Origin of the sequence: Rhizobium sp. Root149 (genome assembly GCF_001427345.1) — a bacterium.
In the GTDB taxonomy this organism is placed as follows: Bacteria; Pseudomonadota; Alphaproteobacteria; order Rhizobiales; family Rhizobiaceae; genus Neorhizobium; species Neorhizobium rhizoryzae.
The window spans coordinates 56,707-285,452 of record NZ_LMGD01000022.1; the positions used below are offsets into that span (position 1 = coordinate 56,707).

Annotated in this window: 219 protein-coding genes, 2 tRNA genes and 3 riboswitches (2 of these 224 only partly in view); of the genes, 96 read left to right on the forward strand and 125 right to left on the reverse strand. The window is 59.0% G+C overall.

The window, feature by feature from the left end:
• Both rpmB and ASD54_RS18540 read left to right on the forward strand, forming a co-directional pair.
• A protein-coding gene (rpmB, locus tag ASD54_RS18535) for a 50S ribosomal protein L28 (RefSeq protein ID WP_062556041.1) crosses the window boundary here: on the forward strand, nt 1-15 show its final stretch. Its footprint begins 276 nt before the window's first position; the window shows 15 of its 291 coding nt (coding positions 277-291); its start codon lies off the left edge, out of view; its stop codon occupies nt 13-15.
• A gap of 114 nt (nt 16-129) precedes the next feature.
• Nucleotides 130-765 (forward strand): VUT family protein, encoded by a 636-nt coding sequence (locus tag ASD54_RS18540; protein WP_062556042.1) that lies wholly within the window; start codon nt 130-132, stop codon nt 763-765.
• Nucleotides 766-2,537: 1,772 nt separating this feature from the next.
• On the opposite strand, the gene ASD54_RS18545 is transcribed toward ASD54_RS18540, so the two are convergent.
• From ASD54_RS18545 to ASD54_RS18560, 4 genes are all read right to left on the reverse strand, one after another.
• Nucleotides 2,538-3,593 (reverse strand): esterase-like activity of phytase family protein, encoded by a 1,056-nt coding sequence (locus tag ASD54_RS18545; RefSeq protein ID WP_082547279.1) that lies wholly within the window; start codon nt 3,591-3,593, stop codon nt 2,538-2,540.
• A complete protein-coding gene (gene cobT, locus ASD54_RS18550) occupies nt 3,544-5,445 on the reverse strand; it encodes a cobaltochelatase subunit CobT (protein WP_062556285.1) in 1,902 nt (633 codons plus the stop codon). Before cobT ends, ASD54_RS18545 begins: the two co-directional genes overlap by 50 nt.
• Before the next feature lie 41 nt (nt 5,446-5,486).
• A complete protein-coding gene (cobS, locus tag ASD54_RS18555; protein ID WP_062556043.1) occupies nt 5,487-6,479 on the reverse strand; it encodes a cobaltochelatase subunit CobS in 993 nt (330 codons plus the stop codon).
• A 72-nt stretch (nt 6,480-6,551) separates the two neighbouring features.
• The gene (locus ASD54_RS18560; protein WP_062556044.1) at nt 6,552-7,175 is read right to left on the reverse strand and encodes a J domain-containing protein; all 624 of its coding nucleotides are present in this window, start codon (nt 7,173-7,175) and stop codon (nt 6,552-6,554) included.
• Between the two features lie 107 nt (nt 7,176-7,282).
• Between ASD54_RS18560 and ASD54_RS18565 the strand changes: the two genes are divergently transcribed.
• Nucleotides 7,283-7,564, forward strand: coding sequence for a BolA family protein (locus ASD54_RS18565; RefSeq protein WP_062556045.1), 282 nt, complete (start codon nt 7,283-7,285; stop codon nt 7,562-7,564).
• Nucleotides 7,565-7,578: 14 nt separating this feature from the next.
• Here ASD54_RS18565 and ASD54_RS18570 read toward each other — a convergent pair whose 3' ends face one another.
• Genes ASD54_RS18570 through ASD54_RS18580 form a run of 3 tightly spaced genes read right to left on the reverse strand, consistent with a single transcriptional unit; the run spans nt 7,579 to nt 10,619 of the window.
• Entirely contained in the window at nt 7,579-8,883 is a 1,305-nt protein-coding gene (locus ASD54_RS18570; RefSeq protein ID WP_062556046.1) for an HlyC/CorC family transporter, read from the reverse strand.
• Nucleotides 8,883-10,016, reverse strand: a complete 1,134-nt coding sequence (gene aroB / locus ASD54_RS18575; RefSeq protein ID WP_062556047.1) for a 3-dehydroquinate synthase — start codon at nt 10,014-10,016, stop codon at nt 8,883-8,885. Before aroB ends, ASD54_RS18570 begins: the two co-directional genes overlap by 1 nt.
• A gap of 3 nt (nt 10,017-10,019) precedes the next feature.
• A complete protein-coding gene (locus tag ASD54_RS18580; RefSeq protein ID WP_244484794.1) occupies nt 10,020-10,619 on the reverse strand; it encodes a shikimate kinase in 600 nt (199 codons plus the stop codon).
• Between the two features lie 174 nt (nt 10,620-10,793).
• Between ASD54_RS18580 and ASD54_RS18585 the strand changes: the two genes are divergently transcribed.
• From ASD54_RS18585 to ASD54_RS18605, 5 genes are all read left to right on the forward strand, one after another.
• Nucleotides 10,794-10,985, forward strand: a complete 192-nt coding sequence (locus ASD54_RS18585) for a hypothetical protein (RefSeq protein ID WP_062556287.1) — start codon at nt 10,794-10,796, stop codon at nt 10,983-10,985.
• Nucleotides 10,982-11,929, forward strand: coding sequence for a site-specific tyrosine recombinase XerD (gene xerD / locus ASD54_RS18590; protein ID WP_062556048.1), 948 nt, complete (start codon nt 10,982-10,984; stop codon nt 11,927-11,929). Before ASD54_RS18585 ends, xerD begins: the two co-directional genes overlap by 4 nt.
• A 50-nt stretch (nt 11,930-11,979) precedes the next feature.
• Complete coding sequence (locus tag ASD54_RS18595; protein WP_062556049.1) at nt 11,980-12,933, forward strand: acetyl-CoA carboxylase carboxyltransferase subunit alpha; 954 nt, start codon at nt 11,980-11,982, stop codon at nt 12,931-12,933.
• 188 nt (nt 12,934-13,121) lie between these two features.
• On the forward strand, nt 13,122-14,519 hold the full coding sequence (locus ASD54_RS18600) for a L,D-transpeptidase family protein (protein ID WP_062556050.1): 1,398 nt from the start codon (nt 13,122-13,124) through the stop codon (nt 14,517-14,519).
• Between the two features lie 8 nt (nt 14,520-14,527).
• Nucleotides 14,528-14,752 carry a sulfurtransferase TusA family protein gene (locus ASD54_RS18605; RefSeq protein WP_062556051.1) on the forward strand — a complete coding sequence of 75 codons (225 nt, stop codon included), beginning with the start codon at nt 14,528-14,530 and terminating at the stop codon, nt 14,750-14,752.
• Nucleotides 14,753-14,788: 36 nt separating this feature from the next.
• Here the strand turns inward: ASD54_RS18605 and ASD54_RS18610 are convergent, their stop codons facing one another.
• Together ASD54_RS18610 and ASD54_RS18615 are read right to left on the reverse strand one after the other, a co-directional pair.
• A complete protein-coding gene (locus ASD54_RS18610) occupies nt 14,789-15,979 on the reverse strand; it encodes a GTP-binding protein (RefSeq protein WP_062556052.1) in 1,191 nt (396 codons plus the stop codon).
• 23 nt (nt 15,980-16,002) lie between these two features.
• Nucleotides 16,003-17,064, reverse strand: a complete 1,062-nt coding sequence (locus ASD54_RS18615; RefSeq protein WP_062556053.1) for a D-alanyl-D-alanine carboxypeptidase family protein — start codon at nt 17,062-17,064, stop codon at nt 16,003-16,005.
• Nucleotides 17,065-17,266: 202 nt separating this feature from the next.
• Here ASD54_RS18615 and ASD54_RS18620 point away from each other — a divergent pair, with 202 nt between their 5' ends.
• Nucleotides 17,267-18,430 (forward strand): M20 aminoacylase family protein, encoded by a 1,164-nt coding sequence (locus ASD54_RS18620; RefSeq protein WP_062556054.1) that lies wholly within the window; start codon nt 17,267-17,269, stop codon nt 18,428-18,430.
• 64 nt (nt 18,431-18,494) lie between these two features.
• Nucleotides 18,495-18,571 (forward strand) — tRNA-Arg (locus ASD54_RS18625).
• Between the two features lie 42 nt (nt 18,572-18,613).
• On the opposite strand, the gene ASD54_RS18630 is transcribed toward ASD54_RS18625, so the two are convergent.
• The 3 genes from ASD54_RS18630 to ASD54_RS18640 all read right to left on the reverse strand — a co-directional run bounded on the left by ASD54_RS18630 (nt 18,614) and on the right by ASD54_RS18640 (nt 21,291).
• The gene (locus tag ASD54_RS18630; protein WP_162249593.1) at nt 18,614-19,246 is read right to left on the reverse strand and encodes an exopolysaccharide biosynthesis protein; all 633 of its coding nucleotides are present in this window, start codon (nt 19,244-19,246) and stop codon (nt 18,614-18,616) included.
• A gap of 180 nt (nt 19,247-19,426) precedes the next feature.
• Nucleotides 19,427-19,774: a hypothetical protein gene (locus ASD54_RS18635; RefSeq protein WP_062556056.1), complete on the reverse strand. Its 348-nt coding sequence runs from the start codon at nt 19,772-19,774 to the stop codon at nt 19,427-19,429.
• A 293-nt stretch (nt 19,775-20,067) separates the two neighbouring features.
• Nucleotides 20,068-21,291, reverse strand: coding sequence for an FAD-dependent oxidoreductase (locus tag ASD54_RS18640; RefSeq protein ID WP_062556057.1), 1,224 nt, complete (start codon nt 21,289-21,291; stop codon nt 20,068-20,070).
• A gap of 137 nt (nt 21,292-21,428) precedes the next feature.
• On the opposite strand from ASD54_RS18640, the gene dxr reads away from it, so the two are divergent.
• On the forward strand, nt 21,429-22,595 hold the full coding sequence (dxr, locus tag ASD54_RS18645) for a 1-deoxy-D-xylulose-5-phosphate reductoisomerase (RefSeq protein WP_062556058.1): 1,167 nt from the start codon (nt 21,429-21,431) through the stop codon (nt 22,593-22,595).
• Between the two features lie 60 nt (nt 22,596-22,655).
• Here the strand turns inward: dxr and scpA are convergent, their stop codons facing one another.
• Nucleotides 22,656-24,794 carry a methylmalonyl-CoA mutase gene (gene scpA, locus ASD54_RS18650; RefSeq protein WP_062556059.1) on the reverse strand — a complete coding sequence of 713 codons (2,139 nt, stop codon included), beginning with the start codon at nt 24,792-24,794 and terminating at the stop codon, nt 22,656-22,658.
• A 106-nt stretch (nt 24,795-24,900) separates the two neighbouring features.
• Between scpA and ASD54_RS18655 the strand changes: the two genes are divergently transcribed.
• A complete protein-coding gene (locus ASD54_RS18655; protein WP_062556060.1) occupies nt 24,901-25,170 on the forward strand; it encodes a type II toxin-antitoxin system ParD family antitoxin in 270 nt (89 codons plus the stop codon).
• Complete coding sequence (locus ASD54_RS18660) at nt 25,160-25,519, forward strand: hypothetical protein (protein WP_062556061.1); 360 nt, start codon at nt 25,160-25,162, stop codon at nt 25,517-25,519. Before ASD54_RS18655 ends, ASD54_RS18660 begins: the two co-directional genes overlap by 11 nt.
• A 28-nt stretch (nt 25,520-25,547) precedes the next feature.
• Here the strand turns inward: ASD54_RS18660 and ASD54_RS18665 are convergent, their stop codons facing one another.
• The 5 genes from ASD54_RS18665 to ASD54_RS18685 form a co-directional block, all read right to left on the reverse strand.
• Nucleotides 25,548-27,560 (reverse strand): acetyl/propionyl/methylcrotonyl-CoA carboxylase subunit alpha, encoded by a 2,013-nt coding sequence (locus tag ASD54_RS18665; protein WP_062556062.1) that lies wholly within the window; start codon nt 27,558-27,560, stop codon nt 25,548-25,550.
• A gap of 4 nt (nt 27,561-27,564) precedes the next feature.
• Entirely contained in the window at nt 27,565-27,939 is a 375-nt protein-coding gene (locus ASD54_RS18670; protein WP_062556063.1) for a hypothetical protein, read from the reverse strand.
• Between the two features lie 4 nt (nt 27,940-27,943).
• Nucleotides 27,944-28,321 (reverse strand): hypothetical protein, encoded by a 378-nt coding sequence (locus tag ASD54_RS18675; RefSeq protein ID WP_062556064.1) that lies wholly within the window; start codon nt 28,319-28,321, stop codon nt 27,944-27,946.
• A gap of 73 nt (nt 28,322-28,394) precedes the next feature.
• Entirely contained in the window at nt 28,395-29,288 is an 894-nt protein-coding gene (gene yghU, locus ASD54_RS18680) for a glutathione-dependent disulfide-bond oxidoreductase (protein WP_062556065.1), read from the reverse strand.
• Between the two features lie 89 nt (nt 29,289-29,377).
• Entirely contained in the window at nt 29,378-30,910 is a 1,533-nt protein-coding gene (locus tag ASD54_RS18685) for an acyl-CoA carboxylase subunit beta (protein WP_062556066.1), read from the reverse strand.
• Nucleotides 30,911-31,041: 131 nt separating this feature from the next.
• On the opposite strand from ASD54_RS18685, the gene ASD54_RS18690 reads away from it, so the two are divergent.
• The gene (locus ASD54_RS18690; protein WP_062556067.1) at nt 31,042-32,451 is read left to right on the forward strand and encodes an XRE family transcriptional regulator; all 1,410 of its coding nucleotides are present in this window, start codon (nt 31,042-31,044) and stop codon (nt 32,449-32,451) included.
• A gap of 15 nt (nt 32,452-32,466) precedes the next feature.
• On the opposite strand, the gene ASD54_RS18695 is transcribed toward ASD54_RS18690, so the two are convergent.
• The 6 genes from ASD54_RS18695 to ASD54_RS18720 form a co-directional block, all read right to left on the reverse strand.
• Nucleotides 32,467-32,706 carry a hypothetical protein gene (locus ASD54_RS18695; RefSeq protein ID WP_062556068.1) on the reverse strand — a complete coding sequence of 80 codons (240 nt, stop codon included), beginning with the start codon at nt 32,704-32,706 and terminating at the stop codon, nt 32,467-32,469.
• Complete coding sequence (locus tag ASD54_RS18700; protein WP_244484795.1) at nt 32,703-33,209, reverse strand: putative toxin-antitoxin system toxin component, PIN family; 507 nt, start codon at nt 33,207-33,209, stop codon at nt 32,703-32,705. Before ASD54_RS18700 ends, ASD54_RS18695 begins: the two co-directional genes overlap by 4 nt.
• 24 nt (nt 33,210-33,233) lie before the next feature.
• The gene (gene hemA / locus ASD54_RS18705; RefSeq protein WP_062556069.1) at nt 33,234-34,448 is read right to left on the reverse strand and encodes a 5-aminolevulinate synthase; all 1,215 of its coding nucleotides are present in this window, start codon (nt 34,446-34,448) and stop codon (nt 33,234-33,236) included.
• Between the two features lie 217 nt (nt 34,449-34,665).
• On the reverse strand, nt 34,666-35,463 hold the full coding sequence (locus ASD54_RS18710) for a xanthine dehydrogenase family protein subunit M (protein ID WP_062556070.1): 798 nt from the start codon (nt 35,461-35,463) through the stop codon (nt 34,666-34,668).
• Nucleotides 35,464-35,478: 15 nt separating this feature from the next.
• Entirely contained in the window at nt 35,479-37,842 is a 2,364-nt protein-coding gene (locus tag ASD54_RS18715) for a xanthine dehydrogenase family protein molybdopterin-binding subunit (RefSeq protein WP_062556071.1), read from the reverse strand.
• 99 nt (nt 37,843-37,941) lie between these two features.
• Entirely contained in the window at nt 37,942-38,433 is a 492-nt protein-coding gene (locus tag ASD54_RS18720) for a (2Fe-2S)-binding protein (protein ID WP_062556072.1), read from the reverse strand.
• A gap of 266 nt (nt 38,434-38,699) precedes the next feature.
• On the opposite strand from ASD54_RS18720, the gene ASD54_RS18725 reads away from it, so the two are divergent.
• From ASD54_RS18725 to ASD54_RS18745, 5 genes are all read left to right on the forward strand, one after another.
• Complete coding sequence (locus ASD54_RS18725) at nt 38,700-38,963, forward strand: glycine zipper domain-containing protein (protein ID WP_062556073.1); 264 nt, start codon at nt 38,700-38,702, stop codon at nt 38,961-38,963.
• Between the two features lie 253 nt (nt 38,964-39,216).
• A complete protein-coding gene (locus tag ASD54_RS18730; RefSeq protein WP_062556074.1) occupies nt 39,217-41,061 on the forward strand; it encodes an autotransporter assembly complex family protein in 1,845 nt (614 codons plus the stop codon).
• A 64-nt stretch (nt 41,062-41,125) separates the two neighbouring features.
• Complete coding sequence (locus ASD54_RS18735) at nt 41,126-47,218, forward strand: translocation/assembly module TamB domain-containing protein (protein WP_062556075.1); 6,093 nt, start codon at nt 41,126-41,128, stop codon at nt 47,216-47,218.
• 193 nt (nt 47,219-47,411) lie between these two features.
• Nucleotides 47,412-47,888, forward strand: coding sequence for a chemotaxis protein CheW (locus ASD54_RS18740; protein ID WP_062556076.1), 477 nt, complete (start codon nt 47,412-47,414; stop codon nt 47,886-47,888).
• A gap of 137 nt (nt 47,889-48,025) precedes the next feature.
• Entirely contained in the window at nt 48,026-48,874 is an 849-nt protein-coding gene (locus ASD54_RS18745) for an asparaginase domain-containing protein (protein ID WP_244484796.1), read from the forward strand.
• A gap of 116 nt (nt 48,875-48,990) precedes the next feature.
• On the opposite strand, the gene ASD54_RS18750 is transcribed toward ASD54_RS18745, so the two are convergent.
• The 16 genes from ASD54_RS18750 to ASD54_RS18820 all read right to left on the reverse strand — a co-directional run bounded on the left by ASD54_RS18750 (nt 48,991) and on the right by ASD54_RS18820 (nt 67,192).
• On the reverse strand, nt 48,991-50,643 hold the full coding sequence (locus ASD54_RS18750) for an OFA family MFS transporter (protein WP_062556077.1): 1,653 nt from the start codon (nt 50,641-50,643) through the stop codon (nt 48,991-48,993).
• A 163-nt stretch (nt 50,644-50,806) separates the two neighbouring features.
• Complete coding sequence (locus ASD54_RS18755; RefSeq protein WP_062556078.1) at nt 50,807-51,151, reverse strand: formate dehydrogenase subunit delta; 345 nt, start codon at nt 51,149-51,151, stop codon at nt 50,807-50,809.
• On the reverse strand, nt 51,141-51,965 hold the full coding sequence (fdhD, locus tag ASD54_RS18760; RefSeq protein ID WP_062556079.1) for a formate dehydrogenase accessory sulfurtransferase FdhD: 825 nt from the start codon (nt 51,963-51,965) through the stop codon (nt 51,141-51,143). Before fdhD ends, ASD54_RS18755 begins: the two co-directional genes overlap by 11 nt.
• Nucleotides 51,966-51,971: 6 nt before the next feature.
• Nucleotides 51,972-54,854, reverse strand: coding sequence for a formate dehydrogenase subunit alpha (fdhF, locus tag ASD54_RS18765; RefSeq protein WP_062556080.1), 2,883 nt, complete (start codon nt 54,852-54,854; stop codon nt 51,972-51,974).
• Between the two features lie 5 nt (nt 54,855-54,859).
• On the reverse strand, nt 54,860-55,009 hold the full coding sequence (locus ASD54_RS26700; protein ID WP_156379293.1) for a hypothetical protein: 150 nt from the start codon (nt 55,007-55,009) through the stop codon (nt 54,860-54,862).
• Nucleotides 55,006-56,562, reverse strand: a complete 1,557-nt coding sequence (locus ASD54_RS18770) for an NADH-quinone oxidoreductase subunit NuoF (RefSeq protein ID WP_062556081.1) — start codon at nt 56,560-56,562, stop codon at nt 55,006-55,008. Before ASD54_RS18770 ends, ASD54_RS26700 begins: the two co-directional genes overlap by 4 nt.
• The gene (locus tag ASD54_RS18775) at nt 56,559-57,038 is read right to left on the reverse strand and encodes a formate dehydrogenase subunit gamma (protein ID WP_062556082.1); all 480 of its coding nucleotides are present in this window, start codon (nt 57,036-57,038) and stop codon (nt 56,559-56,561) included. Before ASD54_RS18775 ends, ASD54_RS18770 begins: the two co-directional genes overlap by 4 nt.
• A gap of 120 nt (nt 57,039-57,158) precedes the next feature.
• A complete protein-coding gene (locus ASD54_RS18780) occupies nt 57,159-58,094 on the reverse strand; it encodes a LysR family transcriptional regulator (protein WP_062556083.1) in 936 nt (311 codons plus the stop codon).
• Between the two features lie 84 nt (nt 58,095-58,178).
• Nucleotides 58,179-59,111, reverse strand: coding sequence for an L-lactate dehydrogenase (locus ASD54_RS18785; protein ID WP_062556084.1), 933 nt, complete (start codon nt 59,109-59,111; stop codon nt 58,179-58,181).
• A gap of 214 nt (nt 59,112-59,325) precedes the next feature.
• On the reverse strand, nt 59,326-59,733 hold the full coding sequence (locus ASD54_RS18790; protein ID WP_062556085.1) for a F0F1 ATP synthase subunit epsilon: 408 nt from the start codon (nt 59,731-59,733) through the stop codon (nt 59,326-59,328).
• A 74-nt stretch (nt 59,734-59,807) separates the two neighbouring features.
• Nucleotides 59,808-61,238: a F0F1 ATP synthase subunit beta gene (atpD, locus tag ASD54_RS18795; RefSeq protein ID WP_062556086.1), complete on the reverse strand. Its 1,431-nt coding sequence runs from the start codon at nt 61,236-61,238 to the stop codon at nt 59,808-59,810.
• A gap of 21 nt (nt 61,239-61,259) precedes the next feature.
• Complete coding sequence (locus ASD54_RS18800; RefSeq protein ID WP_062556087.1) at nt 61,260-62,135, reverse strand: F0F1 ATP synthase subunit gamma; 876 nt, start codon at nt 62,133-62,135, stop codon at nt 61,260-61,262.
• A gap of 27 nt (nt 62,136-62,162) precedes the next feature.
• On the reverse strand, nt 62,163-63,692 hold the full coding sequence (atpA, locus tag ASD54_RS18805) for a F0F1 ATP synthase subunit alpha (RefSeq protein ID WP_062556088.1): 1,530 nt from the start codon (nt 63,690-63,692) through the stop codon (nt 62,163-62,165).
• Nucleotides 63,692-64,258, reverse strand: a complete 567-nt coding sequence (locus ASD54_RS18810) for a F0F1 ATP synthase subunit delta (RefSeq protein WP_156379294.1) — start codon at nt 64,256-64,258, stop codon at nt 63,692-63,694. The genes atpA and ASD54_RS18810 overlap by 1 nt, the downstream gene beginning before the upstream one ends.
• Before the next feature lie 258 nt (nt 64,259-64,516).
• Complete coding sequence (locus ASD54_RS18815; RefSeq protein ID WP_062556090.1) at nt 64,517-64,900, reverse strand: hypothetical protein; 384 nt, start codon at nt 64,898-64,900, stop codon at nt 64,517-64,519.
• Between the two features lie 60 nt (nt 64,901-64,960).
• Entirely contained in the window at nt 64,961-67,192 is a 2,232-nt protein-coding gene (locus ASD54_RS18820; protein ID WP_062556290.1) for a primosomal protein N', read from the reverse strand.
• Between the two features lie 171 nt (nt 67,193-67,363).
• On the opposite strand from ASD54_RS18820, the gene ASD54_RS18825 reads away from it, so the two are divergent.
• Both ASD54_RS18825 and ASD54_RS18830 read left to right on the forward strand, forming a co-directional pair.
• Nucleotides 67,364-68,299 (forward strand): tyrosine recombinase XerC, encoded by a 936-nt coding sequence (locus ASD54_RS18825; RefSeq protein ID WP_062556091.1) that lies wholly within the window; start codon nt 67,364-67,366, stop codon nt 68,297-68,299.
• 183 nt (nt 68,300-68,482) lie between these two features.
• Nucleotides 68,483-69,493, forward strand: coding sequence for a TraB/GumN family protein (locus tag ASD54_RS18830; RefSeq protein WP_244484803.1), 1,011 nt, complete (start codon nt 68,483-68,485; stop codon nt 69,491-69,493).
• 276 nt (nt 69,494-69,769) lie between these two features.
• On the opposite strand, the gene ASD54_RS18835 is transcribed toward ASD54_RS18830, so the two are convergent.
• The 16 genes from ASD54_RS18835 to sdhC all read right to left on the reverse strand — a co-directional run bounded on the left by ASD54_RS18835 (nt 69,770) and on the right by sdhC (nt 87,410).
• Nucleotides 69,770-70,264 (reverse strand): cytochrome b/b6 domain-containing protein, encoded by a 495-nt coding sequence (locus ASD54_RS18835; protein ID WP_062556092.1) that lies wholly within the window; start codon nt 70,262-70,264, stop codon nt 69,770-69,772.
• Nucleotides 70,265-70,465: 201 nt separating this feature from the next.
• A complete protein-coding gene (gene lpdA, locus ASD54_RS18840) occupies nt 70,466-71,872 on the reverse strand; it encodes a dihydrolipoyl dehydrogenase (protein ID WP_062556093.1) in 1,407 nt (468 codons plus the stop codon).
• Between the two features lie 27 nt (nt 71,873-71,899).
• Complete coding sequence (locus ASD54_RS18845) at nt 71,900-72,652, reverse strand: SDR family oxidoreductase (RefSeq protein WP_062556094.1); 753 nt, start codon at nt 72,650-72,652, stop codon at nt 71,900-71,902.
• A 22-nt stretch (nt 72,653-72,674) separates the two neighbouring features.
• The gene (locus ASD54_RS18850) at nt 72,675-73,088 is read right to left on the reverse strand and encodes an MAPEG family protein (RefSeq protein ID WP_062556095.1); all 414 of its coding nucleotides are present in this window, start codon (nt 73,086-73,088) and stop codon (nt 72,675-72,677) included.
• Nucleotides 73,089-73,220: 132 nt separating this feature from the next.
• On the reverse strand, nt 73,221-74,447 hold the full coding sequence (gene odhB / locus ASD54_RS18855) for a 2-oxoglutarate dehydrogenase complex dihydrolipoyllysine-residue succinyltransferase (protein WP_062556096.1): 1,227 nt from the start codon (nt 74,445-74,447) through the stop codon (nt 73,221-73,223).
• 60 nt (nt 74,448-74,507) lie between these two features.
• Entirely contained in the window at nt 74,508-77,504 is a 2,997-nt protein-coding gene (locus tag ASD54_RS18860) for a 2-oxoglutarate dehydrogenase E1 component (protein WP_062556097.1), read from the reverse strand.
• 187 nt (nt 77,505-77,691) lie between these two features.
• Nucleotides 77,692-78,594, reverse strand: a complete 903-nt coding sequence (sucD, locus tag ASD54_RS18865; protein WP_062556098.1) for a succinate--CoA ligase subunit alpha — start codon at nt 78,592-78,594, stop codon at nt 77,692-77,694.
• Between the two features lie 17 nt (nt 78,595-78,611).
• A complete protein-coding gene (gene sucC, locus ASD54_RS18870; RefSeq protein WP_062556099.1) occupies nt 78,612-79,805 on the reverse strand; it encodes an ADP-forming succinate--CoA ligase subunit beta in 1,194 nt (397 codons plus the stop codon).
• A 33-nt stretch (nt 79,806-79,838) separates the two neighbouring features.
• Nucleotides 79,839-80,801, reverse strand: coding sequence for a malate dehydrogenase (gene mdh, locus ASD54_RS18875; RefSeq protein WP_062556100.1), 963 nt, complete (start codon nt 80,799-80,801; stop codon nt 79,839-79,841).
• Nucleotides 80,802-80,976: 175 nt separating this feature from the next.
• A complete protein-coding gene (gene zapE, locus ASD54_RS18880) occupies nt 80,977-82,143 on the reverse strand; it encodes a cell division protein ZapE (protein WP_062556101.1) in 1,167 nt (388 codons plus the stop codon).
• A gap of 219 nt (nt 82,144-82,362) precedes the next feature.
• A complete protein-coding gene (locus tag ASD54_RS18885; protein WP_062556292.1) occupies nt 82,363-82,905 on the reverse strand; it encodes a protease inhibitor Inh/omp19 family protein in 543 nt (180 codons plus the stop codon).
• 170 nt (nt 82,906-83,075) lie between these two features.
• Nucleotides 83,076-83,855, reverse strand: a complete 780-nt coding sequence (locus ASD54_RS18890; RefSeq protein ID WP_062556102.1) for a succinate dehydrogenase iron-sulfur subunit — start codon at nt 83,853-83,855, stop codon at nt 83,076-83,078.
• A complete protein-coding gene (locus tag ASD54_RS18895) occupies nt 83,848-84,774 on the reverse strand; it encodes a glycosyltransferase family 25 protein (protein ID WP_062556103.1) in 927 nt (308 codons plus the stop codon). Before ASD54_RS18895 ends, ASD54_RS18890 begins: the two co-directional genes overlap by 8 nt.
• A 3-nt stretch (nt 84,775-84,777) precedes the next feature.
• On the reverse strand, nt 84,778-86,619 hold the full coding sequence (gene sdhA / locus ASD54_RS18900) for a succinate dehydrogenase flavoprotein subunit (protein WP_062556104.1): 1,842 nt from the start codon (nt 86,617-86,619) through the stop codon (nt 84,778-84,780).
• 6 nt (nt 86,620-86,625) lie between these two features.
• Nucleotides 86,626-87,006: a succinate dehydrogenase, hydrophobic membrane anchor protein gene (gene sdhD, locus ASD54_RS18905; protein ID WP_062556105.1), complete on the reverse strand. Its 381-nt coding sequence runs from the start codon at nt 87,004-87,006 to the stop codon at nt 86,626-86,628.
• Between the two features lie 11 nt (nt 87,007-87,017).
• Nucleotides 87,018-87,410: a succinate dehydrogenase, cytochrome b556 subunit gene (gene sdhC, locus ASD54_RS18910; RefSeq protein WP_062556106.1), complete on the reverse strand. Its 393-nt coding sequence runs from the start codon at nt 87,408-87,410 to the stop codon at nt 87,018-87,020.
• Nucleotides 87,411-87,704: 294 nt separating this feature from the next.
• Between sdhC and ASD54_RS18915 the strand changes: the two genes are divergently transcribed.
• The gene (locus ASD54_RS18915) at nt 87,705-88,175 is read left to right on the forward strand and encodes a hypothetical protein (protein WP_156379295.1); all 471 of its coding nucleotides are present in this window, start codon (nt 87,705-87,707) and stop codon (nt 88,173-88,175) included.
• On the opposite strand, the gene ASD54_RS18920 is transcribed toward ASD54_RS18915, so the two are convergent.
• The 5 genes from ASD54_RS18920 to tsaD are packed head-to-tail and all read right to left on the reverse strand — an operon-like array spanning nt 88,176 to nt 91,687.
• A complete protein-coding gene (locus tag ASD54_RS18920; RefSeq protein WP_062556108.1) occupies nt 88,176-88,829 on the reverse strand; it encodes a methyltransferase in 654 nt (217 codons plus the stop codon).
• A gap of 7 nt (nt 88,830-88,836) precedes the next feature.
• A complete protein-coding gene (locus tag ASD54_RS18925; RefSeq protein ID WP_062556109.1) occupies nt 88,837-89,280 on the reverse strand; it encodes an EVE domain-containing protein in 444 nt (147 codons plus the stop codon).
• A gap of 5 nt (nt 89,281-89,285) precedes the next feature.
• On the reverse strand, nt 89,286-89,582 hold the full coding sequence (locus ASD54_RS18930) for a YciI-like protein (protein ID WP_062556110.1): 297 nt from the start codon (nt 89,580-89,582) through the stop codon (nt 89,286-89,288).
• A gap of 24 nt (nt 89,583-89,606) precedes the next feature.
• Nucleotides 89,607-90,596 (reverse strand): NAD(P)H-dependent glycerol-3-phosphate dehydrogenase, encoded by a 990-nt coding sequence (locus tag ASD54_RS18935; protein ID WP_062556111.1) that lies wholly within the window; start codon nt 90,594-90,596, stop codon nt 89,607-89,609.
• On the reverse strand, nt 90,593-91,687 hold the full coding sequence (gene tsaD / locus ASD54_RS18940) for a tRNA (adenosine(37)-N6)-threonylcarbamoyltransferase complex transferase subunit TsaD (RefSeq protein ID WP_062556112.1): 1,095 nt from the start codon (nt 91,685-91,687) through the stop codon (nt 90,593-90,595). Before tsaD ends, ASD54_RS18935 begins: the two co-directional genes overlap by 4 nt.
• Before the next feature lie 81 nt (nt 91,688-91,768).
• Between tsaD and hemC the strand changes: the two genes are divergently transcribed.
• The 6 genes from hemC (at nt 91,769) to ASD54_RS18970 (ending at nt 97,747) form a co-directional block, all read left to right on the forward strand.
• On the forward strand, nt 91,769-92,698 hold the full coding sequence (hemC, locus tag ASD54_RS18945; RefSeq protein ID WP_062556113.1) for a hydroxymethylbilane synthase: 930 nt from the start codon (nt 91,769-91,771) through the stop codon (nt 92,696-92,698).
• Between the two features lie 18 nt (nt 92,699-92,716).
• Nucleotides 92,717-93,403 carry a uroporphyrinogen-III synthase gene (locus ASD54_RS18950; protein WP_162249594.1) on the forward strand — a complete coding sequence of 229 codons (687 nt, stop codon included), beginning with the start codon at nt 92,717-92,719 and terminating at the stop codon, nt 93,401-93,403.
• Nucleotides 93,404-93,491: 88 nt separating this feature from the next.
• Entirely contained in the window at nt 93,492-94,859 is a 1,368-nt protein-coding gene (locus tag ASD54_RS18955) for a hypothetical protein (RefSeq protein WP_062556115.1), read from the forward strand.
• Between the two features lie 11 nt (nt 94,860-94,870).
• Complete coding sequence (locus tag ASD54_RS18960) at nt 94,871-96,487, forward strand: heme biosynthesis protein HemY (RefSeq protein ID WP_062556116.1); 1,617 nt, start codon at nt 94,871-94,873, stop codon at nt 96,485-96,487.
• 8 nt (nt 96,488-96,495) lie between these two features.
• The gene (locus tag ASD54_RS18965) at nt 96,496-96,972 is read left to right on the forward strand and encodes a TerB family tellurite resistance protein (RefSeq protein ID WP_062556293.1); all 477 of its coding nucleotides are present in this window, start codon (nt 96,496-96,498) and stop codon (nt 96,970-96,972) included.
• A gap of 13 nt (nt 96,973-96,985) precedes the next feature.
• A complete protein-coding gene (locus ASD54_RS18970) occupies nt 96,986-97,747 on the forward strand; it encodes a glutamine amidotransferase (protein ID WP_062556117.1) in 762 nt (253 codons plus the stop codon).
• Nucleotides 97,748-97,750: 3 nt separating this feature from the next.
• On the opposite strand, the gene ASD54_RS18975 is transcribed toward ASD54_RS18970, so the two are convergent.
• Nucleotides 97,751-98,989 (reverse strand): MFS transporter, encoded by a 1,239-nt coding sequence (locus tag ASD54_RS18975; protein WP_062556118.1) that lies wholly within the window; start codon nt 98,987-98,989, stop codon nt 97,751-97,753.
• 135 nt (nt 98,990-99,124) lie between these two features.
• Between ASD54_RS18975 and ASD54_RS18980 the strand changes: the two genes are divergently transcribed.
• Both ASD54_RS18980 and ASD54_RS18985 read left to right on the forward strand, forming a co-directional pair.
• Complete coding sequence (locus ASD54_RS18980) at nt 99,125-99,418, forward strand: YggT family protein (RefSeq protein WP_062556119.1); 294 nt, start codon at nt 99,125-99,127, stop codon at nt 99,416-99,418.
• A complete protein-coding gene (locus ASD54_RS18985; protein ID WP_062556120.1) occupies nt 99,415-99,738 on the forward strand; it encodes a DUF167 domain-containing protein in 324 nt (107 codons plus the stop codon). Before ASD54_RS18980 ends, ASD54_RS18985 begins: the two co-directional genes overlap by 4 nt.
• On the opposite strand, the gene ppa is transcribed toward ASD54_RS18985, so the two are convergent.
• The 5 genes from ppa to ASD54_RS19010 all read right to left on the reverse strand — a co-directional run bounded on the left by ppa (nt 99,739) and on the right by ASD54_RS19010 (nt 106,855).
• Entirely contained in the window at nt 99,739-100,272 is a 534-nt protein-coding gene (gene ppa / locus ASD54_RS18990; protein ID WP_062556121.1) for an inorganic diphosphatase, read from the reverse strand.
• 102 nt (nt 100,273-100,374) lie between these two features.
• Nucleotides 100,375-100,881, reverse strand: coding sequence for a GNAT family N-acetyltransferase (locus ASD54_RS18995; RefSeq protein WP_062556122.1), 507 nt, complete (start codon nt 100,879-100,881; stop codon nt 100,375-100,377).
• A gap of 172 nt (nt 100,882-101,053) precedes the next feature.
• Entirely contained in the window at nt 101,054-102,874 is a 1,821-nt protein-coding gene (gene typA / locus ASD54_RS19000; RefSeq protein WP_062556294.1) for a translational GTPase TypA, read from the reverse strand.
• A 145-nt stretch (nt 102,875-103,019) separates the two neighbouring features.
• Nucleotides 103,020-104,600, reverse strand: coding sequence for an alkaline phosphatase (locus ASD54_RS19005; protein WP_062556123.1), 1,581 nt, complete (start codon nt 104,598-104,600; stop codon nt 103,020-103,022).
• A 161-nt stretch (nt 104,601-104,761) separates the two neighbouring features.
• Nucleotides 104,762-106,855, reverse strand: a complete 2,094-nt coding sequence (locus tag ASD54_RS19010) for a M3 family metallopeptidase (RefSeq protein ID WP_062556124.1) — start codon at nt 106,853-106,855, stop codon at nt 104,762-104,764.
• Between the two features lie 170 nt (nt 106,856-107,025).
• Between ASD54_RS19010 and ASD54_RS19015 the strand changes: the two genes are divergently transcribed.
• From ASD54_RS19015 to ASD54_RS19025, 3 genes are read left to right on the forward strand one after another with little or no spacing between them, the layout of a single operon-like run.
• A complete protein-coding gene (locus ASD54_RS19015; RefSeq protein WP_156379296.1) occupies nt 107,026-107,448 on the forward strand; it encodes a hypothetical protein in 423 nt (140 codons plus the stop codon).
• 51 nt (nt 107,449-107,499) lie between these two features.
• Nucleotides 107,500-107,997, forward strand: a complete 498-nt coding sequence (locus ASD54_RS19020; RefSeq protein ID WP_244484797.1) for a MarR family transcriptional regulator — start codon at nt 107,500-107,502, stop codon at nt 107,995-107,997.
• Nucleotide 107,998: 1 nt separating this feature from the next.
• Nucleotides 107,999-109,210: a multidrug effflux MFS transporter gene (locus ASD54_RS19025; RefSeq protein WP_244484798.1), complete on the forward strand. Its 1,212-nt coding sequence runs from the start codon at nt 107,999-108,001 to the stop codon at nt 109,208-109,210.
• 55 nt (nt 109,211-109,265) lie between these two features.
• On the opposite strand, the gene ASD54_RS19030 is transcribed toward ASD54_RS19025, so the two are convergent.
• On the reverse strand, nt 109,266-110,489 hold the full coding sequence (locus tag ASD54_RS19030) for an argininosuccinate synthase (protein ID WP_062556126.1): 1,224 nt from the start codon (nt 110,487-110,489) through the stop codon (nt 109,266-109,268).
• 196 nt (nt 110,490-110,685) lie between these two features.
• Between ASD54_RS19030 and ASD54_RS19035 the strand changes: the two genes are divergently transcribed.
• Complete coding sequence (locus ASD54_RS19035; protein ID WP_062556127.1) at nt 110,686-111,543, forward strand: SDR family NAD(P)-dependent oxidoreductase; 858 nt, start codon at nt 110,686-110,688, stop codon at nt 111,541-111,543.
• 62 nt (nt 111,544-111,605) lie between these two features.
• A complete protein-coding gene (locus ASD54_RS19040; protein WP_062556128.1) occupies nt 111,606-112,247 on the forward strand; it encodes a LysE family translocator in 642 nt (213 codons plus the stop codon).
• Nucleotides 112,248-112,304: 57 nt separating this feature from the next.
• Here ASD54_RS19040 and ASD54_RS19045 read toward each other — a convergent pair whose 3' ends face one another.
• From ASD54_RS19045 to ASD54_RS19085, 9 genes are all read right to left on the reverse strand, one after another.
• The gene (locus ASD54_RS19045) at nt 112,305-113,099 is read right to left on the reverse strand and encodes an ABC transporter ATP-binding protein (protein ID WP_062556129.1); all 795 of its coding nucleotides are present in this window, start codon (nt 113,097-113,099) and stop codon (nt 112,305-112,307) included.
• Nucleotides 113,096-113,977, reverse strand: coding sequence for an ABC transporter permease (locus ASD54_RS19050; RefSeq protein WP_062556130.1), 882 nt, complete (start codon nt 113,975-113,977; stop codon nt 113,096-113,098). The genes ASD54_RS19045 and ASD54_RS19050 overlap by 4 nt, the downstream gene beginning before the upstream one ends.
• Before the next feature lie 67 nt (nt 113,978-114,044).
• A complete protein-coding gene (locus ASD54_RS19055) occupies nt 114,045-114,998 on the reverse strand; it encodes an ABC transporter substrate-binding protein (RefSeq protein WP_062556131.1) in 954 nt (317 codons plus the stop codon).
• A 158-nt stretch (nt 114,999-115,156) separates the two neighbouring features.
• Entirely contained in the window at nt 115,157-116,401 is a 1,245-nt protein-coding gene (gene rlmN, locus ASD54_RS19060; protein WP_062556297.1) for a 23S rRNA (adenine(2503)-C(2))-methyltransferase RlmN, read from the reverse strand.
• 255 nt (nt 116,402-116,656) lie between these two features.
• Nucleotides 116,657-117,166 carry an invasion associated locus B family protein gene (locus tag ASD54_RS19065; RefSeq protein WP_062556132.1) on the reverse strand — a complete coding sequence of 170 codons (510 nt, stop codon included), beginning with the start codon at nt 117,164-117,166 and terminating at the stop codon, nt 116,657-116,659.
• 282 nt (nt 117,167-117,448) lie between these two features.
• Entirely contained in the window at nt 117,449-117,859 is a 411-nt protein-coding gene (locus ASD54_RS19070) for a YkvA family protein (protein WP_062556133.1), read from the reverse strand.
• A 58-nt stretch (nt 117,860-117,917) separates the two neighbouring features.
• Nucleotides 117,918-118,220 carry a 4a-hydroxytetrahydrobiopterin dehydratase gene (locus ASD54_RS19075; RefSeq protein WP_062556134.1) on the reverse strand — a complete coding sequence of 101 codons (303 nt, stop codon included), beginning with the start codon at nt 118,218-118,220 and terminating at the stop codon, nt 117,918-117,920.
• 4 nt (nt 118,221-118,224) lie between these two features.
• The gene (gene thpR, locus ASD54_RS19080) at nt 118,225-118,812 is read right to left on the reverse strand and encodes an RNA 2',3'-cyclic phosphodiesterase (protein ID WP_062556135.1); all 588 of its coding nucleotides are present in this window, start codon (nt 118,810-118,812) and stop codon (nt 118,225-118,227) included.
• An 87-nt stretch (nt 118,813-118,899) separates the two neighbouring features.
• The gene (locus ASD54_RS19085) at nt 118,900-119,544 is read right to left on the reverse strand and encodes an arylesterase (protein ID WP_062556136.1); all 645 of its coding nucleotides are present in this window, start codon (nt 119,542-119,544) and stop codon (nt 118,900-118,902) included.
• A gap of 88 nt (nt 119,545-119,632) precedes the next feature.
• Between ASD54_RS19085 and ASD54_RS19090 the strand changes: the two genes are divergently transcribed.
• The 3 genes from ASD54_RS19090 (at nt 119,633) to ASD54_RS19100 (ending at nt 123,792) form a co-directional block, all read left to right on the forward strand.
• Nucleotides 119,633-120,343 (forward strand): ABC transporter ATP-binding protein, encoded by a 711-nt coding sequence (locus ASD54_RS19090; RefSeq protein WP_062556137.1) that lies wholly within the window; start codon nt 119,633-119,635, stop codon nt 120,341-120,343.
• On the forward strand, nt 120,340-122,886 hold the full coding sequence (locus ASD54_RS19095) for an ABC transporter permease (protein ID WP_062556138.1): 2,547 nt from the start codon (nt 120,340-120,342) through the stop codon (nt 122,884-122,886). Before ASD54_RS19090 ends, ASD54_RS19095 begins: the two co-directional genes overlap by 4 nt.
• A gap of 168 nt (nt 122,887-123,054) precedes the next feature.
• Nucleotides 123,055-123,792: a Bax inhibitor-1/YccA family protein gene (locus ASD54_RS19100; protein WP_062556139.1), complete on the forward strand. Its 738-nt coding sequence runs from the start codon at nt 123,055-123,057 to the stop codon at nt 123,790-123,792.
• Nucleotides 123,793-124,089: 297 nt separating this feature from the next.
• On the opposite strand, the gene ASD54_RS19105 is transcribed toward ASD54_RS19100, so the two are convergent.
• Nucleotides 124,090-125,001: a LysR substrate-binding domain-containing protein gene (locus tag ASD54_RS19105; RefSeq protein ID WP_062556140.1), complete on the reverse strand. Its 912-nt coding sequence runs from the start codon at nt 124,999-125,001 to the stop codon at nt 124,090-124,092.
• A 166-nt stretch (nt 125,002-125,167) separates the two neighbouring features.
• Here ASD54_RS19105 and ASD54_RS19110 point away from each other — a divergent pair, with 166 nt between their 5' ends.
• From ASD54_RS19110 to ASD54_RS19130, 5 genes are all read left to right on the forward strand, one after another.
• Nucleotides 125,168-125,638, forward strand: a complete 471-nt coding sequence (locus ASD54_RS19110) for a gamma-glutamylcyclotransferase (RefSeq protein WP_062556141.1) — start codon at nt 125,168-125,170, stop codon at nt 125,636-125,638.
• A 37-nt stretch (nt 125,639-125,675) separates the two neighbouring features.
• The gene (locus ASD54_RS19115) at nt 125,676-126,878 is read left to right on the forward strand and encodes a pyridoxal phosphate-dependent aminotransferase (RefSeq protein WP_062556142.1); all 1,203 of its coding nucleotides are present in this window, start codon (nt 125,676-125,678) and stop codon (nt 126,876-126,878) included.
• A gap of 12 nt (nt 126,879-126,890) precedes the next feature.
• On the forward strand, nt 126,891-127,496 hold the full coding sequence (locus ASD54_RS19120) for a LysE family translocator (RefSeq protein ID WP_062556143.1): 606 nt from the start codon (nt 126,891-126,893) through the stop codon (nt 127,494-127,496).
• A gap of 89 nt (nt 127,497-127,585) precedes the next feature.
• On the forward strand, nt 127,586-129,424 hold the full coding sequence (locus ASD54_RS19125; protein ID WP_062556144.1) for an FAD-binding oxidoreductase: 1,839 nt from the start codon (nt 127,586-127,588) through the stop codon (nt 129,422-129,424).
• On the forward strand, nt 129,421-130,002 hold the full coding sequence (locus ASD54_RS19130; protein WP_062556145.1) for a GNAT family protein: 582 nt from the start codon (nt 129,421-129,423) through the stop codon (nt 130,000-130,002). The genes ASD54_RS19125 and ASD54_RS19130 overlap by 4 nt, the downstream gene beginning before the upstream one ends.
• Nucleotides 130,003-130,029: 27 nt before the next feature.
• On the opposite strand, the gene ASD54_RS19135 is transcribed toward ASD54_RS19130, so the two are convergent.
• A complete protein-coding gene (locus ASD54_RS19135; RefSeq protein WP_062556146.1) occupies nt 130,030-131,304 on the reverse strand; it encodes an MFS transporter in 1,275 nt (424 codons plus the stop codon).
• A 377-nt stretch (nt 131,305-131,681) separates the two neighbouring features.
• On the opposite strand from ASD54_RS19135, the gene leuC reads away from it, so the two are divergent.
• Nucleotides 131,682-133,091, forward strand: coding sequence for a 3-isopropylmalate dehydratase large subunit (leuC, locus tag ASD54_RS19140; RefSeq protein WP_062556298.1), 1,410 nt, complete (start codon nt 131,682-131,684; stop codon nt 133,089-133,091).
• Nucleotides 133,092-133,103: 12 nt separating this feature from the next.
• Here the strand turns inward: leuC and ASD54_RS19145 are convergent, their stop codons facing one another.
• Nucleotides 133,104-133,409: a hypothetical protein gene (locus ASD54_RS19145; protein WP_062556147.1), complete on the reverse strand. Its 306-nt coding sequence runs from the start codon at nt 133,407-133,409 to the stop codon at nt 133,104-133,106.
• A 701-nt stretch (nt 133,410-134,110) separates the two neighbouring features.
• On the opposite strand from ASD54_RS19145, the gene dapF reads away from it, so the two are divergent.
• Genes dapF through ASD54_RS19170 form a run of 5 tightly spaced genes read left to right on the forward strand, consistent with a single transcriptional unit; the run spans nt 134,111 to nt 139,146 of the window.
• Complete coding sequence (gene dapF / locus ASD54_RS19150) at nt 134,111-135,013, forward strand: diaminopimelate epimerase (protein WP_062556148.1); 903 nt, start codon at nt 134,111-134,113, stop codon at nt 135,011-135,013.
• Nucleotides 135,010-136,284: a tRNA (N(6)-L-threonylcarbamoyladenosine(37)-C(2))-methylthiotransferase MtaB gene (gene mtaB, locus ASD54_RS19155; RefSeq protein ID WP_062556149.1), complete on the forward strand. Its 1,275-nt coding sequence runs from the start codon at nt 135,010-135,012 to the stop codon at nt 136,282-136,284. Before dapF ends, mtaB begins: the two co-directional genes overlap by 4 nt.
• A gap of 16 nt (nt 136,285-136,300) precedes the next feature.
• The gene (ftsY, locus tag ASD54_RS19160) at nt 136,301-137,851 is read left to right on the forward strand and encodes a signal recognition particle-docking protein FtsY (protein WP_062556150.1); all 1,551 of its coding nucleotides are present in this window, start codon (nt 136,301-136,303) and stop codon (nt 137,849-137,851) included.
• 57 nt (nt 137,852-137,908) lie between these two features.
• Nucleotides 137,909-138,556 carry a septation protein A gene (locus ASD54_RS19165; RefSeq protein ID WP_062556151.1) on the forward strand — a complete coding sequence of 216 codons (648 nt, stop codon included), beginning with the start codon at nt 137,909-137,911 and terminating at the stop codon, nt 138,554-138,556.
• Nucleotides 138,553-139,146: a DUF2585 domain-containing protein gene (locus ASD54_RS19170; RefSeq protein WP_062556152.1), complete on the forward strand. Its 594-nt coding sequence runs from the start codon at nt 138,553-138,555 to the stop codon at nt 139,144-139,146. The genes ASD54_RS19165 and ASD54_RS19170 overlap by 4 nt, the downstream gene beginning before the upstream one ends.
• A 64-nt stretch (nt 139,147-139,210) precedes the next feature.
• Here the strand turns inward: ASD54_RS19170 and ASD54_RS19175 are convergent, their stop codons facing one another.
• Genes ASD54_RS19175 through ccmA form a run of 5 tightly spaced genes read right to left on the reverse strand, consistent with a single transcriptional unit; the run spans nt 139,211 to nt 142,104 of the window.
• Nucleotides 139,211-139,819 (reverse strand): DsbE family thiol:disulfide interchange protein, encoded by a 609-nt coding sequence (locus ASD54_RS19175; RefSeq protein ID WP_062556153.1) that lies wholly within the window; start codon nt 139,817-139,819, stop codon nt 139,211-139,213.
• Entirely contained in the window at nt 139,816-139,992 is a 177-nt protein-coding gene (gene ccmD / locus ASD54_RS19180; protein ID WP_062556154.1) for a heme exporter protein CcmD, read from the reverse strand. Before ccmD ends, ASD54_RS19175 begins: the two co-directional genes overlap by 4 nt.
• 3 nt (nt 139,993-139,995) lie before the next feature.
• Nucleotides 139,996-140,754, reverse strand: coding sequence for a heme ABC transporter permease (locus ASD54_RS19185; protein ID WP_062556155.1), 759 nt, complete (start codon nt 140,752-140,754; stop codon nt 139,996-139,998).
• A 43-nt stretch (nt 140,755-140,797) separates the two neighbouring features.
• On the reverse strand, nt 140,798-141,457 hold the full coding sequence (gene ccmB, locus ASD54_RS19190) for a heme exporter protein CcmB (protein ID WP_062556156.1): 660 nt from the start codon (nt 141,455-141,457) through the stop codon (nt 140,798-140,800).
• Complete coding sequence (ccmA, locus tag ASD54_RS19195; RefSeq protein WP_062556157.1) at nt 141,454-142,104, reverse strand: heme ABC exporter ATP-binding protein CcmA; 651 nt, start codon at nt 142,102-142,104, stop codon at nt 141,454-141,456. The genes ccmB and ccmA overlap by 4 nt, the downstream gene beginning before the upstream one ends.
• 11 nt (nt 142,105-142,115) lie before the next feature.
• Here ccmA and ASD54_RS19200 point away from each other — a divergent pair, with 11 nt between their 5' ends.
• The 4 genes from ASD54_RS19200 to ASD54_RS19215 all read left to right on the forward strand — a co-directional run bounded on the left by ASD54_RS19200 (nt 142,116) and on the right by ASD54_RS19215 (nt 146,771).
• Nucleotides 142,116-142,304 carry a hypothetical protein gene (locus ASD54_RS19200; protein WP_062556158.1) on the forward strand — a complete coding sequence of 63 codons (189 nt, stop codon included), beginning with the start codon at nt 142,116-142,118 and terminating at the stop codon, nt 142,302-142,304.
• 66 nt (nt 142,305-142,370) lie between these two features.
• On the forward strand, nt 142,371-145,067 hold the full coding sequence (gene acnA / locus ASD54_RS19205) for an aconitate hydratase AcnA (protein ID WP_062556159.1): 2,697 nt from the start codon (nt 142,371-142,373) through the stop codon (nt 145,065-145,067).
• 260 nt (nt 145,068-145,327) lie between these two features.
• Nucleotides 145,328-146,071: a thioredoxin family protein gene (locus tag ASD54_RS19210; protein WP_062556299.1), complete on the forward strand. Its 744-nt coding sequence runs from the start codon at nt 145,328-145,330 to the stop codon at nt 146,069-146,071.
• 310 nt (nt 146,072-146,381) lie between these two features.
• Nucleotides 146,382-146,771, forward strand: a complete 390-nt coding sequence (locus tag ASD54_RS19215) for a DUF2794 domain-containing protein (protein WP_062556160.1) — start codon at nt 146,382-146,384, stop codon at nt 146,769-146,771.
• Between the two features lie 108 nt (nt 146,772-146,879).
• On the opposite strand, the gene ASD54_RS19220 is transcribed toward ASD54_RS19215, so the two are convergent.
• Both ASD54_RS19220 and rplS read right to left on the reverse strand, forming a co-directional pair.
• A complete protein-coding gene (locus tag ASD54_RS19220) occupies nt 146,880-147,437 on the reverse strand; it encodes a GNAT family N-acetyltransferase (protein WP_062556161.1) in 558 nt (185 codons plus the stop codon).
• A gap of 109 nt (nt 147,438-147,546) precedes the next feature.
• Nucleotides 147,547-148,065: a 50S ribosomal protein L19 gene (gene rplS / locus ASD54_RS19225; protein ID WP_062556162.1), complete on the reverse strand. Its 519-nt coding sequence runs from the start codon at nt 148,063-148,065 to the stop codon at nt 147,547-147,549.
• Between the two features lie 297 nt (nt 148,066-148,362).
• Between rplS and ASD54_RS19230 the strand changes: the two genes are divergently transcribed.
• On the forward strand, nt 148,363-149,109 hold the full coding sequence (locus ASD54_RS19230; RefSeq protein WP_062556163.1) for a sulfite exporter TauE/SafE family protein: 747 nt from the start codon (nt 148,363-148,365) through the stop codon (nt 149,107-149,109).
• Here the strand turns inward: ASD54_RS19230 and trmD are convergent.
• The 5 genes from trmD to ffh all read right to left on the reverse strand — a co-directional run bounded on the left by trmD (nt 149,091) and on the right by ffh (nt 152,860).
• The gene (gene trmD, locus ASD54_RS19235) at nt 149,091-149,789 is read right to left on the reverse strand and encodes a tRNA (guanosine(37)-N1)-methyltransferase TrmD (protein WP_062556164.1); all 699 of its coding nucleotides are present in this window, start codon (nt 149,787-149,789) and stop codon (nt 149,091-149,093) included. The genes ASD54_RS19230 and trmD overlap by 19 nt on opposite strands.
• 9 nt (nt 149,790-149,798) lie before the next feature.
• Nucleotides 149,799-150,407, reverse strand: a complete 609-nt coding sequence (gene rimM / locus ASD54_RS19240; RefSeq protein ID WP_062556165.1) for a ribosome maturation factor RimM — start codon at nt 150,405-150,407, stop codon at nt 149,799-149,801.
• Between the two features lie 128 nt (nt 150,408-150,535).
• Nucleotides 150,536-150,889 carry a 30S ribosomal protein S16 gene (gene rpsP, locus ASD54_RS19245; protein WP_062556166.1) on the reverse strand — a complete coding sequence of 118 codons (354 nt, stop codon included), beginning with the start codon at nt 150,887-150,889 and terminating at the stop codon, nt 150,536-150,538.
• A 69-nt stretch (nt 150,890-150,958) separates the two neighbouring features.
• Nucleotides 150,959-151,279, reverse strand: a complete 321-nt coding sequence (locus tag ASD54_RS19250; RefSeq protein ID WP_062556167.1) for a chorismate mutase — start codon at nt 151,277-151,279, stop codon at nt 150,959-150,961.
• Nucleotides 151,280-151,297: 18 nt separating this feature from the next.
• Nucleotides 151,298-152,860: a signal recognition particle protein gene (ffh, locus tag ASD54_RS19255; protein WP_062556300.1), complete on the reverse strand. Its 1,563-nt coding sequence runs from the start codon at nt 152,858-152,860 to the stop codon at nt 151,298-151,300.
• 352 nt (nt 152,861-153,212) lie between these two features.
• On the opposite strand from ffh, the gene ASD54_RS19260 reads away from it, so the two are divergent.
• The 6 genes from ASD54_RS19260 (at nt 153,213) to ASD54_RS19285 (ending at nt 159,345) form a co-directional block, all read left to right on the forward strand.
• Complete coding sequence (locus ASD54_RS19260) at nt 153,213-154,289, forward strand: MBL fold metallo-hydrolase (protein ID WP_062556168.1); 1,077 nt, start codon at nt 153,213-153,215, stop codon at nt 154,287-154,289.
• A 104-nt stretch (nt 154,290-154,393) separates the two neighbouring features.
• Nucleotides 154,394-154,524, forward strand: a riboswitch (TPP riboswitch).
• 90 nt (nt 154,525-154,614) lie between these two features.
• Nucleotides 154,615-156,423 (forward strand): phosphomethylpyrimidine synthase ThiC, encoded by a 1,809-nt coding sequence (gene thiC / locus ASD54_RS19265; RefSeq protein ID WP_062556169.1) that lies wholly within the window; start codon nt 154,615-154,617, stop codon nt 156,421-156,423.
• 15 nt (nt 156,424-156,438) lie between these two features.
• Nucleotides 156,439-157,416, forward strand: coding sequence for a glycine oxidase ThiO (gene thiO, locus ASD54_RS19270; protein WP_062556170.1), 978 nt, complete (start codon nt 156,439-156,441; stop codon nt 157,414-157,416).
• The gene (gene thiS / locus ASD54_RS19275; RefSeq protein ID WP_062556171.1) at nt 157,413-157,610 is read left to right on the forward strand and encodes a sulfur carrier protein ThiS; all 198 of its coding nucleotides are present in this window, start codon (nt 157,413-157,415) and stop codon (nt 157,608-157,610) included. Before thiO ends, thiS begins: the two co-directional genes overlap by 4 nt.
• A 2-nt stretch (nt 157,611-157,612) precedes the next feature.
• Complete coding sequence (locus ASD54_RS19280) at nt 157,613-158,389, forward strand: thiazole synthase (protein ID WP_062556172.1); 777 nt, start codon at nt 157,613-157,615, stop codon at nt 158,387-158,389.
• 122 nt (nt 158,390-158,511) lie between these two features.
• Nucleotides 158,512-159,345 (forward strand): EamA family transporter, encoded by an 834-nt coding sequence (locus ASD54_RS19285; RefSeq protein WP_062556301.1) that lies wholly within the window; start codon nt 158,512-158,514, stop codon nt 159,343-159,345.
• Between the two features lie 106 nt (nt 159,346-159,451).
• On the opposite strand, the gene ASD54_RS19290 is transcribed toward ASD54_RS19285, so the two are convergent.
• The gene (locus tag ASD54_RS19290) at nt 159,452-161,446 is read right to left on the reverse strand and encodes a PhoX family phosphatase (RefSeq protein WP_062556173.1); all 1,995 of its coding nucleotides are present in this window, start codon (nt 161,444-161,446) and stop codon (nt 159,452-159,454) included.
• Nucleotides 161,447-161,546: 100 nt separating this feature from the next.
• Complete coding sequence (locus tag ASD54_RS19295) at nt 161,547-162,014, reverse strand: L,D-transpeptidase family protein (RefSeq protein WP_244484804.1); 468 nt, start codon at nt 162,012-162,014, stop codon at nt 161,547-161,549.
• Between the two features lie 193 nt (nt 162,015-162,207).
• Between ASD54_RS19295 and ASD54_RS19300 the strand changes: the two genes are divergently transcribed.
• The 3 genes from ASD54_RS19300 (at nt 162,208) to ASD54_RS19310 (ending at nt 164,320) form a co-directional block, all read left to right on the forward strand.
• Nucleotides 162,208-162,891 carry a response regulator transcription factor gene (locus ASD54_RS19300; protein ID WP_062556175.1) on the forward strand — a complete coding sequence of 228 codons (684 nt, stop codon included), beginning with the start codon at nt 162,208-162,210 and terminating at the stop codon, nt 162,889-162,891.
• A gap of 12 nt (nt 162,892-162,903) precedes the next feature.
• Entirely contained in the window at nt 162,904-163,359 is a 456-nt protein-coding gene (locus ASD54_RS19305) for a cyclic nucleotide-binding domain-containing protein (protein ID WP_062556176.1), read from the forward strand.
• Between the two features lie 187 nt (nt 163,360-163,546).
• On the forward strand, nt 163,547-164,320 hold the full coding sequence (locus ASD54_RS19310) for a hypothetical protein (protein ID WP_062556177.1): 774 nt from the start codon (nt 163,547-163,549) through the stop codon (nt 164,318-164,320).
• Here ASD54_RS19310 and ASD54_RS19315 read toward each other — a convergent pair.
• The 6 genes from ASD54_RS19315 to tesB all read right to left on the reverse strand — a co-directional run bounded on the left by ASD54_RS19315 (nt 164,310) and on the right by tesB (nt 171,964).
• Nucleotides 164,310-165,110 carry an exodeoxyribonuclease III gene (locus ASD54_RS19315; protein ID WP_062556178.1) on the reverse strand — a complete coding sequence of 267 codons (801 nt, stop codon included), beginning with the start codon at nt 165,108-165,110 and terminating at the stop codon, nt 164,310-164,312. The two genes, ASD54_RS19310 and ASD54_RS19315, sit on opposite strands and share 11 nt — an antisense overlap.
• Before the next feature lie 217 nt (nt 165,111-165,327).
• The gene (locus tag ASD54_RS19320; RefSeq protein WP_062556179.1) at nt 165,328-165,969 is read right to left on the reverse strand and encodes an outer membrane lipoprotein carrier protein LolA; all 642 of its coding nucleotides are present in this window, start codon (nt 165,967-165,969) and stop codon (nt 165,328-165,330) included.
• 174 nt (nt 165,970-166,143) lie between these two features.
• Nucleotides 166,144-168,792, reverse strand: coding sequence for a DNA translocase FtsK (locus ASD54_RS19325; RefSeq protein ID WP_062556180.1), 2,649 nt, complete (start codon nt 168,790-168,792; stop codon nt 166,144-166,146).
• 270 nt (nt 168,793-169,062) lie between these two features.
• Complete coding sequence (locus ASD54_RS19330) at nt 169,063-170,487, reverse strand: ammonium transporter (protein ID WP_062556181.1); 1,425 nt, start codon at nt 170,485-170,487, stop codon at nt 169,063-169,065.
• Nucleotides 170,488-170,516: 29 nt separating this feature from the next.
• Complete coding sequence (locus ASD54_RS19335) at nt 170,517-170,867, reverse strand: P-II family nitrogen regulator (protein WP_062556182.1); 351 nt, start codon at nt 170,865-170,867, stop codon at nt 170,517-170,519.
• A gap of 212 nt (nt 170,868-171,079) precedes the next feature.
• Nucleotides 171,080-171,964, reverse strand: coding sequence for an acyl-CoA thioesterase II (gene tesB, locus ASD54_RS19340; RefSeq protein ID WP_062556183.1), 885 nt, complete (start codon nt 171,962-171,964; stop codon nt 171,080-171,082).
• An 86-nt stretch (nt 171,965-172,050) separates the two neighbouring features.
• Here tesB and ASD54_RS19345 point away from each other — a divergent pair, with 86 nt between their 5' ends.
• Nucleotides 172,051-173,265, forward strand: a complete 1,215-nt coding sequence (locus ASD54_RS19345) for a ubiquinone biosynthesis hydroxylase (RefSeq protein ID WP_062556184.1) — start codon at nt 172,051-172,053, stop codon at nt 173,263-173,265.
• Nucleotides 173,266-173,280: 15 nt separating this feature from the next.
• Here ASD54_RS19345 and ASD54_RS19350 read toward each other — a convergent pair whose 3' ends face one another.
• The 4 genes from ASD54_RS19350 to ASD54_RS19365 all read right to left on the reverse strand — a co-directional run bounded on the left by ASD54_RS19350 (nt 173,281) and on the right by ASD54_RS19365 (nt 175,805).
• The gene (locus ASD54_RS19350) at nt 173,281-173,469 is read right to left on the reverse strand and encodes a Trm112 family protein (protein ID WP_062556185.1); all 189 of its coding nucleotides are present in this window, start codon (nt 173,467-173,469) and stop codon (nt 173,281-173,283) included.
• A gap of 16 nt (nt 173,470-173,485) precedes the next feature.
• Nucleotides 173,486-174,148: an LON peptidase substrate-binding domain-containing protein gene (locus ASD54_RS19355; RefSeq protein WP_062556186.1), complete on the reverse strand. Its 663-nt coding sequence runs from the start codon at nt 174,146-174,148 to the stop codon at nt 173,486-173,488.
• A gap of 93 nt (nt 174,149-174,241) precedes the next feature.
• On the reverse strand, nt 174,242-175,225 hold the full coding sequence (gene trxA, locus ASD54_RS19360) for a thioredoxin (RefSeq protein ID WP_062556187.1): 984 nt from the start codon (nt 175,223-175,225) through the stop codon (nt 174,242-174,244).
• 55 nt (nt 175,226-175,280) lie between these two features.
• Nucleotides 175,281-175,805, reverse strand: a complete 525-nt coding sequence (locus ASD54_RS19365; protein ID WP_062556188.1) for a prolyl-tRNA synthetase associated domain-containing protein — start codon at nt 175,803-175,805, stop codon at nt 175,281-175,283.
• 391 nt (nt 175,806-176,196) lie between these two features.
• On the opposite strand from ASD54_RS19365, the gene ASD54_RS19370 reads away from it, so the two are divergent.
• The 7 genes from ASD54_RS19370 to ASD54_RS19400 all read left to right on the forward strand — a co-directional run bounded on the left by ASD54_RS19370 (nt 176,197) and on the right by ASD54_RS19400 (nt 182,133).
• A tRNA-Gly gene (locus ASD54_RS19370) sits at nt 176,197-176,271 on the forward strand.
• Nucleotides 176,272-176,401: 130 nt separating this feature from the next.
• Nucleotides 176,402-177,334: a hypothetical protein gene (locus tag ASD54_RS19375; protein ID WP_062556189.1), complete on the forward strand. Its 933-nt coding sequence runs from the start codon at nt 176,402-176,404 to the stop codon at nt 177,332-177,334.
• Between the two features lie 67 nt (nt 177,335-177,401).
• Nucleotides 177,402-178,376 (forward strand): quinolinate synthase NadA, encoded by a 975-nt coding sequence (nadA, locus tag ASD54_RS19380; RefSeq protein ID WP_062556190.1) that lies wholly within the window; start codon nt 177,402-177,404, stop codon nt 178,374-178,376.
• Nucleotides 178,373-179,908, forward strand: coding sequence for an L-aspartate oxidase (locus ASD54_RS19385; protein WP_062556191.1), 1,536 nt, complete (start codon nt 178,373-178,375; stop codon nt 179,906-179,908). The genes nadA and ASD54_RS19385 overlap by 4 nt, the downstream gene beginning before the upstream one ends.
• 14 nt (nt 179,909-179,922) lie before the next feature.
• Nucleotides 179,923-180,780, forward strand: a complete 858-nt coding sequence (gene nadC / locus ASD54_RS19390) for a carboxylating nicotinate-nucleotide diphosphorylase (protein ID WP_062556192.1) — start codon at nt 179,923-179,925, stop codon at nt 180,778-180,780.
• The gene (locus ASD54_RS19395) at nt 180,773-181,300 is read left to right on the forward strand and encodes a DUF2867 domain-containing protein (protein ID WP_244484799.1); all 528 of its coding nucleotides are present in this window, start codon (nt 180,773-180,775) and stop codon (nt 181,298-181,300) included. The genes nadC and ASD54_RS19395 overlap by 8 nt, the downstream gene beginning before the upstream one ends.
• Before the next feature lie 47 nt (nt 181,301-181,347).
• The gene (locus ASD54_RS19400) at nt 181,348-182,133 is read left to right on the forward strand and encodes a class I SAM-dependent methyltransferase (protein WP_062556193.1); all 786 of its coding nucleotides are present in this window, start codon (nt 181,348-181,350) and stop codon (nt 182,131-182,133) included.
• A gap of 256 nt (nt 182,134-182,389) precedes the next feature.
• Here ASD54_RS19400 and ASD54_RS19405 read toward each other — a convergent pair whose 3' ends face one another.
• Nucleotides 182,390-183,505, reverse strand: a complete 1,116-nt coding sequence (locus ASD54_RS19405; protein ID WP_062556194.1) for a citrate synthase/methylcitrate synthase — start codon at nt 183,503-183,505, stop codon at nt 182,390-182,392.
• Nucleotides 183,506-183,604: 99 nt separating this feature from the next.
• Here ASD54_RS19405 and ASD54_RS19410 point away from each other — a divergent pair, with 99 nt between their 5' ends.
• From ASD54_RS19410 to ASD54_RS19430, 5 genes are all read left to right on the forward strand, one after another.
• A complete protein-coding gene (locus ASD54_RS19410; protein WP_082547292.1) occupies nt 183,605-184,789 on the forward strand; it encodes a citrate synthase family protein in 1,185 nt (394 codons plus the stop codon).
• 63 nt (nt 184,790-184,852) lie between these two features.
• The gene (locus tag ASD54_RS19415; protein WP_062556196.1) at nt 184,853-185,401 is read left to right on the forward strand and encodes a sigma-70 family RNA polymerase sigma factor; all 549 of its coding nucleotides are present in this window, start codon (nt 184,853-184,855) and stop codon (nt 185,399-185,401) included.
• Nucleotides 185,388-186,161, forward strand: a complete 774-nt coding sequence (locus ASD54_RS19420; RefSeq protein WP_062556197.1) for an anti-sigma factor — start codon at nt 185,388-185,390, stop codon at nt 186,159-186,161. Before ASD54_RS19415 ends, ASD54_RS19420 begins: the two co-directional genes overlap by 14 nt.
• A 29-nt stretch (nt 186,162-186,190) precedes the next feature.
• Complete coding sequence (locus ASD54_RS19425) at nt 186,191-186,901, forward strand: Bax inhibitor-1/YccA family protein (protein WP_062556198.1); 711 nt, start codon at nt 186,191-186,193, stop codon at nt 186,899-186,901.
• A 33-nt stretch (nt 186,902-186,934) separates the two neighbouring features.
• The gene (locus ASD54_RS19430; protein WP_062556199.1) at nt 186,935-187,510 is read left to right on the forward strand and encodes a DUF2076 domain-containing protein; all 576 of its coding nucleotides are present in this window, start codon (nt 186,935-186,937) and stop codon (nt 187,508-187,510) included.
• A gap of 59 nt (nt 187,511-187,569) precedes the next feature.
• On the opposite strand, the gene ASD54_RS19435 is transcribed toward ASD54_RS19430, so the two are convergent.
• Nucleotides 187,570-188,766: an aminotransferase gene (locus ASD54_RS19435; protein WP_244484800.1), complete on the reverse strand. Its 1,197-nt coding sequence runs from the start codon at nt 188,764-188,766 to the stop codon at nt 187,570-187,572.
• Nucleotides 188,767-188,906: 140 nt separating this feature from the next.
• Here ASD54_RS19435 and speB point away from each other — a divergent pair, with 140 nt between their 5' ends.
• On the forward strand, nt 188,907-189,950 hold the full coding sequence (gene speB, locus ASD54_RS19440; RefSeq protein ID WP_062556201.1) for an agmatinase: 1,044 nt from the start codon (nt 188,907-188,909) through the stop codon (nt 189,948-189,950).
• Between the two features lie 44 nt (nt 189,951-189,994).
• On the opposite strand, the gene ASD54_RS19445 is transcribed toward speB, so the two are convergent.
• From ASD54_RS19445 to ASD54_RS19460, 4 genes are all read right to left on the reverse strand, one after another.
• Nucleotides 189,995-191,014, reverse strand: coding sequence for an aldose epimerase family protein (locus ASD54_RS19445; RefSeq protein WP_062556303.1), 1,020 nt, complete (start codon nt 191,012-191,014; stop codon nt 189,995-189,997).
• Between the two features lie 70 nt (nt 191,015-191,084).
• Nucleotides 191,085-192,266, reverse strand: a complete 1,182-nt coding sequence (locus tag ASD54_RS19450) for a VWA domain-containing protein (protein WP_062556202.1) — start codon at nt 192,264-192,266, stop codon at nt 191,085-191,087.
• Nucleotides 192,267-192,272: 6 nt separating this feature from the next.
• Entirely contained in the window at nt 192,273-193,193 is a 921-nt protein-coding gene (gene metA / locus ASD54_RS19455; RefSeq protein WP_062556203.1) for a homoserine O-succinyltransferase, read from the reverse strand.
• 67 nt (nt 193,194-193,260) lie between these two features.
• A riboswitch (SAM riboswitch) is annotated at nt 193,261-193,338 on the reverse strand.
• Between the two features lie 74 nt (nt 193,339-193,412).
• Nucleotides 193,413-194,252, reverse strand: coding sequence for a MoxR family ATPase (locus ASD54_RS19460; RefSeq protein WP_062556204.1), 840 nt, complete (start codon nt 194,250-194,252; stop codon nt 193,413-193,415).
• Between the two features lie 118 nt (nt 194,253-194,370).
• Here ASD54_RS19460 and ASD54_RS19465 point away from each other — a divergent pair, with 118 nt between their 5' ends.
• The 10 genes from ASD54_RS19465 (at nt 194,371) to ASD54_RS19510 (ending at nt 205,681) form a co-directional block, all read left to right on the forward strand.
• Nucleotides 194,371-195,024 (forward strand): thiamine diphosphokinase, encoded by a 654-nt coding sequence (locus tag ASD54_RS19465; protein WP_062556205.1) that lies wholly within the window; start codon nt 194,371-194,373, stop codon nt 195,022-195,024.
• Between the two features lie 5 nt (nt 195,025-195,029).
• On the forward strand, nt 195,030-196,856 hold the full coding sequence (locus ASD54_RS19470) for an ABC-F family ATP-binding cassette domain-containing protein (protein ID WP_062556206.1): 1,827 nt from the start codon (nt 195,030-195,032) through the stop codon (nt 196,854-196,856).
• 150 nt (nt 196,857-197,006) lie between these two features.
• Complete coding sequence (locus ASD54_RS19475; RefSeq protein ID WP_062556207.1) at nt 197,007-197,459, forward strand: response regulator; 453 nt, start codon at nt 197,007-197,009, stop codon at nt 197,457-197,459.
• A 44-nt stretch (nt 197,460-197,503) separates the two neighbouring features.
• A riboswitch (TPP riboswitch) is annotated at nt 197,504-197,613 on the forward strand.
• A 39-nt stretch (nt 197,614-197,652) separates the two neighbouring features.
• Nucleotides 197,653-198,663, forward strand: coding sequence for a thiamine ABC transporter substrate binding subunit (gene thiB / locus ASD54_RS19480; RefSeq protein WP_062556304.1), 1,011 nt, complete (start codon nt 197,653-197,655; stop codon nt 198,661-198,663).
• A 6-nt stretch (nt 198,664-198,669) separates the two neighbouring features.
• Nucleotides 198,670-200,286, forward strand: coding sequence for a thiamine/thiamine pyrophosphate ABC transporter permease (gene thiP / locus ASD54_RS19485; protein WP_062556208.1), 1,617 nt, complete (start codon nt 198,670-198,672; stop codon nt 200,284-200,286).
• A gap of 23 nt (nt 200,287-200,309) precedes the next feature.
• The gene (locus tag ASD54_RS19490; protein WP_244484805.1) at nt 200,310-200,939 is read left to right on the forward strand and encodes an ATP-binding cassette domain-containing protein; all 630 of its coding nucleotides are present in this window, start codon (nt 200,310-200,312) and stop codon (nt 200,937-200,939) included.
• A 342-nt stretch (nt 200,940-201,281) separates the two neighbouring features.
• Nucleotides 201,282-202,721, forward strand: a complete 1,440-nt coding sequence (locus tag ASD54_RS19495) for a M48 family metalloprotease (protein ID WP_156379308.1) — start codon at nt 201,282-201,284, stop codon at nt 202,719-202,721.
• A 136-nt stretch (nt 202,722-202,857) separates the two neighbouring features.
• Nucleotides 202,858-203,907 carry an aromatic ring-hydroxylating dioxygenase subunit alpha gene (locus ASD54_RS19500; protein ID WP_062556210.1) on the forward strand — a complete coding sequence of 350 codons (1,050 nt, stop codon included), beginning with the start codon at nt 202,858-202,860 and terminating at the stop codon, nt 203,905-203,907.
• Between the two features lie 8 nt (nt 203,908-203,915).
• Nucleotides 203,916-204,653 (forward strand): GntR family transcriptional regulator, encoded by a 738-nt coding sequence (locus tag ASD54_RS19505; protein WP_062556211.1) that lies wholly within the window; start codon nt 203,916-203,918, stop codon nt 204,651-204,653.
• Nucleotides 204,654-204,679: 26 nt separating this feature from the next.
• The gene (locus ASD54_RS19510) at nt 204,680-205,681 is read left to right on the forward strand and encodes a PDR/VanB family oxidoreductase (RefSeq protein WP_062556212.1); all 1,002 of its coding nucleotides are present in this window, start codon (nt 204,680-204,682) and stop codon (nt 205,679-205,681) included.
• Between the two features lie 79 nt (nt 205,682-205,760).
• On the opposite strand, the gene ASD54_RS19515 is transcribed toward ASD54_RS19510, so the two are convergent.
• The 5 genes from ASD54_RS19515 to ASD54_RS19535 all read right to left on the reverse strand — a co-directional run bounded on the left by ASD54_RS19515 (nt 205,761) and on the right by ASD54_RS19535 (nt 211,815).
• A complete protein-coding gene (locus ASD54_RS19515; RefSeq protein WP_062556213.1) occupies nt 205,761-206,624 on the reverse strand; it encodes an RNA polymerase factor sigma-32 in 864 nt (287 codons plus the stop codon).
• Nucleotides 206,625-206,910: 286 nt separating this feature from the next.
• Nucleotides 206,911-207,480 (reverse strand): CarD family transcriptional regulator, encoded by a 570-nt coding sequence (locus ASD54_RS19520; RefSeq protein WP_062556214.1) that lies wholly within the window; start codon nt 207,478-207,480, stop codon nt 206,911-206,913.
• Nucleotides 207,481-207,848: 368 nt separating this feature from the next.
• Nucleotides 207,849-208,187, reverse strand: coding sequence for a ferredoxin FdxA (gene fdxA, locus ASD54_RS19525; protein ID WP_062556215.1), 339 nt, complete (start codon nt 208,185-208,187; stop codon nt 207,849-207,851).
• 267 nt (nt 208,188-208,454) lie between these two features.
• Nucleotides 208,455-208,793, reverse strand: a complete 339-nt coding sequence (locus ASD54_RS19530) for an RNA-binding S4 domain-containing protein (protein ID WP_062556216.1) — start codon at nt 208,791-208,793, stop codon at nt 208,455-208,457.
• Between the two features lies 1 nt (nt 208,794).
• Nucleotides 208,795-211,815, reverse strand: coding sequence for a helicase-related protein (locus ASD54_RS19535; RefSeq protein WP_062556217.1), 3,021 nt, complete (start codon nt 211,813-211,815; stop codon nt 208,795-208,797).
• A 323-nt stretch (nt 211,816-212,138) separates the two neighbouring features.
• Between ASD54_RS19535 and ASD54_RS26260 the strand changes: the two genes are divergently transcribed.
• Entirely contained in the window at nt 212,139-212,294 is a 156-nt protein-coding gene (locus ASD54_RS26260; protein WP_082547286.1) for a DUF3309 family protein, read from the forward strand.
• Between the two features lie 40 nt (nt 212,295-212,334).
• Entirely contained in the window at nt 212,335-212,589 is a 255-nt protein-coding gene (locus tag ASD54_RS19540; RefSeq protein WP_062556218.1) for a glycine zipper domain-containing protein, read from the forward strand.
• 66 nt (nt 212,590-212,655) lie between these two features.
• Here the strand turns inward: ASD54_RS19540 and ASD54_RS19545 are convergent, their stop codons facing one another.
• Both ASD54_RS19545 and ASD54_RS19550 read right to left on the reverse strand, forming a co-directional pair.
• Nucleotides 212,656-213,381, reverse strand: coding sequence for a beta-ketoacyl-ACP reductase (locus tag ASD54_RS19545; RefSeq protein ID WP_062556305.1), 726 nt, complete (start codon nt 213,379-213,381; stop codon nt 212,656-212,658).
• 151 nt (nt 213,382-213,532) lie between these two features.
• Nucleotides 213,533-214,714: an acetyl-CoA C-acetyltransferase gene (locus ASD54_RS19550; RefSeq protein WP_062556219.1), complete on the reverse strand. Its 1,182-nt coding sequence runs from the start codon at nt 214,712-214,714 to the stop codon at nt 213,533-213,535.
• Between the two features lie 251 nt (nt 214,715-214,965).
• On the opposite strand from ASD54_RS19550, the gene phaR reads away from it, so the two are divergent.
• Together phaR and ASD54_RS19560 are read left to right on the forward strand one after the other, a co-directional pair.
• Nucleotides 214,966-215,556, forward strand: a complete 591-nt coding sequence (gene phaR, locus ASD54_RS19555; RefSeq protein WP_062556220.1) for a polyhydroxyalkanoate synthesis repressor PhaR — start codon at nt 214,966-214,968, stop codon at nt 215,554-215,556.
• A gap of 173 nt (nt 215,557-215,729) precedes the next feature.
• Nucleotides 215,730-215,966 carry a DUF378 domain-containing protein gene (locus ASD54_RS19560; RefSeq protein WP_062556306.1) on the forward strand — a complete coding sequence of 79 codons (237 nt, stop codon included), beginning with the start codon at nt 215,730-215,732 and terminating at the stop codon, nt 215,964-215,966.
• A gap of 129 nt (nt 215,967-216,095) precedes the next feature.
• Here the strand turns inward: ASD54_RS19560 and rpmF are convergent, their stop codons facing one another.
• From rpmF to mtgA, 3 genes are all read right to left on the reverse strand, one after another.
• Nucleotides 216,096-216,281, reverse strand: coding sequence for a 50S ribosomal protein L32 (gene rpmF, locus ASD54_RS19565; RefSeq protein WP_062556221.1), 186 nt, complete (start codon nt 216,279-216,281; stop codon nt 216,096-216,098).
• Between the two features lie 163 nt (nt 216,282-216,444).
• Nucleotides 216,445-217,092 carry a glutathione S-transferase family protein gene (locus ASD54_RS19570; RefSeq protein WP_062556222.1) on the reverse strand — a complete coding sequence of 216 codons (648 nt, stop codon included), beginning with the start codon at nt 217,090-217,092 and terminating at the stop codon, nt 216,445-216,447.
• A 72-nt stretch (nt 217,093-217,164) separates the two neighbouring features.
• Nucleotides 217,165-217,866 carry a monofunctional biosynthetic peptidoglycan transglycosylase gene (gene mtgA / locus ASD54_RS19575; RefSeq protein WP_062556307.1) on the reverse strand — a complete coding sequence of 234 codons (702 nt, stop codon included), beginning with the start codon at nt 217,864-217,866 and terminating at the stop codon, nt 217,165-217,167.
• 196 nt (nt 217,867-218,062) lie between these two features.
• On the opposite strand from mtgA, the gene ASD54_RS19580 reads away from it, so the two are divergent.
• Both ASD54_RS19580 and ASD54_RS19585 read left to right on the forward strand, forming a co-directional pair.
• Complete coding sequence (locus ASD54_RS19580) at nt 218,063-218,971, forward strand: polyprenyl synthetase family protein (protein WP_062556308.1); 909 nt, start codon at nt 218,063-218,065, stop codon at nt 218,969-218,971.
• Between the two features lie 102 nt (nt 218,972-219,073).
• Nucleotides 219,074-219,715 (forward strand): LysE family translocator, encoded by a 642-nt coding sequence (locus tag ASD54_RS19585; protein ID WP_062556223.1) that lies wholly within the window; start codon nt 219,074-219,076, stop codon nt 219,713-219,715.
• 66 nt (nt 219,716-219,781) lie between these two features.
• Here ASD54_RS19585 and ASD54_RS19590 read toward each other — a convergent pair whose 3' ends face one another.
• The 4 genes from ASD54_RS19590 to ASD54_RS19605 all read right to left on the reverse strand — a co-directional run bounded on the left by ASD54_RS19590 (nt 219,782) and on the right by ASD54_RS19605 (nt 223,867).
• Entirely contained in the window at nt 219,782-220,447 is a 666-nt protein-coding gene (locus ASD54_RS19590) for an OmpA family protein (RefSeq protein ID WP_062556224.1), read from the reverse strand.
• A gap of 88 nt (nt 220,448-220,535) precedes the next feature.
• Nucleotides 220,536-221,786 (reverse strand): flavodoxin-dependent (E)-4-hydroxy-3-methylbut-2-enyl-diphosphate synthase, encoded by a 1,251-nt coding sequence (gene ispG / locus ASD54_RS19595; protein WP_062556309.1) that lies wholly within the window; start codon nt 221,784-221,786, stop codon nt 220,536-220,538.
• A gap of 94 nt (nt 221,787-221,880) precedes the next feature.
• Nucleotides 221,881-223,074 (reverse strand): MFS transporter, encoded by a 1,194-nt coding sequence (locus ASD54_RS19600; RefSeq protein WP_062556225.1) that lies wholly within the window; start codon nt 223,072-223,074, stop codon nt 221,881-221,883.
• Nucleotides 223,075-223,096: 22 nt separating this feature from the next.
• Nucleotides 223,097-223,867, reverse strand: coding sequence for a DeoR/GlpR family DNA-binding transcription regulator (locus ASD54_RS19605; RefSeq protein WP_062556226.1), 771 nt, complete (start codon nt 223,865-223,867; stop codon nt 223,097-223,099).
• A gap of 218 nt (nt 223,868-224,085) precedes the next feature.
• Here ASD54_RS19605 and ASD54_RS19610 point away from each other — a divergent pair, with 218 nt between their 5' ends.
• From ASD54_RS19610 to ASD54_RS19620, 3 genes are all read left to right on the forward strand, one after another.
• Complete coding sequence (locus tag ASD54_RS19610; protein ID WP_062556310.1) at nt 224,086-224,859, forward strand: amino acid ABC transporter substrate-binding protein; 774 nt, start codon at nt 224,086-224,088, stop codon at nt 224,857-224,859.
• Nucleotides 224,860-224,956: 97 nt separating this feature from the next.
• On the forward strand, nt 224,957-225,637 hold the full coding sequence (locus ASD54_RS19615; RefSeq protein ID WP_062556227.1) for an amino acid ABC transporter permease: 681 nt from the start codon (nt 224,957-224,959) through the stop codon (nt 225,635-225,637).
• Nucleotides 225,634-226,395 carry an amino acid ABC transporter ATP-binding protein gene (locus tag ASD54_RS19620; protein ID WP_062556228.1) on the forward strand — a complete coding sequence of 254 codons (762 nt, stop codon included), beginning with the start codon at nt 225,634-225,636 and terminating at the stop codon, nt 226,393-226,395. The genes ASD54_RS19615 and ASD54_RS19620 overlap by 4 nt, the downstream gene beginning before the upstream one ends.
• Nucleotides 226,396-226,612: 217 nt before the next feature.
• On the opposite strand, the gene pyc is transcribed toward ASD54_RS19620, so the two are convergent.
• Nucleotides 226,613-228,746, reverse strand: the 3' portion of a protein-coding gene (gene pyc, locus ASD54_RS19625; protein ID WP_062556229.1) for a pyruvate carboxylase. It continues 1,325 nt past the right edge of the window; only the last 2,134 of its 3,459 coding nucleotides appear in the window; its start codon lies beyond the right edge, outside the window — the gene reads right to left on this strand; the stop codon is at nt 226,613-226,615.

Here is a 228,746-nt window from a genome sequence, read left to right on the forward strand (position 1 = left end):
GCTGAAGCCGCTTAATTCACGTTCGCGATAGCGTCCGAATTTCAGTGAAGGCTTGGCGGCTCGTCCGTGCAGGCCTTTTCTGTTGTCTATTGTCGTCCTCCAGCTGGTGGCATCACCCAGGGTAAAAAAATGCAGTATCTGCGCGCGACCTCCATCTACATTGCCCTGATGACGCTTGTCGTCGTCTCGTCGAATTATCTCGTCCAGTTTCCGATGCCCGGCACAGTGTTCGGCATCAATCTGAGCGATCTTCTGACCTGGGGCGCTTTCACCTACCCCGCCGCCTTCCTCGTCACAGACCTGACGAACCGCCAGTTCGGGCCAAAGATTGCCCGCCGCGTCGTGTTCGCCGGTTTCGTGGTCGGTGTTGCACTCTCCTTCTACACATCCATGCCCCGTATCGCGATGGCATCCGGCACGGCCTATCTGGTCGGGCAATTGCTGGATATCTCCGTGTTCAACCAGCTGCGGCGTCAAAGCTGGTGGCAGGCGCCGCTGGCCGGTTCCATGTTGGGTTCGGCGCTGGATACGCTGCTGTTCTTCTCGCTCTCCTTCGCGCCGGTCTTCGGCTTTCTGGGCGCAAATGATGACTTCGCTATCGGCTCCGCGCCGATTCTGGGCGTCTTTGCCACGGAAGCACCGCGCTGGATCTCCTGGGCCATTGGTGACTTTGCCGTGAAGCTAATCGTCGGGCTCCTGATGCTCCTGCCCTATGGCGCCCTGATGAGCGTCCTGAAGCCAATGCCGCCTGCAAAGACTGTGTGAATAGAACTGGCGATTCCGTATTTTCGGAATGGCTTTTGGATCTGTTGTCTAAGAACCCGCGTCCATTTCGGGCACGTTCTCGTATTCACGCGGCAGAACCTGCCCGTGGTGTGAAGGTCAGTTCGGGCCGTATCGTGTCGGGATACGGGGTATTCGGTCGGGGCACTGAAGGCTGCCTCGATATGGTAAAAGAAGGTGACACCTCTCAGCGCCCCGTTCAGCGGTTTATGCCCGCGACTTCGGTCTCTCTGCCTGGAATGGCTGCCGGAAAGGTTTGTTGAAACCTATCGGCTCCCGGTGATCCGGCGGATTGAACCGACAGACCTTCCCGACACCATTCCCCATGTGTGCCACACAGGCACGCCTGACGCGCCAGTTCGGAGATGAAACAACAGGCTGGAATCCGTCGCCTGCCATTTCCCCCGTGTCGCCAGAGGGAGACCATTTTCCGCGAACCCGGACGAGAAGGTTTTGCGTCTTGCCCTTCACGCCCGCGCCGGCTCCGCATCGCCAGCACGCCTGCTGGTGTAACCGTTGCGGAACGAGGGAATTGAAACATGAGTGCGAGGGGGTGGCGGAGTGAGGGGCGAAAAAATTTGGGAAGACCAAGTTTTTTTAGGCTGCGGCGTGACCGATCGGACCTGAGTACCAGACGCACAGTCTCTATCCGGGGCTTAACCCCCCTCTGTCCTGCCGGACATCTCCCCCTCAAGGGGGGAGATCGATCCGTGGTTAGCCCTTCGCTCCAGATCTTGCCCTATCGTGCTTAGCAAAACTCCATCGACGGGAGATGGTGCCCGAGCATCTCGCACAGTCTTTATCCGGGGCTTACCCCCCTCTGTCCTGCCGGACATCTCCCCCTCAAGGGGGGAGATCGATTCGTGGTTAGCCCTTGGCTCCAGATCTTGCCCTGTCGTGCTTAGCAAAACTCCATCGACGGGAGATAGTGTGCGAGCATCAGCCGTTCTGCCGATCTCCCCCACTTCAACGGGGAGATGTCCGGCAGGACAGAGGGGGGTATGCGGCGTCCGCGCCATATGGGCATCGCCCGAACTTACTTCCAAAGGTAAAGCGCCTGATTGCATGCGCATGCACGGAATAAATCCCCCACATCTTGCAATTGCAGATGCAACCTTACTGGCATAGGCTGACCGCGGAACCGGAAGTAACGGGCCGGTTCCGGGGTGTCGAAACCTCTCGTACGTTGGGCTGGCATCCGCTAAACGAGATGTCCTCTCAGTCACCGGTTGGTGGCTGAGCGCTTGAGCTTGGCTTATAAGCTCTCCACCTTCTATGGCTGGGGAGGCCCTGACGCATGTCCAAGGTGCTTGCACCTAAAGGTCGGGGCAGTCGTACGTACGCGATTTTCGAACTCCCCGGCCGCCAGAGGCTTCCAAGTGACTTGGCCTTTGGCGTGCCTTCTCCTCCGTTTCAAACACTGCGTGTTACACGATGCGGCGTGTCGGTGGGCGGGCTTTTGATCGTTCACCGGCTGCCCGCGCTCCACGCCTTGAAGACGCGCAGACCGGGAGGCGTCAAAGCCATGAACGATTACAATCTCGCTGCCGACCTTCTGGCCACTTTCCGAGCCTCGCCAGATATCATCAAGGCGTTGCTGGTGATCATACCGCCTGTCTTCTGTCTGGCTCTTTTGAAACTTCTGCTTTCTGTTCGCACCAGAAAAAGGCCGGTTGTCACTGTGCCAAAGGCAGAGGGTCTGGAAGGCGAAATTCTGCTGCCCGCAATTGACCGGGACCGCCTCCCTGTCAGCCCTATTCGGCCAGACGGAATTTCAGAAGCAGATTGCGCTGGAGGATGGAGTGATTATCGTCCGAAATCAGGATCAGATGCGGGCGGCCATCCGGGCCGGTGACCACATCGAGCCCCTCCATATTGTCGATCTGGTCGTTCTGATCGGCTTCCAGAAGCACCGGCCCATCGATAACGGCACCGGGCTTGATGCTATCGCCCGCAATGCGGCGAATGCGCATGCCGACACCACCGATGAAGCTGAAACGCCGCTCCAGAAGCAGCAGATCGCCGCCGGGCAGAAATGCGCCATCCGTGACATCCCAAGGCTCATCGCGCTTCACCTTGAACTGCCCCTTCAATGGACCTTCAAGGATGGCGGCGTAAAGACGGCCCTGCTTGTCCACGCTGCGCTCGGCAATCGTCAGAACGGCGCCCTTGAGCGGACTTGGCTCCGGTGCCACGACAACCGTTTCCAGAGAGCCATTGCCGCGCAATTCACCTTTGGGGATGAGAATGTCGAGCGTGCGAGACGGTTTCGCCGCTTCAAAACCGGGATCAGGATAGATATCGACGCGGTGCCTTCGCTCGAAACTGACGATAACCTGGCCATCCCGAAGCGTTACGCCTTCGGCATCGATATCGCCTTTGCCGGAGGGCTCGTCACCGCTCGCGTCCCGCATCGCAGTAATTTTCAGACTGGATAATCCGGAAGGCCGACCATTCGCGTCATGATCCAGTTCACCCGTCAGCCAGTGGCCCGTGTCGAGGACGGAGACGAAGCTCTTGCCATCCGGGCGAAAACGAATGCTGGACATGGAGCCCAGCAGGGATTCCTTCGAGGTGAACTCCAGACCTCCGACGAATTCAAGGCCGCCGAAGCGTGTCTCGGTCGATCCCGGCTTGAACGTCGCGATCTGGCGCACCTGCACCGGCGCATCCACCGCTTCCGCCGCCTGCCCTGCCAGCGGGAGAACCAAAGCCAGCCAACCGGCCAGAAGAGCGAGCGGGCGCAACCCGCGCTTCGTCCTAGCCTGCACGGCGCACGCCGCGACCACGTCCACGACCGGAATTTTCATCGAACAATGCCGCCAGCTGCTCGGTCATGGCACCGGCCAGCTCGTCCGCATCCACGATGGTGACCGCGCGCTGGTAATAGCGTGTGACATCGTGGCCGATGCCGATGGCCAGAAGCTCGACCGGCGACTTCGTCTCGATCTGCTCAATGACGGCTCGCAGGTGGCGCTCCAGATAATTGCCCGGATTGACCGACAGCGTGGAATCGTCCACCGGGGCGCCGTCCGAAATCATCATCATGATCTTGCGCTGCTCGGGACGACCGATCAGACGATTATGCGCCCACATCAGCGCTTCGCCATCGATGTTTTCCTTCAGCAAACCTTCGCGCATCATCAGGCCGAGATTGCGGCGCGAACGACGCCATGGCGCATCCGCCGACTTGTAGACGATATGGCGCAGATCGTTGAGACGGCCAGGCGTCGGCGGCTTGCCGCTGGCCAGCCACTGCTCACGGCTCTGGCCACCCTTCCACGCCTTCGTCGTAAAGCCGAGAATTTCCACCTTGACGCCCGAACGCTCCAGCGTGCGCGCCAGAATATCGGCGCAAGTTGCCGCAACGGTAATGGGGCGTCCACGCATGGAGCCGGAATTATCGATGACCAGCGAAACAACTGTATCGCGGAACTTCGTGTCACGCTCGCGCTTGAAGGAAAGCGGTTGCATGGGATCGATCACGAGACGCACAAGGCGTGCCGGATCGAGATAGCCCTCTTCCAGATCGAATTCCCACGAGCGATTCTGCTGTGCCATCAGGCGGCGCTGCAGCCGGTTTGCCAGGCGCCCCACAGCGCCCTGCAGATGGGCAAGCTGCTTGTCGAGGAAGGCGCGCAGACGGTCGAGTTCAGCCTCGTCGCACAGTTCTTCCGCCGTGATTTCCTCGTCGAATTCCTGCGTGAAGATGTTGTAATCCACCTTCTCGTTGAAATCGTCGAATGGCAGGTTCGGACGCTTGGTTTCTCCGGGCGTTTCCGACTGGTCCGCATCGTCGTCGGTCATGTCGTCGTCGGAGATTTCCGCGCCGTCCATTTCGCCTTCGTCGAGCTGCTCCTCCGCGGCCTGGCTTTCCTCCGCCGGGGCGGCATCGGAACCAGCGTCTTCCTCTACCTCTTCGTTCTCGGTCTCGTTGCTGCGCGGCTGCTCTTCATCATCCGGATTTTCCATCTGTTCCGGATCGTTTTCCTCATCGCCATAGTCTTCCGCCATCTGCATGGAGGACAACATGTGGCGCACCAGCTTGCCGAAGGCCTGCTGGTCGTCGATGACCGTTTTGAGATTATCAAGATCGCCCGCAATCGTCTGCTCAAAATACGGACGCCAGAGATCCAGCACCTTGCCAGCGGACGCGGGCGGAGCGGTGCCCGTCAGCTTTTCGCGCACCAGCATGGCCATGGCTTCGCCGATCGGCGCATCTTCCTGCCGCTGCACGCCGGAGAAATTCGCCTTCGAATATTTCTCGGCATTCATGCTGTTGATGTTGCTGGCAACGCCTTCCATCCGCAGCGAGCCGATGGATTCAACGCGGGCCTGCTCGACGGCATCGAACACGGCGCGCGCATCCGTGCCCTGCGGCGACATGGCCGCATGCACGCTCGTATCATGGCAGGCAAGGCGGAGCGCCATGGAATCGCCCAGGCCACGGGTCACGGCCAGTTCATGCGCGGTAGGCCGCTTCGAAAGTTCGGGAAGGCGGATACGATCTCCCGCCATGCCCGGACGTTCATTGGCGAAGGAAACCTCCACCTCGCCATTGCCCGCGATGGAGCGCACGCAACCGGTAATCGCGCGACGCAACGGCTCGGTATCCACCGGTCCGCCAGTCTTCGCCTTGGTGTTGTCGCCGCGGCCTGCCATGCTCATCTACCTTGCTGCCTGCGCTACCTGCCTCTCGGCACTCAAGCCCCGAGAACGATGTTCGCGGCGCTTTCCTTCAGTTCGACACCGAAGGCACGCTGATACTGTTCTGCCACCAGCGTCCGTTCCAGCTCATCACACTTGTTGAGGAAGGTGATGCGGAACGCGAAAGCGACGTCGCCGAAGATCGCCGCATTTTCCGCCCATGTGATGACCGTACGCGGGCTCATGACCGTGGAAAGATCGCCGTTCATGAAGGCAGAACGGGTCATGTCCGCCACGCGCACCATCTTGGATACGGTTTCGCGACCCTGCGCCGACCCACCGAATGCCTTGACCTTGGCGGCGACAATATCGACTTCCTTGTCGTGCGGCAGATAGTTCAGCGTGGTGACGATCGACCAGCGGTCCATCTGCGCCTGGTTGATCTGCTGCGTGCCGTGATAGAGGCCCGTGGTATCGCCGAGGCCGACCGTATTGGCGGTTGCGAAAATGCGGAAGGCGGGGTGAGGACGGATGACGCGGCTCTGATCGAGAAGCGTCAGGCGGCCCGAGCTTTCCAGAACGCGCTGGATGACGAACATGACATCGGGACGGCCCGCATCATACTCATCGAACACCAGCGCCACATTGTGCTGATAGGCCCAGGGCAGGATGCCGTCCTTGAACTCGGTAACCTGCTTGCCATCCTTCAGAACGATTGCGTCCTTGCCGACGAGATCGATACGGCTGACATGGCTATCGAGGTTGATACGCACGCACGGCCAGTTGAGGCGCGCGGCGACCTGTTCGATATGGGTAGACTTGCCGGTGCCGTGATAGCCGGACACCATGACGCGTCGGTTATGAGCAAAACCGGCCAGGATTGCCAGAGTCGTGTCCCGGTCGAAGAGATAGTCGGGATCGAGTTCCGGCACGTAAGGGTCGCCATTCGAATAGGCGGGAACCTGAAGGTCCGTGTCGATGCCGAAGACATCCCGGACAGAAACGGTGGTATCCGGAAGATTGGTTATATCAAGATCGATTTTGCTCATCACCACTCCACGCCGAACCGGCAAAGGTCCGGTCGCAATCCTCTCTGTCATGTTGCCTTGCACCAGAACGGCTTAGCAGAAACCGGACTGCTTTAACAATTGGTAGGCCTGTATCACAGCCCTAAATCGTTCTTCCGAACCGCGATCGCCGCCGTTCGCGTCCGGATGGTGCTTCTTGACCAGTTCCTTGTAGCGGCTCTTGATTTCTGCCGCTGTTGCGGCTGCCGTCAAGCCCATTGTGTCGAAAGCTTTCGCTTCCAGCGTCTTTACCTTGCGAACCGCGGTCTGCGCACCCGCAGACGCACCGCCGTCACGTACGAAACCGAACGGATCCTTCACCCGGTTGAAGCTGGCCGCAGACCCGGATCGCGTAGACGCATGGCGTGGCGCATCCTTCGCCGCCTTGTTGACGCCGATGGTCCAGGTCGGGCGATGGCCGGTGATCGCCTCCTTCTGGTAGCGCGCAATCTCGCTGTCCGACAGGCCGGAGAAATAGTTGTAGCCCTTGTTGTATTCCTTCACATGCTCAAAGCAGAACAGAAAGAACTGGTTCTCGGCGTTGCGTCCCACGGGTGCACGGTGAGCCCCCGGCTTGTCGCACCCGTCCCACTGGCAGGTCGGCGTTTGCGGCGCCGCATCCTGCTCACGTTTCCGGCGCGTCCGGATGCGGTCGAAATATTTGGAATCGAGTTTCATATGGCCACATTATGGGGTGCGGGACGGGTCAGAACAAGAATTGACAAACCCCTTTGTTGCTGCTTTTTGGACCGCCCTTTTTGTACGTTCACACGAGGTTTTGGATCATGTCCGTTCGCGCCCGAATTGAAGCCGTTCTCACGCAAAACCTCGCTCCCCAGCGGCTGGAAGTGATCGACGAAAGCCATCATCACGCAGGTCACCAGCCGGACATGACCGGTACTGGAGAAACGCATATGCGAGTGCGGGTGATCTCGGATCGTTTCACGGGCATGACCCGCCTTGCAAGGCACCGATTGGTGAACGAGCTTCTGAAGCCGGAGCTGGATGCGGGCCTGCATGCGCTGGCGGTTGAGCCTGCCGCACCGGGTGAAGCGACCCGCTGGTAGCAATGCGACGGTGATTACTGGCCGGGGGGCAGATCTTCCGCCGGCCGGATGCGCAGCTTGGTAATGCGGTTCTTCTCGCGCTTCATGATGATGAAGCGCTTGCCGTGGAAGGTGAAGGTCTGCCGCTCCTGCGGGATCAGCTTTGATTCGTGGATGACGAGACCGGCGATTGTCGTCGCCTCCTCATCCGGCAGACGCCAGTCGAGCGCCCGGTTGAGGTCGCGAATCGGCACCGAACCATCGACGACAATCGATCCGTCTGCTTCCTGACGAACGCCCTGGATTTCCAGATCGTGCTCATCGGCAATGTCGCCGACGATTTCCTCCAGAATATCCTCGAGCGTCACGATGCCCTGAACCTCGCCGTATTCATCCACCACGACAGCAAAATGCATCTTGCGGCGCAGGAAGGCGTTCAGCTGGTCCTTGAGGCTGGTCGTATCGGGCACGAACCACGGCTTCTGAGCGATCTTGCCTACGTCGAGGTCACGCGGCTCCATGTTCGGTTCGGCGAGCGCGCGCAGCAGATCCTTGGCATGAACAATGCCGATGATGTTTTCCGTGGAGCCGCGCCAGAGCGGCATGCGCGTGAACGGACTTTCCAGCACCGTGCGCACAATGACTTCCGGTGGATCATCCGCGTTGATCGCCCGCATCACCGTGCGGTGCTTCATGACGTCAGAAACTTCCAGTTCCTCAAGATCGAGCAATCCACCCAGCCGGTCACGATCAGCCTTGATGACCGAGCCCTCGCGATGCAGGAGGTCGAGAGCGCCGCGCAGTTCCTCATGCGCCGTCAGCATCGACTCCTCGCGAGAGAGATTGACGCCGAACAGAGATAGAATGAAACGCACGATGGCGTTCACCGCACTGGAAAGCGGGCCAGCAATCGCAACGAATATCCGCACGACAGGCGCAACGGTGATGGCAAACCGGTCTGGCGCCGAAATCGCCCAGCTCTTCGGCAGCACTTCCGAGAAGATCACCAGCAGCACGGTCATCACGATAGTGGCAATCGCCACGCCTGACTGACCCAAAATACCTAGGAACAGGCTGGTCGTCAGCGACGAGGCGAGGATATTGACAAGATTGTTGCCGATCAGAAGCGCACCGATCAACCGGTCGCGTCGCTCGATCAACCGGCTCACCAGCCCTGCGCGTTCGTCGCCATTGGCTTCCAGCGTATGCATGCGGGAACGGGACGCCGCCGTCAGTGCCGTTTCGGAGCCGGAAAAAAACGCCGAGAACCCGATCAGCAACAGGATCGAGATCAGCGTCAACCAGTATTCCGCGAGGAAGCCATACAGCTGGTCAAACATTACCGCGCCAAGGTCTCCTTCAGGAAGAGCTCGACCTCCGATGCCGCAACATCATTGGCCACGAAACTCTGGCCGATCCCATGGGTCAGGATGAAGGTAAGCTTGCCGCTCTTGACCTTCTTGTCCTGCGCAATCGCATCCATCAGCACTTCCCTCGGCGGCAGTTCGCCCGGAATATCTGAAATCTCTGTCGGCAGCCCCACGGCCTTCAGATGTGCTTCCACGCGCTTGGCGTCATCGGTGCTGGCAAGATTGAGGCGTGCCGAAAAACGATGTGCCAGAACCATGCCGATGGCGACACCCTCGCCATGCACGAGACGGCTGCTGTCATACTGGGTGGCCGCTTCCAGCGCATGGCCGAAAGTGTGGCCAAGGTTCAGCAGCGCGCGACGGCCAGTTTCGCGCTCGTCCTCCACGACGACATCCGCCTTGGACTGGCAGCTGATGGCAATTGCCTCCGCCCGCGCAGGTCCGCCCGCGAAGACTTCGCGCCAGTTCTTTTCCAGCCACTCAAAGAAGTCCGGCCGATCGATGAGACCATATTTGGCAACTTCGGCGTAACCGGCGCGAAATTCACGCTCGCTGAGGCTATCGAGCGCACTCGTATCCGACAGCACGAGGTCCGGCTGATGGAAGACACCCAGCAGGTTCTTGCCGTGGCGCGAATTGATGCCGGTCTTGCCGCCGACGGACGAATCCACCTGCGACAGAAGCGAAGTCGGGATCTGCACGAAGCGAACACCGCGCCGCACGATGCCCGCCGCAAAGCCCGCAAGATCACCGATCACGCCGCCACCCAGCGCGATGATGGCATCGTTGCGTTCGATGCGGGCCGAGAGCGCCATGTCGCAGACGGCGGCCAGCGGCTCAAGGCTCTTGGTCTTTTCGCCCGGCGGCAATGTCAGCGAGACAGTCTCGACGCCATCGGTCTGGAGGCTGTCCACCAGCCGGTCCAGATACTGGCTTGCGACATTCTCATCCGTCACGATGGCTGCCTTGCGAACCTTCAGGCGCGACGTGATTTCACCACCGGCATGACTGATGAGATCCGGCCCGATCAGGATATCGTAGGCCCGATCTCCCAATGGCACATGAACCACACGCTCGTTTTCACGCGATAATGTCACAGTCACTTCTCAACGCCCCTCGCCCAGCGACGCAACCGCCGCCAGCACTTCATTCGCAACGATTTCCTTGCGCACATCGCGCGATTCCACCGTCAGATCGGATTCGGAATAGATCGGGTAACGCTGGTTCATCAGGTTTTCCAGCGTCTGCTTCGGATTTTCGGTTTTCAGCAGCGGGCGATGATCGCGCTTGTTGACACGCTCCCAGAGAATGTCGAGATCCGCTCGCAACCAGACGGAAACGCCACCGCGCTTGATGACACCACGCGTCCGCTCATTGATGAAGGCGCCGCCACCCGTCGAGATGACCCGCGGTCCGCCTTTCAGCAGCCGCTCGATGACGCGGGTTTCCAGCGCGCGAAACTCCGGCTCGCCATAGCTCGCAAACAATTCGGAAATCGTCATGCGCGAAACGCGCTCGATTTCCACGTCAGTATCGATGAAGGGCAGCGACAACTGCTGGGCGACCATCCGCCCGATGACGGACTTACCAGCTCCCATCAAGCCGATGAAAATGAGATTGCGACGACCGAGAGCCGCGCGCGCCTGCTCGACCAGCGGATTGATGCCGAGGGCAGGCTTCGTGATATCGGGCATCGAATTGGGCATGGGCCTCTCAATAGTCCACAAGATCAGAACCCTATCGACAAATGATTGTTCAGCGTCAAGCACCGGCACAGGGCTTCAGACCATAATCACGCCAAAACTCTCATATCTTGCATGTGGCCTTGCACCTTTGGGCATCAATGCCGATAAATGCGCGGCGACAATCCGGAGCGCTCCATGCCAACACTCTTCCGCTTCCTGTTCACCATTGGCGTCATTGTCGGACTCGTCTATGCGGGACTTTTCGCACTGGCGATCTTCGTGGAACCGCGCGAACGTGACGTGACGGTGCGAATTCCCTCGGAGCGGCTGAACCCTGCCCAGACGCCACCTGCGGCACCGGCAACGCCCGCCACAGGTTCACCATGAGCGATCGCTCCCACGCGCATCTGGAAGCCTTTCTGGAAATGATGAGCGCCGAGCGTGGCTCGGCTGAAAACACGCTGTCTTCCTATGAGCGCGATCTGGATGATCTCTCCTCGTTTCTCTCCGAGAAGAAGACCTCTCTTCTGAAAGCAGACAGCAACGATCTTGGCGCCTACATCGCACACCTTGCAAAGCAGGGCTTTGCTGCATCCTCACAGGCAAGGCGGCTCTCGGCCATACGGCAGTTCTACAAGTTTCTGTTTGCGGAAAACATTCGCGGCGACGACCCGAGCTCCATTCTCGATGCGCCGAAAAAACCGCAGTCCATTCCGAAAATCCTGAGCGAAGCCGATGTGAGTCGTCTTCTGGAGCGAGCGCAGGCAGAAGCATCCGAAGAGGGACCGGGAAGGCTGCTTAGACTTCGGATGCTGGCGCTTCTGGAACTTCTCTATGCCACGGGCATGCGCGTGAGCGAACTGGTGTCGCTGCCGGCAAAGGTGCTGGATCAGGAGGGCCGCTTCCTCATCATCCGCGGCAAGGGCAACAAGGAACGCCTGGTTCCGCTGTCGCGATCCGCCGTGAAGGCGCTGGCAGACTATGCGGACGCGCGGCGCGCGGCGATCGCAGCCGGGGATATCGACAGCCCGTGGCTATTCTCCGCCAGCAGCGAACAGGGCTTCCTGCCGCGCCAGGTCTTCGCCCGAGACCTGAAGAGCCTGGCCGGACGGGCGGGCATCAGGGCCGCGACGATCTCGCCCCACGTCCTGCGCCATGCTTTTGCCAGCCATCTTTTGCAAAACGGTGCCGACCTGCGCGTGGTACAGGAACTCCTTGGACATTCAGATATTTCAACCACGCAAATCTATACCCATGTATTGGAAGAACGGCTCAGAGAAGTGGTTGAAACGCATCACCCTCTTGCAAAAGGCGCGAAAAACCCTGATTAGAGCCCGGGCGGAGCGCGGCACGGCCGCCAAACGATCGGAAAACGGAGCTCATGCATAACGATCTCGACTTCGAAAAGCCCATCTCCGACCTGGAGGCTAAGATCCACGAGCTGAAGAAGCTTGCGGCGGAAGATGAGAGCATCGATACGTCCGAAGAAGTTCAGCGCCTGGAACAACGCATCCAGGAAGCGACACGCGACGTGTACTCCAAGCTGACGCCGGCGCAGAAGACGATGGTGGCCCGTACGGCCCGCCGTCCGCATTTTCTGGACTATGCGAGCCGGTTGTTCACGGAATTCACGCCCCTGGCCGGCGACCGCTCCTTCGGCGAAGACGCAGCCATCCAGGCAGGCCTTGCCCGTTTCCACGGCCAGCCCGTTGCGGTGATCGGCCAGGAAAAAGGCAACGATACGAAATCGCGCATCAAGCACAATTTCGGCAGCCCCCGTCCGGAGGGATACCGCAAGGCAATCCGCGTGATGGAGATGGCGGACCGCTTCGGCCTTCCGGTGATTTCGCTGGTCGATACGGCCGGTGCCTATCCGGGCGTCGGCGCTGAAGAGCGCGGACAGGCGGAAGCCATCGCTCGCTCGACCGAGATGTGCCTTGGCATCAAGGTGCCGATGGTCTCCGTCGTGATTGGCGAAGGCGGCTCCGGCGGCGCAATCGCCATTGCCGCGGCCAACAAGGTCTACATGCTCGAACACGCGATCTATTCCGTCATCTCGCCGGAAGGTGCAGCCTCGATCTTGTGGCGCGATGCGACCCGCGCCCGCGAAGCGGCAACGGCGATGAAGATCACCGCGCAGGATCTGAAGGCGCTGGGCGTGATCGATGACATCATCCCAGAGCCGCTGGGCGGCGCACATCGTGATCCGGAAGCCGCCATCGATGCGACGGGTGACGTGATCAAGGCTGCTCTCGCTGATCTTGGCAAGCTTTCGCCCGAAGCCGTACGAAAAGCACGCCGCGAGAAATTTCTGGCTATTGGCCGCAATCTCTGATGAAATATCGGAAAGATCCGGGAAATCCGGGTCTTTCGCCCTGACCGGGCGCAGCTTGCAAGCATGTCAGCACACTTGACCGTGCTGAAGCGGTTAAGAGAATGTAAAGCTTACCGCTTTATTATCGTGAAAATACTGGGTATTAGGATGAACCTGTACCTGTAGCCCGATTGACGTGATCAGTTCCGATGCGCTTGAAACATATCGCCTACATTCTCCTGATGGCCACCGCGCTGGCTGGTTGTAACGATACGATCGATACGGCCACCATTGACCTGTCGAAGGTCAAGAACAAGACGGAGCAGCCTCTGCCCGACCGCCTCGTTGCGGAAATGCAGAAGCGCAACATGCCGCGCAATTCTCCCATCATGATTCGTGTCTTCAAGGAAGAAGGCAAGATGGAGATCTGGAAGGCGCACGCCGACAACCGCTTCGAGAAGATCACCGATTACGACATCTGCGCCTGGTCCGGCAAGCTGGGCCCCAAGGTGAAGGAAGGCGACCGGCAGGCACCCGAAGGTTTCTACAACCTGACGCCCGCGCATCTGAATCCGAATTCCAAATACTATCTCGCGATCAATACCGGCTTCCCGAACCGTTACGATGCAGCCAATGGCCGCACCGGTTCGAACCTCATGATCCACGGCGCCTGCTCGTCTTCAGGCTGCTATTCAATGACCGATGCGCAGATCCTCGAGATCTACGCCTTCGCGCGCGATGCCTTCAAGGGCGGCCAGTCCAGCGTGCAACTGCAGGCCTTCCCCTTCCGCATGACGGCGGAAAACATGGCGCGGCATCGCACCAGCGAGAATTATGATTTCTGGAAGATGCTGAAGGTCGGCTACGACAATTTCGAGGTGACCAAGCGTCCGCCGGACGTGGGCGTCTGCGGCAAGAAATACGTCTTCAACCAGGAAATGCAGGGAGCGCCGTCTGCCGGTGCCGCCTGCCCGCCAATGTCGACCCCGCCTGCCCTGTCTGCGGCATTGTCGGCTTACGAAAAGCAGTATGAACTGGCCTATGCCAAGGCGGTCGAAAAGCTTGACGGCATGGTGTGGTACGAGCCGACGGAAGCAGAACGCAAGGCCGTGGTTGCAGACAAGCGCAAGGGCAAGGATATCGCCTATGCGCCGACCGGCACATCGCTTGCAGCCGGAAAGCTGGTCAAGCAGGAAGAGTTTGACGTGCTGATGGCCGCTCGCCTGAACAAGGCCGCAAAGCCTGCACCGGGCACGATGCTTGCTTCTGCCCAGCCGGGCGGGGCTGCAGCAAAGCAGGGCCGCGTGACGATGACGGGTTCGGTTCCCGGCCAGCGCTCCACCATGAGCGTAGCGAGCGCCATGGGCACCGGAACTGCACCGCAAGCGGCAGGCCCGATAGCGGTCAGCGCACCGGCAAACGCACCGTCTAACGCACAGTTTGCCTCCATGCAGAAGCAGCCGGGTGCCGGACAATCGTCTGGTAACGCCGCCGCCAGGTCCGCAGGCCAGGTGCCGGTTCCAGCTCAGAACCCGATGGCCTATGCCTCGGTTCAGCAGACGGCCACGCAGGAAGACGCCAAGAAGCCGTTCTGGAAGTTCTGGTAAGCACCTCGATGCCGGGAGAGATCTACGATCTGCGCGGGCTGAAATGCCCGCTCCCGGTTCTCAAGGCCCGCAAGAAACTCTTACGCATGACAAGTGGCAGCGAACTCATCGTTGACACCACGGATCCCTTGGCCGGGATCGACATCCCGCATTTCTGCCGCGAAGACGGTCACATCCTGCTCTCGACCGAGCGGACCGAGGGCGGCCATCGCTTCATTATCCGCAAGGCCTGATCGATAGCCGACTGTCCCGTCGGCCGACCTGGACGATCAGAAGCGCATTCCAGGCACAGCAAGCGGATTATCCTCAAGCGCTGCGCGATCCGGCCGGTCAATCTTCGGCTGGCCCGTAAAGGCCGCGAAAAGATCCTGAACGAATTCCTCCGGCAATCCTTGCGTGATCAGGACCATCCGCGTGCGCCGTTCTGCCCCTTCCGGCCAGCCGGCAAGCCGCTGCGGCGGATGAAAGATGCTCTGCACGCCATGCAGGACCAGCGGACGCTCCGGATTGTCGGAAAGCTGAACGATCGCTTTCATGCGCAGGAGTTTGTCCCCATGCGCGGAGCGCAGCAGATCCACGAACATCTCAACCGCCAGAGGATCGATCGGCTCATCATGGAGGATCGAGAAAGAGCGGATATCCGCGCCATGCCTGTTCACATCATGATGGTGATGATGCCCGTGGCCATGTTCATGGCCGTGCCCGTGCTCATGAGCGTGATCACCATGATCGTGATCGTGATCGTGCTCATGCGCGTGGTGGTCATGATGCTCGTCGCCGTGCTCCCGCTCCTCCTGCAGCCAGCGGGCGACATCTGGCGCCTTGCTTTCGGGATCGTAGAGGCCGTTGACGAGGAGATCGATGGTGCTTGCGGCTGGCAGATCGCCATCGAGAATCTGCGCCCGTGGATTGAGATCGTTCAGACGGCGCAGAACAGCAGAAATGGCCGCAGCATCCGCGAGCGTCTTCTTGGTCAGAACGAGCCGGTCGGCGACCGCCACCTGCTTCACCGCCTCGGGATGGCGCTGAATTGTGGAAACGCCATGCACCGCATCCACAACGGTCACGACGCCATCCAGGCTGAAACTCTGTGCGATGACGGGATTGCCCATGACCGCCTGCATGACGGGAGCGGGATCGGCAAGACCTGTCGTTTCGATCACGACGCGGCGGATAGGCTTCAGGCGACCGGTCTGGATCTGATCCACCAGCGAGGCAAGCGTCTCCACCAGTTCACCGCGCACCGTGCAGCAAAGGCATCCGTTCGACAGTTCCAGCAGCGTATCGCCCGAAGACTCCACCAGGAAGTTGTCGATACCGACTTCGCCGAACTCGTTGATGATGACGGCCGTATCGGACGCAGCCGGATCCTTCAGGATACGATTCAGCAGCGTGGATTTTCCCGCGCCGAGAAACCCTGTGAGAATGGAGACCGGAATAGGTTGACGCGGGGAGGACATCGGCAAGTCTTTCTGGAACACCGTCACAGCGCGGCTGGACGGGGAATGGGAACAGGTACGCTGGCAGGCTGACCCTTCGCGCCTTTTGCAGGCTTCTCGGGCTCCACGACTGGCACAACGCCTGCAAAAGTGAACTGCGGCGGACGTGTCATCTCGTGCACATAGGGCGAATGCAGAACCATGCGACCGGCATCATCACGCCCTTCACTGCGCACCTTTGCCGCCTTCGGATTGCAGATTTGCGCACTGATGTCCACAACCTGATCCTGATCCGGCCCATAGGGAGCAAGCGATGCCAGCGGCACCCCCTCATTGGCAGGCGCCGTCAGCCCCGCCTGCAAAAGTTCGGCGGAATCGTCAGCCCGTCCTCCCAGACTGTCGGATCCCAGCACGACCGAGATCACGCTGCGGCCATTGCGGGTGGCGGACGAGACCTGATTAAAGCCCGATGCACAGATGAAGCCTGTCTTCATGCCGTCGGCACCGTCAAAACGGCCAATCAGCATGTTGAAGTTCGGATATTCCTTGGCACCGGTCGTCACACCTTCCAGCGAGAAATAGCTCTGGTATTCCGGAAAATCGCGCTTCAACTGCAGCGTCAGCACAGCAAGGTCGCGCGCCGTCGTGTACTGGCCCTGACCGGGAAGTCCGTGCGGATTGACGAAGCGGCTTGAACGCATGCCCAGTTGTTGTGCCTGCGCGTTCATCATGGCGACGAACTGATCGTTGGAACCACCGACGGTTTCCGCAACCGCGACCGCGACGTCATTGGCCGACTTCACCATCAGGATCTTCAGCGCCGCATCCAGCGTCATGGATGACCCCGGCTTCAGAAACAGCTTGCTGGGCGGTTGGTCCGCCGCCTTCTTGCTAAAGACGACTGGCGTATCCATGGACACCTTGCCCGACTTGATGGCCTTGAAGGTGACATAGATCGTCATCAGCTTGGTCAGCGAAGCGGGATACCATTTTCGGAAGGCGTCCTGATGCGAGATCACGCGGCCACTGCGCACATCCACGACGATCTTGGGGTTGGCGAGCGCCTGCGTGCTGGCGATGCAGGTCGAGAGAACCAGCGACAGCATGAGGGAGAATGGCTTCGGGAAACGAAGAAGGCGAGTGGACCGGTTCGGCAAGGGATCAGACCTCGTCTGGGACTACGCGTGCGACGTCTTCGCTTGGAACGCGTGAATGAGGCCTAGCAATGGCAAAGATGATTGATTCCGTCAATTCCGCGGCGCAATATGCGCACTTCGATACTATCGTCAAAGTCCTACAGGAAGCGTAATGCCCGTTCTCAATAGAGCAGCCGAACTGCAGCACGAAGTTACCGAATGGCGCCGCCATATTCATGAAAATCCTGGCATTCTTTATGAGGTCGAGGAAACTGCGGCTTTCGTGGAAGCCCAGCTTCGGGCATTCGGCGTTGACGAGATTGTGACAGGCCTGGGACGCACCGGCGTCGTGGGAATCATTCGCGGGCGTCATACCGGTGACGGCGTGATCGGGCTCCGAGCCGACATGGATGCGCTGCCGCTGGAGGAAATTACCGGCAAACCCTATGCATCGAAACTGCCCGGCAAGATGCACGCCTGCGGTCACGATGGACATACGGCCATGCTGCTGGGAGCGGCCAAATATCTGGCAGAGACCCGCAACTTCGCAGGCTCTGTCGCTCTCATCTTCCAGCCTGCCGAGGAAGGCGGCCGTGGCGCGCTGGCCATGGTCGAGGACGGCATGATGGAGCGCTTCGGCATTCGGGAAGTCTATGGCATGCACAATATGCCGGGCATGCCGCTTGGAACCTTCGCAATCCGCAAGGGTGGCATCATGGCGGCCCCGGACAAGTTTTCGATCAAGATCACCGGCCGCGGCGGTCACGCGGCAGAGCCCCATCGCACGGCGGATCCGATCGTGATCGGATCGCAGATCGTCAACGGCTTGCAGATGATCGCGGCACGCAATGCCAATCCGCTGCGCTCCGTCGTGGTTTCCATCACGCAGTTCCATGCCGGAACCACGCACAACATCATCCCCGAGGAAGCCTATCTCACCGGAACCGTCCGCAGCCTGGACGAGCAGGTACGTGATCTTGCCGAAAAGCGGATCCGCCAGATTGCGGAAGGCATCGCGGTCGCCAGTGATGCGATTGCCGAGGTTGACTACGAGCGTTCATGCCCTGTGACGGTCAACCATCCGGAAGAGACCGTCCATGCCGCGCGGGCGGCAATCGATATCGTCGGCGAGACGAATGTGAACACGGAAGTCGATCCCAGCATGGCGGGCGAGGACTTCGCCTTCATGCTGCAGGCCCGTCCCGGCGCCTATATCATGATCGGCAATGGCGATACGGCAGCACTTCACAACCCCGCCTACGACTTCAACGACGAGGCGATCGCCTACGGAATTTCTTACTGGGTGAAGCTGACCGAACAACGCCTTGCGGCATAAGCTCCCGCGCAGCCTCAATCCGGGCTTGTTCCCGGGAATAGGCTGCGGTATGACGAAAGAGCGTGTCCACGTAGCTCAGCAGGATAGAGCACAGGATTCCTAATCCTGGGGTCGGAGGTTCGAATCCTCTCGTGGACGCCACTTCCCCAAAAGAGAGAAGGTACCGAAGCCTGATGTGCTCGATCAAGCTGGCGGTCGCGATGCGCCGCCCCAGCCGAACCAATCGCTGATCAGCCACCAGCCGCCCAGGAACAGGAACGCGGTAAAGGCCAAGGCGCCCAGACCGAATCCCCAGCCGATGAGCACGGTTGCCCCGTCCCGCTGCGCCAGACCTATGCCGATGAGAAAGATGGCAAGTCCCGGAAGCACGTTGCCGAACGGGATGGGAAGCGCGATCAGAACCGCCATGACGAACACGAACAATCCGTGCAGCCGCAGGGCACCATCGCGCGACAACCACGCCATACGGGGCCGCATCCAGCTCTCCAGCCAGGCCAGTTTCGGCACCAGCCACGCCAGCATGCGCTGCAGAAGGCCTTGAGGAAGGGCGGTTCTCGCCAGCCTTTTCGGGAGTAAGAACTCACGCCCGCCAGCAACAAGTTGCAGGGAAAACACGGCAAGTGCGCTTCCGAAGATCATTCCCGCCGGGATACCCGGCGTCGGAATGATCGCCGGAATGGCGAATATCACAAGAACCACCGCCGTAGCCTGGTGGCCCAACCGGTCCAGAAGATCGCCCAGCGTGACGTTTCGTCCGTCGAAAGCCGCAATCAGATCTGCCAGGACAACGGAAATTGGCTTGTGTCCATCAGACAAGATCAAATTCCGTCCAGTTTTCCAGAGAATCCAAATGCGTCAGGCCTGACGCATTTGAGCGGGTACGCGGGGGCAAGTATCTCTTCATGGCAGCGATGTAGTGTCGCTCACGGCAATCCGCCAGAGGCGACGGCGCCCTCGACAGCTACATCTGAAATGACAGCGCTAACACGACCGACGTCAAGATCGATCGCTGGCGCGCAACGCTTCCATGAAGGCCATGCTCTGTTGGCTCAATCGCGCCTCATCCATGAATGCATCAAGACATTCCAGAAGACGTCCACGCCGGCGGGCAACCTCCAACTCGGGCATTGGGCTACGGTTGAAGGCACCAATGCCTGTCAGAAACGCCTGTACTGCCGCACTCAACGACGGGAGCAGGTCAATGAGGTAGACATTCGGCTCCCGGCTGCTCAGGACAGAGCTGATATAGGAAAACAGAGCCTTGGGAATATGGGCAGCATCCTGAAGGTCACACGAAGCGACGAGTTGGCGAACCAGCGCGCCATCAAAATGATCTACGCTCATTGAAATCCCTCAGCATGGATTACGCAAATCGAAAACACATCCACGTTTGAAGCCTTTCATTGCTTCAGTTCTCGCTTCCCGCCCACCTTCACAAGAAAGAGGGCAAGACGATTAAGAGGCACCATTTTACCTCTTGGTAAAAAATTCGGAAAAATATTAGTATTACAAAAGGGGATTATGTCAATAACATACTATCCAGAGGTCTAAACGAAGTGATTCCCGTATCGGAATAAAACATCTTCGCCACCACTGCTCGTTTTATTTTAAATCAAAGCGCCCCAAGATTGTACAATTCAAAGTAACGACTTGGTTCGTACGTGCTCCATTCGAAAGCCGAGGCCCATCAAGCGACCTGCGAGATGAGCCAACAATGGAAAGCGGGCAATATTACGGATGAAGGCAGGAGGGCCCTTTTTCCGCTCCTCATGCACCAACTCCTTGCGGCGATTGGAGCGCATCATCAACTGCAGTTTCTGGGTTGCTTTCGTGGGGAAGAGACGGCGCTTCTCCACAGCCGCGAGATGCGCATCCTGCAGACGATGTCCTGCCAGCGGTTCCGCGAGAATGTTGGCAGCAGCAACAGCATCCTGAATGGCGAGATTGACCCCCACGCCGCCAATGGGAGACATGGCATGCGCCGCGTCGCCGATTGCGAGCAGCCCGGGTTTCCACCACTGCTTCAGCCGGTCGATACGCACCTGCAGCAGGCTGACATCTGACCAGCCTTGAATTTCATCCATCCGCTCGGCTGGCAAGGGAGAAACAGCACGCACCTTGTTGCGGAATTCTTCCAGATCGCGCTGCCGGATCTCTTCGAATGTTTCGCCGCGAACGATATAGCCGCACTGCCAGTAATCGCCGCGATCGATCAGTACGAAGCCCTGTCGCGGACCCGCGTGCCCCATGGTTTGCGCCGGGTCGCCCTCCTGTTTGGACAGCTTCATCCAGACGACTTCGCTGGGACTGCCGAAGCTTTCCACGTCCAGACCTGCCTTTTCCCGAACCACGGAATTGCGACCATCGGCGGCTACGACCAGATCACTCCGCAGCATCAACGTGCCTTCCGCGGTTTCGACCTTGAGGCCCCGAACCCGATGCCCCTCCTCCAGCACCTCTGTGACCCTTGCGCCTGTCAGCAAGCGGAAGTTGGGATAGCGCGCGGCCTGGCTTGCGAGAAAATTCAGGAAATCCCATTGCGGCATGAAGGCGATGAAGCGGTTGCGCACGGGCAGGCGCGAGAAATCCGCCATGGTGATCGTCTGGCCGCCCATCTCGGCCATGAGTTTCGGCGCACGCGTGTGTGGAAGCTTGAGAAGTTCCTCTTCAAGGCCCAGTTCGTAGATCACCTCCAGCGTAGACGGGTGGATCGTATCGCCGCGAAAATCGCGCAGGAAATCATCGTGCTTTTCGAGAACGGTCACATCGACCCCGGCACGCGCCAGAAGAAGCCCCAGCATGAGGCCAGCCGGACCGCCACCTGCGATGGCACAGGATGTGTTCAGAACTTTTTCCACCATGCATGATCTCCCGATTCGCTTGCGACCCGACTCTGCCATCTGGCAATGAAACAGGGGAAATTCAATGCGACTTGATAAGCTCTTGTGAGGGACAGGCGCCGCCTGTAAACGGGCAGGTGAATGAGGAACGGGAAAGAATGACTTCTGCCAGACGCAGCATTTCCATCTTGGGTTCGACGGGCTCCATCGGCACCAATACGCTGGATGTGCTGACGCACCTCGATGAGGCGGACGGTTTCGAGGTTGTCGCCCTGACGGGCGCCGGAAACATCGAGCTTCTGGCCGAGCAGGCAAAGGCGCATCGCGCAAAACTCGCCGTCACCGCCGATGAAAGCCAGTATGTGGCGCTACGCGATCTCATGTCCGGCACCGGTATTGAAGTGGCCGCTGGCCAGACCGGCCTCCTGGAGGCGGCAAGCGCCGAAGCGGACATGGTGATGGCCGCCATCGTCGGCACGGCAGGGCTTGGCCCCACGCTGGCGGCGGCCAAACGCGGCGCAGACATCGCGCTCGCCAACAAGGAATGCCTCGTTTCTGCTGGTGACCTGTTCATCTCAGCCGTCAAAGCTGGTGGCGGTCGTCTGCTGCCGGTCGACAGCGAACACAATGCCATTTTTCAGGTGCTGGAGGAGAACCAGCGCCACGCCATCGAGCGCGTGATTCTCACCGCATCCGGCGGGCCGTTCCGCACCTTTACGCGCGAACAGATGGCGGGCGTGACAGTGGAGACAGCACGCGCGCACCCCAACTGGTCCATGGGCCTGAAGATTTCGATCGACAGTGCCTCCATGTTCAACAAGGCGCTGGAGATGATCGAGGCGAAACACCTCTTCGGCCTCTCGCCGGAACAGGTGGAGGTGATCGTTCATCCGCAATCGATCATTCATTCCATGGTAGGTTATGCGGATGGCTCCGTTCTTGCCCAGCTTGGCTGCCCGGATATGCGCCACGCCATAGGCTATGCCCTGCATTATCCCCGCCGCGGGAAGCTGCCGGTGGAGCGGCTGGATTTCGCCAAGCTCTCTCGACTGGATTTCGAAGCGCCCGATGAGACCCGCTTTCCGGCGCTCCGGCTGGCGCGGCTTGCCATGACACGCGGCGGGGTGCAGGGCGCTGTGCTCAACGGTGCAAAGGAAGTGGCGCTGGAGGCCTTCATTGCGGGCGAGCTTCCCTTCCTCGCCATGGCAGAGATTACCGAAGCCGTCATGGACGAGCTGGCGCATCTGCCGCCAGCAGCAACCATGGATGATGTGTTCGCTGCCGATCTGGAAGCGCGCCACCGGGCGAAGGCGAAGTTACCTTAAGCATTTCCAGGAAAAGTGGCACCCGGTTTTCCGTCTGGAAATGCGTCAAACAGAGCAACTTCAGGCGTTGCGCCGCCGCCCTTCCATCAGGTCGAGAATGGCGCGGGCGGCATCCAGCACATTGGTGCCGGGACCGAAGACTGCAGCAACGCCGGAATCCAGCAGGAACTGGTAATCCTGCCGGGGAATGACGCCGCCCACCACGACAATCACCTCTTCCGCCCCCTTCGCCTTCAAGGCCTCGACGAGCTGCGGCGCCAGCGTCTTGTGACCGGCCGCCAGCGATGACATGCCGACCACTTGCACCTTTTCGGATACGGCAAGCGATGCCGCCTCTTCCGGTGTCTGGAACAGCGGACCGGCAATCACCTGAAAGCCGATATCGCCGAATGCAGAGGCAATGACCTTCGCACCGCGATCATGGCCATCCTGACCGAGCTTGGCGACCAGCATCTTCGGCTTGATGCCCGTTGCCTTGGCAAATTCCGAGAGACGCCCGGTCAGCGTCTGATATTCGGGATCATCCGCATAGGCCGGACCATAGATATCGCTCACCACTTCCGGCACGGCAGAGTGATCTCCGAAAACGGCGCGCATGGCATCGGAAATTTCACCGACACTTGCGCGGGCGCGGGCAGCCTCGACCGCCTTCTCCAGGAGATTGCCCTCTCCGGTTTCAGCGACCTTGGTCAGCGCTGCCAGTGCCTCCTCAACGCGTTTCGGATCGCGCTGGCGACGAATCTGCTCCAGCCGCTTGATCTGCGAATTGCGGACAGCGGTGTTGTCGATGTCGAGAATATCGATCGGCTCTTCATTCTCCAGCCGGTACTTGTTGACGCCGACGATGATCTCCTCGCCGCGATCCACACGCGCCTGCCGCCGGGTTGCCGCCTCCTCGATCAAGCGCTTGGGAAGACCATCAGCCACAGCCTTGGTCATGCCGCCCAGGGCCTCGACCTCTTCGATCAGCGCCCAGGCCTTGTCCGCCAGTTCCTTGGTCAGGCTCTCGACGTAATAGGAGCCCGCCAGCGGATCGACCACCTTGGTGACGCCCGTTTCATGCTGAAGAATAAGCTGTGTGTTGCGGGCAATACGCGCCGAAAACTCGGTCGGCAGGGCAATCGCCTCATCCAGCGCGTTGGTATGGAGAGACTGCGTGCCGCCCAGCACCGCCGACAGCGCCTCATAGGCCGTACGGATGACGTTATTATATGGGTCCTGCTCCTGAAGCGAGACGCCCGAGGTCTGACAGTGGGTGCGCAGCATCAGCGAGCCGGGCTTCTTGGGCTCGAACTCTTCCATGATGCGCGACCAGAGCAGGCGCGCAGCGCGAAGCTTTGCTGCTTCCATGAAGAAGTTCATGCCGATGGCGAAGAAGAAGGACAGGCGCCCGGCAAATTCATCAACGTTCAACCCACGCGCCAAGGCGGCCCGTACATATTCCCGACCATCCGCCAGCGTGAAGGCCAGTTCCTGCACCAGCGTCGCGCCCGCTTCCTGCATGTGATAGCCGGAAATCGAGATGGAGTTGAAGCGCGGCATTTCCTTGGCCGTATAGGCGATGATATCCGCAATGATCCGCATGGAAGGCTCCGGCGGATAGATGTAGGTGTTGCGAACCATGAACTCCTTCAGAATATCGTTCTGAATGGTGCCCGAGAGCAGATCCCGCGAAACGCCCTGCTCCTCCCCCGTCACGATGAAGTTCGCGAGGATCGGAATGACCGCGCCGTTCATGGTCATGGAAACGGAGATATCCTGTAACGGAATTCCGTTGAACAGGATCTTCATATCCTCGACCGAGTCGATCGCCACGCCCGCCTTGCCGACATCGCCGACGACGCGCGGATGATCGGAATCGTAGCCGCGGTGGGTGGCAAGGTCGAAGGCGACGGACACACCCTGCTGACCGGCAGCCAGCGCCTTGCGATAAAACGCATTGCTTTCCTCAGCGGTCGAAAAGCCCGCATATTGGCGGATCGTCCAGGGGCGCCCCGCATACATGGTGGCGCGAGGACCGCGCACGAAGGGTTTGAAGCCCGGCAGGCTTTCCAGATGCTCGACGCCGTCAAGATCTTCCGCCGTGTAGAGCGGCTTCACCGGAATGCCTTCCGGCGTGTTCCAGATGAGCTTGTCCGGTGATGCTTTTAGTTCCTTCTCGGCCAGCACCTGCCAGTCGGCAACGGTTTTCTTGCTCATCGGGCTGATCCTCCAGAGGCCGACATCACAGTCAGCGCGGCGTTGAGATTGACGAAATTGCTACTCAGTAGCATATTGAGCGCATTTTTCACGGGAGCCTTGAGCCATGACCGTAAAAGCATCCGTATCCATTTCCGACCAGCAAGACGCCTTTGCCCGCCGACTGGTTGAAGAAGGCCGCTATTCAAGCGTGAGCGCCGTAGTGCAGCAGGGGCTGGAGCTGCTGCGCGAGCAGACGGAGATGAAGGAAGCGGAATTGGCGGCTCTGCGGGGACTAATCGAAGAGAGAAGCAAGGGGCCTTTCCTGAATGCGGAGGAAAGCAGCCGCCGTATTGATGCGTTGATTGCACGCAAGAAAGCAGAATATGGTTTTTGAGCTGTTCCGGGCCCCTGCAGCGGACCAAGACCTCAACCTGACTTTCGAGCATCTTGTCGAGTCCTATCTCTCTCTTGGAGATGACTTGCAGGACGCCGTTGCACGTGCCGCCGCGCGCTTGAAAGCTATAGACAGTGATATGCTGGCGCTTGTTCGTGCTCCGCACCAGGGGAGTCTGCGGCATCAGATTTCGCCTGGATTGCGACAGGTGACCAAGAATCGCACGATTTTCTATTTCAAAGTCGATGAAGCAAGGCAGGAAGTGAAGGTCTTGGCGGTATTTTTCCGTGGCCAAGACCACGAGAAGCACATCCTCAAACGGCTTGGCAAAACGTTCGGCGACGCTTGACCACTTTTCCAAACCGTTAGATCCCATCTTACTCGAACTCCATGATCAGTTCGTCCACCGCCAAACTCTGACCGGCACTGGCGGCAACACGCTTCACCACGCCACGACGCTCGGCTTTCAGCACGTTTTCCATCTTCATGGCTTCGACGGTGGCGAGCGTCTGACCGGCTTCCACCGTGTCACCCACCTTCACCGCGACGCCGGTAATGACGCCCGGCATGGGGCAGAGCAGCATCTTCGAGGTATCCGGCGGCAGCTTGACCGGCATAAGCTTTGCCAGTTCCGCCACACGTGGGCTACGCACACGCGCCGACACATCCATGCCGTTGGCGCGCAGGCGGATAGCAGATCCGACGAGATCCACCTTCACGCCCAGCTTTTGCCCGTTCAGCAGGAAATGCGCGTGCGTCTGGCCCGGATGCCAGGAACCGGCGACCGTGACGCTTTCGCCACCTTCGTTGAACGTGACGACCTGCGCATCCGCACCGCTTGAAAGCGAAACGGCATGGCTGACATCGCCCAGCTGCACCACCCAGTCCTTGCCCACCTTGCGGGCATGGTTGCCGATGGTGCCGGAAATCTGCGCCGCACGGCTCTGCACATGGGCATTGATGACAGCAGCAATGGCGGCCAGTTTCTGCGAGGCACTTGCATCCGGCGTGACACCGGAGAAGCCTTCGGGAAACTCTTCCGCGATATAGGCTGTCGTCAGCTTGCCGGAACGAAAGCGCTCCTGCCCCATGACGGCAGAGAGGAAGGGCAGGTTATGACCGATGCCTTCCACCTCGAAATCATTGAGCGCCGCCTGCATGGCATCGATTGCCGCCTCGCGGGTCTCACCCCAGGTGCAGAGCTTGGCGATCATGGGATCGTAATACATCGAGATCTCGCCGCCCTCATAGACGCCGGTATCGTTGCGCACCACCGTGCCCTCAGCCTGCTTACCCTCGACAGGCGGGCGGTAACGGCTGAGACGGCCAATGGAGGGCAGAAAGTTGCGGAACGGATCTTCCGCATATAGGCGGCTTTCGATGGCCCAGCCGTTCAGCTTCACATCGTCTTGGAGCAGAGCAAGCTTTTCGCCCGAGGCAACGCGGATCATCTGTTCCACAAGGTCGATGCCGGTGACGAGTTCGGTCACCGGATGTTCCACCTGCAAACGGGTGTTCATCTCGAGGAAGTAGAACTTGTTGGCCTTGCCATCGACGATGAATTCCACCGTACCTGCCGAGTGGTAACCGACAGCTTTCGCCAAAGCCACGGCCTGTTCGCCCATGGCGCGACGGGTCTCAGGTGTGAGGAACGGCGACGGAGCCTCTTCGATAACCTTCTGGTTACGGCGCTGGATGGAGCATTCCCGCTCGCCAAGATAAAGGCAGTTACCGTGCTTGTCGCCCAGCACCTGGATTTCGATATGGCGTGGTTCGGTGACGAATTTCTCGATGAAGATGCGGTCGTCGCCAAACGCGCTTTTCGCCTCGTTCTTGGAAGACTGGAAGCCTTCGCGGGCTTCCGCATCGTTCCAGGCAATGCGCATGCCCTTGCCGCCACCGCCAGCGGACGCCTTGATCATGACCGGATAACCGATGGCTGCGGAAATCTTCACCGCCTCATCCGCATCTTCGATAAGCCCCATATGGCCGGGAACGGTGGAAACGCCCGCTTCCGCCGCAATTTTCTTCGAGGTGATCTTGTCACCCATGGCCTGAATGGCACCGACCGGTGGGCCAATGAAGGTTACGCCTTCCTTCTCCAGCGCCTCTGCAAACAGCGGATTTTCCGACAGGAAGCCGTAACCGGGATGCACGGCATCGGCACCGGTCTGGCGGATTGCATCCATAATCTTGTCGATGACGATATAGGACTGCGACGACGGTGCCGGACCGATATGCACCGCTTCATCGGCCTCACGCACATGCAGCGCATTCGCATCGGCATCCGAATAGACGGCGACCGTCTTGATGCCCATTTTCTTCGCCGTGCGAATGACGCGGCAAGCGATTTCGCCTCTGTTGGCAATCAGGATTTTCTGGATCGGCATCGTGTCACCCCTGACCTAAATCTTCAAAAGCACTCGGGAAATTTTTCCGCGCGGCGGCCTCGTTGATCTTCAACAGCGCCGTATAGGATGAGGGATCGAAGCCGCGTTCTGCGGCAACCACTTCCCGTCCGAACAGACGGCCAAGCCGCTCGCCATCCAGATTGCCGCGCTCGAAGGGTTCCGCTCCGAAAAACTGCCACAGCGCTTGCAGGAAACCGGCATCCGCCAGAGCCACTGTCTGGTCCATGGTACGATGGCGCGGCATGGCCGTGAGTTTGGTCACCTTGGAATTGGCGCGGCGCAGTGTGTACTGCCACTGCGTTCCGGGAAGCCCCAGCGGAAAACCGCGATGCTTTGGCATTTCAGGGGTCTTGGCCATGGCTCTAGACCTCAAACACATCTTCGAAGGATTCAGGGAAATTCTGACGCGCTACGCGTTCATTGATCTGCAGCAGCGCCTCGTAGGATTGCGGATCGAAATCCTTGTCGACAGGCACCACTTCGCGCCCGAACAGCAGGCTGAGGCGGGCGGCATCCAGATTGCCGCGCTCAAATGGCTGGTCGCCGAAATGATGCCACAGTGCATGCAGGAAGGCCGCATCGATGCGGTGTTCCTTGGTGCCGGGACGGGCCTTGCGTGGAATAGCCTTGAGCGGTGTCACGCCCTTCGGGTTGGCACGACGAATGGTGAACTGCACGCCGGTGCCCGGCATTCCTCCTGGAAAGCCTCGGTGTTTCGTCATTTCCGGCAGGTTGGCCACGGGCAGTCTCCAGTTGATTCTTATGTGTCGGCGGCCTGCCCGTTCCGAGGAAGAGGCAGGCCAATGTGTATGATCAGACGTTCAGACCGTTGAAGTCGGACGCATCGTGACGCTCAGGCAGGAAGGAACCCGGATCGCCCGAGGCCTTGTTGACGATGCCGCCGCGCTTGACACCGGGACGCGCCGCCAACTGCTTGGCCCAGCGCACCACATGTTCGTATTCAGCGGTTGACAGGAATTCGCCTGCATTCGGATAGGAGGAATCCAGTGCAAGGCGACCATACCAGGGCCAGATCGCCATATCGGCAATGGTGTATTCGCTGCCACCGACAAACTCATTCTCGGCCAACTGCCGGTTCAGCACATCCAGCTGGCGCTTGGTCTCCATGGCGTAGCGATCGATGGCGTACTGGATTTTCATCGGCGCGTAGGCAAAGAAGTGGCCGAAACCGCCGCCGACGAAAGGCGCTGAACCCATCTGCCAGAACAGCCAGTTCATGGCCTCGGCACGGGCCCGCAGATCGCCGGGCAGAAACGCGCTAAACTTTTCCGCCAGATAGACGAGAATGGAGCCGGATTCGAACAAGCGCACAGGCTCGCCGCCGCTTTTCGGCTGATGATCCATCAAAGCCGGGATCTTGGAATTCGGATTGACACCGACAAAGCCGGAACCGAACTGATCGCCCTTGCCGATATTGATGAGCCAGGCATCGTATTCGGCACCGGTGTGACCGGCTTCCAGCAGTTCTTCCAGCAGGATCGTGACCTTCTGGCCGTTTGGTGTGCCCAGTGAGTAAAGCTGCAGCGGATGCTTGCCGACCTTCAGTTCTTGCTCATGCGTGGACCCGGCGATGGGTCGATTGGTGCTGGCAAAGGCGCCGCCATTGCCAGGCTCCCAGGTCCAGACCTTGGGCGGTTCATAGCCGGCTGGCAGGTTCTTTTCCGGCGGAAATTTGGAATCACTCATGGAATTGAAATCCTTGTTTCAAGAGGCTGACGCCGTGGAGGAAGGGCGTAACCCGCAAGATATAAGTGTTCACACTGGATACGCGAGCCTCAAAGCGGGATCGTGTCGTGCTTTTTCCAATGGGTGTTAATCTGCTTGTTGCGCAGCGAGGCGAAAGCCCGCGCAATGCGGCGGCGCGACGAATGCGGCATGATTACCTCATCGATGAAGCCCCTTTCCGCCGCCACGAAGGGATTGGCAAACCGCTCCTCATATTCCTTGGTGCGTGCCGCGATCTTGTCCGCATCGCCAAGCTCGGAACGATAGAGAATTTCGGTTGCCCCTTTGGCTCCCATGACGGCAATTTCCGCACTCGGCCAGGCATAGTTCACATCAGCGCCAATGTGCTTGGAAGCCATCACGTCATAGGCACCGCCATAGGCCTTGCGGGTAATCAGGGTCACCATCGGCACGGTGGCTTCCGAATAGGCAAACAGCAGCTTTGCGCCGTGCTTGATCACGCCGCCATATTCTTGCGCCACACCCGGCAGGAAGCCCGGCACATCCACCAGCGTCAGGATCGGGATCGAGAAAGCATCGCAGAAGCGCACGAAACGCGCTGCCTTGCGCGATGCATCGATATCGAGGCAGCCCGCCAGCACCATTGGCTGGTTGGCGACGACGCCCACCGTCTGTCCTTCCAGACGGATGAAGCCGGTGACGATGTTCTTTGCAAAGGCTTCCTGAATTTCAAAGAAGTCACCCTCATCAGCAATCGCGTAGATGAGTTCCTTCATGTCGTAAGGCTTGGTAGGCGAATCCGGGATCAGGCTATCGAGCCGCATTTCCACCCGGGCCGGATCATCGAAGAAGGGCCGCACCGGTGGCTTTTCGCGATTGTTGAGCGGCAGGAAATCGAACAGCTGGCGTACTGCTTCCAGCGTCTCGATATCGTTTTCATAGGCCGCATCGGCCACGGAAGACTTCTTCGTATGGGTGGAAGCGCCGCCCAGCTCTTCCGCCGTCACGATTTCGTTCGTGACCGTTTTTACCACATCGGGGCCGGTGACGAACATGTAGGAGCTATCGCGCACCATGAAGATGAAATCCGTCATGGCAGGCGAATAAACAGCGCCACCCGCGCAAGGCCCCATGATGACCGAGATCTGCGGAATGACACCAGAGGCCTCCGCATTGCGGCGGAAGACTTCCGCGTAACCGGCCAGCGACGCCACGCCTTCCTGAATGCGGGCACCACCCGAATCATTCAGGCCGATGACCGGCGCGCCGACACGAACCGCCATATCCATGATCTTGCAGATCTTTTGCGCATGGGTTTCAGACAGCGATCCGCCAAGAACGGTAAAATCCTGGGAGAAAACGTAGACCTGCCGACCGTTGATCGTGCCCCAGCCGGTAACGACGCCATCGCCGGCTACCTTTTGGCTTTCCATGCCGAAATCGACGCAACGATGCGTGACATACATATCGTATTCTTCGAAGGAGCCTTCATCAAGCAACACCTCGATACGCTCGCGCGCCGTCAGCTTCCCCTTGGCGTGCTGCGCGTCGATGCGCTTCTGGCCGCCACCAAGGCGTGCCTCTGCCCGCCGTGCTTCCACTTCGCTCAAAACTGCGCGCAATGATGCCTCCCCTGAATTTGTCTTGCTCTTGTATCGCGTTGACCATGCAGGCGAAACATGGATTTTGGTTGAAGAGGTGGCAATGTGTAATCTATAAATATGCAAACTGCATTTTGCGAAGTTGCAAACTCATGGCGATTGGCAAGCTCTATATCGGTCGAAAAGTTCGGGATGTGCGGGAGGCGGCCCGTGCCACACAAAGCCAGTTCGCAGAACGGCTCGGGATCTCGACCAGCTACCTGAACCAGATTGAGAACAACCAGCGTCCCGTATCCGCTGCCGTTCTGCTGGCGCTGGCGGAAAAATTCGGTGTCAGCATTGCTGATCTCTCTTCCGGCGAAGGGGACCGTCTTCTTTCCGCCTTGTCTGAAGCCCTCTCCGATCCGTTGTTTGAAGGCTACACGGGCAGCCTGCAGGATCTGAAGCTGGTGACGCAGAACGCACCTGCCATTGCCCATGCGCTGATTGCCGCGCATCAGGCCTATCGCCGTTCTAGCGAACAACTGGCCAGCATGGATGACCGGCTGGGTCGCGCGGCGCTGAGCGAGACTACGCCCTACGACGAGGTGCGCGACTACTTCCATTTCGTGGACAACTACATTCACGAACTGGATATCCTGGCCGAGCGTCTGGCGGCCGAGATCGGCCTTGGCGGCGGGGACAACCACTCGGCCTTGCAGCACTTTCTGCTCAACCGTTTTGGTGTGCGTGTAGAGCGCACCTCCCTGAAGGACGAACTCATCCGCAGCTTCGATCCAGCCTCCCGTCGTCTCTCGCTGAACGCCTATGCGACGCCCGCCACTCGCGATTTCCAGATGGCGCTTCAGATTGCCCAGCTTTTCGCCGCAGAACCCATTGATCGCGCCGCCCGCGAGGCCGGTTTTCGGACAACCGAAGCGGTGGAAATCTGTCGCATTGGCTTACAGAACTATTTCGCCGGCGCCCTTCTTCTCCCCTACGAAAGCTTCCTGAAACGCGCCCGCGACCTGCGCCATGATCTCGACCTGCTCTCCGCCCATTTCGGCGCGAGCCTGGAACAGATCTGCCACCGGTTGAGCACGCTGCAAAGACCGGGGCAGAAGGGCATTCCCATTTTCTTCGCGCGGGTGGATCGGGCAGGAAACATCACCAAGCGCCACAGCGCCGCCAAGCTTCAGTTCGCTCGCTTCGGTGCCGCCTGCCCCTTATGGAATGTGCATCAGGCTTTCGAAATGCCGGGCCGCATTATCCGGCAACTGGCGGAAACGCCTGACGGGGTGCGATACCTCTGTCTCGCCACCCAGATTACCAAGGGCAGCGGCGGCTTTCGCGCCGTGCAACCGCGCTATGCGCTGGCACTCGGCTGCGAGATTTCCTATGCGGACAGCTTCGTCTATGCCGACGATCTGGATCTCGACAGCCGCGCAGCCTTCGAGCCCATCGGCATATCCTGCCGCATCTGCGAGCGCCACAACTGCCCGCAAAGGGCCATGCCCCCGCTCAAAAGCAGGCTGACGGTCGATCACGACAACCGTTCGATCGTGCCGTATCGGATTGTGTGAACGACAGAAGAAGGATTACAGGAGTTCATCTCCAACATCTGGTTTCGCAGCGGGAACGCGATCCAACACCGCCAGTGCTGCCTGAACATCCCCACGCTCGGCACGCTTTTTCATCGAGAGAATCGCCCTACGATGCCCTATCCCATCGGCGATGAAAGCAGAGAGCAACTGGTTCAATGAAACATTGTCTTCCGCAGCGGCTTGTTTGGCCTCTTCCATGACATGATCAGCCAAGCGAAGTGGATAAGTGCTCATATCATCTTTCTCCTTGTTGCGTACCGCTGCCAGAACTCCGCCGCACGCATCACCGACAACCCGAAGGCATGAACCGCAGGATGCTGAAAGTGTCTGTCGCTGGTGACAATGAGCTCAGCACCTGCTGAGAGCGCGCATTCGATGTAGATGTCGTCTTTCGGATCATCCAGAAACGGACGAAACCGAAAATAGGGTGATACGATGTGCGCCCGACTGAACAGCGCATCGAGAACAACATCAACCTCATTCATACGGAGCGCAGGAGGCTGACCTAAAAGACCAGAACGTTTCACAACATCCTCATATTCCAGAGCAACCGCGGGTGTCAGCGCAAACGCAATTTCGCCCGTGAGCATACAACGCAAAATCTGGTGTGACGCTCCTTGAGAAGAACGCAAGGCAGACAGAAACACATTCGCATCAACGACAATCATGATATCACATGTGATATTGAAAATAAAATATTTGGTATAAAAAAAGGACCGCGTCACCGCGATCCTCATTACCGTTATGCTCTATTGCGCGCCTCAGGCCACCGCACGCGCCAGTGCGCAACGCGACCAGAGCTGGTGCAGCGCACTGACCAGATGCTCGATATCGGCATCTGAATGCAGTGGTGTCGGCGTGATGCGCAGACGCTCGGTTTTGCGTGGCACCGTCGGGTAGTTGATCGGCTGAACATAAATGTCCGAGTGATCGAGCAGCAGATCCGAGATCCACTTGCACTTGGCCGCATCACCCACCATGACCGGCACGATATGGCTCGGGTTCATCATGTGCGGAATGCCACGCGCATCCAGCGAAGCGCGCAGCTTTCGGACGCGATCCTGATGACGAGCGCGCTCGAACGGGCTGTTCTTCAGGTGACGAATGGAGGCGACCGCACCGGCAGCAAGCGCCGGAGGAATGGCTGTCGTGAAGATGAAGCCGGACGCAAAGGAGCGAATGAAATCGCACACGGCATTGGAGCCCGTGATGTAACCACCCATAACGCCGAAGGCTTTGCCCAGCGTACCTTCGATGATGGTGATGCGATCCATCAGGCCTTCGCGCTCGGCAATGCCGCCACCGCGCGGACCATACATGCCAACGGCATGCACCTCGTCCAGATAGGTCATGGCGCCAAATTCATCGGCCAAATCGCAGATTTCCTTGATCGGCGCGATATCGCCATCCATGGAATAGACGCTCTCGAATGCGATGAGCTTCGGAGCCTTCGGATCCGCAGCGGCCAGCTTGGCGCGCAGATCATCCAGATCATTATGCTTCCAGATGACGCGTTCGCACTTGCCGAAGCGAATGCCTTCGATCATCGAAGCGTGGTTCAGAGCATCCGAGAAGATGATGAGACCCGGAATCTTCGCACCCAGCGTACCGAGCGTTGCCCAGTTCGACACATAGCCCGAGGTGAAGATCAGAGCCGCTTCCTTGCCGTGCAGATCGGCAAGTTCCTGCTCCAACAGAACGTGATAGTGGGTGGTTCCAGAAATATTCCGGGTGCCGCCAGCACCCGCGCCACAGTGATCGATCGCCTCATGCATGGCTGCAATCACAGCCGGATGCTGGCCCATGCCAAGATAATCGTTGGAACACCAGACGGTGACATCGCGTTTGCCTTCCGGAGTGTGGCGCGTTGCCCGCGGAAAGTTTCCACGGTGACGCTCGAGATCGGCGAACACGCGATAGCGGCCTTCCTGATGAAGGCTGTTCAGCTCGCCCTTGAAAAATGCCTCGAAATCCATTCTTACACTCCAGAACCTGCACCCCGTTTTGGGTGTTGAGGTTTGTCCCGTCAAGCCTGCAACCAGCGATTCCATGCCACCTGCGGCATTTGGCGCATTTTTTTGAATCATTCCAATATGAATTTATGAAAGCTGTCATAAGAAAAAATTGATTCACATCAAGCAGAGATAAAAAAGGGGCGGTTTTCACCGCCCCAAGTAGTTTTAGGCGAAGAAATTACCCCGCAGCCTGCACCGCCCGCTTCGCCATGACCTTGACGAGATTGGCGCGATAGTCCGGCGTTGCGTGCATATCTTCCATCATCTGGCTCGCATCGACAGTGACAGACGACACTGATTCGGCAGACCAGTTTGCCGAAAGTGCAGCCTCCAGATCCTGTACGCGGAACACGCCATTGGAGCCCGCCCCGGTGACAGCAACACGAACGCCGGAAGCATGCTTAGCGACAAACACGCCGGTCAGGGCATAGCGCGAGGCCGGATTGGGGAACTTGGCATAGCCAGCTTTTTCCGGCACTTCGAAGGTGATGGCCGTGATCAACTCGCCCTCTTCCAGTGCCGTATCGAACATGCCCTGGAAGTAATCGTCGGCCGCAATCTCCCGGCGATCCGTCACGACCGTTGCATTGAGTGCCAGCACGGCGGACGGATAATCGGCTGCCGGATCGTTGTTGGCAACGGAACCGCCGATCGTGCCCATGTGGCGCACATGCGGATCACCGATCATGCCGGCCAGATGGCAGATAGCGGGGCATACGGCCCGAAGCGCCGACGACGAAGCGACTTCTGCATGGGTTGTTGCGGCTCCGATACGCACCTTGCGCCCTTCGACCGAGATCCCCTTCATGCTGGCCACATGCCGCAGATCCACCAGGTCCGAAGGCGCGGCAAGCCGCTGCTTCATGGTGGCGATCAGCGTCATGCCGCCGGAAAGATAGCGGGCCTCATCCTGCGACGACCGCAGCTTCACAGCCTCTTCGACCGAGGAGGCGCGGTGGTAATTGGTATCATACATGCTTGATCCCTCCTCTTATTCGGCAGCCATGCGCGGCTGGGCGGATTGAAGCGCCTGCCACACCTTGAGCGGTGTTGCTGGCATGGTGATCTCCACACCGATGGCATCGGTGATGGCATTGATGAGCGCTGGTGGCGAACCGATGGCACCTGCCTCGCCACAGCCCTTGATGCCAAGCGGATTGCTGGGGCACGGCGTGTTCTGGTGCGAGAGCTTGAACGAAGGCAGATCGTCGGCCCGCGGCATGGCATAATCCATGTAGCTTGCCGTCAGAAGCTGGCCGCTCACCTCGTCATAGCGCACTTCTTCCAGGAGCGCCTGACCAATACCTTGCGCCAAGCCCCCATGCACCTGCCCCTCGACGATCATCGGGTTGATGATGTTGCCGAAGTCATCGGCAGCTACGAACTGGATGATCTCCGTCTTGCCGGTATCGGGATCGATTTCCACCTCGGCAATGTAGCAACCCGCCGGGAAGGTGAAGTTGGACGGATCATAGAACGCGGTTTCCTTCAGGCCCGGCTCCATGCCCGAAGGCAGGTTATGGGCAGTGTAAGCGGCGAGTGCCACCTGGAACCAGGGCAGCGTCTTGTCCGTGCCCGCCACCTTCAACTCGCCATTTTCGATGACGATGTCGCTCTCGTCGGCCTCCATCAGATGCGCCGCAATCTTCTTCGCCTTCATCTCGACCTTGTCGAGCGCCTTGACGATGGCCGACATGCCGACGGCACCGGAACGCGAGCCGTAGGTGCCCATGCCCATCTGTACCTTGTCGGTATCGCCATGAACGATATTGACGCTGGCGAGCGGTACGCCGAGGCGATCCGCAACCAGCTGGGCAAAGGTGGTTTCGTGGCCCTGCCCATGGCTATGCGAGCCGGTGAGAACCTCGATTGTGCCAACGGCATTCACCCGCACTTCCGCCGATTCCCAGAGGCCGACACCGGCACCGAGAGAACCAACCGCCTGCGAGGGTGCGATACCGCAGGCCTCGATATAGCAGCTCATGCCGATGCCACGCTTCTTGCCGCGTCCTTCTGCCTCGGCACGACGCGCGGGGAAGCCGTTCCAATCAGCAGCGTCCATCGCCGCTGTCAGGGATGCGTCATAGTCGCCCGCATCGTAGTTCATGATGACAGGGGTCTGATACGGGAAGCTGCGAATGAAGTTCTTGCGGCGAAGCTCTGCGGGAGAAACGCCAAGCTCGCGCGCCGCCACTTCCATGGTGCGCTCCAGCAAGTACGTCGCTTCCGGACGCCCCGCCCCGCGATAGGCATCGACCGGAACCGTATTGGTGTAGACCGTGCGGACATTGGCATGGATGGCGGGAATGGCGTACTGGCCCGACAACAACGTCGCATAGAGATAGGTCGGCACCGCCGACGAGAAGAGCGACATATAGGCGCCGAGATTGGCGATCGTATCCACCTTCAGGCCGATGATCCGGTGATCCTTGTCGAAGGCCATCTTGACCTTGGACACATGATCGCGGCCATGCGCATCGGTGAGGAAGGCTTCGGTACGATCCGATGTCCATTTCACCGGAACGCCGGTCTTTTTCGAGGCCCAGAGACAGACGATTTCTTCCGGATAGATATAGATCTTGGAGCCGAAACCACCGCCGACATCCGGCGCAATGACGCGCAGCTTGTTTTCCGGCGCGACATTATAGAAGGCGCTCATGACCAGACGCGCGACATGCGGGTTCTGGCTGGTGGTGTAGCAGGTGTAATGGTCCTCCGCCTCGTCATAGACGCCGAGCGCCGCGCGCGGCTCCATCGGGTTGGGCGATAGACGGTTGTTGAGGATCTCGATTTCGGTGACATGCGCCGCTTCGGCAATGGCCTTGTCGGTCGCCGCTCCGTCGCCGATCTGCCAATCGAAGATCAGGTTGCCCGGTGCTTCCGGATGAATCTGTGGCGCACCTGCTTCGAGTGCCGCTACGGACGTGATGACAGCGGGAAGTTCCTCATAATCGACCGTCACGACTTCCGCCGCGTCGCGCGCTTCAGCAACCGAATCGGCCACCACGATGGCGATGGCATCGCCCACATAGCGCACCGTATCCACGGCCAGCGGACGCCAGGCGCCCATTTTCATCGGAGACCCATCCTTGGAATGGATCATCCAGCCACAGATCAGGTTGCCGATCCCGTCGGCCTGCAACTGCTTGCCATCAAGCACATCAATGACACCCGGCATGGCCTTGGCCGCTGAAACATTGATGCCGGTAATCTTCGCATGCGCGTGCGGACTACGCACGAAATAGGCATATTTCATGCCCGGAACGACCATATCGTCAGTGTAGCGACCCTTGCCCGTGAGGAATCTCTTGTCCTCTTTGCGAGCAACGCGCGCACCAATCCCTTCCATACCCATGTCATCTCCTCCAGATGAAAGCGATAGAACAGCATTGAAAGGCCACGGCGAAAGCTGCCATCAGAGGCAGGAAAGATCCGCCGGATGCCGGTTCGAAATCTACTCGGCAGCCTGGCGCGATGCGCCATGCATCTCTTCATTGGCGGAGAGCACGGCCTTGACGATGTTGTGGTAGCCGGTGCAGCGACAGATATTGCCCTCCAGCTCGTGCCGAACCGTCTGCTCGTCCAGATGACCGCCGTGACGATTGATCATGTCGACTGCGGTCATCACCATGCCAGGCGTGCAGAAGCCGCACTGAAGCCCGTGGTGCTGGTTGAAGGCCGCTTGTACCGGATGCAATTCGCCCTGAGATGCAATGCCTTCAATGGTGGTGACGGTGGAACCTGCGGCCTGCACCGCCAGGATGGAACAGCTCTTCACCGATTTACCATCCATATGCACCACGCAGGCACCGCATTGGGTCGTATCACATCCCACATGGGTGCCGGTCAGGCCCAGTCTATCCCGGATGAAGTGTACGAGCAGAGTGCGATCGTCGCACTCACCCGACATCGTCCGGCCATTCACCGTCAACGTCACTTTCGCCATGATTTCCTCCCAAAATCCCCGAACAGGGAACGTGTCTCCTCAAACACGTGGTGTGCATCATTGGTCTTTTTTTAGCAGTGAGCAACAGATAGTTTTTTCCTGCGACATCAAATCAATGAGGATCAATGAAACTTCTTCGGGCAAGCTCTAGACTTCCTGGATTTGAGTCATATCCTCCCGTTCAAGCTGGGTTAATCTTGGCTGGTGTTAGCCTAGACGGGACCGGCCGAAGAGCTGGAAACGATCGTTCAAAGTTGGAGAGAGTAATGAAGAAGGCAATGATGCTTCTCATGGTGGGCGCGACCCTCGCAGGCTGCACCGCCACAGAACGTGGCGCCGGCATTGGCGCGGGCGCAGGTGCCGTCATCGGCGGCCTGGCGACCGGCAATGTTCGCGGCGCTGCCGTGGGCGCTGCGATCGGCGGCCTTTCGGGCGCTGTCATCGGCTCTGTTTCCGAGCAGCCTGGCCAGTGCTACTACCGCGACCGCTATGGCCGTCGCTATGTGGACGCCTGCCCGCGCGGCTACTGAGTTCTTCAGCGGAAGCTCGTTGAACAAAAGATTGGCCCCGGACTCGATCCGGGGCTTTTTGCTGACAGTGTGGCATATAAACGGTACCCTGAGACGCCGTTTGCGGTTACATTAGAAAAATTGAGTATAGACGCTCGCGTCTGAACGGGTGGGAAGAGCCGAACTGATTACGAGCAAGACGATGTGCGTACCGGTCCGCATGATGGCGTATCGGAAAAGAAGTCTCGCAGTTCTTCTGGCGGCGGGAGTAGCCATGACTGTGGGTTCTGCGGAACCCGCCCATGCCTTCAAGCTCTTCGGGATCAATCTCTTCGGCAGCGACGAGGAAGAAGCCGCCGACGTCATCGATCCCGTCCGCTACAGCACCACCCTGAACCTGACGACGGCAACCGGCGACCTGAAGGATCGGCTGGAGACGACGAGTGCTCTCAAGTCGGATGAGAAGCAGCCGGTCTCGGGCGATCTCGGCCTCGTCATCAAGGCGCGCGAAGATCGCGACAGGCTTGTGGCCGTTCTTTATGAAGAGGCACGTTATGGTGCCGTCGTGCGCATAACGATTGCGGGCCAGGAGATCGACAGGCTTCCGCCGGTTCCCGTGTTCGACCATAGCCAACCCGTCCCTGTTGTCGTGACGGTCGAGCCCGGACCCGAGTTTGCACTTGGCAAGGTAACGCTCGAGGGCGATGCAGCCGGGATCGATCCGAAATCCGTAGGCCTGGAACCGGGCAACAAGGCGGGCTCCGTATCGATCATCCAGGCGGGCGAGCGGATCGTTCGCGACCTCAAAAAGCAGGGAAGGCCGCTTTCGAAGATTGGCAAGCGCGACGTCATCGCCGATCATGCGACGAACACCGTCGCGGTGACAATCAGCGCTACAAGCGGGCCTGTCGCACCCTTTGGTACCGTGACTGTACGAGGCTCCGAGGGCGTCGATCAGGATTTCATTCGCCGCTATTCCCGCCTCGACAGACGCGAGACCTATTCCCCCGAACAACTCAAGAAGGCTGGTGACCGATTGCGGGAACTCGGCGTTTTCTCGAGCGTTACCATACGCGAGGCCGATGCTCTGGCGCCGGATGGTTCACTGCCGCTCAGCATCGAGGTTGCTGACGGAAAGTTCCGCTACTTCGGTTTCGGTGCCGAATTCTCTTCCATCGATGGCGCGGGCGTTTCCGGTTACTGGGGACATCGTAATCTCTTCGGCCAGGCGGAGTCGCTGCGGATCGAGGGACAGGTTTCCGGCATTGGTGCGACGACCGACCTCAATACCTTCGATTACTCCGCGGGCATCATCTACTCCGAACCTGGTTTCAAGATTCCGGAGATGACCTTCGATGCGAGCCTGCGGGCAAAGCGCGAGACGCCGGATGTCTATACTGCCAACACGATTACCGCACTTGCGACCCTGACCTACGAACTGAGCGAGCAGGACAAGGTGAAGGGTGGCGGCGAAATTGCCTGGAGCGAGAGCGAAGACGCGTTTGGCCGCAACCGCTACCTGACCTTTTCGCTGCCCATCGAGTTCGAACGTGACGCTCGCGACAACAAGCTGGAACCGACCGAAGGCTATCGCCTGACCGCATCGGCAAAACCAAGCTACGAGACCTATCGCGGCTCAATATTCTCGTCCTTCGAGGGGTCGATTTCCGGATATCTGGGACTGGGCGAAGAGAACCGGGTCGTTCTGGCAGGCAGGCTGTCGGCGGGCACGATCGTCGGCACCGACAATCTGCAGGATATTCCGACCATCAGGCGCTTCTACATGGGTGGCGGCGGATCGGTGCGTGGCTACACCTTCCGGGAAATTTCGCCCTATGATGCGCAAAATCGTGCGCTCGGTGGCCGCTCCTATACGGTGGCGAACCTGGAGGCGCGCGTCAAAATCAACGACAAGATCGGAATTGTGCCATTTTTTGACGTTGGAACCGTTTCCACCGAAATCGCGCCCGATTTCTCCGATATCCGCATGGGCGCCGGAATCGGGGTTCGCTACGCAACTCCATTCGGCCCTCTGCGGTTAGACATCGCATTGCCGTTGAACCGCTATCCGGGCGGAAGCCAATACGGTATCTACGCTGGCATTGGACAATCATTCTGATGTCGCCAAACAACGAGGATCAGGATAAGGAATCCGGGACCGTGCCAAGGATGAACCCGCACCAATGACATCGTCATCGCGTGCCAGAAGCTGGATATTGCGCACCGCGCTTGCCGTGGTGACGATCCTGCTCGTCGGTATCATCGGCTTCGTGCTGTTCCTTGGCTTCGTTCCTGCGGGCAGCCGCTTGGCCGGAAACCTGATCTCCTCCGCAATTTCCTCGCCCGACCAATCCATTTCCGTATCAGCGCCGCAGGGGCTGCTGACGGGCCACCTGAAAATCGACCGTATCGCGCTATCCGATCGCAATGGCGTTTATGCCGAGGCAAGCAATATCCTGGTGGACTGGTCTCCGCTTTCGCTTCTGCGCCGCACTTTTCACGCGGACCGGATCGAAATCGCCGAATTGAAGGCAATTCGCCCTCCGGTTCCGGCGCAGCAGCAGCCCGCAACAAGCTCCGGCAATAGCGGCTTCTCCTTACCTGTGGCAATCGAAATCGATCGCTTCGCCTTGCCGGATATCGAACTTGAGCCTGCGATTACCGGGCGTCGCTTCGAGCTTGCCGCAGAGGGCGCTGCAAACGCGACCGGCGAACGCGTGGCACTGCAGCTTGCCGCGAGGCGCAAGGATGTACCAAACGCACTTGCAAAGACCGACCTCGTCTTCGCGCCGCAGCAGAACGAACTGAAACTTCAGGCCCTTGTTTCGGAACCGCAGGGCGGACTGCTGGCGCGACTCCTGCATTTGCCGGGCGCACCTTCGCTGGCGCTGGCGCTGGATGGACAGGGACCGCTGTCCAACTGGTCCGGGCAGTTGCGTGGCACGGTGGACAACAAGCCGGTGATCAGCATCGATGGTCGGCACGAATTGTCTGCTCAGGGTGTTCATCAGCTTCAGATCCATGGCGGCGGCCAGCTTTCCGAACTTCTGCCCCCGGCATTTCGTCCGCTTTTCATCGGTCGAACGGATGTCAATCTGGGCGCCCTGATCAGCCAGAGTGGGCGGATCGAAATCAAGAAGGGCGAACTGGCAACCGGCTCCATGAAGGTGCAGGCGTCGGGAGCGCTGGATCCTTCCGGTGACAACAGCCTGACCGGCAGCGCGACCGCGACCAATGGCTCGATCAATCTCGAATGGCCTATGCAGCCGCAAGCCGCGCGCTTTGCGATCGATAACCTGAACTTTACACTGACCGGACCGGCTGAAGGATCGCGTTTCAATGCGACGGCGGCGCTGAAGTCTATCAATGCAGCAGGAGCTTCACTGGCTCAGGTGCGGCTTCAGGCGGAAAGCGAAGACCTGAACCTGGTCGAGCAATCTGGCAGCGTTCGCACACGGCTCAGCATCGCCCAGGCGGATTTTGAAAATCCGGATCTGGACCGTCTGGTCCAGGGACCGATCCGGCTGGACGCCCCTATCAGGCTCGCCCCGCCTGCAATCGGTCTCGACGCATCGACCTTTGAGAGCGGCAAGGCATCCGGCACGATCAGTGGCGCCTTCAACACGGCAAAACAATCGGTCACAGGCAATATCCGCATATCGCTGAACCCGACCGGGTTGCCGAGTGCCGCGGCGCGTTACTTCGATGACGGGATCGGTGTCGAAGGCTATGTCGATGGCGTCATCGGCGGCCGGATCAGTCTCGAAAACCTCGTCGTCAAATCCAGCACGATCGAAGGCCACGGCAATGTGCTGTGGGATGGCACGAAACTCAATGCGCATCTGGCCGGGCGCGTGCCAGAGATCGGACGTTTCCAGCCTGATGCCAAGGGCGCAGCAGGCTATGACGTCGTACTGGACGGCCCTCTGAACGCGATCGGCGTCAAGGCGGTCGTAAACTCTGCAGAAGCCCGCTATAGCGGCCGGACGCTGGAGGCCGTCAGCGCCCGCTTCGACGGTACGGTCGGCACGTCTTCCATTGGTGGCATGGCGCTCATATCGGGCCGCGTGGACGGCAAGCCGCTGAAACTCGATACCGAACTACGTCGCGAAAACGGGACCATTCGTCTACCGAGGCTGGCGCTGGATGCGGGCGCGAACCGGCTGAGTGGAAACCTGGCATTTTCTCCTGATTTCCTGCCGCAGGGACAACTGGCTTTCGATTGGCCGGATATCGGTCTTCTTGCTTCACTGGCAGGCCAACAGGCGGGCGGCGACCTTCGCGGCTCCTTGAGCCTCGGCCAGTCGAACGGCAAGATCTCCGCGACGATCAACGCGACGGGTCAATCCGTTTCTTACGGCACGACGGTGATCGAGGGTCCTGCTCTCAACATCACGAGCAAGGATCTGCTTGGACTGTCGGTCGATGGTGTCATTCGCGCGGCCAAGCTGAACGCAGGCGGACAAGTGCTGGCCGACACGGCGCTGACGCTCGCCGACAGGTCTGGCATTCTCGGCTTCAATCTCGCAAGCCGTTATTCCGACGCGCCGCTCGTCATGACCGGCACCTTCGATCGCTCTCATCCGGACGGTATGACACTTGCGCTGGATCGTCTCGAGGCAAAGCCCTCTGGATTGAATCTCGCACTGGCAAACCCGGCGCGGGTGACAATTTCTGATGGTGTGGCAAATCTCGGCAGTATCGTCCTGAACGCAGGCGGTGGCCGTCTCGTCATCGAGGGCAGTGCGGGTCCACAGTTGAATATGGCGCTCCGGCTGAGCGACTTGCCCGCTGCCATCGGGGACGAGTTCCGTCCGGGCCTCGGCGCGGAAGGCATGATCGGTGGCGCAGTCACAGTCTCCGGTGCGGCGTCCAGCCCCGTCATTCGATACAGCCTCGGATGGCAGAACGCACAAATTGCCGAAACGAAGGCGCGCGGCATCGGCGCACTCTCGATCTCCAGCCGAGGACGTTTCCAGAACGGCACGCTGACGCTGGAACAGACGACATTGACCGGCCGCGATGGTCTTTCCATCAATGCGGGTGGAACGGTGGGGACCACGACGCCGCAGAGTCTCGATATCCGCGCCAATCTGGTTTCGGTACCCGCAAGCCTTGCCAATGCTTTTGTCGCCGATCTCGACGCACGTGGTCAACTGACGGGCACCGTCACGATTTCAGGCTCGACAAGCGCTCCTGAAGCCGCCTTTCAGGCAAAGCTCGCCAATGCTTCGGTGGCTCAAACGCGTGCTGCCAAGATAGACCGTATCGATTCCGATCTCTCGGGTCGCTTCTCCGGCAATAGCGTAATGATCGACCGGCTATCCGTGACTGGCGAGCAGGGCCTTTCGGCGGAAGCGAGTGGCACGATTGCCGTGAGCAATGGCAATGCCTTGGGGCTCCAGGCAAAGCTGAATGCAATTCCGGCCAGCCTTTTGAATGCCTTGCGCCCTGACATCGGCGCAGAGGGGGTTCTGTCCGGGACGATCAACGCAAGCGGTTCATTGAGCACGCCTGCCGCTGTCTTTGAGATGGCTGTGAAAGACCTGACGCTCAAGCAGACACGCGATGCTGGAATGACACCGCTTGGCGTGACCGCAAGCGGACGCCTTGAGAACCAGATTCTCAACCTGTCGAACGCCAGCCTCACCGGTGCGAACGGGCTCTCCCTGACAGCCTCAGGCACGGCAGCATTGGCCGGCGACAAGGCGCTCAACATGACGGCAAATATAGCCAATTTGCCGCTTTCACTCGCCGATGTGTTGCGTCCGGGTCTACAGGCCGGGGGCCTGTTGAACGGCTCCATCACGCTGTCCGGCCGCACCGATGCACCCGCGGTTCAATATCAGTTGCAAGGTTCCGACCTTGCAATTGCCCAGAGCCGCCAGACCGGCGTCCGCGACATGACCTTGCGCGCTACCGGCAGCTTCGAGAATGGTACTCTTACCCTCGGCGATACATCCCTGACCGATCCTTCAGGCCTTTCCGTCAACGCCAAGGGGCGCGTCGTCGTGAGCGGCACGCAGGGACCGGCCATCGACGTGAACGCATCGATCGCTGCCCTGCCTGCAGCCTTGGCGAATGCATTTGCGCCCGGCCTTGATGCCGGTGGGATCATCTCCGGCACTGTTTCCTCGACCGGCACCCCGGAAGCACCGATTGCGAACTTCAAGCTGCGCTGGGCAGATGTCGGAACGGCGCAAACACGCACAGCTGGCCTTGCAGGACTGAACCTCGACGCCGACGGACGCCTGGCCGAAGGAATGTTGAGCCTGAATGATGTGCAACTGACGGGGCCGCAGGGACTATCGGCGTCGGCGAAGGGTACGATAGGCCTCGCAGGCGAGCGTCCGCTGGATCTGACCGCCCAGCTTGCCGCACTTCCAGCAAGCCTCGCCAATGCATTCCTTCCAGGTGTGCAGGCATCCGGTCTGGTGTCCGGTTCGGCAAACATTGCCGGAACTGTCGCCTCGCCGTCCGTCCGCTATGATGTTCAGTGGGCTGACGGCGCAATCCGGCGCCAGGGTGACGCCGCAGTCGGGCCTCTTAATCTGCGGGCAGAAGGCTCCTTCTCAAACAACCGCCTGACACTTGGCACAACGCGCCTCACTGGCCCCAGCGGTCTTTCGGTTACCGCTAGCGGTGATGTATCGCTGCCGCAGGGCGGTCAGGGAGCCCCTGCCCTCAACCTCAACGCCGACATCAATGCGCTGCCTGCCAATCTTGCCAATGCCTTCGTGCCGAACCTCGGCGCTTCCGGGATTATTTCGGGGAAGGTTTCCGCGCTTGGCAATGGCAGCATGGGCGCCCGGTTCAATCTTGCCTGGAATGATGCATCGCTTGCACAGACCAGAAGCGCAGGGCTGCAAGGGTTCCGTATCACCACGGAAGGCATGTTCGCCGACAACCGCCTCAACTTCCAGACGATGCTTGGCGGCGCTGGCGGATTGAACCTGTCCGGCGGCGGTAGCGTGGGACTGGCCGGTGCAAAGCCGCTGGATCTGCGCTTTCAGGGCACGCTGCCCTTTGGCCTTCTGGCAAGCCAGCTTTCAGCACAGGGCTTCGTTCCGGAAGGCACGGGCACCATAAACGTGTCGGTCTCTGGAACTGCCTCAGCACCCCAGATAACCGGCAACGCTTCCACCAGCGGAGCCCGCCTCATCGATGTTCGGCGCAATCTGGCTCTCAACAACATCAATGCCCAGGTGAATTTCAATCGCGATCGCGCAGAGATCGCGACAATCTCTGCGTCGCTGTCGACGGGCGGCACGATTTCAGCACAGGGCAGCGTTGGGTTGACGGACGGCTTTTCCGCAGACCTGCGCATTGCATTGAACAACGCCACCTATGTAGATGGAACCTTGTTCAACGCCACCGCCAACGGCAATCTGACGGTGACCGGTCCTTTGCTGCAAAATCCGTCGCTTGGCGGGACCGTGACCCTCACACGCGCAAATATCACGGTTCCTGCAAAGCTTCCGGCCTCGCTTGCGGAAATCAACGTCAAGCATCGCAACACCCCGCCTGATGTGCGAGCTCTTCTTGCTGCACTGGCGCCGAAGGGCGGCGAAGGCACAAAAAGCAATCTTTCCCTCGATCTGGTTCTGAATGCTCCGAACGGTATCTTCGTGCGAGGGCGCGGGATCGATGCGGAACTTGGTGGCAATCTCACCATTCGTGGCTCAGCGTCAGACCCTGTCGTCGCCGGTGGCTTTGAAATGCGCCGCGGGCGTATCGTCATCCTCAGCAAGCGCCTCGATTTCACCAGCGGCAAGATTACCTTTGGCGGCAGTCTGATCCCTGTCCTGGACATGGCCGCCGAAACAAGTTCGAACCAGACGACCATCACCATTACTGTGACTGGTGTCGCCAACGATCCGGACATTGCCTTCACCTCCTCGCCCTCCCTTCCGCAAGACGAGGTTTTGGCGCGGCTGATCTTCGGCCAATCCATGTCGCGTCTTTCGGCCCTTCAGATTGCCCAATTGGCGGATGCCGTCAGCCAGCTTGCGGGCGGTGGAGATAGTTCGCTGTTCCAGACCCTGCGCGGCAAGCTTGGTGTGGACGATCTTGACCTGAAGACCGATGACAATGGCCAGACCAGTGTCTCACTGGGACGGCGCCTGAATGACAAGACCTACTTCCAGGTAGAACAGGGCGGCAGCAGCGGAGCCAAGGCCAGCATCAACCTGGATGTGGGCCGTGGCGTGAAGCTCAAGGGCTCCGCCGGGAGCGGTGGCGGTTCGGCCGGCATCTTCTACGAAAAAGAATATTGAAGGGGCGCATCTACGCGCCGCTCGGACAAGCTTTCCGTGTCCGGATTCAGCATTAAGAAACTATCTTCCTATAATTTTAACGAAACGCCTTCGCGAGACAGAGATCCGTCGCGCTTGAGGCGATCAATTTAACAGCTTGCTGTACTCGCGAGGGGTGGGTGCAGACTTGCAGCAACGCTTAAGGACATCCGGAATGGCGACGATCACTTCCAACAGCTTCAGCGGCGACACTCTCGAAATCATCGCATTCCGCCTTCACGATCAGGAATTCTGCGTGAAGACGACGACGATCCGCGAAATTCGCGGCTGGGCTCCCTCCACGCCGATCCCGCACGCTCCGGCAGATGTCATCGGCGTCATGAACCTGCGTGGCTCGGTCATTCCAATCATCGATCTCTCCTACAAGCTTGGCATGAAGAGCACTGTTGCCAACGAGCGCTCCGCGATTGTCGTCACCGAGGTTCACAATATGGTCATCGGCATGCTGGTTGATCGCGTATCCGACATCCTGACGATCTCCTCCAACCAGATCCAGCCTGTCCCGGAAGTCTCCGCCTCCTTCGACAAGTCCTTCTCCGAAGGCATCATTGCATCGGAGAGTGGTATGATCTGCTTCCTGAACCTCTCCAAGATGTTTAAGGGCAGTGAAATCGACGATCTGGCAGCCTAATTTAGAATTACCGAAAGTATAAAAGGCAGCCTTGTAGCTGCCTTTTATTATTAAGGTTATTTTAAACTTGGTAAACAATGTGTTGATATTACCAAGAGCGTTGGATACGTAACTCCTGAGTTCAGGAGGATGATCCGTTGAGCAAACTGCTTCTGATTCATACCGGTGGCGCGATCGGAATGGCTCCAGGCCCCAAAGGGCTGACGCCGATGCGGGGGCTCGTCGAAAGCGCACTCAGCGCTCGGCTTCCAGCCGATATGAAGCTGGTTGCCAATGTTTTCAGCCCGCTGCTCGATAGCGCGAATGTCGGCCCCATTCACTGGAATGCCATGCTGGAGGCGATCCGTACCCATCCCGGATTGCCGGTCATCATTACCCACGGCACAGACACCATGTCGTTCACCGTCGCTGCCCTTTCCCAGGCTTTGGTGGACGAAGGCAGACGGGTGATCCTGTGTGGATCAGTCGTACCACTTGGCGAAGATGGCGATGCGGAAGCAAACCTGACACTGGCGATCGAAGCTGCCACGCAGGAAGGGGACGGCGTCTTTCTTGCTTTCGGTGGCAAGCTTCTGACTGCCGATGGACTGGTAAAGCATCAAAGCCAGGATACCGTTTCTCTTCGCACCAAGCAGAATGAAAAGCTCGATCCTCCCCGGTTTCGGACCTTCCCGGAACGGCGGTTGGCGATCCTGACACTGACACCCGGAATGCCGGCAGATTTCCTGTCTGCTGCGCTTGCAACCTTGGACGGAGCGGTGCTGCGAGTCTTCGGATCCGGCACCGTCATGGCAAATCCGCTTGTCCTCGACGCGATCAAACAGGCCATTGTCGACGGCAAGCGCATCCGGGCGGTGAGCCAGTCACAGAATGGCGGCATCATTCCGGGCTATTTCGCAGCCGGTGCAGCACTTTGGGATATCGGCGTCGAAAATGGTGGCGATGAAACGCCGGAAGCGGCTCTGATCAAGCTCTGGCTGAACTGACATCATCCTGCGGCTATGCAAAAAGGGCACCTTCATTGAAGACGCCCTTTTGCTGCGATCCAGGCATGCCAGCAAGCGATTGCTCGGTCTCGCTGGCACGACGTGTCTTCGGAACCTCATCCAAACAGCGCGAAGCTGCTTCTCAGCGTTACCCAAACACCCCACAGAAGCGGAAGGCCAACCGCCGCCCAGGCAAGCATGGCCTTGGCATCCAGCCCGCCCTTGCCAATCCCGAAGGAGCCGGTGGGGCCAGCATTGGCTGCCGCCGACTTCGCCTGAAGCGATGCGACTTCCTCATCCGACATGAACCACTTGTCAGACAGTGGCTTGACAAAGGCATTGGCTACGAGGCCGAGTGCCAGCATGCCTGCGAGGATGTACATGGTGCTGGTGTAGAGCGCCGGACCCGGTGCCACGCCAGCGGCGATCTGCGCTTCACGGATGTAGTTCACCACGACCGGACCAACGATGCCGGCCGTCGCCCAAGCGGTCAGGAGGCGTCCATGGATTGCGCCAACGAACTGCGTTCCAAAGATATCGGCAAGATAGGCGGGGATGGTTGCGAAACCGCCGCCATACATCGACAGAATGATGCCGAAGGCAAGAACGAACAGCGCCTTGGAGCCCATCATGGCCAGCGTGGGAGCCAGTGCATAGAGCACGATGCCGAGAATGAAGAAGCAGAAATACGTGTTCTTTCTACCGATCTTGTCGGACATCGAGGCCCAGAAGAAGCGACCGCCAATGTTGAAGAGCGAGAGAAGACCGGTAAAGCCCGCGGCGATTGCGGCAATCTGCGCCTTCTGCGCCGCGTCGAGCTGGGCGAACGCAACACCTGGCTGACCGATCAGGGAACCCGCAAAGATTTCCTGCAGCATGGGAGAAGCCATACCGATAACGCCGATACCTGCCGACACATTGAGGCAGAGCACGGCCCAGATGAGCCAGAACTGCTTGGTCTTGTGTGCATCACGCAGGTGAACGTGGCGGGTCGTGATCATCGAGCTTTTTGCCACCGGCGGGGTCCAGCCTTCAGGACGCCAGCCAGCCGGGGGAATACGATATCCGAACGTGCCGCCCATCATGAAGACAAAATAGATAAGGGCCATGACGACGAAGGTCTGCCAGACGCCCACTGAACCATCCGTCTTGAAGTAGGCCATCAGCAGGTTGGCCAAGGGTGCGCCAATCATCGCGCCGCCGCCGAAACCCATGATCGCCATACCGGTCGCCATGCCACGCCGATCAGGGAACCACTTGATGAGAGTGGACACCGGCGAAATGTAGCCAAGACCGAGACCAATGCCGCCGATGACACCGGCACCAAGCCACATGAGCCATAGCTGATGGAACATGACGCCCATGGCAGCAACCAGAATGCCGCCACACCAGCAGCAGGCCGATACGAAGGCCGCCTTGCGCGGACCGACTCGTTCCAGCCAGCCACCCCAGATAGCGGCCGAGCAGCCGAGCAGCACGAAGAACAGCGTATAGATCCAGCCGAGATCCGCCACGCGCCAGTTGCAGGCGGTGGTGAATAGCGCTCCGGCCAAGGTCAGCGTCGAGCAGCTTGGATCGGTCGTCGGTAGCGCCTTGCTGAGCGGCAGCCAGAAGACGCTGAAGCCGTAGGCCATTCCGATGCAAAGATGAATGGCCAGAGCGGCTGGCGGAACCAGCCATCGATTGAAACCCGGTTGAGCGATGATCCGCTCGCGATCGAGAAGACCGGCCTGCGCCACGCCTCCGCCAGTTACGCCTGCTACCGCCATTGCGAAAACCTCCCTTGCAATGTCAGAACAAAGAATATCGATCCGGCACACGCCCGTGCGCCGGTTCGGATGATGTGACGATACGCACTACGTTGCTCGTCTATGGCTTCGGAAGCCTGCTCCCCGATCCGCAATCCCCACTGCGGATATCACCAGGGAAAAGTCAGGTAGAGCCCGCCGGAATACTTGGTTCCGACAGGGATTCGCCGGCAATCGGTCCGCGACCTCCAGGTGCGCCATGAGCCGCATCCTGGCCGAGGCCGACAGCATTTGTAGTGGCAGCGTTTGGCCGCTTGATCTTCGAGGAGGCCTGGACGACGAGCGGAAGAAATCCGCCAATGCCCTGGTCGATCATCTCGAAGAACCGGCGGCGCATACGCGGTTCCCAGAACTTGTTGATGTGGGTGGCAACGCCATCCACCCGCACCTCTTCCGGCTGCGACAGGAAGAAGGTCGCGATCTGGTTCGCCATCCGAACCAGCTTTTCATCGGTGTGATTAAGCGACATGGGCAGCCTCCCCGGACATGAAACGATCGGGCCTCGTAAACACTTCGAATTCATCTCCCCGGGCAATTCCAATGAGGGTCATGCCCGCTTCATTTGCCGTATCGATTGCAAGCGCTGTGGGCGCGGAAATCGCAATGAGAACCGGACAGCCAAGAATGGCCGTCTTCTGCACCATTTCCACCGACAGACGGCTGGTCACCACCACGGCGCCATCGCGCGCCGCCTCGCCTTCGCGGACGATGGAACCAACAAGCTTGTCGAGCGCATTATGCCGACCGACATCCTCCCGCAACGCTATCAATCCTCGAGCCGGGCGATAGAAACCCGCACCATGCACTGCGCGTGTTTCGCGGTTGAGTTTCTGGGCGTCGCCAAGCATTCGCACTGCCAAGGCAACATGATCGGCGGACAGCCATGGCAAGGGTTCCGGAACCTTCATGACCTGCCGCGCAGCCTGCTCTATGGATTCGATACCACACAGACCACATCCAACCGGGCCTGCCATCTTGCGACGACGCGCGGTCAGCGCATCGGCGGTGCTGTCCTTCAGGGTGATCTGGACATCGATGCCAGCACCAGCTTCGACACTCTCGACGGCGACGATGTCCTCGCTTAAGCGGATGATCTCTTCCGCCAGCGAAAAACCGTAGGCGAAATCCACCAGATCGGACGGGGTCGCCATCATGACCGCATGGGTGGATCCGCCATAGGAAAAGGCAACCGGAACTTCCTCAGGCACCAGACGGGAGGCTTCGGAAAGCCGCCCCTGCCGGAAGCTCAATGCGCCTACCCTGCGGCTCGTCTCTCCCGCCATCAAAGCTTACTCCGCCGCTTCAAGCTTGCCGGCAATCCGGCGTGACTTGCGGCTGAGTTCCTCATATTCCTCCTGCCATTCCGTCGGCCCGTTGGACGGCGAGATTTGCACTGCCGTGACCTTGTATTCCGGACAATTCGTTGCCCAATCCGAGAAATCGGTGGTGATGACATTGGCCTGCGTCGTCGGGTGATGGAAGGTGGTATAGACGACGCCCGGCGCAACACGATCCGTAATCAGCGCCCGCAACGTAGTGTCGCCTGCACGGCTGGCAAGCTTGACCCAGTCACCATCCTTGATGCCACGCTGTTCGGCATCATGCGGATGGATCTCCAAGAGGTCCTCCTCATGCCAGACGACATTGGCCGTACGCCGCGTCTGCGCACCGACATTGTACTGCGAGAGAATGCGGCCGGTGGTGAGAAGCAGCGGAAAACGCGGGCCGGTGCGTTCATCCGTCGCCACATATTCCGTTCGTATGAACTTACCTTTCCCGCGCACGAATCCGTCCACATGCATGATGGGCGAACCGTTGGGAAACTTCTCATTGCAGGGCCATTGGACCGAGCCCTTTTCCTCCAGATAGGCATAGGAGACACCGGCAAAGCTTGGCGTGGTGGCCGCAATCTCGTCCATGATCTCGGATGGATGGCTGTAGGCCCATTTCAAGCCCATGGCCTGAGCCATCTTCTGGGTTACTTCCCAATCCGCATAGCCGTTCCTTGGCGTCATTACTCGGCGTACGCGGTTGATACGACGTTCGGCATTGGTGAATGTGCCATCCTTTTCCAGGAAGGTCGAACCCGGCAGGAAGACATGCGCATAGTTGGCGGTTTCGTTCAGGAACAGGTCGTGCACGATGACGCATTCCATGGCCGCCAGTCCGGCAGACACATGCTTGGTATCCGGGTCAGACTGAAGAATATCCTCGCCCTGGATATAGATGCCCTTGAACGTACCTTCGACGGCGGCATCCAGCATGTTCGGAATGCGCAGGCCCGGCTCGTTGTTCAGCGTAACGCCCCAGAGCTTTTCGAAGGTCTCGCGCGTGGCATCATCCGAGATGTGGCGATAACCGGGAAGCTCGTGCGGGAAGGAACCCATGTCACAGGAGCCCTGCACATTGTTCTGGCCACGCAGCGGGTTAACGCCCACGCCCGGACGACCGATATTGCCCGTGGCCATGGCAAGGTTGGCAATCGCCATGACGGTGGTTGAGCCCTGGCTGTGCTCAGTCACGCCGAGACCGTAATAGATCGCGCCATTGCCACCCTTGGCATAAAGACGCGCGGCTCCACGCAGGTCTTCTGCCGGCACACCAGTGAATTTCTCTGTCTCTTCCGGAGAATGCTGCGCTTCGGAGACGAAGGCTGCCCAATCCTCGAATTCGGACCAATCGCAGCGTTCGCGAATAAACCGTTCGTCGAACAGGCCCTCGGTGACGATGACATGCGCAAGCGCCGTCAGCACTGCCACATTGGTACCGGGTTTCAGCGGCAGGTGATAGGAGGCTTCGATATGCGCAGAGCGAACGAGATCGATACGGCGCGGATCGATGACGATCAGCTTCGCGCCCTGACGAAGGCGCTTCTTGAGGCGCGAACCGAAAACCGGATGACCGTCTGTTGGATTGGCGCCGATGACGATCACCACATCCGTATGTTCGACGCTGTCGAAATTCTGCGTGCCCGCCGATGTACCGAAGGCCTGGCCCAGACCATAACCGGTTGGCGAATGGCAGACACGGGCGCATGTATCGACATTGTTGTTGCCGAAACCGGCGCGGATCAGCTTCTGGACGAGATAGGTTTCCTCATTCGTGCAGCGCGAGGATGTGATGCCGCCAATGGATTCTCGACCATACTGATACTGGATGCGCCGGAATTCGGACGCAACATGGGCAAAGGCTTCCTCCCATGTCACCTCGCGCCACGGGTCGGAAATCTTTTCGCGGATCATGGGATTGAGGATACGGTCCTTATGGCTTGCGTAACCATAGGCGAACCGACCCTTGACGCAGGAGTGTCCGCGATTGGCCTTGCCGTCTTTCCACGGCACCATGCGCACCAGCTCTTCACCGCGCATTTCAGCCTTGAAGGAGCAGCCCACACCGCAATAGGCGCAGGTGGTCACAACGGAATGTTCCGGTTGGCCAATCTCGATAACGGATTTCTCAGTCAGCGTGGCTGTCGGGCATGCCTGTACGCAGGCCCCGCAGGAGACGCATTCCGACGAGAGGAAGGCTTCATGCGCGCCGGGGGATACGCGACTGTCGAAGCCACGACCTTCAATCGTCAGTGCAAACGTACCCTGAACTTCCTCGCAGGCACGAACGCAGCGAGAGCAGACGATGCACTTGGAAGGGTCATAGGTGAAATAAGGATTGCTCTCGTCCTTCGGCATCCATTGCGCGTTGACCTCGCCCACCGCCGAGCGCGCCTTGACGTGATTTTCACCCTCATAGCCGTAGCGCACGTCGCGAAGACCCACAGCGCCCGCCATATCCTGCAACTCGCAATCGCCATTGGCGGCGCAGGTCAGACAGTCCAGCGGATGGTCGGAGATATAGAGCTCCATCACGCCCTTGCGGATCGCCTTCAGCCGCTCCGTCTGCGTGTGAACCACAAGTCCGGCAGCAACGGGCGTCGTGCAGGAGGCGGGGGTGCCATTCCGGCCCTCCACCTCGATGAGACAGAGGCGGCAGGATCCGAATGCATCGACCATGTCGGTCGCGCAGAGTTTAGGCACCTGGATACCGGCCTCCATGGAGGCCCGCATGATGGAGGTTCCGGCTGGCACCGTGACCTCGCGACCATCGATGGTCAGCGTTACCATCTCGGTGGATCTGGATGCGGGTGTACCGTAATCGATTTCAGGAACGAGGGGCATGGCGCTTACCTTTCCGCCGTCATCCTCGGGCTTGTCCCGAGGATCTGCTGCGTCTGAATATTGAAAGCCGGTTCAGCCGGGAACGTCGCCCGCGTGGAAAGCTCGGTAGATCCTCGGGACAGGCCCGAGGATGACGAAAGAAAACCGTCACTCATTCTGCCGCCTCCCTCACTGGTACAGGTGCAAAATCTTCCGGGAAATGTGTCAGCGCACTCATGACCGGATAGGGTGTGAAGCCGCCGAGTGCACAGAGCGAACCGAACTTCATGGTGTTGCAGAGATCTTCCAGCAGCACCTTGTTCTTCTCCGGCTCGATGCCGCGCGCGATCTTGTCGACCGTCTCGACGCCACGCGTCGAGCCGATGCGGCAGGGCGTGCACTTGCCGCAGCTTTCGACCGCACAGAACTCCATGGCGAACCGCGCCTGCTTCAGCATATCCGCCGTATCATCGAAAACCACGACACCAGCATGACCGATCAGGCCGCCTGCCGCCGCAAAAGCCTCATAATCGAAAATTGTCTCGAAGAGCGAAGGCGGGAAGTAGGCGCCCAGAGGCCCGCCGACCTGAACGGCCTTGACCGGACGCCCGGAGATCGTGCCGCCACCGATTTCGTTGATCAGCTGGCCAAGCGGCAGGCCAAACGCGGTCTCGTAAAGCCCGCCATGCTTCAGGTTACCGGCGAGCTGGATCGGGATCGTCCCATGTGAACGACCGACGCCGAAGTCACGATAGAAGGCGGCGCCCCGATCCATGATGACCGGGATCGATGCAAGGGACATAACATTGTTGACGACAGTGGGCTTGCCGAACAGGCCCTGAAGCGCGGGCAATGGAGGCTTGGCACGTACGACGCCTCGCTTGCCTTCCAGGCTGTTCAGCAGGGATGTTTCCTCACCGCAGACATAGGCACCGGCCCCAACGCGCACCTCCATGTCGAATGCGTAAGCGGATCCTAACACCGACGAGCCAAGAATGCCTTCCCGGCGGGCGATCTCGATTGCCTCGCTCATGGTCGCAATCGCATGCGGATATTCGGACCGGGTATAGATGTAACCCTTGGTCGCTCCGACCGCTATGCCCGCGATCACCATGCCTTCAACCAGGACGAAGGGGTCCCCTTCCATGATCATCCGGTCTGCGAACGTGCCGCTATCACCCTCGTCTGCATTGCAAACGATGTATTTCTGGTCGCCGACAGCATCTGCAACCGTCTTCCACTTGATACCGGTCGGGAAGCCTGCACCACCTCGACCACGCAGGCCACTATCGGTCACCTGTTTCACGATGTCTGCCGGCGCCATGGCAAGCGCGTTGGCCAGACCCTTCATGCCCTGGTAATGCCGGTAATCCTCCAGCGACAACGGATCCGTCACACCACAGCGGGCGAAGGTCAGCCGCGTCTGACTCTTGAGGAAAGGGATCTCCTTGGTCAGCCCATGAGACAGCGAATGATCTCCGCCACTCAGAAAATCTGCATCGAAGAGTGAGGCCACGTCGGACGCTTTTACCGGTCCATAGGCGACGCGGCCCTGGGAGGTGCGGACCTCAACCAGAACTTCCAGCCACAGCATGCCGCGCGAACCGTTGCGGACGATACGGACATCCACGCCACGCGCGGCAGCTTCCTTCTCAATTGCCGCAGCAACCCTGTCAGCACCAACAGCCAGGGCGGCAGCATCGCGAGGAACGAAAACGGTTACACTCATCGGCGTGCCTCCGTCAGGATTTCGCCAAGACAGTCTTCGTCCAGGCGGGCATAGACATCGCCATCCAGCATCGCGGCAGGGGCTTGCGCACAGAGGCCAAGACAGAAGACCGGCTCGAGCGTGATCGCACCGTCCGAAGTCGTCCCATGCCAATCCACGCCCAGCTTTGCCTTGATCTGCTCCGCCAGAGGCTCGCAGCCCATCGACTGACAAGCCTCGGCGCGACAGAGCTTCAGCGTATGCCGTCCGGCAGGATGATCGCGAAAATCGTGGTAGAAGGTGACGACCCCGTGAACCTCGGCCCGTGACAGGTTGAGAGCTTTGGCGATGATTTGCTTTGCACTCTCTGGAATGAAACCGAATTCAGCCTGTACCTTGTGCAGCACAGGAAGAAGCGGCCCTTCCAGATGGCGACAGCTTTCAACGATCTCGGAAACCCGTGTTGCCTCATCGACGGCAACGGCACGAATGTTCATCAGTCAGTCCTCCCAAACCGACAAGACCCAAGTCGCTCCAGAGAGCTTCCTGTTAAGTCGGCTCGCTCATCTGCGACGACGTATATTTGTCTTTTGCGAAGAATGGCGAATTTGCCGACACTAGGTCAATAACGGCTTTCCGTCGCTCGATAGGAGATTTCTATCGAAATCCGATGCTGCAGCGCGCAATCGCGCCTCGTGCAGCAGGGCAGAGACCAGCGGAGTATGTGGTTCGCGATGCGTTGCGACCAGCCCAACCAGATGTTCGGCATCTGGCTCGACGATCGGAACCATTCGGATCTGTTCCGGAAAACCAAAGGATTCCGCGACGTTACGCGGCATGATCGACGCCCATTGACCGGTCCTGATATGGGAAAACAGCACGATCATCGAATTCGATTCAAGCGTTGGCTTGGCCCAGACACCAGCTTCTGCCATGTGCTTGTTGATGATGCGGCGGTTTTGCATATCCGGCGTCAATAGGCAAAGCCGAAGAGCGGAAACCTCTTTCCAGGTCACCGATTCCTGGTCTGCCAGTGGCGTTCCTGTTGCGGCAATCAGGTGATACCGCTCCGAATAGAGCGGAACCGTCGTCACGCGGCCAAGCGGTTCATTGTCGAGGTAGGTGATGCCGGCGTCGATCTCGAGATTTTCCAGCTGACTGAGCACCAGGAGTGACGTGCGCGACGTGACAGAGAACGTGACTGCCGGATGGCGCGCCTGAAATGGCTCCGTGAGGCGTGGCACCATGGCCAGCGCCGTGGGAATAACGGCAAGCCGGATATGACCGGCGAGACCTTTCCGCGCGGCCCGCATCTCTTCGCGCATGGTGCGGGTATCGCTGACGATCCGTCGCGCCCATTCCAGCACGCGCTGTCCCTCGGGTGTAAGGCCCTGATAGCGGGAACCGCGCACGACGAGAATGACGCCCAGTTGGTCCTCAAGCTGGCGAATGGCCGCCGAGAGCGTGGGCTGGGAGACCCCACACTCCTCCGCGGCGCGACCGAAATGACCAGCACCGGCCAGAGCAATGAAGAATTCGAGCTTATCGATCATGCCTCTCAGGACCCCATTCGCTTGCTGCCGCAACAGTTCCACACGGTGCCAGGATCGACAACAGAAGAGGTGTCTACTTTCGCGCTACAATGCGAGCTTTCCAGACAAATCCTTCAACATCTGGGCACTTCTCCTGAGCCCTTCCCTCTCCTCGTCGTCCAGGTCGGGATGAAGATCAAGGTGGACCCCGGCCCGACCGATCACGCGCGGCAAGGAGAGCGTGACATTCTCGATGCCCTCGACAACGTCTGTGGTGGTCGAGACAGAGAGGATCGCCTGCTGATCCTGCGCTATGGCTTTCACGATCCGGGCCAGGCCCCCACCAATCCCGTAATAGGTTGATCCTTTGCCTTCAATGATGCGATAGGCCGCGTTACGGACATCGTGATCGATTGATTGACGCAGGTCCTGCGTCAGAGGCCGGCCGACCTGTTCGGCGAAAGCACTGAGCCCGATGGAACCGGCCCGTGCATTCGACCACGTCAACACCTCGCTGTCACCATGTTCCCCCAGCACATAGGCGTGCACGGATTGTGGGGAGATGCCGAGATGACGGCCGATGAGGCTCCGGAAGCGCGCCGTATCCAGAATGGTTCCAGACCCGATGACCTTGCTTCTCGGCAGGCCGGAAAGCCGTGTTGCGACATGCGTCATGATATCGACCGGGTTCGACGCGATCAAAAGGATAGGATCAGAAACCACAGCCAACACGGCGCCGACGACAACACGAAATACCTCCGTATTCCGTTCGAGGAGGGCAAGACGCGTCTCACCCGGCTTCTGGCTGACACCGGCTGCGAGGATGACCATGTCGGCGCCTTCCAGCGCGTCATAACCGCCGGATGTGATCTTGGTCGCCGAATGGAACGGAGTTGCGTGGGAGATATCTTCTGCCTGCGCCAGCGCAAGTGCCCGGTTCTGATCGACGAAAACGATCTCGCTGGCGGTCCCTGCGAGCGCGAGCGCAAAACCTGCCGCACTGCCGACCATGCCTGCACCCACGATGCCGACTTTCATGCCCTACCTCTCCTGCTAACTATGGGGATAGGTACACGAACAGCGGCAGATGACAACCAAAGGATGGATAGTGCTTTCGCTCACTTCCTCCGGTGCGGAACTCAACGGATAACCAAACGGGCTCTACTGGCGTCTCTCAATGAAGTGAATCCGTCCAAATGAAAAAGGCGGCCCAATGGACCGCCTTTCCAAAAATCAGACTTAACTTCGCACTTCAACCAGGCAGAATCGAATGGTTGAGATGCGTGAGTTCGGCCAGCATGTGCTCGAGCTTCGTGCGATGCTCATCCGTGGGCGCATCCGAGATATCGGCGCGCAGAGCTTCAATCCGCTGCTGGAAGAGATCGCGATTTGCGTCTTCCTGGGCAACAGCAGACTCCGCCAGCACGGTGCAGCCCGAAGGCAGAATGTCCGCGAACCCGCCGAACACGACGTACTTCTTGACCTGGCCAGAGACCAGCTTGACGGTCAGCACGCCTGGCTTGATCGTCGTCATCGTTGGCGCATGCTTCGCCAACACGGTCATCTCACCGAGAGTTGCCGGAATGATGACTTCCGTCACCTTTTCCGAAACCAGCAGGCGCTCGGGAGACACCAATTCAAAATCAAAAGAGTCGGCCATGACGGTCCACTTCTCCGGGCGTTATGCAGGATGGAGAAGCGCGCCCAATCAGGGCGCGCCTTCCGTCGATGACATTAGGCAGCAGCTGCCAGCTTCTTCGCCTTCTCGATGGCTTCCTCGATGGAGCCAACCATGTAGAAAGCAGCTTCCGGCAGGTGGTCGTATTCACCGTTGACCAGACCCTTGAAGCCCTTGATCGTGTCTTCCAGGGCCACCAGCTTACCCGGAGAACCGGTGAAGACTTCAGCAACGAAGAATGGCTGCGAAAGGAAGCGCTCGATCTTACGGGCGCGGGCAACCGTCATCTTGTCCTCTTCGGACAGTTCGTCCATCCCGAGGATGGCAATGATGTCCTGAAGCGACTTGTAGCGCTGCAGAGTCGTCTGAACCTTACGGGCAACTTCGTAGTGCTCTTCACCGACAACCATCGGGTCAAGCATACGGGACGTGGAGTCCAGCGGATCCACAGCCGGGTAGATGCCCTTTTCAGCGATCGAGCGCGACAGAACGGTTGTTGCGTCCAAGTGGGCGAACGAGGTTGCCGGAGCCGGGTCGGTCAAGTCGTCGGCAGGAACGTAGATGGCCTGAACCGAGGTAATCGAGCCCTTCGTCGTGGTCGTGATGCGCTCCTGCATCTGGCCCATGTCTGTTGCCAGCGTCGGCTGATAACCAACGGCCGAAGGAATACGGCCCAGGAGAGCCGACACTTCGGAACCAGCCTGCGTGAAGCGGAAGATGTTGTCGACGAAGAACAGAACGTCTTGGCCCTTGTCACGGAAGTCTTCAGCGATCGTCAGACCCGTCAGAGCAACGCGTGCACGTGCGCCCGGCGGTTCGTTCATCTGACCGTAAACGAGAGCAGCCTTGGAGCCTTCGCCACCACCATGCTTGTTAACGCCAGACTCGATCATTTCGTGATAGAGGTCGTTTCCTTCGCGGGTACGCTCACCCACCCCGGCGAAGACCGAGTAACCACCGTGCGCCTTCGCGACGTTGTTGATCAGTTCCATGATGAGAACCGTCTTGCCAACGCCGGCGCCGCCGAACAGGCCGATCTTACCGCCCTTGGCGTAAGGAGCCAGAAGGTCGACGACCTTGATGCCCGTGACCAGGATCTGGCCTTCCGTCGACTGTTCGACGTAAGCCGGAGCTTCCTGGTGGATGGCGCGGAGCGTGGACGTGTCCAGCGGACCAGCTTCGTCAACTGGCTCGCCAATGACGTTCATGATACGGCCGAGCGTCTGGTCACCAACCGGAACCGAGATCGGAGCGCCTGTGTCCTTGACCGGCTGACCACGAACCAGACCTTCGGTCGAGTCCATAGCGATGGTGCGGACAGAGTTTTCGCCGAGGTGCTGCGCGACTTCGAGAACAAGGCGGCTGCCATTGTTGTCTGTTTCAAGCGCATTCAGGATCGGCGGCAGGTCGCCATCAAATGCGACGTCAACGACGGCGCCGATAACCTGCGTCACCTTGCCGAGGGACGAGCCCGTTGCGATAGCCATGATTCTTACCCTCTTTGTTCCTTAGAGCGCTTCCGCGCCCGAAATGATTTCGATGAGTTCCTTCGTGATCTGCGCCTGACGCTGACGGTTGTAAGACAAGGTCAGCTTGTTGATCATGTCGCCAGCATTACGTGTCGCGTTGTCCATGGCGGACATCTGCGCACCGTAGAAGGAAGCGTTGTTTTCCAGCAGGGCACGGAAAATCTGCACCGCGATGTTGCGCGGCAGCAGTTCTTCCAGGATCTCCTGTTCGCCCGGCTCGTACTCATAAAGTGCAGCAGTCGCTGGCACTTCCGCCTGATCGAACTTGGCCGGAATGATTTGCTGCGCCGTCGCCACCTGCGAGATGACGGAAGCGAAGCGGGCATAGAACAGCGTTGCGACGTCGAACTCGCCGGCGTTGAAGAGGGCCAGAACCTTCTGGGCCACTTCATTCGCCTGTACGAAGCCAAGCTGCTTGACTTCGCGGAACGTGACGTAGTCGACAATGTTCTCACGGAAGCTGCGGCGCAGGATATCGTTACCCTTGCGGCCGACAGTCAGGATCTTGACGGTCTTGCCTTCCGAAAGAAGCTTCAGCGCATGGTCACGAGCCAGACGGATGATGGAGGAGTTGAAACCTCCAGCCAGTCCGCGCTCGCCCGTGGCAACGATCAGCAGGTGGGTCTGGCTCTTGCCGGTACCGGTCAGCAGCAGCGGTGCCTCTGCGCTATTGGCAGAGGCGGCGCTGAGGCCGGCAAGAACGCGGTTCATCCGTTCCGCATAGGGGCGGGCCGCTTCGGCCGCCTCTTGCGCACGGCGCAGCTTCGCCGCGGCGACCATTTTCATCGCCTTGGTGATCTTCTGCGTCGCCTTGACGGAGGCGATCCGGTTTTTCAGATCCTTAAGTGAAGGCATCCGTTATCGGTCCTTGAGCTTGTCCGTTCAGGCGAAAGTCTTGGCGAAGGAATCCAGCGCCGACTTCAGCTTTGCACGGGTGTCGTCAGACAGCTGCTTTTCCGCACGAATAGCGTCGAGGATCGACTTGCCGTCGTTGCGGAGGTACGCGAGCAGGCCCTGTTCGAACTTGCCGACCTGGTTGACAGGCAGCTTGTCGAGGTAGCCGTTGACGCCAGCGAAGATCACTGCAACCTGCTCTTCCGTCTTGAGCGGAGAGAACTGCGGCTGCTTGAGGAGTTCCGTCAGGCGTGCACCACGGTTCAGCAGGCGCTGCGTGGAAGCGTCGAGGTCGGAACCGAACTGGGCGAAGGCCGCCATTTCGCGGTACTGGGCCAGTTCACCCTTGATGGAGCCGGCAACCTGCTTCATGGCCTTGATCTGCGCAGCAGAACCAACGCGGGAAACCGACAGACCGACGTTAACGGCCGGACGAATGCCCTGGTAGAACAGGTCGGTTTCGAGGAAGATCTGACCGTCGGTGATCGAGATCACGTTCGTCGGAATGAACGCCGAAACGTCGTTACCCTGCGTTTCGATGACCGGCAGAGCCGTCAGCGAACCAGCGCCACGCTCGTCGGAGAGCTTGGCAGCGCGCTCGAGAAGACGCGAGTGCAGATAGAAAACGTCGCCCGGATAAGCTTCGCGGCCCGGAGGACGACGCAGCAGAAGCGACATCTGACGGTAGGCGACAGCCTGCTTGGACAAGTCGTCGTAAGCGATGAGAGCGTGCTGGCCGTTGTCACGGAAGTACTCGCCCATTGCGCAACCTGCGAATGGCGCAAGATACTGCATCGGAGCCGGGTCAGAGGCAGTCGCGGCAACAACGATCGAGTACTGCAGAGCGCCACGCTCTTCCAGAACCTTCACGAACTGCGCAACAGTCGAACGCTTCTGGCCGATAGCCACGTAAACGCAGAACAGCTTGTCGTTCTCGGGACCATTGTCGTGGATTGCCTTCTGGTTGAGGAAGGCGTCGAGAATGATCGCGGTCTTGCCGGTCTGACGGTCGCCGATGACCAGCTCGCGCTGACCACGTCCAACCGGGATCAGGGCGTCGATAGCCTTGAGGCCCGTCGACATCGGCTCATGAACCGACTTGCGCGGAATGATGCCCGGAGCCTTCACGTCAACGCGCGAGCGGCGCGAAGCGTTGATCGGGCCCTTGCCGTCGATCGGATTGCCGAGTGCGTCGACAACGCGGCCGAGCAGTTCCGGACCAACCGGAACGTCCACGATGGCGCCAGTCCGCTTGACGGTGTCGCCTTCCTTGATGTCGCGGTCGGAACCGAAAATAACGACACCGACGTTATCAGCTTCGAGGTTGAGCGCCATGCCGCGGATGCCGCCGGGGAACTCGACCATTTCACCGGCCTGAACATTGTCCAGACCATAAACACGGGCGATACCGTCACCTACGGAAAGAACCTGGCCGACTTCGGAAACCTCAGCCTCCTGGCCGAAGTTCTTGATTTGATCTTTGAGAATTGCGGAAATTTCCGCGGCGCGGATATCCATCAGCCAACCTCTTTCAGTGCAAGCTTAAGCGTGGAAAGTTTGGTGCGGAGAGACGTATCGATCTGACGCGAACCGACCTTGACGATCAGCCCACCCAGGATCGACGGATCAACGGATACGTCGAGAGTGACATCCTTGCCCGTTACGCCCTTCAGCGTCGATTTCAGTTCATCTTCCTGCGCCGAAGAAAGCGCATGGGCCGAGACAACCTCGGCAGTCACTTCGCCCTTATGCTGGGCGACGAAGTCGCGATAAGCGCGGATCATGCCCGGCAGGGCAAACAGGCGGCGGTTGCCCGCAACGACCTTGACGAAGTTTGCAACGAGACCGGAAATTCCAGCCTTGTCGCAGAGGGCCGCGATTGCACGCGCCTGATCTTCCGAAGAGAAGACCGGGCTGGCAATCAAACGCTTGAGATCATCGCTCTCGTCGATCATTGCCTGAAAACGGTCAAGATCGGCGCGCACTGAATCGATAGAATTCGACTGCAGAGCAAGCTCAAAGAGCGAAGAAGCGTAGCGTTCCGCTACGCCGGAAGTCCGATGGGATGTGTCAGCCACGGGCACGAATTCCCTGATTTCTATTCAAATTACCAGCCAGTTTTCGGAATTCAGGCAAGCATCTGAATTTGCTTCTTTTTCTCAACACGGCCAGAGGCCCCCCTCCGCCGTTCTCCGAAATTCGCGGTTCGTCTAGCATAGGAGTTCAACAGGCGCAACACGCCGAAGGGCGCAAATCGCCTGAGAGGCAAGGCGTTAAAACGATTTTCTCGCTTTTCACAGCGTCGGGTTCCCTTACCGGACGATACCTCTCAAATGCCTTGCTTAGAAATAACCGAAGACATAGCCCAATGGCAGAGCCGCAATCACAATCTGGGCGAGAAGCTGTACAATATTTCTAGCGGTCACGCCCCGATCAAAGATCAGTGAGATGAGCCGCCCGAGTGCCGCCACTCCGGCAGAAACGCCAAGGGCCAGATAGGTCCAGTCCTGAGCCAGAAAAAGCGCCGTCAGGCCAAGGCCAAGCTGCAAACCGCCATTGGACCGGATCGCCGCATAACCTTCAGGTGTCACTTCTCCGACGGTAAATCCAAAAAGCTTGAGCGCCGTTGAAGGCAGGGCGAACTGAAGGAGGCCATGGAGCGCAAGAAGACACGCACCCAGATAGGCCAGCCGTTCAGGAAGTTCGGTTGGAAAGTAAAGTTCCATGTCATCCTGCCATGTTTCACGAATCGCAAGCCTGCGAAATATCAGGGGAAGCCCGGATTTTCAAAGAAAGCTTTGTGGATCCACATCCAGCTGAACCTGAACTGAGCCGCGTGCCTTCGGTCCGCTTGACAGCATCGCCCTCAGAAAGCCCTGCATGTCGCTGTTGCGGCGTCCGTGCACCAGCAGACGGAACCGGTGGCGCCCACGTACGATGGCAAGTGGCGCCTCGGCAGGTCCAAGCACGGTGACGCCAGACATCTTCGGCGCAGCGTTACGAAGTCCTCGCGCATGTGTTTCGGCATCGAGGCGCGTGTCGGCGGAAACGATGATGGAGGCGAGGCGCCCAAAGGGAGGTAGCAATGCCTTTTCCCGCTCGCCGATCTCGCGCTCGTAAAACGCCGAGGCATCGCCTGATGCGATTGCCTGCATGACAGGATGCTGCGGTTGATAGGTTTGCAAGAGCCCGTAGCTCTTCAGACCGGTTCTCCCGGCGCGACCGGTGACCTGACTGAGCAGCTGAAACGTGCGCTCGGCGGCGCGCGGATCGCCATTGGCAAGGCCAAGATCCGCATCGACAATCCCGACAAGCGTCATCAGAGGGAAGTTGTGACCTTTGGCAACGAGCTGCGTGCCGATAACGATATCCGCCTCCCCCTTGGCGATGGCTTCCAGTTCCAGCCGCATGCGCTTCACGCCACCCAGGAGATCGGACGACATGACGATGGTTCGGGCATCGGGAAAATGACGCTCCACTTCCTCGGCAATCCGCTCGACGCCCGGACCGCAGGCGACCAGGTGATCGAAGGTGCCGCATTCAGGACAGGCCTCCGGCGTTTTCTCCGAATAGCCGCATTGATGGCACTGGATCTGGTTGCGGAACCGATGCTCAACCAGCCAGCTCGAGCATTGCGGACACTGGAAGCGATGCCCGCACACACGGCAGAGCGTCAGCGGCGCATAACCACGCCGATTGAGAAACAGAAGCGCCTGCTCCTTCTTCTCGATCGTCTTTCCGATGGCCCGCAGCATGACGGGCGAGAGAAAGCCGCCCTTGGCAGGCGGATGCCGCCGCATGTCAACGAGATGCAGGTCCGGCATGGCCGCATCGCCAAATCGCGTCGGCAGATGAACGACATGATATCGACCGCTCTGGCCGTTGACCTGGCTTTCGACGGACGGCGTGGCAGACACAAGAACGATGGGAAATTTGCCAATGCGGGCCCGCACCACGGCCATGTCGCGCGCATTGTAGAAGATACGGTCTTCCTGCTTGTAGGCGGGATCATGCTCCTCATCGACAACGATAAGACCAAGCTCCTCAAAGGGAAGAAAGAGAGCGGACCGCGCTCCGGCCACGACACGCACCTCGCCGGTCACGACACCGCGCCACACTTTCTCACGCATGCGGGGCGCAAGATCTGAATGCCACTCGGCAGGCTTGGCACCGAAGCGGTCCTGAAACCGTTCGAGAAAGCTGGAGGTCAGCGCAATTTCCGGCAACAGGATCAGAACCTGTTTTCCCAGACGCAGGGCTTCGGCAATTGCTTCGAAATAGACTTCCGTTTTCCCCGACCCGGTCACGCCATCGATCAAAGAGGCCGAGAAGCCAGCCGTCTGAACCGCTTCCACCAGCTCGGAGGCGGCCTGCTTCTGCGGTCCATCGATCCGCGGCGCGACATAGTCCGGATCGGGAACGGCAACGACTGGCGGCGGCGGAAGAAAAACAGTTTCGAACAGTCCCTGTTTCACCAGACCGTCCACGACGCTCAGCGAAACACCGGCAGCATGCGCAAGGCCGCTCCGCGTCCAGGGAATGTCGTCTTCCAGCGTCTGAAGGACGCGTTGACGCGCCGGGGTTACGCGATCAGGTTCACCGCCTGCGAACCGCAATGCCTCGATCATCGGCTCTGGTTGCAGTGCCGCAGGAGCACGGATTGCCATGCGGGCCACCAGTCCGGGCGGAGACAGTGTATAAGCCGATACCCATTCAATGAATTCCCGCATGTCTTTCGTCAGGGGTGGACAATCGAAAACCTGATCGATCGCCCGGAGCTTCTCCGGATCCAATGCCTTTTGGTTATCGCGCACCTCCGGCTCGTCCCACACGACACCAATGTGCTGGCGCGGACCGATCGGCACCTGCACGACAGAACCGGCTTCGACCGCCATGCCTTCCGGCACGGCATAACTATAGGCTTCCGGCACCGGCAGAGGCACCAGAACGGGTACAACGCGCTTGGACGCCGGTGTGTCAAACAGGGCGCCGAACAGGCTATGCGAATCTTGCGTCATCGGGCTGGACCATGCCCCGAAGAAGAACAAAAGGGAACCATGACAAGGCCGCTTTTTCCACCGGGGACTGGGGATCGACACAGGCAGCAGCGACAAATCCTGCATGCTTAATCAAATTGTAATGCTCAATTGTGACTCTGCGAGCCAATGTCGGACACATACGGAGCGACGATGAACGAGATCCTCATTCTGGCGACGCCCGAACTTCTGGACCATCGGCGGCAATGGCTGGACAGCCTCGCCAACGAGAAACGCTTCTCTGAAAGCACGCTGACGGCCTATGAGCGGGATACACGTCAGTTCCTCCAGTTCCTGACCGTCCATTTCGGCGACCCACCGGGCCTCGCCGAGATTCATACACTGCGCACAGCCGATCTCCGCGCTTTTCTGGCACAACGGCGAAGGGATGGATCGGGTGCCCGGTCCCTTGGGCGTCACCTCGCCGGTCTGCGGTCGTTCCTGCGCTATCTCGAGCGAAAGGGCCTTATCAATGCAGCGGCCGCTGGCGCCATCCGGGCGCCGCGCCAGCCCAAATCGCTGCCCAAGCCCCTCACCGACCGGCAAGCCCTTGAAGTGGTCAGCACACAGGCGCAGTTGCAGGAAGAGGGTTGGATTGCCGCGAGAGATTCAGCGCTCCTGACACTTCTCTATGGCTGTGGCCTGCGCATTTCCGAAGCCCTTTCGCTGACCCCTGCCGACTTGCCACCGGACGCAAAATCGATCCGGATTACCGGCAAGGGAGGCAAGACCCGGCTCGTTCCGCTGCTGGAGATCGTTCTGGATGCCATCGCGCGGTACAAGACGCTTTGCCCTTTTGAGCTGGAGGCAGAGAAACCACTGTTTCGTGGCGCACGGGGTGGACCGCTGCAGCCCGCAATCATTCAACGCGAAATGCAGAAGCTGCGCGGAGCCTTGGGCCTGCCGGACAGCGCAACGCCCCACGCCCTTCGCCATTCCTTCGCATCACATCTTCTGGCCGGCGGTGGCGATTTGCGAACGATCCAGGAATTGCTGGGCCATGCCAGCCTTTCCACCACCCAGGTTTATACCGGCGTGGATGCCGCTCGTTTGCTGGAAGTCTATGACCGTGCGCATCCGCGCGCATGAATTCTATCGATTCCTGCGCGGATGATCACGCGGCCACGGCATTAACCATATCCGTTAAGACTGCAGCGATCTTGGGACACTAGGGTAACGACCATGAACACGCGCGCACCCCATTTCTTCGTCCTCCGTCGTCTCCTGACCCGGGGTCTGCATCAATCCGTCATCAGCAGCGGTGCCCTCGGCATGATCGCCCTGATCCACGTATTGGCCCTGATTTCCTTCTTCGTCGTGCTGGGTTTCGCCGCCCAGGCAAGATCGGCAGAGGACATTTGCCGGGGTAGCAATCTGCTTAGCGAGATGGAGCGAACTGATCCGGCACGTTACCGATCCATTCAGGCCGAAGGCGCCGAGGTGGCAAACGGCAAGGGTGTCTTCTGGAAGGTCGAGAAGCCGGGTACCGCACCGTCTTGGCTGCTGGGCACCATGCATGTGACGGATCCGAGCGTCCTGAAGATGCCGACAGGTGCGCCCTATGCGCTCTCCAAGTCCAAGGTCGTCATCATCGAGTCCGATGAAATCCTGGATGAAAAGAAAGCCATGGCGGGCATGCTGGCGCGTCCGGAACTGACGATGATGATGAATGGAAAATCCATCCAGGATTTTCTCGCGCCGGAAGACAAGGCAAAACTGGAGACGGCTCTCAAGGAGCGAGGCATACCGCTGACGGCCGTATCACGCATGCAGCCATGGATGCTTTCCAGCTTTCTGGCACTGCCGGCCTGCGAGCTCAGCCGGAAAGCAAAGGGCGCCGCATTCCTGGACAAAAAGATCGCCGACGACGCGATAAGGGCCAATATCCCGGTCAAAGGCCTTGAAACCATGCAGGAGCAGCTCTCCGCAATGGCGTCTATCCCGACCGACTTCCATATCAAGTCGCTGATCGAGATGATCGAGCTTGGCTCGAAGATGGATGATGTCAGCGTCACGATGCGCGACCTGTATCTGGCCGGCGACATTGGCATGACGATGCCGATGCTGAAATCGCTGGCCCCCGACGGAGCCGAAGGCGAAGGCTATGCCGAATTCGAAGAACGGATCGTTCGTCAGCGCAATCACACCATGGTGGACCGCGCACTTCCCATGCTGAACGCAGGCGGAGCCTTCATGGCCGTTGGAGCGCTGCATCTGGTGGGTGACGAAGGCCTTGTTGCTCTGTTGAGAAAGCAAGGCTTCACCGTCACGCGAGCCGATTGATACTAGAGCACTTCCGGCAAACTCCGGGTCAGTTCTGTTTCTCGATTGGCGCGTGCGATCCGGTGGTGAAACGGGTGAAGTTCGATGCTCCTGCATCGGGTAAGACCGGTTCGCCATCGGGCGTCCGCCAATCGGAAACCCGAAGGGACGGGCGCTTTTGCGCCGAGACCGGCGCCGAGCCACTCGACCGTATCAAAGGATATGGCCATCGTGTCTCGGCTTGATCTCGTCACAAAATCGCTCCGTCAGAATGACCCCGAGTTTACCGAAAGTGCTCTAAACACCCCGCGTCATTCGAGCCAGAACATTGGTCTTCCAGTAGAACTGATGAACCAGTGCGCCGGCAATATGCGCGCCAAGCAGAAGCCACAGAACCACCTTCAGCACGTCGGCATGCAAGTCACCCGCTGAACCGATATTGAAGTAATAGGCTGCAGCACCACTCAGCGGCATGGCAAGAAGTAGCACGTAAAGTAATCCATGCGTCGCCTGTGCCACGAGTTTGAGCAGCGGTGGCTCTTGCGCGGGCGGCTGCGGCGCGCCCTGCACCAAGCGCAGACCAATGCGCACGACAGCCAGCACCAGAATGGCGATGCCGACGTAAGCGTGAATATTCGCACTTGCCAGATCATCCGGCGTCACAGTCTGGCCTCGCTTCACCAGGTGGTGCCAATGCTCCATGCCTTCCGTGAAAAGCAGATTGAAGAAAATCAGCGCTGCCATGCCCCAATGGAGCGCCCGCTGGGGGATTGAATAAGAAGCCGGGTCCATACATCACCTTTTCAAATGCAGTCGATGTCTCTCAGAGCCAGAACCAGACGCCCAGCGCCGGGAGGCGCGGAAGATTGGTTGGCTCCAGCAATCGGGTTATGGCCGTAAAACCTGCAATCTGGCTGAACGCAGAACGCAAAACACCCCGCCTGCGTGAGCCGGCGGGGTGTCTGACATATGACCTTCGATGAGGCCGGTCGATTACATGTGGAGCGGCTTGAAGAACGTGGCCAGGGCCGCTTCCTTCACGGCTTCGGACATCGTCGGGTGCGCGTGGCAGGTACGACCCAGATCTTCGGACGACCCGCCGAACTCCATCAGCACGGCTGCTTCGTGGATCATTTCACCAGCACCGAAGCCGATGATGTGAACACCCAGAACGCGATCCGTTTCCTTGTCGGCCAGAACCTTCACGAAGCCTTCGGTCGCCTGCATGGCGCGCGCACGACCATTGGCCGTGAACGGGAACTTGCCAACCTTGTAGGAAGCACCGGCGGCCTTGAGCTCTTCTTCCGTCTTGCCGACCGAAGCGACTTCTGGCTGGGTGTAGACAACGCCTGGAATGACATCATAATTCACATGGCCATGCTGACCGGCGAGAATTTCAGCCAGTGCAACGCCCTCGTCTTCCGCCTTGTGTGCCAGCATCGGTCCCTTGACGACATCGCCAATGGCATAGATGCCCGCAACATTTGTGCGGTAGTGAGCATCGATCTCCACACGACCGCGGTTATCGAGAGCAACGCCTGCCTCTTCCAGACCGAGGCCAGCCGTGTAGGGCTTGCGGCCCGTGGCAACGAGGACGACATCGGCATCGATGGTCTGCGCTTCACCGCCCTTGACAGGCTCGAAGGTGACCTTTGCGCCAGCTTCCGTCTTCTCGACGCCAGTGACCTTGGCACCGAGATTGAAGGTGACGCCCTGCTTGCCGAGGATGCGCTGGAACTGCTTGGACACTTCGCCGTCCATGCCGCCGAGGATCGTGTCGAGATACTCGACGACCGTTACCTTCGCGCCGAGACGAGACCAGACGGAACCAAGCTCAAGCCCGATCACGCCACCGCCGACGACAACCATATGGCCCGGCACCTTTTCGAGCGCGATACCGCCCGTAGAGGACACGATGACTTTCTCGTCGATCTCGACGGCAACGCCCGGAATGCCAGCCACATCAGAACCGGTCGCGATGACGATGTTCTTCGTCTCGATCTCCTGGACCTGACCATCGGCGCCGGTGACAGAGACCTTGCCAGCGGAAACGATCTTGCCGGTGCCGATGAAGCTGTCGATCTTGTTCTTCTTGAACAGGAAGGCAACGCCATCGACGTTCGCCTTTACGGTCGCGTCCTTGTGGCCCATCATCTTTTCAAGGTTGAGGGTTGTGCCAGACACTTCGACACCCAGATCCGCCATGCCGTGTTTGGCATGCGCGAAGACTTCGGAGGCATGCAGCAAGGCCTTGGATGGAATGCAGCCGACATTGAGGCAGGTACCGCCAAAGGTCGCGCGCTTTTCGACGACGGCCACCTTCATGCCGAGTTGTGCTGCCTTGATTGCGCAGACATAGCCGCCAGGGCCCGTACCGATAACGACCAGATCATATGCCATTGATCAAATTCCTCTGCTTAAGACGGCTTATCTGCCGCCGCTCACGTTCATGATTGTGCCAGTCACATAGGATGCCTGAGGAGAGAGCAGGTACAGGACCGCCTCCGCCACTTCATCTGCCGTTCCGGCGCGTTGCATTGGCACGCTGGGTGCCAGATCTTTTGCGCGATCCGGCAGCCCACCGGATGCATGGATATCAGTATCGATAATGCCGGGGCGGATTGCATTGACCCGCACACCCTCGGCAGCAACTTCCCGCGCAAGGCCTACGGTAAACGTGTCCACCGCGCCTTTGGCAGCGGCGTAATCCACATATTGACCCGGACTGCCGAGAACCGCCGCCATCGAGGACAGATTGACGATGCTGCCGCCCTGCCCGCCATGACGCGTCGACATCCGCTTGACCGCTTCAGAAGCACAACGGATCTTGCCCACTACATTAATCGCAAACATGCGGTCGAGCCGCTCGCGTGTCATCTCATCGACGCGGGCCGTTTGATCGACAACGCCTGCATTGTTGACCAGGCCGTCGAGCCTGCCGAATCTCTCATCAACCGCACGAAAGATCGCTACTATCCCGTCTTCAGTGCCGGTATCGCCCTGTACAATTTCGGCGGCCCCACCCAGGTTACGGATCTTCGCAGCAACAGCATCTGCTGCCTGAGCATTCGAGACGTAATTGATGAGCACGGACCAGCCCTGTTCGGCAGCCTTCAGCGCAACCGCAGCACCAATACCCCGGCTTCCACCCGTGACCAGCAGAACTTTTTCGTGTGCCATCATCGCTCCTACAGACTGGGTTCTAGACTATCAGTCCGACGACCATCATGGCGATGCCGAGCAGCGAGACCATCCAGATCAACGAGCGGACTTTTGGAATACCTTGAAGGTAAAGCGGGATGTAGGCGATGCGCGCCAGGAACCAGACCCATCCACCGATCAGACCGATACCGCGAGCATCGCTGTAAAAGGCCAGAGCCAGGATCAGTGCCACGACGGCTGGATAGGTTTCGCGGTAATTCAATGAGGCACGCTCGGCGCGACCGGCGATCGGAGCCTTGGGCTTCAAACCTTCATCGCGCGGACCGGCATTCCATTTCGGTCCCAGTTCACGGGTCGCGAAGAAGCCTTGCAGCATGACATGAACGATCAGCAGCACGACGCTGCAAACCAGAAGCGCCATGTAGGGCGTTGCATGCGCAGCGATCGGATCCATTCTGTCTACCTCGTTTTCGGCGTTCGAACGACCATGAAGCGCGCAGCAGGCGCAGCTTCTTCGATATCAGACAATCGAATTGAGAATGACGAGACGCCCGCGAACACTCTTCGCGGGCGTCTTATTCAAAGATCAGAGATCGAGAACCAGACGTTCCGGATCTTCCAGGCTTTCCTTGACGCGAACAAGGAAGGTCACCGCTTCCTTGCCGTCAACGATACGGTGATCGTAGGACAGCGCGAGATACATCATCGGACGAATGACGATCTGGCCACCGACCACGACCGGGCGATCCTGGATCTTGTGCATGCCCAGGATACCGGACTGCGGCGCATTCAGGATCGGCGAAGACATCAGCGAACCGTAAACACCACCATTGGTGATGGTGAAGGTGCCGCCCTGCATGTCTGCCATGCCCAGCGAACCGTCGCGTGCTGCCTTGGCGAGACGGCCGAGTTCCTTCTCGACGCCAGCAATCGACAGCTGGTCCGCATCGCGGATGACCGGAACGACAAGACCCTTGTCCGTGCCGACAGCCATGCCGACGTGACAATAGTTCTTGTAGATGATGTCCGTGCCGTCGATTTCGGCGTTGACGGCTGGCAGTTCCTTCAGGGCGTGCGTGACAGCCTTGGTGAAGAAGCCCATGAAGCCAAGCTTTACGCCGTGCTTCTTTTCAAAAACGTCCTTGTAACGGTTACGCAGGTCCATGACCGCCTTCATGTCCACCTCGTTGTAGGTGGTCAGCATGGCAGCTGTGTTCTGCGCATCCTTCAGGCGCTTGGCGATCGTCTGGCGCAGACGCGTCATCTTCACGCGCTCTTCGCGAACGGCATCGTCCGTGGAAGACGGTGCGCGCGGAGCGGCAGCAACCGGAGCCGGTGCGGAAGCCACCGGACCCTTGGCGATCGCCGCCAGCACATCGCCCTTCAGCACCTGGCCGCGCTTGCCGGAACCATCAACATCAGCCGTGTTAATGTTGTTGTCAGCAGCAAGCTTTGCCGCAGCCGGAGCAGCGGGCATCGAGGACGTTGCGGGTGCAGCGGCGGCGGCAGGCTGGGCAGCCGGGGCCGGAGCGGCCGCCGGGGCAGCGGCAGGCTGAGCCGAAGCAGAACCGGCAGCACCTTCGGCAATCTGGCCGAGCAGCGCGCCGAGACCAACGGTCTCGCCGGCCTGAGCGACGATTTCCGTGAGAACGCCGGATGCCGGCGCCGGAACCTCGACAGTAACCTTGTCGGTTTCCAGTTCGACGATCGGCTCGTCAGCCTTGACCGTGTCGCCCACCTTCTTGAACCAGGTGCCGACGGTTGCCTCGCTGACGGATTCGCCAAGAGTAGGGACGCGAATTTCGGTGGCCATGATCTGTTTCCGTTTTAAATCCGATATCGTGTTTTACGAGTGAAGGCGGGGCGGCTGAAATCAGCCGCCGAGCGCGTCTTCGAGGAATGCTTCAAGCTGTGCGAGGTGCTTGGACATCAGGCCCGTTGCCGGAGAAGCGGCTGCCGGACGACCCGTGTAGCGAACGCGCTGGTACTTGGCGTCGATATGCGCCAGAACCCATTCGAGATACGGATCGATGAATGCCCATGCACCCATGTTCTTCGGCTCTTCCTGGCACCAGACCATTTCGGCATGGCGGAAGCGGGACAGCTCGTTGATGAGCGCCTTGGCCGGGAACGGATAAAGCTGTTCCAGACGCAGCAGGTAGATGTCATCAATGCCGCGCTTTTCACGCTCTTCCAGCAGATCGTAATAGACCTTGCCGGTGCACATCACGACGCGGCGGATCTTGTTGTCCTTCTGGAGCTTGATCGGGCCGTCCTTGATCACTTCCGCATCATCCCACAGCAGACGGTGGAACGAGCTTTCGCCCGCCATTTCCGCCAGCGAGGACGTTGCGCGCTTGTGGCGCAGCAGCGACTTCGGCGTCATCAGGATCAACGGCTTGCGGAAATCACGCTTCAGCTGACGGCGCAGGATGTGGAAGTAGTTAGCAGGCGTCGTGCAGTTCGCGACCTGCATATTGTCTTCTGCGCACATCTGAAGCCAGCGCTCGAGACGTGCTGAAGAGTGCTCCGGACCCTGACCTTCGTAGCCGTGCGGCAGAAGGCAGACGAGACCGGACATGCGAAGCCACTTGCGCTCACCCGACGAGATGAACTGGTCGAACACGACCTGCGCACCGTTGGCGAAGTCACCGAACTGGGCTTCCCAGAGCGTCAGGGCGTTCGGGCGCGCCAGCGAATAGCCGTACTCGAAGCCGAGAACCGCTTCTTCCGAAAGCATCGAGTTGATGACCTCGTAGCGGGCCTGGTTGGGAGCCAGGTTTGCCAGCGGAATGTAACGCTCTTCCGTGTCCTGGTCGTAGAGAACCGAATGACGCTGCGAGAAGGTGCCGCGCTCGCAATCCTGACCGGACAGACGAATCTTGTGGCCTTCCGTGACCAGCGAACCGAAGGCCAGCGCTTCCGCCATCGCCCAATCGATCCCTTCGCCGGTCTCGACCATCTGCGAACGGTTTTCCATGAAGCGCTTGATCGTGCGGTGCGCGTTGAAGCCGTCCGGAACGGTCGACAGCTTGCGACCGATTTCCTTGAGGCTCTTCATCGGTACGGCCGTCTTGCCACGACGCTGCTCGTCGGCATTGTCAGCCGAACGCAGGCCGGACCACTGACCATCCAGCCAGTCGGCCTTGTTCGGCTTGTAGCTCTGGCCAGCCTCGAATTCCTGCTCCAGATGGGCACGCCAATCGGCCTTCATCTTCTGGAATTCGCCGTCCGTGATCAGACCCTCGGCAATCAGACGCTCGGCATAGAGTTCCGTCACCGTCTTGTGGGCGCGAATGACCTTGTACATCTTCGGCTGCGTGAACGCGGGCTCATCGCCTTCGTTGTGGCCGAAGCGGCGGTAGCAGAACATGTCCACAACAACCGGCTTGTGGAACTTCATGCGGTATTCGGTTGCGATCTTGGCCGCGTAGGTCACCGCTTCCGGATCGTCGCCGTTGACGTGGAAGATCGGGGCCTCGATCATCTTGGCAACGTCGGACGGATAGGGCGACGAACGGGAGAAGGCCGGGTTCGTCGTAAAGCCGATCTGGTTGTTGATGATGAAGTGCATCGTGCCAGCCACGCGGTGACCGCGCAGGCCGGACAGGCCGAGAATTTCAGCGACGACGCCCTGACCGGCAAACGCCGCATCACCGTGGATCAGCAGCGGCAGAACCTTGGCGCGCTCCTTGAGCGGAATGATGTCGCCATCCCAGCTCTTGGTCAGCATGTCCTGCTTGGCACGCGCCTTGCCCATCACGACCGGGTTGACGATTTCCAGGTGCGACGGGTTGGCCGTCAGCGACAGGTGAACCTTGTTGTTGTCGAACTCACGGTCAGAGGAAGCACCGAGGTGGTACTTCACGTCGCCGGAACCTTCGACTTCATCCGGCTTGAAGGAACCGCCCTTGAACTCATGGAACACGGCGCGGTGCGGCTTGTGCATCACGTTCGTCAGAACGTTCAGACGGCCACGATGCGCCATGCCGAGAACGACTTCTTCCAGACCGTCCTGACCACCGCGCTTGATGATCTGCTCAAGAGCCGGAATGAGCGCTTCACCACCGTCGAGACCGAAGCGCTTCGTGCCCTTGTACTTGACGTCGATGAACTGCTCGAAGCCTTCGGCCTCAATGAGCTTGGACAGAATTGCCTTCTTGCCGTTCGCCGTGAATTCGACGCCCTTGTTTGGGCCTTCGATGCGCTCCTGAATCCAGGCCTTTTCCTCCGGGTTGGAGATATGCATGAATTCAACGCCGAGCGTCGAGCAGTAGGTCCGCTGCAGGATCTCCAGCATCTCGCGGATCGTGGCATATTCCAGACCCAGCACATTATCGATGAAGATCTTGCGGTCGTAATCGGCTTCCGTGAAGCCATAGGCGGTGGGAGACAGCTCGTTGTAATCTTCGACCGGTGCGGCAAGGCCAAGCGGATCGAGCTTTGCATGCAGGTGGCCGCGCATGCGGTAGGCGCGGATCATCATGATGGCGCGAACGCTATCACGCGTTGCCTGCAGGACTTCCGTCGCATCCACTGGCTTTCCGGCGGCGGCTGCGGTTGCCTCGGCCTTGGCCTGAACCTTCTTTTCGATGGCCTTCTCGACGACCGGCCAGTTTCCATCAAGCGCGGAAACCAGTTCGCCGTTTGCCGGAATAGGCCAGTTCCTGCGCTGCCAGGAGGCGCCCTTGGCGGCCTTCTTCACGTCTTCCGGATTATCGGCAAGCGCCTTGAAAAAGGACTGCCATTCCGGACCGACCGAATTGGGATCGTCCTCGTACTTCGCATAGAGCTGCTCGATATAGGCAGCATTCGCGCCGTCGAGGAACGAGGTGATAAGGAACTGCTCGTTGGCTTCTTGCCGTGCCATGGTGCTACCGCGGACGTAACGCCCGCCTCCTGACGTAATCTTGAAACCGGATCTTCAAGCGCCGGTTATCGCTTTCATTCGTAGTGCCGCGGGCGTAACTGCGGAACAGGCCCTTTTTGCGGCTGAGGCAGGCGAACCATCGACTGATTCGCCTGCCTAAAGCTTGATACTCGCAACTTATCTGGCGTTAGCCCTTGAGGACTTCAACCAGTGTCTTGCCGAGACGTGCCGGAGAAGGCGAAACCTTGATGCCAGCTGCTTCCATGGCAGAGATCTTGGATTCCGCATCACCCTTGCCGCCGGAGACGACAGCACCGGCATGACCCATGGTGCGGCCCTTCGGAGCAGTGCGGCCTGCGATGAAGCCCGCCATCGGCTTCTTGCGGCCCTTCTTGGCTTCGTCGATGAGGAACTGAGCCGCATCTTCTTCGGCCGAACCACCGATTTCGCCGATCATGATGATCGAGGTCGTGGCTTCGTCCGCAAGGAACATTTCCAGCACGTCGATGAACTCGGTGCCCTTGACCGGGTCGCCGCCGATGCCGACAGCCGTCGTCTGGCCAAGGCCTTCATTCGAAGTCTGGAACACGGCTTCGTAGGTCAGCGTGCCGGAGCGGGAAACGATACCGACCGAACCCTTGCGGAAGATGGAGCCCGGCATGATGCCGATCTTGCACTCTTCCGGTGTCAGGATACCCGGGCAGTTTGGTCCGAGCAGGCGCGACTTCGACTTGTCGAGCTTCGCCTTGACGCGCACCATGTCCGCAACCGGAATGCCTTCGGTGATGCAGGTGATGAACGGGATTTCGGCGTCGATCGCTTCGATGATGGCGTCCGCTGCACCTGCTGGCGGAACATAGATCACGGTCGCGTCAGCGCCGGTCTTTTCCTTGCCTTCGACAACGGAGGCAAAGATCGGCAGGGTTTCACCCTTGGAACCGGTCCAGTTGCTGCCGCCCTTGGACGGGTGGATGCCGCCGACCATCTGCGTGCCGTAATAGGCCAGCGCCTGTTCGGTGTGGAAGGTGCCGGTCTTGCCGGTCAGGCCCTGTACGAGGACCTTTGTGTTCTTGTTTACAAGAATGGACATCGAATAGGTTCCTCAGATTAGCCGTTGATCGCCGCGACGATCTTCTTGGCCGCATCGTCCAAGTCGTCAGCTGCGGTGATGGCAAGGCCGGATTCGTTCAGCAGCTTCTTGCCGAGTTCGACGTTCGTGCCTTCGAGGCGGACGACGAGCGGAACCTTGAGGCCCACTTCCTTCACGGCGGCAATCACGCCTTCCGCGATGACGTCGCACTTCATGATGCCACCGAAGATGTTGACGAGGATGCCCTCGACCTTCGGGTCAGCCGTGATGATCTTGAACGCAGCCGCAACCTTCTCCTTGCCGGCGCCACCGCCGACGTCACAGAAGTTTGCCGGCTCCTTGCCGTACAGCTTGATGATGTCCATGGTTGCCATGGCAAGGCCCGCGCCGTTGACCATGCAGCCGATGTTGCCATCGAGAGCAACGTAAGCCAGATCCCACTTGGACGCTTCGATTTCCTTGGCGTCTTCTTCCGTTTCGTCACGCAGTGCGCGAACGTCTTCGTGGCGGAACAGAGCGTTGCCGTCGAAGGAAACCTTGGCGTCGAGAACGCGCAAGTTGCCGTTGGTCATGACGATCAGCGGGTTGATTTCGAGAAGGGCCATGTCCTTCTCGACGAAGGCCTTGTAAAGCGCCGGGAAAAGCGACTTCGCATCTTCAGCAGCAGCGCCGTCGAGCGCGAGAGCGGCGGAAATCTTCGCCACATCGTCAGCCGTTACACCCGTTTCCGGGTCAATGGCGATCGTGTGGATCTTCTCGGGCGTATCATGCGCAACCGCTTCGATATCCATGCCGCCTTCCGTCGAAACGACGAAGGCAACGCGGCCAACAGAACGGTCGACCAGCAGCGAGCAGTAAAGTTCGCGAGCAATGTCGGCACCGTCTTCGATGTAGAGACGGTTGACCTGCTTGCCGGCTTCGCCCGTCTGCGCCGTCACCAGCGTGTTGCCGAGCATGTCCTTGGCGTGGGCGACGACTTCGTCGATCGACTTTGCAAGACGAACACCACCCTTGGCGTCAGGGCCGAGTTCCTTGAACTTGCCCTTGCCGCGGCCGCCAGCATGGATCTGGCTCTTCACGACATAAAGCGGGCCCGGAAGCTGCTTTGCAGCTGCTGCGGCTTCGTCTGCGGAGTGAATCGCCACACCCTGGGCGACCGGCGCACCAAAGCCCTTCAGAAGAGCCTTGGCCTGATATTCATGAATATTCATCGTCTGGTCCTTAAATCCTGGTCCGCGAACGGATTACTTCAGAGAAGGAGCGATGTTGGTGCAGGCTTCGCAGAGACCGGCGACAGCACCGACGGACTTTTCGAAGGCTTCCTTCTCGTCCTTGTTCAGGTCGATTTCGATGATGCGCTCAACACCGCCAGCGCCAATGATTGTGGGTACGCCGACATACATGTCGTTGACGCCGTACTGGCCGGAAAGATGTGCGGCGCATGGCAGAACACGCTTCTTGTCCTTGAGGAAGGACTCAGCCATTTCGATGGCCGATGCAGCAGGTGCGTAATAGGCAGAGCCGGTCTTCAGCAGGCCGACGATTTCCGCACCGCCGTCACGCGTACGCTGAATGATCTGCTCCAGACGCTCAGCCGTAACCCAGCCCATCTTGACGAGGTCGGTCAGCGGGATGCCGGCGATCGTGGAGTAGCGAGCGAGCGGCACCATAGTGTCGCCGTGACCACCCAGAACGAAGGCCGTCACGTCTTCAACGGAAACGTTGAATTCTTCAGAGAGGAACAGGCGGAAACGAGCGGAGTCGAGAACGCCAGCCATGCCGACGACCATGTTCTTCGGAAGACCGGAGAACTTCTGCAGAGCCCAGACCATTGCGTCGAGCGGGTTGGTGATGCAGATGACGAAGGCGTTTGGTGCGTACTTCTTGATGCCGGCGCCGACCTGTTCCATGACCTTCAGGTTGATGCCGAGCAGGTCATCGCGGCTCATGCCGGGCTTGCGGGCGACACCAGCGGTCACGATGCAGACGTCTGCGCCTTCGATGGCCGCATAATCGCTGGCGCCGGAAAGCTTGGCATTGAAGCCTTCAACCGGACCGGACTGGGCGATATCGAGACCCTTGCCCTGCGGAACGCCGTCGGCGATGTCGAACAGGACGATGTCGCCCAATTCCTTCAGGCTGGCCAAATGCGCCAGCGTGCCACCGATCATGCCGGAACCAATAAGTGCAATCTTCTTGCGAGCCATTGAGATGCTTCCTCTCTATTCGAAGGCACGGCCGGCATGAGACCTGTCGACCGATCTGGGCATCCGCATAGCTCTAATACTTGAAATTGGCAAACGATTATTTTGGAGCCAGTATTTTCAATCGGTTAAAGCATTAAATTCTTACGTAAACGTAAGATATTTCGTCATGATTCCGTCAGATTTGTTTATGCTTTTCCTGATGAAGTACCAGATAATCAGGGCTACGCATTTCGAAGAGACGAGAAACCGTGCGGTCGAACTCGAAGCCTTCGGTGCCATGACGTTCCAAGAGCAGGGATTCCGCAGGTGCTTCCGCTGTGATGAACACCCGGACCGTCCGATCGTAGAATGTATCGATGAGATTTATGAAGCGCTTGGTTTCGTTGCGCTTGTTGAGACCGAGCCGCGGCACGCGCTCGATGAAGACGATATCGAAGCGCTTCGCAATCTCCAGGTAATCGGCAGCACCAAGAGGCTTTTCGCAAAGATCTGCAAAACTGAAACGGGCAACGCGCCCGACCGCGCAGGGAACGGGGATCACCCGCCCTTTGCGCGGAATTTCCGTCACTTCGATCTTCCTGCCATCGGTGATCTGATGCCAGGCGGATTCCATCGCTGCTTCCGAGCGTCCATCAAGCGGTGAAAGATAGACCGGCAGGCTCGCTGTTTTCTCCATCCGGTAATCGGTCGGTGAATCCAGCGTCACCACATCGACATACTGCTTCAAGAGCTCGACGAAGGGCAAAAACAGCGAACGATTCAGGCCGTCCTTGTAGAGATTATCCGGCGCGACGTTGGACGTTGTCACGAGAATGCAGCCAAGCCGGAACAGTTCGGTAAAGAGGCGCCCGAGGATCATTGCATCGGCAATATCCGTGACGGAGAATTCATCGAAGCAGAGCAGTTCCGCCTCGGCAAAGATGCTGGCGGCAACCGGCGGAACCGGATCCGTTTCCTTCGTTTCCCCATTCTTCAGCTTCTGCCGGTGGGCATGGATCCGTCCATGCACATCCGCCATGAATTCATGAAAGTGGCAGCGTCGCTTGGCGGCAACCGGAGCCTTGGCAAAGAACATGTCCATCAGCATGGTCTTGCCCCGACCCACCGAGCCGTGAACATAAAGACCGCGTATGGCCTGATCCGAGCGCTTGCTCTTCTTGGCGAACAGCCAGCCAAGCGCGCTCGTCTTTTTCGCCGGGACGCGACTGCGCAACTGCGAAAGTACCCGGTCCAGATGACCGGCAACAGACAACTGCGCCCTGTCAAGTTGCAGCGAACCGGCAGCCGTAAGGCTTGCCAGTTCATCAGTCACGCTGTTGTTGTAATCAGGCAGTTTGGCCATGCATGTTGCTCATTGCGCCAACCAAACCAGCAATCTCAAACGTCATCGGACAAACACGGCCAGAGCAGGTCCAGCAAAAGTGCGTCAGCGGTTTTGCGTCCGGACTGCGTAAAGCAGAAGTAGAGAGCATTTCAGGCGATCCCGTTTTACCGAAATGCTCTAGTCGGATGCCCAATGAGACGGCAAGCGGTGGCGTTTGTCCGATCTGATCAGATTTGCTTATCGGCTCAGGCTGATCGCCTGGCCGGAATTCGTTGTGCCGTCAAAACGTGTATCGGCGCTTTTGTAGACGCGGCCGATGACATCACCATTGCGGTTCTTGAACAGCACGTTCTTGCCGGAGACTTCCCATGAGCCCATGGTGGTGAGTTCGCCCGCACAGCCACGCGTGCCGCCGCGCGAACCACTGCCGAGGTTGGTGAGCGTGAGGAACATGTCGCAGCTCGTTCCGCCGCTATTGACACGCCAATTGCCGACCATCGACTCCTTGGTCACGTCAAGCGCAGTAGCAGGTGCCTGCCCACCGCCCGGCGGCAGGGAAGCAACGGCTGTACCTGCTGCGCCATTGTTGGGGGCTGCCGGGAACTGCGACGGATCCGACGCACCCGGAGGAGGCAACTGGTTGGCCTGTACCGATGGAACCGGCTGCGCCTGCAGGGGAGCGGGGCCAGGCAGATTGCTGTAGGGGCTTGAAGAGGTTCTCTGGCAGCCGGCCAAGGACACTGCGACCAAAACGCCGGTCACCACATATCTGAACTGCATCATTAAGCTCCCAAATCTCCGCTTCGCTCAACCGACACCTGTGCGGCGCACAAGGATTATCGCTGATGATTGTCTCAAATCAAGTCATTGCGCATGAATGAACCATGCATTCACGCGGTTACCTCGCCCAAATGGTACATTTGAGGGCGAGGTCAACCATGAAGACAGGACTAGATGCGGCGCTCGACCATCATCTTCTTGATCTCGGCAATTGCCTTGGCGGGGTTTAGACCCTTCGGACAGGTCTGCGCACAGTTCATGATGGTGTGGCAACGGTAGAGGCGGAAGGGATCCTCGAGATTGTCGAGACGCTCGCCCTTGGCTTCGTCGCGGCTGTCGATCAGCCAGCGGTAGGCCTGCAGAAGGACAGCCGGACCGAGGTAACGGTCGCCGTTCCACCAGTAGGATGGACAGGAGGTCGAGCAGCAGGCGCAGAGAATGCACTCATAGAGACCATCGAGCTTCTGGCGGTCTTCATGGCTCTGCTTCCACTCCTTGGCAGGAGTCGGCGATACCGTCTTCAGCCACGGCTCGATCGAGCGATGCTGCGCATAGAAATTCGTCAGATCCGGCACCAGATCCTTCACCACCGGCATATGCGGCAGCGGGTAGATCTTGACCGTCCCGTTGATGTCGTCCATGCCCTTGGTGCAGGCCAGCGTGTTGGAGCCATCAATGTTCATGGCGCAGGAACCGCAAATGCCTTCACGGCACGAACGGCGCAGCGTCAGCGTCGGATCGACCTTGTTCTTGATGTAGAGAAGCGCATCCAGAACCATCGGGCCGCAATCGTCGATATCGACGAAATAGGTATCGATCCGCGGATTCTGGCCATCATCCGGATTCCAGCGATAAATGCGGAATTCGCGAACATTGGTAGCACCGGTCGGCTTCGGCCAGACCTTGCCTTCGGTCATCTGGGAGTTCTTTGGAAGAGCGAGTTCAACCATTTTTGGACCTTCGATCCTCGGCGGTAACCGCCTGACTGTTCATCTTGATATAATCATTCGGCGCCCATTGCGCCAATGCTGCATTTGCCATCTTCCAGGGCTTGCCATCGGTGGCAGACCACAGAAGCAGAAGTCTTTCCAGGCCACGGCGCACTGCCATCCAGACATTGCGTCCTGGCGGAGGCACCCGATCCGCCTTTTTGGCAGCGCGATCGGTCGCAATGACGCTCGCCGCACCGGATTGCATCACGACCCACGGCGACAGATCAGCGATCTTCAATCCGTGCCAGGACGGCGCCCAGAGGAAGTCATCCGCCGGCATAAGCACATCACCGATACGATCCAGCAACCGCTGCGCTGCCTTGCGCGTCAGCATGTAAGCGGCTGCCCCCGAACACGGACGCAGAGAACGCACAAACGCCCGATCTCCGGCATTGCCGAGTCTCAGCGCTTTTCGCGCACCCGGCCGATAGATGCCCTCAAGCTTGACGATGTCCGCATCGAACCCCTGCCGGAGCAGAGCCTCGATAGCGGCCTCGAACCCTTGCTGCGGCACGGCATCGTCTTCGAGGATGATGCCGTGGTCGAATTCGGATTCCAGAAACGTTCGCCATGCCAGAATGTGACCGGCCAGGCAGGCCTCCTCCGTCAGCATGAACAAGCGGTTGCGATGCGCGTTCCATCCCAGAGCATTGGGCGGAACCCGCAACGGCAAACGTCTGACCGCCAGAACCGCTGCCGGGTCAAGCCGGGCGTCGATCCCCGCAATCCTCTGCAAGGGCCATGGCAGGCTGCCGAACCCTGCCTCGATCTGCCGCCATCGATCCGGCGACCGATCGAGATTGATTGCGAACAGGCCGAGTGGCCTCCCACCAGAAGCGCTATTCACTGTTCCGGGAAAGGAGACCACCATGCTCATCGATCAGTACACACGCGCCTTTGGCGCGATCTTCGCATCATCGATGCCGTCGGCAATCAGGTCTGTGTGCACCGGACGATAGTCCAGCTTCACGTCACCGTTGTCGGCAACCCAGGCCAGCGTATGCTTGCGCCAGTTTTCGTCATCGCGACCGCCCATCGGACCATCCTTGTAGTCCTCACGGGCATGCGCGCCGCGGCTTTCCTTGCGGGCTTCCGCGCCATAGACCGTTGTGATGGCATTGGCCATCAGGTTCTGCAGTTCCAGCGTTTCCACCAGATCCGAGTTCCAGATCATCGAACGGTCGGTGACCTTCAGATCCTTCATTTCGGTCCAGATTGACGAGAGACGCTGGCAACCGCTTTCGAGCGATTCCTGCGTCCGGAACACGGCGGCGTCTTCCTGCATGGCGCGCTGCATCTTGTCGCGAAGCACCGCCGTCGGCGTGGCACCGGAGGCATGACGCAGACCGTCGAAGCGATCCATGATCTTGTCGCAGGCAGCAACATTCAGAGCCGGGATCGGCTCATCGCGATTAACGACCTGCGCTGCACGGATGGCAGCGGCGCGACCAAAGACCACGAGGTCGATCAGCGAGTTGGAGCCGAGGCGGTTTGCACCGTGAACCGATGCGCAGCCGGCTTCGCCAACGGCCATCAGACCGGGCAGAATACGATCCGGATTATTGGAGTCGGCGTTCAGCACTTCGCCCCAATAGTTCGTCGGAATGCCACCCATGTTGTAGTGGACCGTCGGCAGAACCGGGATCGGCTCACGCGTCACGTCAACACCTGCAAAGATCTTCGCGCTCTCGGAAATGCCCGGCAGACGCTCGTGCAGTACAGCCGGATCGAGGTGGTCCAGATGCAGGAAGATGTGGTCCTTGTTCTTGCCAACGCCACGGCCTTCGCGAATTTCCATCGTCATGCAGCGAGACACGACGTCGCGTGATGCCAGATCCTTGGCGGATGGGGCATAGCGCTCCATGAAGCGCTCGCCTTCGAAGTTGACGAGGTAACCGCCTTCGCCGCGTGCACCTTCGGTGATCAGGCAGCCTGAACCGTAGATGCCGGTCGGGTGGAACTGAACGAATTCCATGTCCTGAAGCGGGAAACCGGCGCGGGCCACCATGCCGCCGCCATCGCCCGTGCAGGTATGGGCAGAGGTCGCCGAGAAGTAGGCACGGCCATAACCGCCGGTCGCCAGCACGACCATCTTGGCTGCAAAACGGTGGATCGTGCCATCATCGAGGTTCCAGGCCACGACGCCGGTGCAGCGACCGTCATCGGACATGATCAGATCGAGCGCGAAGTATTCGATGAAGAATTCCGCATTGTTTTTCAGCGACTGGCCATAGAGCGTGTGCAGGATGGCGTGGCCCGTACGGTCAGCGGCCGCGCAGGTACGCTGCACCGGCGGACCGGCGCCGAAGTTCTGCATGTGGCCGCCGAACGGACGCTGGTAGATCTTGCCTTCCTCGTTACGCGAGAACGGCACGCCATAGTGCTCAAGTTCATAGACCGCCTTCGGCGCTTCCATGACCATGTACTGCATGGCATCCACGTCGCCCAGCCAGTCGGAACCCTTCACGGTGTCGTAAAGGTGCCACTGCCAGCTGTCCGGCGTCATGTTCTGCAGCGAGGCCGCAATACCGCCCTGCGCCGCAACCGTGTGGCTGCGGGTCGGGAAGACCTTGGTGATGCAGGCCGTCTTGAAGCCCTGCTCGGCCATGCCGAGTGTGGCGCGAAGACCGGCGCCGCCAGCGCCCACGACAATCACGTCATAGGAGTGATCGACGTAGGTATAGGCCTTGCCGTTCTGCGCAATAGGTGTGATCGAAGCCATTGGATGTTATCCTGCGAATGCGATCTTCAGGGCGGCGAAAAGACAGAGTCCGCCGGCCAGAAGCGAAAAGAAGGAATTGAGGATCAGAAGCGCAAACTTCGTGCCTTCGGTGTGGATGTAATCCTGAATGATTTCTTCCATGCCGAGCTTCATGTGGACGATCGAGGCAATGATCGTCAGCGCATTGATCGTCGCGATGAACGGGTTGGACAGGGCTGAAACAACCTCTGCGTAGGGCTTGCCCGCATACATGATCAGGAAGCCGACATAAAACAGCAGAAGCGGAACCAGCGCGATCGACGTTGTCCGCACTTTCCAGAAGTGCTCCGTGCCGCTCTTGGCGGAGCCAAGCCCGCGAACCTTGCCGAGTGGAGTACGCATATCCATAAGGTGTTTCCTTACCGTACGATCAGAACCACGATCCACACGAGAACCGTGAGCGCGATCGAAGCAACCAGATTGGCCTTGGCGAGCTTTGTCGAGAATTCCTTCTCGAAACCATAGCCCAGATCCCACATGATGTGGCGAAGGCCACCCAGAAGATGATGCAGCATGGCCCAGGTGTAACCGAACAGGATAAGCTGTCCTACGATGGAACCGAAGAACCAGTTCACCTGATTGAAGGCGTGCTCGCCGGAGGCGGCGGCAACGAGCCAGGCGGCCACCAGAACCGTGCCGAAATACAAGGCGCCACCGGTAATGCGGTGGACGATCGACATGGCCATGGTAGGAATAAAACGATAGACCTGAAGGTGCGGCGACAGTGGCCGCTTGTTTGTTACATTCGCCATCATAATCCTCGCGGCGTTCGTGCGTGATTGAAACGGGCACGGTCCCGGCGCAGCATGCTCACCATAGAGTATGTGCATCGCATCATCGGCTGATTTACCCATCGATTTGGCATATCACAAGCCGGATTCAGAAGGTTTTTAAATTTAATCGATTGTGGAGACAGCGCATTCTGTCGCAAGCATCATGCTTCCCATCGCCTCTTTCTACGATCGAGCGAGATGACGGGTTGATCAATGCAACTTTCTGCCAATACTATGGTTAACTTACTCTTAAATTCGAGAGGAAAAGCCATGATGGCTGGACTGATAAAGCATGCGCTTATTGTCGCAATCTGCCTGACAGCGCCGCTGGCAAGTGCGCGGGCAGATACGGTCTGGGGATCTTCACCCAATTCCCTCGCAAAACAGTCTGGTCCGTCGGATCGTCACGGAAGCTGGACGAACCACCGTTCACCGCGAAACGAATATCGCTTCAGCGCTCAGAATACCTATTATTATCAATCCGGCCATCAGCGGCGTGACGTCGTAGGCGGCAACGGTCTGCCTTCCTACGTCCGCGGCCTCGGCACATTCGCAGGCGGGCTGAGCGCCGTTCGCTTCCGCGGAAACGGCATCTACTTCTTTGCAGATGGCATCGGGAATGGGAGCGCCCCTGATGTTGGCCCTGGCGCCAAGATCATCACTGTGTCCCCGACGGGCAAGACAAATGGGAAATCGGCCTGCGCCATGGAACACGGGGTCTGCGTGGTGCGCGGCTCGCCGTAATCACTCGGAAGGCAGAAATCGCCAGACCGTCGTGCGCTTGATCTCGCTGTCTTCCAGCGCCCGCGTAACCGGCACTTCATAGGTGCCGAGCTCCTCCAACCGCCGCTTGGGGAGGTAGTAGCGACCGGGATCGCCGACGATGATATCCTTTCCCTGCGCCAGAAGCTCATCGAACCAGACGGTTATGCGTGCAGCAAATTCGCGATCATAGAAAACGTCTCCCGCAAGCACGACATCCTGATCGATTGCGTGTCCCACCAGATCTTCAGCGGAGAAATCAAGCTCGACGCCATTGACCTCAGCGTTCAGCGCAATCGCACTTTTCGCCCAGGGGTCGATATCGACAGCCAGTACGGAGCTCGCTCCAGCCATGGCCGCCGCTATTCCCACCAGCCCTGAGCCCGAGGCAAAATCGAGAACAGACTTGCCCGACACACAGTCCGGATGATTGAGCACATGCCGCGCGAGCCCCTGCCCTCCCGCCCAGGCAAAGGCCCAGAACGGCGGCTGCAGACCTATCTGCTGCAGCTCATCCTCTGTTTTCAGCCATAGATCATGCGCTTCATCGGCAAGATGCAGGCGTATCTCCGGCACATGCGGCGGCGCCGTCAGGCTTGTATTGGCAAGGATGAACTCAACCGGGTCGGTTTTCAGGCGTCACCTATTCAGAAGGAGAAAGCGGCGGATTATCGAGCCCGCCCATCCGGCAAACCTCAAACCACTCCTCTTCCGTCACGGGCTGCACGGAGAGCCGCATGGAGGTGACGAGAGACATCTTGGCGAGCTTCGGGTTCGCCTTGATATCCTTGAGCGAGACGGGCTTCGGCATATCGCAGACGGCGCGTATATCCACGCAGTCCCAGCGCAGATCGCCCTCGGCAGTCGAATCCGGATGAGAAAGCGTGCAGACCTCGGTTATGCCGACGACCTCCAGCCCCTCGTTGGAGTGATAGAAGAAGCCTTTGTCACCAATCTTCATGGCCCGCATATTGTTGCGCGCCAGATAGTTGCGAACGCCGGTCCATTCTTCGCCTTCTGCGCCCTTGGCCTTCTGCATCTCCCAGGACCACTTGAAGGGTTCGGACTTGTACAGCCAGTAAGCCATGCCGCTTACGCTCCCGGCTTGTTGAAGACCCAGTTATAGGGCTTCACCTCGACAGAGGAAAACAACCCAGCCTTGGCATAAGGATCGGCATCGGCAAGCGCCTGCGCCTCCTCAAGCGTCTCCGTTTCGACAATGATCAGGCTGCCATTCGGCTTGCCTTCAGCATCCAGAAACGGACCGGCGATCTTCAGGATACCCCTTTCGTTCAGCGCATTGAGGTGATCGAGATGCGCCGGACGCGTCTCCATGCGCACATTCAGGTGGCCGGGTTTATCGGTGCAGAGAAAGGCGAAAAGCGCCATGGTTCATGCTCTCCTGTCGAAAAATCATTCGGTTGTAATGGGGCGGCTCATCAGCCGCTCCAGCGCAGTGGTGACATCCAGCCTGCCCTCGATGATGGCGGCAACTGCATCGGTGATTGGAAGCTCGACGTGATGGCGCGAGGCAAGATCCGAGGCAATCGCGGCGGTAAACGCGCCTTCCACCAGCGCACCACCAGCCATATCCGCCGGATGCCCCTGCCCCAGCGAAATGCCGAAGCGCAGGTTGCGCGATTGGTGGCTGGTGCCGGTCAGCACCAGATCGCCCAGACCGGAAAGGCCGCGGATCGTCTCTCCCCGACCGCCAAGCGCTTCCGCAAGGCGGGACATTTCCGCAAGCCCTCGCGATATGAGCGCGGCTCTCGCCGATTCACCCAGGCCCGCTCCCTCTGCAATGCCGCAGGCAATCGCCAGCACGTTCTTCAGTGCCCCACCCAATTGAACGCCAATCGGATCGGCAGAGGCATAGAGCCGGAAGGTGCGACCGGAGATAACCCGCGCCAAGCGCTCCGCCAGAGCCGGATCGGCAGCAGCGACGGCCATTGCAGTCGGCAGACCGCGGGCAATATCCGCCGCAAAGCCTGGACCGGAGAGAACGGCAGCCGAGTGATGCGGCAATTCATGGCCCAGCACCTCCGTCAGCAAACGGCCCGAAGAACGCTCGATCCCCTTGGCGCACGAAACGATGATGGTCTCGGACCGGATGTAGGGCCCATAGTGGCGTGCCGCATCCGCATGCGCCTGGGAGGGCATTGCAAACAGCACGATGCTTGCCTCTTCCAGCGCATCGGGCTCAGCGGAAAAGACAAGATTATCTGGCAGCGGCACGCCGGGAAGCGCTGCATTGTGGACCCGATCATTGCGCAGATCCGCCATCAGGGATGGATCCCGCCCGATCAGGGTCACCGGCACGCGGCCTTCCAGCGCCATCACCGTTGCCAGCGCCGTTCCGAAACTTCCTGCTCCGACAACGACGATGTTTTCCCGTTCGCTCATGCCTTTGCTCCCCGCTTGCCGGACCCGATGAGGGCGGCCGCTTCATTGTCGAGTGGCCAGCGAGAGCGCGGAGCAACAGAAATCGGATCGGCGGGAAGACCCGCCGCCATACGTTCCAACCCGGCCCAGGCAATCATGGCGGCATTATCGGTACACAGGTTCAATGGCGGCGCGATGAAGGCAAAGCGATGCTCGTTGCACAGATCCTGCAGCGTGGATCGGATAACCTGATTGGCCGCCACGCCGCCCGCCACCACAAGCGAAGGCTCGGAAAGCGCGGGAAAACGCTCGCGAAAGCGCGCAAGCCCACGTCCGATCCGGTCCTTCAAGGTTCGTGAGATGGCGCGTTGGAAGGAGGCGCAGATATCGGCGATATCCTGCTCAGTCAGTGGCTGGATGGCGGTTGCCGCCTGCCGCACCGCCGTCTTCAGACCCGAAAACGAAAAATCGAGCCGCGCTTCCCCGACCAGAGGACGCGGAAAATCGAATCGCGTGGAATCGCCGGTGCGTGCTGCTTTCTCCACCGCCGGACCGCCGGGATAGGGAAGCCCAAGAAGCTTGGCTGTCTTGTCGAAGGCTTCGCCCAAGGCATCATCAATCGTCGTGCCCCAGCGCTCGTAATCGCCAACGCCCTTCACCAGCACGAGTTGGGTGTGACCGCCGGAGACGAGCAGCATCAGATAGGGAAAACCGAGACCATCCGTCAGACGTGCCGTCAACGCGTGGCCTTCCAGATGGTTGACCGCATAGAGTGGCTTGTTGGCTGACATGGCAATCGCTTTGCCGGTCATCAGCCCCACCAGAAGTCCGCCGATAAGGCCCGGACCGGCCGTCGCTGCAACCGCATCCACATCTGACAGTTTGATACCTGCGCGGGAGAGAGCTTCCTCGATCAGGCCATCAAGAGCCTCGACATGGGCACGCGCCGCGATTTCAGGCACCACGCCTCCGAAAGCGCTGTGCTCTTCCAGCTGCGACAAAACGACATCGGAGATAATCTCGCCGCGCCCGTCCTCATGGCGCACCACAATGGAAGCAGCTGTCTCATCGCAGCTTGTTTCGATGCCGAGAATGCGAAGAGGGCGTGTCATAAAGGCCAGACGTCTTTGGATGAATTGCGATGCGGGCGAAACCCGTTTACGAAGCTATCGCGTAACAATGGATGACGACAGATGCAAACAAAACCTTTCCGCATTGGCACCCGCGGCAGCCCGCTGGCACTTGCACAGGCTTCCGAAACGCGCGCCCGCCTGATGGCTGCGCACAACCTGCCGGAAGAGATGTTTGAGATCGTCGTTCTCTCCACCAAGGGTGACCGCATCACCGACCGGTCGCTGGCGGAAGTCGGCGGCAAGGGGCTGTTCACCGAAGAACTGGAGGCACAACTCCTGACCGGAGAGCTGGATTTTGCCGTTCATTCCTCCAAGGACATGCCGACGCTTCTGCCTCCCGGGCTTGAGATCTCGGCCTATCTGCCGCGCGAGGATTTTCGCGATGCCTTCATCGGTCGCACGGCACCGACGCTGATGGAACTGCCAGAAGGTGCAACCATCGGCTCATCGTCGCTGCGCCGCCAGGCCCTCATTCGCCGCCGCCGTCCGGATATCTCGGTCATCATCTTCCGCGGCCTGGTGGAAACGCGCCTGCGCAAGCTGGAGGAAGGTCAGGTGGATGCCACGCTTCTGGCACTCGCCGGATTGAATCGTCTGTCCATGCCGGATGTTGCCACCGAATTGATGGACCCGGCCGAATTTCCGCCAGCACCGGCGCAAGGCGCGATCTGCATCGAAAGCCGCATCGGCGACCGGCGTGTGCTGGAACTGCTCGACGCGATCAATCATCGCCCCACCTGGGATGCCGTTTCCTGCGAACGCGCCTTTCTCGCCGCACTGGATGGCTCCTGCCGCACACCCATCGCCGGCTATGCGGTTTGCGATGGCGATAACCTGAAGTTCTCCGGCCTGATCCTGACACCGGATGGCACGAAAGAGCACGCTGTTCAGATGGAAGGTCCGCGCATCGATGCGGGCACCATCGGCGTGAAGGCCGGAACGACGGTGCGGGAAGCGGCTGGCACAGGTTTCTTCGAAGGCTGGGTGTAGTGGGATATGCGGGTATTGGTGACCCGACCACGGCAGAGTGCTGAACGCACGGCAGAAAGACTGCACAAGCTTGGTCATCAACCTCTCATCCTGCCGCTCACACGCCCGCATCATCTGCCTGAAGACGCAGGAAAAGCGCTCGCTCGCCCCTGTTCTGCGCTGGTCGTCACCAGCGCTGAAGCTGTGCGGGCGATTTCCAAACTCGACCTTTCCGCATATTTCGGCGTTCCGGTCTTTGCGGTCGGCTCTGCAACGGCAGATGAAGTGCGTCACGCCGGATTTCGCACCGTCACGGTTGCAGATGGCACCGGCGAAGGCCTTGCCCGTTTGTTAATTGACCTCAAGCGTCAGGATCTTCTCTATCTGGCAGGGCATCCGCGTTCACCGGATCTTGAACAGGGCCTCACCGCTGCGGGCATCCGCTTCTCCACCACCGTCTGTTATGAGATGCTACCGCTTGTCTGGATACGTTCTGAGGTGCAAGTGCTGGAAACAGCTCCCGATGCGGTCCTTTTGTATTCAAGCGAAGCAGCGCGGCTGTTCATGGAGCAACCATTGGTTAGGGATAATCCTGACTTCTGGCAAAACTGCCGCGCCCTGTGCCTCAGCGGTAAAGTTGCCCGCAGCCTTGGCGAAGCGACGAAAATGAAGGTTTCGGTTGCCAGCCTGCCAACGGAAGAGGCGCTGTTCGCTCTCCTTTCTTGAACAACCGGAACCAAAATCCCTCGAGCCCCTTTCCATCATCCATCCGGCTGACTAGTTTTGAGCTGGAACAGTTCTAGAAGAGGTTGCCATGGTTTCGGATAAGCCGCCCCGCCGCTCCCGTTCGGGAAAGACCCCAGTCACACTTGATCTGGCGGCCGAGGACAAGGGCATCATCGCCGAACCCGTGCGCGCCAATGACACGGACGAGCCGACTGCGAGCACACCGGTCGACCCCGTGGCCGACCATGCGACCGCCGACGCCATCACGCAAACCACGTCGGCAGCAGACGATGCGCCCGCACAAAGCGCCCCGGCATCAGGCGAAGCAACCGCTCCCGACGCACCACCGGCCAAACTCGGGTCAGAAGCCGATCCGGCCTCTTCCGCCGGCGCGCCAGCGACATTGAATGACACGCTGAAGCCTGCGGACATCGCCTCCTCCGAGCAAAATCCGTCGCCCTTCAGTCAGGCAGCGGAAACACAGCCTGAGGCTCCTGTGTCGCCAGCATCGTCGACGACTGCGCCTCTGGCTTCCAATCACGCAGGCGAGACCTCGAAAAAATCACCCTCCACATCTGCCATGATCGCCGCTGGCATTGCAGGCGGTCTTGTTGCGCTTCTGCTTGCCGGAAGCATGCAGTATGCGGGCATTATTCCCGGTCTCGGCCCGCAAGGGCGTGGCGATGCAGCGGCTATCGACCAATTGCGTCAACAGGTCGCCGCTCTCCAGACCGCCAAGCCTCCGGCAGATCTGACCGCGCGCATTGCGGCACTTGAAAAGAACGGTGGCGGAAATGCTGAGCTTGCCCAACAGGTGGAAAGCCTGCAGCGAGATCTGGCCGCGGCAAAATCCGCCAGTGCCGCCATGGGCGATAACAGCGCCAAGCTTGGCCAGCGCATGCAGGCGCTTGAACAGCGGATCACCCAGCCGGGCCGGGAGCAGGCCATTGCCCGCGCACTGGCTGCGGCAGGGCTGAAGGCCGCAACGGACAGAGGCGGCTCGTTCAAGGCTGAACTCGATACCTTTGCGAGCGTGGCAACCGACGATCCGGCAGCCTCGAAACTGCAAGCCTACGCGGACAAGGGTGTACCGACTCGCGCCGATCTGGTCCGCCGCTTTCCTGCCGCTGCAAATGCCATGATCGATGCCATTCACCAGCCCGCCGCTGAGGAAGGCATAGCAGCGCGCCTGATGTCGAGCGCCATGCGCGTAGTGAAGGTTCGTCCGGTTGGAGATGTCGACGGCGATACGCCGGAAGCGCGCGTGGCCCGCATGGAAGAGCGCATCAAGAATGGCGACCTGAAGGCCGCAGCAGCGGAGTTCAACGGCCTGCCGGATGCAGCAAAGCAGGCAGCCTCAGCCTACAAACAGGCACTCGATGCGCGCATAGACGTGGATGAACTCGCTGCCGGGACGCTGACACGTGCCATGGCTGCCAGTGGTTCGAACGGTTGAGGAGCATCTGAATGATCCGTCTGTTTATCTTCGCGATCGTTACTCTTGCCCTCGGTTGGGGCTTTTCCTGGCTGGCAGATCGCCCCGGCCTGATTGCCATCACCTGGCAGGACCAGTTGATCGAGACCAGCATCATGGTTGCCGCCACGGCGCTGGTTGCACTCATCGGCGCGGTCATGTTCGTCTGGTGGCTGATCCAGACAATCTGGACCTCTCCGCATTCGGTGCGCCGCTTCTTCCGTGCGCGCAAGCGGGATCGCGGCTATCAGGCGCTCTCGACCGGCCTTATTGCCGCCGGTGCTGGCAACGCGCTTCTGGCGCGCAAGATGACCGCTCGCGCCCGTGGCCTGTTGCGGGCGGATCAGGAGCCGCTCATTCACCTGCTGGAAGCGCAGACGGCGCTCATCGAGGGTCGTCACGAGGAAGCCCGCGAAAAGTTCGAGCGAATGGCCGATGATCCCGAAACGCGGGAACTGGGTCTGCGCGGCCTTTACATGGAAGCGCGTCGGCTGGGCGCCAACGAAGCAGCACGGCAATACGCGGAAGCAGCCGTCGAGAATGCCCCCTATCTGCCCTGGGCCGCTGAGGCGACCCTCGAATACCGCTCGCAGTCTGCGCGATGGGAAGAGGCCATTCGCCTGCTCGACCAGCAGAAGGTGGCCAATGTCATCGAGCGGAAGCGGGCAGACCGTCTGAAGGCCGTGCTTCTCACCGCCCGCGCCACAGAACGGCTCGAAGGCGACCCAAAGGGGGCAAAAGACGATGCAAATGCCGCTTTGAAGCTCGCGAAGGATCTTGTTCCGGCGGGCATCATCGCCGCCAAGGCTTATCTTCGGGAAGACAATCTGCGCAAGGCTGCAAATGTCCTTGAGGGTCTCTGGAAACACCAACCCCACCCGGATGTGGGCATGCTCTATCTCCGCGCCCGTCCCGGCGACAGTGCGGCGGATCGTATGTTGCGCGCCGAGCGGCTGGAGAAGCTCAAACCCAACAACCCGGAATCGCTTCTGATCATGGCGCAAGCCGCGCTGGACAAACAGGATTTCAAACTTGCGCGCGAAAAGGCGCAAGCAGCACTTCGTATGGATCCGAGAGAAGGCATCTATCTGCTTCTGGCCGATATCGAGGATGCAGAAACCGGTGATCAGGGCCGCATTCGCCACTGGATGGCGCAGGCGGTTCGCGCCCCGCGCGACCAGGCTTGGGTGGCAGATGGTTTTGTATCGGACCATTGGCTGCCGGTCTCGCCCGTGACAGGAAGGCTTGATGCGTTCGAATGGAAGCGGCCCTTCGGACAGCTCGAAGGTCCGGTCGAGGAAGGCACAGTTACAGCCGAAACGGCCATCGCAAATCTTCCGCCGGTCATCGCTCAATCGAGCACAGGGGAGCAGGCACCTGAACCCGAACCGTCGACGGTATCTTCAGCCATCAAGCCGGCACCACAAAAGCCGGTCAAACTGGAGGTCATCCAGCCTTCCGCCGCAAGTCCCGCCCATTCAAAGCCCTCGACCCCACCCGTGGAAGAGATAAAGGCGCCGGATCCGTTCAACGGTCGTCCGCCGGATGACCCAGGCGTCAAGGATGAAACGGCTTCCACTTCAAGCGCAACCAGACTGCGGCTGTTTTGACCATGCTGATGTTCGAACGAATTCAGGAATTTTTTCAGGAACTCGGGGTTGGGCGTCCGGATGATGCCTATTCCCCGGACGATCCGCGCGTGGCCTTCGCAGCCCTCTGCTTCCAGGTGATGGAGGCCGATGGCTCCATTTCAGACAAGGAGAAGCTGCGCCTGGAAGATATGCTGCGCGAACGCTACCAGCTGGACAAGTCGCATCTCGATAGCCTGATGGAAGCAGGGCGCTCCGCAGGGTCGGAAGCGGTTGACTATTATCGTTTTACCTCCGATCTTAAGCGACATCTAAATCCCGACGAATGCGTCGCACTGATCGGAGCCCTCTGGGATCTGGTCTATGCCGATGGCGAGCGCAGCGAGATGGAGGACCATGTGATCTGGCGTATTGCCGATCTTCTGGGGGTTTCGGCGCGGGATAGAGTAACGGAGCGGCAGAAAGTGGCGGCTCGGACGGTAGGAAAGGATGCGGGAGGAGATTAAGGATTGGTCGTCGATGCTGATGGTGCCTAACCGTCGAACTGAAAAGCAACCCATTCTCGTCGTTCTGCATCAGGAACGCTCTTCTCCCGGTCGCGTCGGCCAGATGCTGACGGAAAAGGGCTACCCGCTTGACATTCGCCGACCAGTCCTCGGTGATCCGCTACCCGATACCCTAGCAGGTCACGCAGGCGCGGTCATCTTCGGCGGCCCGATGAGCGCCAACGATCCGGAACCTTTTGTGAAGACAGAGATCGACTGGATCTCGGTTCCCCTGAAAGAAAACAAGCCCTATCTCGGAATCTGTCTCGGCGCACAGATGATGGTGAAAAACCTGGGCGGAAATGTTGGTCCGGACCGGGAAGGCATGACCGAGATCGGCTGGTATCCCATCCGCCCCACGGCGCATGGCCGCCTGCTGATGGACTGGCCATCCATGGTATACCATTTCCATCGAGAAGGTTTCGATGTCCCACGCGGGGTCAAGCTTCTGGCAGAGGGCGATGCTTATCCGCATCAGGCCATCCGCTATGGCGAAAATGCCTGGGGCGTCCAGTTCCACGCAGAACTGACACGGGCCATGATGCACAGCTGGGTGGTGCGCGGCGCATCGCGCTTCACCATGCCCAATGCGCAACAAGGCCGGGAGCATCTGGAAGGCCGGATGATCTTCGATGCACCGTTACGCGCATGGCTTTGGAATTTTCTCGATCTCGTCTTCGACAAGCCAGCTTTTGAGACGGCGCAGCCCGTCAAACCGAACCTGGAAAGCGTATAGGCGCTATCGATCGCTCGGCGCATCGAGATTATCGATCCGACGCAGTTTCGGGAAGCCGATCGCCCAGATAATGGCAACCGCCAGAGTTCCGAAACCGCCGACCACGACCGCCGGGACAGCGCCGATCAAATGCGCCATTGTGCCCGCACGGAATTCGCCAAGCTCGTTCGACGCACCGACAAAGACCATGTTCACGGCGTTCACCCGGCCGCGCACCTCATCCGGCGTCCACAGCATGATGAGGCTCTCACGCACATAGACTGAGATCATGTCCGACGCACCCATCAGCATCAGCGCGGCGATCGAGAGCCAGGCGACTTGCGACAAACCGAATACAATGGTCCCTGCCCCGAACAGTCCGACGCCGACAAACATCAGCAGGCCCGCATGGTGACGGATCGGATAGGCAGCCAGAAGCACGGCGACAACAAGCGCCCCGATGCCGGGAGCTGCGCGCAGCAAGCCTAGACCCCATGGTCCGAGCGCCAGAATATCCCGGGCGAACACTGGCATGAGAGCAACAGCACCGCCCAGCAGAACCGCAAACAGATCGAGCGATATCGCCCCCAGCACCACCTTTTCGCTGAAGATGAAGCGGAAACCTGCAAGGATCGTGTTCCAGCTGACCGCCTTCGACGCCGTGCGCTGGTTCGGCTTCGGGATGCTGATGATCAGCACCATTCCTGCCGCCATGAAGAAGAGAGCGACGCTGTAAGCGGCAACCGGGCTGACACCGTAAAGCAAACCTCCAGCGACAGGCCCAAGGATCGAGGCCGTCTGCCAGGAGGAAGAGTTCCAGGCAATCGCGTTGGGCAGGTCCGCCTCCGGCACAAGGTTCGGCGCGAGCGACTGTACGGCGGGCCCCATGAAGGCGCGCTCTATGCCGAAAACCACCAGGATCCCGAAAACAGGCCAGGGCGAGAAACTATGCGTCAGGGTCAAGCCCAGCAAGGCCGCCGTGCATAAACCACCAATCCCGAGGCAGATCGCGACGATGGCGCGTCTGTTGTAGCGATCGGCCACGGAGCCCGTCACGAGGATCAGCAAAGGCGACGGCAAGAACTGAAAAAGGCCGATGAGCCCGAGATAGAGAGCATTGCCGGTCACATCATACATCTGCCAGCCGACGGATACGCTGACGATCTGGATCGCAAAGGCTGCCAGGAAGCGCGAGAAGAAGAAGCGCGCATAGGCGGAATGCCGGAATGCGGCAAAGCGATCAGCTGAGGCGGTAATGGACATGGATGCTTGGCTTTCGCAACGCTCCCGACAGAAACGGAACGCCGTTCACTATGATTCGCAATGGGCCGAGGGTCAGCCCTTGTGGCTTAAGTCGTCAATAGCTAAATGTCTGTCAACCGAGAAATGGAGATATGAATGCTCGCGCTGTTTCAGACCATCGATCTGGCTTTGAACCTTTATACCTGGGTCCTGATCCTCAGTGCCATCTTCTCGTGGCTGTTTGCGTTCAACGTCATCAATTCGAGCAACCAGGTCGTCAATACCATCGGAACGATGCTGTATAACCTGACCGAACCGGCCTTGCGCCCCATTCGTCGCTTCATGCCGAACCTCGGCGGTATCGATATCTCGCCGGTGATCCTGCTGCTCATCATCTTCTTCCTCCGCTCGCTGCTCTGGACATCCATCGCTCCGATGTTCATTCGGTGAGCGACGCAGGCCATCCGGTCAGTGCCTATGCTGACCACATTCGGCTGAGTGTGAGGCTGACGCCCAATGCCTCGCGCGATGCCGTGGAGGGGCGAGAGACCGGCGATGATGGCGAATGCTGGCTGCGCGCCCGCGTGACTTCGGTCCCGGAAGATGGCAAGGCCAACAAGGCGCTGGTCCAGCTGCTTGCCAAATGGCTTCGTGTTCCGAAATCCTCGATCTCATTCATTTCCGGCGAAACATCGCGCAAAAAAATCCTCCGGATCGAAGGCGACCCGGAGGATTTGCAAAGCAAGATCAAGAGCCTTCTGGCTGACTGATCACTTCTGTGCGTTGTAACGCTCGATCGCTTCGACGATCAGCCGCTTGGCAACCGTCACATCCTGCCAGCCACCGATCTTCACCCACTTGCCGGGCTCCAGATCCTTGTAGTGCTCGAAGAAGTGTTCGATCTGCTTCAGCGTGATTTCCGGCAGATCGGTGTAGTTCTCGATCTTGTCATAACGGCGAGTCAGCTTCGGCACCGGCACGGCAATGATCTTCTCATCCTTGCCGCCATCGTCTTCCATGATCATGACGCCGATCGGGCGAACATTGATCACGCAGCCCGGGATCAGCGGACGTGTGTTGCAGATGAGAACGTCCACCGGATCGCCATCTTCAGACAGCGTATGCGGCACGAAGCCGTAGTTCCCCGGATAGGTCATCGGGGTGTAAAGGAAGCGGTCAACGATCAAAGCGCCTGCATCCTTGTCCATCTCATACTTGATGGGATGGCCGCCGACTGGCACTTCTACGATGACATTCACGTCGTCCGGCGGGTTCTTGCCGATCTTGATCGCATCGATACGCATGGTTCTCCCCGAGTGCGTTGAATAGTGACGCCTCGATACTGGGAAAACCGCCGCATTGCAACACGACCATGTGCGAAGAAGCGGCTTTGAACCGCTGCAGTGTCAGGACCAGACGAAGCCCAGCTTTCGCAGGTTCACCTCGCCAAAACCTTCCATGCCTTCGACCATATCCTGGCCTCCGTGCCGACGGAAGAAACGCACGGCGTGCTCGCTGTCTTCAAGGCACCAGACCACGAGACCCTTGCAGCCCAGCGAGCGCAGAAGACGGCAGGACTCGCCGAACAGCTTGCGGCCCATGCCGATACCCTGAAACTCAGGACGCAGATAGATTTCGTAGATTTCCCCGTCCTGCGGCAGCGCCCGTGCGCGATTGAGACCAACCGTTGCATAGCCTGCAATCGTACCGGCAACGTCCAGCACCAGCAGCGTTGCCGGTCCCCGTGTCGCCCGACGCCACCAGGCTTCACCTCGACGCTCCAGCATCTCCGTCAACTGCCTGTGCGGAATGAGGCCTGCATAGGCTTGAGACCACGCTTCCCGGTGAACCTCGGAAACCGCTGTCGCATCGTTGGGTTCTGCGCGTCGGACGTCAATGGTTAGTGTCTTCATGACCGTGCTCACTCATGTCTGACGCAATCCAGGTGCGCCGCACGCCTCATCCGTGCCCCATGAAGTTAACGCATTCTTAACCTTCCCCACAAGACGGGAGCGACCACTGCCCACGAAAAAGGGCCCCGGTTGATACCGAAGCCCTTCCACAATTCAAACCTGTCGAAATCGATCAGGCGATCTTCTGCTTCTCGAAACGCTTGCGATCATTCGGATCGAGATACATCTTGCGCAGACGGATCGACTTTGGCGTCACTTCCATCAACTCGTCGTCCTGGATCCAGGACAGCGCGCGGTCCAGCGTCATGCGGATCGGCGGCGTGAGCTTGACGGCTTCGTCCTTGCCGGCAGCGCGGATGTTGGTCAGCTGCTTGCCCTTCAGTACGTTCACTTCCAGATCGTTGTCGCGGGAGTGAATGCCGATGATCATGCCCTGATACACCTTTTCACCCGGCTCGATGATCATCGGGCCGCGATCTTCCAGGTTGAACATGGCGTAGGCAACCGCTTCACCGGAACCGTTCGACAGAAGAACACCGTTGTTGCGGCCAGCAATGGCACCCTTGAACGGCTGGTAGCTGTGGAACAGGCGGTTCATGATCGCGGTACCACGCGTATCCGTCAGCAGTTCCGACTGATAGCCGATAAGACCACGGGTCGGTGCCAGGAATTTCAGGCGGATGCGGTTGCCGCCGGAGGGGCGCAGTTCCGTCATTTCGGCCTTGCGCTCGGACATCTTCTGCACGACCACGCCGGAATGCTCTTCGTCGACGTCGATAACGACTTCTTCGATCGGCTCCATCGTTTCACCGGTTGTTTCGTCCTTGTGCATGACGACGCGCGGACGCGACACGGCCAGTTCGAAGCCTTCACGACGCATGGTTTCGATGAGAACCGCGAGCTGCAATTCGCCGCGACCGGACACGAAGAAGGAATCCTTGCCTTCGGCTTCTTCGATCTTCAGGGCGACGTTGCCTTCGGCTTCCTTCAACAGACGGTCGCGGATGACGCGGCTCGTCACCTTGTCGCCTTCCGTGCCAGCCAGTGGGCTGTCATTGACGATGAAGGACATGGTGACGGTCGGCGGATCGATTGGCTGGGCCGTCATGGCTTCCGTGACCGACGGATCGCAGAACGTGTCGGCAACAGTTCCCTTGGAAAGACCGGCGATGGCCACGATATCGCCCGCATGGGCTTCGTCGATTGCCGTGCGCTCGATACCACGGAAGGCAAGGATCTTGGAAATACGACCGGTTTCGATCGTCTTGCCGTCCTGACCCAGAACCTTCACAGCCTGGTTCGGCTTGATGGAACCCGACGCGATACGGCCGGTGATGATACGGCCGAGGAAGTTGTTGGCTTCCAGGATCGTGCCGATCATGCGGAACGGGCCTTCTTCGACGGTCGGCTCCGGCACGTGCTTCAGCACGAGATCGAGAAGCGGTGCGAGACCCTCATCCTTCGGGCCTTCCGGATTGAAGTTCATCCAGCCATCACGGCCCGAACCGTAGAGGATCGGGAAGTCGAGCTGCTCGTCCGTTGCGTCCAGGTTGGCGAACAGGTCGAACACTTCGTTGATGACTTCCTCATGGCGGCCATCCGGACGGTCGATCTTGTTGATCGCCACGATCGGGCGAAGACCAACCTTCAGAGCCTTGGAGACAACAAACTTCGTCTGCGGCATCGGGCCTTCGGAGCTGTCGACCAGCACGATTGCGCCGTCCACCATCGAGAGAATACGCTCGACTTCACCGCCAAAGTCGGCGTGGCCGGGGGTGTCGACGATGTTGATGCGAACACCCTTCCACTCGACAGAGGTCGCCTTGGCAAGAATCGTGATGCCGCGCTCTTTTTCCAGGTCGTTGCTGTCCATCACGCGTTCTGCAACGCGCTGGTTTTCACGGAAGGAGCCCGACTGTTTCAGGAGTTCGTCGACGAGGGTCGTTTTCCCATGGTCAACGTGCGCGATGATCGCGATGTTGCGTAGTGCCATATCAAAAATCTCTGAAGCTGCGGCGCTTGAACCATCAATAATGAGAACGCGCCAATTTTCGTTGGCGCGCTCATAGCCTGTTTTTCGCAAACGCGAAAGGGGGCGGGACCGGAACAGTTAATTCCAGCCCGTCAACCCGCTTAAATCATGCCCTGCGAACCGGATCGAGCGTCACCTTGTAGAGTTCCACGTCGTCACGGTCCATCAGCCGTACGGTCAATTGCTCGGTCTGGCCGTCCACGTCCACAAGGCCAAAGAACTGCAGACCGGCGGATGGCGGCAGGTTCTGTCCCTGTTCGGCGGTCGGTGCCTTGATGAACTTCAGCTCAGGCCCGAACGTCGTGTCGAGGTCGTTCGGGCCGAATGTTCCCGCATGCAGCGGACCGGAAATGAATTCCCAGAAGGGTTCGAAGTCCTGGAACTTGGCCTTGTCGGGATTGTAATAGTGGGCTGCGGTGTAGTGCACATCCGCCGTCAGCCACACGGTGTTGGAAATCCCCGCCGTCTTGATGAAGCGGAGCAGATCGGCGATCTCCAGTTCGCGGCCCTTCGGCGCGCCATTGTCACCCTGGGCAACCGCTTCCGTACCCTTCCGGTTGGCAAAATCATCCCAGACGATGACACCGAGCGGCATGTCAGCCGCTATGATCTTCCACGTGGCCTTGGAGGCGGAAAGCTCCTGCTTCAGCCAGGCCACCTGCTGCTCGCCCAGAATGCGCGATTCCGGCGTCTGCTCCGTCTCCATGCCGTCATGGTTCGAACCGCGATAGCTGCGCATATCAAGGAAAAAGACATCGACCAGCGGCCCATAGGCGATCTTGCGATAGACCCGGCCCGGTTCGGCGGGCGTATAGCGGATGGGCGACATTTCGTGGAAAGCACGGGCGGCGCGCGCCGTCAGCAGGGAAACGGATTTTTCCTTGTAGCGGTCATCCGCCATCAGGTTCTTGCTGGATGACCAGTTGTTGACGACTTCATGATCGTCCCACTGGTAGAAGGTCGGACAGACGGCGGAAAGCTCCCGCACATGCCGGTCCATCATGTTGTATTTCCACTGGGCGCGGTATTCGTCCAGCGTCTCTGCCACCTTGCGCTTTTCGTCGATCAGCACCGTGTTTTTCCATGTGGTCCCGTCCTTGAAGGCGACCTCATCCTTCATCGGGCCATCGGCATAGATCGTATCGCCCGAATGGATGAAGAAATCCGGCTGATGCCGCGCCATCGTCGCATAGGTCTTCATGCCCGTCTCGTCGATACCCCAGCCCTGACCGGCCGTATCGCCCGACCAGACGAAGCGCACGGAACGGCGCGAAGCCGGCGCCGTGCGGAAACGTCCAGTGATCGGCTCGGAGACGCTGTTTATGTGAGCAAGGTCGGCTGCAACGAAACGATAGAAAATGTCCTGATCGGACGGCAGGTCGGCCAGCAGGCGCTTCACGGCAAAATCCGTCTCGGCCAGCGCATCCATCGGCGCAAGTCGCACCGGGTTCTTGAAGCTCTCGGTGGTCGAATACTCCATCATGATGCGCGACGGACGATCGACACGCGTCCAGATCATGCCGGATGACATATCGACATCGCCCGACTGTACGCCATGGGTGAAGGTCGGGCGGTCGGCGCTACGGGCGTAGAACGGAACAGCAAGACCGGAGCCTGCGACGAGGCCGGTTGCAGCTGTGGAAACGAGGAAGGAACGGCGTGACACCTGTCCGAGTGTGTTGCGCATGAAACTCTCCTGGAGCTCGATGGATGGAAGCGGTCGGTACGAAAACTCGCTGACCGGAACCCACCATGCGCACGTGTCAGATTCATCATGCCTAAATGAAGGTTTGTTGATGTTTCCGTGACGGAGATCGAACTCCGCCCCGGAAACGCTATTACGATGCCTCAGGCGTCGCTGCCAGAAAGTTCTCCCACCATGGCAAGGCCCTTCTTCTTCAGCATGGCCTCGGGATCCGGAAGCTTGCCGCGGAATGCCTTGTAAGCCTCTTCCGGATCGATGGAGCCACCAACGGAATAGATGTTGTTCTTCAGCTTGCGCGCCATGACGGGATCAAACGCATTGCCTGTCTCCTCGAAGGCCGCAAAGGCATCCGCATCCAGCACTTCCGACCACATGTAGGAATAATAGCCAGCCGAATAGCCGTCGCCAGAAAAGACATGCTGGAAGTGCGGCGTCGCATGGCGCATGACGATCGAGGACGGCATGCCGATCTCAGAAAGAACCTGAGCCTGCACCAACATCGGATCGTCTACCGCTCCACGCGTATGGAAGGCCATGTCCACCAGGGCCGACGAGGTGAATTCGACCGTATTGAACCCGGCATTGAAGGTGCGAGCCGCCAGCACCTTGTCCAGCAGCGCCTTTGGCATGGGTTCACCGGTCTCGTAATGAACGGCATAGCGGGTGAGAATCTCCGGCACCGTCAGCCAGTGTTCGTAGAGCTGCGATGGAAGCTCGACGAAGTCGCGCGAGACACCCGTGCCCGAAACGGAAGGATAGGTCACGTCCGACAGCATGCCATGCAGACCATGGCCGAATTCGTGGAACAATGTGCGTGCATCATCCAGCGAAAGAAGCGCAGGCTTGCCGGGCGCGGGCTTCGCAAAATTGCAGACATTGTAAATGATCGGCAGCTCGCCCTCGGCACCGTTCTTCAGAGGCAGCTTGTGCTGGCTCTGGAACGAACTCATCCAGGCACCCGAGCGCTTCGAGGAGCGAGCGAAGTAATCGCCAAGGAACATCGCCTTCAATGTTCCCTCCGCATCGCGAACCTCGAAGACACGCACGTCTGGATGATAGGCGGCGATGCCCTTCGTTTCGGTGATGGTGATGCCGAACAGGCGATGCGCAACGTCAAAGCAGGCTTCGATGATCTTTTCGAGCTGCAGATAGGGCTTCAGTTCCGATTCGGAAAAATCGAACATCCGCTCGCGCAGCTTCTCCGCATAATAGCGCCAGTCCCAGGGCTGAACCTTCCCGTTGATGCCATCTTCCGCCATAAGCCCTTGCAGCGACGCCTCTTCTTCTGAAGCCTTGGAGCGCGCTTTGGCCCACACCTTCATGAGCAGATTGTTCACATTGGCGGGCGTCTTCGCCATCGTATCATCCAGCTTGTAGGCGGCGAAATTCTCGTAACCCAGCAGCTTGGCCTTTTCGAGCCGCAGCGCCAGCACCTGCCGGACGATGGCGACATTATCCCGCTCGCCACCATTCTCGCCGCGCTTCACCCAGGCATGAAACGCCTTCTCGCGCAGGTCGCGGCGGCTGGAAAACGTCAGGAATGGCTCGATGATCGAACGCGACAGCGTCACCGCATAGGCACCTTCAGGCGCGCTCCGCTCGCGGGCGGCAGCCGACATCGCATCCTTCAGGAAACCCGGAAGACCGGCAAGATCCTGCTCATCGGTCAGAACCAGCGACCAATCCTTCTCGTCGCCCAGAACATTCTGGCCGAACTGCGCGCCAAGGCCCGCCAACGTCTCATTGATGGAAGCCAGACGCTCCTGCTGTTCGCGCGAAAGCTTGGCACCGGCGCGCACGAAACCTTTCCAGTGGCGTTCCAGGACGCGCATTTCCTCGACGGTCAGGCCAAGCTCCTGGCGCTTTTCCCAAAGGCTGTCGACGCGGCGAAACAGGGCCTCGTTCATGGCGATGCGCGAATAATGCCGGGACATTTTCGGCGCGATCTCCCGCTCCAGGGCCTGGATTGCATCATTGGTATGAGCGCCTGCGCGGTTCCAGAACAGCGCCGATACGCGCGACAGCTCATCGCCCGCAATTTCAAGCGCCGTGATCGTATTCGAGAAACTCGCAGCCTCTGTATTGTTTGCGATCGAATCGATTTCAGCATCATGCAGTTTCAACGCAGCATCGAAGGCCTGTCCGAAGTCTTCGTCCCGCACACTCTCGAAGCGTGGCAGACCGTTCGGACCGCTCCATTCGACAAGAGCCGGGTTGATTTGCGAAGCCATAGTCATCGATCGATTTCCTTCTTGTGAAGCATGCCATCATCCTCGCCAAAATGGCGATTCTGGGAAGCGGAACAACAAGGAATAGAAGAAATATTAACTAATTATTGACAGTTGACCGATTCGTAACTGGCGCTAGTGTGCGGCATGCTATCCAAATGATGATGGATATGGCCGACGTGGAAATCACTTCCCTTCACTGGTCGAGCGGTTTGTTTCATCGCGATCAAACCCGTGACGCCAGGGCAGAAAAACCGCAGTTCTCCGTACCCTCGGAAGCAACACCTGCTTTCGAGGTGCCTGCCGTTGACGAGAAGGCACTGGATTATTCCGCCATAGCACCGAGACTGCTTCGGGAAGTTGCCCTTCAGCACTATGTTGCGGGCGACATCGACCAGAACACCTACATCGCGCTGGCGCAAGAACTGCCCATGCAGATTTCCGATACCGCCGGAAACGTTCTCGACCTTTCGTCCGTCACCGATGACACGGAGTTCGACTTCGCGGCCTATTACACGGATCAACGCGAACTGGCCATTTCGCTGGGCGATGATGAAAAGGCGGCGACGCTGACCTCCGTCCTTAAATTTCTGAATTCCTGAACTTCTTTCGGCCAGCGGCTGTCATATAATCCCTATTGGTGATATTAAGTCATGCTTATTATCGCGGGTCAGGGCATGACAGACAGTATCGGCATTCACGGTTTGGGCTTCCTGTTGATCGACAGCGCACGCTGGTTGAGGCTCGCGTTCGAACGCCGTATCGCAGAAGCTGGCTTGGGCATTACGGCTGGCGAAGCAAGGACAATCCTCAACCTGCATGCCATGCAGGCCTGTCGCCAGATGGATCTGGCACAGCGCATGGGCGTAGAACCCATGACCGTCTGCTCGTTTCTTGATCGTTTGCAGAACCTCGGCTTCATCGAACGGCAGACAGACCCGACGGACCGGCGCGCCAAGCGCGTCACGCTGACCGAGCGCTCGCAGCCCTTGATCGCAGCGTTGGAAGAAGAGCTCGATCATCTGCTGACCCAGGCAACACAGGGATTGGATGCTCAGGAAACATCGGCCCTGAAGCGCGCGCTTCAAATGGTGATCACCAATTTGCAGGGCGAACTTGCCAATTCGGTGGAAGAGGCGAAATCAGCCTGACATGCAGGATATCACAAGGCCCACTGCCGTGATGAGCGAACGGCGCGTGACATTCGTCGGCGCGCTTCTGACCACGCTCGGGCCGATTTCCATGGCCATCTATACGCCCGCCATGCCGCAACTCGTGCAGGCTTTCGGCACGACGGAAGCCGCGATCAAACTCAGCCTGTCGCTCTTCTTTGGCGGCTTTGCCGTCGCACAACTCGTGGCAGGCCCGCTGTCGGATGCGCTTGGCCGTCGAACGGCAACGCTGATCTTTCTGGCGATCTATCTGATCGGCTCTGCGCTCGCCTTCGTCGCGCCAACGGTGGAGGCGATCCTCGTTGCACGCCTCGTGCAAGGAATTGGCGCCTCGGTAGGCGTCGTGATTGGTCGGGCAATTGTTCGCGATCTCTATACGGGCGCCAATGCGGCACGTATTCTCAACATGATCGGCATCTTCCTGGCCATAGGTCCGGCCCTTGGCCCGACACTCGGAGGCCTTGCGCTCGCCGCCTTCGATTGGCATGCCGTTTTCGTCCTGATGATCGCCTTCGGCGTGGTAGCGACAGCCTGTACCTTTTTCCTGCTGAAGGAAACGGTCGTCCCGGACCCCTCACGGCTGGAACCGAAACAGTTGATCGGGAACTACGCGGAAGTGGTTCGAAAGCCGATCTTCCTTGCAACCTCTCTCGTTCTCAGCGGCACCATCGGCGCGCTTTACGCACAAGCGACCATGCTGGCCTTCATCCTGATCAACCGCGTAGGGCTGACACCGACCCAGTTCGGGATAGGCATGCTGATGCAATCCGGCTTCTTCCTGCTTGGCTCGATCACGCTGAAGATGCTGTCTGCCAGACTGGGCAATCTTGTCTGTGCGAGAGTGGGGATCATGCTTTGCGGCATCGGCGCAATTGTCATGGCGCTTTCAGTCGCGTGGCTTGAACCGTTTTTCCTGTCGATCATGGGGCCGGTCGCCATCTGCGCCTTCGGGCTGGCGCTCGTATCGCCCTATGTCGTGACAGTCGGAATGGCGCCCTTCCCTCATATTGCCGGGTCCGCCTCCGCCCTGACCGGCTTTCTGCAGATGGCGGGCGGCTTCGTGGGCGGTTTTCTCGCCGCATCCCTGGGCGATCCTCTGACGGCGTTCGGGATCATCATCCCTGCCATGGAAATCATGGCCTGCGCCGCATTTCTCTGGCTGACCTATCTTCTGAAGCACCAGAAGGCATAGAAAAACCCGCCTCCAACACTAAAGGCGGGTTAAGGATTCTCGCGAAATGGAGGCGTTATTTGCCGAGATTGCGCTTGGCCAGCGTGCGAAGACGCAGAGCATTGAGCTTGATGAAGCCCGCCGCATCCTTCTGGTCGTAAGCGCCCTGATCGTCTTCGAAGGTCACGAGCTTGTCGGAATAAAGCGACTTGGCAGACTCGCGACCGATGACCATGACATTGCCCTTGTAGAGCTTCAGCGTCACTTCGCCTTCCACATGCTCCTGGCTCTTGTCGATCAGAGCCTGCAGCATTTCGCGCTCCGGCGAGAACCAGAAGCCGTAATAGATCAGCTCTGCGTAGCGCGGCATGATCTCATCCTTCAGGTGCGCTGCACCACGATCGAGCGTGATCGATTCGATCGCGCGATGGGCCGAAAGCAGGATCGTGCCGCCGGGGGTCTCGTAAACGCCACGGCTCTTCATGCCGACAAAGCGGTTTTCGACCAGATCGAGACGACCGATGCCGTTGTCGCGGCCGTAGTCGTTCAACGTCTTCAGAACCGTTGCCGGACTCATCTCCACACCGTTGATCGAGCAGGCATCACCCTTGCGGAAGCCGATCTTGATGGTGGTTGCCTGATCGGGTGCCGCTTCTGGCGAAATCGTGCGCATATGCACGTATTCCGGCGCTTCCTGTGCCGGGTCTTCCAGAACCTTGCCTTCGGAGGACGAGTGCAGGAGGTTGGCGTCGACAGAAAACGGTGCCTCGCCCTTCTTGTCCTTGGCAACCGGGATCTGGTGCTGTTCAGCGAAGTTCAAGAGATCTGTACGGCTCTTGAAGGTCCAGTCGCGCCATGGCGCGATGATCTTGATATCCGGGTTCAGCGCGTAGGCCGAAAGCTCGAAACGGACCTGGTCATTGCCCTTGCCGGTCGCGCCATGCGCGATTGCATCGGCGCCAGTCTTCTTGGCAATGTCGATCAGGTGCTTCGAGATCAGCGGGCGGGCGATAGACGTGCCGAGCAGATAAATGCCTTCATAAACGGCATTGGCGCGGAACATTGGGAAGACGAAGTCACGGACGAATTCTTCGCGCACATCCTCGATGAAGATTTCCTTGATGCCCAGCATCTCGGCCTTCTTGCGCGCAGGCTCAAGCTCTTCGCCCTGACCGAGATCGGCCGTAAAGGTCACGACTTCAGCGCCAAGCTCCGTCTGGAGCCATTTCAGGATGATCGAGGTGTCGAGACCGCCGGAATAGGCAAGGACGACTTTCTTTACGTCTTTCGGGAGTGCCATATCGAAAACTTCCGTCTGGAGGGGGCGGTTTGACCGGCAAATCCGCCTTCAGGTTTTGAATGGCGGCACTTTTAGCGAGTTTGCGGCGCGGTTCAAGTGCAGGCAGCCAGATGGCCGGAACTTCGCTCGTTCCGTTGAAACGGCACGTAAAGGCCCCATATGCCTTTGCCGACCCTATCGTTCGAAGAGGATCACCATGAGCATTCAACATCCTGCATTTGCGAAGGGCCATGTGGCCGTCATCACGGGTGCCGCCTCCGGCATCGGCCTTGCTGCGGCCCAGGAGTTTGCACGAAACGGTTTGTGTGTCGTGCTGGCAGATCTGGAGGGCGACAAACTCGATGAAGCCTGCCGAGATGTGCAGGCTCTGGCCGAAGGCGGCGAGGCCGATGTCGTGGCAATCGCGACCGACGTGTCGAAGCCGGAACAGCTCGAATCCCTGGAACGGGCTGTCATCCAGCGGTTCGGACGCGTCCATGTCCTCATGAACAATGCAGGCATTCAGCCGGGCAGCAGCCTGTTCGGGCCACAGGCCAATTGGGATAGCGTTTTCGCCGTCAACCTGATGGGCGTCATTCATGGAACCCGGATTTTCGCCAACGACATGATGGCGCATAACGACCCGGCGGTGATCATCAACACCGGCTCGAAACAGGGCATCACGACGCCACCCGGCGACCCGGCCTATAACGTGGCAAAGGCAGGCGTGAAGGCGTTTACCGAGGCGCTTCAGCATGAGCTGCGCAACACCGAAGGCTGCCATGTCGAGGCTCATCTGCTTATTCCGGGCTTCGTCTACACCGGTCTGACAGCAAACGGTCGAACAGAAAAACCCTCCGGTGCCTGGACGCCGGAACAGACCGTCGACTTCATGCTGAAAAGCATCGAACGGGGCGACTTCTATATTCTCTGCCCGGACAACGACGTGGACCGCCCGACAGACGAGCGCCGGATTGCCTGGGCCGCGGGCGATATCATCGAAAACCGCCCGCCCTTGTCGCGCTGGCACAAGGACCACGCTGGAGCGGCAAGCGCCTTCATCGCCAAGCGCTGATTGGCAAATTAGGCAAGGCAGGATAAAGCTTCGGAACAATCACTGTTCCGAGGCCCACCCCCATGGATTTTCTGCCCAGCGCCGCCACCCTGATCACATTTACCGGAATGTGCCTGCTGCTGGCCATCACGCCCGGTCCGGACATGACACTGTCCATCAGTCGCGCGCTTTCCCAAGGCAGCAAGCGCGCACTTTATGTGGTGCTTGGAACGACCATCGGCATCATGATCCATACGCTGCTGGTCGCCTTCGGCGTTTCGGCGCTCATCACCGCTTCGCCAACAGCCTTCTTTCTGCTCAAGACAGGCGGCGCAGCCTATCTGCTGTGGCTCGCCATACAGGCCGTTCGCTATGGCTCGAACCTGAAGGTGGAGGCCGTCGAAGGCGAAAAGACATCCGTCTGGAGCAATATCTCGACAGGTCTCTGGGTCAATCTGCTGAACCCGAAGGTCATCATCTTCTTCATGACCTTCCTTCCGCAATTCGTGACGGCAGGGGATCCGGCGGTAACGCAGAAGCTGATTTTCCTCGGCTTCTTCTTCATCTTCGTGGGTAGCCCGATCAACGTCCTGGTGATTTTTGCCGCCGACCGTCTGGCAAAATGGCTGCAGGCCAATCCGAAGATCCTGCGCGGCATAGATTACACCTTTGCCGGTGTATTCTCGGTCTTTGCTCTCAAGATCTTCATGACACAGGCAAAGTGAGGATAAGGGCTAAGTGACGAGAAAGGGATAGGAAGGCGGAAGACCCGCCTCGCCGCCTTATCCAATCAGCAGTTCGTCGTCGTCCAGCTTCTGGCCACGGATCTTGCGGAACATCTCGATCAGATCTTCCACCTGAAGATCCTTGCGACTGTCTCCGGACACATCGAGAACAATTTCGCCGCCATGCAGCATTACAGTGCGGTCACCGTAATCCAGCGCCTGACGCATGGAATGCGTCACCATCAGCGTCGTCAGTTTGCGTTCTGTGACCACCTGATCCGTCAACTGCATGACGAATTCCGCCATTCCGGGATCGAGCGCCGCCGTGTGCTCATCTAGCAGCAGCACGTCGGACCCGGCGAGCGTTGCCATGACGAGCGATACCGCTTGACGCTGCCCGCCGGACAGAAGATCCATGCGGTCCTTCAGCCGATTTTCGAGCCCCAGGTTTAGCGAGGCAATGCGCTCCTTGAAGAATTCCCGCCGCTTCGAGGCGAGCGCGGGCATCAGACCTCGCACCTTGCCACGCGCCGCCGCCAGCGCCAGATTTTCCTCGATGGTCAACGCGCCGCAGCTTCCGGCCAGAGGATCCTGAAACACGCGCGCCACCTGTCCGGCACGCGCTGCCGTCGGCTTGCGGCTCACATCGACGTTGCCGATCGTCACGCGGCCTGCCGTTGGCAGAACATCGCCCGCCAGCACGCCCAGCAGCGTGGATTTGCCGGCACCATTCGAGCCGATAACGGTCACGAAGGACCCGGTTTCGATGGTGAGATCAATCTTCTTCAACGCCTGCTTTTGCAGTGGCGTGCCGCGACCGAAAACCACCTGGATATCGTTGAGCGAAATCATGCGGCACCTCCCGAGCGACGCAGGCGCGGCAGAATGAGGGCGATGGCAACCAGCACGGCCGTGACAAAGTTGAGATCGGAGGCTTTCAGACCCAGCGCATCGCTGGACAGCGCAAGCTGGATCGCCAGACGATAGGCGATAGAGCCAAAGACACAGCCAATCAGCGCCAGAAGAATGCCACGGGCACCCAGCAGCGTCTCACCGATGATGACGGCAGCGAGGCCCACAACGATTGTTCCGACGCCGGACGTAACGTCAGCAAAGCCGTTCGTCTGCGCAAACAGCGCGCCGCCGAGAGCGACGAGCGCATTGGAGAGCGCCATGCCAAGATAGATCTGGCCGCCGGTGTTGACACCCTGCGCCCGCGCCATCCGGGAATTGGCACCGGTTGCCCGCATGGCAAGGCCCGCATCGCTTTCCAGAAAGCGCCAGACGAGAAGCACCGCGACGATAACCAGCAGTCCGACAAAGATGGGACGCACGAGATATTCCGGCACGCCCTGCCCGAAAAAGGGCGAAAGCATCGTATCCTGGTTCAGCAGAGCGACATTCGGTTTGCCCATGACACGCAAATTCACGGAGAAAAGCGCAATCATCGTCAGGATCGAGGCGAGCAGGTTCAGGATCTTGAAGCGCACATTCAATGTGGCCGTCACCAGACCGGCAGCCGCACCGGCCACCATGGCAACCGCAGTCGAAAGCCACGGGTCGAGACCACTGATGATCAGCACCGCAGCAACAGCGGCACCGAGCGGAAAGGATCCGTCCACGGTGAGGTCCGGAAAATCGAGAATGCGGAAGGCGAGATAAACCCCGATCGCGACGAAGGCGAAGACGAGGCCCAGTTCGACAGCGCCCCAGAATGCAATTTGGCTCACAGTCAAGTCCTTGATGGGCAGGAGGAAGAGGCCTCGGGTAAGGACCCAAAGCCTCCTCTGAGGTCAATTATTCGATGATCTTGGTCGCGCGCTTGGTGGCAGTTTCCGGGAAGGTGACCCCGATTGCACTGGCAGCCTTCTTGTTGAGAACGAGATCGGTACCGACAGCAACCTTGGCCGGAATGTTACCCGGCTTTTCGCCCTTCAGAACCTTGACGACGATTGCACCCGTCTGCTTGCCGACATCGAAGTAGTTGAAGCCAAGCGCGGCGATGGCGCCACGAGCCACGGAATCCGTATCGGCGGCATAGAGCGGAAGCTTCGCTTCTGCGGCAACGCCGGCGGCCGCTTCGAACGCGGAGACGATGGTGTTATCGGTCGGCACGTAGATGACATCCGCCTTGCCAACCAGCGCACGCGTTGCGCCCTGCACTTCGGCAGATTTGGTCGCAACCGATTCCACAACCTTCAGGCCAGATTTTTCAGCAGCAGCCTTCAACGCAGCAAGTGTCGAAACGGAATTGGCTTCGGCGGAATTGTAGATATAGCCAATGGTCTTCGCGTTTGGCGTAATTTCCTTGATCAGCGCCAGATGATCGGCAACCGGCAGCATGTCGGAAAGCCCGGTCACGTTGCGACCCGGCTTTTCCATGTCCTTGACCAACTGGGCGCCAACCGGATCCGAAACGGCAGTAAAGACGATCGGAATATCGCGTGTTGCCCCGACGACAGCCTGCGCAGACGGTGTGGAAATCGGCACGATGACATTGGGAGCATCGCCCACGAACTGGCGTGCGATCTGCGCAGCCGTTCCAGGATTGCCCTGTGCCGACTGATAGACAAACTTGAGGTTCTCGCCTTCCTTGTAACCCGCTTCCGCAAGAGCCTGCTTCACGCCATCACGAGCGGCATCAAGCGCCGGATGCTCGACGATGGCAGTCACGGCAACGGTCACATTTTCCGCATGGGCGGGAAGGATAAAAGCAGTTGCGGCTGCAAGAGCCAGGATCAGGCGGCGCATGGGTGTCCTCCGGTTGTTGTCATTGCGGCTGTCTTTTAGGCCGCAAGACAACCGGAGGAAAGCGGTTTCACCTCACCTTTGCGCGATATCTGCACAAATTTGCCGCAGTACGCCTCAAGAAGGAGCACATTAGAAATCGCTACAGCAATTTGTTACAATCAATCGTCGTCTTCGCCATGACCGGCAATCATCATGGCCTCGAAGGCAAGCCGCTCCGTCTTGCGCATGCGTTCCGATTCGGACTTCAGCTGTCCGCAGGCTGCAAGGATATCGCGACCACGCGGCGTGCGGATCGGTGAAGCATAACCGGCCTGATTGATGAAATCGGCAAACTTCTCGATCGTCGCCCAGTCGGAGCACTGGTAATTGGTTCCCGGCCAGGGGTTGAACGGAATGAGGTTGATCTTTGCCGGAACACCCTTCAGCAGCTTGATCAGTTCCTTGGCATCTTCGAGACTGTCGTTGACGTCCTTCAGCATCACATACTCGAATGTGATACGGCGCGCATTGGAGAGGCCGGGATAGTTGCGGCAGGCTTCGATCAACTCCTTCAGCGGATACTTCTTGTTGATCGGCACCAGCATGTCGCGCAATTCGTCACGCACGGCATGAAGAGAGATGGCGAGCATCACGCCGATCTCGTCACCGGTGCGATAGATTTCCGGAACGACGCCCGAGGTCGAAAGCGTAATGCGGCGCTTGGAAAGCGAGAGGCCGTCTCCGTCAGAGGCGATCAGCAGCGCGTTCTTCACATGCTCGAAATTGTAGAGCGGTTCGCCCATGCCCATCATGACGATGTTGGTGACCTTGCGATCCCCCGTTGGCACGAAAGCGCCCGGTGGCGTATCCGCACCAGGGAAATCGCCCAGACGATCGCGCGCCAGCAATAGCTGGGAAAGAATTTCTTCCGAGGTCAGGTTGCGGACCAGCCGCTGAGTCCCCGTGTGACAGAAGGAACAGGTCAGCGAACAACCAACCTGGCTGGAAATGCACAGCGTGCCGCGACCTTCTTCAGGGATATAGACGGTCTCGACCTCGACCGGACGCCCGGCACCGCGCGGTGGAAAACGCAGCAGCCATTTGCGGGTGCCATCATTGGAAACCTGTTCTTCCACGACTTCCGGACGGGCAATGGTGAAATGCTGCTTCAGCATTTCGCGCATGTCCTTGGCCACATTCGTCATGGCATCGAAATCGGAAACACCGCGAATATAGAGCCAGTGCCAGAGCTGGCTCACCCGCATGCGGACCTGCTTGTCCGGCACACCCTTTTGCCGCAGGGCGTCCGCCAACTGCTCACGTGTCAGACCAATCAGTGAAGGTTTGCCGGACAAAAGATCCGGATTGGCAACCAAAGGTGCCTTCACGAGATCCGCAACTGCCATCACGTTGGAAACAGTCATTCCAAAAATCCTATCCGAGCGGGCCAAATCATAACCCGGTTGCGGCCAGCCTGCCAGATGCGCAGCCAGACGCATTGCGTGACCCGATGTCGTGTGTGAAATGCGAACGAGTTCCGCTCCGCGCAATGGGAATTCACAAGAACCCCCGCAGATTGGCTCGCAGGGCCGCGCTTTAGCACTGTTTTGACCATTCGTCACCCCCAACGCAAAAAGGCCGGAACAACCGGCCTTAAAGCAAAAAACAGGAATAGAGGCTTACTTGCAGGTTTCGATCTGCTTGAGCGCCTGGGAAAGGCCTGCCAGCGAATAGGAATAGCTGGTGCCTGTTCCACGCAGCGAGGTCGCCTTGACGGTCATGTTGGAGCCGGTCTTCATGGCAGCCACGAGGGCGGGCTCTTCGGCAGCATTCTCCACCCAGGCAGCCTTGTCCTTCACGAACATCACGAAGTTCTTCTTGTCGATCGTGACATTCACCTTGGAGTCGGCCTTGAGGGGGTAGCCCATCATGGCCTGCGGCTCGTAGGAAATGTTCTGACCCGGACGCTGGGAGATGATGAAGAAGATATCGCCATGATCAACGCTTGCCGGCTCCTTCGATGTCGGAACGGACAAGACATAGCAGACGGTGGAATTGCCGGACTTGTAGGAATAGGCGCCCCAGGCCTTGAATTGCTGGATACGCGTCGGAGACGGTGCCTGCGCTGCAGCGACACTTGCGCCAGCGAGCAAGAGGGTCGACGCGATGGCGATCTTCTTAAGAAACATGTTGTCCTGCCAGTGTTCTGATGAAAGGCCGACCGCACGACATGGCCGGGCCTCAGGGGTCGCGATCAGTTAGACTTTGACTTAATTCTGGTTACCAAACCGTCAACGCCGCCTTCAATAAAAACAGCTATCCCGGCTCGAAAGGCTGATCACGAACCAAACCGAGGCATTTGCCTCCATTATGTCCCGTAATCTCTCCCGCTTACGAAAGATGCGATGATTAGGGCAGGAATTTGACATCATGAACCGGCAGCACGAACGACGCCGAAAATGGAACCTTCGTCAGGGTCTGGAGCCGTCCGATGTCGTCGCCTCAGCCGTGGCGGGATCGGCGGCGAGAGCCTCATCGGCGGCCTCATAATGACGATCCTTGATGTGCGTCTGTATCATCCGGAAAGCGGCCGCCAGAACAGCCACATCGTCCGTAAAGCCGACCACCGCCAGGAAATCCGGCACGACATCGATGGGGAGGACGAAGTAGCCGAGGGCTGCAAGCAAGACACCACGAACACGCGCGGGCGTTGCCGGATCCGTTGCACAATAATAGGCAGCAACCACATCACGGCTGAACGGAACATAGCGGGCGGCACGCTTCATTGTTGGCCAGAACTTCGAGCGGACGGACTTTTCCCGTTTGGTTTGTGTCGCTTCGTCACCGGGAAGCAGAATCTCGCCAATCTCGACATCGTCCATCGTGATCTCCGCTGAAGCCTTGCAAGTGCCTCCTATATGGGTTCGCCCATCCCGGCATTCAAATCCGGTGCATGCCGGCCTGCTCCATGGCCTGAGCCAATTTCACGTCCAGCTCCGTCACGCCCTGGGCATCATGAGTGGTGAGCGTCACATCCACACGCGAGTAGACGTTGAACCATTCAGGATGATGATCGAGCTTTTCGGCAACCAGCGCGCTTTGGGCCATGAAGCCGAAAGCTTCCACGAAATTGCGAAATTTGAAGGTCTTGGAGATAGCGAGCCCGTCCTCCCGCAGCTTCCAGCCAGACAGGGAGGCAAGTGCCGTTTCGATAGCTTCCGGCGTAAGTCTCGATCTGGCCATAGGATCAGTACACGCTGCTTTCGCTGGCCAGTTCACCAGCCGCGTAGGATGCCAGACTTTCCTGAAGCGGAAAAACCTCTTCCGTCAGATAAGGCCCGCCGCCAACCGATTCCTTGGACGACATCAGCACGAAACGCGGAACGGTGAATGACATTGTATGAAAGTTTCCGCGCCCTGACAGGTACTGGACTACGTCGTCCAGCCGGGAGTTTTTCAGGCGTGCCAGCGTCACATGCGGCGTAAACTTGCGCGGATCCGGCGCAAGCCCCACGCGCATGCAGATGCGGTCGATCTCGCCTTGCAAGGCCTGAAGTTCCGGAGATGGAGAGACGCCAGCCCAGATCGAATGCGGCTTCTTCGATCCGAACGCACCAATTCCCGTCAACGTCAGCTGGAATTCCTCGCGATCTATACGATCCAGACGATCGACGATCTCATCGGCAGTCCGTCCGTCGACGTCGCCGATGAAGCGCAAGGTGATGTGGTAGTTATCGACATCGATCCAGCGCGCTCCGGGCAATCCGCCCCTCAGCAGGGAGAGGCTGAGGGCAATATGGCGCGGGATTTCGAGGGCGGTGAAAAGTCTCGGCATACGCGAACCTCCTCGAATCTAATGCAGTATCAACAGCGGAACACGCAATTGCGTTCCGTGCAAGCCGCTTTTTTTGCCCTGCAAAAATCACCTGTGGGCGGGAAGCGATTTTATAAAACTTTCAATGGTAGGAAGACTGCGCTCGACAATGACAGCAATCCCTTTTGCATTGGGATGCATGCCATCCTCCAGCTGAAGATTTGCCTGCGTCACGACTCCATCCAGGAAGAAAGGATAGAGCGGCACGCCATATTTCTGTGACAGCCGCGGATAGATGCTGTTGAAGCGATCCTGATAGTCCTTGCCGAGGTTTGGCGGCGCCAGCATGCCGGCCAGAACCACCGGAATATTGCGCTCCTTCAGCCGCGCAAGCATGGCATCGAGATTCTTCTCGGTCTGGTCCGGCGAGATACCGCGCAGGGCATCATTGGCACCCAGCTCGAGGATCACACCCTGTGTGCCGTCCGGGATAGACCAATCGAGCCGCGCAAGACCTGCCGATGTGGTATCGCCGGACACACCGGCATTGGTTATCGTGACGTCGATCCCCTTGGCCTTCAGTGCCGCTTCAAGCTGTGCGGTGTAGGACTCATTCTGGGGCAGTTGATAGCCGGCCATCAGGCTGTCGCCAAAACCCACGATCTGCAGGCTTTCTGCCCGCGCAGAACCGAGGCCGCCGAGAACGGTCGAGATGATGACAATCACGTGAAGCAAAGCCGCTTTGAATTTCATGAACCCACTTCCTAGATTGGTCAGGTTGCCGCGAGGCGACAAATCCTGCTGAATAAGATTTTTCCGCCTCGATATAGGACCGATTTTCGTGAGCAACACCATCATCGAATTGAAGAAGGCCGATTTGACCCTGGGCAGTGCTGCCGCCTCGGTCCACGTTCTGAAAGGGATCGACCTCAAGATTGATGAGGGTGAAGCCGTTGGTATCGTTGGCCCTTCTGGATCGGGAAAATCGACGCTTCTGATGGTCCTTGCGGGTCTTGAGCGGCTTGATTCCGGCGAGATTCACATTCGCAACACGCCGCTTCACAATCTCGGAGAGGATGCGCTGGCGGATTTCCGAGGCCGCAACATCGGTATCGTCTTCCAGTCGTTCCATCTCATTGCCAATATGACGGCGCTTGAAAACGTCGCCGTGCCGCTGGAACTGGCCAATGTTTCCAATCCCTTCGATATTGCCAGGCGAGAGTTGACGGCCGTCGGTCTCGGTGAGCGGCTGAACCATTATCCAGGGCAGCTTTCCGGTGGCGAACAGCAGCGTGTGGCGATCGCCCGTGCCTTGGCGCCCTCACCGGCCGTTCTCATCGCCGATGAGCCGACAGGCAACCTGGATACGGAAACCGGCAAGCAGATTGCGGACCTTCTTTTCTCCAAGCAGACGGAACGCAAGATGACGCTGCTGCTGGTGACCCATGACAATGCGCTCGCCGCCCGTTGCTCTCGTCAGATCCGCGTCCGCTCGGGCGAGATTGCAGGCGACAGCCGGGAACCCTCCAAGCCTGTGGCGGCATTTGCATGACTGCGGCAAAACTCCCTCGCTTTTCCATTGCGTTGAAACTAGCCTTGCGCGAATTGCGCGGCGGCCTGTCGGGCTTCTACATTTTTCTCGCCTGCATTGCTCTCGGCACAGGCGCGATTGCTGCGGTGAATTCGGTATCCCGTGGCATTACCGATGCCATTGCCAGTCAGGGCCAAACCTTGCTGGCAGGCGATATCCGGTTTGAGCTCAACAATCGTCTCGCCAATGATCAGGAGCGCGCCTTCCTCGAAAGCCTCGGACAGGTTGCTCTCTCCACTGGCCTTCGATCCATGGCTCGGATGCCGGACGGTTCTCAGCAGGCTCTTGTCGAGGCGAAGGCCGTCGATGGCGCCTATCCGCTCTACGGCACCGTTGAAACCGAACCGAAGGCCCCGCTGAAAGACCTCCTCGCCAGCGCTAATGGAAGCTTCGGGGCCTTGGCTGCGCCGCTTCTGCTGGAGCGGCTGAACGTGAAAGTGGGCGACGAACTACTGCTCGGCAGTGTTCGACTGCGCATTTCAGGCATTCTGGTCACCGAGCCGGATGCCCTGTCTGAAGGTTTCGGCTTCGCGCCGCGTCTTCTTCTGTCGCAGGAAGCGCTGCAGGCATCGGGCCTTATCCAGACCGGGAGCCTGGTCGAGCACGCCTACAAGATCAAGCTGAATGATCCGTCGATCCGCAACACGCTGGGGGCGCGTGCCAACCGCGAGTTCCCGGCAGCGGGCTGGTCCATCCGCACCGCCGATCGCGCCGCACCGTCACTGACGGAGAATGTTGACCGGTTCTCGCAGTTCCTGACATTGGTGGGCCTGACAGCGCTCATCGTTGGCGGTGTGGGCGTTGCCAATGCCGTGCGCGCATTTCTGGATTCAAAGCGTACCAGCATCGCCACCTTCAAGTGCCTTGGCGCCCCTGCTTTTGTCGTAACCCTCATCTACCTGTTCCAGATCATGCTGATTGGCTCGCTGGGCGTGATCATCGGTCTGGCGCTTGGTGCGGTCGCTCCCTTTGCGGCTTTCGGCTTCCTTCGCGAATTTCTGCCGATTTCCGCCGACGCCACCCTCTATCCCGGAGCGCTCGCGCTGGCCGCCGCCTTCGGCCTGCTGACGACCTTTGCCTTTGCGGTCCTGCCGCTTGGCCATGCACGTGAAGTGCCTGCCACAGCGCTTTTCCGCGAACAGAGCTTCGACCAGACCAGATTGCCGTCCTGGCCCTATCTGCTGGCAGCGGCCGTCGCGCTCGGTGGTCTTGCAGCCCTGGCGATCTTCGCCGCAGATGACCGTCGCCTTGCCCTGATATTTCTTGCCGCGGTTGCCGGTGCCTTCGTGCTTCTGCGTCTTGTTGCAGCAGCCATCTCCGCACTTGCCCGCCGCAGCCCACGCGTCAACTCGCCTGCCTTGCGACTTGCCATCGGCAATATTCATCGCCCCGGCGCTCTCACGCCGTCCGTGGTGCTGTCGCTCGGTCTCGGTCTTGCGCTCCTTGTCACCCTGGCCCTGATCGACGGCAATCTGCGTCGCCAGCTGACCGGTGCGATGACCCAGAATGCGCCGAACTTCTTCTTCGTCGACATCCAGAGCAATGAGAAGGAGGGCGTGGTCGAAACCGTCAAGCGATTGGCGCCGGACGGAAAGATCGTTCAGGTTCCCATGTTGCGCGGGCGGATTCTCGCCTTCAACGGCCAGGATGTTGCCCGGATGAATGTGCCGCCTGCCGGTCGATGGGTGCTGCGCGGCGATCGCGGATTGACCTATACCCAGAACCTGCCGGAAGGCTCCAGCCTTGTGGAGGGAACCTGGTGGGACAAGGACTATAGCGGCGAACCGCTCGTCTCCTTCTCGGAAGAGGAAGGCAGGGAGCTTGGCCTGAAACTGGGCGATACGGTCACCGTCAATGTTCTGGGCCGCAACATAACCGCCAAGATTGCCAATTTCCGCAAGGTCGAATGGCGCTCGCTGTCCATCAACTTCGTGATGGTCTTCTCGCCGAACACCTTCAAGGGTGCACCTCATGCCTGGCTGGCGACCCTGATGGACAGTACCGCCACACCGGCCAAGGAAGGCGAAATCCTGCGCGCCGTGACCACTGCCTATCCAACTGTCACCACTGTCCGCGTGAAGGACGCGCTTGATATTGCAAGCCAGTTGCTCGGTCAGCTGGCCACCGCCATTCGCGCGGCTGCCGCCGTCGCACTGGTCGCCTCCGTCCTCGTTCTGGCGGGCGCGCTCGCCTCGGGTAACAGGGCCAGAACCCATGATGCGGTCATCCTCAAGACACTGGGTGGCACCCGCTCCATGCTGATGCGTGCTTTCAGTTACGAATACATGATCCTTGGCTTCGCAACCGCGGTCTTTGCGCTGGTGGCGGGCGGAATTTCCGCCTGGTTCGTCGTCAGCCGCATCATGAAGATGCCAGCAACTTTTCTGCCGGATGTGGCAATCATGACGGTGATCGGTGCACTCGTCCTCACGGTCGGCATCGGACTCGCTGGCACCTGGCGCATCCTCGGACAGAAGGCGGCACCGGTTCTGAGAGAGCTTTGACGGACAAGATCGGCGGATTAAATTTTTGTCACCTCGCGGAATGGGGCGCAAAGGGCTTGAACCATTCCGGCTAAGCTCGCATATTTGGATCATGCTTGCTGAGCTCCGCAGCGGCGACCGGGATGTTCCCGACACCGTAGCAACACCGGAGCTTGAGAGGACAAACTGATGTCTGACCGTTTCAACTACGACAACCGAGCAGTACGCGGCGGCGTGCAGTCCGGCGCGATGATTGATGAAGGCCTTCGCTCCTACATGCTGAAGGTCTACAATCTCATGGCCTTGGGCTTGGCGATCACCGGTATAGCGGCTTATGCCACCTTCGCGCTTGCCACCACCAGCCCCGCCTTCGCAACGGCAATCTACGGCTCGCCGCTTCGCTGGGTCGTGATGCTGGCACCGCTCGCCCTCGTCTTTTTCCTGAGCTTCCGCATCGATAAGATGAGCGTTGGCGCGGCACAGACGACATTCTGGATCTACGCTGCGTTGATGGGTCTTTCCCTGTCGTCGATCTTCCTGGTCTACACAGGCCAGTCGATCGTGCAGACCTTCTTCATCACGGCAGCTTCCTTTGGTGCCCTGTCCCTCTTCGGCTACACGACGAAGCGTGACCTGTCGGCCATGGGCTCGTTCCTGATGATGGGTCTGTTCGGCCTGATCATCGCCTCTGTCGTCAACATCTTCCTTGCCTCTTCGGCCCTGGGCTTCGCCGTGTCCGTCATTGGCGTACTGATCTTCGCCGGTCTGACGGCCTATGACACGCAGAAGATCAAGGAAATGTACTATGTCGGTGATGATGCTTCCGTGGCTGGCCGCAAGGCAATCATGGGCGCCCTCACCCTCTACCTCGACTTCATCAACCTCTTCATGTTCCTGATGCAGTTCCTCGGCAACCGTAACAACTGATCAGTCGGCATTCTGTGCGAAAGGCGGTCTTCGGGCCGCCTTTTTTATTGCCCGCGGTCCGGACGACATGCTGCCAGGAAACCATTGTCGCGAGGCAGCGCTTCGAATTCCGGGCAAAAAAAAGGGCCAGCGGAAAGCCGCGGCCCATAAAGTTGTGAAGGTTAAAACCTCCAGAGGGGAACAGCTGCTGCGGCGGAACTGGGAGGAAGACCGCCATGTGCATCAGCTGTGAGCGTTATGCTGAATTTTTGATCGTTTGGAAAACATTTATTGTGCAATGCAGCTATGCAAAATCATTCAGTTTTGCAACGCAGCAAAATTCTCCTGGATTGGCGTGCGCATGTTTGCCGTCTCGTCCTGCAGCCATTGGATGAAGGCGCTATTCTTTCTGTGGTTCGGTCGTTCCGATCGAACGGCATAGCTGTAACCGCTTTCTACAAATCCCCACGGAGCGATGAGTTTCCCGGATCGAACCTCTTCTCCGATCAGATGAAGCGGCGCGATCATTGATCCGAGGCCATTGAGGCATGCCTCAATCGTCAGATGATAGTGATCGAACATTCGGCTTGTCGTCCTTGTCGGACCCAAGTCCCTGCCCGTCAGCCGCCCCCATTCCGTCCATGCGTGAGGACGTGTCTGTGTTCCAAGGCGCGGGAGCGAGAGCGCCTTTTGCTCGTTTGAGATATTCCGCTCCTGAAGGTTTGACGCAAAGACCAATCCCACCAACTCGTTGAACAGGGGAAGACATTCTGATCCCATGGCCTCGTCGGGAGGGAGGATCAGGATCTCGACATCAACGCTGCGGTTGATCCGTTGGCCGTCCGTCGAGAGGCAGACATCATAGTTTGGATAGAGCTGTGAAAAATTGGAGAGCCGCGGGATCAGCCATCGCATGGCCAGTGTCCCGATGCAGGCAACATCCAGAACACCCGTGTCCCTGCGCGAAATGGCCGCCACGGCGGCGTCGATTTGCTCGAAGGCGTCGGACAGCGAGGTAGCAAACGCCTGCCCTTCCGCCGTCAGCCTGGGGCGGTTTCGGTTTCCCTCGAATAGCCGGATACCGAGGAAGGTCTCCAATTGCGCGATGTGCTTGCTGATCGCTCCGCTGGTTACGGACAGTTCTTCGGCCGCGTCGCCATGCCTGCCGCACCTGGCTGCAGATTCGAAGGCCCGAAGGGCAACGAGAGGAAGCTTTCGATTTATGGTCACGAATAAAACTCACAATATGAAGAAATTTAGTCAGTATACGACGGTTACAAATTGTGGGAATAGGCCGCCTGTGTCGTGGGGACGGCATTCAATACTTTTGTCGATAACTTTCGGTCGGTCTTTTACGGAATGATTGTAAAGAAAAGTCGAATAGCTTGGGGGAGCTATGCCATTCTATTTTGCCTATGGCTCCAATATGGATGTCGAACGTCTCGAAACTGCCCGTCTCAATCCTGAGGGCGTTCGGTCGACCCGTCGAATGGCAGGGCGCCTGACGGGATACCGGCTCACCTTCAACAAGCCGTCCGCCTATTTCATCGGGGCGGGGGCCGCAAATCTCGAAGCCAGTGCGGACGCACATGTCTACGGCACGCTCAACGAGATGCCGGAGGCCGGACTTGAGATCCTTGATCGCTATGAGAATGTGGCACTCGGTCAGTACGAGCGTGTTTCCGTTCAGGTCGAAGAACTCGTTTCAGGTCAGTTGGTCGATGCGGTGGCCTACATCGCCTTCAACAATATCGACGACACCATGAAGCCGCGCCGTGGCTATATGAACCATCTTCTTGCCGGTCGAGACGTTCTCCCGGCAGACTGGATCGCCTACCTGAATTCCATCCCGCTCATTGCCGAATAGTCCCGTTTCTTCTTGTCTACTTGAATTGGATATTGACATGACAATCGTTGCCCGGTCGCTTGCTGCGATCAAGCCATCCGCGACAATTGCCATCACCCAGATGGCGCGCGTTCTGAAATCCAGCGGCGTCGATGTCATCTCGATGTCGACCGGAGAGCCGGATTTCGACACGCCGGACCACATCAAGGATGCGGCTCATGACGCGATCCGGCGTGGGGAAACCAAGTATACGCCGGTCGCCGGCATTCCGGAGCTGCGTCAGGCGATCGTGGCCAAGTTCCAGCGTGAAAACGGCTTGAGCTACCGCGTTGACCAGACCATCGTTGGAACGGGTGCCAAGCACATCATCTACAATGCGCTGAGAGCCAGCCTGAATCCGGGCGATGAAGTCATCATTCCAGCGCCATACTGGGTGTCCTATCCCGAAATGGTGGCAATTTGCGGAGGCGTGCCGGTGACTGTACCGACGCGCATGGAATACAATTTCAAGCTCCAGCCGGATGATCTGCGGCAGGCCATTACGCCCCGCACGAAATGGGTGTTTCTGAACTCACCATCCAATCCCTCGGGAGCCGCCTATACCCATGACGAGCTGAAACTCATCACCGATGTCCTGAAGGAGTTTCCGCATGTCTGGCTCCTGACGGACGACATGTACGAACATCTGGTCTATGGCGACTTCCAGTATGTCACGGCGGCACAGATCGAGCCGTCCTTGCTGGACCGTACGCTGACGGTCAACGGCGTTTCGAAAGCCTATGCCATGACTGGCTGGCGTATCGGCTATGCGGCTGGTCCGAAGGAGTTGATCGACGCCATGATCCTGCTCCAGGGACAGCAGACATCCGGCACGAGCTCCATTGCGCAATGGGCCTCCGTCGCTGCACTCAATGGCCCGCAGGACCATCTCGATGTGTTTCGTGAGGCCTTTGATGAGCGACGCCAACTGATTACGTCCATGCTCAACCAGGCCAATCTGTTGAGCTGCCTGAAGCCGGAAGGCGCCTTCTACGTCTTCCCTTCCTGCGAGCGCACCTATGGAAAGACAACTGCCGGTGGGCGTCTGATCCAGAATGACGAAGATTTCGTCAGCGCACTTCTGGAGGAAAAAGCCGTGGCGACCGTTCACGGCAGTGCCTTCGGTCAGCCCGGCAATTTTAGGCTTTCTTATGCGACTTCGCTGGAAGAGGTCAGGCGCGCCTGTATCCGGATCCAGGAATTTTGTGGCGACCTCCGTTAAGAGATTATTTTGATGACAATTCTGGGAATTTCCTATCTGGCCCTTGGCCTCTACTACTGGACCATGTCGGTCACGCCGGGGCCAAACAATGTGATGCTCACTCTTTCGGGCGTCAACTTCGGCTTCAACCGAACCTTGCCTCATATCCTGGGCATCGCTTCGGGTTGCGCAGTCCAGACCTTTCTGTTGTGCCTTGGACTCGGCTTCATCTTTCATGAGTTTCCGGTCATTCAGCAGGTTCTGAAGTGGGCAGGTGCCGCCTATCTGATCTATCTGGCACTCAAGCTGGTCGGCGCCAAGGTTGCAAGCGGCGTTCAGGCGCCGCCACGACCTCTCACCCTGTTCGATGCGGCTTCTTTCCAGTTCATCAATCCCAAGGCCTGGGTGAAAGCAACGACGACAGCCACCATCTTCATGCCGGAGGGTACTCCCATCCTGGCGTCCGGACTTGCAATCTTTTCACTTTGTACATTGGTCAATATTGCGTCCTCTTCCCTTTGGGCCGGCTTCGGCGTCGGTATCCGCAAGCTTCTGTCCAATCCGAAAATGCTGCGTGCATTCAATCTGTCGATGGCCGCCCTGTTGATCGGCACAGCTGTCTACGTCGTTCTTTCCTGATTTTTTTAGCGTCTCCGTGACTATTTTGATGATTATCAGATCGGAGACGCATTCTTCTTTTTCATATTATTCATTTTTAGAGAATCCCCATGAAGATCGCGATTTTAAGCCATGTCGATCCTGGCTTTCTGGATGAAATATTATCGGACAATATTCTGTACAGGCCGGACGTTTTAAAAAAGGGGAAACGTTGCTTTCAACGTTTTCTAAAGGAAAACGATGTTTGCGCCCTCGTGATATCGGGCTTTCTCCCGGTCGATTTTCTTTCCGAGTGGCGCTCCAGGGACAAGCCGCGCGGGTTGGTGGTGTTCGTTGGCACGGGCGGCTTCGAAACAAATATGCAGCCCGTCGCGGAAGAGAATGCGCCTTTGCCGGTCACGCCGGATACGGATCAGCCCGCTCCTGTGCCGAGGCGAAAACAGTGCATCGCTTCCAGCCTGAACATTCAGGTACGTCAGGCCGAAGGTATCGTGTCAGCTCTGACCTGTATCGAGAAGCAGTGGATCGACCAGAGACCAGTGAATGCCATCGTGCCGATGGGCAGAAAATCCAATCGTGAGCACGTCACCTTCGTTGGGGCGGGGCTCGTCAACCTGATCAGTGCGCATTTCGCCGTCCGTGTCGGCATGTCCGTGCGCATCGTCGAAGCGGCGCCGGATCCTCGACATGGCGAAGACTGGACCCGCTATGGATGCAGTTCGGGCGGTGCGAATGCCCGTATGTTCACGCTGTCGGAAATGGATAATTACAATTGCCGCCATGCCCATCAGGATATGAACTGGCAATTCTCTCGAAGCGTTGCCCAGAATGGCTGGAATGTCTGTGACGCTGCGCGCCTGTCCGGCGAGGAGAAGACCTGGATCGACGATTTCGAGCGAATCCCGAGTTGGTTGGCTGAGTCCTATAATCAGGACATCTTCAAGTTCAGCCGTGAAAGCAAATCTCTTTGGGAACAATGGATGGAGGAAGATCCGGAGCTGTTTTCAGACAGCGTGACGACGCGCGATATTCTGCGAATTTATTCCGACGCCGATCACCTTCAGGCGTCGCTCGCACGGCAGGACAGGATCGGCGCAACCATTCGCGCGGTTTCCATTGGAGACATAGCCGACGAACAGCCGATCCTTGCCGCAGCTGTGGATCGTGGTCTTGTCGCCGGCGGGGTCTATGTTCATGGATTTACAGTGAACGTCCATCGGTTCATTGCGGCGCTGATTGAACGGCTTGAGACAGGGGGCGTTGCCTTCGACTGGCAGACGCGAATGGTGTCCATCGAGCAAGGAACAGGCGGAACTGTCGAAGGTATCAGTCTCGAGAGCGGCGAAGTGGTCCGGGGAAACATTGTCATTTCGCCGGGCGCCTACGGCAACGGCGTTTTGCATGGAACCTCGGCGCATCGCCAGATTGCTGGCGTTCTGGGTGCCTGGCTCACCGTGCCCGACCGGGAGGGCGGCCTCAGGAATTCGCTGAAGCTTGCACGGAAAGGCCATATCGTGGAAGACGCGAATGTGACGGTGGCACTGGACGAAAACGGGGAGCGCGTCGCGATCATCGGTTCCGGCTACGGTTTCACCGGCTTTGACCCCTACAACATCGACCAGGACCTTCTCGGCCGCATCTATTCCGGCATTCGGGATACTGCCCGTCATTATTTTCCGGAAAGCTACGCGCAGAGCGTGGCGGAAGGGTCACTTGATCGCAGTCTGAAATACTGCGTTCGACCCTGGACACCCACGGGTCTCGGCGTGTTCGAGGCCCTGCGAGCGGCAAATGATGACAAGCTGATCGTCGTTGGCGGGCACAATACAGGCGGCTTTGCCCAGGCTCCAGCGACCGGCATGGCGGTCATTGCCTCCATTCGCGGGCGTCAGCATGACATGCATCGCGATTACAGGCCCAACCGCTTCCGTTCCTTTCTCAGCGCATGAGACGGCTGGAAACGGCTGACGGCACTTTCGAACTCATGCAGCTGGAGGGTAGCCGGGATGGGCCACATCTCTATCCACTGTTTCACGCAGACGGCGGGCAAGAGGTCTGGACCTATCTCCGCGACGGCCCGTTTCGAACGATGGACGAATACGTTCGGCATCTCGATGGCTTCGCCGGGCGTCATGGTCTTCTGGCGTTCGTTGTCCGAGAAGCCGCATCCGCGAGGCCGGTCGGCATGTCTCTCATCATCCACATCAGCGACAGGACAGAGAGTGTCGAGATAGCCTATGTCCTCTTTGCTCCAGACGTTCACGGCAAGGGCGTTGCCTTCGCCGCGGTGCAGGCCTTGCTGGATTACATTTTTCAGGATCTCGGCAAGATGCTCTGCATCTGGAAATGCGACAGCCTGAACGCGAAATCTGCAGGTTTGGCGCGCAAGCTGGGATTTCGACAGACGGAAGAGATCAAGGGCGATTTCGTCGTGAAAGGCCGTCTGCGCGACAGTCTCGTGTTCCAGATGCAGGCGCAAGACTGGCAGGCGCAGGATCGGTCCTTAAGAGGCTCAGGCATGCGGTGATGCCGGAGCCATGGGTCGCAAGTGCCATTATCCGGCTTTTCGCTCGGAGAGCATACGCCCGACGATGATGACCAGAACGCCTGCCAGTGCCAGGCAAACGGAGAGGAAGAACATCGGCGCGATGGTGCTTCCCGTCGAATCCTTGATCCAGGGTACGACGTTCTGGGCAATGAAGCCGCCGAGGTTACCGACCGAATTGATGGCGGCGATCCCGGCTGCGGCTCCGGCCCCTTTCAGGAAACGGCCCGGCAGGCTCCAGAAGACCGGTTGTCCGGCAAAGATACCGGCCGCGGCGATGCACAGAAGCGCAAACTGCAGGATCGGGGCTGAAATGACTGCCGAGAGGGCGAGGCAGATCGCGCCGATGAAGGCTGGACCGACGATGTAGGGCGTCTTGTTCTCCGTCTTGTCCGCCGCGGAAGGAATGATCCAGAGCGCCAATGCCACGATCAGCCAGGGGATGATGTTGATGACGCCGTTCATGGTGTTGGAGACGCCGAAGCCCTGCACGATGGTGGGCAGCCAGTAGCTGAGCCCGTAAGCAGCCAGCGGAAAGCCGATATAGCAGAGCGACATCAGAAGAACGCGCGGATTGATCAGCGCCTTGAAGCCATTGTCGGCATGTTCGTCCATGCCTGCATTTTCCTGTGCCAGACGGTCAGCCAGCCATTGCTTTTCAGCATCGGTCAGAAATTTCGCGCTCTGCGGCGTATCGTCCAGATAGAGGAACGTCGCGATGCCGGCGATGACCGCAGGAATACCGGTTGCGAGAAACACCCACTCCCATCCGGCCAGCCCCAGCACACCATCCAGATCCAGCAGCATGCCGCCCAGCGGTGCGCCAAGTGCGTTGGCAAAGGCGCTGAAGATCATGAACAGGCCAACCATGCGGCCGCGATAGTCCTTCGGGAACCAGAGCGTCAGCAGATAGAGCACGCCGGGGAAAAAGCCTGCTTCCGCAACACCCAGCAGAAAGCGCAGGATGTAGAACATCGTCGGGCTCTGGGTGAAGGCGAGCGCAATGGTGATGAGACCCCAGGTCACCATGATGCGGGTGAACCAGACACGCGCGCCGAAGCGGTTCAGGAACAGATTGCTCGGCACCTCGAACAGGAAATAGCCCACGAAGAACAGCGAGGCACCCAAGCCATAGGCATATTCGCTGAGACCCAGCGCATCCACCATCTGCAGTTTTGCATAAGATACGTTCTGCCGGTCGATATAGGCAATGAGATACAGAAGGCCGAGAAAGGGCATAAGCCGCCAGGTGATCTTCGCGATCAGCGATTTTTCAGAAACCACGGGGTTCCTCCAGAAAATGCGAAACAGGGAAAGAGGCTCCCAAGCCTTCCGGTTGCACATAGAGGATAGCCCTCGCGAAACAAGATTGTTTATCAGTTTCGCCAGGAAGAAGGGGCACACGGCATCCGCTGTCGCTCGTGCTTCATGTTGCCCGCGGCTTCGAAAACTGCTAGATAACCGGTCATGGGATCGAAATTCGGATGTCTCGCGAACCAGTTTATCGTGCTGCAGGACCACAAGCGTCTGCCGGCACGTTTCTTCGCGCGCATTTCCGGTGCTCTGAACAGCCGACTTCGTAGCGTCTGACACTTCGTCGTCGGTGGCCGATGCTGCCGAATTCATATCCCCTCATTTCCAAAATCAAATGGATGGCAGCCATGAGCGCACCTCGTACTCTCTATGACAAGATCTGGGATGATCACGTCGTTTCGACCGATGAAACCGGCACCTGTCTTCTCTACATCGACCGTCACCTCGTGCATGAAGTGACGAGCCCGCAGGCATTCGAAGGTCTGCGCATGGCGGGTCGCAAGGTGCGCGCGCCCGAAAAGACGCTGGCTGTGGTAGACCACAACGTTCCCACGACCATGGATCGCTACACAGGCATCCAGAACGAGGAAAGCCGCATCCAGGTGGAAGCGCTGGCCCAGAACGCCCATGACTTCGGCGTCGAATATTACTCGGAAAAGGACAAGCGCCAGGGCATCGTCCACATTGTAGGGCCGGAACAGGGCTTTACTCTTCCGGGCATGACCATCGTTTGCGGCGATAGCCACACCTCCACGCATGGTGCCTTCGGCGCTCTGGCGCATGGCATCGGCACGTCGGAAGTCGAGCATGTTCTCGCCACACAGACGCTGGTGCAGAAGAAAGCCAAGAACATGCTGGTGCGTGTGGATGGCAAGCTGCCGGCTGGTGTTACCGCCAAGGATATCATTCTCGCCATCATTGGCGAAATCGGCACGGCAGGCGGCACCGGCCACGTTATCGAATTCGCAGGCGAAGCCATCCGTTCGCTCTCGATGGAAGGCCGCATGACGGTCTGCAACATGACGATTGAAGGCGGTGCCCGCGCCGGTCTCATCGCGCCGGACGAAACCACGTTCGAATACATCAAGGACAAGCCGCGCGCGCCGAAGGGCAAGGCCTGGGACATGGCGCTCGACTACTGGAAGACGCTGCATTCCGACGAAGGCGCGCATTACGATCGCGTCGTCGTTCTCGATGCCGCCAACCTGCCGCCGATCGTGTCCTGGGGCTCGTCGCCGGAAGACGTTATTTCCGTTCAGGGCGTCGTGCCGAACCCGGATGATATCGCCGATGAAACCAAGCGCACGTCCAAGTGGCGCGCACTTGACTACATGGGCCTGAAGCCGGGCACCAAGATCACCGATATCGCGGTCGATCGCGTCTTCATCGGTTCCTGCACCAATGGCCGTATCGAAGATCTGCGCGCTGCTGCAAAGGTTGTCGAAGGTCACAAGGTGGCGTCCACCGTATCCGCCATGATTGTTCCGGGTTCCGGCATCGTGAAGGAACAGGCGGAAGCCGAAGGTCTGGACAAGATCTTCAAGGAAGCCGGTTTCGAATGGCGCGAGCCGGGTTGCTCCATGTGCCTGGCCATGAACGACGACCGCCTGAAGCCGGGTGAGCGTTGCGCCTCCACCTCGAACCGCAACTTCGAAGGCCGTCAGGGCTATAAGGGCCGCACGCACCTCGTTTCGCCTGCCATGGCCGCCGCTGCTGCCATCAAGGGCCACTTCGTGGATATCCGCGAGTGGAAGTAAGCGTCTAACTCTTCAGTCTGATTGACCAAATGCCGGGTTCGGAAGAGCCCGGCATTTTTGTGTGTCGGCAAAACGATCCCCTGCCGCTTCGCCTTTCGGCAGCAATGTCTGGTCGACGTCCACGTCCCAGATTCGTGTCATCGGCCTTAGCTGCCGTACCCATGCCTCCGGTTTCTGTCTTCCCCTGCGCCACCAGAGCAGCAGATGCAGCAGGCCCAGCACGAAGACCGGCGGCACAAGCAGCCATAGCGCCTTAATGACATCGGGTGAGGCCCGAAAGGTGGCGAGCAGGTCGGCAGCGAGATTATAGTTGTCCATGCAATGTACGCCTCACCGTCTATGTGCGGGCAGCAGGGTGAGCGAACAAAAGCTCGCCCACTCGCACGCCGCATCATGTAACACGCAGTGTTTCAAACGGAGGAAAGGCGCGCCAAAGGCCAAGTTGCTTGGAGGCTCTGGCGGCCGGGGAGTTGGAAAGCCGATAGTAAACGACCGCCCCGACCTTTAGGTGCGAGCACCTTGGACATGCGTCAGGGCCTCCCCAGCCATAGAAGGTGGAGAGCTTATAAGCCAAGCTCACGCACTCAGCCACACAAGAATGGCCGAGAGGGCATCTTACGAAGAATGCCAGTCGTTACTATAGGGGTTTCCACGCCCCGGAACCGGCCCGTTATTTCCGGTTCCACAGTCAGCCTATGCCGCCAAGGTTGCGGCTGCAATTGCAAGATGTGGGGGATTTATTCCGTGCATGCGCATGCAATCAGGCGCTTTACAGGTGATGGGTAGGCCTGTGGAAGTCCCGCCAAATCTTTGCAGCGGTTCTGAAAATCTTGAAGCAATAAGAAAGCAGACCTGAACCTCGAGATATGTGCACCATGTGTCGCGTGGATCATGGCGCGTGCATGCTCTTTGACATTCCGTTTCTTCTCGCCGTTCCTGCTGTGGACTGGAAATAGCGGCCATTTTCCGCCATATAGGCGCAAAGATGTGGGCTTGCCCGCAAGACCAAGGTGGCGTCGATGGCTGATACGGTAGAATTCGCGAAGATGAACGGGCTTGGCAACAAGATCCTCGTCGTCGATATGCGTGGCCGCAAAGATCGCGTTACCCCGGAAGCGGCCATTGCGCTGGCTGCCGATCAGGCCACGAACTTCGATCAGATCATGGCGATCCACGATCCGAAGCTTTCCGGAACGGATGCCTATATCGACATCGTCAATTGCGATGGCACGCGGGCGCAGGCCTGCGGCAATGGCACCCGTTGCGTGGTGCAGGCGCTTTCCGCTGAAACGGGTCGCAAGGCCTTCACCTTCCAGACGCTGGCGGGAATCCTGAATGCGCAGGAGCATCAGGACGGCACCATTTCCGTTGATATGGGCAAGCCGGTGTTCCAGTGGGACAAGATCCCCCTGTCGGAAGAATTCCACGATACCAGCCGAATTGAACTGCAGATCGGACCGATCGATAATCCCGTGCTGCATTCGCCTGCCGTCATGTCCATGGGCAATCCGCATGCCATCTTCTGGGTGGATCGCGACCCGATGACATTCGAACTGGAGCGTTTCGGTCCTCTGCTCGAGAATCATCCCATGTTCCCGGAAAAGGCCAATATCACGCTGGCACAGGTCATCTCGCCAACGGAAATGGTAACCCGCACTTGGGAGCGTGGCGCGGGCCTCACGCTTGCCTGCGGCTCCGCTGCCTGTTCCGCAGGTGTTTCCGGTGCGCGCACAGGCCGAACTGAACGCAAGGTGGATATCATTGTTGCCTCCAGCCCAAATCGCGGCAAACTTTCCATTGAGTGGCGGGCCGACGATCACGTCATCATGACGGGACCGGCCGAGTGGGAATGGTCGGGCAATCTCGATCCGGTTTCTGGCAGTTTCACACGGGATCCAGAGCCTGAGGTGCAGGCGCAGTGAGCGGTGTCGAAGTCATCACCTTCGGCTGCCGTCTGAACACTTACGAATCCGAGGTCATGCGGGCAGAGGCGGAGAAGGCGGGGCTGAACAATGCCGTGCTCGTCAACACCTGCGCTGTCACCGGGGAGGCCGTGCGTCAGGCGCGCCAAGCCATTCGTCGTGCCCGGCGGGAAAACCCGCATGCCCGCATCATCGTCACCGGTTGCGCGGCGCAAACGGAAGCCGCCACCTTCGGCGAAATGCCGGAAGTGGATGCCGTTCTCGGCAATGAGGAAAAGCTGAAAAGCGCCTCCTACCGCGCCTTGCCGGATTTCGGCGTGTCAGCCGAAGAGAAGCTGCGCGTCAACGATATCATGAGCGTGAAGGCCACCGCCCCGCAGATGGTGAAGCACATAGACGGGCATGTGCGCGCCTTCATTCAGGTGCAGAACGGCTGCGATCATCGCTGCACCTTCTGCATCATTCCTTATGGCCGCGGCAATTCCCGCTCAGTGCCCATGGGGGCCGTCGTCGATCAGGCGCGCAAACTGGTGGCGGAAGGCTATCAGGAAGTGGTGCTGACCGGCGTGGATGCCACCAGTTACGGTGCCGATCTGCCGGGAACCCCGACGCTTGGGCTTTTGGCGAAGACGTTGTTGAAGCAGGTGCCGGAGATCTTGCGGCTGCGGCTTTCATCCATCGATAGCATCGAGGCAGACAGCCATCTGTTTGACCTTCTGGCCGATGAGCCGCGCTTCATGCCGCATCTGCACCTCTCGCTCCAGCATGGCGATGACATGATCCTGAAGCGGATGAAGCGGCGGCATTCCAACGCCGATGCATTGGCTTTCATCAATCAGGTGCGCAGCCTTCGCCCGGATGTAAGTTTCGGTGCCGATATGATTGCGGGCTTCCCGACCGAGACGGACGAGATGTTCGAGAATGCGGTTCGTCATGCGCAAGACTGTGGGCTTTCCTTCCTGCATGTCTTCCCCTACAGCCCGCGACCCGGCACACCGGCGGCGCGCATGCCGCAACTGGATCGGGCGCTGGTGAAAGAACGCGCGGCACGAATGCGGGCCGTTGGCGATAAGCTTCTCCTCTCCCATCTCGACAAGATGGTCGGGACGCGCCACATGATCCTTGTGGAGCAGAGCGGATTTGCCCATACGGAAAACTTCTCGCTGGTTGCAGCTCCCGGTTTGAGGCCGCGCGATATGGTGCCGGTGAAGATGACCGGTCATAACGGCAAACATCTGACAATGCAGGTCGACGCTGCCGCTGCGGCGTGACGGAACGGAACATTTTATGGCGCTGGGGTTCATCAAGAAGGTCTTCTCGTTCGGCAAGGACAAGCCTGCGGAGGAGAGCAAGGCATCGGAAGCTCTGACGGCTGACGACAAGGCGTCCATAGAGGCGGAGCTTGAGCCGCATTCGCGCGAAGAGGACCTCCCGGTTTCCCCGGTCGATCCTGTCGCCTCCGTCGAGATGGAAACCGCAGGCGGCCCCGCTGATGACGCGGCAGAGGTTGATGAGCCGGTGTTGCTGGCCCCTGCCGAACTTCCGGGTGAACTGGGCCTTGTCCCGCTTTCGCTGCTAGAGGCTGAAGCTGAAAGCTCTGATGGCGATCAAAGCCCACCCCCCTCTGTCCTGCCGGACATCTCCCCCTCAAGGGGGGAGATCGACTCGCCGCGAAATGACCATCCTCTCGTTGATGTTGCGGATGCTGAACCGCGCTTACAAGTAGGTGGTTCTTCCCCTAAGCAGGATGTAGGACAATACAGAAGCCCGGAATCGATCTCCCCCCTTGAGGGGGAGATGTCCGGCAGGACAGAGGGGCGTAACGACACGGTTACCCCAACGCTGTCCGAACCCGTCCTTCCCAAAGGCTTCGCCACTCGCAAGGAAGCCGCCCCGGTCGAAGCTGCGCCAGAGGTCAAACTCTCCTGGTTCCAACGGTTGCGCGAGGGGCTTTCGCGCACATCCGCGCAACTGACCGGCCAGATCGCGGCTCTCTTCACCAAGCGCAAGCTGGACGAGGCGACGCTGGAGGAGCTGGAAGACCTGCTCATTCAGGCGGATCTTGGCGTGGAAACGGCGATGCGCATCACCGATACGCTGTCGTCCGAACGCTATGGCAAGGATGTGACGGGTGACGACGTGTCGCGCATCATGGCGAGCGAAATCACCAAGGTTCTGAAGCCGGTGGCCAAGCCGCTGGAACTGGATCTGTCCCACAAGCCGCATGTCATTCTCGTGGTCGGCGTCAATGGAACGGGCAAGACCACGACCATCGGCAAGCTTGCGGCCAAGCTGTCCGGCTCAGGGCTGAAGGTTATGCTGGCGGCAGGCGATACGTTCCGCGCGGCTGCCATCGAGCAGTTGAAGATCTGGGCGGATCGTACGCGCTCGGAATTCATCGGCACCAAGCTTGGCGCGGATGCGGCAGGCCTTGCCTATGACGCCTTCGAACAGGCCAAGGCGAAGAAGTGCGACGTTCTGATTATCGATACGGCTGGACGTCTTCAGAACAAGGCCGAGTTGATGGCTGAGTTGGAAAAGATCGTCCGCGTTCTGAGCAAGCTGGACCCGGATGCGCCGCATACCGTCCTCCAGACCCTTGACGCAACGACCGGCCAGAACGCAATGAACCAGGTGGAAATTTTCCGCAACGTGGCTGGCGTCAGCGGTCTCATCATGACCAAGCTGGACGGAACAGCGCGCGGCGGCATTCTGGTGGCCATTGCCGCCAAGCACAAGCTTCCGGTCTATTTCATCGGTGTTGGCGAGGGGATCGACGATCTTGAACCCTTCGAGGCGGAAGATTTTGCGCAGGCAATTGCGGGTGTGTCGCATTGATGCCACAGAAAACCGCTTTGCACCTATTCTTTCAACACCTTCATAAAGACGCGCCCCATGCCAAGCCTTGAAAGCGATACGACGCCGACGCGTCAGGAAAAGGAACATCCGGGCCTGAAGCTCGCGCTGGAACTCGGGCCTTTGCTTGTGTTCTTTTTTGCCAACTTGCGGGGCGAATGGCTGGTCTCCAAGTTTCCAGCGCTCTCAGCGCTAGGCGGACCGCTGCTGGTGGCGACGGGCCTTTTCATGGCGGCAACGGTTATTTCGCTGATCGTCTCCAAGATCGTTTTCAAGCATTTGCCGGTCATGCCCTTCGTCTCCGGTATCGTGGTCATGATCTTTGGCGGCCTCTCCATCTGGTTGCAGGACGAGACCTTCATCAAGATGAAGCCGACCATCGTCAACACGCTGTTCGGCGTTACGCTGCTGATTGGCCTGTTGTTCGGCAAATCGCTGCTGGGCTATGTCTTCAACGCAGCCTTTCAGCTGACGGATGAAGGATGGCGCAAGCTGACTCTCCGTTGGGGCATTTTCTTCCTGTTTCTTGCCGTGCTGAACGAAGTGGTCTGGCGCAATTTTTCCGACGCCGTCTGGGTCAACTTCAAGGTTTGGGGCACGATGCCGATCACCATTGCCTTCACGCTGGCGCAGATGCCGCTCATCATGAAACATTCGCTTGAGCCGAAGTCCGAGGATGGAAAGTGAGCACGGCGGACGCCTATCCCGCCCGCAACGGCAGCAGCGGCCATTACTGGTTTGCGGTCGCGCTCATCATTCTGCTGGCACAGATCATCGCCGAGCATTTCATGGGGCGGGTGTGGATCTGCACCTGCGGCACTGTGAAGTTGTTTGAGCCGGGCGTGAACACGCCGGGCAATTCCCAGCATCTGGCGGATTGGTACACGCCGTCGCACATCATCCATGGCTTCCTGTTTTATGGCCTCGGCTGGCTGGTGCTGCGCAAGGCTTCGTTTGCCAAGCGTCTCACGCTTGCCACCTTCATCGAAGCGGCCTGGGAGCTTCTCGAAAACTCCCCCATCATCATCGACCGCTATCGATCCGCAACCATGGCCATCGGCTATGAAGGCGATAGCATCCTGAATTCGGCCATGGATACCATCTTCATGGCGCTTGGCTTTCTGTTTGCCGCACGCATGCCGGTCTGGGTCACGCTATTTGTCGCGATCATTTTCGAGATCTTCACCGGCTGGCTGATCCGCGACAACCTGACCCTCAACGTGCTGATGCTCGTTTATCCGCTCGATGCGGTCCGGGTTTGGCAGGGGGCGCTGTAAAGCATTTCCAGCAAAAGTGTGCAGCGGTTTTGCGTCCGGAAATGCGTCATAACAAGGAGTTGGATCAGACTTGCGGCGTCAGGGCCTTCTCGATGGCGGGCAGTAGATCCTGGCTGACGCTGCGCTCATCGAAAGGCCCGACGCGCTTGTAGAGGATCGTGCCATCCGGAGCGACGAGATAGCTTTCCGGAATGCCATAGACGCCCCAGTCGATCGCGGCCTTGCCGTTCGGATCAACGCCGATGGCGTTGTAGGGATTGCCGAGTTCGCCCAGGAAACGCAGCGCGTTGTCGTTGCGATCCTTGTAATTGATGCCGACGATAGTGATCCGGCTATCCTTCGCGAGCTCCTTCAGGAGCGGATGCTCCTGACGGCAGGGTACGCACCAGGACGCAAACACATTCACCAGTGTCAGCCTGCCTTTGATGGCGGCATCGGTCAGCGCAGGCGTTTGCGATCCTTCCAGCGGTGGCAAGGCAAGTGAAGGCGCGTGTTTGCCGATCAGAGCCGAAGGAATGGCAGACACATCGCGTCCATTCACATCCTGATCATACAACATTTTTCCCGCCACTGCGGCAAAGCCTGCGAAGATCACCAGCGGGATCAGGGCAAAGCCATAACGTCCGAGGCCACGCTTTTCCGGCGTTTCCTCCGTTTGAAGGGGAGCCGTCATGCCTGTTTGCCCTCAGTCACGGGAGGAGAGGACCGACGACGGATACCGGCGGCTTCCAATTCCGCCATTTCCCTTCGGCGGGCGCGACCATCCAGAAGGGTCCAAGCTATAACGGCAAGCGTAATCAGCGCCGTCACACCATAGGAGGTATAGATATAGAAAGCGTGGCTCATCTATCATACCTCCCGGCTTGCGTTACGGGCTGCCAGACGCCGCTGGGTGGCAATGCGACGACGCCAGATCTCATTGCGCATGGCCGTGATATGCAATGTGAAGAACAGCAGCGTGTAAGCAACGGCCATAACCAGCAGCGGACGCAAAAACTCTCCGTCGATGGTCGGTCCATCCATGCGGATGACACTGGCTGGCTGATGCAGCGTGTTCCACCAGTCCACCGAGAACTTGATGATTGGGATGTTCACAAATCCCACGAGGATCAGCACCGAAGAAACCCGCGCAGCCTTGGACGGATCGTCCATGGCGCGGTTCAGCGCGATGATGCCGAGATACATCAGGAACAGGATGAAGACGGATGTGAGCCGCGCATCCCACACCCACCACGTGCCCCACATGGGTTTCCCCCACAGCGAACCTGTGATCAGCGCGATCAGCGTAAAAGCGGCACCAAGCGGAGCTGCGGCCTTATGGGAAACATCGGCCAGCGGATGACGCCAGACCAGCGTGCCAATGGCCGACAGCGCCATGACGGAATAACACATCATCGACAGCCAGGCCGCAGGCACATGGATGTACATGATCCGCACCGTATCTCCCTGCTGGTAATCCCCCTCAGTCGTGAAGGCGAGGTACAGCCCGGCTGCGAAGAGCAGACAACAGAGGCCCGCCATCCACGGCAAAAGGCGTTCCGCAAGCGCGAGGAACCGCGTCGGGTTGGCAAGGTCGCTGAATTTGCGGATGGCGAGGCTTTCGGTCATGTAATCCTTTTAGGGGTGGCTCCCCGTCTTTCCTTGATTCTAGTCAATCCCCGGCATTGCGCAACGCCAGCGCAGCACCGAGCGGGCCAATGACGGCAAAAAACATCGTGATGGCAACAAGAATCAGAAAGGGCGGCAGGAAGGGTGCCGGATCTTCCACCGCTGCATAGGATGCGCTGACGCCAAAAATCAGCACGGGAATCGTCAATGGCAGAACGAGGATGGAAACCAGAAGCCCCCCTCTCGGGAGTGTGACTGCCACTGCCGCCCCGACAGCGCCGATGAAGGCCAGCGCCGGAGAACCGACCAGCAGGGTCAGCATGACGGCACCGATCGCCACCTCGCTCATATTCATGAACAGGCCGAGCAACGGAGAAGCGATCACCAGTGGCAGAATATTGGCCAGCCAATGCGCGAGGCACTTCACCAGAACTGTCAGCACCAGCGGATGCTCCTGCATCAAGATAAGATCCAGCGAGCCATCGTCGCGATCGGCCTGAAACAGCCGGTCAAGACCAAGGAGTGCAGCAAGCAGCGCGCCGATCCAGACGATGGCGGGACCAATCCGCGATAGAAGATTGAGATCCGGCCCTACCCCGAAGGGAATGACCGCCACCACTGTCAGGAAAAACAGGATACCGATCAAGGCGCCGCCGCCAGCACGGAAAGACAGTTTGAGATCGCGAAGCAGGAGGGCGATCATGCTTCCGCTCCTTCCATGGCCGCAAACCCAAAGCCCTTCATTTCCAACCGCCTCACATCAAGAAGCTCAAGCGGCTGATGCGTGGCGGCAAGGATCATGCCGCCCCTGGCCTGATGTTCGCGCATGAGCCGTGCCAGCAATGCCTCGGCGTTGATATCCAGTGCGGCTGTCGGCTCATCGACAATCCAGACCGGTCGGTAGGCCACCAGAAGCTTGGCGAATGCCATGCGGCGTTGTTGCCCGGCGGAAAGATAACCAAAGGGGAGATGTAATACCTGTTCAAGCTCGACCGCACGCGCTGCTTGCGCAATTGAACAGCCCCTTCCGCCCTCAGCATCACCAAAAAACGACTGCCAGAAGCTGAGGTTTTCCCGCACGGTCAGTTCCATTTTCATGGCGTTGCGATGCCCGAGATAATGGCAGGCTTCGGCAAGCCTGGAGGCTTTTCGGGTCTGGTCATACCAAAGGCTGAGGCCGCCGGAAGCCGGCTGAATCAGACCCGCGGCGACCCGCAGCAGCGTCGTTTTCCCCGACCCGTTCCGGCCGGTGAGAAGAAGGGCCTCACCCGACTGCAAGTCGAAGGAAATATTAGAGAATATGAAATCTTCACCGCGCTGGGCGGAAAGGTTTTCGGCGGCAAGCCGCATCGGTTCGCACCTTGTTCATTCTGTTGCGGGAAGACCAGAAAAAAATCGTTTCGATAGCCATTGATGGTCTGGAACACTTCTTAGAAATTATCTATAAGCTTCGCAACCACGCCAGCGGCCGGCGTGATTTTCACTTTGCGCCGGACCTGAAGATTTTTCTTCTCGTGCGGACAGCGGAAATGGTCGTACCCGCATCCTGATGTGCATGAAGTGCATAGGCGTCCGCACGCGCGTGTTGGCTCTTGATATCAGCGGGGTTACTTCTCGTGTCTAAATCTCTCGACAGCTTCAATTGCCGGTCCGTTCTGACCGTCGATGGCAAGGATTACGTCTATTACAGCCTACCGAAGGCAGAGGCCAATGGCCTGCCGGGCGTTTCCAAGCTGCCCTTCTCGATGAAGGTTCTTCTGGAAAACCTGCTGCGCTTTGAAGACGGCAAGTCGGTCACCAAGGAGCACATCCTTTCGGTTGCCGAATGGCTGAACAACAAGGGTAAGGTCGAGAACGAAATCGCCTATCGTCCGGCTCGCGTTCTGATGCAGGACTTTACCGGCGTTCCCGCCGTTGTTGACCTCGCTGCCATGCGCGACGGCATCAAGGCCCTCGGTGGCGACCCGGAAAAGATCAACCCGCTCGTTCCTGTCGATCTCGTGATCGACCACTCGGTTATCGTTGATGAGTTCGGGACTCCCAAGGCGTTTGCCCGCAACGTTGAACTCGAATACGAGCGCAACGGCGAACGTTACCGCTTCCTGAAGTGGGGCCAGCAGGCGTTCAAGAACTTCCGCGTCGTTCCTCCGGGCACAGGTATCTGTCACCAGGTGAACTTCGAATATCTCGGCCAGACGGTGTGGACGAAGGAAGAAGACGGCGAGACCATCGCTTATCCTGACACCTGTGTCGGCACCGACAGCCACACGACCATGATCAATGGTCTGGGCGTTCTGGGCTGGGGCGTTGGTGGTATCGAAGCGGAAGCCGCCATGCTCGGCCAGCCGGTTTCGATGCTTCTGCCGGAAGTCATCGGCTTCAAGCTGACCGGCACGCTGAAGGAAGGCGTGACCGCGACCGACCTCGTTCTGACGGTTGTCCAGATGCTGCGCAAGAAGGGCGTGGTTTCCAAATTCGTCGAATTCTACGGCACAGGCCTCGACACGCTGCCGGTTGCCGACCGCGCGACGATCGGCAACATGGGTCCTGAATACGGCGCAACCTGCGGCTTCTTCCCGGTCGATTCCGCCACCGTTGGCTATCTCGACATGTCGGGCCGCACGAAGGACCGTATCGCTCTCGTTGAAGCCTATTCCAAGGCTCAGGGCATGTGGCGTCAGGGCGATGGATCCGACCTCGTCTTCACCGACACGCTGGAACTCGATCTCGGCGACGTCGTGCCGTCCATGGCTGGTCCGAAGCGTCCGGAAGGCCGTCTGCCGCTCGAAACCATTGCTCCGAACTTTGCAACCGCTCTCGAAGGCGATTACAAGAAGCCGGGTCAGCTCGATACGCGTTGGGCTGTTGAAGGCACCGATTTCGATCTCGGCCATGGTGACGTTGCAATCGCCGCCATCACGTCCTGCACCAACACTTCGAACCCGAGCGTTCTGATTGCTGCTGGCCTTCTCGCCCGCAACGCTGTTGCCAAGGGCCTGAAGTCCAAGCCGTGGGTCAAGACCTCGCTTGCACCGGGATCCCAGGTTGTCGGCGAATATCTTGAGAAGTCCGGCCTGCAGAAGGAACTGGACGCGCTCGGCTTCAACCTCGTCGGTTTCGGCTGCACGACCTGCATCGGCAACTCCGGCCCGCTGCCAGCACCGATCTCCAAGACGATCAACGACAAGGGCATCATTGCCGCTGGCGTGCTCTCCGGTAACCGCAACTTCGAAGGTCGTATCTCGCCGGACGTTCAGGCGAACTACCTGGCTTCCCCGCCGCTCGTGGTTGCCTACGCTCTCGCCGGTACTGTCCAGAAGGACCTGACCAGCGAGCCGCTCGGTGAAGACCGCGATGGCAACCCGGTTTACCTGAAGGACATCTGGCCGACCTCCGCCGAAGTGCAGGAGTTCATCCAGAAGTACGTGACCCGCGAACTGTTCGAGACCAAGTATGCAGACGTCTTCAAGGGCGACGCAAACTGGCAGGCTGTGCAGGTTCCGGAAGGGCAGACCTATGCTTGGGACGACCAGTCGACCTATGTGCAGAACCCGCCTTACTTCGTCGGCATGCCGAAGCAGGCTGGTGTCGGCACCGACAACATCGTCAACGCCCGCGTTCTCGGTCTCTTCGGCGACAAGATCACCACCGACCATATTTCTCCGGCCGGTTCGATCAAGGCGCAGTCCCCGGCTGGTGCCTACCTGCTCGGCAACGGCGTATCCGTTGCTGACTTCAACCAGTACGGTACACGCCGTGGCAATCATGAAGTGATGATGCGCGGCACGTTCGCCAACATCCGCATCCGTAACTTCATGCTCGGCCCGAACGGCAAGGAAGGCGGTTACACCGTCCACTATCCGTCCAAGGAAGAGATGTCGATCTACGACGCTGCCATGAAGTACAAGGCCGAAGGCACGCCGCTGGTCATCTTTGCAGGCGTTGAATACGGCAACGGTTCTTCGCGTGACTGGGCTGCCAAGGGTACCAACCTGCTCGGCGTTCGCGCTGTCATCGCGCAGTCCTTCGAGCGTATTCACCGCTCGAACCTGGTCGGCATGGGCGTTATCCCGTTCGTCTTCGAAGAGGGCACGAACTGGCAGACGCTGGACCTGAAGGGTGACGAAACGGTCACGATCGAAGGTCTCAACGGCGAAATCAAGCCGCGCGAGTGGAAGACGGCCAAGATCACCTATGCAGACGGAACGGTGAAGGAGATCAAGATCCTCTGCCGCATCGACACGCTGGATGAAGTCACCTACGTCAACAATGGCGGCATCCTGCAGACGGTTCTTCGCGATCTGGCTGCCTGATCGGCTCTGGATTGCGCTACTCTAGAGGTGGCGCAATCTTCTGGCCTGATGCAGGGTTCACCGTCTGGAGAAGACGAAATTCAAGGAAGCCGCCGGACAGGCCTTGTCCGGCGGCTTCTTTATGCGCAAATCTGCACATACAACTCTCACCCGCTTGTGACTTCCGCTTGATGGAGGTTGGGGGGTAGGTTGCAGACCAGACCCGCTTCTCATGCCCCAAAGACACCATGCGCAACACACAAGTCCATCATCGGCATACAGTGACATCCGCCTTCTGGCTCACCGTCAGCCTTCTGGTTGCAGGTACCGCATTGGCGGGCGACATCTCGTCTCCGAAAGGCGTGGTGGAACTTTTTACGTCGCAAGGGTGCTCCTCCTGTCCGCCCGCCGACGCCGCCCTGAAGCAGATCGTCGATCAGGGAGATGTGGTGGCGCTGTCTTACCACGTCGATTACTGGAACTATCTTGGCTGGACCGATACGCTGAGCTCCAAGGAAAATACGGAGCGCCAGTATGGCTATGCGCACAGCATGGGCCGCAGCGGGGTCTATACGCCACAGGCCATCATCAATGGTCGGGCGCATGTCAAAGGCACCGATGTCGCAGCAATCAATGGGAAGATCAGCCAGTTGCACGGCGAGGGCCAAGGCCTGACCGTTCCGATCACGGCCCGAATGAATGGCGAGGAAATGGAAATCTCCATCCCGGCCGGCGAGGGTCGAGCAGACGTGGTTGTCGCCTACTTCACCAAGAAGGAGGCAGTCACCGTCGAACGTGGCGAGAACAGCGGGCGCCAGATGGAATACTGGCATAATGTCTATGATGTTCAGACAGTGGGCATGTGGGAAGGCAAGGATCTGAAGATCACCCTGCCTGCCAAGGCCATGGGTCGCTCCAAGAAGGATGGATGCGCGATCCTTCTCCAGGCATCGGGGCCGAAGGGCGAACCTGCTGCGATCATGGGTGCCGCCGTCTTGATGGCAGGACGAAAGCGTCCCCAATAGCGATACCTTTGCAGAGAAAAAGGTCCGGCCCGAAGCGTCGGGGGCTGGGGGTAAGGTCAACGCCTGGGACCGGACCTGATGGCGCTGTGCGCCAACTGCATGACACCAATCTGACGCGCGATTCGGGCGCGGGTTTGTTCGAATTCAGGCGGAAAACGGCATTTAAGAAAAAACAAATAATGCGGATAGCAGCGCTGAAACTCCGTCGGGCAGAATGCGTTAGCCTGTCGAACGCGCTTGCTTTTTGGCAGGCGTAGGGCACACTGTCACGCAGCCGTCATCAAAAACGGCCTTGGATTGAGGAGCTTTGATGAGCGATCAGCCAGAGACAGGAGGGCGGCTTTCCAGTTCGGATGGCGCCAACGTGATCGAACTCAACCAGTACCGGCAGAGCACTGACGCCGTCCCCGTGATGTTCCATCGCCGGGAACTGGATGCCATCTTGAGAATTTACGGTCGCATGGTCGGAGAGGGTGAGTGGAAGGACTACGCCATCGATCAGTTGCGGGATCGGGCAGTCTTTTCAGTTTTCAAGCGTTCGGGGGAGATGCCCCTGTACCGGATCGAGAAGAATCCCAAGCTCGCGGCCAAGCAAGGCGCCTTCAGCGTTACCAATACGCATGGCATGATCCTGAAGCGTGGCCATGACTTGCAGCAAGTCTTGAAAGTCTTCGACAAGGTATTGAAGCTGATCGACTAAAGCATGTCACGCAAAAGTGTGCAGCGGTTTTGCGAAAACGACATGCGATAAAACAAAGAGTTAAAGCGTCAGGAGCGAATCTGAAAGATCGCGACAAGCTTTAGAACGTCAGCCCCCGAAAAGTGTACCAGGATAGGCGCCAAGATCCGGCGGTGTTGTGGTGCCAGCCCCCAGTTCCCGCTGCATGAAGACCGTATCGAGCCACTGGCCGTGCTTGAACCCGGTCCCTTTCATGGTTCCAACCATTTGGAAGCCGAGCGCTGCATGCAGGCCGGCAGAGGCAGAGCTTGCGCCGCCGATGACCGCTGCCATCTGCCGGAACCCGAGACCTGTACAGCGTTCAATGAGTTCCTTCAGGAGCACCTTGCCTAAGCCGCGACCTCTGGCGAGGGGCGAGAGGTAGATCGAATCCTCGACCAGCCAGCGATAGGCAGGACGGGTCCTGAAAGCTGAGGCATAGGCGTAGCCGAGAAGCGTGCCGTCGGCATCTTCGGCCACCACATAAGGATACCCCTTCTCAGTTATCGCCCTGAAGCGCTGCAGCATTTCCGCCTCGTCTGGAGGCGTGATCTCGTAGCTGGCGCTGCCGTTCAGGACGCTATCGCGATAGATGTCTGTGATGGCGGGTATATCGGTGGGGCTCGCGTCGCGCAGATGATAGGTCATATCAGTTCAATCCGGATAAGGTCTTGCCTTGATAAGATCCATCGAGACTGAACTGCAACAAAAAAGGCGAGCCGAAGCCCGCCTTTTAAATCCAGAATGCGCAGAACTATTATTCTGCTGCACCTTCCGAAGCTGCTGCAGCGGCGGCTTCTGCTGCTGCCTTTTCGGCGGCGAGAGCCTGTGCTGCTGCAACCTTTTCAGCTTCGATACGTGCACGCTCTTCAGCAGCGGCAGCGCGTTCAGCTTCGTTGAGCTTGCGGGCGCGAGTGTTGGTGTTCTCGACGATACGCGCAGACTTGCCGCGACGGTCGCGCAGGTAGTACAGCTTCGCGCGACGAACCTTACCGCGACGAACGACTTCAACGCTGTCGACCAGCGGAGAGTAAACCGGGAATACGCGCTCGACGCCTTCGCCGTAGGAGATCTTGCGAACGGTGAAGCTCTCGTTGATGCCGCCGCCGGAGCGAGCGATGCAAACGCCTTCATAGGCCTGAACACGGGTACGGTTGCCTTCGCGAACCGTTACGTTGACGCGGAGCGTATCGCCAGGAGAGAATTCCGGCAGCTTGCGCTTGGCTTCGATCTTGGCAGCCTGTTCGGCTTCCAGCTGAGCAATGATATCTGTCATGTTAACCTCTAGGTTCTTCTGAAACGACCAGAGCGCTCGACATCGGACCTTCGGACTTGCCTTGGAGCCGTGCTGTGAACCAAAAGAGGGAGTTCACAAGCAGGAGCGGATTCGCCATTCTTTGTTACGGTCAACGGGAGAAACTCCCATGTCCGCGTGGGCCTTTACACCACCAATCGCCATTTGTCACCCCTGTCGCGCAGGAATCTGAATTCAAGATCATCCTGATATGGCCTTGCAGCACGACCCAGCAACCGATAAGCCGCTCGATCATCAGGTTGCAAGGGAGGGCACCGGGTGTCGATTTCAATTATTGTCTTGCTGTTTGTATCCGGTTTTCTGTCGGGAGCGGTCAACGCCATTGCAGGTGGCGGCACATTCCTGACCTTTGGCGCGCTGACACTTGCAGGCCTGCCGCCGATTTCGGCCAATGCGACCTCGTCCATCGTGCAGTTTCCCGGCTATGTGACATCGACGTTTGCCTACAAGACCGAGTTGATGAAACGCTGGCGAAGCGCCGTCGCCCTGACTATTATTTCGGCGGTCGGCGGGCTCGCGGGCGCCCTCATCCTTCTGGCACTCGACAATCCGTCGTTCCGCGCCATGGTGCCTTGGCTGCTGGCGGCGGCAACGGCCATCTTTGCGGCCGGTCCGCTCTTGAAGCCCAAAGCGTCTGCGGAACGAACCGGCACATCACCGTCCTCGGCCATTGGCCAGTTTCTGACCGCAATCTATGGCGGTTTCTTCGGTGCAGGCATGGGCATCATGATGCTGGCCGTGCTGGGCCTGACAACCGGCGGAAGCTATCATCACCTCAACGCGCTGAAGAACCTGCTCGCCATGGTGATTGCCGCTGTCGCCATCATCGTCTTCGTCGGCGGCGGCGTCGTGGGCTGGGCGCAGGCCGTGATCATGATTCCCGCAGGCGCTGCCGGTGGCTATGCGGGGGTCTGGCTCGCGCGGCGGGTTCCGCAAACCATCATGCGCATGCTGGTGGTTGCTGTCGGCACAGCGCTGACGATCTATTACTTCGTCACCGGCTGAGCGTCTTGCTTTAGGAGATCGGGCCTGCGCGCCTTTGTCAGCGCCAGTGCCTGTTCATGGCGCCATTTGTCGATCGCCGCATGGTTACCGGATGTCAGCACGGACGGGATGGCAACGCCTTCGAATTCCTGCGGTCGCGTGTAGTGCGGATGTTCCAGCAAGCCAGTCTCAAAGCTTTCATGCGTGCCGGACAATGCATTGCCCATAACACCGGGCAGAATGCGCACGACGGCATCCAGCACGGTCAAGGCCGCCGGTTCGCCGCCGGACAGGATGTAATCGCCGATCGAGACCTCTTCGAGCTGGCGACCGTCGATAACCCGCTGATCCACCCCCTCGAAACGACCGCAGACGATGACGACGCCCTCGCCTGCCGCCAGCTCTCGCACCCGTTCTTGAGTCAACGGCTTGCCACGCGGACTCATCAACAGGCGCGGACGCGAATCCTGAGCGAGCGAATCGATGGCTTGCGCCAGAATATCCGGCTTCAACACCATGCCTGCGCCGCCACCGGCTGGCGTATCATCCACCGTGCGATGCTTGTCTTTGGCGAAATCGCGGATCTGAACCGCTTCCAGCGACCAGTCGCCCCGCTCCATGGCCTTGCCGGAGAGGGAATAACCAAGATGGCCGGGAAACATTTCAGGATAGAGCGTGAGAACCGTTGCGTGGAACGTCATGACCCAGGCTCAGTCCCGCTTCTTTTTCGGCGGTGACTTCTTCTCAGAAGCATCCGGCTTTCCATCGGGAATCTCGCCCTTCAGATCCTCGTCCTCCGGCAGATCGATCAGACCGGCGGCAACCGGATCGACCAGAAGTTTCCCATTTTCCAGATCGATTTCCAGCACAGCGGCTTCGGTGAAGGGAATAAGCGTCGGGCGCTTGTTGGGTGCCTTCAGCTCAAGGAGATCGCCAGCACCGAAGTCGAAAACGCTGCTGACCACACCATAACTGATGCCATCGGCATCGACCGCCTCGAGGCCTTCAAGATCGGCATAGAAGAACTCATCATCATCCAGTTCCTCATCGGGCAGTTTTTCGCGATCGATGAAGAGCTCCAGCCCGTTCAGCGCTTCGGCGGCATTGCGATCATTGATGCCGCGAAAGCGCACGATGACGACATTTTTGGCTTCCCGGATTTCCAGAATTTCGAAGACCCTGCCATCCTCGCTGTGAAGATTGCCATAATCACCCAGCGCCAGCGGATCTTCCGTGAAGGAGCGCACCCGCACTTCACCGCGCAAGCCCTGCGCCGCACCGACGGTCGCCATGAGGATGGGGTTTTCGAGCTTTGCCATGGTTTTATCCTGCCTGTCTTCGTCACTGCTCTAACCCGGATCAATGATCTTGAAAACACAAAGACCGGAAAAACAAAACGGACGACATGTCGCCATGCCGTCCGTTCTGTCAAATCTGAGGTAGACGCTTATTCAGCAGCGGCTTCAGCGGCCTTCTGAGCCTTCTCGGCAGCGCGCTCCTGAGCCTTCTTGCCCGGCTTGCCCTTTTCAGCGTTGTTGCGAGCAGCGCGCTCTGCAATGCCAGCTTCTGCCATGAAGCGCAGAACGCGGTCGGTCGGCTGTGCGCCCTTGGCAACCCAGGACTTGATGCCTTCAACGTCGAGCTTCACGCGCTCAGCATTGTCCTTCGGCAGCATCGGGTTCCAGGAACCGAGCGTTGCGATGAAGCGGCCATCGCGCGGCGCGCGGGCATCGGCGACAACAACGTGGTAGTAAGGACGCTTCTTGGAACCACCACGGGCCAGACGGATCTTCAGGGACATTTCAAACTCCTTCAGTTTTTTCGGTAAGGGCCGTCTTCTTCGACGGTCCTGTTGTGTTTCAGGCCGCGCTCAGGCGGTCTTTTCAGTGACACCGCCGTGTTCGGCAGCAATGGCTTCATGATGACGGATGACTTCCTTGATAATGAAATTCAGGAACTTCTCCGCAAAATCCGGATCGAGCTGCGCATCCTTGGCAAGGCGGCGCAAACGCTCGATCTGGTATTCCTCGCGCGCCGGGTCTGCCGGCGGCAAATCGAACTGGGCCTTCAGAATGCCCACTTCCTTCGTGCAGCGAAAACGCTCGGCCAGCATGTGCACAAGTGCCGCGTCGATGTTGTCGATCGACTGGCGGTACTTTCCGAGCTGTTCTTTGACCTTTGGATCAACCATGGCTTTGAGCGCCTCCCCTCACTTCTTCTTCGGAAAGCCGGGAAGACCCGGCAGGCCACCCAGACCCGGAAGTTTGCTGCCCAATCCTGGCATACCGCCGGGAAGACCCGGCATCGAACCCGGCTTAAAGCCTGCGGCTTCCGCTTGCTTTGCCAGCGCTTCCAGTTGCTTGGGGTCCATTTGCGACAGATCAGGCATACCGCCCATACCACCACCAAGGCCACCAAGACCCATCTTGCCGGCCAGACCGCCCATCATCTGTTTCATGATGCCGCCTTTGCCCTTGCCACCCATAGCCTTCATCATGTCCGCCATCTGGCGGTGCATCTTGAGAAGCTTGTTGATTTCGGCGGCATCGGTGCCGGAGCCGGCGGCGATACGCTTCTTTCGGCTGTGCTTGAGAAGATCGGGATTGGCGCGTTCGGCCTTCGTCATCGACGAGATGATGGCAAGCTGGCGGTCAAACACCTTGTCGGTCATGCCGGACGCTGCGAGCTTGTCCTTCATGCCCGCCATGCCAGGCATCATTCCCATGATGCCGCCCATGCCGCCTAACGATTTCATCTGCTTCAGCTGCTCGGCCAGATCGTTCAGGTCGAACTTGCCCTTGGCCATCTTTTCGGCCATGGCGCGCGCTTTTTCGGCGTCGATATTTTCGGCGGCCTTTTCAACCAGCGAAACGATATCGCCCATACCGAGAATGCGGTCGGCGATACGGCGCGGATGGAACTCGTCGAGTTCCGACATCTTTTCGCCGATACCGATGAGCTTGATCGGCTTGCCGGTGACAGCACGCATGGACAGAGCGGCACCGCCGCGGCCATCGCCATCCATGCGGGTGAGAACGAGGCCGGTAATGCCGACGCGTTCATCGAAGTTACGGGCGAGGTTGACGGCGTCCTGACCGGTCAGCGAATCCGCGACCAGCAGAATTTCGTGCGGCTTGGAGCGGGCCTTGATCTCGGCCATCTCCGCCATCAGCGGCTCGTCGATATGCGTACGGCCTGCCGTATCGAGAATGACGACATCATGACCGCCGAGCTTGGCAGCCTGGACGGCGCGAGAGGCGATATCGGTCGGCGACTGGCCAGCAATGATCGGCAAAGTATCGACGCCCGTCTGAACGCCCAGCTGACGCAACTGCTCTTGCGCTGCCGGACGGCGCGTATCGAGCGAGGCCATGAGAACTTTCTTGCGGTCGCGATCCGTCAACCGCTTGGCGATCTTGCCGGTCGTCGTGGTCTTACCGGATCCCTGCAAGCCTACCATCATGATGACGACCGGCGACGGTGCGTTCAGGTCGATCGAAACGCCTTCCGAACCCAGCATCTCGATGAGTTCGTCGTGAACGATCTTCACGACCATCTGGCCGGGCTTGATCGACTTCAGGACGGAGGCACCAACGGCCTTTTCACGAACGCGATCGGTGAAGGAACGAACGACTTCCAGCGCCACGTCCGCTTCCAGAAGCGCACGGCGAACCTCGCGCATGGCCGCCGAGACATCCGCCTCGGAAAGCGCGCCACGGCCGGTCAGTCCACTCAAGATGGAACCAAGACGGTCCTGGAGGTTTTCGAACATCGTTTCATCCTTCTTGACGTTGCACAGTTCTGACTGGTGCAAACGTCGGGTCTTTGCCGCCGAAAAACAAGACGCAAAGCCAAACGACACCCGAGGGCGCCACGCGCTGTCGGGTGTTGACCTCCGGGATCTCTTTATACCTTTACGGGTCCCGGTCGGCGGCTAAAGTTCTTGAAACTTTCAGCAGATGGCGGGCTTAAACAGCAACTGGCCCGCAAAGTCAAGGCTGCCGGGGGTTTTTGCCATCTAGACCTGTCTGCACAATCAACCGACTGTGATGCCGCTGATCCGACATGCCAGCCTATCGTAACGCTTCTTGATAGGTTCAACCGGGATACCTATAGATTTTATTATGAAGCGACGCAATTTCCTGAAATGGTCAGCAATCGGCAGTCTCGCGCTTTTGGGCGGCGGGCTTGCAGCAGGGAGAGCCATGGCAGCCAACAAATATTATACGGGGCCGGTGTCCGACCATTTCGACGGAACGCGCTTCTTCAATCCCGGCGGCGAAGCGCCCAAAGGCTTTCTCAACCTTCTGAAATGGCGCTTCAACGGCAAGAGCATAGACTGGCCTGATGCCTATCCAAGCCCGTTTGCAGGCGCAAAGCCTGAAAAGCGGGTGACAGGGAACCGGATAGTGGTGACCATGGTCGGCCATGCTTCCATGCTGATCCAGGTTGCTGGCTTGAACATCCTGACCGACCCCGTCTGGTCGGACCGTACCAGCCCGGTGTCATTTGCAGGCCCGAAACGGGTGAACGAGCCGGGCATCAGGATCGAAGATTTGCCGGCTATCGATATCGTCATCGTCACCCACAATCACTACGACCACCTCGATATCGATACGCTGAAGCGTATCCACGCCGCCCATCGTCCGCGCTACATCACGCCTCTGGGCAATGACAAGATCTTCGGCCCCGAACTGGATGATCCGCGCATTACGGTCATGGATTGGGGCTCGAAGGATTATGTCGGCAAGAATGTGTCGATCCACTGCGAGCCATGCCATCACTGGTCGGCCCGCGGGCTTGGCGACCGCAGCATGGCGCTGTGGGGTGCTTTCGTGATCGAGACACTGGCGGGCAAAATCTACCACGTCGGTGATACGGGCTTCCATGAGGGCGTCAACTACAAGGCGGCGCAGGAAAAGCATGGTTCTTTCCGTCTCGCCATTCTGCCGATCGGCGCCTATGAGCCACGCTGGTTCATGAAAGCGCAACACCAGAACCCGGAAGAAGCGGTTGCTGGAATGCAGCTCGCCAAGGCTTCTTACGCCATTGGCCACCACTGGGGTACGGTAAAGCTCACCGATGAAGGCATTGAGGAGCCGCTGGCGGCACTGCGCAATGCACTTGCAGCAGCACAGATCAAGCCGGAGCGGTTTCGTCCGCTTCGCCCGGGCGAAGCCTTCGACGTGCCGGAAGCGTAAGACCCTACATATGTTAGAATATTTCAATCTTTAAGCGATGTAAAAATTTTATGATCGCGAAAGATGCATCGTTGACTCTTGCCGTGCTTGGCTTCAGAATCCTGCGCATTCACCAGGGGTGTCCCGCAAGGGGCTGAGATTCCGCTGGGCTTGGCTTTTAGAGGCCAAGCAGCGCGGTGACCCGTTGAACCTGATCCAGTTCATACTGGCGTAGGGACGGTGCACGCGCGATTTCTACAGGGCCATGTCTGCCTTGTCTCGGCGTCTATCCATCTTTCCGGCTGACGTGACTGGATCTCCAAACCTTAAACCTTGGAGTTCCACGATGAACATTGCCCCGAATTTTCCCCGACTCGATGTGACAACTGGGCCGCTTCCCGCTTCAACCAAGATCCATGTGAGCGGCGAACTGCACCCTGACATCCGGGTGCCGCTTCGCCAGATTGCCCTGCACCCTACTTCCGGCGAACCACCGGTGAACGTCTACGATTCATCCGGCCCCTACACTGATCCGGCTGTCGCAATCGAGATCGAAAAGGGCCTGCCGCGCCTGCGGGAAAACTGGGTCGCGGCACGCGGCGATACGCAGCTTTACGACGGACGCGAGGTGAAACCGGAGGATAATGGTTTTGCCAGCGGCGAGCGGTTGACGCCCGCTTTTCCCGTGCAGCCGAAACCACGCCGCGCGACGGATGGCAAAGCGGTAACGCAGTTGGCTTACGCGCGGGCAGGCATCATCACGCCTGAGATGGAGTTCGTGGCGATCCGCGAAAATCTTGGGCGGAGGGCCCTCAAGGAAAAACTGGAACGCGACGGCGAGAGTTTTGGAGCCGCCATTCCCGACTACGTGACGCCGGAATTCGTGCGGCAGGAAGTGGCGCTGGGTCGCGCCATTATTCCCGCCAATATCAACCACCCGGAACTGGAGCCGATGGCGATTGGCCGCAACTTTCTGGTCAAGATCAACGCCAATATCGGCAATTCCGCCGTCACCTCCTCCATGGCCGAGGAAGTGGAAAAGATGGTCTGGGCCATCCGCTGGGGTGCCGATACCGTGATGGACCTTTCTACGGGCCGGAACATTCACAACATTCGCGACTGGATCATCCGCAATGCGCCGGTTCCGATTGGTACTGTGCCGCTCTATCAGGCGCTGGAGAAGGTGGGCGGCATTGCCGAAGACCTGACCTGGAACGTGTTCCGCGATACGCTGATCGAACAGGCGGAACAGGGCGTCGATTACTTCACCATTCATGCAGGCGTTCGGCTTCACTACATTCCGCTCACCGTCAGTCGTGTGACGGGCATCGTTTCCCGCGGCGGCTCCATCATGGCCAAGTGGTGCCTGCATCACCACAAGGAAAGCTTCCTCTACGAGCATTTCGAGGAGATCTGCGACATCTGCCGTGCCTATGATGTCTCCTTCTCGCTGGGCGATGGCTTGCGTCCCGGCTCGATTGCCGATGCCAATGACGCCGCGCAGTTTGCAGAACTGGAAACGCTGGGCGAATTGACGAAGATTGCCTGGGCGAAAGATTGCCAGGTGATGATCGAAGGTCCCGGCCATGTTCCCATGCACAAGATCAAGGAGAACATGGACAAGCAGTTGAAGGTGTGCGGAGAAGCTCCCTTCTATACGCTTGGGCCGCTGACGACGGACATCGCCCCCGGCTACGACCACATTACCTCCGGCATTGGTGCGGCTATGATCGGCTGGTACGGCACCGCCATGCTGTGCTACGTCACGCCAAAGGAACATCTGGGCCTGCCCGACCGGGATGACGTGAAGGTAGGCGTCATCACCTACAAGATTGCCGCCCATGCAGCCGATCTCGCCAAGGGACATCCGGCAGCACAGGTGCGTGACGATGCACTTTCCCGTGCACGCTTCGAATTCCGCTGGGAGGATCAATTCAACCTCTCGCTCGATCCGGAAACCGCCCGTTCCTATCACGACGAGACCCTGCCGAAGGAAGCACACAAGGTGGCGCATTTCTGCTCCATGTGCGGGCCGAAATTCTGCTCGATGCGCATTTCGCACGATATTCGTGCCGAAGCACAAAAGGAGGGGCTGGAAGCCATGGCGGCGAAATTCCGTGAGGGCGGCGATCTGTACATGCCTGTTGCGGAATAAGGACCAGTTCGGACCATGACAATTCTGATCAAGGGGGCCGGCGTTGCCGGTCTCGTACTTGCCTATGAACTGCGCCGCCGCGGCCTGAACGTGGTTCTGAACGATTCGGCGCCACGGGCCGGTTTGGGCGCATCTCACTATGCGGGCGGCATGCTTGCCCCCTGGTGCGAACGCGAAGCAGCAAACGAGACCGTCTTCGATCTCGGATTATCTGCTGCCGACTGGTGGGAGCAAGCACTGCCCGGCATGGTCCATCGGCGGGGCACGCTCGTGCTGGCACTGAACCGCGACCGCGCAGAACTCGAAAGGTTTGCCAAGCGCACCCATGGCTATCAATGGCTGGATGAAAAGTGCATTGCAGCGCTCGAACCGGCTCTGGCAGGACGCTTCACCCGAGCACTCTATTTTGCCGGAGAGGCGCACCTGGATCCGCGGAAAGCCCTTCTCGCACTGGAAGAAAAGCTGGTGAACGCAGGGGTGACGCTTTCCTTTGGCCAGCCAATGACATCCCCCTTGCGTCGCTTCTCGAAGATTGTGGATTGCACAGGTCCATCTGCCATCGGCAACATCAAGGGGCTGCGCGGCGTACGCGGAGAAATGTTGATGCTGGAGACACAGGAAATCCAGTTGACGCGCACCATCCGTGTCTTGCATCCGCGCCATCCCGTCTATCTCGTCCCGCGCGGCGAGGGTCAGGTGATGCTGGGTGCAACCATGATCGAAAGCAATGACGCAGGGCAAGCTTCGGTTCGATCTACCATGGAGCTTCTGAATACCGCCTACGCATTGCATCCTGCCTTTGGCGAGGCCCGCATTCTGGAAACGGGTGCCGGCGTGCGTCCTGCCTTTATCGACAACACGCCACGCATTGTAAAAACCAAAGACGGCATCGCCATAGCCGGGCTTTATCGTCACGGCTTTCTTCTGGCACCGGCACTGGCCAGACAGGCAGCGGACATGATGCAACGCGACCGGCGGAAGGGGGCCGCATGAGGGTGATCGTGAATGGCGAGACTTTCGTGATTGGCTCCACAAACCTCGCAGACCTGTTGCAGGAACTGGAATACGAAGGCGAGTGGCTGGCAACGGCCGTGAATGCAGAACTTATCCATCGCGAAGAGCGCGAGACCTTGGAACTGAAACCGGATGACCGGATCGAAATTCTCTCACCTCGACAGGGAGGCTAACGATGGCATTAACGCTCTATGGAACAACGGTCTGTTCGCGCCTGCTGCTTGGCACCGCACGCTACCCCTCCCCGCAGGATCTGTCGGCTGCGGTGCGCCAATCCGGTACGGAGATCGTAACAGTTTCGCTCAGAAGAGAGACGGCAGGCGGCCGAACCGGCGGCGCATTCTTCGAGCTCATTCGCGAACTCGGCGTGCATGTGCTGCCCAATACGGCGGGATGCCATACGGTTTCAGAAGCGGTTCTGACGGCAAAGATGGCACGCGATCTGTTTCGCACCAGCTGGATCAAGCTGGAACTGATCGGCCATCAGGATACGCTGCAGCCGGATGTTTTTCAGCTGGTGGAAGCAGCAAAGATTCTGAGCGACGATGGTTTCGAAGTGTTTCCCTACACGACTGACGATCTGGTGGTGGGAGAACGATTACTGCGGGCGGGCTGCCAAGTGCTGATGCCCTGGTGCGCGCCCATCGGCAGCGCCATGGGGCCGCAGAACATCCCGGCACTTCGGTCCATGCGCGCCGAGTTTCCCGAGGTTCCGCTGATCGTCGATGCTGGTATGGGGCGTCCATCGCATGCAACGACCATGATGGAACTGGGCTACGATGCAGTTCTTCTGAACACAGCCGTCTCCGGGGCAGGCGATCCCGCCACGATGGCAAGAGCCTTCGCATTGGCAATAGAGGCGGGAAAACTTGGCCATGATGCAGGCCTTCTGGAGCCCCGAGACATGGCTGTGCCTTCCACGCCATTGATTGGCAAGGGTGTGTTTGCGTGAGGGACTGGAAAGGTACTGTCATACGATTGACATAAATGGACTGCGGTCACAGTGTTGGGGGAAATCACTGGTTCCCCGATGCCCGCAATTCCAAGCTACCCATCATTTTCCGTGGCTTTCGCATGAGCCCCGCCGTCATAGCTCTGGCACTGACGGCAGCCGTCATGCATGCCAGCTGGAACGCGTTCCTGCGTTCCGGTGCTGACCGGCTATGGTCCATCACCGTTATGGGTGTGACCGGCATCGCCGCGACGCTGCCGCTCATCCTCTTCTATTTTCCGCTGCCCAGCCTGACAGGCTTCGGCTTCATCCTCACCTCATCCCTGCTACAGGTGGCCTATAGCGTGTTCCTCGTCTTCGCCTATCGGCTGGGCGATCTCGGTCAGGTTTACCCCATCGTGCGCGGCTCGGTGCCGCTGTTGGTCTCACTTGGAACTTTTCTCCTGACGGGTCAGATGCTGAGCTTCAGCCAGCTTATCGGCGTGTCACTGGTGGCCATCGGCATCATGAGCCTATCCATCGGGCGGCACCGGGCACCAACTTCCTCCATCCTCTGGGCACTTTTGACCGGCGTGATCATCGCAACCTATGCCACGGTCGATTCCACGGGTGTGAAGCATTTCGATGACCCGAAGGCCTATGCGGCCTGGGTGCTGTTTACCTACGGCGTATTGTTGATCCTGGCCTATGTAATGATGCGCGGAAAGTTCACCATGAACCTTTCCGACCGCGAATGCCGCAAGGCGCTGCTGGCGGGCATTTTCGTACTGATCGCCTATGGTGTCGTTATCATCGCCTACTCGATGGGACCGGCCGGGCCGATCACCGCCATTCGCGAGACAAGCGTTGTCTTCGCCATGATCATTGGGCGGCTATTTCTGGGTGAAACACTCACGCCCAAGCGCATTATCGCCTGCCTGATCGTGGCGGCTGGGGCGATTGCGATTGGAAGATAAAACAATTCCCAGCAAAAGTGGGAACCGGTTTTGCGTCCGGGATTGCTTGGAACAAGGGTAAGAAAGCTCCGCACTCAAACGAGCGCGGAGCCTTGAGGCATAGGGATTATACAGCGATCTTGCCGCCGCCGATCTTGGTGATGGCGACAACCGCCGGACGAGTCGGCATATCCGGCTTGAAATCCGGCCAGCGGGTGGAGAGATCCTCGTAATAGGACGGGCGGCCATGGCCTGCCCAATCCTCACCGCCATCTCCCGGATGCTGCACGGCAACGAAAGCCGTCTCATCGTCCGGCGTAAACAGCGGGCCGCACATTTCCGCACCGACAGGCACGCGGAAGAACAGCTTGGAAGTGGCGCGGGCTGAACCTTCCGTATCGACGGCCCACAGACCATCGGTCCGGCCGGTGCCCTTCGGGCTGTTGCCATCCGTGGCAACCCACAGACGACCGGCAGAATCCACCGCACAGTTGTCTGGCATACCGAACCAGCCGTTCTTGGTGGTTTCCGTCGAGAAGGTGGCACCGACTGCGGCGACGGAGGGATCCCCACACTTCAACAGAACTTCCCATTTACCGGCTGTGGCGGTGAAATCACCATCGTTCTCAGTGATCTCGATGATGTGACCGAAGGCGTTTTCCGCGCGCGGATTGGCGGCGTTGACCTGATTGGCCTTGCGCTTGGTGTTGTTGGTCAACATGACATAGACCTTGCCGTTGACGCCGTTCGGCTGAATGTCTTCCGGACGGTCCATCTTGGTGGCACCCAAAAGATCGCCCGCCTTGCGGGTCTCGATCAGAACATCGGCCTGGCTCTTGAAGCCGTTCGCTTCCGTCAGCGGACCCTGACCGTGGATGAGCGGCATCCACTGCATGGAACCGTCTTCGCCGAACTTGGCGACATAGAGCGTGCCCTTGTCGAGCAGGTCCATATTGGCCTTGCGATCAGCAGGGTTGAAAGTGCCATCGGTGACGAACTTGTAGACATAGTCGAAGCGCTCATCGTCACCGAGATAGAAGACGACCTTGCCATTATTCGCCACGATGCTTTCCGCACCCTCGTGCTTGAAGCGACCAAGAGCCGTGCGCTTCTTGGGCGTGGAGGTGGGGTCCATGGCATCCACTTCCACAATCCAGCCGAAGCGGTTCGGCTCGTTCGGCTCCTTGGAAAGGTCGAAACGGTCGTAGAAATTGCCCCATTCGTAGGAGCCTTCCGGCACGCCATAGCGCTTGTAGTTGGCGGCTTCCGCGTGGCCTTCCGGCAGCTTGCCCTGGAAATAACCGTGGAAGTTTTCTTCCGCCATGATGTAGGTGCCCCACGGGGTGACCCCGCCCGCACAGTTGTTCAGCGTGCCGAAAACTTTGGTGCCAGTCGGATCGGCGGCAGTCTTCAGGCGGTCATGACCCGCAGCCGGGCCGGTGATCTGCATCGGCGTATTGGAAGTGATGCGGCGGTTCAGCTTACCATCGGCAATGACCTGCCACTTCCCGCCCTCCTTGCGAATTTCAACGATGGTGCCGCCATGAGCCGCCATCTCCACATCCACCTGCTCCTTTGAAAGCTTGTTTTGGCTAACCTTGCCGTCGACGATCTTCACGAGGCCCGGAAACATCAGATGCGGATTGGTGTATTCATGGTTCACCACCAGCAGACCATGGGTGGAGGAGCCTTTGAGCGGAATGAAGCCGACATAATCATTGTTGTAGCCGAACTGCTTGGCCTGCGCCTCTGTCGACTGCTTCAAGGGGTCAAAGCTCGGCGCGCCCGGCAGAACCGCATCGCCCCAGCGCAGCAGCACATCTGCATTATAGCCTTCCGCCACGTGATGCTTGGCGTCGACGCCAGCCTCGATCTCGTTGAAATTGAAAGCAGAACCGGCTTTGCCTGCCGCCCGCGCCTCATCGGCGCTCATCAGCGCAACAGGGCTGACGGTTGCGGCGATGGCAGAAACAGCAAGCGATCCCTGCAGGAAGTTGCGGCGCGAAAACCGCTTCGAGATGATTTCACCCATCGTGGCGTTGTCGCTGGCATTATGGCCTTCGCCATCGGCCTCTTCCAGAAGCGAGGTCGGAAAGAGGTTTTGCGTCACATGTTCGTTCATCGAACCGTCTCCTGATTGTTCTCTTTTAGAGGTGTTCCAATCTAGGCATGTCATGTTTCAGGGATGCGACAGTTTCCCCAGACCTCCTCCCTCAAGGTTTCTATAAAACCCGCACCCTCGTCCCCTTAACGATATGTGGCAGAAGTCGCTGCATGTCTTTCAAGGACACTGCGATGCAGCCAGCCGTCGGCTCGTAGCCCGGTCGAATAAGGTGGAAGAAGATAGCCGAACCCCGGTAACGGGCCCGCGACCGGATGTTCCAGTCAAGCACCAGACAGATATCGTACAACCCGTCCTTGCGGCTCATCTCTTCGTGACTGGGTTTGAAAGGCGCCCTGACGAGCCGATTGTAGCTGGGGTGACGTGGCTCATCGCACCACAACATGGATTTTGCGATGCGTCGCATAGGCAGCGCAGTCCTCAAACCCTTCAGCCGATCTCCCCGCAGGAACCCATAAAGTACCTGCATCTCGGCTATGGGCGTTGCCCCATCGCCCTCCCGTTTGCGGCTCGTGCGACCGGACCTTCCGATGGCCGCAGGCACCGTCACATTGCCGAATGACACCATGGCGCGGGAGCGACTGACGGGGCTGTGATGTACCGTGATGATGGCGCCCTTGCGGTTGGCCTTTTTCCCACCCATTTTCTCTCACACAGAATTGCTTTGGATATGATTTCAGTCGGAATCATAGCATGATGGAAGATGAATCGAAGCCTGCCGAATTTCTTCGGCGATCAAACCAAGGAAGGCGTAGATATCGATGGCAGCGCGGACTGTACTGCTGGTGGATGATGACAACGATCTGCGTGAAACGCTGGTCGAGCAACTTTCACTGTACGAGGAATTCAGCCTCCTGCAGGAAGCCACGGCAACAAAGGCCATGGCAACCGCCAAGGCAGCCCAGGTCGATCTTCTGATCATGGATGTCGGCCTTCCCGACATGGATGGTCGCGAAGCCGTGAAGCTGATGCGCAAGGGCGGCTTCAAGGCGCCGATCATCATGCTGACCGGCCATGATACGGATTCCGATACCATCCTGGGATTGGAAGCGGGCGCCAATGACTATGTCACCAAGCCGTTCCGCTTCGCCGTGCTTCTGGCCCGCATGCGCGCACAGCTTCGCCAGTATGAACAGAGCGAAGACGCCACCTTCACCGTCGGTCCTTACGTCTTCAAGCCGAGCCAGAAACTTCTGACCACCGATGACGGCAAGAAGATCCGCCTGACGGAAAAGGAATCGGCGATCATCCGCTACCTCTACCGCGCAGGCCAGAAGGTCGTGACGCGCGATATTCTTCTCGAAGAAGTCTGGGGCTACAATTCCGGTGTCACGACGCACACGCTTGAAACCCACGTCTATCGTCTTCGCCAGAAAATCGAACGCGATCCTTCCAATGCCGAAATTCTCGTGACAGAGAACGGCGGCTACAAGATCGTGCCCTGAAGGTGAATTGAAATGGCGCTCAGCGATGATATCCAGCTTCTGGCCCAGGTGCCGCTTTTCCAGGGGCTGGACAGCGATCAGCTGCGACTGATCGCCTTCGGTGCAGAGCGTCGCAACATTCAGAAGGGTCAGGCGCTATTTCGCGAACATTCGCCAGCGGAATGCGCCTTCGTCGTCTCTCGCGGCCATTTCGACCTTTACGTTGAAAGCCGATCTGGCGAACTTGAATTCCGGGATCGCGCCGGTCCCGGAACACTTCTCTCCGAACTTGCGCTTGTGACCATGGTGGAGCGCAAGTTCACGGCCATCGCCTCGGACGATGGTGAAGTGGTACGCATTCCCCGTACGCTGTTTCATCGCCTGCTGGAGGAATATCCGCAGGTCGCGGGACTGATGGAATCACGCATTCGCCAGAACATTGTGGATCTGGCGCTGGCCGCCACCCGCATGGCGGGACGGTTTGGGTGAGAGTTGTAGGGCATCATAAGTACTCGGCATAAACTGCCGCAGTGTAGCGACTTGCACTTGACCTCGTGATGCCTTCGGCTACTGATGACAGTATAGTAACAGCTCGCACTATTTTAATCCGATCCAATGTTGGCCATCGAGTCCTGTCGAAGGATGGCCAACTTCCGCACGGCAGGCGGAGGATCATATGCTTCTTCTAAAAATTACTTTGGTTCCCTTTTTCCTACTCGTTCTCTCACTTGCTCAGCGATTGTGGGGATCGTCTATAGCGGGATGGTTGGGAGGCCTACCCGTTGTAGCAGGCCCAATTCTTTTCTTGCTAACCCTGCAGCAGGGAGAAGCGTTTGGCGCGCAGGCATCAACAATTTCCCTGGCGGCCATTTTTGCCTCAGAGATGTTCAATCTCACCTACGCCCGGAGTAGCCGTATGTGGTCTTGGAAACTCTCTTTGCTTTTCAGTCTGCTCAGTTGGATTTTCGCAGCAACCATACTTGCTCTGCTGGCTCCAACGCTCCCCTATGCAATGCTGCTGGCTGGTTTGTCAGTGGTCACGACCCCGCAACTTCTGCCTGCCAACAGTACCATCCAGTCTACGGCATACCCGCAAGGTGGAGATGACCTTAAGAGCAAGATAATAATAGGAACATTTCTGACTTTCATCATTACCGGAATATCGCCGTTCGTCGGGGCAGACTGGAGCGGAATTCTGGCCGTGTTTCCTTTGCTGGGCCTCGTCATGTGTGTTTCAACGCATCAAAGGTATGGAAGCGATCAAGTCATACTTATGGTGCGCGGCATGGTATTTGGGCGATATTCGTTTGCTGCCTTCTGCATCTATCTATCTTTCACCCTCACACATCAAACGCCCTATATCGCCTTTACATTGGCGTGCGCCATTTCAATTGTCGTGCAAGCGACAACTCGGTTTCTGATGTCAAAAGAAAGGTTTATCAAAACTTGAACGTTGCAGTCACAGGAACATGGTCTGAGGGGCGGTTCCAGCCGCGGGCTTCTTTCAGGATTTCGATTTTTTCGAGGAAGGGGCCGAGATCGGGGGAGGACCAGATGTGGTCCAGCCTGCGGCCGCGGTCTGCTGCTTCCCAATCCTTGGCGCGGTAGCTCCACCAGGTGTAGAGCTTTTCGGATGCCGGAACATGCTGACGCATAAGATCCAGCCAGCCGCCCTTTTCCATCACTTGCGTCAGGCCTTCCGTCTCGACCGGCGTATGGCTTACGATCTTCAGCATCTGCTTGTGCGACCAGACATCATGCTCCAGCGGCGCGATGTTGAGATCGCCGACGAGGATGGAGGAAACGCCGGGGGATGAGGCCTTCAGCGCCTTCATCTCTTCAACGAAATCCAGCTTGTGGCCGAATTTAGGGTTGATGCTGCGGTCCGGCTCGTCGCCGCCGGCGGGCACATAGAAGTTATGGATACGGATGCGGCGAGAGCCGCGCTCGAAGATCGCCGAGATGTGGCGCGCATCGCCCACGCCGCAGTAATCCTGACGATGATCTTCGCTCAGCGGCACTTTTGAAAGAATGGCAACGCCGTGATAGCCCTTCTGGCCGTGCAGGATGATGTGCTCGTAGCCCATCTTCTGCAGCGGTTCGAGCGGGAACTCCTCCGCGCGGCACTTGATTTCCTGCAGGCAGAGAATATCCGGCTTTTCGCGCACGATGAACTGCTCGACGATCGGCAGCCGCAGGCGTACCGAATTGATGTTCCAGGTGGTGACGGAAAAGCTCATACGAAAAAACCTCGGACGTTACGGGCCGAGGTTTAGGCTGTTTTGATGGTCGAGGGCAAGGGTACAGAAATTGCCATTTGCAGCCCGCCAGCCGAAGCCGGAATTTCTGATGGCGTGGCGAAAATGGTGATTTCGAGAACCGGAGCGGAGCGTACTTAAAGGTACGTTAGCACCGGAAGCACAGAAAGTGCCATTTGCAGCCCGCCAGCGGGAATTCCTAGAGCTTGTGGACTTCGTTATAGGGAATGGTGAATACCTTATCGTCGAAACGAACGCCGTTCTGGACGTTGTAGATCATGACGGAGGTATCCTTGCCCTGCACGTCGGTGATCGTCCATTGACGCAGGTCGAAAGTCTTCGGGTCGAACATCATGGTGATGGTCGAATCGCCGAACACGGTTTTGTTGCCCAGCACGATGGTGACGAGATCTGACTCCTGCTTGACGTTGCGCACCATCTGGTTTGACAGATCGATCTTGTTGGCCAGCAGCAGGCTGAGCGGCGTCTTGGAAAGCGGGTAGATGTCCCAGGTCTTGAGCTTCAGATTACCGATGACAACGTTGTCACCATCCGAGATCACGCGGATCGGAGACGGATCCTCGAAGTTGAAGCGCAGCTTGCCGGGACGTTCGATGAAGAATTTGCCGCCGGTCTGCTCGCCACGCGGACCGAACTGCACGAACTCACCCATCATGGTCTTCACCGATGAGAAGTGATCGGCAATCTTCTGCGCGGCTGCAGCACCCACGGCGTCCTGTGCCAGCGCTGGCAGACCCGCAAATGCGGTGACACCGAGGCTCGCCAGGCCGATCATGAGGTTGCGACGATCAAGAACTGCGGGGGACACACGGGTCGACATGTTTGTTATTCTCCTTCACCTGCCTTTTCGCCAACAAAGGCGGCGTCTCTATGACGCGACATAGCGATTGAACCTTGAGCCAGACCTGTTCCCCTCACATTTTCGAGCGGGAGCGGATACTGCCGAGCCACGGGAACGGCTGAACTTCATCCGGGTTCCCGGCGAAATCGAGGATTACCGATCGATGATATCGGCTTCCGTCGGCACGAGGATCTCGCGCTTGCCCGCATGATTGGCGGGCCCGATCAGGCCTTCGTTTTCCATTCGCTCGATCAGCGAGGCAGCCCGGTTATAACCGATGCCCAGTCTTCGCTGGATATAGGACGTGGAAGCCTTTCCATCGCGCAGGACGATAGCGACCGCCTGATCATAGGGATCATCGGAATCGGACAGGTTGCCGGTTTGGGCTGGACCGCCACCGCCCTCATCGTCCTCGTCATCATCCGCCGTAATGGCATCAAGATATTGCGGCGCGCCTTGTGTCTTGAGGTAGGAGACAATCTCTTCGACCTCCGTATCGGAAACAAAGGGGCCGTGAACGCGCTGGATCCGCCCGCCGCCCGCCATGTAGAGCATATCGCCCATGCCGAGCAGTTGTTCGGCACCCTGCTCGCCCAGAATGGTTCGGCTGTCGATCTTGGAGGTAACCTGGAAAGAGATGCGCGTCGGGAAGTTGGCCTTGATCGTGCCGGTAATGACATCGACCGACGGGCGCTGCGTTGCCATGATGACGTGGATGCCCGCCGCACGCGCCATCTGCGCCAGACGCTGGACTGCACCTTCGATGTCCTTGCCCGCCACCATCATCAGATCGGCCATTTCGTCTATGATGACGACGATATACGGCATGGGCTTCAGGTCGAATTCTTCCGTCTCGTACATGGCCTCGCCCGTCTGGCGGTCGAAACCGGTCTGCACGGTACGGGTCAGCACTTCGCCCTTGGCAATGGCCTGCTCCACGCGGCTGTTGAAGCCATCGATGTTGCGAACACCGATCTTGGACATCTTCTTGTAGCGCTCTTCCATCTCGCGCACGGTCCATTTCAGCGCAACGACCGCCTTTTTCGGATCGGTGACGACCGGCGAGAGCAGATGCGGAATTCCGTCATAGACCGACAGTTCCAGCATCTTGGGATCGATCATGATCAGGCGACACTTCTCCGGCGAAAGGCGATAAAGCAGCGACAGGATCATGGTGTTGATGGCAACGGATTTACCAGAACCGGTGGTCCCCGCGACCAGAAGATGCGGCATCTTGGCAAGATCGGCGATGACGGGCTCGCCGCCGATGGTCTTGCCGAGCGCCATGGCGAGCTTCGCCTTGCTGCTGTCGAAATCCTGGCTGCCGATCAGTTCGCGCAGGAAAACCGTTTCACGCGTCTGGTTCGGCAGTTCGATACCGATGGCATTGCGGCCCGGGACGACTGCGACGCGGGCAGCAATCGCGCTCATGGAGCGGGCAATGTCGTCAGCCAGGCCGATGACGCGGGAGGACTTGATGCCCGGAGCGGGCTCCAGCTCATACAGTGTCACCACAGGGCCGGGACGCACATGGATGATCTCGCCCTTGACGCCGAAATCCTCCAGCACACCTTCCAGCATGCGTGCATTCTGCTCCAGCGCATCGGCGGAAAGCGTGGCATCGCGCGCCACGTGGCGCGGCTCCGCCAGCAGATGAACGGATGGCAGCTCGAACCCTTCAGGATCGATGAACGAGCGCTGACCTTCCCGCAGAGAGCGGCTCGCTTGCCGGGGCTGGGGTGCAGCGGGTGTTACGCGGGCCGAAGCGCGAAGGCCACGCGGCGCATCGTCCTCATCATCGGAAAGGATACCGGACGGACGCATCGGCATATCGTCGTCCATGTCCTCATCATCATCCGCGGCAAGAGAAGGTGGAGAGAGACGCCGTCTGGCTGCCATGACGCCGGACATGGAATTATCGAGCGATGGCTCCATGCGTCCGCCTGCCCGAACCTTCGGCCGAACAGGCTCGTTCAGCGTACCGAACTCGTCCTCGTTGAAATCATACGGTGCCTCGAAAGCATTGGATGTCGCCTTCGGCTTCAGGCGGAACAGGCGGCGCAAGCGCGCCTGCGTCGTGTACCACATATGCGCAAGAGCACCGAAGGCGACAAAATCGGTGAAGCGAAAGCCTTCATCTTCATCGCCGAAGTCCGCGGCTGTCGGCACGCGACGGCGCGGCTCCTCCGGCATGTCGTCTTCATCTTCTTCCTCGAACTGCAGTTCTTCATTGCCGATAAGGCCGGCTGCAAAAGCGAGAAAACCTGCCGTCGGCAGGATGAAAATGCTGCCCAGGATAATCGCGACCATGCCGGTCGGATAGGTACCGACGAACAATGCGGGAAAGCGCAGGATCATATCCCCGATCACCCCACCGATGCCATTTGGGATGGGCCAGGTCAGGGGAGCCGGAAAACATCCAAGCGTTGCCGCGCCCATGAAGGTGCCCACGGCCCAGGCGGCAAGGCGCGCCGGGATGCGCGTAATGGGACGCCCGACGATCAGAGCAAGCGCCCAGGCCAGCAAGGGCATCAGGGCCAGAAGGCTTGCAAGGCCCAGAAACTGCATCATCAGATCGGCAAAGGCAGCGCCGGGAAAACCCAGAATATTGGTCGGAACATTGTCCGTCGCATAGGAAAAGCTCGGATCGGCCACGTTCCACGTCGCCATGGCTGCGACCGCCAGCGCCAGCAGGATGAAGATCACAAAACCGCAAAGGGCCAGAATCTGCCTTACGAAAAACGCGACGAGCGCATGGCGTGTTGAATGGTGCGCCATAGCTGCTGAACTGCTTCTGCTCATCGTTTCTTGCCCGAACATCCCGTTGAAGAGAGTGGGAAACCTGGCACGTGGCGGAATTCACGCGCAAAGCGGCCCTGAGTGGGAAGGGTAGCCCCGTTTGGTTAACGGGACTTTAACCAAACCTGGAAGTCGAACATTCACCACCAATAAAAAAGCCCGGCCTTGGAAGGTCGGGCAAGGTGAGCGGTAAACCGCCATGGAAGGAGGTGGAGAACCGGCGGCAAAACCGCCGGTGCAATGCTTGGAAATGTTTCGCCCGATGCTCTGGGATCAGGAGTGATAGGCGGCTTCGCCATGCGAGGCGAGATCGAGACCTTCGCGCTCTGCTTCGACCGGAACACGCAGGCCGATGACGACGTCGACGATCTTGTACAGGATCGCCGAACCGATACCCGTCCAGAGAAGCGTTACCAGAACACCCTTCAACTGGGCGAACACCTGCGTTGCCGTGCCTGCGTAAGTGGCTGCGAAGTCAGCCGTGGAGTAATCCACAATGCCTGCGCCGCCGAGAGCCGGGTTGACGAAGACGCCGGTGAGCAGCGCGCCGATGATGCCGCCGACACCGTGGATGCCGAACACGTCAGCCGTGTCGTCGTAACCGAACTTGTTCTTCACCGTCGAGCAGAAGAAGTAGCAGATCGGCGAAACGGCGAGACCCATGACGATGGCGCCCATCGGGCCAACGAAACCGGCAGCAGGCGTGATGACGACGAGACCGGCAACCGCACCGGAAACAGCACCGAGCATGGAAGCTTTGCCGCGGGTCATGGCTTCAACCAGCGACCAGGAGAGAAGAGCTGCCGCTGTCGCGACGAAGGTATTGATCATGGCAAGCGCCGCGTAGGCGTTGGATTCGAGGTTCGAACCGGCATTGAAGCCGAACCAGCCAACCCACAGAAGACCAGCGCCGATCAGCGTCATGGTCATCGAGTGCGGAGCCATCATGTCCTTGCCGTAGCCGATACGCTTGCCGATCATGATGCAGCCGACGAGACCTGCAATACCGGCATTGATGTGAACGACGGTGCCGCCCGCGAAGTCGATGGCACCGAAGCCATAGATCAGGCCGGTCGGGTCCGTGTAGGCGCTCGGACCACCCCAGAACCACACCATGTGGGCGATCGGGAAGTAGATGAAGGTCAACCACAGAGCCGTGAACAGGATGACGGCGGAGAACTTGATACGCTCTGCAAAGGCGCCGACGATCAGAGCTGGCGTGATGGCCGCAAACGTCATCTGGAAGCAGACGAACACCAGTTCCGGAATAGCGACACCCTTGGTGAAGCTTTCCGCCATCGTGGTGACATCAACGCCCTTGAGGAACATCTTGGAGAAGCCGCCGACGAAAGAGTTGAGGCCGCCACCATTGGTGAAGACGAGCGAATATCCGTAGATGACCCAGATGATCATGGCGAGTGCCGTGATCGTCGTCACCTGCATGAGAACCGACAGCATGTTCTTTGCACGAACAAGACCGCCATAAAACAGACCGAGACCCGGCACGATCATCAACAGGACCAGCAGGGCCGATACCAGCATCCAGGTGGTATCACCCTTGTTGACCGTCATGGCAGGTGCCGCAGCGGCGGCAGCGGCCGGTGCCGCATCCTGGGCAAGCGCAACGACCGGCGCGAGAAGCGCAGCCGACGCAGCCCCGAGGCGCATGAGCGTGGTTTGGAACGTGTGGAACGACATGTATAAAAACTCCCCTGGATCAGCCGTGCTTAAAGCGCTTCTGTATTGGTTTCGCCGGTACGGATGCGCACGGCCTGCTCGATCGAGTAAACAAAGATCTTGCCGTCACCGATCTGGCCCGTCTTGGCGGCCGATGCGATGGCTTCCACGGCCTTGTCGACGACATCGGACGCGACCGCGATCTCGACTTTCAGCTTTGGCAGGAAGCTGACGGCATATTCGGTGCCACGATAGATTTCGGTATGTCCCTTCTGGCGCCCGTAACCCTTCACCTCGGTTACGGTCAGGCCCTGGATGCCGACAGCCGTGAGCGCTTCGCGCACCTCATCCAGCTTGAATGGCTTGATAATGGCCATCACGATTTTCATGTGGTTTCCCATCCTTTGTTAATCGGCGAGCAGCCGAACTCTCCTGGCCGCTGGCTGAAGCGTGAGCAGCGACTGACCTATTACATTCAAGGGCCGTGCCAGATTCTCGCCACAAAAATAAGTTATTGAATTATAAAGATAAGATCGTTTTCGAGGCAGCAAAATGCAAATGAGCGCCAAATAGGCGCTCATTTAATAGGCAAATTTTCAGCTTTGCATGAAATTTATTCAGTTGCTCGTTTCCGAATCAGACCTTCCTGCGCGACCGAAGCAATCAACTCACCGGAACGGGTAAACAACTGCCCTCGCGTCATGCCACGCGCCCCGGATGAACTGGGACTATCCTGCGTGTACAACAGCCAGTCATCGAGCTTCGAGGGTCGGTGGAACCACATGGCATGGTCGAGGCTGGCCGCCTGAATGGACGGATCGAAAATGGTTCTTCCATGCGGATAGAGCGAAGTATCGAGCAATGTCATATCCGAGAGATAGGCAAGAACTGCCGCCTGGTAATGCCGGTCATCCGGCACCTCTCCCGTCGCCCGCACCCAGATGTGCTGCTCGGGCTTCAGCTTTTCCTGCGACACATAATGCACCAGCGAAACGGGACGGATCTCCACCGGACGCTTGCGACCCCAGTATTTTTTAACCGGCTCCGGCGCATGGGCCAGAAACATCTTCTGGAACTCATCTTCAGACATCAACTGCTCTGGCTGCTTTACGTCCGGAATAGTTGCCTGATGCTCGTAGCCGGGTTCTTCCAGCTGGAAGGACGCAGACATCGCAAAAATTGCCTTGCCGTGCTGGATGCCGGTAACGCGCCGCGTGGTGAAGCTGCCGCCGTCGCGCAAGCGCTCGACCTGATAGACGATCGGCACCTTGGGATCGCCCGGCAGCAGAAAATAACCGTGCAGCGAATGAACCAGCCTGTCGGCAGTGACGGTACGCTGCGCCGCCATCAGGGCCTGGGCAATGACCTGCCCGCCAAAGACACGCTGCCAGCCGATCTGCGGGCTCTCGCCCCGAAACAGGTTTTCCTCCAGCCGCTCAAGGTCCAGTGTTTCGATCAACTGATCGATTGGGGATAGATGTTCGTTTGCCTGCGGCATTTTTAACTGTCTCCAGCGGTAGGAAGCGCGTGTTCGATGATCTATATACCCATCAGACCATTCTCAAGTGCGGCAGGAGCGAACCCATGCTGGATATGCTGATTGTTGGCGGCGGATATGTTGGCCTCTCGGTTGCTGTGGCCACGAAGCAGGCGGCGCCGCATCTCAGCGTCGAAGTGATCGAGGCCGCGCCGGAAAGCGTGTGGCAGAAGGACGAGCGCGCCTCTGCCATCATTGCCGCTGCAACCCGCATGCTGGAAGTGCTGGGCGTATGGGATGAAATTCTTCCCCACTCGCACCCCATCACCAGCATGATCGTCACCGATTCGCGCACGTCCGATCCCGTTCGTCCGGTCTTCCTGACCTTCGATGGCGAAGTGGAAGAAGGCCGACCCTTTGCCCATATGGTTCCCAACGTCGAAATGGTCCGCGCCCTCCGCGGCGCCTGTGAACGGCTCGGCATTACCATCCGTCACGGTGTGTCGGCCACGGGCTTTGCTGCGGGTCCACATTCCGCAAACCTGACGCTTTCCAATGGCGAGGTTCTGGAAACCAAGCTCGTGGTGGCTTGCGATGGCGTACGCTCCAAGCTGCGCGACATGGCGGGCATCAAGACCGTTCGATGGGATTATGGCCAATCCGGCATCGTGACCACTGTCGAGCATGAACGCCCGCACAACGGATGCGCAGAGGAGCATTTTCTTCCCTCGGGACCGTTTGCCATTCTACCGCTCACCGGCAATCGCTCCTCGCTGGTGTGGACGGAGCGGACAGGCGATGCCGACCGCCTCGTTGCCTCCGACGACCTGATTTTCGAAGAAGAACTGCAGCGCCGCTTCGGCCACAAGCTGGGAGCAATCACGGTGGTGGGCGGACGCAAGGCTTTCCCGCTTGGCCTCACCCTGTCGCGCGCCTTCGTCGCGCCTCGCCTTGCATTGGCAGGGGACGCAGCCCATGGCATTCACCCGATTTCCGGACAGGGCCTGAACCTTGGGTTCAAGGATGTGGCCGCTCTTGCAGAAACGATCGTCGAGGCGGACCGCCTGGGCCTCGACGTCGGCGCGGTGCATATCCTGGAGCGCTACCAGTCGTGGCGTCGTTTCGATACGTTCCGTATGGGCGTGACGACCGATGTGCTGAACCGCCTGTTCTCCAACGACATTGCGCCGATCCGCATTGCCCGCGATTTCGGTCTGGGCGTCGTCGAGCGGTTGCCGAAGCTGAAGTCCTATTTCATCGGGGAAGCGGCCGGCACCAAGGCTAAAAACAGCCCCCGCCTTCTGATGGGCGAAACAATCTGAATCCCACGAACCATTTCAGTCTTCGAGGCGACGAGCCTCGGAGACCAGCATGATGGGAATGCCGTCGCGGATGGGATAGGCGAGTTTTGCTGCCTCCGAGATAAGTTCGTTCGTCTCGCGATTATAGACGAGCCGCGACTTTCCAAGTGGACACACCAGAAGATCCAGCAGCTTCGGATCAACTTTCGCCAGTTTCTCATCCATCCTGACGACCTGCCAATTATTGAAGCGTTGTCTCGGAACCGCCGCTGGCGAGGAAGATCTCGGTTATGGCGATGAGCGTATCCGCCCTTGTCTTGAGGTCAGGCGCTTCGAGCAAAGCCTGTTTTTCGGCCGGACCGAAGGGCGACATCATGGACAGCGAATTTACCAGCGTCCTGTTACCGGCTCTCTCCACACTATCCCAATCAGCCTCAAGCTTGTTGGCATCAAGATAGGCCCGGAAAACGCGCAGGAGTTCCTGGCGATCAACGGTCGAATCATCTTCTTCAGAGGAGAGGTCGCTCATAAACGGCATGAAGCGCACGGTGCGATAAGGATGGCCTTCGCCAACCTCCTCCATCAAGCGGAAACGACACACACCACTCAGCGACGTGATGTAGCGACCGTCGCCCGTTTCTGCAAACGAGGTGATCCGCCCGATGCAACCCACAGAACTCAGCGCCGGGCGAATACCTTCGCCACCCTCGCCGAGAACCGGCTGGATCATGCCGATCAGGCGGTTACCCGCCAGTGCCGCATCGAACATGGCGAGATAGCGCGGCTCGAACACGTTGAGCGGCAATTGACCGCCGGGGAGCAAGAGCGCCCCTGTCAGCGGAAAGACCGGGATGGTCTCCGGCAGATCCTCGCGTTTGACGTATCTGGCGTTGCCGACATGCATGAGCCTATCTTCCTCCAGAACCGAATAAATTCCACACCCTATCTGGGGCGCCAAGCCTGCTTTCACAAGGCTTTGCACCGATATCGAAGCCGATCAGGAAAACAGGATAGACGAAAGCTTGCGCCGGGCCGCAATCGTCGCCGGATCCTTGACACCCCAAGCTTCGAAAAATTCCAGCAACTGGCGGCGCGCGCCATCATCATCGAAGGCTCGGTCCTTGCGCATGATGTAGAACAGGTGCTCGGCGGCTTCGTTGCGATCACCTTGGACGTTGAGGATCTTCGCAAGCTTCATGCGCGATTCGTGATGATCCGGATTGAGTGACAGCTCATGCTCCAGCGCCCGCGGATCACCCAGCTTCCGGGCTTCGGAAATCTGGTTGAGCTTCAGTGAAACGGCCTGTACCTCCGGCTGCTTGGAAATGTCTTCCGGCAGCGAATCCAGCATCTGCTGCGCCCGTTCCGTCTGGCCAAGGTTGAGAAGGCACTCGATCATGCCGGCAACTGCCTTGCCGTTTTCCGGATCCGCCTGCAGAACCGCCGCGTAAAGCTGGGCCGCACCATCCGTATCGCCCGAGGCGAGAAGCCCCTTCGCCTCTTCGAGGACGGATTCGATTTCTGCAGCCTCATCCGCGCCGGCGGGACCGCCGATCTTGTCGATGAACTGACGGATCTGGCTTTCGGGAATGGCACCCATGAAGCCATCCATCGGACGACCGTTCACGAAGGCGATGACCGCCGGGATGGACTGAATGCCCAACTGACCGGGAATGGACGGGTGATCATCGATGTTGAGCTTGACCAGCTTGACCCGGCCCTGTGCTTCGTTGACCACCTTCTCGAGCGCAGGCGCGAGCTGCTTGCAGGGACCGCACCAAGGCGCCCAGAAATCAACCAGCACTGGCTGACGACGAGATTCTTCCAGCACGTCCTTGGTGAAGCCTGCCGTCGTCGTGTCCTTGACGAAGCCGCCGGCCGCAGAACCGGCAGGCGTTGCCGCCGGGGAAGATCCAAAACTCATCGTTCCGGTCATCTGGCTGCCATAGCCATTGCTATACGGATTGTTCGGACCGCTCATGAATGTCTCCCCAGACGGTAAGTGTCATGCGACTTGTGCTTGAACAGATCGTATGTCAGTCCGCGACTTTCAAGACAAGCGGATCGTGACCCGTTGCCTTCAAGAAGGAAATGAGGTCGTCCCGCCCGATCGAGGTCGTCGCGTCATTGCGCAGAGGGTGGCCGTTGATGATGTCGTACTGCATCAAGCCCTCATCCAGCACGAACGTAACCTTGTTTTGCGTATCGTTGATGGCGCCGAACACGGTGACCGATCCCGGCACCACGCCCAGATATTCCAGCATCTTTTCCGGGCTGCCGAAGGACACGCGGCTGGAAGCGCCGATAATCTTGTGAATCTGCTTCAGATCCACCGTCGCACGCTCCTCCACGGTGACGACGAAGAACTGGTCCTTCTTGTCCTTCACGAACAGGTTCTTCGTATGACCTCCCGGAATCTCGTCCCTCAGACTTTCCGATTCGGCGACGGTGAAAACCGGCGGATGGTTCTTGGTGCTGTGCTGAATGCCAAGCTCATCCAGAAAGGCGAAAAGCTGTTCGGCGGTCTTGGGATGATCTGCGGTCGGGGAGGGCGTGGTCATGACAAATGCAATCCGAACTCATTCAAGGGTATCGTGGGCAGGAGGAACCTGCCGCTTTGCGCCGAACTATAGAACATCTCGTCCGCAACGCCATCAGCAGAAGCGTCATTCGACAGGCGCTATACCGGCAAAATAGCAGGAAGGAAGTTTACGATCTTCGAGAGCCGTCTCAGAGCGGCTAAACCTTGATTTGGTGACTTCATAAAAGCACCAACCAGATTGATGCGAAAAATACTTATTATTTTCAATTACTTAGAAGAAAAAAACAAAAAATCGCATGACGATGTCATTTCCCTGTTGCATTCAAAAAGCAGTTGGGCCATATAGCCCTCGTCGCCGCAAGGCAGCGACCAACGGCCTAGCGATCTACCCCAGGCTGTTGAATTGATGAGCGGGTGTAGCTCAGGGGTAGAGCACAACCTTGCCAAGGTTGGGGTCGAGGGTTCGAATCCCTTCGCCCGCTCCAATTCTCTCATAGCTTTCTAGATGATTGAATTGAACCTCCGCCTGAGCGGAGACTTTGCTATTTCCTCCAAACTGCTGAACCTGTAATCAACGTAAGCTCTCTTGTTACCCAAGATGACGGCTGCCGTTGAATGGCGGTTCATTTTGCCTTGAGGTTTTTCGTGCCGACCGGACTTGCCCATGCCGAGCTGATTGCCGTGCTTGCCGCCGTCACTGGTGATGAGCCGCGCGTGATGACGATTCGGTCTGGTGACGCCCTGCCTTCCGGTCCGTTTGAGCTTGCACATCGCAGCCTTCAGGCAGGACTTCGCGAATGGGTGGGCGACCAGACGGGCCACCCCGTTGGCTATCTCGAACAGCTCTATACCTTTGCAGACCGTGACCGCACCCAGGACACGGGTTACTCGCGCACCATATCCATCAGCTATCTGGGCCTTGTGCGGGAACAGGCAGCACCCGGTGCCGGAAAACCGGGCTGGCACGGCTGGTACGAGTATTTTCCATGGGAAGACCACCGCAAGGGCACGCCTGATTCCCTGCAAGCAATCGCGGAATACCTGCAACGCTGGGCGGAACGGGACCCCTCCCGCCGAGACCATCGCCGCCGCCGTATTGAATTTGCCTTCGGGCTGCATGGCGCCGCCTGGAACGAAGACCTGACGCTCCAACGCTACGAGCTGATGTATGAGGCGGGGCTGGTCGCCGAATCAGGCGGCGAAGAATTCGTTGCAACCGGCCGGTCCATGTTTGCCGATCATCGGCGCATTCTCGCCACCGGCATTGCCCGTCTACGTGCCAAGATCAAATACCGCCCCGTTGTCTTTGAACTCATGCCGGAAAGCTTCACGCTGCTGCAATTGCAGCGGACTGTGGAGGCGCTGGCGGGCCTGACCCTGCATAAACCCAACTTCCGCCGCCTGATTGATTCGCAGGATCTTATTGAGGAAACCGGTGACGTGACCAGCGAGACCGGTGGACGCCCCGCCAAGCTTTTCCGCTACCGCCATGCGGTGCTGGAGGAGCGTGCTTTTTCCGGCTCGAAACTTCCCATCTCCCGCAATTGACATAAACTCCAAATGAGAATATCTCTGCGCCCGCGATATACTCAAGTCGAGTATAAAGGAGGTCGCCATGAATTCTCCCGTTTCCGTTTCTGCGCTGTATGAGCGGGTCAGCCGGATCATGCCCAAGGCCGAATGGATGGCGCATGAGGCCGACGTTGCAGCCATCCTCGAATTGAAGCGCACGAAGAACGCGGTCATTCTGGCGCATAACTACCAGACCCCGGAAATCTTCCACGGCGTGGCTGATATCGTGGGCGACAGTCTGGCGCTGGCTCGCAAGGCCATGGACGTCGATGCCGACATAATCGTTCTGGCGGGCGTGCATTTCATGGCGGAAACCGCCAAGCTGCTGAACCCGTCGAAGACTGTTCTGATCCCGGATATGCGGGCTGGCTGTTCGCTGGCCGACTCCATCACGCCGGAAGATATCGCCCTTTTGCGGCAGGCGCATCCGGGCGTTCCCGTCGTGACCTACGTGAACACGTCAGCCGCCGTAAAAGCCGCTTCGGATATCTGCTGCACCTCCGGCAATGCCAAGGAAGTGGTGGAATCACTCGGCGTTCCAAAAGTCCTGATGCTGCCGGACGAATATCTGGCGCAAAACGTGGCCCGACAAACCCATGTGGAACTGATTGCCTGGAAGGGCCATTGCGAGGTTCACCAGCTTTTCACCCCGCAGGATATTCGCGATCTGCGTGAGGCGCATCCGGGCGTTATCGTGCTTGCCCACCCGGAATGCCCGCCGGACGTGGTACTAGAGGCCGACTTTGCCGGATCGACTGCCGTGATGTCCGATTATGTCGCCAAAGAGAAGCCGCCGCGCGTGGTGCTGCTGACTGAATGCTCGATGAGCGACAATGTGGCAGCCAACAATCCGGATGTGGAGTTCATCCGCCCCTGCAATCTCTGCCCGCACATGAAGCGCATTACGCTTGCCAATATTCGCGAGGCGCTGGAAACCGGCACGCATGAAGTAACCGTGGACCCCGCCGTCGCGGACAAGGCGCGCCTTGCTGTCGAACGCATGCTGGCCGTGAAATGAGCACGCCAAGCACGGCCCTGCCGGTTATCGTCGTTGGCAGCGGCATTGCAGGCCTGACGACAGCCTTGGCACTGGCACCGCGCAAGGTTCTGCTGATCACCAAGGCGGGTCTTGGGCAGCAGACCTCCAGCGCCTGGGCGCAGGGAGGCATTGCCGCAGCCGTCGGCCCCGATGACAGCGCGGAGCTTCATCTCTCCGATACGCTGGCCGCCGGTGACGGTCTGGTGGATGAAAACGCGGCGCGCTTCATTCTCGCCCGCGCTGCCGATGCCATCCACTGGCTGGAACGTCAGGGCGTGCAATTCGACCGAACGTCAGATGGCGAATTCTCGCTCGGGCTCGAAGCCGCCCATTGCCGCCGCCGCATTGTGCATGCCAGTGGCGATGCTTCCGGAGCTTCCGTCGTGAATGCCTTGATCCGACAGGTGCTGGATACGCCTTCGATCATTGTGATGGCGGGTGCGCAAGTGCAGCGTCTGCTGGTGGCGGAAGGCCGGGTTGTGGGCGTGGAAATTGCCGCTGGCGGTTCAACCGAAACGCTCCTCGGCAGCGCCGTGGTGCTGGCAACCGGCGGCATTGGCGGGCTTTACGAGGCAACGACGAATCCGACTGGTAATTTCGGCCAGGGCATTGCGCTTGCGGCGCGCGCCGGTGCCGCACTTGCCGATATGGAATTCGTGCAGTTCCACCCGACAGCGCTTGCCAGCCCACGCACGCCGCTTGCCCTCATCAGCGAGGCGGTGCGCGGCGAAGGTGCGCAACTGCGCAACGAACGGGGCGAGCGCTTCATGGCCGATGTGCCGGGGGCGGAACTTGCACCGCGCGATGTAGTGGCGCGCGCCATCAGCGCGGAAATTGCCCGTGGCGGGCGCGTGTTCCTTGATGCGCGACCAACCCTTGGAAACCGCTTCGCGGCCCGTTTTCCCAGTATCACCGCGCTCTGCCAGGATGCCGGCATCGATCCTGCCCGAGAGGCAATCCCCGTCCGCCCCGCTGTTCACTACCACATGGGCGGCGTGGCCACCGATCTTGCCGGACGAACCAGGGTGGAAGGTCTGTGGGCCGTGGGCGAAGTGGCGGCAACCGGCCTGCATGGCGCAAACCGGCTGGCCAGCAATTCGCTGCTAGAAGCAACGGTGATGGGGCTTGCAGCGGCAAAAGACATCGCCCGCACCACGCCGCATCCGGCACCGGCCTATCTGGAACCAGTCGAGCCCCGGCGCGTGGCTCCACCCGATGCGAGCCTTCGCGCATTGGTTTCCCGCAGTCTCGGCGTGCTGCGGCATGAGGCGGGGTTGAAGCAGGCGATCAACCAGCTCCGGCCACTGGCGCTGGAACAGGGTTCGGATGCGGCACTCGTGGCGCTTGCCATTGCCGCCTTCGCGCTTGAACGGCGGGAATCACGCGGCGCCCATGCGCGGACGGATTTTCCGCAAACCTCGTCGCAGCCAACGCGCCAGTTTCTGACCCTGCCCGAAATCATCGAACGCACACGGGCGGTGGAAAATGCACCGCTTTCCCTCACCGCCTGAGATAAGGTTATCCCATGCAGCTTGCCCCCCTGCCTCGGCCGGTATTTGAACCGGCTGTTCGTCTGGCGCTTCAGGAAGATCTGGGCGCTGCGGGTGACATTACCTCCGCCGCCGTCGTACCGGCAGGCCATCGCTCGCGGCTGGAATTTCGCGCCCGTCAGGCCGGGTGCCTTGCGGGCGTGGATGTGGCAGCGCTCGCCTTCGAACTCATCGACCCCACTATTCGCATGCTCAGCCATGTGAAGGACGGTGAGCGGCTGGAACCCGGCACGCTGATTGCGACCGTCGAAGGTTCATCCCATGCGCTTCTAACGGCGGAGCGCACGGCTCTGAACTTCATGGGGCATCTTTCCGGCGTGGCGAGCGTCACGCGCTCCATCGTGGATGCGATTTCCGGCACCAAGGCAAAGCTTGCCTGCACGCGCAAAACAACACCGGGCCTGCGGGCGCTGGAAAAATATGCGGTGCGGGCTGGCGGCGGCATCAACCACCGCTTCGCGCTCTATGATGCAATCCTAATCAAGGACAATCACATCGCCATTGCAGGCGGCGTGAGAGCTGCGATCCAGAGCGCCAAGGCCGCAGCAGGCCACATGGTGAAGATCGAGATCGAGGTGGATACGCTGGATCAACTGCGCGAGGTGCTGGAAGAAGGCGTCGATGCCGTGCTGCTCGACAATATGACGCCCCCGCAGCTTGCGCAAGCTGTGGCGCTCGTGGATGGCCGCGCACTCACCGAAGCCTCCGGCGGCATCACGCCCCACACCGCCCGCGCCATTGCCGAAAGCGGCGTCGATCTTCTCTCCGTCGGCTGGATCACCCACAGCGCCCCGACACTCGATATCGGACTGGATTGGGAAGCGAATGGGTGAGAAAACCCCGCAGGAAATAATGGTGCAGGAAGCGGATTCACCCATCAGGACGTTGAAGTCAGTTAGCCAGCTGGACTATTACGACCACCAGTCCATCCTATTGCCTTTCGCGATAACACCCCTTGAAGCCTGGAACATTGCGACAGGCGGACCAAAGCCGATCCTGCAACTGGCCTTCAAAATCAGGGATATGATTTCGTCCAGGTTCGGCGTGCAAAGGATCGGCGGCTTCTCGGGTTCGAAGGTCGAAACCGTTCAGGTGGGCGATCAGCTGGATTTCTTCCTTGTTGAGGATGTAACCCCCAATAGGCTGATTCTGACAGTCCGAGATCGCCATCTGGATGTCATGATCTGCCTGTTGGTCAAGGACTGCGTTCTCAGTGTCACGGCGTCAGTTGTCACACACAACGCATTCGGCAGAGCTTACATGTTGCCGGTGGGGCCAGCGCATAAGATCATCGTGAAGCGAGACCTCATGCATTTGGCCAAAGTGCTGACGCGCCGTTCTAACTCTGGGTGAGACGTCTCAAACGAACGATGCTTAGCGAAATCAGGATAGGAGATGGCATGAGCGATCTAATTGACGTCGCAAAGCATTGGAACGCGAATGCTCAACAATGGACACGCGACGTTCGGGCGGGCTTCGATGTTTATCGCGATCTCTTTACATTCCCCGCATTTCTGGAAGCCTTACCATCCATCGATGGCAAGGACGTCATTGATTTTGGATGCGGCGAAGGCACCAATACACGCGTTTTTGCTCAGCAGGGAGCACGCCTGACCGGCATCGATATCTCCAGCCAGATGATCGGACACGCCAGGCAAGCCGAGGAAGCGGATCCGCTGGATATCGGGTACCACATCGCCTCCTACAGCGATCATTGCGGTTTGCCTGACCAATCATTTGATGCCGTCGTGTCGACAATGGCTTTGATGGACGGACCGGACTTGGAGGGCGCCATGCGCGAAGCCTTCCGGTTGCTGCGTCCGAACGGCTTCCTGCACTTCAGCGTTCTGCACCCCTGCTTCATCACGCCGGGCCTTGGGTGGGAAAAGGACGCAGAAGGCCGAACGACGAGCCTTCGGGTGGCGCGATATTTTGACAAGACAAGTTTTTTGGAACGCTGGCGTTTCGGTGATCGCCCGAAAGATGAAGATGTGATGCCCTTCGCAATTCCACGGTTTCCGCGAACGATGAGCGACTACCTGAACGCAGTGGCCTCCACTGGCTTCGTCATCTCAAGGATCGACGAGCCGCGACCAACATCCAAGGCGTGTGAAGCAGTTCCCCGGTTTTCCAGATGGCGGGATCTCGGCGCATTTCTTCTGATCGTGACAGCAAGAAGACCTTGAATAGGGGACGTTCAGCACCCCTTGGTAATCCGCTACTTCTTCGCCTGATCGTGGTGCCATTTGATGGCGTAGAACATGCCAACACCAAGAACGAGGATCTTGAACGGAAAAAAGACGTAAGGGAACCAGTCCCAGACAGAAGCGGATTGCATACGCATATCTCTGCACTATTGAATATGCGGACCAGTATCCCGAAACATCAGCCTTCGACATTGGCCATGTTGACGCATGTCAAATCCAGGACGATGGGGGGAGCCTAGAAGCTCCCCGCCCTTTGCCCGATGTAACGCGATTGCGGGCGAATGAGGCGGCCGGTCTGTTCCTGCTCCAGCACATGGGCGGTCCAGCCTGCCATACGGCCAGCAGCAAACACATTGGTGAAGCTTTCACGCGGGAAGCCGACTGCTTCCAGCATCAGGGCCGTATAAAACTCCACATTGGTTTGCAGCGGGCGAAGCGGCTTCTTTTCCTTCAGAAGTTCCAGCGCAACCGCCTCCACCTTGCCCGCAAAACCGATGCGCTCTGATCCCTCCTTGAGCCTCGAGACGGCCGCCTTCAGGACATCAGCGCGTGGATCGCGCACGCGGTAGATGCGGTGCCCGAAGCCCATCAGCCTCTCGCCGCGCGCCAGCGCATCCGTCAGCCAGGGTCGGATGTTCTTCTCCGTGCCAATCGCGTCCAGCATATCGAGAACTGGACCCGGCGCGCCGCCATGCAGAGGCCCTTTCAGAGCACAGAGCCCGCCAACGACAGACGAGAACATTCCGGCCTTGGTGGAAGCAATGACCCGCGCCGTGAAGGTGGAAGCGTTCAGTCCGTGATCCGACACGGTGGCGAGATAGGTGTCGAGCGCTTTCACCTTGTCGCTCGTCGGTACTTCATTACGCAGGAGCTTGAGAAAATCTTCCGCATGGGAAAGGGACGCATCCGGCGCGATGGGCTTGAGGCCCGCCGCCTGACGTGCAATGGCGGCTGCAAACACCGGCACCGCGCCAACCGCCATGACATGATGCGGCATATTTTCCTCATCCGGCAGGGTGGAGAGCAGAAGGCGCAAACCCTCGACCGCATTGAGATGGGCGAGACCCGGCAGAAGCGGCTGCATGAGCGTGTGCGCCCTGAGGCGCGCCTTGCCGAGAGCCGCACTTATCTGTGCTGCATCCATCGGCTCCGGGGTCAGGTCGCGCCACAAGAGTTCCAGCACCTGCTCGAAAGACCAGTCGGCAAGCTGATGAAGGTGGAAGCCTCGGATGATGAGTTCACCAGCCTGCCCATCCACATGGCTGAGGCGGGTTTCCGCCGCCACCACATCATCCAGACCCGCAGCAACAGGTTGGCCTGCAAGGGTTTGTGCAACAGCGTTGATGGTCATCTCTCTACTCCTCAAACCAGATTAATTAGCTTGAGGATGTTGCAGTGCATCTATATGGTCAATCTTGATCAATATAATCAATGTCAGAATTATCTCACCATGACCGACAAGTTTATCACTGCCGATGCCGCCGCCGCCGAACTTGGCATCAGCCGCGCCACGCTTTATGCCTATGTGAGCCGCGGCCTGGTTCAAACGAGTGGAACAGGGGATGACCCGCGCCGCAGGCTCTACAGCGTGCATGACATTGAGGCTTTGAAGAAGCGCAAGAGCGTGGGCCGCAAACCCAAGGAAGCAGCAGCACAGGCGTTGGATTGGGGCCTGCCGGTGCTGACCTCGTCGATAACGCGGATTACCGATGGACATCTGGCCTATCGCGGGCAGGATGCGGCGGAACTGGCGGAAACCGCCACGCTGGAAGATGTGGCTCGCCTTCTCTGGCAGTGCGGTGAGTTCGATCCCTTCGAAGATGCCAAGGCGCAACCGAACGCCTGGGAACCAGAGCTTCTGGCGTTGACGCAATCACTTCCGCTGACGGAACGCTGCCAGACGCTGCTGCCGTTTCTGGATTCAGGCCGCGTGACCGCCTGGAAGCGGGATAACCGTCGCCTATGGCCCCGTGCGAGCGCCCTTTTGCGCGGCGTGGCGGCGGCGTCCGTCAATACCCAGGCAAGCATCGAACCTCTCCATCTGTTTCTTGCAGAACACTGGGGCGTAGATGATAAAGAGGCCGATCTGATACGGCGGGCGCTGGTTCTCCTGGCGGATCATGAGTTGAATGCCTCCGCCTTTGCCGTGCGCGTGGTGGCCTCAACGGGTGCTTCGTTGGGTGCCTGCCTTAATGCCGGACTTTCCGCCCTGAGCGGCCCCATGCATGGCGGCATGACCAGCCTCGTGGAACTGCTGTTCGATGAGCTGGAACGGGTGGGCAATGCGGAGCAGGTGGTGGAGGAACGGCTGCGACGAGGCGACAGCATCCCAGCCTTCCACCATCCGCTCTATCCGAACGGCGATCCGCGCGCGGCAGCCCTTCTGCCGCATCTTCCTGCCGATCCTTCGAGAGACGATCTTCTGCGGGTGATGCTGGAAACGGCAGGGCAGCTGCCCACATGTGATGTGGCGCTGGTCGCCTTGCGGCGCAGCCTCAGGCTTCCGCGCGGTTCCGCCCTTGCGCTTTTCGCCATTGCCAGAACGACGGGCTGGATTGCCCATGCGCTGGAGCAGCGGCAGGATGAAAAGCTTATTCGCCCCCGCGCTCGCTATGTCGGCCCGGAAATTTCGTAAGCACTGCGAAAAAAATCGCATCCGCTTCGGAATAAATTTCATGGCCGCTCCGTATATTGGGGCATGAGCGACAAGAGAAACCCGTTCGATGTTCTGAACCAGCTGGCAACGCTTCGGCGTTATGCCCGTTCGCTCGTTCGCAACGCGGACGATGCGGAAGATCTGGTGCATGACGCGCTGGTGCGCGCCTACGAAAAGAAATCCACTTTTCGCACCGGCGGCAACCTGCGCAACTGGCTGCTCTCCATCGTTCATAACACGCATATCGACAGGCTACGCCGTCAGCGTTCGACGGACAACCGGCACAATGCAGCAGCCGAGGTGGCGGAAACCGCGCATCATCCGGACCCGGATCAATCCATCCGGCTGAAGCAGTTGCGGGAAGCCTTCTTTGCTCTGCCGGAAGAGCAGCGCGATGCGCTGCATCTGGTGGCCATTGAAGGTCTTTCCTACCAGGAAGCCGCCAATGCGCTGTCCATTCCCGTCGGCACGCTGATGTCGCGCATTTCCCGCGCACGCCAGCGGCTGCGGGAATTCGAAGAAAGCGGCCGCAAGCCGCTGGATGCCAATCACTTGAGACTAATTGAAGGGGGCCGCGATGACACCCGTTGACCCGATCCAGAGTTCCGATCTCGAAGCCTATATCGACGACCAGCTGACAGCCAGCCGTCGGATCGAGGTGGAATCCTATTTGTCGGAAAACCCGGATGTGGCCGCGCGCGTCATGGCGGATCTGGCGATCCGTGGCGAACTTCGCCTGGCTTTGTCGAGCGGGCGTAACCATGGTCGGGCCGAAACGCGGGAGGCGGCACGCCGCCTTCAATCTGCCTTGTCGCGAGGTGCCTACCTGCGCACGTTTCAGCGAATGGCGGCAACGGTGGCGCTGGTGGCGGCAGGATGGATGCTGAGCCAGCATTACGGCCCGCTGACCATTTCCAAGGTAGAGGCCTCCACGCCTGCACCGGCCTTCGTGGAAGAGGCCATACGGGCGCATGATACGTCGATCTTACGGGAAAGCATGCCCTCCCAGGCAGGCTCGTCGCGCTACGATGCAGCGGAGATCCGCTCGGCAACCGCCATCGTGATCCCTCAGATCCCGAAGGAATGGAAGGTCAGCGACGTGCAGATCTTCCCGTCCGCCTTCGGTCCGAGCGTCGAGATGTCGCTGACGGATGAAGAAGAGAGAAAGCTTTCGCTCTTTGCCGTGCGTCCCGGCTTCTTTGCCGTGCAGCAGGTGGCGCAGGCCCGCGAAGGCGGCACGCAAGCCTCCTACTGGCAGATTGGCGAAGTAGCCTATGCGCTGGTTTCGGAGCGGCAGGATGCCTCGCGTCTTAGCCAGGAGGCGGAGCGCCTTGCCCGCTCTCTCTACTGAACATGAAGAACAACCCACAGGAGTAAGCCATGAATCCGCGTTTTGGATACAATCCGGCCATCCAGTCCCAGGCCGCCTTTGACGAGGGACTGCGCAAGCACATGCTGCGCGTTTACAACTATATGGGCCTCGGCCTCATCATCACCGGCATCGTTGCCTTCATCGTCGGCACGACGCCTGCCCTCTACGTGCCGATCTTCTCCAGCCCGCTGAAGTGGGTGGTGATGCTGGCCCCGCTCGCCTTCGTCTTCTTCTTCTCCTTCAAGCTCCAGACGATGTCAGCCTCTGCCGCACAAATGACCTTCTGGGCCTTCTGTGCCGTCATGGGCCTTTCGCTCGCTTCCGTGTTCCTCGTGTTCACCGGCGCCAGCATCGCACGCACCTTCTTCATCGCCGCCACCATGTTCGGCGCAACCAGCCTCTACGGCTATGTGACGAAGCGTGATTTGGCAAAGTTCGGTTCGTTCCTGATCATGGGCCTGATCGGTGTGATGATCGCCTCGATCGTCAACATCTTCCTCGGCTCCAGCGCGCTGCAGTTTGCTGTCTCCGTCATCGGCATCATCGTCTTCGTCGGCCTGACTGCTTGGGATACCCAGAACATCAAGGAGCAGTATGCCGAGAACTTCGACCAGGAAAGCCAGCAGAAGCTTGCCGTGTTCGGCGCTCTCTCGCTCTACCTGAACTTCGTCAACATCTTCCAGCTTCTGCTGAGCCTCACGGGTCAGCGCGAAGAGTAACCAGTCCAAACAACCTCAAGGAGGAACTCTACAATGGACTACAACGACCGCCAGGCGATCGAGGGTTTGTTCGGCAAGCTTTCCCATGTGGAAAGTCAGTCCGGACCACGCGATGCGGAAGCGGATGCCTTCATTCGTGATCGCATCGCCAGCCAACCCGGAGCACCCTATTTCATGGCGCAGACGATCGTTGTGCAGGAACAGGCGCTAGATCAGGCGCAGCGGCGGATCGAGGAGCTGGAATACCAGCTTTCGTCCCGCCCTGCCTCCGGCGGCGGCTTCTTCTCCAGCCTGTTCGGCAGTTCGCAGCCCGCACGCCCTGCACCGCAAGCATCAAATCAAGGCATGATGCCTGGTGGAATGCAGGCTGGCCCCCGCAACCCCGGCAACCCATGGGGCGGCCAGCAGCAGGGCTTTGGTCACGCGCAACCGGCCCGTGGCGGCGGCTTCCTCGCCGGTGCGGCACAGACAGCCATGGGCGTGGCTGGCGGTGTGCTTCTGGGTAACGCCATTGCAGGCATGATTGGCGGCGACGAGGCGCAGGCAGCCGAAACTCCCGCCGAGGAACCGGCAGATGATGCAGGCATGGAAGAAGACATGCAGTTCTGATTTCTATCCCTCTTGATAGACGGACTTGAACTTGCCCGGACTGAAAGGTCCGGGCATTTTTATAGCGTGAAACTGCTCAACCTTTGACCCAGCATCGTGAGCCCGTCCACATCGGCATTGGCAAAGGCAAACCGCAGATACTGCTCCTGACCGGGCCCGAAATAGCTGCCTGGAATGCAAGAAACGCCGGCCTTTTTGGCCAGTGCTTCCGCCACCTCTGCCGAACCGACGCCTTCGAAAGGGTGCCGCACGAAGGCAAAATAGGCCCCCAAGGCATCGAGCTTCCAGTCCGAAACGCTGTGCATGACGTCGGACAGAGCCTTTGCGCGTCGTAGAATTTCCTGTCTGTTCTCCTCCCGCCAATCGGCAAGAAGCGGCAACGCGGTAGCCACGGCAGCCTGACCCGCGCGCGGCGCACAGATCTGCAGATTATCCATGACCTTCGCCACCTGTGCGATGAAAGCGGGACCAGCCGTGATGGCACCGAGCCGATGGCCGGGAATACAGAAGCTCTTTGAGAAACTGTAGACCGAGACGATCGAACTCTCCCAGTCCGGACGTGAGAAAAGCGCATGCGGCGGCGCACCCTCGGTGGCCAGAAAATCCCGATAGGTCTCGTCCAGGATCAGCCAGACACCGCGCGATCGGCAAAGCTCGGCGATCTCCGCCAGAAGCGCGGGAGGATAAACCGCACCCGTCGGATTGTTCGGTGAAACCAGTGCCAGCGCCTTCACGCCAGACCCTATCTGCGCCTCGATATCCGCCGCCGTTGGGAGGAAGCCGTTCTCCGCCCGGCACTCGACAAGCTTGGTTGCGATCCCCAGCATGGCAAGCGTGGTCTGGTGGTTGAAATAGTAGGGATTGGTCATCAAGACGGTATCGCCTGCACCCGCAACAGCCATGATTGCGCAGATGAAGGCCTGGTTGCAGCCGGAGGTGATGTGGACATGTCCCGACGCGAGAGACGCCCCGTAAACCTCGCTGACATGCGTAGCGTAAGCCTCCCGCAAAATACCATCGCCCTCGATGGGGCCGTAGCCGGTCGAGGCGCGCGAGGATGCCGCTTCGCCCAGGAGATGAAGCATTTTCGGGTGCGGAGGATAGCCCGGTACCGCCTGCGACAGGTCAATCAGTGGACCTTTTGCACCATCATAGGCCCGCGCCCAGGCTTGCACAGAGGGTACTGGCGGAGGTGAAATCTGTTCGATCAAAGGGTTGAAGGCGGGCACGGATGACATGGGGTTCGGCAATCTCATTTCAGACTCTCTGGCCAGCATCAGCATGGCTCAACGCCAAAAAGTCAATTGATTTAGAATGTCTTTTCGTTCGATATTGCTGAAAGCGAAGGCAGGATAGTCCGTCGCCCATTTTTACAGCAGCAATCGGGATTGTGGTCATGGCCTGGAATGATGAGAAACTGGCGGCACTGCGGGCAAAGTATGGAGAAGGCGGCGAGATCTTCGATCCGGCCTTTGCCAAGGTCGGCACCAAGGTCTTCAAGAACGGAACGCGGGCCGCTCCCTATGCCGGCATCCCCACTCTCCTCTATGCGCCACACCTTGCCGTCGCAGCCGACAACCCGGATTTTCAGGATCTTCAGGTCGCCCTGATCGGCGTCCCGATGGATCTTGGCGTCACCAATCGTCCCGGCTCACGCTTTGGGCCACGCGCGCTCCGCTCAATCGACCGCATCGGCCCCTATAACCACGTGCTTGGCTGTACACCGGTGCACGAGTTACGAGTTGCTGATATCGGAGACGTTCCCTTCCGCAGCCGATACCGGCTCGAGATGAGCCACGAGGACATCGAAAAACGCTTCAACCAGATCGTCGATGCGGGTGTGGTGCCGCTCGCGGTTGGAGGCGATCACTCTATTACCCATTCCATTCTCAAGGCAGTCGGCAAGAACAGGCCAGTAGGCTTGATCCATATCGATGCGCACTGCGATACTGGCGGCTCTTTCGACCAGACGAAATTCCATCATGGCGGGCCGTTCCGCAATGCCGTTCTGGATGGCGTGCTGGATCCAACCCGAACGATACAGATCGGCATTCGCGGTTCATCGGAATATCTCTGGGAGTTTTCCTACGAGAGCGGGATGACGGTCATTCATGCCGAAGAGGTGACCGGGCTCGGGCTTCCCGCCATCATCGAAAAGGCGCGCGCCATCGTCGGCGACGGCCCGACCTACATCTCCTTCGATATCGATAGCCTTGATCCGGCTTTCGCACCTGGTACAGGGACGCCGGAAGTGGGAGGCCTGACGACGCGCGAAGTTCTGGAACTGCTGCGCGGCCTGAAGGGCATCAACCTTGTCGGCGGCGACGTGGTGGAAGTGGCGCCCGAATATGACGCCACCCATAACACCGCCCATGCGGGAGCACAGGTTCTGTTCGAACTGCTGAGCCTGATGGCCTTCAGCCCGGCATTGAAAACCTGAAAGGGAAGCTGGCCGTTGACCGAAACGGCCAGCTTGATCCTCAATCAGCTCTTGGAGAAGACGTAATCGGTTTCCTGGCGAAGCACTTCGCCAGGGCGCAGCACCGCGTTCGGGAAGCCCGGGTGATTGATGGCATCCGGCCAGATCTGCGTTTCCAGGCAGAGCCCCGCATAAGGACCGTAGAGCTTGCCGGAGAGACCGGGAACGGTCGGCTTCAGCTTGAAGCCGCCATAGAGCTGAACCCCCGGCTCCGTGGTGCGGACTTCCAGAGAAACGCCGGAATTGACGCTGCGCACCAGCGCAATAGACCGCTTCTCCACACGTTCGTTGGAGAGGCAGTAATTGTGGTCGAAATCCACCTGCGCGCCGTTTTCATCCGTGCGGCGCAATGAACCAAGCTGTCGCAGATCCATAGGGGTTCCTGCCACCGGCACCTGCTTGCCTGTCGGCACCTGATGTTCGTCGAGCTCCAGATAATGATCGGCGGCAATCATGATGTCGTGGCCCAGCGTATCGTCCCGGCCATCGAGGTTGAAATAGGTGTGCTGGCAGATATTGGCGAGCGTCGGCGCATCCGTCACGCTCTCATAGACGACGTTCAGAACGCCCTCATCTTTGAGCTCATAGGTTGCCGTCACCGTGCAATTGCCCGGATAACCGCCGCGGCCATCGGGATCGGTGACCTGCAGGATGACCTTGTTTTCCGCATGCGCAATGATCGTCCAGTTGGTCTTGCCCAGCCCATCGCTGCCGCCATGCAGGTGCGTATTGCCGTTCTGGTTCAGATCCAGCTGATAATGCCTGCCATCCAGCGTGAACTGGCCTTTGCCGATGCGATTGGCAACGCGCCCCGGTGTCGCACCAAAATAGGAGGAATAGTTCGGATAATCATCGAAATTGTCGAAGCCCAGCACCAGAGGTGCATCGTGTCCTTCAAGGCGCAGATCCTGAATGACAGCACCCCAGGTGATGACATGGGCGGTCAGCCCGCCGCCGGAAATCTTCACCCGGTAAACCGTTTCGCCCTTGGGAGTGGTGCCGAAGATTTCGCCCTGCGTCGTCATCATTATCGTCCTTTCGAATTTGCGCGGCAAACTGCGCCAAAATCCTGCGCTTCGCAATCCTTGAAATATATCAGCGGGCGAGTTGCCGCGTGGCCTGCTCCAGCCCCTGCAAGGTCAGCGGAAACATGCAGTCATTCAGCAGCTGACGCATGATGACAAGCGATTGCGTGTAGTCCCAATGCCCCTGCGGCACCGGATTGATCCAGGCGACACGATGAAAATGCCCGGTCATTCGGGCGATCCACGCCGCCCCCGGCTCCTTGTTCCAGTGCTCGACGGAACCCCCTGCATGGGTAATCTCATAGGGGCTCATGGTGGCATCACCAACGAAGATGACCTTATAGTCCGGGCCATAGCTGCGCAGGATATCGGTGACCGGCAGACGCTCGGACCGGCGGCGATTATCGCGCCACACGCTCTCGTAAAGGCAGTTGTGAAAGTAGAAATGCTCCAGATGCCGAAACTCGGCGCGGGCCGCAGAAAACAGTTCCTCGACCACCATGACATGATCGTCCATCGAGCCGCCGACATCGAAGAACATCAGCAGCTTCACAGCGTTGCGCCGCTCCGGCCGCGTCTGCACATCCAGATAGCCGTGTTCAGCGGTAGAGCGAATGGTGCCGGCAAGATCCAGCTCGTCCGCAGCCCCTTCCCGCACCCAGCGGCGCAGGCGCTTCAAAGCGATCTTGATGTTGCGGGTGCCGATTTCGCGGCTATCGTCGAAGTCGCGGAACTCGCGTTTGTCCCACATCTTCACCGCCTTGCGATGACGGGAGCCTTCCTGGCCGATCCGAACGCCTTCCGGATTATAGCCATAAGCGCCGAAGGGTGAGGTTCCGGCGGTGCCGATCCATTTCGAGCCGCCCTGATGGCGGCCCTTCTGCTCTTCCAGCCGTTTCTTAAGCGTTTCCATTAGCTTGTCGAAGCCACCGAGGGATTCGACAAGCGCCTTCTCTTCCGGCGTCAGATGCTTCTCGGCCAGCTTGCGAAGCCAGTCTTCCGGCAGGGTTTCGACATCGACGCCATCTGCACCTGCGATAGCCGTCAGACCCCGAAAATGCTGAGAGAACACCTGATCGAAACGGTCGATGAACCGCTCATCCTTCACCAGCGCCGCACGCGCAAGGAAATAGAAGGCTTCGACATCAAAATCCGCAAGCCCTGCTTCCATTCCTCCCAGCAGATCCAGGAATTCCCGGAGTGTAACCGGGACTTTCGCTTGTCTAAGCTTCAGGAAGAAGGGAATGAGCATGATGCCTTACCGAATTCCAATCTGCTCCAGATCATAATGCGTGGTCTGGTAGATCTCGTTGATCCAGTTGCCGAAAAACAGATGCGCATGGCTGCGCCAGCGGTTCTGCGGCGTCAGTGTAACATCGTTGTGCGGGAAATAGTTATGCGGCATCTTGATCGGCACGCCTGCGTTCACATCCCGGAAATATTCGTCCGCCAGCGAGGTGGAGTCATATTCCACATGGTTGAACATGTAGAGCCGGTTGCCGCGCTTCTCATGCACGAGGCAAACGCCCATCTCATCGGATTCCATCAGGATTTCCAGACCCGGCACCTTTTCGATATCGGCTCGGCGCACCTCCGTCCAGCGTGAGACCGGCACCTGGAAATCATCCGAGAAGCCGTTGAGATAGATGGAGGACGGGCAGAGATTGCGGTGACGATAGACGCCGAACGCCTTCGCCTTCAACTCGTGCTTCGGCACCTTGTGGAAGTGATAGATGGCCGCCATTGCGCCCCAGCAGACATTCAGCGTTGAATGGACATTGGTTTCCGTCCAATCGAAGATCTGCTGCATCTCGTCCCAATAGGTAACATCTTCATACTGCAGCGTTTCGACCGGCGCGCCGGTGATGATGAAGCCATCGAACTTGCGGTGCCTCACCTCTTCCCAGGTCTCGTAGAAGGACAGAAGGTGCTCTTCAGAGGTGTTCTTCGCCTTGTGGCCACCGATCCGTACAAGAGAAAGCTCTACCTGCAGGGGAGAAGCACCGACCAGACGTGCCATCTGCACTTCGGTCTTGATCTTGTTCGGCATGAGGTTGAGCAGGCCGATCTGCAGCGGACGGATATCCTGCCGCACGGCCACCGTCTCGGTCATGACCCGAACGCCTTCATTGACCAACGTCTCGAAAGCGGGAAGCGTATCTGGAATCTTGATCGGCATGGTTTCAACTCGACAAAAACAAAAAAACCGGTGGCGATAGTCGCGACCGGTCCGGGGAAAAGGATTTGTCTCTCTTCTCGCGGCCCTTTAGCGACTTATTTAACGTGGCTGCAAGCCGACCGGCCAAATCACCACGATGAGCCTTCTAAATAGGCCCTTATTCCGCCAAGGTCAATGAGGGTTGGAGACCGCACTTCCCCGCCTACCGCACTTCCCCGCCTACCGCTCGCGCCTCGCCATGAACGCCAACCGCTCGAAGAGATGCACATCCTGCTCGTTCTTGAGCAGGGCACCGTGCAGCTTCGGCAGAGCGTTCTTGACGTCGGCGCGCAGATCGTCCGGATCGACATCGTCGGACACCAGAAGCCGGATCCAGTCGAGCGCCTCGGATGTTGAGGGCTTCTTCTTCAGCCCCGGCATCTCGCGGATTTCGTAGAACTGGGTCAGGGCCGCGCTCACCAGTTTCTGCTTGATGCCGGGATAGTGCACTTCCACGATGCGCGACAGCGTCTCGGCATCCGGAAAGCGGATATAATGGAAGAAGCAGCGCCGCAGGAAGGCATCCGGCAGCTCCTTCTCATTGTTCGAGGTGATGATGACAATGGGCCGCACCTTGGCTTTCACGGTCTCGCCTGTCTCGTAGACGTGAAATTCCATGCGGTCGAGTTCCTGAAGAAGGTCGTTTGGGAACTCAATGTCGGCCTTGTCGATCTCGTCGATCAGAAGCACGACCTTTTGTTCTGCGGCGAAGGCCTGCCACAGCTTGCCGCGCCTGATATAGTTGGAAACCTCGTTGACGCGCGGATCGCCCAACTGGCTGTCGCGCAGGCGCGAAACGGCATCATATTCATAGAGCCCCTGCTGCGCCTTGGTGGTGGATTTGATATTCCACTCGATCATGTCCAGACCGAGCGCCGCCGCCACCTGCCGCGCCAGTTCGGTCTTGCCGGTGCCGGGTTCGCCTTTCACCAACAACGGGCGTTCCAGCCGGATCGCGGCATTGACGGCCACCATCAAATCCTTGTCGGCTATGTAGTCGGCGGTTCCGGTAAACTGCATCTCTCATTCTCCCTGCTGGCCGCGAACCTAATAAGTGAGATGACGTGAAGCAAGAGTGCCGGAAAACCGGCGAATCCCGCTTTCCTTCTACCCCGCGAATAGGCTATGGGCAGACCCCATGAGCACACCGACATTTTCCATTCTTCTGGGCGGCAACATTACCGTGACGGACCGGCTGCGTGCCGTGACGAAAGGCAGCCGCGTGATCGCCGCCGATAGCGGCATTCGCCATGCGAGCGCGCTGGGCCTCACACCGGAAATATGGGTTGGCGATTTCGACTCCAGTGACGATGCGCTGAAGGCCGCCTATCCGAAGATCGAGCGCCGCGCTTACCCTGCCTCCAAGGCGGCGACCGATGGCGAAATTGCCATTGCGGAAGCGATTTCACGTGGCGCGGAACGGTTGATTCTCGTTGGTGCGCTCGGCGGCGAGCGATCGGACCATGTGCTGCAACACTATCTCTCGGCCCTCAGCCTTGCTGAAGACAATTTCGAGGTCATGCTGACCTCTGGCGAGGAAGAAGCCTTCCCGCTGTGCAATGATGCGGGAATGGAGCTGGACCTGCCCAAGGGTTCGCTGTTTTCGGTGCTCGGCTTTACGGTGCTGGAAGGATTGACCATCCGCAACGCGCGCTATCCTCTGAAGAATTTCAAACTGACTTTCGGCTCCTCCCGCACCATCTCGAATATTGCGGAAGGGATGATTTCGGTCACGCTCTCCAAGGGTCGCGCCATGCTGCTGGCCCGCCCCTATGACATGACCGGAGCCTGACGCACATGGCACCTCCCATTCTCAAGCTCGATGACATTCGTTTAAGCTTCGGTGGCACGCCGCTGCTCGACGGCGCCAACTTTCAGGTCGAGCCAGGCGACCGTATCTGTCTTGTGGGCCGCAACGGTTCAGGCAAATCCACCCTGATGAAAATCGCTGCAGGGCTCGTGGAAGCGCAATCGGGCGAAGTCTTCCGCCACCCTTCCTCCACGATCCGCTATCTGGAGCAGGCGCCGGATTTTGCCGGCTACACGACGGTGCAGGCCTATTGCGAGGCGGGACTGGGACCGGGTGACGACCCGTACCGCGTAACCTACCTGCTCAGCCATCTGGGCCTGACGGGTGAGGAAGATCCGCGCCGTCTGTCCGGTGGCGAGGCTCGCCGTGCGGCACTTGCCCGTGTCATGGCGCCTGAACCCGACATCCTGATGCTGGACGAGCCGACCAACCATCTGGACCTGCCAACCATCGAATGGTTGGAAGGCGAAATGCTGAAGAGCCGCAGTGCGCTGGTTCTTATCTCGCACGACCGCCGCTTTCTGGAAAAGGTTTCGACCGCCGTCGTCTGGCTGGATCGCGGCACCTCCCGCCGCATGGATCGCGGTTTTGTCCATTTCGAAGCCTGGCGCGATGAGGTGCTGGAAGCCGAAGAGCTGGAACAACACAAGCTGGGGCGGCAGATCGAGCGCGAGGAGCACTGGCTTCGCTACGGCGTGACGGCACGCCGCAAGCGCAATATGCGCCGTCTTGGTGAACTGCAGAGCCTGCGGGCGGAATACCGCGGCCATCGCGGTCCGCAAGGCACCATTCAGGCGAGCGCCACCGAAGGCAAGGAAAGCGGCAAGCTGGTGATCGAGGCGGAAGCCATCACCAAGCGGTATGAAGAGCGCCAGATCGTAGCACCTTTCTCCATCCGCGTTCATCGTGGCGACTGCATCGGTCTTGTAGGCCCCAATGGCGCAGGCAAGACGACGCTTCTGAAAATGCTGACAGGACAACTGGAACCTGATTCCGGCACGATCAAGCTCGGCACCAATCTGGAAATCGCGACGCTCGACCAGAAGCGCGAGGACCTGAACCTTGAAGATACGCTGAGTCACTACCTGACAGATGGACGTGGCGAGAACCTGCTGGTGAATGGCGAGCAGCGCCATGTCGCTGGATACATGAAGGACTTCCTGTTCCAGCCGGAGCAGATGCGCACGCCGATCCGCAACCTCTCCGGTGGCGAGCGCGCGCGCCTGATCCTGGCCCGCATCATGGCACGGCCCTCGAACCTGCTGATCCTCGATGAGCCGACCAACGACCTCGACATCGAGACGCTGGACCTGTTGCAGGAAATCGTCTCCGGCTTCAGCGGCACCGTCATCCTTGTCAGCCACGATCGTGACTTCCTCGATCGCACCGTGACATCCACCATCGCGCCGGCAAATCCGGAAGCGCCTGACGGACGCTGGATTGAATATGCCGGCGGCTATACGGACATGATGGCGCAGCGCAAAGGCGCGCTGGAGGAAAAGCGCAAGGCCGAGAAGGAGAAGGTCAAGGCGGAAGCCGCTTCCGCACCCGCTCAAGCCTCGGCACCCAAAGCGCAGGGCAAGCTTTCCTACAAGCAGAAGTTTGCGCTCGAAAAGCTGCCGAAAGAGATGGACAAGATCGGCAAGGACATTGCGGCCCGCGAGGCCAAGATGGCCGATCCAAATCTCTTCACGAAGGATCCGGCTGCCTTCAACCGCCTCGCCTCAGAGATGGAAGCCTTGCGCACCAAACTGACAGCCATGGAAGAAGAATGGCTGGAGCTCGAAATGCTGCGGGAAGAGCTGGAAGGCTAAACTCGCTTAAGTTTATGTTAAGATTAATGTTTCGTTAGTTTTCCGGATTCGAGTCACGTCCCGGAACAAATCCCATATTGGCACGTTCGGAGGCTACAGGGTCGGAAATGCGGTTCCGGCTATGTTAGCGTTCAACGAAGGGATGTCCCCATGTCGGCTCAAGTTATGCGTCGTCGGCTGGAAGATACAGCCATGAATCAACGAGTCCTGATTGTCGAAGATGAATTTCTGATCGCTCTCGATATCGCCGAGACCATTGAGGAAATGGGATTGACGGTGGCCGGTTTTGCCAGCGGTCGAGACCATGCTTTGGCGCTGGCCCCGCACGCGGATATCGCCTTCGTCGACGTCAATCTGTCCGATGGTGCCACCGGTCCCTCCATCGGACGCGAGCTGGCAGAGCGGTTCGGGATCACCGTCGTCTTCATGACGGCTAACCCGGAACAACTGGAAGGTCAGGACGTGCGCCCGCTCGGTGTCCTGACGAAGCCCGTCATGCCGCATATCCTGCAAGATACCGTTTCCTATGCCATTGCAAACCGCATCGGCAGCATTGCGGCTATGCCCCAGCAGTTGCGGACATTGACTGCTGCCAATCGATAAGCGCGGACCGCTTGCCAAACAGCGGGCCGCCCGATACATGTTTCGACGCTCTAACGGGGTGCCATGAAGATGGCTGAGAGGTTTTCCATCTGGAAGCCAACCCGCGGAACCTGATCCGGTTAACACCGGCGGAGGGATTAGACCGTTCAAATCGACGCCTATTCCCTGAACTCTTTTGGTCGAGGTGGCGTTGATGAAATCTCCCCTAGCAATTGTTTGTGGTCTTCTCGGTCTGTTGCTGGCACCGACCAGCAACGCTCAGGAAGCGAAAAGCCTCACAGTCTATACCTATGAAAGCTTCATCTCGAAGTGGGGCCCCGGACCGAAGGTCAAGGCGGCTTTCGAGAAGACATGTGGCTGCACGGTCACCTTCGTCGGCGTTTCGGATGGCGTGGCACTGCTGACGCGGCTGAAGCTGGAAGGTCAGACGTCGAAGGCCGATATTGCCCTCGGCCTCGACACCAATCTTATTGAAGAAGCCAAGCAGACAGGCCTTTTTGCACCCCACGGCATCGACACGACCTCTGCCAAGGTTCCCGGAAGTTTCAAGGACGACGTCTTCGTTCCCTATGACTACGGGCATTTCGCCGTCGTCTACGATACACAAGTCCTGAAAACGCCGCCAAAGAGCCTGAAAGACCTGGTTGAGGGCGATGCCTCGCAGAAAATCGTGATCCAGGATCCACGCACGTCAACACCCGGTCTTGGCCTGCTTCTCTGGGTCAAATCGGTCTATGGCGACAAGGCACCAGAGGCGTGGGCAAAGCTGAAGAACCGCGTTCTGACAGTCACGCCCGGTTGGTCGGAAGCCTATGGCCTGTTTACCAAGGGCGAGGCGCCGATGGTGCTCTCCTATGTCACCTCGCCCGCCTATCACATGGTCGAGGAAAAGACGGATCGCTATCAGGCTGCGAAGTTCGAAGAGGGACACTACATTCAGATCGAAGTGGCGGGCATGCTGAAGGCAAGCCAAAACCAGGATCTGGCCCGCAAATTCCTCTCCTTCACGCTATCCCCCGAGTTTCAGGGGATCATTCCAACGACAAACTGGATGATGCCAGTCGCGCCGACATCGAGCCCCCTGCCGGACACCTTTTCCAAACTGCCGCAGCCAGAAAAAACCTTTCTGATGCCATCAGCCGAGGTTGCCAAGAATCGTCAGGCCTGGATTCGCGAGTGGCAGACGGCCATGAGCGCAAAGTAAGACCGAATGCTGACACGGTCTGAACAGCAGCGCGGGCTGGCGGGTGGCGTTGCGGCCCTGACCGTCATCGCTTTGCTCGTTCTGGTTCCTGTGGCAGTTCTTCTGGCATTCGCTCCCACCGGTCTCGTCCAGGGCAGTGTGGTGGACGACTATACCCTCAGCCTGCTGCGTTTCACATTGTTGCAGGCTACCCTTTCCACTGCGCTTTCCCTGTGTCTTGCGCTGCCGGTCGCCTTGGCACTGGCTCGGCAGACGAAATTCCCCGGGCGTATCTGGCTCGTGCGCCTCATGGCCGTGCCCATGGGACTGCCTGTTCTTATAGGTGCGCTCGGCCTCATTGGCATCTTCGGGCGACAGGGACTTGTGAACAAGGCGCTCCAAGCTTTGGGTCTTGAGCAACCCATCAGCATCTATGGCTTGAGCGGTATTCTGATAGCCCACGTCTTTTTCAACCTGCCGCTTGCAACACGCATGATGCTGGCGGCCTTGGAGCGGCTGCCCCAGGAATACTGGCGGTTGACGGCAAGTCTCGGCATGAGGCGGTTGTCTATTCTTCGTCATGTGGAGCTACCCGCTCTTATGCGTGTCATTCCGGCGACCAGCGGGCTTATCTTCATGCTCTGCGCCACCAGTTTCACGCTGGTGCTGGTTCTAGGCGGCGGCCCTGCCGCCACGACGCTTGAAGTAGCGATCTATCAGGCACTGCGTTTCGATTTCGATCCGCCGCGCGCAATTGCCCTGGCTTTAATGCAGATCGCAGTGACGACAGTCATATTGCTCTGCTTGAACCTGCTGCCGAAAGCGGAAGACACGGCCCTCGGCGAAGGACGATTGTGGAACCGCTACGATGGCCGCTCGCGCCTTGCCCGCAGCAGCGACGCCATCATCATTCTCCTGGCCGCCGCTTTTCTGATCCTGCCGCTTGCGATGATCCTCGTGTCCGGGCTGTCGGCTGACCTTTTGCGACTCGCCCTGGAACCAGATTTCCGGCAGGCACTGCTCACAAGTCTTTCCATTGCATTCTGCGCAGGCGCGTCAGCGGTCACCATCGGTTTCGGGATCATTGGCGCCGATCATGTGCTCTGCGCTCGAAGAACCAGCTCCCGGGCCTCTCGCGTGCTTGGGTCAAGCCTTTCGGCAGCATCTTCCCTTGTGCTGCTCGTGCCGCCGGTGGTGCTGGGAACCGGGTGGTTCCTGTCACTGAGGCCCTTCGGCGATGTCAATTTTTTCGCACCAGCAATTATCGCCGCGATCAACATGCTGATGGCGCTTCCTTTCGTGATCCGCGTGATCGAGCCTGCCATTCGAACCCATGCAGCACAGACGGACAGGCTCTGCGCCCATCTTGGCCTGGCAGGCTGGGCCCGCTTCCGGATCGTCGATTGGCCGGTCCTCTTCAGGCCAGCCTTGACGGCACTCTCCTTTGCCATGGCGCTCTCGCTGGGCGATCTGGGGGCCGTGGCGCTCTTCAGTTCACAGGATCTGCTAACCTTGCCGTGGCTGGTCTACAGTAGCATGGGCAGCTACAGAACGGCGGATGCTGATGGGTATGCGCTGCTGCTGGGCATGGTCTGCCTGGGCTTCACGATCCTTGGCACCGTAGGCAACAGGCGACAGAGATGAGCAAACACAGTCCCGGTCTCGAGATGCGCAATGTTCGCTTCAACCTCGGAGCGACGAAATTCCACTTCGACTGCTCTGTCAGACCGGGCATCATAACCGCCATCACGGGACCATCCGGATCAGGCAAATCGACGTTCCTGAATCTCCTTGCCGGTTTCGAACAGCCGGATAGCGGTGAGGTCATCATCAATGGCCATGATCTATCGAACGCACATCCCGCCGAGCGGCCGATCTCCCTTGTATTTCAGGATAACAACCTCTTCACCCATCTCGATCTCTTCACCAATATCGGCCTTGGAATCGATCCGGCCCTGAAACTGACCGCGCAGGACAGGCGCGCGGTCGGTGATGCACTGGATTGGGTAGGACTATCAGGCATGGAGAAGCGCAAACCCGCGACCCTGTCCGGCGGTGAGCGGCAGCGGGTGGCCTTCGCCCGCGCTCTTGTACGCAAGAAACCGCTTCTGTTGCTGGACGAGCCATTTGGGGCGCTGGACCCTGCCCTTCGTGCGGACATGGGAACTCTGCTGCTGAAACTGCATCGCGAAACTGCCAATACCGTGCTTCTCGTCAGTCATAACCCGGATGATATCAGCCGTCTGGCGCAGAACGTCATCCATATCGAGAACGGCGAAGTTGTACAGCGCCTCTAGAGCTTGGTGAAATCTTGCAAAGGTTCACGAGACGTTAACTCCGGCGCCACATTTTAGACTTGCATCAATGCGATGCCGCAATGCAAGAAAAGAGCGGAATGATGTTTGCCCTTTCGCCGCTAACTACTTAAGTAAGTTGAGGCGGTTCACGGAGAAACATCTTGCCATCCGCATATTCGCAGGAGATCGCGGCAAGGGTCGCAGGATGCGCCGGATGGCGGGCTTGGAAGCATGATATTTCCGATTGAAGGTTCCAGCATCACCGGGGGAGACTGCCCCGGACAGGCACTTGCAGCAACCCGCACCTCCCGGAAGCGGCACGGATACCGCGCGCTCGTCTCCATGCTTGCCGCAGCGACGCTTCTGACGAGCTGCCAGTCCATCCTGGACCAAAGCTACCAGGCCGATCTGAAACCCTCCACCAACCCGCAGATCGTCGATACGGTCCAGAAAAACGATCCTCGAGCCGCCATGGGGGCACGCGAACATCCGCGCATTCTGGCAAGCTACGGCGGCGAATATCACGATGCCAAGACGGAAAGGCTGGTTGCGCGTATCACCGGCGCACTGACCGCGGTATCAGAAAACCCCAATCAGTCGTATCGCATAACCATTCTGAACTCGCCGGCCATCAATGCGTTTGCGCTACCAGGCGGCTATCTTTATGTAACCCGTGGCCTGCTGGCGCTGGCAAATGACGCCTCGGAGGTCGCCGCTGTACTCAGCCATGAAATGGCGCATGTGACCGCCAATCACGGCATCGAGCGACAGAAGCGAGAAGAGGCCGAAGTCATCGCGAGCCGTGTCGTGGCTGAAGTTCTTTCCAGCGATCTGGCCGGCAAGCAGGCTCTTGCCCGTGGCAAGCTGCGTCTCGCAGCCTTTTCCCGGCAGCAGGAACTGCAGGCGGATGTGATCGGCGTGCGTATGCTGGGTGAGGCCGGTTACGATGCCTATGCCGCAGCACGTTTTCTGGACAGCATGGCTGCCTACGCCCGCTTCTCCTCGGTAGATCCGGAAAGCGACCAGAGCCTGGACTTTCTGTCCAGTCACCCCAACGCGCCGCAACGCGTGGAACTGGCGCGCCAGCACGCACGCGCTTTTGGGCAGGAGGGAACCGTCGGCGACAAGGGGCGCGATTACTACCTCAACGGCATCGATGGACTTCTCTACGGCGACAGCCCGGAGGAAGGCTATGTTCGCAACGAGACCTTCCTGCATGCAGGCCTTGGCATACGTTTCGATGTGCCGGAAGGCTTCCGGATCGATAACAAGGCCGAAGCCGTACTGGCAACCGGACCGGATGAGACGGCTATCCGCTTCGATGGCGTCGAAGGCAGCGATACGCAGAGCCTGACCAACTATCTGACAAGCGGCTGGGTTGCTGGCCTGCAGCCGAATACCGTTCGAGACATCACCGTAAACGGCCTGCCTGCCGCCAATGCGAAAGCCTCTGCGGAACGGTGGGATTTCGATGTGACCGTAATCCGCATGGACAAGCGGATCTTCCGATTCCTGACAGCGGTGCCAAAAGGCAATTCAACCCTCCAGGCGACGGCTGAAACGATCCGCAACAGCTTTCGCAAGATAACCCCTCAGGAAGCGGCGGATCTGAAGCCGCTGCGCGTTCGTGTGGTGACGGCTCAACAGGGCGACACGATAACCACGCTGTCTGCCAGAATGATGGGAACTGACCGTAAGCTTGACCTGTTTCGTGTTCTGAACGCGTTGCCCACAGGCGCGTCGATCACACCCGGCCAGCGCCTGAAGATCATTTCTGACTGATCCGCACCTCCAGTCTTTGTGTATACAGCAGGGAGCCATTCAGTCCGACCGAAAGGGGAATTCGCTGCAAATTTCACTAGCCGCTTGACAGAATGTATACATTGAGCAAACCTTCTCATTAAGAGGAGTGATGCACATGTCAAAACCAACTTTCCCGCTGAACGCCTGGTATGCCGCTGCCTATGATGTAGAGTTGAAGCGGGCACTTCTGCCACGCACCATCTGCAACAAACCGGTTGTCCTCTATCGCAAGAATGACGGAACGCCCGTCGCGCTTGCCGATGCCTGTTGGCACAGGCTGGTGCCGCTCTCCTTGGGCAGGCTGGAAGGTGATAATGTGGTCTGCGGCTATCACGGCCTGGAATTCGACGACACCGGCCGCTGTGTATACATGCCGTCTCAGGACACCATCAATCCATCAGCCTGCGTGAAGTCTTACCCGATTGCCGAAAAGCACCGCTTCATCTGGATCTGGCCGGGCGACCCCTCTCTTGCAGATCCTCTCCTCATACCCGACCTGCATTGGAACAAGGATCCGGACTGGGCCGCAGACGGAAAGCTGATCGAGGTCAAATGCGATTACCGACTGGTCGTCGACAATCTGATGGACCTGACGCACGAGACCTTTGTGCACGGCTCTTCGATCGGCAATCGCGCTGTGGCTGAGGCACCCTTCGACGCGAGCCACTCCGATCGATTCGCGTACATCACCCGCTGGATGGAAAACATCGATCCGCCGCCCTTCTGGCGCAAGCAGTATGGACGCCCCGGCAAGGTCGACCGTTGGCAGATCATCCGCTTTGAGGCCCCTTGCACTGTGACCATTGATGTCGGCGTAGCCGAAGCCGGCACCGGTGCCCCGCAGGGTGATCGTTCAAAGGGCGTGAACGGTTACGTGCTGAACACGATTACGCCTGCGACCGACAAAACCTGCCTCTACTTCTGGGCCTTTGCCCGAAACTACGATCTCGGCAATCAGGCGCGCACACACGAACTGCGCGAGGGTGTTGCGGGCGTGTTCCGCGAGGATGAGGTGGTGCTGGAGGCTCAGCAGAAGGCAATCGATGCCAACCCTGACCATCGCTTCTACAATCTCAACATTGACGCCGGATCAATGTGGGCCCGAAAGCTCATTGACCGCATGATCGATGAGGAAACGAGACCAAAGGTCGTGGCGGCAGAGTGACGAGTGGCATGGAAGCGGAACGCGAGCCGAAACAGCAGAGCGCAAAGGCCCTGCTTGCCTTGCGAGATCTCGTCCTCACCGGCGATGTGGAACCAGGCGAGCGCCTCTCGGAAGTCGCATTGGCCCAGCGTCTCGGTGTCTCGCGCACTCCGTTGCGCAGCGCCCTGCAGCGACTTGAACAGGAAGGTCTGGTCTGCCTGATCCCGTCCGGCGGCTATGCGGTGCGATCCTTTAGCAGGCAGGAGGTCTTCGATGCGATCGAACTTCGCGGCGTGCTGGAGGGAACTGCAGCGCGGCTGGCCGCAGAGAGGGGCGCACCGGCAAGTCCCCTGAGAGCGATGCACGAGGTTGTTCGCCAACTCGACCTCGTGATGCAGGTTGGTGCTCATGACGTGGATTTCGAGCGTTATGAAGTCCTGAACGGTGACTTCCATCGCCTTCTATGGAACCTCTGCGGCAGTGAAGTTCTCATGCGGGAAATCGAGCGGATAGCATGCCTGCCCTTCGCCAGCCCGAATGCTTTCGTCAACACGCAGTCGGATGTACCTGCGTTTCACCGCACGCTCATTGTTGCACAGACCCAGCACAAGGCCATGCTTTCAGCGATAGAGCTGCGTGAGGGGTCTCGTGCCGAAGCCATTGCGCGCGAGCATGCCCGGCTTGCGCGTCAAAATCTGGATTTCGTTCTGGAGGAGCAGCCTGACCTGCGCCGCAAGGTAGTGGCTCTGGCCTTGATGTCGGGCTGAAAGAGTTTTGTTTTGAGGAGGAATTGATGCGCTCCAAACTGGAATGGCGCGCGGCGCGGGTGCTTGCCATCGAGACCCCTGCCGAGGATGTGCGCGCTGTAACCTTCGACGTTGATGGTTTATGTTCGTCTTTCGATCCTGGATCGCACACCAATATCAAGGTGTCGATCAATGGCGAGCCAGCCATCCGCACCTATACGGTTCTACCGAGTGAACCCGGTACTCTGAAAATTGCCGTGAAACTGCACCCCAATAGCCGCGGAGGCTCAGCCTTTGTCTGGGGGCTCAAGCCCGGTGACGAGACCGAAATGACCGAGCCGGAAAATCGGTTCGAGCTTTCGTGGCGAGCCTCGCATTACCTGCTGGTCGCTGGCGGCATCGGCATCACACCGATCTACGGAATGGCAAAGGCTCTCGCAACGCGTGGCCAGTCGGTTCGCCTGATTTATGGCGCCAGAAGCAGAGACCAGATGGCCTTCGCCGATGAACTCCGAACCATTCTGGGAGACCGTATCGAGACCTTCAGTCAAGAGGACGGACAGGCCTTCGATCTCGCCAGCGAATTTGCTGCCCTGCCGCCGGATGGAGAAGCATATATCTGTGGTCCCCACGGTCTGCTTGAGACAGCGCGAAACTTATGGCGTGAAAGCGGCAGACCAATGAGCCGGCTGCGTTTCGAGGTGTTTGGGGATAGCGGCCGCTTTGCGGAGCAAGCCTTTCATGTGAACGTGCCACATCGCGAGAAAAGCATCGAAGTGCGGGCAGACCAGACGATGCTGGATGCGCTGATGGAAGCCGGCATCGACATGATTTACGACTGTCGCCGCGGCGAATGCGGCCTTTGCGCCATCACCGTCCTGGAAGCATCCGCCCCGCTTGATCATCGCGATGTCTTCTTTTCTGCGGAAGAACGACGTGAGGAAGCGAAAATATGCGCCTGCGTTTCGCGAGCCGTTGGCGGCACGATTACGATTGACACCGGTTACCGCAAGGACGGCGGCGTTAAGACAACACACGCCTGTGCGTAAATCGCACAGGCGGGCTTGGAGCAGCGCGCGCCGCTCTGCCTTAAAGCGTCAGGAGCGAATCCGAACGATCGCCACCGCTTTAGCAGGCGGCCGCCATCTGCGGGTTGATCGAGACCAACGCTGATTTCAGCTTTTCGATTGCGCGGCTTTCGATCTGGCGCACACGCTCCTTGGAAATTCCCAGTTCTGCACCAAGCGCCTCCAGCGTCGCACCATCATCCGTCAGACGCCGGGCACGAATGATTTTCTTCTCCCGGTCGTTCAACTTCGTCAAGGCGCCCTGCAGCCAGCGCATCCGGCGCTCACCATCGATCATGCCGGAAACCTGTTCATCCGGAAGCGGCTCGGCACTTTCCAGCATATCCAGTCGCTCAGCGCTATCGGCGTCGCCCGAGATCGACGGAGCCTGCAAGGACGCATCATTGCTGGAGAGGCGGGCGTCCATAGTCTGAACGTCAGCCAGGCTGACGCCCAGTGCCGTCGCAATCTCCTCATGAATAGCTTGAGCCGTCAGGTTGCTGTCGCCACGTGCGAGCTTCGCGCGCAGACGGCGTAGATTGAAGAACAGCGCCTTCTGCGCTGAACTGGTCCCGCCACGAACGATAGACCAGTTGCGCAGAATGTAATCCTGCATCGAAGCGCGGATCCACCAACTCGCATAGGTCGAAAATCGTACATCGCGCGCAGGCTCAAACCTTGCCGCCGCTTCCAGCAGCCCTACATAGCCTTCTTGAACGAGATCGCTCATTGGCAAACCAAAACCGCGGAACTTGGAAGCCATGGCGATGACGAGGCGCATGTGGGCCAGAGCAATCTGATTGCGAGCATCCTGGTCTTGATCGTCTTTCCATCGGACAGCCAGATCGCGCTCCTCTTCACGGGCGAGGTAGGGTGCCGACATGGCGATCTTGATCATGTTGCGATCTGCGGACATGGCGTTCATAGCGCTCTCCCTGAAACTGAATGATTGGAAAATGGCGTAGCTGAGTACTCCCTGGCCCCCGGCCTTGGATCACTGCGCTTCAACAAAAATCGGCAGTTCATGCGTTCGAATCCCCGGCTCGGTCGGCGGAAGATCGGCCAAGGCCTCGCTCCACGGTTTCCATGGCGAAGAGATTTGCAAGACAGCACTCTTCGCCGTTCCGGCGGGTTAACGCTTCAGGGAAAATATGGTTCCAATAAAAAACCCGGCTGCCGCCGGGTTTTTTAAGATGTTTCTTAAGAAGCGCTTACGCCGCTTCTTCCTGCGCATCGTCTTCATCGATGGCCTTGCCACGCTTTGGGCTTTTGGCAAGATTGGTCTCGACCAAGCGGACAGCTTCCGTGTCCGACATCTTGTTGACGGCAGCAATTTCGCGAGCCATCCGGTCCAATGCAGCTTCGTAAAGCTGGCGTTCGGAATACGACTGCTCAGGCTGATTCTCAGCACGATAGAGATCACGCACCACTTCTGCGATGGAAATCAGATCGCCAGAGTTGATCTTCGCATCATATTCCTGCGCGCGGCGTGACCACATGGTGCGCTTCACACGAGCCTTGCCTTGAACGACCTTGAGAGCGCGTTCGACGAAATCGTTCTCGGACAGCTTGCGCATGCCGATGCTCACAGCCTTGGCGACTGGAACTTTCAAGCGCATCTTGTCCTTTTCAAAATCGATCACAAAAAGCTCCAGCTTCATGCCAGCAACTTCCTGTTCCTCGATCGCCGTGATAGTACCCACTCCGTGCGCCGGATAGACGATGGCTTCACCGGTCTTGAATCCGTGGCGCGCTGAAGATTTTTTCTGCTGGGTCGTCATTCGTTTAACAAACTCCCTGTTACGCACCCGGCTGTCCATGTGCCGGGGCCGGGTCTGTCAGGCCCGGATGAGACGGGGGAACCGTCGGGTGACTCCATACTGATCCGCCAAACGCGCGCGAAAACAATTCCCTTCCGCGATCTGCGACCAAGACATTCACACATGTGGTATGTCACGGAAACCGCGGCGGGTGATCTTTTGCTTTCGTGATGTTTTTGGGCACGCGAATGCCGCTTTGTGGAACAGTTTCTATTGTCTACCACAATTATGGGCGTGAATCAATGATTTGCTTTCGCAGTCGCAAGCTTGCAACGATTCGTCCCTGCCTAATACTTAAGCAGAGATTAAATGGATGATCCGTCGGCTGCTCAGTCGCCCTTGCCCGGCTCTTCCGAGAAGTACTGCTCGAACTTGTTTTGCACGCCGTCCATTTCCTTGGCTTCCGGCATGGCATCACGCTTCACAGTGATGTTGGGCCAGACCTGGGCATATTCGGCATTGACCTTGAGCCACTTGTCGAGACCCGGCTCCGTGTCGGGCTTGATGGCCTCTGCTGGACATTCCGGTTCACAGACACCGCAATCGATGCACTCATCCGGATGGATTACCAGGAAGTTTTCGCCCTCATAGAAGCAATCTACCGGGCAGACTTCGACGCAATCGGTATACTTGCAACGGATACAGTTATCAGTCACGACATACGTCATGAGGCACTCCAGCAAAATCCAGTGTTCAGGCACCGTCGGAAAGAGACAGCAAAGGGCTTCAACAGGTATCCGCTTGATCCGCGAAACGCTAAAGCCCGCTTGCCTTGTCCCTAAAGGCTTTGCGCGCCATTCGCAAGGCAAAAGAGAATGCTTCCAAACGTCCGTCGAGCCAGTTTGTTGCACCTCTGCGAAGCGCGAAACAAAGTTCGAAGCAGTGTCACCAATCGCGCAATTTCATCCGCCAAAACCGGTGAATGACAGGGGAATTTATTTCAGGGGGCGAACCATTCGCTGAGCGCGTTCGAAGGCCGAAAGCCTTGCCTGTGGCTCGGAAACATCCTCGTACAGTCGGGATGCTTCCGGATAAGGACCGCGGCGCTCGCCAGGAGCCCGCATCACGAGCCGTTTGTCACCGCTCTCAAGGGCAAGATCGATACGATCCCCGCAACGGATCATGCGGCTCGGCAGTGTGATCACCTGGCCGTTGACCGAGACGAACCCGCCTTCCACGAGAGCCTGGGCCAGCGCTCTGGACTTCACAAGCCGGGCAAAGAAAAGCCACTTGTCGATGCGCTGACGCTGCTCTCCAAGTGGCTCTCCCGTCATCTTACTTCTTCATCTGCTCTTTCAGGGCAGCGAGCTTTGCGAAAGGTGAATCCGGATCAATCGGCTTCTCCTTGCGCGGAGGCTTGGCCTCGAAGCGGGCTGGCTGCGGCGCTTTGCCGCGATCTCCACGCTCGGGACGGTCGCCCCGGCCGCGGTCAGGACGACCGTCCTGCCGATCGCCACGATGATTAGGGCGACCACCATCACGATTGGAGCCGCCGTCCCGGTTCGGACGTCCGCCCTGCTCGGTGCGCTCACCTCTTTCGCGGTTGTCACGATTGTCGCGACGACCTTCACCCTGACGAGGCGCATTGTTCGGCGCACGGCGTTCGCCTTGCGGACACTGTCCGCCACGCTGATTTTCCGCACGGCCGCCGCCGGGACGCCAAAGGAGGACAGGCTTCGGCTCTTCGGCTACGGCAGGCTCACCTGCAGTCGCTTCGGCAGCAACTTCAGGTGCGACAGGCATTTCGCCAGCCTGTTCCTGCGGCGCTGGATCTGCATCATCCCCTGAATCAGTGGTTTCAGCCGCATCAGAGACTGGCGCGACTGATGTAGGCTGCTGGCTGGCCAGGAAGGCTTGCGCTTCTTCAGCGCTCACCGCGTCGGCGCGATAGCCCAGACCTTTGAGAATTTCTTCCATGTCATCAGGCGTCGCGCCCAGAATGGAAAGCATGGCGGTTGTCGTGACAAAACGACGTCCGTCGTAGGCGCCGTCAGGACGCGCGCTGGAACCCGGCTTCCATTGCAGGAGCGGACGAATGAGATCGGCCAGACGCTCAAGGATATCGACGCGCACGGCACGCTTGCCCAGGAAGCGGAAGCCCGCAAGCTTGTAGAAGCTCCGCTCGAAGGACGGATCCGTGACAACAGAGGTGCGGCCCGCCGCCAGTGCCGGGATCAGATCGCCATAACCCGGCTTGTCCAGACCGTCGTTCTTCAACGCCCAGAGGAGCGTGATGAGTTCTGCCGGTGCCGGCTTCAGCAGGAGCGGCATGAAGATATGGTAGGCACCGAAGCGGATGCCATAGCGGCGCATCGAAGCGCGCGCATCCTGATCCAGCGACTTGACCTCATCGGCCACATCCCGACGGAACATCAGACCGAGGTTCTCGACCAGCTGAAACGCCAGACCCTTAGCCAGACCCTGGAGGTCTTCGGCGCGAGACAGATCGTCCAGCGGCTTCAGCACTGTTGCAATGTGATGGTTGACGAAGCGCTCAAGACGCGCCGCCACATGATCACGCGCATTACCAGTCAACTGCTCGTCGGAGAGCAGGATGAGGCGCGGATGCATGATGTGGTCGCCAGCCGCGAGCTTTGCGACCGGCTCGCCCAGCCAGCGAACGAAGCCGTCAGATCCGAGCGCCAGATCGCCATTGCCGCACGCGTAGAGACGCGCGGCGCGCGCCTCGAATTCGAGCGCCAGCGCCTTCTGGGCTGCCCCCTGCACAGCTTTCGCATCTGGCCCCTCGGTACCCGCTATCGGGGTAAACCGGAAACCGGCGAGTTGACCGACGTGATGTCCCTCTACGAAGACATCTCCATTCACACTGATTTCAGCTTCCAGCATCGCATTCTCTCTCAGGCGCTTCATGAGCACAGATGTCCTGCGATCAACAAAGCGTTTCGTCAACCTTTCATGCAGCGCGTCCGACAACCTGTCCTCGATTTCCCGAGTCTTTTCTTGCCAGTGTGTCGGATGCGCAAGCCACCCCGGCCGGTTGGATACATAAGTCCACGTCCGAATCTGTGCGATTCGCGCGGAAAGCGTATCGATCTCGCCATCCGTCCGGTCGGCGCGCTGCACCTGTTCGGCCATGAAATCTTCGTTCACCCAGCCGATTCGCACCAGATCCGAAAAAATCGTCGAAATCAGGTCCGCATGCTGGGCAGGCGTAATTCTTCGGTAGTCCGGGAGCGCACAGGCATCCCACAATTTCTCGACGCGTTCCGGGTTTGTGGCCATATCAATGACCTCCGGATATCGCGACAGATAGTCCAGCGCCTGGCTGTCCGTTGCCGGAAGCGCACGCGTCAACCCCTGGATGACGGGTGCCACATCAAGACTTGCTCGCAGATCTCTCAAGGACGAGAAATCGAGCGCCTTGGAACGCCATTGCAGAACCTTCACGGGATCGAACTGGTGGGTCTCGATTCGCTCGACCAACTCATCATCGAACGGCTGGACCTGTCCCGTCACACCAAACGTGCCATCCCTCAGATGTCGGCCCGCACGTCCGGCAATCTGCCCGAGTTCTCCGGGATTGAGATTGCGAAACTGATAGCCGTCGAACTTGCGATCCTGCGCGAAGGCCACATGATCGACATCGAGATTGAGGCCCATGCCGATCGCATCGGTTGCAACCAGATACTCCACATCACCGGACTGGTAGAGCCCCACCTGCGCGTTGCGAGTCCGGGGGCTCAGCGCACCCAGAACGACGGCGGCGCCACCACGCTGACGACGAATGAGTTCCGCGATCGCATAAACCTCGTCGGCGGAGAACGCGACAATGGCAGAGCGTTGCGGCAGGCGGGTGATTTTCTTTTGCCCGGCATAAAACAGCTGCGAAAGGCGCGGTCGCTCGATCACCGTCAGCCCAGGAAGTAGCCGCTCCAGGATTGGCCGCATGGTGCCGGCGCCCAGCAGCAGAGTCTCTTCCCGTCCCCGCAAGTGCAGGATGCGGTCGGTGAAGATGTGACCACGCTCCAGATCGCCTGCAAGCTGCACTTCATCGATGGCTACAAAGGCGGACTTCGTCTCGCGCGGCATGGCCTCAACGGTGCAGACGGAAAAGCGGGCATTGGGCGGGGTGATCTTTTCTTCGCCCGTGACAAGCGCCACATGGGTCGGTCCGACTTTCTCGACCAGCCTTGTATAGACCTCACGTGCGAGAAGCCGAAGAGGAAGCCCAATGACCCCGGAGCCATGCGCCACCATTCGCTCGATCGCATAATGCGTCTTGCCGGTGTTCGTCGGGCCGAGGACCGCAGTTACACCGCGACCGCTCAAGATCATGGGGGCTTGTGAATTCAAAGCCTGTCATCCGCACAATTACTGTCACCACCTTCGCGGGCGGTCGGACCACACATGGCGACTGCGTCCGCGAATGGCAAGCAGAAATGCCTCAGAAGACAAATTAATCGTCAGTCGGCATGAACAAGTACGAGCCATGGCCTCGGCTTTTCCTGATCCAATCGTCATCAGCCTGCAAGAGTTGGAGCACACAGGCAATTGAACCAAGCGTCCGAATCGTGAAGGAAGCCTGGAACCAAAAGTGAGCCAAGCCGTTACCGCCGCACGACGATCCGTCGCCCGCATTTCAGTATCGGAGGCCAAAAATGCTCGGCACTATTCTTCTTGTGATCTTGATCCTTCTCTTGATCGGTGCCCTGCCAAACTGGGGCCACAGCCGCAATTGGGGCTATGGTCCATCGGGTGGGTTGGGCCTTGTCGTACTCATCATCATCATCCTGCTCCTGATGGGCAGGATCTAATCAAGAACGTCTCAAGGTTTAACAGGGAAGGAACCAGGACATGAAAAAGATTCTTACCGCCGCAGCATTGATCGGCATGCTTGCATCCTGCACGGCAACAGAACGCGGAACGGCTATTGGTGCCGGCACCGGTGCAGTCATCGGCGGTGCCGTGACGAATAGCTGGGGCGGTGCAGCCGTTGGCGCAGTCGGTGGCGGTCTGGTTGGCGCAGCCATCGGCCAGTCGCAGGAACGTCGCGGCTACTGCATCTATCGTGACCGTTATGGCCGCAACTACGAGGCGCGTTGCCGCTAAGTTCCGGTCCATCGGAACGCATGAAAAAGGTCGGAGCGAAAGCCCCGGCCTTTTTCGTCTCATCACTCACGCAAAATACTGTCCACCATTGGCAGAGATCGTCGAGCCGGTGATATAGCCCGCCTCATCGGAAGCGAGGAACACCACGCAGCGCGCGATCTCCTCCGGCTGGCCAAGACGCCCGACCGGGATCTGCGGCAGAATGCGCTCATTCATCACCTTTTCCGGAACCGCCATGACCATTTCAGTCGCGATATAGCCCGGGCAGATTGCGTTGACGGTGATGTTTTTCGCAGCACCTTCCTGCGCCAGCGCCTTGGTGAAGCCGAGGTCACCCGCCTTGGCAGCGGAATAGTTCGCCTGTCCCATCTGGCCCTTCTGGCCATTGATGGATGAAATATTGATGATGCGGCCGAAACTGCGGTCCCGCATGCCGGACCAGACCGGATGCGTCATGTTGAAGAGACCGGTCAGATTGGTGTTGATGACTTCATTCCATTGAGCCGGGCTCATTTTGTGGAACATGGCGTCACGTGTGATGCCGGCATTGTTGACGAGCACTTCAACCGGGCCGAGTTCCGCTTCTACCCGCGCGATGCCGTCCACGCACGCCTCGTAGGATGAAACGTCCCATTTGAAAACGGGAATGCCGGTCACATCACGGAATGCATTCGCTTTTTCTTCGTTGCCGGCATAATTCGCCGCAACCTTGTAGCCCGCTGTCTTCAACGCCAGGGCGATTGCAGAGCCGATGCCCCGTGTTCCGCCCGATACCAATGCTACTCTCGACATGAAGTTTCCCCCCGAAAAGGCATGCCGCGCATTTGTGTTCAGCTCAAATACGATGACGGCATGCGACACAAATTCTGAAGCGCATCGCCAAGGCGACAACGCGCTTCATTTTTCACACGCCGGCCCTTCTATGTGGCCGGAAATCCAGTCATCACATGGCCTCGAAGCACATGGCAACGCCCATGCCGCCGCCGATGCAAAGCGTCGCAAGACCCTTCTTGGCGCCGCGCCGCTTCATTTCAAACAGAAGCGTGTTCATGACACGCGCGCCGGAAGCACCCACCGGATGGCCGATGGCGATCGCACCGCCGTTCACGTTCACGATCGAAGGATCCCAGCCCATGTCCTTGTTGACGGCGCAGGCCTGCGCGGCGAAGGCTTCGTTTGCCTCGACGAGATCCAGATCCTTGACTGACCAGCCCGCCTTCTCCAGCGCGCGGCGGGAAGCGGGAATTGGCCCTGTTCCCATGATCTGCGGATCGACGCCCGCCGTTGCCCAGGATACGATACGAGCCATAGGCACGATACCGCGGCGCACAGCTTCTTCCTCGCTCATCAGAAGCGCGACGGCTGCCCCGTCATTGATACCGGAGGCATTACCAGCGGTCACCGTTCCTTCCTTGTCGAAGGCCGGTCGCAGCTTGGTCATGCTTTCCAGCGTGGCGCCAGCGCGGATATATTCATCCGCATCGACCGTCACGTCACCCTTCCGTCCCTTGACTACGAAGGGCGTGATTTCGTCGACAAAACGACCAGCCTTCTGCGCAGCTTCCGCCTTGTTCTGGGAAGCCAGTGCGAATTGATCCTGCTCGTCGCGAGAAAGCTGCCACTGACGTGCCACGTTCTCGGCCGTGATACCCATGTGATAGCCGTAGAAGGCGTCCGTCAGGCCGTCCTTGATCATGGTATCGATCATTTTCATGTCGCCCATCTTGGTGCCGTTGCGCAGATGCGCGCAATGCGGCGCCATGGACATCGATTCCTGACCACCCGCCACGATGATGCGGGCGTCGCCTGAAGCGATCTGCTGCATGCCAAGCGCGACGGCGCGCAGACCCGAGCCGCAGAGCTGGTTCATGCCCCAGGCCGTCTTTTCCTGCGGAATGCCCGCCTTCATCGCCGCCTGACGGGCCGGATTCTGTCCCTCGCCAGCGGTCAGGATCTGTCCAAGAATGACTTCATCGACTTCAGACGCTTCAACCTTGGCGCGTTCCAGCGCTGCCTTGATGGCGGCGGCACCCAGCTCATGGGCAGGTGTGTTGGCGAAAGACCCGTTGAATGAACCGACGGCAGTGCGGGCCGCAGACGCAATAACGATGGATGGCTGACTCATGGGTGTTCCTCCGAAAATCCCTGATTGGTTGAAGTGAAGACTGGCAAAGCTTGAGCCACAAGTCAAAGGCAACCTTCGGCGGATTTCACATGGCACCTGTCAAAACTTTGCATGCCGGGATTCAACCTGAGGGGCGAATCATCCACAGCTCTCGCATCGCACAAATCCGTTGTCAGCATGGTTTATTTAAGCGTAGTGTTACTGCGGGAGCGAAATACAAAATTCCATATTGACGGGATCAGGAGATAAATATGGCCAAGACGGATGGTGACGTTGTCATAAAAAAATATGCCAACCGCCGGCTCTATAATACAGGCACCAGCACTTACGTGACGCTGGAAGATCTTGCGCAGATGGTCAAGCGCGGCGAGGACTTCACGGTACAGGACGCCAAGAGCGGCGAAGATATCACCCATTCCGTCCTGACGCAGATTATCTTCGAGCAGGAATCGAAAACCGGAAATACCCTGTTGCCGATTTCATTCCTGCGCCAGCTGATCTCCTATTACGGTGACCAGATGCAGATGGTGGTGCCCACCTTCCTCGAGCACTCGATGAAGACCTTCGCCGACCAGCAGACGCAAATGCGCGAACAGATGACGCGCGCCTTCGGCGAAACGCCACTCACAAAGAACCTGCAGGCGCCTATGCAATTGATGGAAGAGCAGGTGCGGCGAAATACGGAAATGTTCCGTCAGGCCATGCAAATGTTCTCGCCCTTTGGTGCAACACCGCAGGCCACGCCGGAGGCCGCGAAGAAGAGCGCCGACCCACGCGACATAGACGATCTGAAAGAGCAGTTGCGCAGCTTGCAGAACCGGCTGGACAGCTTCGGCTCGTGAGCCAAAGCGGCACGAAACCAACCAGACTGGCGAACGGGAGCCTCATCGCTCCCGAACTGTTTCAAGCGAGCATTGGACGGAAATGTAACGTTTCCGTGTCTGCAACCGATCGCTTTCATGAGGAACTCCAGCAGCTTGATCCGGTTAGCACACCGTCCCTCAAGGAGAAAATCATGCGTGCCATCAACCTGATCACCCTGCTTCTCATCATCATCGGCGGTGTCAACTGGCTACTTGTCGGCTTGGCCAACTTCGATCTCGTCGCGGCTCTCTTCGGTGGGCAGCAAGCCCTTCTTTCCAGAATAGTCTATGTTCTCGTGGGCCTGTCAGCTCTGTGGCAGTTGAGACCTTTCGTCCGCGCAATGAATGTGGGCGAAACCGCTGCCCAGGCAAATACAATTCGCCACTGATCAACAACCGATCAGCCAGCATAATCAGGAAGGGTCGGATACATACCGGCCCTTTTCTGTTTCAGACCACCAAAGACAGAAAAGGCCGGCGAAACGCCAGCCTTTCAGCATCAAGACGATGAAAAACGCTTATGCGCTTTCCTTCGGCGTCAGAACCTGGCGACCACGATACATACCGGTCTTCAGGTCGATATGGTGCGGACGACGCAGTTCGCCGGAGTTCTTGTCTTCGACATAGGTCGGGTTCTTCAGGGCGTCAGCCGAACGGCGCATACCGCGCTTGGACGGGCTCACTTTTCTCTTCGGTACTGCCATTCTCGTTACTCCAAATAGGCGTGCAAAACTCAGTCTGCGGCCGGTATCGACCGTGAAAGACTAGCTTCGATCTCGGAAATTTGCGGCGCTTATACATGCCGGAACAGGCTTTGACCAGTCCCCACAGGGATTTTTTCGAGTCAATTCAGACCCGGGAGGCAAATCAGGCTTCATCCGCCGGAACGATCCAGGGTTCGGCCAAGGCCGCCTCCTTCCATTCGATCCATGCCGGATGCGCCTGCATGGCAGCCATATAGGATCTGGTGTCGTCGTCAACCGCTATATCATAGACATCCAGCCGGTTTATCACCGGCGCAAACATCGCATCCGCGCCACTGAAGGCACCGAACAGGAATGGCCCGCCGGAGCGGTGCCGCATCGTTTTCCAGATCTCGGTGATCCGCGCCACATCGCCTGCCACACCATCCGGCAGGTCGATAGCCCTCTTCTCGCGACGCATGTTCATGGGGCAGGCGCCACGCAGGGCACGAAAGCCGGAAAGCATCTCCATGGAAATAGAGCGGGCCAATGCGCGATCGGCAGGATCATAAGGCCAGACGCCAGCCTCCGGATAAAGCTCGGCCACATACTCGATGATGGCCAGCGACTCCCAGATATGCAGGCTGCCGTGTTTCAGCACCGGCACCCTGCCGGTCGGCGAGAATTCGCGGAACTTGGGATTGCCGCCGCTATCGTCGAACTGGGTCAACACCTCTTCGAACGGAACATTCGCGGCCTTCATGGCCATCCAGGGACGAAGGGACCAGGAAGAATAATTCTTGTTCGCGATATAAAGTACCAGCCCGTCCATCGATCCACCCTCTGCTCGTTTCCAGCGAACCTACAGGCATGGCTTGCCGGGCTCCAACGCATTTTTGTGAGGTCAGCCATAAAGGCAGCTTATGTAGCCACCCGCTGCTTGCGCACGCCTTTCGATAACCCCGGCAAGCCGCTGCATCCCTCGCCCGGGCTTGCTGGCAACCCGGGTGATTGGATTGGGAAGCGCAACAGCCAGGAGACCAGCCTGTCGCCGGGTCAACTTGGCGGCAGGCACCTTGAAATAGTGTCGCGAGGCCGCCTCGATCCCGTAGATGCCAGGGCCCCATTCGGCAACGTTGAGATAGATTTCCATCATGCGTCGCTTCGACCAGACGAGATCGGCCCACATGGCAAGAGGCAGTTCCAGCCCCTTTCGAACGAAGCTTCGGCCATTCCAGAGGAACAGGTTCTTTGCCGTCTGCATGGGAATGGTGCTTGCGCCACGCGTCGCCTCGCCCTCCAGCGCATCCTGAACGACCCCGCGCATCTGAACCCAATCGACGCCGCCATGGGCGCAGAACTGCCCGTCCTCGGACATCATGACCGAACGCACCAGCGTTGGAGAAATATCTTCGAACGACACCCACTGCCGGTCGTAGCCTCTGAACAGGGCAAGATCGGCCAGCATCAAGGTTGAAACAGGGCGCACGAATGGGAGCGCGTAGAGCAGAACCAGCACATAAGGCAGCAGAAGAAATGCACCCACGATCTTGGCGGCAAGCAGCAGCCTTTCCCTGATCCGCCAGTCGGGCTTTGGGCTCGCCATGGGCGGTGCCTCGTCCTCTTCGGATTGCTGCTGGTCGGAGGAAACGTCCAACATCCCTACTCGTTTTAGCCATTCCTGTTGTGTTCATACCGGCACCGTGCATCGAAAGCGAGTGGCAGTGCCGCTTACTCAAGGCTTTTCGCAAAACTTCGTTGCCTCCGCCCGCCGCTCATGCCAAGGAACCGCCATGAAGACCTTGGATAGCACCCTTTTCGAAGATCACTTGCGCCAACGCGCGGCCGATATGGAACGTCTGCTCTCGGACCTGCTCGACAGCACGGTTCGCGACGATGAGATTGTCCGCCCGAACCATCTGCTGGCGGCGATGCGCCACGGCACGCTGAATGGCGGCAAGCGGCTTCGGCCCTTTCTCGTGCAGGAAAGCGCGCTGTTGTTTGGCGGCGATCCGGAGGCTGCTTCGCGCGTCGGTGCGGCTCTTGAATGCCTGCACAGCTATTCCCTGATCCATGACGATCTTCCCGCCATGGATGACGATGACCTGCGCCGGGGCCAGCCGACTGTTCACAAGGCGTTTGACGAAGCGACAGCCATTCTGGCCGGTGACAGCCTTCTGACCTATGCGTTCGATATCATCACCGCGCCCGCAACGAAGCTCGCAGCGGACCGCAAGGTGGAGCTTGTCCTGGCGCTTTCGCGTGCCGCCGGTCTTGGGGGCATGGCAGGCGGACAGGCACTGGACCTTGCGGCAGAGACCGCTGCACCGGATGAGGATGGCGTCATCACGCTCCAGGCCATGAAGACAGGCGCTCTGCTGCGCTTTGCCTGTGAAGCCGGAGCCATCATTGCCGGCGCCTCTGAGGACGATCGCAAGCGCCTGCGCCGCTTTGGAGAGATCATAGGCCTCGCCTTCCAGATCGCGGACGACGTGCTGGACGTGACCTCCGATGCCGCTACGATGGGCAAGGCAACGGGCAAGGATGCTGACCGGGGCAAGGCTACCCTCGTTTCGCGCAACGGCCTCGATTGGGCCGAAAGACGACTCGACCAGTTGGTGACGGAAGCCGTCGAGCTTCTGCAGCCTTATGGCGAGAAGGCGCAGGTTCTGGTGGCCACGGCACGTTTCGTCGCAAACAGGAAGAGTTGACCCTCTCCCATCACATTCGGTGATCCAAGTCTTCAAAACTTGTCACGTGACTTGCAGCGGCCTGCCTGTGCATTCTTGGCCAAACGAAGCCGGGATAGCCGCATGTCAGAACTTTTTCAGCACTGGCCGCAATTGATGGCGGCCTACAGCCTTTACCTCGTGGCAGTCATAACCCCCGGCCCCGCCAATCTGGCAATCATGGGAACCGCGATGAATGAGGGCCGCAAACGCGGCATCGTGATCGCACTCGGCATTTTCACGGGCTCATTCACCTGGGCAATGGCGGCAGCACTGGGTCTTGCGGCGGTTCTGACTCGCTATGGCGAAATCCTGCAACTTCTCAAGATCGTCGGCGGGCTCTACATGCTTTACCTCGCCTTCAAAGCAGCAAGAAGCCTGAGGCGGGCTCCATCCGGGGAAGATCTGACCACTCCTGTGCGTCAAAAGAGCCTGTGGCGGGTCTATCTGACCGGCTATGCCATTCACCTCACCAATCCGAAGGCGATCTTTGGCTGGCTGGCAACGATCTCGCTCGGGCTTCCTCCCGGCGCATCGGCCATCTCCGTCGCAATCGTGGTCTGCGGCTGCCTGCTGACTGGCATAACCGTCTTCATGACCTATGCCTTGCTGTTTTCAACGCGGCGGGCCGTCAACCTCTATCGCAATGCGCGGCGCCCGCTTGACGCGCTGATGGCACTCTTCTTCGGCGCGGCTGGCGTAAAGATGATTTCGAGCGCGCTCTGAAGAGGTTCAATATGAAAAAGGCGCCGCTTGGCGCGACGCCTTGTCTGTATACGCTTGATCCGATGATCAGCCCTGCGTGATCGGCGCGATCTGGATTTCGACGCGGCGATTCTGCGCTCGGCCATTGGGTGTTGCGTTGGAGGCAACCGGCTGGGATGGACCGAAACCAAGCGTTGACATGCGGCGCTGATCCACACCCCGCCCACCGAGATAATTGGCGACGGATGCCGCGCGGCGCTCGGAGAGCTCCTGATTGTGGGCTGCACTTCCGGTGGAATCCGTATGGCCGTTGACATCGATCAGCGTACGATTGAACTTGTTCAGCACAAGCGCGACCGAATCGAGCGTCTGGTAGAAGCCCGGCAGAACCTGATCCTGATCCGTCGGGAAGGTGATGTTAGACGGCATATTCAGAATGATGCGATCGCCGACGCGGGTTACGGAAATACCGGTTCCCTGCAACTGGGCGCGCAGTTCCGATTCCTGCTGGTCCATGTAATTGCCGATAGCGCCGCCTGCGAGCGCACCGACGCCCGCCCCGATGAGCGCCGCATTGCGGCGGCCGACCGGCGAATTCCCAACGGCCAGACCGGCAAGCGCGCCGAGGCCCGCACCGATGGCAGCGCCACCCGCCGTATTGGAAACCTTCTGTTGGCCCGTATAGGGATCAGTCGTCGTGCAGGCGGAAAGATAGGTCGCGCAGGTGGCGACAATGATGATTTTCTTGAGCATGGAATCGTCCGTCCCCGTCGTGATGGAGGCGATTCCTTTACCATGAATTGCGGCAAGAGCGAGGAGGTCCCGCCATCCTGCTAGAAATTCATTCCGCCGCTGTTTTGTGACCGAACCGCTTCTCGATGTAATCGATGACGAGGGCTTCGAATTCAGCGGCAATGTTCGGGCCACGCAGCGTCAGCGCCTTTTGCCCGTCGATGAAAACAGGTGCGGCAGGAGTTTCACCTGTACCGGGAAGCGAAATGCCGATATCGGCATGCTTGCTTTCGCCCGGACCATTGACGATGCAGCCCATGACCGCAACGTTAAGACCTTCTACGCCCGGATACTTCTCGCGCCAGACCGGCATGTTCTTGCGGATATCATCCTGAATTTTCTGGGCAAGTTCCTGAAACACCGTCGAAGTGGTGCGCCCGCAGCCGGGACAGGCGGCAACGACCGGCACGAACTGGCGAAAGCCCATAACCTGCAACAGCTCCTGCGCAACCTGCACCTCGCGCGTACGGTCGCCATTCGGCTCAGGGGTCAGCGACACACGGATCGTATCGCCGATACCGTGCTGCAACACGTAACCCATGGCGGCGGAGGAAGCGACGATACCCTTTGTGCCCATGCCTGCCTCGGTCAGGCCAAGATGCAAAGCATGGTCCGAACGTTCCGCCAGCATGCCATAAACCGCGATCAGATCCTGTACCTGACTGACCTTGGCCGAGAGGATGATGCGATTGCGTGGCAGGCCGATCTCTTCCGCCAGCTGCGCAGACAAGAGCGCCGACTGGCAGATGGCCTCATGCATGACTTCGCGCGCTGAAAGTGGCGAGCCCTGCGCTTGGTTCTCGTCCATCAAGCGTGTTAGCAGATCCTGGTCAAGAGAACCCCAGTTGACGCCGATACGCACCGGCTTGTCGTAGCGGATCGCCATCTCGATGATATCTGCGAACTGCTTGTCCTTCTTGTCCTTGAAGCCGACATTGCCGGGATTGATGCGATATTTCGCAAGCGCTTCCGCGCAGGCCGGATGATCGCTCAGGAGCTTGTGGCCAATATAGTGGAAGTCTCCCACCAGCGGCACATCCATGCCAAGGCGCAGCAGGCGCTCGCGGATCTTCGGGACTGCCGCAGCACTTTCATCACGGTCCACGGTAATGCGAACGATCTCGGAGCCCGCCTGAAACAGCGCGGCCACCTGCGCGACGGTGGAATCCACATCCGCCGTATCCGTGTTCGTCATCGACTGAACAACGACGGGCGCACCGCCCCCGACGATGACGCCGCCCACATCAACGGCGACGGAGGCGCGGCGTGGTTTCGGATCATAAGCGGACGACATGGAGATCACCTTAATCAGAAAAAGTGCCCCTCAGGTGGATCATGCGCGGGGGCTTGTCAACACCTGCGCCAGATCACATTCCCTCGCTGGCCCTTCCCATTCACTGTGAGCCGGCAGGTCGGTCGGCATGCCGCGCAAGACCCGAGAGCACAAGAACCACGATATGCAGCGCGGGCAGTGCCGCGAAGATCGTCCCTAGGCCCACATGCTCGGCAATGAAGCCGATCAGCGAGGGCGCGACGAGAATGCCGGAATAGCCCATGGTTGTGACAACGGAAAGACCAATGCCCTGCGCCATGCCCGGCAGGTTTCCAGCGGCGGAAAAGGCGATCGGCACCATGTTGGAAATGCCGATACCGGCGAAGGCGAAACCGATGATGACCAATGTGGCATTCGGCGCAAAGCCTGCAATCAGCAAGCCGATCATGGCAATCACAGTGCAGATCCGCAATGTTCGGACAGCGCCCAGACGGTCACGCACGATGTCTCCGGCAAAGCGCATCACGGCCATGGTCAGCGAGAAAGCTGCATAGGCAAAGCCGGAAAGCTGCACGGAGGCACCCAGTTCATTGCGCAGATAGAGCGCACCCCAATCCAGCACCGCGCCCTCTGGCACCATGGAGAACAGCGCCACCAGGCCGATCAACCAGGGCAGCGGCGTCATCGGCAGGCGTATCTTCTCCTTCGCCTCTTCAGCGTGAGGCTTGTCTGCCAGCATCATCGGCCAGGCAACTGCCACCATCGCCGCCGCTGCCAGCGTTGCAATTGCTGCGTGACCAAACGCACCGACACTGGCAATGAGAATGCCGCCGGTGCTGGCACCGATCAGGCCGCCAAGGCTCCAGAAAGCATGGCAGGATGACATGATGGAGCGGCGCATGTGCTTTTCCGTCGCAACGGCATTGGCGTTCATCGCCACGTCCATGGCGCCGATCAATCCTCCGAAGAGGAAGATGGCAACGGCCGCCGTCCAGACCGATCCGACCGCCGTCAGGAGAAGCAGGGTTGGAACGACCAGCACCGCAGTGATCCGCGTGACCCAGGCCGAACCGAAGCGCGCAATCTGCATGCCTGCCACCGGCATCATGGTGATGGAGCCTAGACCGAAGGTCAGGATCATCAGGCCGAGTGCACTTTCGCTCAAGGCAAGGCGGCTGGCGAATTCGGGAATCTTCGGTGCCCAGGCACCCACCAGAAACCCGTTCATCAGAAACATCAGCGCCACGGCAGCACGCTCGCGCGTGACGACCGGTGCAGGCCCGGAGGCAAGCGATGAAGATGCTGCGTTGTTCATTGATTGCTCACTCTCTAGACGATCAGGTTCGCGCAAACTGGATCTGGCACCCATGCTGACGGGCAGCGAAGAGGCTATCGGCATCGAGCCCCTCTTCCACGATGAGACGGTGATATCGACCAGGTTCGGCAATCTGGAAGGGGGCGGAAACGCCTATTTTTTCAGTTGTCACAGCCACTGCGGTCTCTTTTGCCTGGCTTACCGCAGCTCTTTTGAAAGCAGCATCTTCATGGCCGTATACGGAAAGAATTCCGGATCGACTGAAGCCGCAGGTGCCGATCACGCAGAGATCAGGGGTAAAGTGCCTTAACTGTTCCACGGCCTCGGCCCCGACAGCCCCGCCCACCATGCGATCGAACTTACCTCCGATCAGGATGGTTTCGACAGAAGGTTTCTCGGCCAATGCAAGGGCAATCGCAGCAGCATTGGTTATGATGGTGAGCTCGAATGCCTCCGGGATCAGTTCGGCAAGTGCGAGGTTCGTGCTCCCGGCATCCAGGAAAACGACGGAACGGGCCTGCATTGAACTGAGAAGAGTGCGCGCAAGACGCTGTTTGCGGGGCTTGTCCTGAGCGGATCGCTGAGCAAGGCTGGTCAGGCAATTCGCGACTGGCAGGGCTCCGCCGTAAACACGCTCGCAGAGACCGGCCGCAGCCATGTCTCGGAGATCGCGTCTGATCGTATCTTCCGAAACACCGAACTCGGCGGCGAGACTGGCGGCGATGACGCGTCCGTCAACCGAAAGACGGTCGCGGATGCGTTGTTGCCTCTCCGGTAACATCAGTTCGTTCATTCAAATAATCAATCGTGCATGAATCGGCAAAAACAGGCATAAACAAGAATAAGGGAAGCTGCAAGTACATTTGCCGTGGGGGACGAATCAGCATGCAGCAAAATCATATTCTAATGGAAAAATATTCCGCGGCCCCTATGTCCTTCAGCAGTTTTGGACCCAGCCTTGGCCGCGCCTTTGTGGGACATATGCAGCCCTTCATTCCCAAGGAGATAAAAATGAAGCTTCTTAAAGCTCTTGCCGTCGCAGCACTTGTGCAGGCGGCCACCTTTGTGCCCGCGATGGCGGGTGAAAACCTGAACGCAATCAAACAGGCAGGCGTTCTCAAAATCGGAACGGAAGGCACCTATTCGCCTTTCACCTTCCATGATGCCTCCGGCAAGCTGGTTGGCTTCGACGTTGAAATCGGCGAAGCGATTGCGGAAAAGCTGGGCGTGAAGGCGCAGTTTCTGGAAGGCAAGTGGGATGGCCTGATCGCCGGTCTTGATGCCAAGCGCTATGATGTCGTGATCAATCAGGTTGGCATTACGGACGCGCGCAAGCAGAAGTATGATTTCTCCGAGCCCTATATCGCCTCCAAGGCCGTGCTGATCGTTCGCGAAGGCGATGATTCGATCAAGAGCTTCGAGGATCTGAAGGGCAAGAAGGCGGCGCAGTCCCTGACCAGCAATTTCGGCAAGCTGGCTGAAAAGTCGGGCGCGGAACTGGTCGGCACCGATGGCTTCGACCAGTCTATCCAGCTCGTGCTGACGCGCCGCGCCGATGCGACGATCAATGACAGCTTGTCCTTCCTCGACTTCAAGAAGCAGAAGCCGGGCGCACCGGTAAAGATTGCCGCCGAGCAGGCCAATGCGGAATATTCCGGCATCATCTTCCGCAAGGGGGAATCCGAACTTCAGCAGGCCATCAACAAGGCACTGGCAGATATCAAGACCGACGGCACTTACAAGAAGATATCTGACAAGTATTTCGGTCAGGACGTCTCCAAGTAATTTGCTCCCATACCCGTTTCCTTGAGTGAAGCGGGTTCCATATTCTGTGAACAGGCGGAGCCGGAAACGGCATCCGCCTTTTTGCGAGGAGAACACCGTGCCGCACTGGCTTCAATTGATGGCAGACTCTTTGCCCTCCCTGCTCTGGGCGGGGCTGATCTTTACCATCCCCCTCACACTCCTGTCCTTCACCTTCGGCCTTATCCTCGGGCTACTGACGGCGCTTGCCCGGCTGTTTGCGCCCAAGCCCGTTTCCGCGATTGCCCGCTTTTATGTCTGGGTCATTCGAGGAACGCCGCTTCTGGTGCAGTTGTTCGTCATCTTCTACGGCCTTCCAAGCATCGGAATTCTGCTGGATGCATTCCCGGCAGCGCTGATCGGCTTCACGCTCAACATCGGTGCCTATAGTTCGGAAATCATCCGAGCGGTGATTTCCTCCGTGCCGAAGGGCCAGTGGGAAGCCGCTTTCTCCATCGGCATGTCCTGGCGGCAGGCCATGATCCGGACAATTCTTCCGCAGGCGGCCCGCGTGGCGGTGCCACCCCTGTCCAACACCTTCATCTCGCTGGTGAAGGACACCTCGCTGGCAGCGGCGATTACCGTGCCGGAATTGTTTCAGGCGGCACAACGCATCGTGGCAACAACCTACGAGCCACTGATCCTCTACATCGAGGCAGCGCTCATCTATCTTGCGTTGAGTACCGTCTTGTCCACGTTGCAGGTTCGGCTGGAGAAGCGCTTTGCCCGCTATGGCGGCATGATGGAGGCCAACACATGATCGAGCTTTCTCATATCGAAAAACGCTTCGGTGAAGCCGTCATCCTCAACGATATCAGCATTTCCATGCCGGAAGGCAGCGTGACAGCGCTCGTCGGTCCCTCCGGCGGCGGCAAGAGCACGCTCCTTCGGTGTATCAACCTTCTGGAAATCCCGACGGCTGGCAATTTGAAGCTGGGTAATGAGACGTTGAGTTTCATGCCAGGTCAGAAAACACCTTGGGCCGCCATTCAGCGCATTCGCCGCCAGACGGGCATGGTGTTCCAGAACTTCCAGCTTTTTCCACACCGCACGGCGCTGGAGAACGTGATGGAAGGGCTGGTGACGGTTCTGAAATGGCCGAAGGAAAAGGCAAAAGCCCGCGCCATGGAACTGCTGACCAAAGTTGGCATGGCGCATAAGGCCGATGCCTGGCCCGCCACCCTTTCCGGTGGGCAGCAGCAGCGTGTGGCAATTGCCCGTGCGCTGGCTCCCTCGCCGCGTGTTCTTCTCTGCGATGAGCCGACTTCGGCACTGGACCCGGAACTGGCGGCGGAAGTGGTGGATGTTCTGGCCAAGCTTGCGAGCGAAGGCACCACCATGGTCATGGCAACGCATGACCTGCGGCTGGCCTCCAGCATCGCTAACCGTGTTATCTTTCTCGAAGCGGGACGCGTGGTCGAAGCTGGCTCTTCTGCCGATATCTTCCAGAACCCGCGTGAGGAGCGCACCCGCCGGTTTGTGGCGAGCGTGACGGCCGCGCAGACGGCTGGTGTATAGTCTACACTCCCCTCTGTCCTGCCGGACATCTCCCCCTCACGGGGGGAGATTGGTAAGAAGCAACCGCTCGACCTTTACGGGTTCAAGCGATTGCATCAACTTCGGCGTTTCGAGGGAAGCAGGGCTAGCCGCGATTCGATCTCCCCCCTTGAGGGGGAGATGCCTGGCAAGGCAGAGGGGGGTAAAAAAACCCGCTGCCTCAGCACATCAACGACATTCAAGCCGCATAAACGATCAGCAGATCCTTGGCGTCGATCTGGTCGCCGGCCTTTACGGCCACTTCCGTGATCTCGCCATCCTTCTCCGCATGCAGCGCCGTTTCCATCTTCATCGCTTCGATGGAGAGCAGCACATCGCCTGCCTTTACCTTCTGACCAGTAGAGACAAACACGCGAGAAATGACACCCGGCATTGGCGCACCCAGCTGTGCGGCATTGCCCGCTTCCGCCTTGCGGCGCGCAATGCTGGTGGCAGCGCGGCTGCGGTCTGGCACCTTGATGCGGCGTGGCTGGCCGTTTAGCTCGAAGAACACGGTGACCAGACCTTGAGCATCGGGGGCGCTGGCGGCCTGATTGACGACAACCAGCGTCTTGCCCTTCTCGATATTGGCAAACAGTTCTTCGCCATCCGCCATGCCGTAGAAATAGGCGGGTGTCGGCAGAACCGAAACCGGGCCATAGGTATCGGAAGCCAGCGCGAAGTCGGTGAAGACCTTGGGATACATCAGGTAGGAGGCAAACTCGAAATCATCGACGGAGCGGCCAAGCTTTTCCTCGATCACTTTGCGTTCGGCATCGAGATCAGCCTCCTTCAACAGCGAACCAGGGCGAACCGTGTAGGGTGTATCCCCCTTCAGCGCCTTCTTCTGCAAAGCCTCCGGCCATCCACCCGGAGGCTGACCGAGATCGCCGCGCAACATGGATACCACCGAATCCGGGAAGGCGATGTCGCGTCCGGGGTTCTCCACGTCCGCGACCGTCAGATCCTGACTCACCATCATCAGCGCCATATCGCCGACAACCTTGGAAGAAGGCGTAACCTTCACGATGTCGCCGAACATCTGGTTCACGTCGGCATAGGTCTGAGCCACTTCGTGCCAGCGAGTTTCGAGACCCAGCGAGCGCGCCTGCTCCTTGAGATTGGTGAACTGCCCGCCCGGCATTTCATGCAGATAGACTTCCGAAGCCGGACCCTTGAGGTCGCTTTCGAAGGCCGCATACTGGTGGCGAACCGCTTCCCAGTAGAACGAGATGCGGCGGATCCATTCCGGATCGAGGCCGGAATCGCGATCAGTGCCGGAAAGCGCCTCGACGATAGAACCAAGGCACGGCTGCGAGGTGTTGCCGGAGAAGGCATCCATAGCCGCATCGACGGCATCTACGCCGGAATCGATGGCAGCGAGAACAGTCGCCGCCGAGATGCCCGAGGTATCATGCGTGTGGAAGTGGATCGGCAGGCTGGTTGCCTCGCGCAGTGCCTTGAACAGCACACGGGCAGCGGCTGGCTTCAAGAGGCCCGCCATATCCTTCAGCGCGATGATGTGCGCGCCTGCTTTTTCCAGCTCTTCCACCAAAGACACGTAGTATTTCAGGTCATACTTCGGGCGGGCGCTGTTGAGCAGATCGCCGGTATAGCAGATCGTTGCCTCGCAAAGCTTGTTCTCTTCCTGAATGGCGTCCATCGAGACACGCATGTTTTCTACCCAGTTCAGGCAGTCGAACACGCGGAACAGGTCGATTCCACCCTTCGCCGCCTGACGCACGAAGTACTTCACGACGTTGTCTGGATAGTTCGTATAGCCCACGCCGTTGGCACCACGCAGCAGCATTTGCAGCAGGAAATTCGGCGCACCTTCCCGGATCAGAGCCAAGCGCTCCCACGGATCTTCCGTCAGGAAGCGCATGGAGACGTCGAATGTCGCACCGCCCCAGCATTCAAGTGAGAAGAGGTTCGGCAGAGCCTTGGCATAAACCGGCGCAATGCGGGCAATATCGAACGTGCGCATGCGGGTTGCCAGCAGCGACTGGTGACCGTCGCGCATGGTCGTGTCCGTCAAAAGAACGCGCTTTTCATTGCGCATCCATTCGGCAAACTTCTTCGGCCCCAGTTCATCCAGCTTCTGCTTGGTGCCGGGCTGAACCTCCGCCTCGATATAGGGAACGACCGGCTTCGGGGCCTTGGCGGACGGCATCGGCCGACCCTTGGTTTCCGGATGGCCGTTGACGGTGACATCCGCCAGATAGGTGAGCAGTTTCGTCGCGCGATCCTGGCGCTTCACCTGCTGGAAGAGTTCCGGCGTCGTATCGATGAAGCGCGTCGTATAGGAATTATCGCGGAAATTCGGGTGTCCG

Excerpts from the sequence above, each read along its gene's own strand:
- ASD54_RS18540 (WP_062556042.1), top strand. The coding sequence starts at position 130 with ATGCAGTATCTGCGCGCGACCTCCATCTACATTGCCCTGATGACGCTT.
- ASD54_RS18545 (WP_082547279.1), bottom strand. The coding sequence starts at position 3,593 with ATGAAAATTCCGGTCGTGGACGTGGTCGCGGCGTGCGCCGTGCAGGCT.
- cobT (WP_062556285.1), bottom strand. The coding sequence starts at position 5,445 with ATGGCAGGCCGCGGCGACAACACCAAGGCGAAGACTGGCGGACCGGTG.
- cobS (WP_062556043.1), bottom strand. The coding sequence starts at position 6,479 with ATGAGCAAAATCGATCTTGATATAACCAATCTTCCGGATACCACCGTT.
- ASD54_RS18560 (WP_062556044.1), bottom strand. The coding sequence starts at position 7,175 with ATGAAACTCGATTCCAAATATTTCGACCGCATCCGGACGCGCCGGAAA.
- ASD54_RS18565 (WP_062556045.1), top strand. The coding sequence starts at position 7,283 with ATGTCCGTTCGCGCCCGAATTGAAGCCGTTCTCACGCAAAACCTCGCT.
- ASD54_RS18570 (WP_062556046.1), bottom strand. The coding sequence starts at position 8,883 with ATGTTTGACCAGCTGTATGGCTTCCTCGCGGAATACTGGTTGACGCTG.
- ASD54_RS18580 (WP_244484794.1), bottom strand. The coding sequence starts at position 10,619 with ATGCCCAATTCGATGCCCGATATCACGAAGCCTGCCCTCGGCATCAAT.
- ASD54_RS18585 (WP_062556287.1), top strand. The coding sequence starts at position 10,794 with ATGCCAACACTCTTCCGCTTCCTGTTCACCATTGGCGTCATTGTCGGA.
- xerD (WP_062556048.1), top strand. The coding sequence starts at position 10,982 with ATGAGCGATCGCTCCCACGCGCATCTGGAAGCCTTTCTGGAAATGATG.
- ASD54_RS18595 (WP_062556049.1), top strand. The coding sequence starts at position 11,980 with ATGCATAACGATCTCGACTTCGAAAAGCCCATCTCCGACCTGGAGGCT.
- ASD54_RS18600 (WP_062556050.1), top strand. The coding sequence starts at position 13,122 with ATGCGCTTGAAACATATCGCCTACATTCTCCTGATGGCCACCGCGCTG.
- ASD54_RS18605 (WP_062556051.1), top strand. The coding sequence starts at position 14,528 with ATGCCGGGAGAGATCTACGATCTGCGCGGGCTGAAATGCCCGCTCCCG.
- ASD54_RS18610 (WP_062556052.1), bottom strand. The coding sequence starts at position 15,979 with ATGTCCTCCCCGCGTCAACCTATTCCGGTCTCCATTCTCACAGGGTTT.
- ASD54_RS18615 (WP_062556053.1), bottom strand. The coding sequence starts at position 17,064 with ATGCTGTCGCTGGTTCTCTCGACCTGCATCGCCAGCACGCAGGCGCTC.
- ASD54_RS18620 (WP_062556054.1), top strand. The coding sequence starts at position 17,267 with ATGCCCGTTCTCAATAGAGCAGCCGAACTGCAGCACGAAGTTACCGAA.
- ASD54_RS18635 (WP_062556056.1), bottom strand. The coding sequence starts at position 19,774 with ATGAGCGTAGATCATTTTGATGGCGCGCTGGTTCGCCAACTCGTCGCT.
- ASD54_RS18640 (WP_062556057.1), bottom strand. The coding sequence starts at position 21,291 with ATGGTGGAAAAAGTTCTGAACACATCCTGTGCCATCGCAGGTGGCGGT.
- dxr (WP_062556058.1), top strand. The coding sequence starts at position 21,429 with ATGACTTCTGCCAGACGCAGCATTTCCATCTTGGGTTCGACGGGCTCC.
- scpA (WP_062556059.1), bottom strand. The coding sequence starts at position 24,794 with ATGAGCAAGAAAACCGTTGCCGACTGGCAGGTGCTGGCCGAGAAGGAA.
- ASD54_RS18655 (WP_062556060.1), top strand. The coding sequence starts at position 24,901 with ATGACCGTAAAAGCATCCGTATCCATTTCCGACCAGCAAGACGCCTTT.
- ASD54_RS18660 (WP_062556061.1), top strand. The coding sequence starts at position 25,160 with ATGGTTTTTGAGCTGTTCCGGGCCCCTGCAGCGGACCAAGACCTCAAC.
- ASD54_RS18665 (WP_062556062.1), bottom strand. The coding sequence starts at position 27,560 with ATGCCGATCCAGAAAATCCTGATTGCCAACAGAGGCGAAATCGCTTGC.
- ASD54_RS18670 (WP_062556063.1), bottom strand. The coding sequence starts at position 27,939 with ATGGCCAAGACCCCTGAAATGCCAAAGCATCGCGGTTTTCCGCTGGGG.
- yghU (WP_062556065.1), bottom strand. The coding sequence starts at position 29,288 with ATGAGTGATTCCAAATTTCCGCCGGAAAAGAACCTGCCAGCCGGCTAT.
- ASD54_RS18690 (WP_062556067.1), top strand. The coding sequence starts at position 31,042 with ATGGCGATTGGCAAGCTCTATATCGGTCGAAAAGTTCGGGATGTGCGG.
- ASD54_RS18695 (WP_062556068.1), bottom strand. The coding sequence starts at position 32,706 with ATGAGCACTTATCCACTTCGCTTGGCTGATCATGTCATGGAAGAGGCC.
- ASD54_RS18700 (WP_244484795.1), bottom strand. The coding sequence starts at position 33,209 with ATGAGGATCGCGGTGACGCGGTCCTTTTTTTATACCAAATATTTTATT.
- hemA (WP_062556069.1), bottom strand. The coding sequence starts at position 34,448 with ATGGATTTCGAGGCATTTTTCAAGGGCGAGCTGAACAGCCTTCATCAG.
- ASD54_RS18710 (WP_062556070.1), bottom strand. The coding sequence starts at position 35,463 with ATGTATGATACCAATTACCACCGCGCCTCCTCGGTCGAAGAGGCTGTG.
- ASD54_RS18715 (WP_062556071.1), bottom strand. The coding sequence starts at position 37,842 with ATGGGTATGGAAGGGATTGGTGCGCGCGTTGCTCGCAAAGAGGACAAG.
- ASD54_RS18720 (WP_062556072.1), bottom strand. The coding sequence starts at position 38,433 with ATGGCGAAAGTGACGTTGACGGTGAATGGCCGGACGATGTCGGGTGAG.
- ASD54_RS18725 (WP_062556073.1), top strand. The coding sequence starts at position 38,700 with ATGAAGAAGGCAATGATGCTTCTCATGGTGGGCGCGACCCTCGCAGGC.
- ASD54_RS18730 (WP_062556074.1), top strand. The coding sequence starts at position 39,217 with ATGACTGTGGGTTCTGCGGAACCCGCCCATGCCTTCAAGCTCTTCGGG.
- ASD54_RS18735 (WP_062556075.1), top strand. The coding sequence starts at position 41,126 with ATGACATCGTCATCGCGTGCCAGAAGCTGGATATTGCGCACCGCGCTT.
- ASD54_RS18740 (WP_062556076.1), top strand. The coding sequence starts at position 47,412 with ATGGCGACGATCACTTCCAACAGCTTCAGCGGCGACACTCTCGAAATC.
- ASD54_RS18750 (WP_062556077.1), bottom strand. The coding sequence starts at position 50,643 with ATGGCGGTAGCAGGCGTAACTGGCGGAGGCGTGGCGCAGGCCGGTCTT.
- ASD54_RS18755 (WP_062556078.1), bottom strand. The coding sequence starts at position 51,151 with ATGTCGCTTAATCACACCGATGAAAAGCTGGTTCGGATGGCGAACCAG.
- fdhD (WP_062556079.1), bottom strand. The coding sequence starts at position 51,965 with ATGGCGGGAGAGACGAGCCGCAGGGTAGGCGCATTGAGCTTCCGGCAG.
- fdhF (WP_062556080.1), bottom strand. The coding sequence starts at position 54,854 with ATGCCCCTCGTTCCTGAAATCGATTACGGTACACCCGCATCCAGATCC.
- ASD54_RS26700 (WP_156379293.1), bottom strand. The coding sequence starts at position 55,009 with ATGAGTGACGGTTTTCTTTCGTCATCCTCGGGCCTGTCCCGAGGATCT.
- ASD54_RS18770 (WP_062556081.1), bottom strand. The coding sequence starts at position 56,562 with ATGAGTGTAACCGTTTTCGTTCCTCGCGATGCTGCCGCCCTGGCTGTT.
- ASD54_RS18775 (WP_062556082.1), bottom strand. The coding sequence starts at position 57,038 with ATGAACATTCGTGCCGTTGCCGTCGATGAGGCAACACGGGTTTCCGAG.
- ASD54_RS18780 (WP_062556083.1), bottom strand. The coding sequence starts at position 58,094 with ATGATCGATAAGCTCGAATTCTTCATTGCTCTGGCCGGTGCTGGTCAT.
- ASD54_RS18785 (WP_062556084.1), bottom strand. The coding sequence starts at position 59,111 with ATGAAAGTCGGCATCGTGGGTGCAGGCATGGTCGGCAGTGCGGCAGGT.
- ASD54_RS18790 (WP_062556085.1), bottom strand. The coding sequence starts at position 59,733 with ATGGCCGACTCTTTTGATTTTGAATTGGTGTCTCCCGAGCGCCTGCTG.
- atpD (WP_062556086.1), bottom strand. The coding sequence starts at position 61,238 with ATGGCTATCGCAACGGGCTCGTCCCTCGGCAAGGTGACGCAGGTTATC.
- ASD54_RS18800 (WP_062556087.1), bottom strand. The coding sequence starts at position 62,135 with ATGCCTTCACTTAAGGATCTGAAAAACCGGATCGCCTCCGTCAAGGCG.
- atpA (WP_062556088.1), bottom strand. The coding sequence starts at position 63,692 with ATGGATATCCGCGCCGCGGAAATTTCCGCAATTCTCAAAGATCAAATC.
- ASD54_RS18815 (WP_062556090.1), bottom strand. The coding sequence starts at position 64,900 with ATGGAACTTTACTTTCCAACCGAACTTCCTGAACGGCTGGCCTATCTG.
- ASD54_RS18820 (WP_062556290.1), bottom strand. The coding sequence starts at position 67,192 with ATGACGCAAGATTCGCATAGCCTGTTCGGCGCCCTGTTTGACACACCG.
- ASD54_RS18825 (WP_062556091.1), top strand. The coding sequence starts at position 67,364 with ATGAACGAGATCCTCATTCTGGCGACGCCCGAACTTCTGGACCATCGG.
- ASD54_RS18830 (WP_244484803.1), top strand. The coding sequence starts at position 68,483 with ATGATCGCCCTGATCCACGTATTGGCCCTGATTTCCTTCTTCGTCGTG.
- ASD54_RS18835 (WP_062556092.1), bottom strand. The coding sequence starts at position 70,264 with ATGGACCCGGCTTCTTATTCAATCCCCCAGCGGGCGCTCCATTGGGGC.
- lpdA (WP_062556093.1), bottom strand. The coding sequence starts at position 71,872 with ATGGCATATGATCTGGTCGTTATCGGTACGGGCCCTGGCGGCTATGTC.
- ASD54_RS18845 (WP_062556094.1), bottom strand. The coding sequence starts at position 72,652 with ATGGCACACGAAAAAGTTCTGCTGGTCACGGGTGGAAGCCGGGGTATT.
- ASD54_RS18850 (WP_062556095.1), bottom strand. The coding sequence starts at position 73,088 with ATGGATCCGATCGCTGCGCATGCAACGCCCTACATGGCGCTTCTGGTT.
- odhB (WP_062556096.1), bottom strand. The coding sequence starts at position 74,447 with ATGGCCACCGAAATTCGCGTCCCTACTCTTGGCGAATCCGTCAGCGAG.
- ASD54_RS18860 (WP_062556097.1), bottom strand. The coding sequence starts at position 77,504 with ATGGCACGGCAAGAAGCCAACGAGCAGTTCCTTATCACCTCGTTCCTC.
- sucD (WP_062556098.1), bottom strand. The coding sequence starts at position 78,594 with ATGTCCATTCTTGTAAACAAGAACACAAAGGTCCTCGTACAGGGCCTG.
- sucC (WP_062556099.1), bottom strand. The coding sequence starts at position 79,805 with ATGAATATTCATGAATATCAGGCCAAGGCTCTTCTGAAGGGCTTTGGT.
- mdh (WP_062556100.1), bottom strand. The coding sequence starts at position 80,801 with ATGGCTCGCAAGAAGATTGCACTTATTGGTTCCGGCATGATCGGTGGC.
- zapE (WP_062556101.1), bottom strand. The coding sequence starts at position 82,143 with ATGGCCAAACTGCCTGATTACAACAACAGCGTGACTGATGAACTGGCA.
- ASD54_RS18885 (WP_062556292.1), bottom strand. The coding sequence starts at position 82,905 with ATGCAGTTCAGATATGTGGTGACCGGCGTTTTGGTCGCAGTGTCCTTG.
- ASD54_RS18890 (WP_062556102.1), bottom strand. The coding sequence starts at position 83,855 with ATGGTTGAACTCGCTCTTCCAAAGAACTCCCAGATGACCGAAGGCAAG.
- ASD54_RS18895 (WP_062556103.1), bottom strand. The coding sequence starts at position 84,774 with ATGAGCATGGTGGTCTCCTTTCCCGGAACAGTGAATAGCGCTTCTGGT.
- sdhA (WP_062556104.1), bottom strand. The coding sequence starts at position 86,619 with ATGGCTTCGATCACACCTATTGCGCAGAACGGCAAGGCCTATACCTAC.
- sdhD (WP_062556105.1), bottom strand. The coding sequence starts at position 87,006 with ATGGATATGCGTACTCCACTCGGCAAGGTTCGCGGGCTTGGCTCCGCC.
- sdhC (WP_062556106.1), bottom strand. The coding sequence starts at position 87,410 with ATGGCGAATGTAACAAACAAGCGGCCACTGTCGCCGCACCTTCAGGTC.
- ASD54_RS18915 (WP_156379295.1), top strand. The coding sequence starts at position 87,705 with ATGGCTGGACTGATAAAGCATGCGCTTATTGTCGCAATCTGCCTGACA.
- ASD54_RS18925 (WP_062556109.1), bottom strand. The coding sequence starts at position 89,280 with ATGGCTTACTGGCTGTACAAGTCCGAACCCTTCAAGTGGTCCTGGGAG.
- ASD54_RS18930 (WP_062556110.1), bottom strand. The coding sequence starts at position 89,582 with ATGGCGCTTTTCGCCTTTCTCTGCACCGATAAACCCGGCCACCTGAAT.
- ASD54_RS18935 (WP_062556111.1), bottom strand. The coding sequence starts at position 90,596 with ATGAGCGAACGGGAAAACATCGTCGTTGTCGGAGCAGGAAGTTTCGGA.
- tsaD (WP_062556112.1), bottom strand. The coding sequence starts at position 91,687 with ATGACACGCCCTCTTCGCATTCTCGGCATCGAAACAAGCTGCGATGAG.
- hemC (WP_062556113.1), top strand. The coding sequence starts at position 91,769 with ATGCAAACAAAACCTTTCCGCATTGGCACCCGCGGCAGCCCGCTGGCA.
- ASD54_RS18955 (WP_062556115.1), top strand. The coding sequence starts at position 93,492 with ATGGTTTCGGATAAGCCGCCCCGCCGCTCCCGTTCGGGAAAGACCCCA.
- ASD54_RS18960 (WP_062556116.1), top strand. The coding sequence starts at position 94,871 with ATGATCCGTCTGTTTATCTTCGCGATCGTTACTCTTGCCCTCGGTTGG.
- ASD54_RS18965 (WP_062556293.1), top strand. The coding sequence starts at position 96,496 with ATGTTCGAACGAATTCAGGAATTTTTTCAGGAACTCGGGGTTGGGCGT.
- ASD54_RS18970 (WP_062556117.1), top strand. The coding sequence starts at position 96,986 with ATGCTGATGGTGCCTAACCGTCGAACTGAAAAGCAACCCATTCTCGTC.
- ASD54_RS18975 (WP_062556118.1), bottom strand. The coding sequence starts at position 98,989 with ATGTCCATTACCGCCTCAGCTGATCGCTTTGCCGCATTCCGGCATTCC.
- ASD54_RS18980 (WP_062556119.1), top strand. The coding sequence starts at position 99,125 with ATGCTCGCGCTGTTTCAGACCATCGATCTGGCTTTGAACCTTTATACC.
- ppa (WP_062556121.1), bottom strand. The coding sequence starts at position 100,272 with ATGCGTATCGATGCGATCAAGATCGGCAAGAACCCGCCGGACGACGTG.
- ASD54_RS18995 (WP_062556122.1), bottom strand. The coding sequence starts at position 100,881 with ATGAAGACACTAACCATTGACGTCCGACGCGCAGAACCCAACGATGCG.
- typA (WP_062556294.1), bottom strand. The coding sequence starts at position 102,874 with ATGGCACTACGCAACATCGCGATCATCGCGCACGTTGACCATGGGAAA.
- ASD54_RS19005 (WP_062556123.1), bottom strand. The coding sequence starts at position 104,600 with ATGCGCAACACACTCGGACAGGTGTCACGCCGTTCCTTCCTCGTTTCC.
- ASD54_RS19010 (WP_062556124.1), bottom strand. The coding sequence starts at position 106,855 with ATGACTATGGCTTCGCAAATCAACCCGGCTCTTGTCGAATGGAGCGGT.
- ASD54_RS19020 (WP_244484797.1), top strand. The coding sequence starts at position 107,500 with ATGCTTATTATCGCGGGTCAGGGCATGACAGACAGTATCGGCATTCAC.
- ASD54_RS19025 (WP_244484798.1), top strand. The coding sequence starts at position 107,999 with ATGCAGGATATCACAAGGCCCACTGCCGTGATGAGCGAACGGCGCGTG.
- ASD54_RS19030 (WP_062556126.1), bottom strand. The coding sequence starts at position 110,489 with ATGGCACTCCCGAAAGACGTAAAGAAAGTCGTCCTTGCCTATTCCGGC.
- ASD54_RS19035 (WP_062556127.1), top strand. The coding sequence starts at position 110,686 with ATGAGCATTCAACATCCTGCATTTGCGAAGGGCCATGTGGCCGTCATC.
- ASD54_RS19040 (WP_062556128.1), top strand. The coding sequence starts at position 111,606 with ATGGATTTTCTGCCCAGCGCCGCCACCCTGATCACATTTACCGGAATG.
- ASD54_RS19045 (WP_062556129.1), bottom strand. The coding sequence starts at position 113,099 with ATGATTTCGCTCAACGATATCCAGGTGGTTTTCGGTCGCGGCACGCCA.
- ASD54_RS19055 (WP_062556131.1), bottom strand. The coding sequence starts at position 114,998 with ATGCGCCGCCTGATCCTGGCTCTTGCAGCCGCAACTGCTTTTATCCTT.
- rlmN (WP_062556297.1), bottom strand. The coding sequence starts at position 116,401 with ATGACTGTTTCCAACGTGATGGCAGTTGCGGATCTCGTGAAGGCACCT.
- ASD54_RS19065 (WP_062556132.1), bottom strand. The coding sequence starts at position 117,166 with ATGTTTCTTAAGAAGATCGCCATCGCGTCGACCCTCTTGCTCGCTGGC.
- ASD54_RS19070 (WP_062556133.1), bottom strand. The coding sequence starts at position 117,859 with ATGGACGATGTCGAGATTGGCGAGATTCTGCTTCCCGGTGACGAAGCG.
- ASD54_RS19075 (WP_062556134.1), bottom strand. The coding sequence starts at position 118,220 with ATGGCCAGATCGAGACTTACGCCGGAAGCTATCGAAACGGCACTTGCC.
- thpR (WP_062556135.1), bottom strand. The coding sequence starts at position 118,812 with ATGCCGAGACTTTTCACCGCCCTCGAAATCCCGCGCCATATTGCCCTC.
- ASD54_RS19085 (WP_062556136.1), bottom strand. The coding sequence starts at position 119,544 with ATGAAATTCAAAGCGGCTTTGCTTCACGTGATTGTCATCATCTCGACC.
- ASD54_RS19095 (WP_062556138.1), top strand. The coding sequence starts at position 120,340 with ATGACTGCGGCAAAACTCCCTCGCTTTTCCATTGCGTTGAAACTAGCC.
- ASD54_RS19100 (WP_062556139.1), top strand. The coding sequence starts at position 123,055 with ATGTCTGACCGTTTCAACTACGACAACCGAGCAGTACGCGGCGGCGTG.
- ASD54_RS19110 (WP_062556141.1), top strand. The coding sequence starts at position 125,168 with ATGCCATTCTATTTTGCCTATGGCTCCAATATGGATGTCGAACGTCTC.
- ASD54_RS19115 (WP_062556142.1), top strand. The coding sequence starts at position 125,676 with ATGACAATCGTTGCCCGGTCGCTTGCTGCGATCAAGCCATCCGCGACA.
- ASD54_RS19120 (WP_062556143.1), top strand. The coding sequence starts at position 126,891 with ATGACAATTCTGGGAATTTCCTATCTGGCCCTTGGCCTCTACTACTGG.
- ASD54_RS19125 (WP_062556144.1), top strand. The coding sequence starts at position 127,586 with ATGAAGATCGCGATTTTAAGCCATGTCGATCCTGGCTTTCTGGATGAA.
- ASD54_RS19130 (WP_062556145.1), top strand. The coding sequence starts at position 129,421 with ATGAGACGGCTGGAAACGGCTGACGGCACTTTCGAACTCATGCAGCTG.
- leuC (WP_062556298.1), top strand. The coding sequence starts at position 131,682 with ATGAGCGCACCTCGTACTCTCTATGACAAGATCTGGGATGATCACGTC.
- ASD54_RS19145 (WP_062556147.1), bottom strand. The coding sequence starts at position 133,409 with ATGGACAACTATAATCTCGCTGCCGACCTGCTCGCCACCTTTCGGGCC.
- dapF (WP_062556148.1), top strand. The coding sequence starts at position 134,111 with ATGGCTGATACGGTAGAATTCGCGAAGATGAACGGGCTTGGCAACAAG.
- ftsY (WP_062556150.1), top strand. The coding sequence starts at position 136,301 with ATGGCGCTGGGGTTCATCAAGAAGGTCTTCTCGTTCGGCAAGGACAAG.
- ASD54_RS19165 (WP_062556151.1), top strand. The coding sequence starts at position 137,909 with ATGCCAAGCCTTGAAAGCGATACGACGCCGACGCGTCAGGAAAAGGAA.
- ASD54_RS19175 (WP_062556153.1), bottom strand. The coding sequence starts at position 139,819 with ATGACGGCTCCCCTTCAAACGGAGGAAACGCCGGAAAAGCGTGGCCTC.
- ccmD (WP_062556154.1), bottom strand. The coding sequence starts at position 139,992 with ATGAGCCACGCTTTCTATATCTATACCTCCTATGGTGTGACGGCGCTG.
- ASD54_RS19185 (WP_062556155.1), bottom strand. The coding sequence starts at position 140,754 with ATGACCGAAAGCCTCGCCATCCGCAAATTCAGCGACCTTGCCAACCCG.
- ccmB (WP_062556156.1), bottom strand. The coding sequence starts at position 141,457 with ATGATCGCCCTCCTGCTTCGCGATCTCAAACTGTCTTTCCGTGCTGGC.
- ccmA (WP_062556157.1), bottom strand. The coding sequence starts at position 142,104 with ATGCGGCTTGCCGCCGAAAACCTTTCCGCCCAGCGCGGTGAAGATTTC.
- ASD54_RS19215 (WP_062556160.1), top strand. The coding sequence starts at position 146,382 with ATGAGCGATCAGCCAGAGACAGGAGGGCGGCTTTCCAGTTCGGATGGC.
- ASD54_RS19220 (WP_062556161.1), bottom strand. The coding sequence starts at position 147,437 with ATGACCTATCATCTGCGCGACGCGAGCCCCACCGATATACCCGCCATC.
- rplS (WP_062556162.1), bottom strand. The coding sequence starts at position 148,065 with ATGACAGATATCATTGCTCAGCTGGAAGCCGAACAGGCTGCCAAGATC.
- trmD (WP_062556164.1), bottom strand. The coding sequence starts at position 149,789 with ATGACGTTCCACGCAACGGTTCTCACGCTCTATCCTGAAATGTTTCCC.
- rimM (WP_062556165.1), bottom strand. The coding sequence starts at position 150,407 with ATGGCAAAGCTCGAAAACCCCATCCTCATGGCGACCGTCGGTGCGGCG.
- rpsP (WP_062556166.1), bottom strand. The coding sequence starts at position 150,889 with ATGTCCCTGAAGATCCGTCTGGCCCGTGGTGGTTCCAAGAAGCGTCCT.
- ASD54_RS19250 (WP_062556167.1), bottom strand. The coding sequence starts at position 151,279 with ATGGTTGATCCAAAGGTCAAAGAACAGCTCGGAAAGTACCGCCAGTCG.
- ffh (WP_062556300.1), bottom strand. The coding sequence starts at position 152,860 with ATGTTCGAAAACCTCCAGGACCGTCTTGGTTCCATCTTGAGTGGACTG.
- ASD54_RS19260 (WP_062556168.1), top strand. The coding sequence starts at position 153,213 with ATGAAGCGACGCAATTTCCTGAAATGGTCAGCAATCGGCAGTCTCGCG.
- thiC (WP_062556169.1), top strand. The coding sequence starts at position 154,615 with ATGAACATTGCCCCGAATTTTCCCCGACTCGATGTGACAACTGGGCCG.
- thiO (WP_062556170.1), top strand. The coding sequence starts at position 156,439 with ATGACAATTCTGATCAAGGGGGCCGGCGTTGCCGGTCTCGTACTTGCC.
- thiS (WP_062556171.1), top strand. The coding sequence starts at position 157,413 with ATGAGGGTGATCGTGAATGGCGAGACTTTCGTGATTGGCTCCACAAAC.
- ASD54_RS19280 (WP_062556172.1), top strand. The coding sequence starts at position 157,613 with ATGGCATTAACGCTCTATGGAACAACGGTCTGTTCGCGCCTGCTGCTT.
- ASD54_RS19285 (WP_062556301.1), top strand. The coding sequence starts at position 158,512 with ATGAGCCCCGCCGTCATAGCTCTGGCACTGACGGCAGCCGTCATGCAT.
- ASD54_RS19290 (WP_062556173.1), bottom strand. The coding sequence starts at position 161,446 with ATGAACGAACATGTGACGCAAAACCTCTTTCCGACCTCGCTTCTGGAA.
- ASD54_RS19295 (WP_244484804.1), bottom strand. The coding sequence starts at position 162,014 with ATGGTGTCATTCGGCAATGTGACGGTGCCTGCGGCCATCGGAAGGTCC.
- ASD54_RS19300 (WP_062556175.1), top strand. The coding sequence starts at position 162,208 with ATGGCAGCGCGGACTGTACTGCTGGTGGATGATGACAACGATCTGCGT.
- ASD54_RS19305 (WP_062556176.1), top strand. The coding sequence starts at position 162,904 with ATGGCGCTCAGCGATGATATCCAGCTTCTGGCCCAGGTGCCGCTTTTC.
- ASD54_RS19310 (WP_062556177.1), top strand. The coding sequence starts at position 163,547 with ATGCTTCTTCTAAAAATTACTTTGGTTCCCTTTTTCCTACTCGTTCTC.
- ASD54_RS19315 (WP_062556178.1), bottom strand. The coding sequence starts at position 165,110 with ATGAGCTTTTCCGTCACCACCTGGAACATCAATTCGGTACGCCTGCGG.
- ASD54_RS19320 (WP_062556179.1), bottom strand. The coding sequence starts at position 165,969 with ATGTCGACCCGTGTGTCCCCCGCAGTTCTTGATCGTCGCAACCTCATG.
- ASD54_RS19325 (WP_062556180.1), bottom strand. The coding sequence starts at position 168,792 with ATGAGCAGAAGCAGTTCAGCAGCTATGGCGCACCATTCAACACGCCAT.
- ASD54_RS19330 (WP_062556181.1), bottom strand. The coding sequence starts at position 170,487 with ATGTCGTTCCACACGTTCCAAACCACGCTCATGCGCCTCGGGGCTGCG.
- ASD54_RS19335 (WP_062556182.1), bottom strand. The coding sequence starts at position 170,867 with ATGGGAAACCACATGAAAATCGTGATGGCCATTATCAAGCCATTCAAG.
- tesB (WP_062556183.1), bottom strand. The coding sequence starts at position 171,964 with ATGCCGCAGGCAAACGAACATCTATCCCCAATCGATCAGTTGATCGAA.
- ASD54_RS19345 (WP_062556184.1), top strand. The coding sequence starts at position 172,051 with ATGCTGGATATGCTGATTGTTGGCGGCGGATATGTTGGCCTCTCGGTT.
- ASD54_RS19350 (WP_062556185.1), bottom strand. The coding sequence starts at position 173,469 with ATGGATGAGAAACTGGCGAAAGTTGATCCGAAGCTGCTGGATCTTCTG.
- ASD54_RS19355 (WP_062556186.1), bottom strand. The coding sequence starts at position 174,148 with ATGCATGTCGGCAACGCCAGATACGTCAAACGCGAGGATCTGCCGGAG.
- trxA (WP_062556187.1), bottom strand. The coding sequence starts at position 175,225 with ATGAGCGGTCCGAACAATCCGTATAGCAATGGCTATGGCAGCCAGATG.
- ASD54_RS19365 (WP_062556188.1), bottom strand. The coding sequence starts at position 175,805 with ATGACCACGCCCTCCCCGACCGCAGATCATCCCAAGACCGCCGAACAG.
- ASD54_RS19375 (WP_062556189.1), top strand. The coding sequence starts at position 176,402 with ATGGCGGTTCATTTTGCCTTGAGGTTTTTCGTGCCGACCGGACTTGCC.
- nadA (WP_062556190.1), top strand. The coding sequence starts at position 177,402 with ATGAATTCTCCCGTTTCCGTTTCTGCGCTGTATGAGCGGGTCAGCCGG.
- ASD54_RS19385 (WP_062556191.1), top strand. The coding sequence starts at position 178,373 with ATGAGCACGCCAAGCACGGCCCTGCCGGTTATCGTCGTTGGCAGCGGC.
- nadC (WP_062556192.1), top strand. The coding sequence starts at position 179,923 with ATGCAGCTTGCCCCCCTGCCTCGGCCGGTATTTGAACCGGCTGTTCGT.
- ASD54_RS19395 (WP_244484799.1), top strand. The coding sequence starts at position 180,773 with ATGGGTGAGAAAACCCCGCAGGAAATAATGGTGCAGGAAGCGGATTCA.
- ASD54_RS19400 (WP_062556193.1), top strand. The coding sequence starts at position 181,348 with ATGAGCGATCTAATTGACGTCGCAAAGCATTGGAACGCGAATGCTCAA.
- ASD54_RS19405 (WP_062556194.1), bottom strand. The coding sequence starts at position 183,505 with ATGACCATCAACGCTGTTGCACAAACCCTTGCAGGCCAACCTGTTGCT.
- ASD54_RS19410 (WP_082547292.1), top strand. The coding sequence starts at position 183,605 with ATGACCGACAAGTTTATCACTGCCGATGCCGCCGCCGCCGAACTTGGC.
- ASD54_RS19415 (WP_062556196.1), top strand. The coding sequence starts at position 184,853 with ATGAGCGACAAGAGAAACCCGTTCGATGTTCTGAACCAGCTGGCAACG.
- ASD54_RS19420 (WP_062556197.1), top strand. The coding sequence starts at position 185,388 with ATGACACCCGTTGACCCGATCCAGAGTTCCGATCTCGAAGCCTATATC.
- ASD54_RS19425 (WP_062556198.1), top strand. The coding sequence starts at position 186,191 with ATGAATCCGCGTTTTGGATACAATCCGGCCATCCAGTCCCAGGCCGCC.
- ASD54_RS19430 (WP_062556199.1), top strand. The coding sequence starts at position 186,935 with ATGGACTACAACGACCGCCAGGCGATCGAGGGTTTGTTCGGCAAGCTT.
- ASD54_RS19435 (WP_244484800.1), bottom strand. The coding sequence starts at position 188,766 with ATGAGATTGCCGAACCCCATGTCATCCGTGCCCGCCTTCAACCCTTTG.
- speB (WP_062556201.1), top strand. The coding sequence starts at position 188,907 with ATGGCCTGGAATGATGAGAAACTGGCGGCACTGCGGGCAAAGTATGGA.
- ASD54_RS19445 (WP_062556303.1), bottom strand. The coding sequence starts at position 191,014 with ATGACGACGCAGGGCGAAATCTTCGGCACCACTCCCAAGGGCGAAACG.
- ASD54_RS19450 (WP_062556202.1), bottom strand. The coding sequence starts at position 192,266 with ATGCTCATTCCCTTCTTCCTGAAGCTTAGACAAGCGAAAGTCCCGGTT.
- metA (WP_062556203.1), bottom strand. The coding sequence starts at position 193,193 with ATGCCGATCAAGATTCCAGATACGCTTCCCGCTTTCGAGACGTTGGTC.
- ASD54_RS19460 (WP_062556204.1), bottom strand. The coding sequence starts at position 194,252 with ATGCAGTTTACCGGAACCGCCGACTACATAGCCGACAAGGATTTGATG.
- ASD54_RS19465 (WP_062556205.1), top strand. The coding sequence starts at position 194,371 with ATGAGCACACCGACATTTTCCATTCTTCTGGGCGGCAACATTACCGTG.
- ASD54_RS19470 (WP_062556206.1), top strand. The coding sequence starts at position 195,030 with ATGGCACCTCCCATTCTCAAGCTCGATGACATTCGTTTAAGCTTCGGT.
- ASD54_RS19475 (WP_062556207.1), top strand. The coding sequence starts at position 197,007 with ATGTCGGCTCAAGTTATGCGTCGTCGGCTGGAAGATACAGCCATGAAT.
- thiB (WP_062556304.1), top strand. The coding sequence starts at position 197,653 with ATGAAATCTCCCCTAGCAATTGTTTGTGGTCTTCTCGGTCTGTTGCTG.
- thiP (WP_062556208.1), top strand. The coding sequence starts at position 198,670 with ATGCTGACACGGTCTGAACAGCAGCGCGGGCTGGCGGGTGGCGTTGCG.
- ASD54_RS19490 (WP_244484805.1), top strand. The coding sequence starts at position 200,310 with ATGCGCAATGTTCGCTTCAACCTCGGAGCGACGAAATTCCACTTCGAC.
- ASD54_RS19495 (WP_156379308.1), top strand. The coding sequence starts at position 201,282 with ATGCTTGCCGCAGCGACGCTTCTGACGAGCTGCCAGTCCATCCTGGAC.
- ASD54_RS19500 (WP_062556210.1), top strand. The coding sequence starts at position 202,858 with ATGTCAAAACCAACTTTCCCGCTGAACGCCTGGTATGCCGCTGCCTAT.
- ASD54_RS19505 (WP_062556211.1), top strand. The coding sequence starts at position 203,916 with ATGGAAGCGGAACGCGAGCCGAAACAGCAGAGCGCAAAGGCCCTGCTT.
- ASD54_RS19510 (WP_062556212.1), top strand. The coding sequence starts at position 204,680 with ATGCGCTCCAAACTGGAATGGCGCGCGGCGCGGGTGCTTGCCATCGAG.
- ASD54_RS19515 (WP_062556213.1), bottom strand. The coding sequence starts at position 206,624 with ATGAACGCCATGTCCGCAGATCGCAACATGATCAAGATCGCCATGTCG.
- ASD54_RS19520 (WP_062556214.1), bottom strand. The coding sequence starts at position 207,480 with ATGACGACCCAGCAGAAAAAATCTTCAGCGCGCCACGGATTCAAGACC.
- fdxA (WP_062556215.1), bottom strand. The coding sequence starts at position 208,187 with ATGACGTATGTCGTGACTGATAACTGTATCCGTTGCAAGTATACCGAT.
- ASD54_RS19530 (WP_062556216.1), bottom strand. The coding sequence starts at position 208,793 with ATGACGGGAGAGCCACTTGGAGAGCAGCGTCAGCGCATCGACAAGTGG.
- ASD54_RS19535 (WP_062556217.1), bottom strand. The coding sequence starts at position 211,815 with ATGATCTTGAGCGGTCGCGGTGTAACTGCGGTCCTCGGCCCGACGAAC.
- ASD54_RS26260 (WP_082547286.1), top strand. The coding sequence starts at position 212,139 with ATGCTCGGCACTATTCTTCTTGTGATCTTGATCCTTCTCTTGATCGGT.
- ASD54_RS19540 (WP_062556218.1), top strand. The coding sequence starts at position 212,335 with ATGAAAAAGATTCTTACCGCCGCAGCATTGATCGGCATGCTTGCATCC.
- ASD54_RS19545 (WP_062556305.1), bottom strand. The coding sequence starts at position 213,381 with ATGTCGAGAGTAGCATTGGTATCGGGCGGAACACGGGGCATCGGCTCT.
- ASD54_RS19550 (WP_062556219.1), bottom strand. The coding sequence starts at position 214,714 with ATGAGTCAGCCATCCATCGTTATTGCGTCTGCGGCCCGCACTGCCGTC.
- phaR (WP_062556220.1), top strand. The coding sequence starts at position 214,966 with ATGGCCAAGACGGATGGTGACGTTGTCATAAAAAAATATGCCAACCGC.
- ASD54_RS19560 (WP_062556306.1), top strand. The coding sequence starts at position 215,730 with ATGCGTGCCATCAACCTGATCACCCTGCTTCTCATCATCATCGGCGGT.
- rpmF (WP_062556221.1), bottom strand. The coding sequence starts at position 216,281 with ATGGCAGTACCGAAGAGAAAAGTGAGCCCGTCCAAGCGCGGTATGCGC.
- ASD54_RS19570 (WP_062556222.1), bottom strand. The coding sequence starts at position 217,092 with ATGGACGGGCTGGTACTTTATATCGCGAACAAGAATTATTCTTCCTGG.
- mtgA (WP_062556307.1), bottom strand. The coding sequence starts at position 217,866 with ATGGCGAGCCCAAAGCCCGACTGGCGGATCAGGGAAAGGCTGCTGCTT.
- ASD54_RS19585 (WP_062556223.1), top strand. The coding sequence starts at position 219,074 with ATGTCAGAACTTTTTCAGCACTGGCCGCAATTGATGGCGGCCTACAGC.
- ASD54_RS19590 (WP_062556224.1), bottom strand. The coding sequence starts at position 220,447 with ATGCTCAAGAAAATCATCATTGTCGCCACCTGCGCGACCTATCTTTCC.
- ASD54_RS19600 (WP_062556225.1), bottom strand. The coding sequence starts at position 223,074 with ATGAACAACGCAGCATCTTCATCGCTTGCCTCCGGGCCTGCACCGGTC.
- ASD54_RS19605 (WP_062556226.1), bottom strand. The coding sequence starts at position 223,867 with ATGAACGAACTGATGTTACCGGAGAGGCAACAACGCATCCGCGACCGT.
- ASD54_RS19610 (WP_062556310.1), top strand. The coding sequence starts at position 224,086 with ATGAAGCTTCTTAAAGCTCTTGCCGTCGCAGCACTTGTGCAGGCGGCC.
- ASD54_RS19620 (WP_062556228.1), top strand. The coding sequence starts at position 225,634 with ATGATCGAGCTTTCTCATATCGAAAAACGCTTCGGTGAAGCCGTCATC.